Source organism: Shewanella sp. GutCb (genome assembly GCF_002836135.1).
In the GTDB taxonomy this organism is placed as follows: Bacteria; Pseudomonadota; Gammaproteobacteria; order Enterobacterales; family Shewanellaceae; genus Shewanella.
Map to the genome: position 1 here is coordinate 1 of NZ_PJBL01000027.1, position 173,212 is coordinate 173,212.

141 protein-coding genes, 1 tRNA gene and 1 pseudogene are annotated in these 173,212 nt (G+C 43.6%); 70 read left to right on the top strand and 73 right to left on the bottom strand.

Annotation, left to right across the window (positions count from 1 at the left end):
- Positions 1-153: 153 nt before the first annotated feature.
- Positions 154-873, bottom strand: a complete 720-nt coding sequence (locus CXF86_RS16415) for an SDR family oxidoreductase (protein ID WP_102039533.1) — start codon at positions 871-873, stop codon at positions 154-156.
- Between the two features lie 201 nt (positions 874-1,074).
- On the opposite strand from CXF86_RS16415, the gene CXF86_RS16420 reads away from it, so the two are divergent.
- Entirely contained in the window at positions 1,075-1,974 is a 900-nt protein-coding gene (locus CXF86_RS16420; protein ID WP_102039534.1) for a LysR family transcriptional regulator, read from the top strand.
- Between the two features lie 12 nt (positions 1,975-1,986).
- Here the strand turns inward: CXF86_RS16420 and CXF86_RS16425 are convergent, their stop codons facing one another.
- Positions 1,987-2,193 carry a hypothetical protein gene (locus tag CXF86_RS16425; protein WP_101089456.1) on the bottom strand — a complete coding sequence of 69 codons (207 nt, stop codon included), beginning with the start codon at positions 2,191-2,193 and terminating at the stop codon, positions 1,987-1,989.
- Between the two features lie 630 nt (positions 2,194-2,823).
- Between CXF86_RS16425 and CXF86_RS16430 the strand changes: the two genes are divergently transcribed.
- The gene (locus CXF86_RS16430; protein ID WP_102039535.1) at positions 2,824-4,017 is read left to right on the top strand and encodes a conjugal transfer protein TraF; all 1,194 of its coding nucleotides are present in this window, start codon (positions 2,824-2,826) and stop codon (positions 4,015-4,017) included.
- Positions 4,018-4,047: 30 nt separating this feature from the next.
- On the opposite strand, the gene CXF86_RS16435 is transcribed toward CXF86_RS16430, so the two are convergent.
- Entirely contained in the window at positions 4,048-4,776 is a 729-nt protein-coding gene (locus tag CXF86_RS16435) for a sulfite exporter TauE/SafE family protein (RefSeq protein WP_101089454.1), read from the bottom strand.
- Positions 4,777-5,004: 228 nt separating this feature from the next.
- On the bottom strand, positions 5,005-5,319 hold the full coding sequence (metJ, locus tag CXF86_RS16440; protein ID WP_101089453.1) for a met regulon transcriptional regulator MetJ: 315 nt from the start codon (positions 5,317-5,319) through the stop codon (positions 5,005-5,007).
- Positions 5,320-5,528: 209 nt separating this feature from the next.
- On the opposite strand from metJ, the gene metB reads away from it, so the two are divergent.
- The 8 genes from metB (at position 5,529) to CXF86_RS16480 (ending at position 13,322) form a co-directional block, all read left to right on the top strand.
- Positions 5,529-6,689 carry a cystathionine gamma-synthase gene (gene metB / locus CXF86_RS16445; protein ID WP_102039536.1) on the top strand — a complete coding sequence of 387 codons (1,161 nt, stop codon included), beginning with the start codon at positions 5,529-5,531 and terminating at the stop codon, positions 6,687-6,689.
- A gap of 15 nt (positions 6,690-6,704) precedes the next feature.
- The gene (locus CXF86_RS16450; RefSeq protein ID WP_102039537.1) at positions 6,705-9,098 is read left to right on the top strand and encodes a bifunctional aspartate kinase/homoserine dehydrogenase II; all 2,394 of its coding nucleotides are present in this window, start codon (positions 6,705-6,707) and stop codon (positions 9,096-9,098) included.
- Positions 9,099-9,377: 279 nt separating this feature from the next.
- Positions 9,378-10,268, top strand: a complete 891-nt coding sequence (gene metF, locus CXF86_RS16455; RefSeq protein WP_101089450.1) for a methylenetetrahydrofolate reductase — start codon at positions 9,378-9,380, stop codon at positions 10,266-10,268.
- 148 nt (positions 10,269-10,416) lie between these two features.
- Positions 10,417-10,800, top strand: coding sequence for a hypothetical protein (locus tag CXF86_RS16460; RefSeq protein WP_102039538.1), 384 nt, complete (start codon positions 10,417-10,419; stop codon positions 10,798-10,800).
- 105 nt (positions 10,801-10,905) lie between these two features.
- The gene (locus tag CXF86_RS16465) at positions 10,906-11,499 is read left to right on the top strand and encodes a c-type cytochrome (protein ID WP_102039539.1); all 594 of its coding nucleotides are present in this window, start codon (positions 10,906-10,908) and stop codon (positions 11,497-11,499) included.
- Positions 11,500-11,509: 10 nt separating this feature from the next.
- Entirely contained in the window at positions 11,510-12,568 is a 1,059-nt protein-coding gene (locus CXF86_RS16470; RefSeq protein ID WP_102039540.1) for a c-type cytochrome, read from the top strand.
- Positions 12,569-12,684: 116 nt separating this feature from the next.
- Entirely contained in the window at positions 12,685-13,062 is a 378-nt protein-coding gene (locus CXF86_RS16475) for a GFA family protein (RefSeq protein ID WP_102039541.1), read from the top strand.
- 14 nt (positions 13,063-13,076) lie between these two features.
- Entirely contained in the window at positions 13,077-13,322 is a 246-nt protein-coding gene (locus tag CXF86_RS16480) for a cysteine-rich CWC family protein (RefSeq protein WP_102039542.1), read from the top strand.
- A 182-nt stretch (positions 13,323-13,504) separates the two neighbouring features.
- On the opposite strand, the gene CXF86_RS16485 is transcribed toward CXF86_RS16480, so the two are convergent.
- The 4 genes from CXF86_RS16485 to uvrA form a co-directional block, all read right to left on the bottom strand.
- Positions 13,505-15,379: a DEAD/DEAH box helicase gene (locus CXF86_RS16485; protein ID WP_102039543.1), complete on the bottom strand. Its 1,875-nt coding sequence runs from the start codon at positions 15,377-15,379 to the stop codon at positions 13,505-13,507.
- Between the two features lie 228 nt (positions 15,380-15,607).
- A complete protein-coding gene (locus CXF86_RS16490; RefSeq protein ID WP_102039544.1) occupies positions 15,608-16,564 on the bottom strand; it encodes a M28 family peptidase in 957 nt (318 codons plus the stop codon).
- 64 nt (positions 16,565-16,628) lie between these two features.
- Complete coding sequence (locus tag CXF86_RS16495; protein WP_102039545.1) at positions 16,629-16,946, bottom strand: hypothetical protein; 318 nt, start codon at positions 16,944-16,946, stop codon at positions 16,629-16,631.
- 18 nt (positions 16,947-16,964) lie between these two features.
- Positions 16,965-19,805: an excinuclease ABC subunit UvrA gene (gene uvrA / locus CXF86_RS16500; protein ID WP_101089441.1), complete on the bottom strand. Its 2,841-nt coding sequence runs from the start codon at positions 19,803-19,805 to the stop codon at positions 16,965-16,967.
- Between the two features lie 265 nt (positions 19,806-20,070).
- Between uvrA and CXF86_RS16505 the strand changes: the two genes are divergently transcribed.
- Positions 20,071-21,438: an MFS transporter gene (locus CXF86_RS16505; protein ID WP_102039546.1), complete on the top strand. Its 1,368-nt coding sequence runs from the start codon at positions 20,071-20,073 to the stop codon at positions 21,436-21,438.
- Between the two features lie 99 nt (positions 21,439-21,537).
- Here the strand turns inward: CXF86_RS16505 and CXF86_RS16510 are convergent, their stop codons facing one another.
- Entirely contained in the window at positions 21,538-22,863 is a 1,326-nt protein-coding gene (locus tag CXF86_RS16510; RefSeq protein WP_102039547.1) for a phosphatase PAP2 family protein, read from the bottom strand.
- A gap of 463 nt (positions 22,864-23,326) precedes the next feature.
- Between CXF86_RS16510 and CXF86_RS16515 the strand changes: the two genes are divergently transcribed.
- Positions 23,327-24,439 (top strand): MFS transporter, encoded by a 1,113-nt coding sequence (locus tag CXF86_RS16515; RefSeq protein ID WP_102039548.1) that lies wholly within the window; start codon positions 23,327-23,329, stop codon positions 24,437-24,439.
- A gap of 214 nt (positions 24,440-24,653) precedes the next feature.
- On the opposite strand, the gene CXF86_RS22795 is transcribed toward CXF86_RS16515, so the two are convergent.
- Entirely contained in the window at positions 24,654-24,791 is a 138-nt protein-coding gene (locus CXF86_RS22795; RefSeq protein WP_180961089.1) for a hypothetical protein, read from the bottom strand.
- Positions 24,792-24,901: 110 nt separating this feature from the next.
- On the opposite strand from CXF86_RS22795, the gene CXF86_RS16520 reads away from it, so the two are divergent.
- Complete coding sequence (locus CXF86_RS16520; RefSeq protein WP_102039549.1) at positions 24,902-25,774, top strand: LysR family transcriptional regulator; 873 nt, start codon at positions 24,902-24,904, stop codon at positions 25,772-25,774.
- Between the two features lie 314 nt (positions 25,775-26,088).
- On the opposite strand, the gene CXF86_RS23210 is transcribed toward CXF86_RS16520, so the two are convergent.
- Positions 26,089-26,280 carry a DUF4156 domain-containing protein gene (locus CXF86_RS23210; protein ID WP_374702344.1) on the bottom strand — a complete coding sequence of 64 codons (192 nt, stop codon included), beginning with the start codon at positions 26,278-26,280 and terminating at the stop codon, positions 26,089-26,091.
- A gap of 598 nt (positions 26,281-26,878) precedes the next feature.
- Here CXF86_RS23210 and CXF86_RS16525 point away from each other — a divergent pair.
- From CXF86_RS16525 to CXF86_RS16540, 4 genes are all read left to right on the top strand, one after another.
- Positions 26,879-28,105: a serine hydrolase gene (locus CXF86_RS16525; RefSeq protein ID WP_102039550.1), complete on the top strand. Its 1,227-nt coding sequence runs from the start codon at positions 26,879-26,881 to the stop codon at positions 28,103-28,105.
- 485 nt (positions 28,106-28,590) lie between these two features.
- Positions 28,591-29,727: a carcinine hydrolase/isopenicillin-N N-acyltransferase family protein gene (locus tag CXF86_RS16530; RefSeq protein WP_102039551.1), complete on the top strand. Its 1,137-nt coding sequence runs from the start codon at positions 28,591-28,593 to the stop codon at positions 29,725-29,727.
- A gap of 134 nt (positions 29,728-29,861) precedes the next feature.
- Positions 29,862-30,143, top strand: coding sequence for a DUF5666 domain-containing protein (locus CXF86_RS16535; RefSeq protein WP_102039552.1), 282 nt, complete (start codon positions 29,862-29,864; stop codon positions 30,141-30,143).
- Between the two features lie 51 nt (positions 30,144-30,194).
- On the top strand, positions 30,195-30,899 hold the full coding sequence (locus CXF86_RS16540; RefSeq protein ID WP_102039553.1) for a hypothetical protein: 705 nt from the start codon (positions 30,195-30,197) through the stop codon (positions 30,897-30,899).
- 1,560 nt (positions 30,900-32,459) lie between these two features.
- Here the strand turns inward: CXF86_RS16540 and CXF86_RS16545 are convergent.
- Both CXF86_RS16545 and CXF86_RS16550 read right to left on the bottom strand, forming a co-directional pair.
- Positions 32,460-33,155: a hypothetical protein gene (locus CXF86_RS16545; RefSeq protein ID WP_219621774.1), complete on the bottom strand. Its 696-nt coding sequence runs from the start codon at positions 33,153-33,155 to the stop codon at positions 32,460-32,462.
- Positions 33,156-33,720: 565 nt separating this feature from the next.
- Positions 33,721-33,927 (bottom strand): hypothetical protein, encoded by a 207-nt coding sequence (locus tag CXF86_RS16550; RefSeq protein ID WP_102039554.1) that lies wholly within the window; start codon positions 33,925-33,927, stop codon positions 33,721-33,723.
- 231 nt (positions 33,928-34,158) lie between these two features.
- Between CXF86_RS16550 and CXF86_RS16555 the strand changes: the two genes are divergently transcribed.
- From CXF86_RS16555 to ssb, 7 genes are all read left to right on the top strand, one after another.
- Positions 34,159-34,350 (top strand): hypothetical protein, encoded by a 192-nt coding sequence (locus CXF86_RS16555; RefSeq protein WP_102039555.1) that lies wholly within the window; start codon positions 34,159-34,161, stop codon positions 34,348-34,350.
- Between the two features lie 83 nt (positions 34,351-34,433).
- Positions 34,434-34,619 (top strand): hypothetical protein, encoded by a 186-nt coding sequence (locus tag CXF86_RS16560; RefSeq protein ID WP_101092469.1) that lies wholly within the window; start codon positions 34,434-34,436, stop codon positions 34,617-34,619.
- A gap of 290 nt (positions 34,620-34,909) precedes the next feature.
- Entirely contained in the window at positions 34,910-35,260 is a 351-nt protein-coding gene (locus CXF86_RS16565; protein WP_102039556.1) for a hypothetical protein, read from the top strand.
- A gap of 56 nt (positions 35,261-35,316) precedes the next feature.
- On the top strand, positions 35,317-36,465 hold the full coding sequence (locus tag CXF86_RS16570; protein WP_180961090.1) for a BamA/TamA family outer membrane protein: 1,149 nt from the start codon (positions 35,317-35,319) through the stop codon (positions 36,463-36,465).
- 885 nt (positions 36,466-37,350) lie between these two features.
- Positions 37,351-38,058 (top strand): hypothetical protein, encoded by a 708-nt coding sequence (locus CXF86_RS16575; protein WP_102039557.1) that lies wholly within the window; start codon positions 37,351-37,353, stop codon positions 38,056-38,058.
- A gap of 135 nt (positions 38,059-38,193) precedes the next feature.
- Positions 38,194-38,430, top strand: a complete 237-nt coding sequence (locus tag CXF86_RS16580; RefSeq protein WP_102039558.1) for a hypothetical protein — start codon at positions 38,194-38,196, stop codon at positions 38,428-38,430.
- Positions 38,431-38,875: 445 nt separating this feature from the next.
- Positions 38,876-39,562: a single-stranded DNA-binding protein gene (ssb, locus tag CXF86_RS16585; RefSeq protein WP_101092463.1), complete on the top strand. Its 687-nt coding sequence runs from the start codon at positions 38,876-38,878 to the stop codon at positions 39,560-39,562.
- A gap of 225 nt (positions 39,563-39,787) precedes the next feature.
- On the opposite strand, the gene CXF86_RS16590 is transcribed toward ssb, so the two are convergent.
- The 5 genes from CXF86_RS16590 to CXF86_RS16610 all read right to left on the bottom strand — a co-directional run bounded on the left by CXF86_RS16590 (position 39,788) and on the right by CXF86_RS16610 (position 43,482).
- Positions 39,788-40,270, bottom strand: coding sequence for an Atu1372/SO_1960 family protein (locus tag CXF86_RS16590; protein ID WP_102039559.1), 483 nt, complete (start codon positions 40,268-40,270; stop codon positions 39,788-39,790).
- Entirely contained in the window at positions 40,267-41,262 is a 996-nt protein-coding gene (locus CXF86_RS16595) for a glycine betaine ABC transporter substrate-binding protein (protein ID WP_257985400.1), read from the bottom strand. Before CXF86_RS16595 ends, CXF86_RS16590 begins: the two co-directional genes overlap by 4 nt.
- The gene (locus CXF86_RS16600) at positions 41,249-41,725 is read right to left on the bottom strand and encodes a VOC family protein (RefSeq protein WP_101092459.1); all 477 of its coding nucleotides are present in this window, start codon (positions 41,723-41,725) and stop codon (positions 41,249-41,251) included. The genes CXF86_RS16595 and CXF86_RS16600 overlap by 14 nt, the downstream gene beginning before the upstream one ends.
- 120 nt (positions 41,726-41,845) lie before the next feature.
- Positions 41,846-43,015 carry a major royal jelly family protein gene (locus CXF86_RS16605; RefSeq protein ID WP_257985401.1) on the bottom strand — a complete coding sequence of 390 codons (1,170 nt, stop codon included), beginning with the start codon at positions 43,013-43,015 and terminating at the stop codon, positions 41,846-41,848.
- An 11-nt stretch (positions 43,016-43,026) separates the two neighbouring features.
- Positions 43,027-43,482, bottom strand: a complete 456-nt coding sequence (locus CXF86_RS16610) for a YbhB/YbcL family Raf kinase inhibitor-like protein (protein ID WP_257982838.1) — start codon at positions 43,480-43,482, stop codon at positions 43,027-43,029.
- 245 nt (positions 43,483-43,727) lie between these two features.
- Between CXF86_RS16610 and CXF86_RS16615 the strand changes: the two are divergent.
- Positions 43,728-44,343: pseudogene (locus CXF86_RS16615) on the top strand (IS6 family transposase).
- Between the two features lie 102 nt (positions 44,344-44,445).
- Here CXF86_RS16615 and CXF86_RS16620 read toward each other — a convergent pair.
- Together CXF86_RS16620 and CXF86_RS16625 are read right to left on the bottom strand one after the other, a co-directional pair.
- Positions 44,446-44,994 (bottom strand): ankyrin repeat domain-containing protein, encoded by a 549-nt coding sequence (locus CXF86_RS16620; protein ID WP_102039560.1) that lies wholly within the window; start codon positions 44,992-44,994, stop codon positions 44,446-44,448.
- Positions 44,995-45,184: 190 nt separating this feature from the next.
- Positions 45,185-46,711 carry a catalase KatE1 gene (locus tag CXF86_RS16625; protein ID WP_102039561.1) on the bottom strand — a complete coding sequence of 509 codons (1,527 nt, stop codon included), beginning with the start codon at positions 46,709-46,711 and terminating at the stop codon, positions 45,185-45,187.
- A gap of 1,184 nt (positions 46,712-47,895) precedes the next feature.
- Between CXF86_RS16625 and CXF86_RS16630 the strand changes: the two genes are divergently transcribed.
- From CXF86_RS16630 to CXF86_RS16645, 4 genes are all read left to right on the top strand, one after another.
- The gene (locus CXF86_RS16630; protein WP_232775057.1) at positions 47,896-48,246 is read left to right on the top strand and encodes a curli production assembly/transport protein CsgE; all 351 of its coding nucleotides are present in this window, start codon (positions 47,896-47,898) and stop codon (positions 48,244-48,246) included.
- A 10-nt stretch (positions 48,247-48,256) separates the two neighbouring features.
- On the top strand, positions 48,257-48,643 hold the full coding sequence (locus tag CXF86_RS16635) for a curli assembly protein CsgF (protein ID WP_101092449.1): 387 nt from the start codon (positions 48,257-48,259) through the stop codon (positions 48,641-48,643).
- 3 nt (positions 48,644-48,646) lie between these two features.
- A complete protein-coding gene (locus tag CXF86_RS16640; RefSeq protein WP_101092447.1) occupies positions 48,647-49,444 on the top strand; it encodes a CsgG/HfaB family protein in 798 nt (265 codons plus the stop codon).
- Between the two features lie 295 nt (positions 49,445-49,739).
- The gene (locus CXF86_RS16645; protein ID WP_101092445.1) at positions 49,740-50,411 is read left to right on the top strand and encodes a helix-turn-helix transcriptional regulator; all 672 of its coding nucleotides are present in this window, start codon (positions 49,740-49,742) and stop codon (positions 50,409-50,411) included.
- A 54-nt stretch (positions 50,412-50,465) separates the two neighbouring features.
- On the opposite strand, the gene CXF86_RS16650 is transcribed toward CXF86_RS16645, so the two are convergent.
- Positions 50,466-51,977: a curlin gene (locus tag CXF86_RS16650; RefSeq protein ID WP_101092444.1), complete on the bottom strand. Its 1,512-nt coding sequence runs from the start codon at positions 51,975-51,977 to the stop codon at positions 50,466-50,468.
- A gap of 14 nt (positions 51,978-51,991) precedes the next feature.
- A complete protein-coding gene (locus CXF86_RS16655; protein WP_101092442.1) occupies positions 51,992-52,417 on the bottom strand; it encodes a curlin in 426 nt (141 codons plus the stop codon).
- Between the two features lie 479 nt (positions 52,418-52,896).
- Here CXF86_RS16655 and CXF86_RS16660 point away from each other — a divergent pair, with 479 nt between their 5' ends.
- On the top strand, positions 52,897-55,410 hold the full coding sequence (locus CXF86_RS16660; protein ID WP_102039563.1) for a S8 family serine peptidase: 2,514 nt from the start codon (positions 52,897-52,899) through the stop codon (positions 55,408-55,410).
- 356 nt (positions 55,411-55,766) lie between these two features.
- Here CXF86_RS16660 and CXF86_RS16665 read toward each other — a convergent pair whose 3' ends face one another.
- The gene (locus CXF86_RS16665) at positions 55,767-56,501 is read right to left on the bottom strand and encodes a substrate-binding periplasmic protein (protein WP_157822935.1); all 735 of its coding nucleotides are present in this window, start codon (positions 56,499-56,501) and stop codon (positions 55,767-55,769) included.
- Between the two features lie 542 nt (positions 56,502-57,043).
- On the opposite strand from CXF86_RS16665, the gene CXF86_RS16670 reads away from it, so the two are divergent.
- On the top strand, positions 57,044-57,463 hold the full coding sequence (locus CXF86_RS16670; RefSeq protein ID WP_102039564.1) for a hypothetical protein: 420 nt from the start codon (positions 57,044-57,046) through the stop codon (positions 57,461-57,463).
- 42 nt (positions 57,464-57,505) lie between these two features.
- Here CXF86_RS16670 and CXF86_RS16675 read toward each other — a convergent pair whose 3' ends face one another.
- The 8 genes from CXF86_RS16675 to cutA all read right to left on the bottom strand — a co-directional run bounded on the left by CXF86_RS16675 (position 57,506) and on the right by cutA (position 69,990).
- The gene (locus CXF86_RS16675; protein ID WP_102039565.1) at positions 57,506-58,537 is read right to left on the bottom strand and encodes an aldose epimerase family protein; all 1,032 of its coding nucleotides are present in this window, start codon (positions 58,535-58,537) and stop codon (positions 57,506-57,508) included.
- A gap of 126 nt (positions 58,538-58,663) precedes the next feature.
- Complete coding sequence (gene galK / locus CXF86_RS16680) at positions 58,664-59,821, bottom strand: galactokinase (protein WP_101092432.1); 1,158 nt, start codon at positions 59,819-59,821, stop codon at positions 58,664-58,666.
- A gap of 235 nt (positions 59,822-60,056) precedes the next feature.
- A complete protein-coding gene (locus CXF86_RS16685; RefSeq protein ID WP_102039566.1) occupies positions 60,057-61,088 on the bottom strand; it encodes a UDP-glucose--hexose-1-phosphate uridylyltransferase in 1,032 nt (343 codons plus the stop codon).
- A 66-nt stretch (positions 61,089-61,154) separates the two neighbouring features.
- Positions 61,155-62,579, bottom strand: coding sequence for a solute:sodium symporter family transporter (locus CXF86_RS16690; protein ID WP_101092428.1), 1,425 nt, complete (start codon positions 62,577-62,579; stop codon positions 61,155-61,157).
- A gap of 76 nt (positions 62,580-62,655) precedes the next feature.
- Entirely contained in the window at positions 62,656-65,796 is a 3,141-nt protein-coding gene (locus tag CXF86_RS16695; RefSeq protein ID WP_102039605.1) for a glycoside hydrolase family 2 TIM barrel-domain containing protein, read from the bottom strand.
- A gap of 197 nt (positions 65,797-65,993) precedes the next feature.
- The gene (locus CXF86_RS16700; protein ID WP_101092426.1) at positions 65,994-67,628 is read right to left on the bottom strand and encodes a cation:proton antiporter family protein; all 1,635 of its coding nucleotides are present in this window, start codon (positions 67,626-67,628) and stop codon (positions 65,994-65,996) included.
- A 230-nt stretch (positions 67,629-67,858) separates the two neighbouring features.
- Positions 67,859-69,670, bottom strand: a complete 1,812-nt coding sequence (locus CXF86_RS16705; protein WP_101092424.1) for a protein-disulfide reductase DsbD — start codon at positions 69,668-69,670, stop codon at positions 67,859-67,861.
- Positions 69,667-69,990: a divalent-cation tolerance protein CutA gene (gene cutA / locus CXF86_RS16710; protein ID WP_101092422.1), complete on the bottom strand. Its 324-nt coding sequence runs from the start codon at positions 69,988-69,990 to the stop codon at positions 69,667-69,669. The genes CXF86_RS16705 and cutA overlap by 4 nt, the downstream gene beginning before the upstream one ends.
- A 329-nt stretch (positions 69,991-70,319) precedes the next feature.
- On the opposite strand from cutA, the gene CXF86_RS16715 reads away from it, so the two are divergent.
- Complete coding sequence (locus CXF86_RS16715) at positions 70,320-70,922, top strand: FxsA family protein (RefSeq protein ID WP_101092480.1); 603 nt, start codon at positions 70,320-70,322, stop codon at positions 70,920-70,922.
- Between the two features lie 2 nt (positions 70,923-70,924).
- Here the strand turns inward: CXF86_RS16715 and CXF86_RS16720 are convergent, their stop codons facing one another.
- Positions 70,925-72,727: a serine/threonine protein kinase gene (locus tag CXF86_RS16720; protein WP_101092420.1), complete on the bottom strand. Its 1,803-nt coding sequence runs from the start codon at positions 72,725-72,727 to the stop codon at positions 70,925-70,927.
- A gap of 279 nt (positions 72,728-73,006) precedes the next feature.
- On the opposite strand from CXF86_RS16720, the gene CXF86_RS16725 reads away from it, so the two are divergent.
- Both CXF86_RS16725 and CXF86_RS16730 read left to right on the top strand, forming a co-directional pair.
- Positions 73,007-73,357: a hypothetical protein gene (locus CXF86_RS16725; protein ID WP_101092418.1), complete on the top strand. Its 351-nt coding sequence runs from the start codon at positions 73,007-73,009 to the stop codon at positions 73,355-73,357.
- Positions 73,358-73,521: 164 nt separating this feature from the next.
- Positions 73,522-74,181, top strand: coding sequence for a thiopurine S-methyltransferase (locus tag CXF86_RS16730; protein ID WP_102039567.1), 660 nt, complete (start codon positions 73,522-73,524; stop codon positions 74,179-74,181).
- Positions 74,182-74,840: 659 nt separating this feature from the next.
- On the opposite strand, the gene CXF86_RS16735 is transcribed toward CXF86_RS16730, so the two are convergent.
- A complete protein-coding gene (locus CXF86_RS16735) occupies positions 74,841-75,872 on the bottom strand; it encodes a porin (protein WP_101092479.1) in 1,032 nt (343 codons plus the stop codon).
- Between the two features lie 492 nt (positions 75,873-76,364).
- Complete coding sequence (locus tag CXF86_RS16740; protein ID WP_101092478.1) at positions 76,365-77,426, bottom strand: porin; 1,062 nt, start codon at positions 77,424-77,426, stop codon at positions 76,365-76,367.
- 401 nt (positions 77,427-77,827) lie between these two features.
- Here CXF86_RS16740 and tcdA point away from each other — a divergent pair, with 401 nt between their 5' ends.
- On the top strand, positions 77,828-78,643 hold the full coding sequence (gene tcdA / locus CXF86_RS16745) for a tRNA cyclic N6-threonylcarbamoyladenosine(37) synthase TcdA (RefSeq protein ID WP_102039606.1): 816 nt from the start codon (positions 77,828-77,830) through the stop codon (positions 78,641-78,643).
- Between the two features lie 176 nt (positions 78,644-78,819).
- Entirely contained in the window at positions 78,820-79,437 is a 618-nt protein-coding gene (locus CXF86_RS16750; protein ID WP_101092414.1) for a superinfection exclusion B family protein, read from the top strand.
- Between the two features lie 123 nt (positions 79,438-79,560).
- Here CXF86_RS16750 and CXF86_RS16755 read toward each other — a convergent pair whose 3' ends face one another.
- Positions 79,561-79,695, bottom strand: coding sequence for a DUF3149 domain-containing protein (locus tag CXF86_RS16755; protein WP_101092412.1), 135 nt, complete (start codon positions 79,693-79,695; stop codon positions 79,561-79,563).
- 319 nt (positions 79,696-80,014) lie between these two features.
- Between CXF86_RS16755 and CXF86_RS16760 the strand changes: the two genes are divergently transcribed.
- A tRNA-Leu gene (locus CXF86_RS16760) sits at positions 80,015-80,099 on the top strand.
- 630 nt (positions 80,100-80,729) lie between these two features.
- Here the strand turns inward: CXF86_RS16760 and CXF86_RS16765 are convergent.
- Entirely contained in the window at positions 80,730-81,407 is a 678-nt protein-coding gene (locus CXF86_RS16765) for a TorF family putative porin (RefSeq protein WP_102039568.1), read from the bottom strand.
- Positions 81,408-81,980: 573 nt separating this feature from the next.
- Between CXF86_RS16765 and nrfD the strand changes: the two genes are divergently transcribed.
- The 3 genes from nrfD to CXF86_RS16780 are packed head-to-tail and all read left to right on the top strand — an operon-like array spanning position 81,981 to position 86,688.
- Positions 81,981-82,877 (top strand): NrfD/PsrC family molybdoenzyme membrane anchor subunit, encoded by an 897-nt coding sequence (gene nrfD / locus CXF86_RS16770; protein ID WP_102039569.1) that lies wholly within the window; start codon positions 81,981-81,983, stop codon positions 82,875-82,877.
- A gap of 9 nt (positions 82,878-82,886) precedes the next feature.
- Entirely contained in the window at positions 82,887-83,603 is a 717-nt protein-coding gene (dsrO, locus tag CXF86_RS16775; protein WP_102039570.1) for a sulfate reduction electron transfer complex DsrMKJOP subunit DsrO, read from the top strand.
- Positions 83,604-83,607: 4 nt separating this feature from the next.
- Entirely contained in the window at positions 83,608-86,688 is a 3,081-nt protein-coding gene (locus CXF86_RS16780; RefSeq protein ID WP_102039571.1) for a molybdopterin-dependent oxidoreductase, read from the top strand.
- A gap of 252 nt (positions 86,689-86,940) precedes the next feature.
- Here CXF86_RS16780 and CXF86_RS16785 read toward each other — a convergent pair whose 3' ends face one another.
- From CXF86_RS16785 to CXF86_RS16830, 10 genes are all read right to left on the bottom strand, one after another.
- The gene (locus CXF86_RS16785; protein WP_102039572.1) at positions 86,941-87,903 is read right to left on the bottom strand and encodes a LysR family transcriptional regulator; all 963 of its coding nucleotides are present in this window, start codon (positions 87,901-87,903) and stop codon (positions 86,941-86,943) included.
- 291 nt (positions 87,904-88,194) lie between these two features.
- On the bottom strand, positions 88,195-89,313 hold the full coding sequence (locus CXF86_RS16790; protein ID WP_102039573.1) for a site-2 protease family protein: 1,119 nt from the start codon (positions 89,311-89,313) through the stop codon (positions 88,195-88,197).
- 397 nt (positions 89,314-89,710) lie between these two features.
- A complete protein-coding gene (locus tag CXF86_RS16795) occupies positions 89,711-91,381 on the bottom strand; it encodes a DUF342 domain-containing protein (protein WP_102039574.1) in 1,671 nt (556 codons plus the stop codon).
- A 182-nt stretch (positions 91,382-91,563) separates the two neighbouring features.
- A complete protein-coding gene (locus CXF86_RS16800) occupies positions 91,564-92,592 on the bottom strand; it encodes a methyltransferase (protein WP_102039575.1) in 1,029 nt (342 codons plus the stop codon).
- Between the two features lie 142 nt (positions 92,593-92,734).
- Complete coding sequence (locus CXF86_RS16805) at positions 92,735-94,039, bottom strand: alkaline phosphatase (RefSeq protein ID WP_101092406.1); 1,305 nt, start codon at positions 94,037-94,039, stop codon at positions 92,735-92,737.
- 18 nt (positions 94,040-94,057) lie between these two features.
- Positions 94,058-95,005: a glutathione synthase gene (gene gshB, locus CXF86_RS16810; RefSeq protein ID WP_101092404.1), complete on the bottom strand. Its 948-nt coding sequence runs from the start codon at positions 95,003-95,005 to the stop codon at positions 94,058-94,060.
- 119 nt (positions 95,006-95,124) lie between these two features.
- On the bottom strand, positions 95,125-95,856 hold the full coding sequence (gene rsmE, locus CXF86_RS16815) for a 16S rRNA (uracil(1498)-N(3))-methyltransferase (RefSeq protein WP_101092403.1): 732 nt from the start codon (positions 95,854-95,856) through the stop codon (positions 95,125-95,127).
- A gap of 14 nt (positions 95,857-95,870) precedes the next feature.
- Positions 95,871-96,614, bottom strand: a complete 744-nt coding sequence (locus CXF86_RS16820; protein WP_101092476.1) for an endonuclease — start codon at positions 96,612-96,614, stop codon at positions 95,871-95,873.
- Between the two features lie 108 nt (positions 96,615-96,722).
- Positions 96,723-97,289: a SprT family zinc-dependent metalloprotease gene (locus CXF86_RS16825; protein ID WP_101092401.1), complete on the bottom strand. Its 567-nt coding sequence runs from the start codon at positions 97,287-97,289 to the stop codon at positions 96,723-96,725.
- A gap of 84 nt (positions 97,290-97,373) precedes the next feature.
- Positions 97,374-98,534 (bottom strand): pyroglutamyl-peptidase I, encoded by a 1,161-nt coding sequence (locus CXF86_RS16830; RefSeq protein WP_102039576.1) that lies wholly within the window; start codon positions 98,532-98,534, stop codon positions 97,374-97,376.
- A 300-nt stretch (positions 98,535-98,834) separates the two neighbouring features.
- Between CXF86_RS16830 and blaOXA the strand changes: the two genes are divergently transcribed.
- Positions 98,835-99,671 carry a class D beta-lactamase gene (gene blaOXA / locus CXF86_RS16835; RefSeq protein ID WP_101092398.1) on the top strand — a complete coding sequence of 279 codons (837 nt, stop codon included), beginning with the start codon at positions 98,835-98,837 and terminating at the stop codon, positions 99,669-99,671.
- 17 nt (positions 99,672-99,688) lie between these two features.
- On the opposite strand, the gene CXF86_RS16840 is transcribed toward blaOXA, so the two are convergent.
- Positions 99,689-100,600, bottom strand: a complete 912-nt coding sequence (locus tag CXF86_RS16840; protein ID WP_101092396.1) for a LysR family transcriptional regulator — start codon at positions 100,598-100,600, stop codon at positions 99,689-99,691.
- Positions 100,601-100,722: 122 nt separating this feature from the next.
- Here CXF86_RS16840 and CXF86_RS16845 point away from each other — a divergent pair, with 122 nt between their 5' ends.
- Together CXF86_RS16845 and CXF86_RS16850 are read left to right on the top strand one after the other, a co-directional pair.
- Complete coding sequence (locus CXF86_RS16845; protein WP_101092394.1) at positions 100,723-105,276, top strand: ATP-binding protein; 4,554 nt, start codon at positions 100,723-100,725, stop codon at positions 105,274-105,276.
- Between the two features lie 234 nt (positions 105,277-105,510).
- Positions 105,511-106,497 carry a sensor domain-containing diguanylate cyclase gene (locus CXF86_RS16850; protein WP_232775030.1) on the top strand — a complete coding sequence of 329 codons (987 nt, stop codon included), beginning with the start codon at positions 105,511-105,513 and terminating at the stop codon, positions 106,495-106,497.
- Between the two features lie 14 nt (positions 106,498-106,511).
- Here CXF86_RS16850 and CXF86_RS16855 read toward each other — a convergent pair whose 3' ends face one another.
- Together CXF86_RS16855 and CXF86_RS16860 are read right to left on the bottom strand one after the other, a co-directional pair.
- Complete coding sequence (locus CXF86_RS16855; protein WP_102039577.1) at positions 106,512-107,129, bottom strand: hypothetical protein; 618 nt, start codon at positions 107,127-107,129, stop codon at positions 106,512-106,514.
- Positions 107,130-107,237: 108 nt separating this feature from the next.
- Positions 107,238-108,125 carry a LysR family transcriptional regulator gene (locus tag CXF86_RS16860; RefSeq protein WP_102039578.1) on the bottom strand — a complete coding sequence of 296 codons (888 nt, stop codon included), beginning with the start codon at positions 108,123-108,125 and terminating at the stop codon, positions 107,238-107,240.
- 115 nt (positions 108,126-108,240) lie between these two features.
- Here CXF86_RS16860 and CXF86_RS22800 point away from each other — a divergent pair, with 115 nt between their 5' ends.
- Entirely contained in the window at positions 108,241-108,381 is a 141-nt protein-coding gene (locus tag CXF86_RS22800) for a hypothetical protein (protein ID WP_157822934.1), read from the top strand.
- A 23-nt stretch (positions 108,382-108,404) separates the two neighbouring features.
- Here CXF86_RS22800 and CXF86_RS16865 read toward each other — a convergent pair whose 3' ends face one another.
- Positions 108,405-108,620, bottom strand: coding sequence for a TIGR02450 family Trp-rich protein (locus CXF86_RS16865; protein WP_101092388.1), 216 nt, complete (start codon positions 108,618-108,620; stop codon positions 108,405-108,407).
- Positions 108,621-108,644: 24 nt separating this feature from the next.
- On the opposite strand from CXF86_RS16865, the gene CXF86_RS22805 reads away from it, so the two are divergent.
- Entirely contained in the window at positions 108,645-108,842 is a 198-nt protein-coding gene (locus tag CXF86_RS22805; protein ID WP_180961091.1) for a hypothetical protein, read from the top strand.
- Here the strand turns inward: CXF86_RS22805 and CXF86_RS16875 are convergent.
- Together CXF86_RS16875 and CXF86_RS16880 are read right to left on the bottom strand one after the other, a co-directional pair.
- On the bottom strand, positions 108,802-109,062 hold the full coding sequence (locus CXF86_RS16875; protein WP_101092386.1) for a DUF5062 family protein: 261 nt from the start codon (positions 109,060-109,062) through the stop codon (positions 108,802-108,804). The two genes, CXF86_RS22805 and CXF86_RS16875, sit on opposite strands and share 41 nt — an antisense overlap.
- 299 nt (positions 109,063-109,361) lie before the next feature.
- Positions 109,362-110,564, bottom strand: a complete 1,203-nt coding sequence (locus tag CXF86_RS16880; protein WP_102039580.1) for a cation:proton antiporter — start codon at positions 110,562-110,564, stop codon at positions 109,362-109,364.
- Positions 110,565-110,686: 122 nt separating this feature from the next.
- Between CXF86_RS16880 and CXF86_RS16885 the strand changes: the two genes are divergently transcribed.
- Positions 110,687-111,577 (top strand): universal stress protein, encoded by an 891-nt coding sequence (locus CXF86_RS16885; protein WP_101092383.1) that lies wholly within the window; start codon positions 110,687-110,689, stop codon positions 111,575-111,577.
- On the opposite strand, the gene CXF86_RS16890 is transcribed toward CXF86_RS16885, so the two are convergent.
- The 7 genes from CXF86_RS16890 to CXF86_RS16920 form a co-directional block, all read right to left on the bottom strand.
- On the bottom strand, positions 111,525-114,125 hold the full coding sequence (locus tag CXF86_RS16890; protein ID WP_308303195.1) for a cation-translocating P-type ATPase: 2,601 nt from the start codon (positions 114,123-114,125) through the stop codon (positions 111,525-111,527). The two genes, CXF86_RS16885 and CXF86_RS16890, sit on opposite strands and share 53 nt — an antisense overlap.
- A gap of 265 nt (positions 114,126-114,390) precedes the next feature.
- Positions 114,391-114,816 (bottom strand): nitrate reductase cytochrome c-type subunit, encoded by a 426-nt coding sequence (locus CXF86_RS16895; protein WP_101092380.1) that lies wholly within the window; start codon positions 114,814-114,816, stop codon positions 114,391-114,393.
- A 25-nt stretch (positions 114,817-114,841) separates the two neighbouring features.
- Positions 114,842-117,325 (bottom strand): nitrate reductase catalytic subunit NapA, encoded by a 2,484-nt coding sequence (napA, locus tag CXF86_RS16900; RefSeq protein WP_102039582.1) that lies wholly within the window; start codon positions 117,323-117,325, stop codon positions 114,842-114,844.
- Positions 117,315-117,599 (bottom strand): chaperone NapD, encoded by a 285-nt coding sequence (locus CXF86_RS16905; RefSeq protein ID WP_101092376.1) that lies wholly within the window; start codon positions 117,597-117,599, stop codon positions 117,315-117,317. The genes napA and CXF86_RS16905 overlap by 11 nt, the downstream gene beginning before the upstream one ends.
- 354 nt (positions 117,600-117,953) lie before the next feature.
- A complete protein-coding gene (locus CXF86_RS16910) occupies positions 117,954-119,093 on the bottom strand; it encodes a lipocalin-like domain-containing protein (RefSeq protein ID WP_102039583.1) in 1,140 nt (379 codons plus the stop codon).
- Entirely contained in the window at positions 119,090-121,612 is a 2,523-nt protein-coding gene (locus CXF86_RS16915; RefSeq protein WP_102039584.1) for an ABC transporter permease, read from the bottom strand. Before CXF86_RS16915 ends, CXF86_RS16910 begins: the two co-directional genes overlap by 4 nt.
- Positions 121,605-122,273, bottom strand: coding sequence for an ABC transporter ATP-binding protein (locus tag CXF86_RS16920; protein WP_102039585.1), 669 nt, complete (start codon positions 122,271-122,273; stop codon positions 121,605-121,607). Before CXF86_RS16920 ends, CXF86_RS16915 begins: the two co-directional genes overlap by 8 nt.
- 654 nt (positions 122,274-122,927) lie before the next feature.
- On the opposite strand from CXF86_RS16920, the gene CXF86_RS16925 reads away from it, so the two are divergent.
- Together CXF86_RS16925 and CXF86_RS16930 are read left to right on the top strand one after the other, a co-directional pair.
- Positions 122,928-128,222 (top strand): PAS domain S-box protein, encoded by a 5,295-nt coding sequence (locus tag CXF86_RS16925; RefSeq protein WP_102039586.1) that lies wholly within the window; start codon positions 122,928-122,930, stop codon positions 128,220-128,222.
- A gap of 111 nt (positions 128,223-128,333) precedes the next feature.
- The gene (locus CXF86_RS16930; RefSeq protein ID WP_102039587.1) at positions 128,334-129,350 is read left to right on the top strand and encodes a response regulator; all 1,017 of its coding nucleotides are present in this window, start codon (positions 128,334-128,336) and stop codon (positions 129,348-129,350) included.
- Positions 129,351-129,408: 58 nt separating this feature from the next.
- Here CXF86_RS16930 and ygfZ read toward each other — a convergent pair whose 3' ends face one another.
- Together ygfZ and serA are read right to left on the bottom strand one after the other, a co-directional pair.
- The gene (ygfZ, locus tag CXF86_RS16935; protein WP_101092366.1) at positions 129,409-130,380 is read right to left on the bottom strand and encodes a tRNA-modifying protein YgfZ; all 972 of its coding nucleotides are present in this window, start codon (positions 130,378-130,380) and stop codon (positions 129,409-129,411) included.
- A 164-nt stretch (positions 130,381-130,544) separates the two neighbouring features.
- Positions 130,545-131,774 carry a phosphoglycerate dehydrogenase gene (serA, locus tag CXF86_RS16940; RefSeq protein WP_102039588.1) on the bottom strand — a complete coding sequence of 410 codons (1,230 nt, stop codon included), beginning with the start codon at positions 131,772-131,774 and terminating at the stop codon, positions 130,545-130,547.
- A gap of 201 nt (positions 131,775-131,975) precedes the next feature.
- Between serA and CXF86_RS16945 the strand changes: the two genes are divergently transcribed.
- The 6 genes from CXF86_RS16945 (at position 131,976) to CXF86_RS16970 (ending at position 140,387) form a co-directional block, all read left to right on the top strand.
- Entirely contained in the window at positions 131,976-132,587 is a 612-nt protein-coding gene (locus CXF86_RS16945) for a DUF2238 domain-containing protein (RefSeq protein WP_101092363.1), read from the top strand.
- 200 nt (positions 132,588-132,787) lie between these two features.
- On the top strand, positions 132,788-133,459 hold the full coding sequence (locus CXF86_RS16950) for a helix-turn-helix transcriptional regulator (RefSeq protein ID WP_102039589.1): 672 nt from the start codon (positions 132,788-132,790) through the stop codon (positions 133,457-133,459).
- A 385-nt stretch (positions 133,460-133,844) separates the two neighbouring features.
- The gene (gene exeM / locus CXF86_RS16955; protein ID WP_102039590.1) at positions 133,845-136,517 is read left to right on the top strand and encodes an extracellular exonuclease ExeM; all 2,673 of its coding nucleotides are present in this window, start codon (positions 133,845-133,847) and stop codon (positions 136,515-136,517) included.
- A gap of 1,071 nt (positions 136,518-137,588) precedes the next feature.
- Positions 137,589-138,026 carry a PaaI family thioesterase gene (locus tag CXF86_RS16960; RefSeq protein ID WP_101092360.1) on the top strand — a complete coding sequence of 146 codons (438 nt, stop codon included), beginning with the start codon at positions 137,589-137,591 and terminating at the stop codon, positions 138,024-138,026.
- A 107-nt stretch (positions 138,027-138,133) separates the two neighbouring features.
- Complete coding sequence (locus CXF86_RS16965; RefSeq protein ID WP_101092359.1) at positions 138,134-138,376, top strand: YgjV family protein; 243 nt, start codon at positions 138,134-138,136, stop codon at positions 138,374-138,376.
- 562 nt (positions 138,377-138,938) lie between these two features.
- Positions 138,939-140,387, top strand: a complete 1,449-nt coding sequence (locus CXF86_RS16970) for a catalase (RefSeq protein ID WP_102039591.1) — start codon at positions 138,939-138,941, stop codon at positions 140,385-140,387.
- A 129-nt stretch (positions 140,388-140,516) separates the two neighbouring features.
- Here CXF86_RS16970 and CXF86_RS16975 read toward each other — a convergent pair whose 3' ends face one another.
- Positions 140,517-141,071 (bottom strand): TMEM165/GDT1 family protein, encoded by a 555-nt coding sequence (locus tag CXF86_RS16975; protein ID WP_101092357.1) that lies wholly within the window; start codon positions 141,069-141,071, stop codon positions 140,517-140,519.
- A gap of 664 nt (positions 141,072-141,735) precedes the next feature.
- On the opposite strand from CXF86_RS16975, the gene CXF86_RS16980 reads away from it, so the two are divergent.
- Positions 141,736-142,935 (top strand): amino acid permease, encoded by a 1,200-nt coding sequence (locus tag CXF86_RS16980; RefSeq protein WP_101092356.1) that lies wholly within the window; start codon positions 141,736-141,738, stop codon positions 142,933-142,935.
- 199 nt (positions 142,936-143,134) lie between these two features.
- The gene (locus CXF86_RS16985; protein ID WP_101092355.1) at positions 143,135-145,291 is read left to right on the top strand and encodes a S46 family peptidase; all 2,157 of its coding nucleotides are present in this window, start codon (positions 143,135-143,137) and stop codon (positions 145,289-145,291) included.
- Between the two features lie 554 nt (positions 145,292-145,845).
- On the opposite strand, the gene CXF86_RS22810 is transcribed toward CXF86_RS16985, so the two are convergent.
- On the bottom strand, positions 145,846-145,995 hold the full coding sequence (locus CXF86_RS22810; protein WP_180961092.1) for a hypothetical protein: 150 nt from the start codon (positions 145,993-145,995) through the stop codon (positions 145,846-145,848).
- A 228-nt stretch (positions 145,996-146,223) separates the two neighbouring features.
- Here CXF86_RS22810 and ompV point away from each other — a divergent pair, with 228 nt between their 5' ends.
- From ompV to CXF86_RS17000, 3 genes are all read left to right on the top strand, one after another.
- Positions 146,224-146,997: an outer membrane protein OmpV gene (gene ompV, locus CXF86_RS16990; RefSeq protein ID WP_102039592.1), complete on the top strand. Its 774-nt coding sequence runs from the start codon at positions 146,224-146,226 to the stop codon at positions 146,995-146,997.
- 22 nt (positions 146,998-147,019) lie between these two features.
- On the top strand, positions 147,020-147,478 hold the full coding sequence (locus CXF86_RS16995) for a CC0125/CC1285 family lipoprotein (protein WP_101092353.1): 459 nt from the start codon (positions 147,020-147,022) through the stop codon (positions 147,476-147,478).
- 184 nt (positions 147,479-147,662) lie between these two features.
- Positions 147,663-148,553 (top strand): VirK/YbjX family protein, encoded by an 891-nt coding sequence (locus tag CXF86_RS17000; protein WP_102039593.1) that lies wholly within the window; start codon positions 147,663-147,665, stop codon positions 148,551-148,553.
- A 1,041-nt stretch (positions 148,554-149,594) separates the two neighbouring features.
- Here the strand turns inward: CXF86_RS17000 and CXF86_RS17005 are convergent.
- The 7 genes from CXF86_RS17005 to CXF86_RS17035 all read right to left on the bottom strand — a co-directional run bounded on the left by CXF86_RS17005 (position 149,595) and on the right by CXF86_RS17035 (position 156,416).
- Entirely contained in the window at positions 149,595-150,884 is a 1,290-nt protein-coding gene (locus CXF86_RS17005) for an ATP-binding protein (protein WP_101092351.1), read from the bottom strand.
- A 13-nt stretch (positions 150,885-150,897) separates the two neighbouring features.
- Positions 150,898-151,602 carry a response regulator gene (locus tag CXF86_RS17010; RefSeq protein ID WP_101092350.1) on the bottom strand — a complete coding sequence of 235 codons (705 nt, stop codon included), beginning with the start codon at positions 151,600-151,602 and terminating at the stop codon, positions 150,898-150,900.
- 2 nt (positions 151,603-151,604) lie between these two features.
- Positions 151,605-151,994 (bottom strand): DUF3019 domain-containing protein, encoded by a 390-nt coding sequence (locus tag CXF86_RS17015; RefSeq protein WP_102039594.1) that lies wholly within the window; start codon positions 151,992-151,994, stop codon positions 151,605-151,607.
- Positions 151,995-152,001: 7 nt separating this feature from the next.
- Entirely contained in the window at positions 152,002-152,799 is a 798-nt protein-coding gene (locus tag CXF86_RS17020; RefSeq protein WP_232775032.1) for a MipA/OmpV family protein, read from the bottom strand.
- A gap of 478 nt (positions 152,800-153,277) precedes the next feature.
- Positions 153,278-153,997, bottom strand: a complete 720-nt coding sequence (locus CXF86_RS17025) for an RNA pseudouridine synthase (protein WP_102039596.1) — start codon at positions 153,995-153,997, stop codon at positions 153,278-153,280.
- Between the two features lie 8 nt (positions 153,998-154,005).
- On the bottom strand, positions 154,006-154,716 hold the full coding sequence (locus tag CXF86_RS17030; RefSeq protein ID WP_102039597.1) for a DUF998 domain-containing protein: 711 nt from the start codon (positions 154,714-154,716) through the stop codon (positions 154,006-154,008).
- A gap of 350 nt (positions 154,717-155,066) precedes the next feature.
- Positions 155,067-156,416, bottom strand: a complete 1,350-nt coding sequence (locus CXF86_RS17035) for a Na+/H+ antiporter NhaC family protein (RefSeq protein WP_257982797.1) — start codon at positions 156,414-156,416, stop codon at positions 155,067-155,069.
- A 354-nt stretch (positions 156,417-156,770) separates the two neighbouring features.
- On the opposite strand from CXF86_RS17035, the gene CXF86_RS17040 reads away from it, so the two are divergent.
- The 4 genes from CXF86_RS17040 to CXF86_RS17055 all read left to right on the top strand — a co-directional run bounded on the left by CXF86_RS17040 (position 156,771) and on the right by CXF86_RS17055 (position 162,331).
- Positions 156,771-157,295 (top strand): DUF3087 domain-containing protein, encoded by a 525-nt coding sequence (locus tag CXF86_RS17040; RefSeq protein WP_101092345.1) that lies wholly within the window; start codon positions 156,771-156,773, stop codon positions 157,293-157,295.
- Positions 157,296-157,417: 122 nt separating this feature from the next.
- A complete protein-coding gene (locus CXF86_RS17045; protein ID WP_101092344.1) occupies positions 157,418-158,698 on the top strand; it encodes an O-acetylhomoserine aminocarboxypropyltransferase/cysteine synthase family protein in 1,281 nt (426 codons plus the stop codon).
- Between the two features lie 284 nt (positions 158,699-158,982).
- The gene (locus CXF86_RS17050) at positions 158,983-160,857 is read left to right on the top strand and encodes a GGDEF domain-containing protein (RefSeq protein ID WP_257982798.1); all 1,875 of its coding nucleotides are present in this window, start codon (positions 158,983-158,985) and stop codon (positions 160,855-160,857) included.
- A gap of 307 nt (positions 160,858-161,164) precedes the next feature.
- The gene (locus tag CXF86_RS17055) at positions 161,165-162,331 is read left to right on the top strand and encodes a porin (protein ID WP_101092343.1); all 1,167 of its coding nucleotides are present in this window, start codon (positions 161,165-161,167) and stop codon (positions 162,329-162,331) included.
- A 76-nt stretch (positions 162,332-162,407) separates the two neighbouring features.
- Here CXF86_RS17055 and CXF86_RS17060 read toward each other — a convergent pair whose 3' ends face one another.
- From CXF86_RS17060 to CXF86_RS17070, 3 genes are all read right to left on the bottom strand, one after another.
- The gene (locus CXF86_RS17060) at positions 162,408-163,118 is read right to left on the bottom strand and encodes an oxidative stress defense protein (protein ID WP_102039598.1); all 711 of its coding nucleotides are present in this window, start codon (positions 163,116-163,118) and stop codon (positions 162,408-162,410) included.
- A 206-nt stretch (positions 163,119-163,324) separates the two neighbouring features.
- Positions 163,325-163,969, bottom strand: coding sequence for a 5,6-dimethylbenzimidazole synthase (gene bluB / locus CXF86_RS17065; protein WP_101092341.1), 645 nt, complete (start codon positions 163,967-163,969; stop codon positions 163,325-163,327).
- A 121-nt stretch (positions 163,970-164,090) separates the two neighbouring features.
- Positions 164,091-165,407 (bottom strand): anaerobic C4-dicarboxylate transporter, encoded by a 1,317-nt coding sequence (locus tag CXF86_RS17070; RefSeq protein WP_101092340.1) that lies wholly within the window; start codon positions 165,405-165,407, stop codon positions 164,091-164,093.
- A gap of 559 nt (positions 165,408-165,966) precedes the next feature.
- Between CXF86_RS17070 and CXF86_RS17075 the strand changes: the two genes are divergently transcribed.
- The 7 genes from CXF86_RS17075 to CXF86_RS17105 all read left to right on the top strand — a co-directional run bounded on the left by CXF86_RS17075 (position 165,967) and on the right by CXF86_RS17105 (position 172,914).
- Complete coding sequence (locus tag CXF86_RS17075) at positions 165,967-167,454, top strand: SulP family inorganic anion transporter (RefSeq protein ID WP_102039599.1); 1,488 nt, start codon at positions 165,967-165,969, stop codon at positions 167,452-167,454.
- A 13-nt stretch (positions 167,455-167,467) separates the two neighbouring features.
- Complete coding sequence (locus tag CXF86_RS17080; protein WP_101092338.1) at positions 167,468-168,313, top strand: universal stress protein; 846 nt, start codon at positions 167,468-167,470, stop codon at positions 168,311-168,313.
- A 158-nt stretch (positions 168,314-168,471) separates the two neighbouring features.
- On the top strand, positions 168,472-169,857 hold the full coding sequence (gene mpl / locus CXF86_RS17085; RefSeq protein WP_102039600.1) for a UDP-N-acetylmuramate:L-alanyl-gamma-D-glutamyl-meso-diaminopimelate ligase: 1,386 nt from the start codon (positions 168,472-168,474) through the stop codon (positions 169,855-169,857).
- Between the two features lie 6 nt (positions 169,858-169,863).
- Positions 169,864-170,517: a flavin prenyltransferase UbiX gene (locus CXF86_RS17090; RefSeq protein WP_198553509.1), complete on the top strand. Its 654-nt coding sequence runs from the start codon at positions 169,864-169,866 to the stop codon at positions 170,515-170,517.
- A 7-nt stretch (positions 170,518-170,524) separates the two neighbouring features.
- Entirely contained in the window at positions 170,525-171,058 is a 534-nt protein-coding gene (hpt, locus tag CXF86_RS17095) for a hypoxanthine phosphoribosyltransferase (protein WP_101092336.1), read from the top strand.
- A 138-nt stretch (positions 171,059-171,196) separates the two neighbouring features.
- Positions 171,197-172,141, top strand: a complete 945-nt coding sequence (locus CXF86_RS17100; protein WP_101092335.1) for an ABC transporter ATP-binding protein — start codon at positions 171,197-171,199, stop codon at positions 172,139-172,141.
- Between the two features lie 2 nt (positions 172,142-172,143).
- Positions 172,144-172,914: an ABC transporter permease gene (locus CXF86_RS17105; protein WP_180961097.1), complete on the top strand. Its 771-nt coding sequence runs from the start codon at positions 172,144-172,146 to the stop codon at positions 172,912-172,914.
- Positions 172,915-173,212: the final 298 nt, after the last annotated feature.

Here is a 173,212-nt window from a genome sequence, read left to right on the forward strand (position 1 = left end):
GCTATCTCTAAAGTGATATTAATTCGTTAATACACGGTAAAAATAAAGCCCTGCTAACTTTCGTTAACAGGGCTTTATTTGATAGCTTAGGATGTCATGGCTGTGAGGACAGTATTTACCTCTTAACAAGCATGATTACCACAGCGATAATGATTAAGGCTGTTGGCGGGTGGGTGCTAATACGATTTCACGCACACACACATTTTGTGGTTGTTCAAAGGCAAATACCGCAGCGTCTGCAACTGCTGATGGCTCAATGACACCACCCATGAACTCTTTCCACTTTTCATAGCCTGCTTTAATGTCTTCATTCGTTGTGTGGCTAAGCAGAGCTGTTTCAACTGCGCCAGGGGCGATAGTAATCATGCGTACATCGTCCATTGCTACTTCTTCACGGATGTTTTCTGTTAGTGCATGAACAGCAAATTTACTTGCACAGTAAGCGGCATGGTTAGGGAACGTTTTACGGCCAGCAATAGAGCTAACGTTGATGATAGTGCCTGTTTTACGGGCTTTCATGTCTGCAAGAACAGCATGAATGCCATTAAGCACACCCATCACATTGATGTTCAACATCTGGCTCCACTCTGCAGGATCTTGTACATCAGCAGCACCGAGTAACATAACACCGGCGTTATTGATTAAGCCGCCAACGGGGCCAAATTTAGCTTCAGCTGTTGCTATCGCACTTTTCATTGCTGCAGCGTCAGTAACATCAACGCTTATGCACAAAGCATTTTCAAGCTTTAGTGCTTCCATAGGCTCAACGCGACGAGCAAGTAACAGTAGTGGGTGACCTTTAGCGTTAAATGCTTGTGCCATTGCTGCGCCGATACCTGAAGATGCACCAGTAATTACGATAAGTTGTTTCATATAAACCTCAGTAAGATGTATTACGCCAGTCATGCAATTGAGTAGGCAGTTTCTACGTTAATCATGTCGAATTGGGAGTATTTTAACGAGATGCCGATTGTTGATATATAATGCATAGCGAACATCATTGTTTACATATAACTCCTAATTGAATGAGTGTAATGTAAGCTGGTTATTCCGTTTTAGGGTAGAAGCTATCAAATGTACAAAGACTTAAATTTAGCAGATGTGAGAGCATTTACCGTGATTGCCGAGCAGGGAAGCTTTACCTTGGCTGCAGATCAGTTGGCATGCTCTCGCTCGCACCTATCCAAGCAACTGACCCAACTAGAAAGTTATCTTGGAGTGACCTTGATAACGCGTACTACTCGGGCGCAAAGGCTAACCGATCAAGGTGAGTTCTTTTACGAGCGCTGTCAGCATGCGTTGGATGTGGTGGAGCAAGCGGTGGCTCAAACTGTTGATAATGCGCAGAACTTACAGGGCAACATCAACATTAACTGCGTTGGCGGTTATATCGGTGAGGAGGTTGTTACCCGCTTGGTTAATGACTTTATGAGTGCGCAACCTAATATCAGCATTAATTTGGACTTTAGCAGTCAGCGAGTTGATCTGGTGTTAGATCATTTTGACTTGGTCTTTCGTATGGGCGAGTTAGAGGACTCAGGTTTAGTCGCGCGTAAGTTGATGGATATTAATAACTGCACACTGGCTGCACCTGGTTATCTTGAGCAAAAAGGTAAGCCTTTACACCCTAAGGCACTGAACGAGCATAGCTGCATTATCGGCACGGTTAATCACTGGAGCTTTCAGCAAAAAGAGGATGTTAAGCAAAAAACCGACGTGGCAATTACGGGTAAGTTTCGTTGTAAAAATGGCAGGGTAATGAAAAGCAGTGCATTAGCGGGGCAAGGTATAGTGCGATTGCCTGAGATTTATTGTATTGATGAGTTGAGCAAAGGTGAATTGGTACACGTTTTTGACGATTGGATGATTCCCGCAACGCCTCTATACCTACTTTACAATAAAGACAAATTCCAGCCTGCCCGATTGCGCGAGTTCATTAGTTTTACCACTGCTCACTTCAATGATTATGTTTAAGCTTTATATCGGTCAGTGTTCTGGTTCTGATTGTAATAATGCTTCAACGCCAGTAACGCCAAAGTATTGCACTGAATGTTTGATAGCAATTTTTTTTGCTATGAGCTCACCGTCTTTATAGATCTTAACAACCTTCTTCCCGCCTCTATCATTGGTGCTGTATTCATACTCATCATTAAGGCGAAGTTCGTCGAACTGAGATTTCATGATTAGATGCATAGTCACTCCTGTTTTTAACAGCGTGTTGGCTAGGTTAAGTGCAACATTAACCTATTTATGTAGACTCACAGCGGTGCTCAAAAGTTTCCCCTATTGTTCAATATAGATGATTTTTGTTCAATTGCTGTGTTTATTATATTAAGCCCATTAGTTGATAGAATTAGTTAAGGCTTTGCTTTAACTAATATTGATGACCACTGTGGCAACCGTTTATCAACGAAGTGAGCTTGGAAAATGTCTGTAGGCTATTTATTGAGACTAACGATGGCATTGTTAACATTATTTTAGGGACTAGATTTAATGATCACAGTCATCAGTTTCAGTGCCTATTTGGTCGAGTCCTTCGACATTTAGGTGAGGGCACTGCGCTAATTAAATAAATCACTGGAATCGTTTGCTTAATGAGGAGATAAGTCAGTAAAAATCGCTCTTTACTGCAAGTGATTGAAGATATTTGAATACTTGGATGAAACTTTGGTAATAAAAATGTTGTTTTAAGGTTAACTTTTTATCCCATAGTTGTTTTTTTTGGCTTAGAATAACTCTAATAAGAAAAAACAATTTAAGACCTTTTTTCGATTTGGGCCGTATTGGTGTTAAAGCGTTAAGGACATAAAAAGGGCGGAATGGATGAAACTACGTAAATTAGCGCTATTGTGTGCATTAATCCCCAGCTTTTTTGCCTATTCAGGGCAAGAGTATTATGAGGCTCGTAGCGATGCGATGGGCGGCGCAGGTGTTGCATCATCTAATAATGAGGGGGCTGCATTCGTCAATCCTGCTCTTCTCGGTTTAAATGCGCACAAAGATAACTCAGCTGTATTACTGATGCCGGTATTGGGTGTTGATATGGCCGACAGCGACAACATGATTGATAAATTCGACTCTCTTATTAGCTCCTATGATGGTTTAGCCGCAGCCATAGATGCAGGTAATAGTGCCAATATTGATGTTTACAGAGATGATTTGATCCTCGATTTAGAATCACTAAAAGGCACATCAGCTTATGCCAGTGCTGGTCTTGGCTTTAGCGTGGCCATTCCGCATCAAAGAATGCCAATGGCCATTTTCTATAAAAGTTATGTTAGCGCCGTTGGTGTTGCCGACATTGCTCAATCTGATATTGATGCGCTGGCGAATTTAGATGCCAATAATCCGCCTGCAGTGACAGACTTAGCGTCAAGTGGTCAAGTTATTGGAGGCGCTGTTTCTGATTTAGGTATTGCGTTAAGTTTCCCGCTTTCTATCGTTAATATGCCGATCTCTGTCGGTATATCACCTAAGTTCCAACGCATTGACACTTATAACTATCGCGCTAGCGCGAACAACTTCTCTGCCAGCGACTTTGATGATGTTGAATATCGTAACGATGAAACCAGTTTCAATGTCGATGTCGGTGTGGCTATTGAACCTATCAACGGCTTAGTCTTTGGTTTATCAGGTCGAAATTTGATTAGCCAAGATGTCGATACCATTGAAGTTGAAGGGCAAAAGTTTACCTACCGTGTTGAGCCTTTAGTTACCGCGGGTGTTGCTTATGACTGGAGGCGATTAACGGTCACTACCGATGTTGATTTAATTGAGAATAAGAAGTTTAAAGAACTTGATGGCACCCAATATTGGCGCGTAGGAGGCGAAGTACGTGCATTTGACTGGATGTCATTGCGAGTGGGCTATCGTCACGACATGAAAGATTCAACGGCTAACATTTATTCTATTGGTTCTGGCTTTGCTTTTGGAGAATCATTTTTCCTAGACTTTACTGGGATGTTTGGCAGCGATGAAGCCATCGGTGGCGTATTGCAAACCTCATATCACTTCTAACACGCCATGATTTATCGATTTATAGCTGAGTTAACTGAGTTCGATAACCGATTTAATCGTTAAGATAAGTGCACTGAAACTACATAAAACCAGAGTGAAAGCTCTGGTTTTTTGTTTATCGACTCTGCCTACCAATCTGCCTGCAACGGCATAGCCCAATATGACTGAGGGCAATAGCATTAACGATGCCCACAAATGCTCAAGCTTTAGCAGCCCTGCAAACCCCAAAATGGTCAAAGCAATCATTGAGCTGAAAATAAAGAAAGCTGAAAGGGCTGCTCTAAACTGGCCGGCATCTTTACCTGCGAGTAATATTGCCAACGGCGGACCACCAATGGCGGCAATGTTGCCAAAGACGCCTGAGAGGATCCCAGCAATAAACAGACTTACACGGTTCACAGGGATACTAAACTTCATCAAACTAAAGCCAACGGCGAGCGCAACGATAAGAGCAATTGCCAGCCCTAAAATAGGTTGAGGGGCTATTACGATAAGCGTAGCGCCTAAGATACCGCCAGGAATACGTCCCAGTAGCGCATACTGCAGTCCGTTGAACTCAAGCTGACCACGCTCTCTAAAAAGCGTCAATACAGCGGTAGAGAATCCCATCATAATGACTGATGCTGGCACTAGGGAGGGTTCGATAATATATAACAGCGGACTTGCGATGACAGCTAAACCAAAGCCAATTAAACTCTGTGTTAATGCACCACAAAATATAATGATTGAGGCGAGAATGAGCGTGCTTGGCTCTAACATTTGGCTACCTAGAGGTTGTTAAATTTTCGAGCTTATTTTTTGTTCGAGTCTTTGTAATAAAGAATAATGATTTTATGACAAGGTTTGAGCGAAAGCTCATAACGCATTTTTGTCATAAAAAAATAGCAGCACAGAAACGAACCCGAAGGGCGCGGCTTCTGGTTTTTTACTCGAGCGAATGCAAACAAGGACCGCTTTGCGATCCTTGTTTGCAAATACTGAGCTGGTTTACTCTAGCTCTTCCCACTCAATGCCCATCTCATCCATCAAGCGTTTAACTTCCGCAGGCATGCTATCCGGCCTATCTTTTGATAGATCACCATCATTTGGCAACGGTTGTCCTGTGTAGGCGTGTAGAAACGCTTCACAGAGCAATTCGCTATTGGTGGCATGACGTAAGTTATTCACTTGGCGGCGTGTACGCTCATCGGTAAGCACCTTGAGTACTTTTAAAGGAATAGAGACAGTAATTTTTTTAACTTGCTCATTCTTTTTTCCGTGTTCAGCATATGGGCTGATATAATCGCCGTTCCACTCAGTCATTGACTCACCTGTAATTTTTAAATGCGGGGCAGATTTTAACCTCTTATGCAGCACAGTCAAATTATTGCCTCTATTTTATGACAAATGCAAATAGATTTCTAAATGCTTAGACGTCTAAACGGCTAAACTGGTTGACTAGGGTGAATTGCTTAGGTACATTTAGACGTCCAGACATCCCTAGTAAGAAAATATAGCAAGAGGAGTAGTACATGACCGAGCGTAAACTAGCCACTGTAGCTGTACGCCAAGGCATTGAGTCCGATACCCAACACGGTGCGGTTGTACCCCCGATCTATCTTTCTACCAATTATTCTTTTGATGGCCACAAAAATCCAAGAGATTTCGATTATAGCCGCTCAGGCAATCCCACTCGGTCAATCTTGGGTGACGCTATTGCTGAGCTCGAAAAAGGCTGTACTGGCGTTGTGACTTGCACTGGGATGGCTGCAATCACCTTAGCCACCAGTTTACTTGGGCCAGATGATTTGTTGGTGGTACCTCATGATTGTTATGGCGGTAGTTATCGTCTATTTACCAATCTTGCTAAGAAAGGCCAGTTTAAACTTGAAGTGGTTGATCAAACCGATGCAGCGGCATTGGCGACAGCCATTGCTAACAAACCTAAGATGGTGTGGCTAGAAACACCGTCAAATCCATTGTTACGGGTTGTTGATATCACGGCGATCAGTGCTGCCAGCCATGAAGTTGGCGCGCTTGTTGTGGTTGATAACACCTTTCTATCGCCCATCTTGCAACAGCCTCTGCTGTTGGGTGCGGATATTGTTATTCACTCGACCACAAAATATATCAATGGCCACAGTGATGTTGTCGGCGGTGCCGTGGTGGCGAAAGATGCTGAACTGGGCGAATTATTGCATTGGTGGTCAAATACCTTGGGGCTTACCGGCGGTGCATTTGATAGTTATCTAACATTGCGCGGAATTCGAACACTTGCAGTGAGAATTCGTGAACATCAGGCGAATGCGCAGCGGATCCTTGCTACTCTTACCCGTCATAGCGCGGTAGAGAAAGTGTATTACCCCGGCCTTAAAGATCACCCTGGTCATGAAATTGCTGCCAAGCAGCAAAAAGGCTTTGGTGCCATGCTCAGCTTTGAGCTAAAAGGCGGGGAGGAACAGTTAGTCGCTTTCTTAAAAAATCTTAATTATTTCTCTGTTGCAGAAAGCCTCGGAGGAGTAGAAAGTCTAGTGGCCGTGCCTGCAACCATGACGCATCGAGCGATGGATCCTGAGGCACGCGCACAAGCAGGGGTTAAAGACACCCTTATTCGTCTTTCAGTTGGTATTGAAGATGCTGACGATCTTGTTGCCGATATTGAAGCTGCACTCAATGCAGCTGTCGTTTGTTAATTAAAGGGGTTTAAGATGGCACGCTGTCACTTACATAAATTTGGTGGCTCCAGTTTAGCTGACGCAGACTGCTATCGTCGCGTTGCACATATTCTCCTGACTCATGGTAACAGTGACGATCTTGTCGTGGTTTCTGCGGCAGGAAAAAGCACTAACTTTCTGTATCGATTACTTGAGCTGAGCACGACTCAGCAGTTATGGCAGGAAGAGCTACAAATACTCATTAGTTTTCAACAAAAGCTGATCGAACAGTTATTGTCGAATGAGCAAGCTCGCTCGCTTAGAGAGCGACTATCAAACGATAAAGCGCAACTGATCAGCTTGTTGTCTATAGAATCTATCAACGATTACCAAAGTAGCCAAGTGGTGAGTTTTGGTGAGCGCTGGTCGTCCCGTTTACTGGCGGCGTTATTACGAGAGTCTGGTGTGGCTGCATCTGATGTTGATGCGCGTACCTTACTGATCGCAGATGAAGGCGCAGTGCCACAGATCCGCTTGCAAGACTCGCGTCAAAGAGTGCAAACACTCATTGCAGCTCATCCAAATGAACGACTCATTATCACTGGCTTTATTTGTGCCAATGACAAGGGCGATACCTTGTTATTAGGCCGTAATGGCTCTGACTTTAGTGCCACGCTAATTGCCAGTTTGGCGGATATTGAACGGGTAACTATTTGGACCGATGTTGAGGGTGTATTTAACGCCGATCCGAACAAGATTAATGATGCCAAGCTATTGAGCAGCCTATCGTTAGACGAGGCCAATCGTCTGGCGCATTTAGGTTCGCCAGTATTGCACAATCGTACCTTGCAACCCTTGTTTGATACTGAAGTGAGTCTTGCTGTTCGCTCAAGTTATGCATCACATACCGACTTTACGCTGATAGCGCCTAAAAGCTCGTCAGCCAGTGCGCCAGTGGTGACCAATCTAAACCGGGTGTCACTGTTTAACATTCAGTTGAATGGGGCTTTATCTGCATTGTTAAGTTTGCTAACTGATTCAGGGCTTTATCCGCTAGCGCATTGGTCGCTTGCGAAAAAGCGGGTTGAATTAACCGTTACCCTTGAGAATCAGAAGCAAGTTCAAGCGTTGCTCGATGCTAATAACGAAGCGCTCGGTATTACTGATGTTCAAATTAGAGATGATTTCGGTCTGGTTGCGTTAGTGAGTGCCGACGCGGACCTTTATCGTCGTGGTTTTGCTCGATTACTCAGCCGTAATGCTCGCCCGCTGTTTAATGACGGCATGAGCTTGGTGACATTAGTGCCGCAATCGCAGGTGAACTTATTGACTCAAAAAGTGCATCGTCGATGTGCAGGCCCGCGTAAACGTATTGGCGTATTGCTCTTGGGTGTCGGCAATATTGGTGAAGCTTGGATAGAGCTATTTAACGGCGCACGAGCGGCCTTAAATAAAGAGATTGAGGCCAGTGTTGAGCTTGTCGGGCTGGTTAGCTCCCGAAAAGCCTTGATTAGCGATACGGGAATAGCACTGGATTCTTGGAAAACAGTATTTGAGCAAGATGCAACACCTTGGCAGTACAGTCACTTGTTTGATGAGTTACAAGCACTTGAGTGTGATGAAGTTATTGCGCTTGATATCAGTGCCAGCGCCGATCTAACGCTGCAATACCCGGAGTTTTTTGCCCGCGGTATTCATGTTGTCAGTGCCAACAAACTTGCAGGATCTGGACCACTGCCTTTTTATCGCGAGCTAAAACTACAACTGGGTAATCGCCGCTTGTTTTGGCGTTATAACGCCAGCTGTGGTGCCGGACTTCCGATACAACATGCCATTAATGATCTGCATAACAGCGGTGACAGTATAGAAGCGGTCGGTGGCATATTTTCAGGTACCTTATGTTGGTTATTTGAAAACTATGATGCAGTTAAACCCTTCTCTGAGCTGGTGGTTGAAGCGCGAGGATTGGGGATCACAGAGCCCGATCCACGTGATGATTTATCGGGTCGTGATATGCAGCGTAAGTTGCTCATTTTGGCACGTGAAATTGGCTTAGAAATTGAGCTTGAAGATATTGAGCTTAAGTCATTGGTGCCTAAGCATCTTGCCGAGCTACCTTTAGCACAATTTTTGTCACGTATTGATGAGCTTGATGACGATATGCTACAGCAGTATTTAGCTGCAGTTGAGCAAGATAAAGTGCTTAGGTATGTCGCCGCGTTAGATAGAGTTGATGGTAAATTAAAGGCCGAAGTGAGTCTGCAATGGGTTGATAATAGTCATCCGTATGCCAACTTAACGCCGGGCGATAACGTGTTTGTTATTCGCAGCCAGTTCTACCAAGACAATCCACTGATTATTCGTGGGCCTGGAGCCGGAAGACAGGTGACTGCAGCAGCGGTGCAATCTGACTTAGCGCATATTTGCCGAGACTTACTGCAGGAATAATATTGTAAGGCTGATTGAAGCAGCTAAGCGATTAATTAAACAATGCATGTCAGTTACGCTGGCATGCATTTTTTGGTTTTAAGGCCTGCGTATTCGATTTCTATTGGTACATTCTGCTGCTGAATTAGCGGGCTATTTTATTGTCCGAAGAAAAAAACGCACTTGCCTGCTTTTTACACTTGACTTCAATCTCAGTTTCTCTAGTATATGGACATATAGACGTCCAAACGGCTATATTGAAAATGGCTAGACTAACGAGTTGAAGTAGAGGAAATAGAAATGGGCTTTCATCATGCACAACATGCGACATCATTGAACCAGAGCTTATCTGAGCTAAAAGATGATATAAACGTTTCTTTTGAATTCTTCCCGCCTTCGACTCCAGAGATGGAAAAGCTATTGTGGAACTCTATTCGTCGTCTTGAGCCACTTAATCCTAAATTTGTGTCTGTTACTTACGGTGCAAACTCGGGGGTTCGAGATCGTACTCATGGCGTGATTGAACGCATTCAAAAAGAGACTGATTTAGTTGCAGCTCCGCATCTAACATTGGTGGATGCGAGTGATGAAGAACTCAAAGAACTGGCTAAGCATTATTGGAATAGCGGTATTCGTGACATCGTCGCTCTACGTGGCGATTTGCCTGAAGGCAGTGCCAAACCAACACGTTTTGCTAATGATCTCGTTCGTCTGCTACGCTCGGTGGCAGACTTTGATATTTCTGTTGCGGCTTACCCAGAAGTGCATCCTGATGCAAGCAATGCTCAAGCAGATCTTATCCACCTTAAGAAGAAGATCGACGCAGGTGCTAACCGCGCGATTACACAGTTCTTTTTTGATGTTGAATCTTATTTACGTTTCCGTGATCGCTGCGCTGCAGCAGGCATCGATGCTGAAATTGTCCCAGGTATCCTACCAGTGACTAACTTCAACCAAACTAAGCGCTTTGCGGCCATGACTAATGTATCCATTCCAAGCTGGTTACACCGCCAATTTGAAGGCCTTGAAGATGATGCGACAACCCGTCAGATGGTCGGAGCCAACGTAGCGATTGATATGGTTAAAGTCTTATCTCGAGAAGGGGTTAAAGATTTCCATTTCTATACGCTGAACCGTGCAGAACTGACTTATGCGATATGCCACACTCTTGGTGTTCGCCCTGGTAAATAAACAAATCCTCTTTAGTCAGCGAGAATAAACCAATAGCCTACTTGTTAGGTTGTTGGTTTTTTTGTTTATTGAACCTATTTAGATTAAGGTTATTTAGATAAGAGGATATTTTAAGCTAGCATTATGTATTTCAAAGGAAAGGTAGATTATGGATAATCAAGCGAAGGATCTGGCCGTTTTTTGCGCACTATTCTATTTGGCTGGCTGTCAGGGAGTGCAGTTTCAAAGTAATGTCACGCCTGAATATGTCGGAGACACGCTTAAAGCCACAAAAGTTGTAGAGTACTCGGTAGAAGACATTTACAGTTTCGATTCACAAATGATTGGAGATGTGGCTTCATCTTATTGTCAAAAAGCGCCGAACTCCCCCAAACCTGGTTATTCCATGTTGTTGCGCGACTTAAAGTATAAAGTGCAGCAATTGGGAGGTAATGGAGTAGTCATAATGGAATGCACTAAGCAAGACCCTTTCGCGGAATGCAGCTACTTTCTAGAGTGTCGAGCATTAGCGTATAAAATTAACTTCTCATAGTCATTTTTCTTTTAAAAGTCGATATCTTTCTGATTTAACTGTTTAATGAGCAATTATTTTTCAGAAGCGCTATTGTTAAAACCATCAACTGATGGAGATATAAAAATGAAACGTGGATTGAAAACGTGTGCTTTATTGGTGCTAAGTGCATCCTCTTATGCGGCTATGCCGCCTTCGGCAGCGCTGTGTGGCAGTTGTCATGGCCCTCAAGGGCAAGGCATAGAGCCTCTTGGCCCAAGATTAGCAGGGCTATCTGCTGATTATATCGCCAAACAAATTAAGTTGTTTCAGACCGGTAAAAGACAGAATGCGACCATGCAGCCTATGTCAATGACCCTCCAAGGTGATGCTGTTTATGCTGTTGCTGACTATTTTTCATCATTCGACGTGCCTATCGTTACACCTCATCTACGGGGTGAGAAAGCGGTATATGAAAATCCAACTGAGCAGCTAGTCTATCAAGGCGATTGGCAACGAGTCATCCCAGCTTGTGTTACCTGTCATGGACCTTCAGGGCTTGGTGTGGGCGAATTTCCACGGCTTGCAGGTCAGCAAGCATCCTACATTAAGAACCAGTTGATAGCGTGGCAGAAAGATTCCCGCAGTGGCGATCAAGATGGTGTGATGGGGACCATTGCTGACAAACTTACCAGTGCCGAAATTGATGCATTATCGAAGTATTTCGCAGAATTAAAATAAGGGGTTAACCATGAAAGTATCTCATTTAAGTTGGCTCATTATTAGCCTTAGTCCTAGCTTGCTGGTACAAGCGCAAGAACTGCCGGATAAACAGACTGAGCTTATTGCTAAGGCCAAGCAAGTTGGTCAAGCTTATTTAGTCCCTAGAGATTTAAGCTCGATTCCCCAAGGTGAGTTTGGCGATAAAGTTCGCTTTGGCTATCAGTTATTTGTTAATTCACAGCAGATGCGAGATAGCTATGTCGGTAATAATCTCAACTGTTCGAATTGCCATATGAACGCGGGTCGTCGTGCCAACGCAGCACCGCTATGGGCTGCGTATTTTGCCTATCCAGCCTATCGCAAGAAAAACGATAAAGTTAATTCCTATGAAGAGCGTCTTCAAGGGTGTTTTACCTACTCAATGAATGGCACGCCGCCAGCGTCAGGCAGCAAAGAGCTGGTCGCGCTCTCGGCTTATTCCTACTGGCTCGGCATGAGTGGTTTAATGGATCAAGCAGGTGTAACTGATGCAGTCCCCGAATTATCTGATAGCGAGCTGCTTAAAGGGGGTAAGCGCGAAGATATGCCGCTACCTGAAGCCGTAAAAACTGCCATGACTCAGCCTGAGCGTGCTGCACTGCCAGGAAAGGGATTCCCTAAAATTGCCGCGCCTAAGCTGGCATACTCACCCAAGCGAGGCAGTGAGGTCTATCAAGTTCACTGTCAGTCTTGTCACGGTGCTGACGGGCAAGGTTATGAGAGTGCAGGGGTTTACTCATTACCACCACTTTGGGGGCCACAGAGCTTTAACTGGGGCGCGGGGATGCATAGAGTTAATACCGCGGCTTATTTTATTTATGAAAATATGCCATTCAGCAAAAGTGTTCAGTTGAGTAATCAACAAGCTTGGGACGTTGCGGCATACATTAATGCACAAGAGCGCCCACAAGACCCAAGATTTACCGGTGATATAAAGCAACTGAAAGGCAAGTATCATAAACACCAAGGCTACTATGGCAGCAGTGTTGACGGTAAAGCTGAACTTGGCAGTAAAGCTTATGGGAACAACCCTAAACGCAGTGATTAATGGCTGTGCTAGTGAGGCCTCTTACGGTTAGTAGGCATTGATTTTTCTGAGAAATAGGGTTCGTTAACGCGAGCCCTTTTTGTTACATTAACGGTCAGCAAAGATAAGGATCAACGATGAAACAGACACATATAGCCAGTTGTCATTGTGGCGCGGTTAAATTGGCGCTTAACCTACCCGACGGCATTATTGATTTGCGGCGCTGTGACTGCTCTATGTGCAGGCGTCGTGGCACCATCGTCACTTCTGCAGAGCTTGATGGGCTAAAGATCGTTGCGGGTAAAGATAAACTATCGCTGTATCAATTCAATACTGGTACCGCTAAACATTATTTCTGTAGCGTATGTGGAATATATACCCACCATCAACGGCGCTCAAATCCAAACCAGTTTGGTGTTAATGTGGGTTGTATAGAGGGCATTAACCCCTACGAGTTAACCGGCGTGACTCTTTGTGACGGGGTAAATCATCCCGCAGATAGATTAGCTAAATAAGCGGACAACATATAATGACGATAGATCCTTCCATTTGCCCACTATGTCAGTCTCAAAATGGCTGCTCAGTATTGCAGGGTAAGAGCATTGAACAATGCTGGTGTCGTACGCAAGCATTTCCATCGAAGGCTGTACTTGAGCTTGCGGTCAGTGCAGAGCGAGTTAATCCGCTATTAGAGTCTAAATCCTGCCTCTGTCAGGCATGTATAAAGGCATTGAAGCAGCAAGAAGAGACTCAACAGTACAAAAGAATCGATTAAGAGGGCTTACAAGATGCGTAGCCACGACGGCTAATTGATAGAAATTCGAAAACAAAAAAGGAGCCATAGGCTCCTTTTTTATGTCAATTTTCCACGGATGGATAAAATTGATTTTATGTTTGCAACATATAGGTCAGTTTCTCACAAGTAGAAACTGACATTATTCTGTTACCTTTGCGAAATTACTCGCCAGCTGGACCTTTACGGTGCGGCTTTCTGTCAGCAGAAGGGCGACGCTCGCCAGCGCCAGTACTTGCACCAGCACCTGCAGGTTTACGAGGACGACGTGCAGGACGGCTATCGCCACCACCAGCAGTGTTCTCGAAAGTCTCACCCGCAGCTTCGCGAATATTCAATGGACGGCCACATACACGTACTTTTCTAAGGTGATCAAGTACGTCTTTTGGCATTCCGTCAGGAAGGTCAATCGCAGTCACATGGTCAAACAATTGGATTTGGCCAATGTAACGGCTGTCGATGTTTGCTTCGTTCGCAACTGCACCCACGATGTTACCAACGCCAACGCCATTCTCACGACCTACGTCGATGATATAACGGCACATCTTAACATCTGGATTATCCTTCAATGAATCAGCTAGACCGATACTAGACGGTGTAGGGCGAGATTCACGACGTGGACGATCTGGACGGTCACTACGTTCACGAGGAGCGCGGTCACTACGATCATTGCGGTCACGAGTGTTACGGTCATCACGGCTATCGCGCTGACGCTCGTTGATTGATGGCAATTGTAGAGGACGATCTTTCTGAACTTGCTGTAGCAAAGCTGCTGCAAGTAAATCAGTATCAACTTCTAGCTCTTGACATAATTTAGCGACTGCACCTTTCATGAAGTCTAAAGAATCTTTAGCAATCAATTCGCCAATTTGCTCACCTAAGCGAGAAAGACGACGTTCAGTCACTGTCTCTGGGCTTGGTACGTCCATTGGTGAGATGCGGCTATTCGTAGCACGTTCGATAGTGCGTAACATACGCATTTCTCTGTGTGTAACGAAAAGAATCGCCATACCAGTACGACCAGCACGACCAGTACGGCCGATACGGTGAACGTAAGCTTCAGTGTCATATGGGATATCGTAGTTAACTACGTGTCCAATACGCTCAACGTCAAGACCACGAGCTGCAACATCGGTTGCAATAATAATGTCTAGCTTGCCACGTTTAAGCTGATCAACTGCACGTTCACGTGCTTGTTGATTCATATCACCATGTAGTGGTGATGAAGCATAACCGCGGGCTTCTAACTTTTCAGCGAGTTCAACACAACTGTTACGAGTACGAACGAAGATGATAATACCTTCAGTCTTCTCAACTTCTAGAACACGTACTAACGCTTCTAGTTTATTGTGTTGTGATACTTGTACAAAACGCTGTTCAATTGTTTCAACAGTAGTAGTTGTTGTCGCAATCTTAACGTGTACAGGTTCAGTTAAATATTTGCCCGCAACACGTTTAATTTGCTCAGGCATAGTGGCTGAGAATAACGCGAGTTGACGTTGCTTAGGTGTATGCTCAAGGATCCATTCGATATCATCGATGAAGCCCATTTTTAGCATTTCATCGGCTTCATCAAGCACCATCGCTTTAAGCGAGTCTAGCTTAAGAGTACCACGACGCATGTGGTCCATAACGCGACCTGGAGTACCCACAATAATTTGTGGTCCACGACGTAATGCCGTTAATTGCTGTTGCATGCTTTGTCCGCCGTAAATAGGCAGAACGTGCAAACCTTGGATGAATTTTGCATAACTTGCGAAAGCTTCAGCAACTTGCACTGCAAGTTCACGTGTTGGTGCAAGTACCAAAATTTGTGGAGAATTAGTCTTTGGGTCAATGCGGTTCAGTAGAGGCAGTGCAAATGCACCTGTTTTACCTGTACCTGTTTGTGCTTGACCTAAAATATCTTTTCCGGCCATGAGAGGATCGATACTCGCGGCTTGGATTGGCGTTGGTTTTTCATAACCGAGCTCGTCAAGAGCACGCAACAAAGGCTCGGAAAGACCGAGTTCGCGGAAAGTTTTTTCATTGGATGACATGGGTTGTAGCCTTGTGGAATAGCGAGCGCAATATTTACGCCTGGGTTTTTATAGACAGAAAATCAACCCCGTGTCGACTTCCCGCACCGAAACATTTATCAGTAAGCCGATTATTATAGCAGGGTGCAATTGGTATTACCATTTTATGCTGCTATTTTTATTGATTACTAAGCAATTTGTAGGCCAATTAATGGTTTAACTAGGCATGAAAATCAATAATCATCGTTTCTAAGGGCTATTTTGGAGAAGTAAACTGTCAATAATCAGTAGTTGGTAAGCAGATTCAGCCACAGCAGCAACAAAACTAATATCTATTTTATCTGCTGTATCACTCGGTTGATGATAATCCTTATGCGTGGGTACCCCAAAGTAAAGCCAAGGGATCTTTGCTTTATGCAAAGGGTAATGATCAGATGCCCTTAAAAAATCAACGCTGATGACACTGCCATCAAATGATCTCGGCTGTCTGGTTTTAACGCAAAGTTGGTTTGACTGCGTTATAGATTGTTGCATGAGTTTAAATGAGTCAAAGCGCCTTGCCCCTTCAATATAGATAGCATGACGTCTATCGGGGCGTCCTATCATATCTAAATTAATGGCAAGCTCTATTTGGGATATTCGGGGTTGGGTATTAACTTCGGTAAACTTATCAACTAGCGCGTAGGCGCCGTATAATCCCGGCTCTTCGGCATCGGTCGCGACGAAGAGTAGATTGATATCACTTGCTTGAGTGACCGCGTGCTGAGCTAATTGCAGTAAACCTGATACCCCGGAGGCGTTATCATCGGCACCGTGATAAATTCGCGATCCTTTGCTGCCCAGGTGGTCGTAATGCGCCAACACTATTCGCCATTGCTTTGTCGGTGTTTGGGCTAATACTACTCCAGCAATATTAATCCCAACTTTGTCAGAAAAAGAGACTGAGTAACTAAAGGGATGCTGGTAGTCGCCTTGCCATGGTGTAAGGCCAATCTGTTGAAAGCGATCAATGAGATAACGCCTTGTTAAGGCTGCCCCCTCTGATCCGGTATCCCGTCCTGCAAAATCATTTGAGGCCAGTTGTGTTATATCGGCGCTGATTTGAGTATGGTCAGCCCAACGAGATTGTGGATGCGTATTGCAGTGAGGAACACTGCTGCAAGCAATAAGAGTCGAGCAAACAATCGCCGCTAATAAACACCGCATGCAATTTCCCTATGCCAGTCAATATAAATATTACTTTGACGTTTACCCTACATATATCGCTTTGCTATAGCGACTTTTTTTTATCGCTAGCGTGCTCATTGAGCAACAACGGAGGGGTGGAGGTTAGCTTGTATTCGCTAGTACCTGAAAATAGGCGCTGTTTTACCCCAACCTGTACATGCGATTCTTCCTCTAAGTTGCCTACAGGTACACGTGCGACTGAACCATTAGGCAGTGCGATAGTGCTGGTTTGATTATTACTGTTAATCACTCGTGCTTTGATGGATTTACATTGACCAAACAATGGGTCAACCACAGCTAAAATGAGCAGGCCTAGTGTGAACACTAGGCCTGTGGCTAATAAAATATTACTACTTGGCATTAAGCTAATTTGTCTCTTTTACTTTGCTAAAAGCGGCTTTAAAAAGCGAGCTGTATGAGATTCAGTATTTTCAGCGACCTGTTCAGGGGTACCTGCTACCAAAATTGTACCACCACCAGAACCTCCTTCAGGGCCGAGATCGATAATCCAATCTGCCGTCTTAATCACATCTAGATTATGCTCAATGACCACAATGGTATTGCCATGGGATTTAAGGCGGTGCAATACATCGAGCAATAATTGGATATCAGCAAAGTGCAATCCAGTCGTGGGTTCGTCCAATATGTACAGCGTTTTACCAGTGTCACGTTTAGACAGCTCTTTTGCCAGTTTAACTCGCTGAGCTTCACCGCCAGAGAGTGTAGTGGCGCTTTGTCCTAAACGGATATATGACAAGCCAACATCCATGAGGGTTTGTAGCTTACGCGCTACGGCAGGAATGGCATCGAAGAAGGGTCTCGCTTCCTCTACCGTCATCTGTAGCACTTCGTGAATGTTTTTACCTTTAAAGCGTACGTCTAACGTTTCACGGTTATAGCGTTGGGCTTTACAGTCATCACAGGGCACATAGACATCGGGTAAAAAGTGCATCTCCACCTTAATCAGTCCATCACCTTGGCAAGCCTCACAACGACCGCCTTTGACATTAAATGAGAAGCGTCCTGGTAGATAACCTCGAGTACGTGACTCTTGTGTCGCTGCAAATAGTTCACGAATAGGGGTGAAAATACCGGTATAGGTCGCGGGGTTAGAACGCGGTGTACGGCCAATGGGGCTTTGATCAATATCGACCACTTTATCGCAATGATCCATACCGACAATACTCTTATACGGTGCGGGTTCATCAACGGTTGCGCCGTTTAACTCTATATGGGCAATTTTATAAAAAGTGTCGTTAATTAAGGTCGATTTACCTGAGCCGGAAACCCCAGTAATACACGTGAATAGTCCGACAGGGATCTGTAAATCAACATCTTGCAAGTTATTACCTGAAGCACCAAATAGCTCGATGATTTGCTCTGGATCGAATTCGGTTCGCGCGGTTGAAATGTGGATCTGTTTTTCACCCGATAGGTATTGGCCAGTAATAGACTCTTTACACTCCAGCAGATCTTGCAGCGTGCCTTCACCAATAACTTGTCCACCATGTACGCCTGCACCGGGACCGATATCAATCACATGATCGGCCATGCGAATGGCATCTTCGTCATGCTCAACCACAATAACCGTATTACCGAGATCTCGCAGATGAATCAGCGTTTGCAACAAACGTTCATTATCACGCTGGTGTAAGCCAATAGAGGGTTCATCTAATACATACATCACGCCCACGAGTCCGGCGCCAATCTGGCTTGCAAGACGAATTCGCTGAGCTTCGCCGCCTGAAAGCGTATCGGCAGAGCGCGATAAGCTAAGGTAGTTAAGGCCTACATTGACTAAGAAGCCTAAACGTTCACGCACCTCTTTTAAGATTTTGTCGGCGATCTGAGCGCGCTGACCTGTTAACTCAAGATTGTCGAAATAGTTCATGGCTTCGCCAATAGACCAATGAGTTAACACCGGCAGATTGAGCTCATTAATGAAAACGTTACGCGCTTCTTCACGCAGACGTGAGCCACCACAGCTTTGGCAAGACTGGGTATTAACAAACTTGGTGAGTTCGTCGCGTACCGCATTGGATTCTGTTTCGCGGTAACGCCTATCCATGTTATTTAAAATTCCCTCGAAAGGGTGATTTCTGACCACAACATCGCCGCGGTCATTGATATATTTGAACGCGATGCTTTGTGTTCCAGAGCCATACAGCACAATTTTTCTGACATCATCGGTGAGTTGCTCGAAGGGCTTCTCTATATCAAACTTGTAGTGATCGGCTAACGAGGTGAGCATTTGGAAGTAATAGAAGTTACGTCGATCCCAACCTCGAATGGCACCGCCCGCAAGTGACAGTTCAGTGTTAGTTATCACTCTTTCGGGATCAAAATACTGCTGAACACCAAGACCATCACAGGTTTGGCAAGCCCCTGCCGGGTTGTTGAACGAGAATATACGCGGTTCAAGTTCTGCCATGGAATAGCCACAAACAGGGCAGGCAAAATTAGCCGAAAAGACATGCTCTTCTGCTTTAGCTTTACCTTCTACAGGGTCCATACTGGTCACTTTGGCAATACCACCAGAGAGTTCCAGTGCCGTTTCGAATGACTCAGCTAAGCGTTGTTTAATGTCATCACGGACCTTAAAGCGATCCACGACCACTTCGATAGTGTGTTTTACATGTAGGTCGAGCTCTGGTGGATCGGTTAAATCCCACACTTCACCGTCAATTCGAGCACGAATATAACCTTGTGCCGATAAGCCTTCGAGTAACTTTACGTGTTCACCTTTACGGGCGTTAACCACTGGGGCAAGTAACATGAGGCGACTGCCTTCTGGCATCTCAAGTACTTTATCGACCATTTGGCTGACAGTTTGCGCCGCCAATGGTTCGCCATGAGTTGGACAACGCGGTTCACCGATCCGGGCAAATAGTAGTCTTAAGTAATCATAAATTTCGGTAATCGTACCCACGGTCGAACGTGGGTTATGAGAAGTCGATTTTTGCTCGATAGAAATAGCGGGACTTAAGCCTTCGATGTGATCAACATCGGGCTTTTCCATTAAACTTAAAAACTGACGAGCGTAGGCGGATAATGACTCTACATAGCGTCGTTGCCCCTCAGCATACAAGGTATCGAATGCTAATGAGGATTTGCCTGAACCTGATAGCCCGGTGATAACAATTAGTTTGTTACGGGGAATGGTTAGGTTGATGTTTTTAAGATTGTGGGTTCGAGCGCCACGTACTTCAATATATTCCATCTAGCGTTCAGATCTCAAAGCCGAAAAAAGTGGTTAAGTATCTCACAAATCCGGGCGAGGCAATAGACAAAGTGAGTTATCAATTGTAGGAGACATATGTGGATTTTGCAGGAAAAACAAAGGAAACCAAGCGAGCATGCGGCTTTGCAGTTAATGCTCAAAAGGTGACTTGAGTATACATCTTTTGCTTTTCCTTTTGGGTTAATGAAAAACTTCGTGGTAAACTGCGCGACTTAATTAGAGTTCACTGATCAGGGCGGGGGCAATGGCCAATAACGGACTTTCCAAGACTGAGAAAAAAGTCGCATTTTCTTTAGCGAGTGTATTTGGATTACGCATGATGGGTCTATTTATGATCATGCCTGTCTTCGCACTTTATGGACAGCATCTAGAAGGCTTCTCACCATTATGGGTGGGTATTGCTATTGGTGCCTATGGCTTAACGCAAGCAATTCTTCAAATCCCTATGGGGATCTTATCTGATAAATACGGCCGTAAACCCATTATCTTAATCGGGTTGTTGGTCTTCGCTCTAGGTAGTCTGGTTGCTGCTAATGCCGACACTATTTATGGCGTTGTTGCGGGGCGAGCCTTGCAAGGTATGGGCGCTATTGCCGCAGCTGTTCTGGCGTTAGCCGCCGATTTAACCCGCGATGAACAACGTACTAAAGTGATGGCCATTATCGGCATGTGTATTGGATTCTCCTTTGCATTATCACTCTTAGTCGGCCCCATTGTTGCGCAGCATTTAGGCTTGTCAGGCTTATTCTTTATGACCGCAGGCTTAGCTGTTCTAGGCATGTTGATCGTACAGTTATTAGTGCCAGACCCAATTTCACAAGCACCTAAAGGCGACACCGTCGCAGCACCTGAAAAGCTGCGTCGCATGCTGGTCGACCCGCAATTATTTAGACTTGATGCTGGTATCTTTATTTTGCACCTGGTGTTAACCGCGGTGTTTGTTGCACTCCCTTTGGATTTAGTCGATGCAGGGCTTGCCAAAGAGGAACATTGGATGCTGTATTTTCCAGCATTTATGGGCGCGTTTTTCTTAATGGTGCCGCTGATTATTATTGGTGTTAAGCGTAATAATACTAAAGCAACGTTTCAAATTGCACTGCTGCTCATGATGGCCGCATTGGGTTCGATGGCACTATTTGCCGACAATCTGCTGGTATTGAGTATTGCAGTGGTGCTGTTTTTTACCGGTTTTAATTACCTTGAAGCCTCTTTGCCAAGTCTGATTGCTAAGTTTTGTCCTGCTGGCGATAAAGGTTCTGCAATGGGCGTATATTCTACTAGCCAATTTTTAGGCGCATTTTGCGGTGGTTTATTGGGTGGTGGTGCCTATCAGCTTGTGGGCGCAGAAGGGGTCTTTGCGGTTGCATTGGGCTTAATGTGCGTTTGGCTTTTACTGACTTTGGGTATGAAAAATCCAGTGTTGCTGAAGAGTTATACCTTAGAGGCTGAGGTCAGTGACAGACCTGGTGCAAAAGCAATGGCAACAGAATTGTCAGCGTTAACTGGCGTCGTTGAGGCCATAGTGGTACTTGAAGAAAAAGTCGCTTATTTAAGAGTAGATGACCATTTCGATTTGAAAGCAGCGCGAGCGGTACTTGGCTCTGCCAGTTAGCGGACGCCTTATAAAGTAAGATGTCATTTTAACTAAGAGCAATATTGCTATCAGTAGGTTAGTAATATTGTTCTTAGTAAGATCGCTCTTAGTCATAGTTTAGAAAGAATAATCGACAGAAAAACCACCAAAATCAAATATCGCATCATTATAATATTCATCGGTATCAGTCTTTTGTGCAAATTGCCCGTAGAATAATGACGTCGACCAACGTTCACTTATTTGGTACGCAATACTTCCCCATAAAGAGTCGGACTCATAATCTGATAAACCCGATAGTTTGTAGCCAACACTTGCAGAAATACTCTCGGTAAATTGATAGCCAGCTTCGACAGCAAGAGACGGAACGATAAAGATATCATCGTGTTCACTTAAGTTATCGCCATCGTAATTATCAAGTCGAATAGATTGACCGACAACAGTTAATCCAGCCCCTACATCCGCTTTCCAGGCACTGTCGGGAAGTAACTTAACCATATAGTCACCAGACAGCGACCAGCTACGATAGGCTGAAATGACTTCACTGCCCGTTGAGTAGTTTTTACCGCCAAAGTTTATATCTTCTTTTAATACTACAGTGTCTCTGGTTTCCAATGGGGTGAATTCAAAAACGAGGTATTGTTGCTCATCGAGTCCCCATTTTAGCAGTGCTGAAGCATAAGTATTGGGTTCAGACTCTTTGCTGAAATCATTAAGATCAAAACTACTTTTACCCTGTTCGTAAATAGTATTTTCTTTGGTGTTAAAGCCACCAATTGACAGTGTGTAGCTGTGTTTAAGTTCACTCTTTTTTTCACCCCAACCGCTACTTCCTTTTGATGATGGCTGACTTTTATTGCCCGCAAGGCCGGGGGTATAACTCATGGCTAAGCCTATATGCTCTTCACCAAAGCTTGGTGCAATCACAAGATCTGTTCGATTATAAGGATCGGTAAAATATAAGCTGCTCATGACCGCAATAGAAGCACCCGCTAATACATCATCGACATAATGTCTGTTGGACCACAAGCGGCTGCCACCTACGAAGGCTGCTGCTGCGTACGCAGGGATCCCCCATGCATTACCATATCGATGGTGGATATAAGCCGCGCCAGAAAATGCCGCAGAAGTGTGGCCGGAAGGAAAAGAGTTTGCTTCACTGCCATCGGGTCTGAGGCGCTCATAGCCAAACTTGAGAGTGTGAGTAATAGCTGCAGTGGTGGCAACGACTTTGGTTAACTGCCAGGCACCTTCTGTGTCACCAATCCATAAGCTACCAATCAAGGCTCCGGCTGGGAGGGCTATTTGTACAATATCGCCAACCTCCGAAATTGTGCCTGATTGACTTTCAAAAATCTCACTCTGTGCTTCAGCTATATTCGGCATAGATATAAGACAAATTGACGCAGCGATTGCTCGACTAATAACAGAAGCCTGAAAATGCATATAATAATCCTAAAGACAAAACGTGATTAAATTGTAATAACTGGAATAAGGTTAATGCATTGTTGCTAGGATGCAATATCTCTTTGGTTTTTAACAAGTGATCCTTGTAAGAGTGAAAGCTAATCATTCATCCATTTACTCTGCTGCGCGTCACTCACTATGTAGAAATTAGCTTGGTTTTAATGAGCGTAAATAGAATCACGTAAGATTTATTGTTATTATCTCGTTGTGCTTTTTTATGTTACCTTTTAAAATCAATACCTTTACTGTTAAATTCGTGTGGATAATTTATTTTGCATTATAAATTGAGGCAAGAAATAGTGATCATTCAGCATTGAATATTGAGATAACAAGCATATTCTAATGTATGGACTTTATTGAATTGCGCTAGGCAACACTTTGTTTACATGTTAGCTGCTATTGGCTAAAGTTATTTTCTGATATGTCGTTATTAGGCTGATATGTGACCCTATATTCAAACAAATTCCAATCTTTATTTACGAGCATTAAACTTGCTGTCGCCTCTAGTATATTCTTGTTATTACCTAGTTATTTAAATGCAATCTCAGTACAGTTTGAGACCTCAGTTTATGACCTTAGCTATTTAGCCACAGTTGAGTTGATGGGCTTTGCACTTGCTTCAATTCTTTGCTACTTCTTAGTTAGGCTTCGCTCTGTCAGGATTAATGAGACATTCGCTATTATTGTGTTAGCAGCAACGCACTTAGCGAGTGCTTACTGTGATGATATCAATATTTTTTTAGCATTAAGGGCCATTTCAGGCGTTGCTGCAGGGGTTATTCTTGTTTTAAGTTATGAGTCGTTATCTCAAGAGTCGAACCCCGATTTAGCCTTTGGTAAGGCTATTGCGCTGCAGATGCTATATAGCGGATTACTCTTCCTCGGATTACCCTATGTGATACAAGCATTTGGTGTCGATAGCTTCTTTTTCTTATTAGCTAGCTTTAGCATCTTACTGCTTGCTTTACCAAAGTTTGAGATTATTGAACCCTCGGAGCAATTCAGTGTTGGAACTGCTGATCTAAATACTAAAATATTAGCCTTGGCTGCAGTATTCATGATTCTTTTGACCCATTCTGGCTGCTGGTCAATGTTGAGTGTAGTGGGAGATAAACTGCTTATTCAGCCAAAAGAGCAAGGTAGGATCTTGGCCATGGGGACGATGTTTAGCTTGGTGGGAGCTATTTTAGCGAGCTTAGTGTCTCTCAGTAGGTATAAAAAAATGCTAACTATTTCAGCGTTGTTTGCACAAGCTGGAGTCATGATCCTGTTGTTTACAACCGAAAGTCAGTTACTTTATTTTGTCGCTGTTAGTTTGTTCATGATGTTTTGGAATTTCTTGCTGCCGCTGTTTATGGGGACTATTTCTGAAACTGACGAGCAAGGGGATATTATTAGGTTATCGGTGGCAGCTCAAACAACAGGAGCCGCATTGGGCCCCTATATTTTACTCAGAGGCTGGGTGCTGTCTGAACTGGTTGTTTTTCTGGCTATTACGTTAATGTGTATTCTCCCATTGTTATCAAAGAGAAAAGCTTTTACAGAGAAAGGTTAACGAGTTCAGGACAGGTTAGGTTTTATACCGTAGAAAAATAGCACTATTTGGCACTGCTAGTATCTGTGAGTTGGCCTCTCGTTAGAAGTCGCCATTAGCTTGAATCCAAGTCTCGGTCTCTTCCGCCATACAATTAATTATCGGCAAACATAAAGCCAGCTGCTACTTCTACCTAGCTCACCCATTTTTGCCGTTTGATAGTCATTTTTTGGTTTTACATATAACGAGTGCTATCAGCGCCGCTGAAGCAGGCGGTAGGCTCACCAGCATTAATTGGCCACTGCGCCGATGTGATGGTTAAATTCGTAGTTGAAAGTACAGTAATTGATAGTAGTAAAAGGGATGGTTTCATCGTCATTCCTTTAGATCTTAGTTCGTGTTACGTTTGTTTATGAGTTCATCTTGTCAAGGCTATGCGAATGGTTTTGGTTGGTACCCATCAAGTCATCGAATGGATTAAACATGCTCAATTTAGAACAGCTAAATGCATTTATCGCGGCCGCAGAGAAAGGTTCATTTTCTGCCGCCGCGCGACATATAAGAAAAAGCCAAAGCTCGGTGAGTATTGGTGTAAGTAATTTAGAGTTAGATCTTGGGGTGACACTTTTTGATCGCTCAACTAAATACCCCACTTTGACAGAGCAAGGGGAGCGATTATATCAACAAGCTAAAATCTTGTTACGCCAAGCGGAACGAATAGAAAGCTATGCGCAAGGTGCGGTTGAGCAGGTTGAAGATCAAGTAACAATTGCGTTGGATCCGTTAGTCCCTCTTTATACTATCGATTCAACATTAGAAAAAATGGCACAAAAATTCCCCTTCACTCAAGTTAAGCTGGTTAAACTGAGTGGCGAGCATTTGTCTAAAGCAATTTTAAATGACGAAGTTAGTATTGGGATTGGCCTTCCTTCAAAGGCTGTGCCTGATAATCTAGATTTTGTTAATTTTTTCGAACTTGAATGGACATGTGTATGCAGTCCGGATTCTAAATTTGCCGATATGGAACTCGTCGATAATGAAACATTAATTGCTGAACGACAAATCGTTTGTAGCAGTATGATTGAAAATGGTGCGCTTTCGGCTATTACTAAGATGTCCCAGCAAATCTGGCAAGCTTATGATCAAGATGATCTCATTAGACTTGTTGAGCAAGGGCTAGGTTGGGCTTTTCTTCCCAAAGGTCTTTTAGATGAGAAACTCGCTTTTGGCACTCTGATTGAGTTTATGCCTGAATTTCAACGCTCTCGAATGATGAGTACGGTAGAAATAACTTGGCGTTCTAACCTACAACATGGTCCGGTCGCTAACTTCATTATTGAAGAGCTTACTAAGTAGCTTTTATCTTCTAGCTAATTGCCACTTACTGATTTTTAGTACGGTAAAGGCCTTTTTTAGCATGTACTTTCCGTTACTCTTTATTCTATAAGAACACGTAAGCAGTTAAGCTGATTACGTGTATTCTATAGTGGTAATTAGCTTTGTGGGCAGTTAAAAGCTTCTCCAATAACAGTACTGCTGTAGGTGCCTTTGGTGCTTGAAATTACAGCGCCTTTGTCACTACCATAAGCCTCGATCCCTTCATTACTATTATCGACACTTTTCTTGAGTACAATGACATTTGCGCCTAGTGCAGCAGCTTGATTCTTTGCTTAGTTACGGGCCCCGATCAGAATATAGCGATCAGCAGTGAAGTCTGCTGTCCACCAATTCCCTTGTGGGCCATCGACTTCACCGAGAAAATTACAGTTCTGCGGTTCTGCGTCCATTATTCTAATAGAAGCGGCATTACCGTCAAGTTGGTTAGCCGAGCAACCCGTTAGCGCTACTAAAGCAAGTGCGATAAAACTTTTTTCATAATCATTTCCTCAATCAATATTTGTTTTTTAATTCACGGTATTCCTTGGTTGAGGTGATCTCCTCATCGTTTTCCTGAATCATTTGGTTAGGATGTACTGGCAAGTCGAATAGGTAAACGATTCAATAGGTAGAGTAATGAGAGGCTCAGGGTTATTAATTGGCGAGGTAATAAGTACAGAGACCGACATCAAGTATTAAGCCTTTGCGTATGAAGTAGCCCGCTGAGTTAACTATCTAAGGAGGTTTAGAATGACAGTAATAATGGAGTGAAGGTCAAACTGTACGAAAGGCTATAGCTCCCCTTGATAAGGGAGGTGAATAACCTTGGTTGATCATATTACTTATTTTTTTGGTTCCACCGACACAATCTCCTTTAACAACATGTTCACTCTGCAGTCGCTAGGATACCTACCATCATTAATATCTCCTTTAACTCAGTATCCACATATGATTCTGAGTCGCATCTCTTGCCATTCGATATTCGAATAGTAACTAACTTAAAGTATCTCTGCTTGTCTCGTATTATTACTCCATCAAAACGAAATTAAATTGTATTTAATAAACACTTGAAGGAATAACATTATGAAAACATCAATCAAAGCAATCGTCATCGCAGTTTCTTTAGCAACAACAATGGGTGCAGTGCAAGCAGCTGATGAAGTTAATCAAGCTACTTTTTATTCTGGTTATGACGTGAAAGATATACCAGCCGAGTCTTTTCAGTCTTGGCCTTATTACACCCATGCAAGTATGCACATTAAAGACTACTTACGTTACGGGGTATACGAAATGCCTGCATCTTCTAATCCAGCGCTTGTAACAGTCTCTCATTCATTAGATTTGTCTACAGAATTTAAAGACGGTCAAAGTTTTCGTGATAACTTAATTGAAACAAACACCAAAGGCTTCGTTGTGATGAAAAACAATGAAATATTGGCCGAGCACTACGACAACGGCTTCAAAAAAGGGATGGTTAATAATCTTCAGTCAGCCTCTAAAACCTATGTTGGCGTGTTGCTAGGTAAAGCAATTGATGCAGGTCTTGTTGACTTAGACGTTAAGGCAGAGCAATACCTGCCGGAACTGAAAGGCTCTATCATTGGTGGCGCCACAATTCGCAGTATCGCCATTATGGACAGTGGTATAGAAGCATTAAGTAATTACCATACTCCAGGGTCTAACGGTTATGAGTGGGAAAAAGAAATTGGCTTGCAAAATGCGGGCGAGCCAATGGGTCACTTAAAGGCTATCAAAGCGGCTAAGGCAAGTGAATTTAAACAAGGTGAAAACTGGGATTACTCAGATCAGAACACGGATACGCTCGCACTGATACTTGCTGAAGTACACGGAAAACCTTTCCAAGTATTATTAGGGGACTTACATGAAGAGATTGGTGGTCACGATATTATTGAGATAGCCAAAACCTCTGATGGCACCACCTCACCCTCGTTTGGTATTAATACTAGCGCTGTAGATTATGCTTTATTCGCCCAGTATATTGCGCAAGGTAAAGCTGGCGCTTCTTTTTACAAAGAACTAGCAGATACCAGCAACGATGTGCTAAATCCAACCGATGCTGGTACGTTGCTTTCAGCAGGTGGAGCAATGACTTACGACATGCAGTCGTACACCATTGCAGATAAAAACATTATCGTGTCATTCGGTTCATTCGGTGAGCTTTCATTCAGCGATATGACCAGCGGTATAAGTGTAATTAACCTGCAAGATTGGTACACCAATATTGAACCACAAAAGCTAATGGATACTATTGAGCGAAGTGTAGAAATTATTGAACAACTGCGTAAGTAAGCCTTAAGTAGAAGCAATAAAGAAAGAGCTGAAGTCAGCTCTTTTTTTGTTTTTAAAATCGTCTGCACCTTTAATAACGTGTAATTCTGGCAGTTTGATTACATCAGACTACATCAGACTACATCAGACTACATCAGACTACATCAGACTACATCGCACTATCAACGTACTAAGCAGTTTATCAATTCACATTTGCCTTTCTTAATATGGATGGCGAATAGAGGCTACTGCTTATACACCTCGCTTTATTGGTTCCACCAAAACGAACGACCTTTAATTAAATGTTCACGCCGCTGTCGTTAGTACGGTCACCAAGCATCATTAATTTCTCCCTTAATTCAGTACAACATATGATTCTGAGCCGCATCGCTTGCCATTCGATATTCGAATAGTAGCTAACTTAAAGTATCTCTATTTATCTCGTATTATTACTCCATCAAAACGAAATCAAATTGTATTTAATAAACACTTGAAGGAATAACATTATGAAAAAGTCTATTTTAGCCATCGCCACAATCGCAGCTCTTTCTTTCAATGTTGCAGCGGCTAACGTCGCGGGTGATGTACTTGATTACTATCAACCAGAGCGTACTGCAGTACAGAATGGCGCCGTGATTGTCGACTTAACAGGTCAAGGTAGCGAAGCCATAGCCCAAAAATTAGCGACTATGCCTCGTGGTGAAGCAGAGCAAGCAGTCATCGAAATTGCAATCAACGCAGTTGAAAATAACCGTAAAGTCGCACCTGAGTATGTTGCCATCATGGAACGCCAAGCTGAAATTAGAGGCGTACCCGTTCATATGTTGTTCGCGGCCATCGCACAAGCGGATTGGGACATCAACAAAGGGTTTGTTAATGCTGGCGATACTGCTTCATTACAAAAAGCCGCTGAATCGATGAATGGCTGCACAACCCTAGCCTTTGCCGAAACGGGTATTGTCGGATTAAACAATGATTTAAACATTGGTTTTTTACAAGAAGGTGATACTTCAGTCATTAAAACAGATGACACTATCTTCTTAGCCACTGATGGTGGTCACTTCCAAGGTATGGGCAAACACACTGCTGCAGTCCTTAACTTCATGGGGGAACCAAGTGGAGCATCAGCAACCGTTGACACTCAAAATGTCATCACTACCGATGCCGCTTTTGCTGCTATTACATCTTCAGCCAACGTAGAAGAGGCCTTTAACAAACTTAAGGATTATACCACTCACGTTTCATTAAACTTTACCGTGGCAGATGATTCTGGCGACTATGGTTCAATTGAAATGACAACCAATGGTACTCGTATCGTTCGCGGTGAAGGCGGTATTGCTCACGCCAATCATACGGCAGAAATGCGTGCTGAATTTTTATCTCATACACCTTTGCGCCAAGCCAATGAAAAATTTGTTGATACCTTCGCTCGTGAAGATGCAGGTAATACTTTCATTAGCTATGCAAAAGAGCGTGATGTGAATGGCATGAAGTACATCTTGCAGCAAAAGCCTATTAACATCACAAAATATAGCTCTGACTTCGTGACTGTCGAGTCTGTCATCTTCGATACTGTGAATGGTTGTGCTTATGTAGCAGGTGACAACCCACTCTTCTCAGAATACACGCAAGTTTGTTTCTAAGGTCAAGTGAGTAACCTCTTTAAAGGGGTTACTCATTGAATAACAACTTATTCATTTGAATACTCGTAAAAAAATGAGTCTGTTTTGATACAAGATAAAACCATATTAATCGTAAAAACATCTAGGAATTTAACATGAAAAAATTAATTAAAAACACAGCCATTATCATCACGTCTTCACTGATTTATCTAAGCTCGTCAGCAATCGCAGCTGAAATAGAAGGTGTTATTAGTTCAGTTGATAATCAACAGCAAACAATCGAGATCCATAACACTAAGTTATTGGTTGATAACCGCACACGTATCGAAAATTCACGAATGAACTTTTCAGATTTACGTCCTGGTATGTATGTCGAAGTGGATTATATATATCTAAATAATAAGTTGGTCGCTACAGAAATTGATTTAGACGACTAAGAAAGTGCCTCATATTTTAAACCTTAATAAACTGAAAGGGTGAGAACCAAAATGAACGCAAACTGGAAAAATAAAATGCTGTTATTAGCCGTCGCGGTCGGTATGACGGCTTGCGCATCTCCTAGTACACAAGTAGGTAAAAGTGCACAAACAGGTGCTACTTTAGGAGCTTTTACCTCACTTATTCTAGGTGGTGATACAGAAGATATTATTGTAAGTGCAGCCGTTGGCGGAGTCGGCGGTGCACTTGTTGGTGGCGCCAAGGCGCAAGAACAAGAAGCTATAAAAGCCAATGTGATTGCCAAAAGTGAATCACAACAAAAACTTCGAATTGAACAAGAGCGTCTTGAACTTGATAAAGTGCAACAGCGTAGTGAAGATAAAACGAAGTTACGCACTACAATGACCGCAAACAATGCCTTGTTAGATGACGTTCCGCTTCTTGAAAGAGCGTATGGGAAAGACAATGTTGATGGTATTTTGGCCTTAAGAGATTGTCATCATGTAAAAGCTAGAGTGTATGCTTCAGCGGCCGAAAATAGCAGTGTAGCAAGTGCTAAATTAGCCAGCGTGTGGTTGAAGGCATTGATTGCTGTAGACGAACATAATGATGCCAAGGCTCAATTAGCTTTTGAACGTTTGATTGAATTAGATCCTGATGTTTCAAATAGCCGTCAAGCAAAAGATTTTGCAAATGACACAATGGCAGATATTCGTGCAGACAGAAGATCACTTTCAATTTCTTGCGTTATTTAATGAGCTTTAATAGCCTGGTCACTAATCGTGGTCAATATCAAAACGTTCCCTTAATTATCTTGAAATTATCTGCTAATAATCTAATAAAAGGTTAGGGAACGTTAACAGAAATTTATTTTTTAGCTAAAGTGATTAGAATCTATAATCCACTTCTAGAAGGTATAAAATGACCTGCTCGCCAAAATAAATTACTTGTTAATGTGAACCCGTTGTTGCGGTTCAAGCGGCTCTTCGAAGCCAAAATCGCCAGTAATAATTACGTTAAGATCAGTAGCTGTCGATATCACTCGTTATTAATTTTCTAATAAAACCGGCGTTGCTAAAGAGAAGGGACTTTTTGTCGCAACCACTAAATATACCGATGTTTCATCTACGTTAGTGTCAAATTAAGCAACTTGGTCATTAGGTGATACAAGCATTTTTAAATTTAGTATTCCTCAAATAACGATTGCTGCAACGGCCCAAAAAGTCGGTAAGCCAATCACGAGAAAAGCTTCTTTGGGCGGGCCAGAGGACGCTATCACTTACGTCGTTACTGCTCCTTAATCTATTAGCTTAGCCATTTATCTAAGCTCCCAATAGTTTGGCTATTGGGCGCAATATCATTTTTCACGCAAAATATTGGATGGCAGGTCAAAGTTCGCTTGACGCCACCAGAGAGGAAATTGGCACCCTAGCGTTTAAATAAAATTTAAACGTCATAACTATCAGGCTAATATAATCTATATGGAAGCCGCTGCAAGGCTCGCAAAGATATCCATAATTATACTTAGACTCGCTCAACGCGTGAAAGTCTATGGCTAGTCATAATTGGGAAACTTGAATAGTGATTGATGATTGTATTTATTAGCGAATGAACTCGCTGGGTAATAGAACTAATTCATTTCTTAAATAAAATGAGTCTACAAGTTCGACTCCGGATCCTTTCGTACTTAACGGCATTAATCATCCCACCCTTTGAAGATGGTATTTCTCTAGCTAAATTTATTACTCCTTTTCCGTTGCCCCACTCCCAATATTGTGGTTGATGGAGTTACTGGCAAGCCTCTCTTGTATAGAGCTATCAACAGGTTTTAATTCGGTGATACAGGGGAGATACCGCGTTATCCTATGGAAGTATTGAACTCTAGCTTGAGCGCTGCCTATTAGTCTCATCGCGACCAATAAGGGCATACTGTCGATGTGGTTAATGAAATATTCTGTTAGGTATTCTGTGAGCAAGTTTCACCGGTGATGTGACAATAAATTGCACCTTGTCGGTAGCTATAAGCAATACCCATTTATCAGCGATGGAGTATTTCAATAGGCAAGTTAGTGAGTGTCACTGATGTGTAGCAACGACACTCACAATGGTAACGCCACTCTACAGCATTGGCATTAGTGAGTGATGCCCGAAAGTATCGGATGAATTGATTATTACCAAGATAGTATTTTGGTAGAGCGGAGTTTATAGCAATCGACAAAGAGGGGTTGGCTGTCGCGAATGTGATTATCTATAATATGTAAAACACCGCTATATTAATTAGCGGTGTTTTTATTATGAATAATAGAGCCTTAGCTTTAGAAGTAGTAGTTTGCTTGGAACCAAGTCACAGTATCCGCTTTCATGCTACCAAACTGATTTTTGTGCTCAGCAGTATATTCAACTTTGGCACCCACAGAGATGTTATTTGTAACCATAAAGCCACCACCGACCTCTATTTGGTTGATAAACTCTTTGTTTTTTAAGTGATAAGTCGTTTTGGGGTTAGCGTACAGCCAGTGACCAGCATCAAATCCATACATGGCATACACGCCTGCTTGTGCAATACCTGAGCGGTCGTACTTGTTATCTTCCATTGGACGTTTAACTTGTGTTGCACCACCACTCAACATCGGGAAAATTGAGATGTTGTCAGAGACTTGGAACTTATAGATAAGTCCACCAAGTACTGTTTGAGAGTTGGCATCAGCCAGTACATCTATTGAATATCCAAGGCCATCGGTGACATGGAAGTAGCGCCCACGACCATTCATATCTCCGGTTTTGTTATCAGCTGCAAGATCCAATGAGAAAATATTGCTGCCGAATCCCATCATGCCATTTAGTTGGGTGGTATCTTTACTTGCTGAAATACCAACAGTAGAGAAACTCGCGGTAGGGTCACCATAATTCACCTCTGCTTCAGGCTCAGCTGCCATAGCGTTAAATGAGAATAAGGTAGCGATAGATAGTGCTGCGACTGTTGCTGTCAGTTTTGAATTAAGTGTTTTCATGGTCATTCCTCTGGGATTCGGTTGATATAATTAACTGACGCCAGTATCCCAGAAAGTAAGAAATAGATTAAGTTAGGTATTATTGCCAAATCGAATACTTGTGATATTGAGTGCGTAAATGGTTATTAGATTATATTGTTGTTCGTAGGCTTTAATTTATTTTGGGTCATATTTTTTTCGGGGTTTTTAATTAAAGCATCCTAAAGGAAGTTGTTTATTCGTAGGGCGGGAGAGGTTGAGTGCTTAGTTTAAGTAATGGTTGGGAGTTGATTTTTCAGATTGTTAGTTTTTGACGTTATACGGTGAGTAATTAAGGCGGATGTATTTAGAACTGGGCAATGTTTTCAAACCACAGTTTAATATTTTATAGTAACGGATATTCCAATGCTGAATTATCGTTGGGGGTTATGTCAGAGTTGAAATGTAAGAAGTTAATAATAAACTTGTGTGTTATTAAGTTTTTATCAGACTATATTTATTATTTAGCCACATATTATTTGTCTAACTTTGAAGTTAATAAAACTCAGGTGAGTTGAGCTTTGCACCTATATTGTAGTTAGAGCTACTAGAGTAAAAAACTCTCCAGCAATGCTTGGATATGTAGTTGTTCATCTAGCATCGTTTCATAAATAACAAAAAAGGACAATAAAGAGACAGTTGTAATGAAAATTACCGCCTTATCTAGCATGTTTGTCTTATCTGTTTTGTTATTTGGATTTTTCTGCTGTTGCAGAACATTATTTAATAGTGAACTTAAGTGTTTACTTGACATTTTATTGCTCCTCAATGTTTGTCTACGGCTATTATCCAATCAAAACACTTATACCAATAACTACATTGTATTCGAATAACGAATAGCATCTTGAGGACTAGCTCAATCAAGCTGTTATGTATTCGTTTCACCAATAGTTACTAACTTAGGAAAGTTTGCTAACTCCGATAAGGTAAGAAGAGATCCCAACTAAGGTTTGTTAAATTTAAACAATTAGATAGAGTTCATTAGATGCTAGCGTCTTTAGTCTTCCTATTTTGTACTGGTATAAAGCAGGTGGTGTTAATACCCGTTGGATTGTCTGCTGATGGAATTAGCGGTTGCATGAACTTAGATCTCTGTACAGCGAGTTTCAGCTTATTTAAGTCACATCTACCAGAAATGGATGTGTTAAATGAAGAAGGCTGGCAAAGCAAAGTTTAGCAAACATCATGACTTGGGGTTAGGCCGCTTCTCAAAATAGGCAGTACTGAGAAGCCTTACTTATTAAGATGGGAGAACCCTTGATGATTTATCTAGTGCGATACAGTTTTAATTATCAGCACAAGAATAAGCACACCAGCGAGCGTCTAACAGACAAAGTTTTTGTCAATGATAGAACGCTTCAAGGCGCTAAAGTACAAGTTACACGCCGCGCAGTAAGCGAGGACTTAAAAGGCTTTAAGATTATTTCAGCAGAAGTGATGTTATAGCTATGATTATCCTCTCCTCTACATGCTGATAATTTTTCTTTTCAAAGCAGGCTTAGCTTCAACTAGGCCTCCTATCTCTAAACTCTCTCAATAATACTTATTCATAAAAATGTTATGACAAATACAGCACTCATATAAATAGCTCACAACAATGCAAGTGTGCTTTACCTCTATGTCATTATTCGCTTCAGTGACCTATTCGATTTTTGAATAATAACCAACTCCTTGTATTGGTTTTTGTTGAGTAAAATAGCCTCAAGATTTACACACTAACTACATGAGGTACGACTATGAAACTTAAACATCTATTACTGACAGCCACTCTTGCACTTACTTGCGTAGCGACTAGCTCATATGCAGATTACTGCGACGATACATTGGGAGAGATGGTCGGTGGCGCTTTAGAAGGTGGTCTCGTTGGCACCGGCTTGGGTGCAATAGCTGATGGTAGAGGCGGGGCTATGCGTGGAGCACAAATTGGTGCTGCAGTTGGTGCACTTGACGGGCTTATTGAAGGAGAGATCAAGCGTGACCGCTGTCAGCGAGACATGCGAGATCTTGAGGATGGCCTAATCATGGATGAGCTTGATGATATGGCAATTGAAGATGCTATCGCCGACGACATTATCTTTAACGACTAATAGTCAAATTTACGCGCCGAGTGATCTCTGCGCGTGTATTCCTTGGGGGAGTCAACATGAACAATCGTAGTATTAAACCCGCTTTAACTGCAGCCGCGATATCGCTAATGATGTTGCCTAGTCTTGCCTCTGCAAGCTTTATGGACGCTTTTACCGATCCTAAAGATGGCCGTATAGATGCAAGTCAGTGGATCTTGGATAACTCAGCAGGCTTTATGCCTATTCCACTGATTATTACTGAGCCAGCAGTAGGGACGGGCGGTGGTGCTGCGTTGTTGTTCTTCCATGAGACTGATGAACAGAAGGCTAAGCGTGAACTATATCCGGATGAAGTCACTAATATTCCACCCAGTGTCACGGGTGTTGTCGGTGCAGCGACGAGTAACGGCAGTAAACTTGCTGGCGTGTTCCACTCTGGAAACTGGCAAGACGATAATATACGTTACTTAGGCGGCATATTTGGTGCTGAGTTTAACTTAAAATACTATGGTGAAGCATCAGATCAAGCCAACAATTTCAATATAAAAGGGCTGTACTTCTTTCAAGATATTGATTTTAGAATAGCGGGCAGTAACTTTTTTCTTGGTGCTGATTACGTCAATATGAATTCAGAAGCATCTTTTGATATGTCTTCGATGCTGCCTGGCGTCGATCCTCTCGCACTGGACAGTAATGACGCACACGTAGGCCTTAAGGTCACATACGATAGTCGTGATAACCAATTCTCAGCTAGGACAGGAACCAAAGCGGGTCTCAAAGCCAATATGCATGGCAAAGGTGTTGGTGGTGACTTTGACTATCAGGATTATCATGCATTTGTTGAGACCTATCATCGAGTGGCACCAAAGTGGGGCGTTGCTATGCGACTTGATGCTAAATCAACCACAGAAGGTGCACCATTTTACGCTAAGCCCTTTATTGATATGCGCGGCATGGCGGCAATGCGCTATCAAGCTGACAATACAGCGCTTGCTGAAGTTGAAGTTAGCTATGACATCGATGACCGATGGACAATACTCGGCTTTGCTGGCACCGGTAAAGCGGTTAATAACGATCAAAGTTTTAATCAGGCTGAATGGCAAAATGCTCAAGGAGCTGGCTTTAGATATCTGCTAGCACGCCAACTTGGTTTAAGAACCGGTATAGATATTGCCAAAGGGCCAGAAGAGTGGACCATGTATTTGCAGTTTGGTGGGGCTTGGTAGTTGCCTGCTAACTTTTTATTTGAGAAGGAGCTTTGTTGCTCCTTTTCCGCATAAGAATACTCAAGTAATCATACTTGAGTACAAAATGATTGGGCATCGCTAATAATCTAAAATGCTTCAGTATGTAAGCTTAAAGGAGTGATTTGGAATAACGGCGTATTCTTCGTCATACTACAGCGGACTCGGGAGTTCTTTAAGCCTCTTCCTTTAGCGTACTAATACAATAAGTGAGAGTTGCAGTTTTAACAGGAGCTCTGGCTACTCTCGTTGAGCACAAAATCAAGCTGCAGCAATAGAGTCCGCACTATCGCTAACACTTGAATGGATCTAGGGATTCATATTTCAGTCAGTTAAAAGGGCCACTCAGTTGGCCCTTTTTGGCCTTCAAAATGAGGGCCCAAATCGCAATCGTCGCCAATGATAGCTGTGGGTTTTATAAAGATGGTATTAAGAGGTTATGTGGCCAAATTAGTGTTGATGAAATGTACTTTTTTAAGCTGGAAAGCTATGTAGCCTGTCACTCCTATATTCACCGCTCACGTCAATTTTTCATTGGCAGCCTAAGCGCGAGTAAATACTCAATAATATCTAGTAAGACTGCTTAAATCAGTCTTGATTCATATTCCATTCTGTAAAAAATGTCGGATGTTCTATTGCCCTATTAGCTATTTCATCGGTTTACCTTCTTTGACGCGCAAGTATCAGATTTAATCTGAATCAGAGCTGACTGTTTCGACCATTCAATCGAACGACCTATTCGATTTACCTATATTACATGGTTTAACGAATTACTTTTTCAATGTGAAAATAGCCTCACTTAGCAAGCTTACGAAATAATTCGATTTGCTAAATAACTTAAAAATCAAATCAATGAGGATGAACATTATGAAAAAGTCAGCAATCGTTATCGCAACACTACTCGCGCTATCTGCAGGCACTGCAAGTGCAAATACAGAAGTACTAAACGGCTTCACTGGTAAAATTGAAGCTGAATATACCACTCAAGATAAGCACGCTAATGTTGAAACCCAACTAGGTTACGACTTCAACTTCGGCGCGGTATCGGTTATCCCATTCTTTGCAGCTGAAACGGCATACTCTGGCGAACGTAACCTAGAAGATGGTAAGCGTGAAGGCTTTGATAAAGGCGGTTTAGGCGGCGGTATCAAGGTACAAACTAACTTTGACAACTTCTATGCCTATGTAGAAGGTCGTGCAATGCGCAAAGATCGTCTTAAGCTTCAAGGTCCAACACCTGAACTCTCGGGTTATACGCCTGCAGGGGCAGAAATTTTTACCAATAGCACTGTTAAAGAATACCGTGGCGAAATAGGTACTGGCTACATCTTTGACAATGGCCTAAGTGCCGGTGTTGAAGCTTCTTTCACTCAAGATCGCTTTGAAGACTTCAAAGATGAGAAACGTGAAGTGTTCGCCGTCGCTGGTTACCAAGTGTCAGACAATTTCAATGTGTACTTAAAAGCGGGCCGCGCTGATACAGCGGAGCTTAAATTAGTAGCAGTACCATCATCAGATAGTTTGAAAGGTGAGTGGGAAACAAAAACAGTTATTGGTCTAACGTACAAGTTTTAATCGCAACAGCTCTTAGTTAATGGTACCTCGATGCTCTAAATTCTATACAAGGGAAAGCATCGAGAGTCACTTTAATGAGTTGCCACCAATAACTTACCATCTTTTTATAACGTTAAACCGAATTAAGAGAACATCATGGAATCAACAGGATACTCTGTTAATTATAAAGCAATTGCTTCGCGCTCAGTTTTACTGCCGAAGTTACCACTTCATAGTCAACGTAAATCTAAAATTGCAAATGCACTTGCTATTGGATTGCCAGTCATCATGCTTAGTTTTGTACTGGCCAGCTCTGCTAATGCAGAGATAGCTTGTGCTAGTACTGACTTTGAGTGTCAGGTGGCATTGTCAGAAAGAGGCGGTGCAGCGTGAATATATGCAGCAGGCTCATAATCTATGTATAGAGAACCCATTTGCACTCAAAGATCAAAAGGACTGTAAACGTTGATAGCCAAACTTAAATTGGTAATATCTACAAGCCTGAGTGTTATGACTCGGGCTTTTTACTGTCTGCTGTACTCATTAGCTTTCTCTGAGTGATAGGAGATCTAAAGCAGATCATTTTGTGGTCTATGATATTTAGTCGATATTATTTGATAATCTTGAGGGAAGTAGCTGCTAATGACAGAGTTTAAGTTCCTTAACCTGTTTAAAATTCGCCATTTAGTTACTTCTTATCTTCATCGTTTATAGTCAACTCACTTTGTGTCGAAAGTCGCTTATTTAAAAGTAGATGAGCATTTCGATTTGAGAGAAGCGAGAGCTGTGTTACGCTCTGTCGATTAGTAAAAATTTATAAATTTAGCAGGAGATTTCAATGGCCAGTCGTGGTGTCAATAAAGTAATTTTGGTGGGTAATTTAGGACAAGATCCTGAAGTTCGTTACATGCCGAACGGCAATGCCGTAGCCAACATTACCGTGGCGACAAGTGAATCTTGGAAAGACCCACAAGGTCAAAAGCAAGAGCGCACAGAATGGCACCGCGTAGTGATGTTTGGCAAATTGGCCGAAATCACGGGTGAATACTTACGTAAAGGCTCTCAAGTGTATCTTGAAGGCAAGCTACAGACGCGTAAGTGGAAAGACCAAAGTGGTCAAGATCGTTACAGCACTGAAGTGGTTGTCGATCAAGGCGGTCAAATGCAAATGTTAGGCGGTCGTGGTCAAGGTCAAGCTCCTGGTGCACCAGCACAAGGCGGATACCAGCAGCCACAACAGCAAGCACCTCAACAGGGTGGTTATGCACCTAAGCCACAGCAAGCAGCTCCTCAGCAAGGTGGTTATGCACCTAAGCCTCAGGAAGCTCCTGCACAAGGCGGTTACCAGCAACCACAACAGCAACAAGCACCAGCACAAGGCGGTTACCAAGCGCCACAGCAAGGTGGTTATGCACCTAAGCCTCAAGCTGCACCAGCTGCACCTCAGCAGCGTCCTGCTCCACAGCCACAGCAAAACGTGACTCCAGATTTGGATGATGGTTGGGATGACGATATCCCATTTTAGATCCCTGTAATTACAGTAATGTAAGAATAAGCTGTAAAATACATTTAAACCCAGTCTAATGACTGGGTTTTTCTTTTTCTGACACTTTCGTTTGTCTAAATATGTCCTATATTAGACTAGCGGTTAAAAATCGTGTCAGAAAAGGAGTGGTTATGTAACGCCCGATTGCCTTATTAGCCTCATCAAATGAGGTAAACTCCGCTCTTGGACTTAAGACACCGTTTATTACTTTTGCTCGTCATCAGGATAGAGTTCGGCAAATAAATATACTAAACACAAACTGTTAAGCGGCATAACAGGATTTGTCCAAATCATACGGCTGTGACGCCCAGCTTCACCAAATATTTCAAGTAGAAGATCCGAAGCTCCATCAAGCGCTTTTGGATGCTCAAAGCAAGATTCATGGACATTCAACACACCCTCCAAACGGTAAATTTGTTTTATCCGCGTAAGCTCACCACAAGCCTGTTTTAATTGCGCAATGGCATTGAGAGTTGCAAGACGACATGCAGCATATCCCTCACTCACGGTATGATCTGCTCCCAATTGTCCTTGATACTGAAGCACGCCCTTTAAATAGGGAAACTGCCCCGAGGTCATTAACTGGTTGCCGACGATTGAATAGGGCTCGTAATTCCCAAGTCCCCTAGCGACTTGAGGTAATGTAACCCCTGCGGTCATTAACCGCGATTCAGGAGTGATCATCATGATGTCGCCTGGTGTGACAAGGTCTTCGTTGGATCAAGGAGCGGTGCTAACCAAGTTGTCAAATGCTGAGGATTGGTCATCAGCCAGTTCGCTGCAGCCTCATCTTCTGTCATCCCTTGTCGATTAACCGCATAATCGAGCTCTGCAACAATTTGATTCGACATTACTATATTATCGAGTACCTTAATTTGTTCCGGCGAGAAATTACGCGTTAGCTCCACCTTACGGGCAAGCAACACTGCTTTATCTTTACCACCGAGCAAACCTCTTGGATCCTGAAGCTCACGAATACGGTATTGGTGATGTAAAAACTGAGGGTGCCACAGAGGAACAATCACCCAATCATTCACCGCTGCTGCAGATTCAAAGGCCGCGACACAATCAGCCTGAGTGCCAGTTTTAAATTGATAACCCGCCGCAGTTAATCCATATTGCACCATGATATTTTTAGAAAAGCGTGTAATTCCCGCGCCTTCACCAATCCCTTGAATTGTCGGCCGAATACGTTGCTGGACTTCAGGTTTGAGTAAATCCTCAATGCTCGACACTAATTCTGCAGGCACATAGTCGGGCACACCCCAGAGCGCATAGGGCTCATAATGCAGCCCGAGTTGCTGCGTAGGTACTCGCTCTTCAACGTGTTGTCGATAAATCCCATGGCTATGAGGTAGCCATGCAGAACAAACCATATCCACTTTGCCTTCACCTAGCCGATCAAAATTAGCCTCATGCAGTGCATAGCTTCGTTGTACCTCTTTACCCATAACTCTTATTACCTGAGCCACTACAGCCGCGGTAACGCGGTGGAAACTCAAGTCCGTCACTCCCATGCGAATAACCTGCTCACCCTGTGCACTTTTGCTATTCAGGCTTGTACTCTCATTCTGTGAACTCATGCCCATTGCGCCTCGGTGAAATAACCCTAAAGATGCCAAGCTTCCCAGGCCCAGCGTTTGTAATAATTGTCGCCTAAAAGAATCAATCTTTGGCATGCTCAATCTCCTTAGTATCTAAAATGGTGAGTCTGTCCATCGCAATGCCTACGATGGTGTTGTGCTTTGCATAGGGAAAAATCACCTCTACTTTGATGCCATTCGGATCTTCGAGGAACAACTGATGTTCACCAATTTCGGGCACGATTCGTTCCTGAAAAGTCATCCCTTGCTGACATAAATGTTGCTGCATCTGGTGTAAATCTGTGCCGCGAAACGACAAATGATCAACACGCCCAGAACCATAGAGGTTGCTACTCTCCCCTAAATAAACCTGTAGCGCTTGATCGCCCGCAGCCACTAAATGCAAGATGGGTTTATCCGAGGCATAGAGCCAATGGCCAGGAAAACCAAACTGTGGCCGCCAACCTAGTTTCAAGTCCAGAATGACTTGATAAAATGCAAGCGTCTCAACCAGTTTTGGGGTTCTGATAGTAAAGTGGTCTAATCCAATTATGTTCATATTGTTATCCTCTGGCAGTATTGACTCAGCATTGCCAAGTGCGGAGCCAAACGGTTTCAACTCAAACGAATTACGTGAGTAAATTCAATTAAGCTCAGTACTTGGCGTAAGCCGATAAGATTAATTCCCGCGAACGCCCGCAGCCAAAGGCTTGAAACGGAAAATGTAATAAGGTGGACTGTTTTCAGCTTTGCCATTATTGAAAGGCGCTGAGAGCGGTAATTGTGCGGCGCCTGAGTACAAATAACCTTGCTTGCCATAACTCACGCCGTCGGGCCACACCATACGTTCATCATGCACATAAGTACGGTACTGACGAGACTCAGCGGGTATCACTCCAATGGTTCGTTCACCCACTTCCGTCAGGTACAAATTATTGGCTTCATCGATACTTAAGCCGCCGTTATTAGGTTTGTTGGCATAGGTCTCCACTTTGGCTGAGAGTGCCGCAGGTGTAAGCGAAGGATCGATTAAATCCGTCATTTGCACGCGGTAGATTTTGTCTTTATTCATGGGGGCAAAGTAGAGCCATGTTTGTGTTTTATCTAAAGCAATACCATCGGCACCCACATAGACTTCAATCTGCTTACGGTTTTTTGAGTCCTTGTCGATAATAAGTGGCCGTTGCAAATCAGGCATTACACTGTTATCCCCCTGTAGTAGGCGACGGCTAATACCAGTGTTTAAGTCTACGACTACCAATGCGGCCTTATCACCTATGGGGCCGGTGGCAATGCCTTCATCGGCAATCACTATTGTTTGATGCCTTGATGAAATAACAAAGTCATTATGCTGTGATTCTGCAAGCGAGACCGGCGCTGGCAAGTGAATAATGCGGTCTAATTGATTTTTCTTGGTATCCCACGCTACTAATTTAGGTTCAATGCGTGGTGTCTGCTGACCAGAGTCCAATAGCCAGACTCTATCTTGATCATCAGTTCGCAAACCCAAAACCCAATTAAGGCAAGTATCAGGATCTTTGGCTGTACCCTGTAGGTCATGGCATTGTTGCCAATCTGAATTGGGAAATGGCTTTCTGCTGCCATCAGCTAAAAGCTCAGCAACCTTAGTCTTAGGTTGATAAAAAGGGTGATAACTGAAAATCAATCTGTCAGTCGATGTGAAGGTAATGCCGCCTACGGCCCCATCTAGTTCGGCAAAAACTTCCATTTTTGCCAGCGGCGCTGTCCTTGTTACTGCCAATGTGTGACAGCTCAACAGGCTGGTTATCAATAACACCAATGTTTTTGATCGTATAGGGGATACCATTAAATCGGAAAATTTTATCATCTTTATTCTCCTTAACGTGGGCCAGCTAACAAGGTTAAGCTTGCATCGGCTAGCCTATGCTGCCAAAGATAAAATCCCACCAAAGCAGGCGTTGCGCCCTTGTCTATAGGTAACTGCGCCACATCCAAAGCATGGACAGTCCACACATAGTGGTGTTGACGCCCCTCCGGCGGGCAAGGTCCAATAAAGCCAGGCTTACCCAAATCGGTATTCGCTTCAACGGCACTACTGGGTAATTCTCCACCGTCTACGCCACCAGGAAGCGTGGATACTTGTGCTGGAATGTCATACACCACCCGATGCCAAAAACCACTGCCTGTCGGTGCATCTTTGTCATAAAAGGTGACGGCAAAGCTTTTGGTGCCAGCTGGCGCATTTTGCCAAGTTAAACTTGGAGCGAGATTTTCGCCCGAACAGCCAAATTGGTTCCAATAATACTTAGGCGGAATAGTTGAATTATTACTCAAGCTGCTTTTTAAATTAAAACTCTTGGTACTGTTATCAGCCATAACATTATTAATGCTGGCGGCCAAAATAACAGTAACCAAAAGGATACTATTGGAACAAGATAGGCGGGTTAATTTCATGTTATGTTTACACTCATAGTTTGTTAGAGACTTAGCATAGCAATTAAAATATTTTGATAAATAGCATGTGGATTGAATGAGTTTCAAAAAATATTGTCTAATAAATGCTTGTACAGTCACAACAAATAAGTAACAACTTATCAGGTATCATCATGTATGGAGGTCGCTATTATCTGGCCTACAAACTAAGTTACCGTGGAATTGAGGAGATGTTCGCTAAGCGAAATATCCATCTTGACCACTCAAACCTGAACCGTTGGGTTATCAAATATGCGCCGAAACTCGAAGGTATATTCAGGAACAGAAAGTGTCGAGTCTCTGGCTCGTAGCGAATGGACGACACCTACATAAAAGTAAAAGGTCGGTGGGTTTACTATTATCGAACCGTGAACAAGTACGGCGTTATTATTGATTTTTATTTGAGTGGAACTCGTGATGAGCCAGCACCCGGGAATTTTTCAATAAAGCCATCAACTAGCCCGGCTTACCTGAAAGGTGGTCATTGATAAAAGTGGTGCCAATGCCGCGGCATTAGGTACTGTCAATATTCGTCTTTGGTTATCTGGACATATGCAGTTGATGATCGAGGTATTGGCGGTTAAATATTTGAATAATATTGTCGAGCAAAGTCATCGAAAAGTGAAAGGCAAAATACATGAATGTTTGGATTGGAAGTCTTGGGCAAGGGCCAGATCAACATTGGCAGGCGTTGAGCTTTGCTCCATGATTAAGCAAGGGTAAATGGACACCACTGAAAAGATGACACCATGGGAACAATTTAATTTTTTAGCAGCCTAATTGCACCTGTGAGACCCCGTACCCTCAAATTATAGCGCCGATACCTCAGTTTGAGACAGAAGCAGCATCTCTTAGTTTGTCACTTTGGCCCCAGAAGGTGGCAAAGTCTTCAAGTGACATGCCAGATTTGTTGGTCATTTCAGCGTCACACTCCTGGCTGTAAAGCTGCTTCATGATTGAAAACTCTGCTTTGATCACAGCGCCCATTATCGCAGTATTTCCCCGCTTATCCTGCAGGCAGGCATTGGCACCCTGTTCGAGTAATGCCGCTGTTGCCAACTCTTGACCGTTATAGGCAGAGACCATCAGCGCGGTATAGCTTTGGCCATTGCGTTGATCAACAGGAAACCCAGCTTCGATAAAGTGAGTTAACACCTCAACATCGCCAGTTCTGGCAGCGGCAAAGTAATAATCCATGAGTAACTGAGTCTGTTTCTCGATAGCCTGCTCAGCAGGCTTTTCTTTGTGAGCGTGCTCGGCTGCAAGTGGTGCAGCGAGTGAATAAGAGACATAAAGCGCTGAGGTGATAATACTCGCGCCTAAGTTAGCACAGAGTAAAAAAAACATTGATTTCAGTGACAGTGAGCTAAACATTGAACTGGCCCTCGATTAAAAGATGTCGGTCATTGGTATTGAATATTTATTTGGTGATTTCCGGTTGCCCGCAAGACGCACTCTAAACAGGGCAGAAAAGAGCAAAATTACGTCTTGCGGGGCTTACTGGCTACTTCCTATACTGATTGGTATTAATACTTGCCCTTTAGTATTAAATATCGATTGCTTGTTACATTAGGCTTCTCTGATGTTTTACTCTTTGCTTCACTTCGTTTAAATCACCATTAACGGCCTTAGTGAGTCGCTTACCAAAATCTTGGTCAGCGAGGTAGAAGTAGCTCAACATCTGATGCTTAACATTACTGTCTCTTACTTGACCAAGGTCGCCAGATAAGTTGGTGATCAAATCACTCTTATCTTGCTTGCTTAGGCTGCGATAAAAGATCCCTGCTTGAGTAAAGTTATCTTGCTTACCAATGACTTTTTGCTGCACGGTGCCAGAGACTGGCGTATTAACTGAGCGGTAACGGTTATCTTCAGCGAGTGCTAAATGACTACTTGGCTGATAGTTAATGTCACTCGTGGTGTAGCCGTAGTTCAATGCACCATCTTGGTTGTGATTCGCAACTTTCACTCGTGTTTGGTTAATCGGCAGCTGTGATAAGTTGGCGCCTAAACGATACAGCTGTGTATCGGCATAGGAGAAGATACGCCCTTGCAGCAATTTGTCTTCCGATGGCTCGATACCTGGGATTAAGTTGGAAGGAGCAAACGCGGCCTGTTCGGTTTCTTGGAAGAAGTTACCCGGAACACGGTCTAAGGTCATTGTGCCTACGGTTGTTTCAGGCACATCAAGCCACATTTTCGTTGGATCAAGCGGGTTGTAATCAAACTTACTGAGATCTTCTGGGCTTAATACTTTGACTTTTAGATCCCATTTAGGAAAATTGCCTTTACCAATCTCGCTATACAGATCGTCGGTTAGGTGGTTGAAGTTTTTACCTTGCATCTGCGTGACTTCTGCTGCTCTGAGTCCTTCAACACCTTGCTGACTCTTCCAGTGAAACTTGACGTATTTAACTTGGTTATCATCATTAATAAACTTATAGGCATGTACGCCCCAGCCATCCATTTTACGGTAGCTCGATGGCGTGCCTAAATTGGTGTAAAGCCAGGTCAACATGTTGGTGGCAGTGCCTTCATGGCTGAAGAAATCAAAGTAACGATTAGGGTCTTGGATATTCGTAATAGGTGACGGCTTTAGTGAATGCACCATGTCAGGAAACTTAATGGCATCACGGATGAAGAACACAGGCAGGTTATTACCTACGAGATCCCAATTACCTTGCTCTGAATAGAAGCGTGTCGCGAATCCACGAGGATCACGTAACGTTTCCGGTGAACCTTTTGAATGGATAACCGTTGAAAAGCGAACAAATACTGGCGTTACTTTTCCTTTTTCAGAAAAAAGTGCTGCTTGCGTTAGTCCACTAAGGTCATCGCTGGCAACAAACTCACCATGCACACCAGTACCTCTGGCGTGAACAACACGCTCAGGAATACGTTCACGAGCGAAACGTTGTAGTTTTTGAATCAACTGAACGTCCTGTAAAAGCACGCTGCCGTTACTGCCTGCAGTGATTGAGTTTTGGTTATCACCTACAGGGGCACCATTGTCACGGGTTAAGGTTTCAGCTTGGACACTAAATGCCAGACTCATCGATAGTACTAAACAGCTTTTTCTTGTTAGATCCATTGGGATTCTCATTATCTACAACACACGCTCTTTCTGCCTGCAATCAGTGTAGAACGTAAATAGAGATTAAAAGAAGCGATCTTTATCGATTGAGTGAATTGTTAAAATCTATTAAGCCTATATTTGATTTAGATTTTTTAATTCTCTTTAGTATTCTAGGTCTAAGTACAAAAAGTGGTAAAAACGACAACGGGTACAGGTTAAGCCATTGATTAACAATAATGAGTTACTGATATTTGCAAAAAACATTGACCGATATGGAAACTGACTTAGACTAATGTCATGTTAAACGGGGTATGAGCACCACCAGAAAGGGATAGACTCTCTACGCGGAGCCTATAGCCAGACATCAGCCAAATACACAATATATTGTTTTTTAATGCTAATAACTTTATATACTGACTTTAGTATGTGATTTCTGTTGTCTGATTCAAGTAACCGTTTTACGTCACTATAGATCTCATAAGTTTCTTTGACGGGTCATTGATCCTTCTTGCCTCAATGAAAACAACAGCCTCTTTTTCAGGTAAAAAAACCACACCGTCTATATGAGGGTAGCTTCTACTATTTTGCTTTAGAGGCGCTTATAGCCAAGTAAATGCATCATCTTCACTATTAGTTAAACTTTTAACAAACAAATCTGATTAGCTTTCATAAAACCTGTCAATTTATGCGCAGGATAATAAAAATTAAGAATATTTCCGTACTCATACAACTGGTTAATTGACGTTTTTTGGTAAGTGTAAATTTAGAGTTACTGTGGTGCTGTTTTGGTCTCTATATCGCTAGGGTTCATTCACTCCGTTGCTGATTTTGATTTTTACCATGAACTGCCGTTCTAAGACATATATAAATTAAAAGTGTCAAGATAGGTATCTAAAATACAACTAACCTATTATAAGTGCTGGTTTTTTTATTACTTCACCCCCCCTTGTTTTAATATCGACACCCTACCTAAAAGTACTACTCCTTTGTGTTGGTTCTTCATTTTGACGGGTAATTCGTTCTGTTTGAGACATTAACTATCACCAATTGCTGTTAGGGTAACAAAATGACGCAGAGCAGCTAGTTCTCAATTTGAATCAAATCAAATTAGCGGTGAGTCGGTTGCAGATTATTCAACAAGGATTGTGCTGAATATGCGAGGAATATTACTGATATTGCTATTGATTATTAGTAGCGCGATGCCATCGATGGCTGAAGATAGTGACATTGAAATCAGTGGTCTCATGATTGACCGCACATTAACTCGCTTTGGTAAGGACTTTGGCTTTTATTACGCAAGTTATTGGCGTGATCTGCCGTTTACTCAGGGTTTTAATGTCACGCTTTATGAAACTGTTTTCCCTCAGGCTGGTACGTTACTTCGCTTAGAAGTTAATGGCGTTACCATTTACAGAACTCACTTTGGACGCAGAGCTAGCCCGATAAAGGAACGAGCAGAACAAGCCATTTTACTAACAATTGATTATTTGGCTCAGGTTAGAGCAAATGCAATTACAGCTGAGTTTGCTGATAATGCTGACGGATATTAGGATAATTACAATGAATAACAGGATGTTAATTCTCGCTACTTTATTCGTAGCAAGCCCTCTTCAAGCCACCGAATTAGTTTATACCCCGATTAACCCTAGTTTCGGCGGTTCAGCATTAAATGGCTCCTACCTGCTGAATAAAGCCAATGCACAGAATGACCATACTGCAGAAAATGCTGAAAAAGATTTTGTCACTCGCTTTAAAGAGTCATTAGAGCGAAACATCATGAATACCATTACTCGTGGCGTTGCCAGTGGGGAAATTACAGATGGTACTTATGATACTGGAGACTTTAGGATTGAAGTTGCCTCAATAGGTGGTGGTGTGATGTTAACGATTACTAATCTACTGACAGGTGAGGTAACCGTGATTGAAATGCCTTCTTACGGAGGATAACGGATGAAATTATTAATTAGCCTATTGTTACTCGGCAGCTTATCCGCTTGTAGCCTTATTCCCAAGCCTGAGTTGAATATCAGTGAAGCACAGCTCAATCCAACCAGTGAAACGATGCGACAATTAGTGGCAAAACCAGGCCCAAAGTACCCAATTCCTGTCGCGGTATATTCCTTTAGGGATCAAACCGGGCAATATAAACCACAGCAAAACGTGAGTTCTTTTTCTACTGCGGTAACGCAGGGAGCGACATCAATGTTGGTGCAAACATTATTGGACTCTAAGTGGTTTACCCCAGTGGAACGAGAAGGGTTACAAAACCTGTTAACCGAACGAAAAATCACCAAGAAACAACCTAATAAATCCAAAAAAGAAGATGTGCCACAACTGACCAATGCCAGGTTGTTGTTAGAAGGCGGCATTATAAGCTACGAAACAAATATCAGTACAGGTGGGTCGGGAGTTGAGTACTATGGTATTGGTGCATCCGAGATGTATAGGGAAGACCAAGTGACGATCTATCTTCGTGCTGTCGATGTTCATACGGGTAAAGTAATGATGTCGGTATCAACCACTAAGCGGGTGTTTTCTCAGGAAATGCGAGCAGGACTGATTCGATTTACGAGCCTAAATAGACTCGCTGAAGCTGAAATTGGCTTTACAACCAATGAACCCGTACAGTTTTGTGTCTTGCAAGCTATTGAGTTAGCGGTATCTGAATTGGTAGAAAAAGGACTTGAAATGGGTTATTGGAATTCAGCTACATTAGCCGCTAAAGAGCTTACTCCAGCCAATTCATAAAGTGTTTCCTTATTTGGTTTTTTCAATAGCGGTAAAATTTATTTTACCGCTATCTTTTGCGTTTTATGTCGTTAAACTATTGATATGAAGCAGTTTAGTCGTAAGTATGGTTTAGTTGTATTTGTATGGTGTTTTCAGTTGTAAGGGTCTTTTTATATAGCTATTAATACTGAATTGTTGTATTAATGTTAAATCCTCTTGGGTGACCTAGAGTATAAAGAGCATTCATTCATAAGGACAAGTATGGGTGGTTCATCTATAGCATTAGATGATTTCATTTCAGGGAGAGAGCTCAATGAGTAAAATAGATGAACTAGTCTTCATCCACCAAGTTGCCGCGCCTTGCCACTTGGCCATATTAGCGGATTCTATTGGTATTAAAACCAGGGTAATCAAAAAGCCTTCTGACCTAGTTGTTGCAAAAGACTGTAATCGCTTTTATATGGTAGCCCAAAAAGGTACGGCGTTAGATAGCAAAGGCATTCCAATCGTCGCTGCTCGACTAGTGTCGCAGTTCCCAATTGCATTGTATCAGGTAGAACGGGATTCTTTAGATCCTAAAGCAGCACTACTGCTAGGAATAAAAGGCCTTTTATATGCCGATCAAGGCATGGACCTGTTATTGACAGGGCTTAAAAAAATGGTCGCGAATGAGCTTTGGTATGAACGGGGTTTACTGAGTGAAATGTTTAGTCATTTGATGAAACGTTTAGATAGCAATAACGAGGTGGCTCAAGATCAAGATACAATAGCTATGCTACAAATGCTGACCAACCGAGAAAGAACCGTCATTCAGTTAGTGTCCAGTGGTGCACGAAACAAAGAAATTGCACATCAACTATGTATAAGTGAACACACAGTCAAAGCACATATATCTTCAATATTTAGAAAGACCCAGTCGCGTAATCGAGTTGAGTTATTGCGTTGGGCGCAAACCTATCAAAGCCAATTTGAGTTATGTTCTTAATATAACAAGTATAAAAAAAGGGAGCCTAAGCTCCCTTTTTAATGGATGAATAATTTAGTTTTGCATTACTGTCGCACTGTTAAAGTCACCAGTTTGGCTGACTGAAATCGCATTATTGGCACCGGTTTGAGAACCACTTACGAAGTTATCATTACCTACTTGTGCAATCGTTAGGCTATTGTTTACGCCATCAACTCGGAACGCTTCTTCAGATTCGCCACCGACCCAGTTGCCGTCGCCAGTTTGAGCTATTAACGCGCTATTTTCATCGCCAACAATAATCAAATCAATGAGGTTAATATCACCATCTTGAGTCATCTCAACGTCAGTATTGTCAAAACCGACCACTGTTACTAAGGCTTCGTTTTCGTTGCCATCTTGTTCGATATCGACTTCGTTACCAAAACCTGTCACGTCAGCATAACTGTAGTTGTCATCGCCTTCTTGTGAGATCTCAATTTGGTTGTCATCCAGAGTTGTAAAGGCAACAGCGGTGTTATTGTCACCATCGGAGATGATACTGATGTCGTTATCATCGCCATAGGCGGCGAATGTAGCAAAGTTAGTTTCGCCTTCTTGATCTAAAGAGATGTTATTTTCATCTCCTAGGATCTGAAATTCAGCTCCATTATTATTGCCATCTTGGTCTACACGCAAGACATTATCACTACCTTGAATTTCAGCAGTTAAGGAATCACCAATCGTGTTAGTGTTACCGTCTTGATTCACTTCAATGTCATTGTCATCACCAGCGGTAAAGGCAAAGTATGCCGTATTGCTATTACCAACTTGGTCAATCTCAATCTCATTTTCTGAACCAACCAGCGAATATACAAAACCTGTGTTGTTATCACCTTCTTGAGAGACTACAAAATTATTGTCGTCACCGGCCACACCTTTCACAGCCCCTAAGTTACCATTACCCTCTTGGTAGACTTCAACATCATTGTTATTACCAACGTTTGGCGTAATGTCTAACGACACTAAACCGGCAACGTTGTTATCGCCCATTTGAGTGATGTCACCATCGTTACCATTGCCTTCAACTCTAAAAACACCAAAGTTACTGCTACCCTCTTGGTTCACAACACTCGTGTTTTCATCACCTAAGAGCTCAACAACCGCCTCATTTTGAGCACCGTCTTGCATCACGTCGCTCGTGTTGCCGTTGCCAGTGATATCAGTGGTGCTTTCGTTAAAGAAGTCGAGCTGCATGACCGTTGCTTTGTTGTCGTTGCCATCAATATTAGTGGTACTTATATGCCAATCATCAGCCTGGTCGACGTCAACAGTGTTGCCGTTACCCTTGGAGTCAACATAAGCTTCTATCCAAACTCCATTCTGGATCACGATTGCAGATTGATTGTCACCTTGTTGGTTGACGTCTGCGATATGTAAGTCACCTGTTTGGATCACAGTGGCGTCTTGACCCACAACACTGCCAGCGGTAACGGTAGTTTGTGTAATTGTGGCCGTGTTTGATGTGTCGGCAAATGCATTACTGCTAAGGCTAAAACTTGCGGTAATCGCTAGTGCAATCATGGTTTTTTTTGTTTGCGATCTCATTAGATGCTCCCTGTTTAGTATTGAGTAATTGTGATTGCTGCGCCGTCTGCAATCTGTTCAATCGAAAAACTGGCACTTCCTAACTGATTAATCTGCACTAAATTATCATTACCAATTTGGGTGATGTTAGCTCGGTTATCAGCTCCAGCTTGTAAAAGTTCAACTTCATTATCTTGACCATACTGGATAATGTCAGCGTGGTTGTTGCTACCCATTTGGATTAAGTTTGCTCCATTACCAGCGCCTGATTGACTCAGATTTGCATGGTTTAGAACACCTAATTGAACGAGGTTAATAACATTTTCTCGGCCAGTACTTTCAAGCAGTGTTTGTAGTGTTATTGGTAGCTCGGTGCTTTGATTGTTGAGTTCAGTAGCGCTTGTCGGCACTGAGTGCAGCAATAGCGCAATGGTGAGTCCAATCGTTTTAAAAACTGACACTTAACGCCCCTTGGTATTGGTGTAAATAGGCAGTAGAAAACTTAATGTTTAAGTTACTAATCCTGCTTTACGGCTTGCTGGTAAGGGACTGTATATGACAGCTCTCGCCAGATAAGTGACTCAAGCTACAGTGCTGAATTTTTGCAGCAATCAGAAAAAGGTCTATTTATTCAACGTAAGCTACCGACATTGAAATTTGTTAATTTCGGTAATTTTCTGTTGAAAAATATAGTGTTTATTTAATTATTTTACGAATGCGGAAGAGATTACTAATGCCATGGGATTAGTAATTAAGTGTTAAAGGGTTGGGGGGCTCTTTTAAAAACAGAGTGGCTATGGCAACAATCCCTACGTTAACAATTTCCGGATATGCGCAAAGTGTTTTCAGCGGTCAGTATTTTATGTGGCTATGGATGGCACTCAGAGCATTTGCAGTACCGGTTCGGGGAAATTTAAAGGATTAATAGGAAGACTGTTATATGTTTAAGAAACTGACACCACTTGCTTCGGCAATCGCAGGCATTATTGCCGTATCATCGGCACCTGTTTATGCAAAGGGGCCTGCACAGCATGAAATAGTGAAAGACTCACTCATTGTTGTTTATAAAGATAACACTACGATGAGCGAACGTGCTTCAGCACAGCGATTAGTACGAGGCTCAGTTCGTGATATCAATGCCGATGGCGTAGACGATCGTTTTTCAAACTTACTTGGCGGAAAATTGGCTCGTCTCTCACTGCGCTCAGGCTCAGATGTTGCGAAAGCAATCAAAATGATTAGTCGCCATCCAGCGGTAAAGTATGCAGAACCAAACTATGTACTAAAAGCGATTGGCACGCCTGATGATCCTGATTTTGTTTCACTTTGGGGGCTTAATAATGCAGGGCAAGATGGCGGAACTACTGATGCCGATATTGATGCAGTAGAAGCTTGGGACATCACGACCGGTGATACCAATATTGTCGTGGGTGTTATTGATACGGGTGTTGATTATAACCACCCTGATTTACAAGCTAATATGTGGACTAACCCTAATGAAATAGCCGGTAATGGTATTGATGATGATGGTAATGGTGTTGTCGATGATATTCATGGTTTTAGTGCTGTTAACAACAGTGGTGATCCCATGGATGGTAACGGTCATGGTACTCACGTATCAGGTACTATCGGAGCGAAGGGTAACAACGGTGTTGGTGTTGTTGGTGTGAACTGGGATGTCAGCATTATAGGGTGTCAGTTCCTTGATGCTAGTGGCTCAGGTTCTACAGCAAATGCCATAGCATGTATCGACTATATGACAGATCTTAAGTTAAACCATGGGGTTGATATTAAAGCGACAAACAACTCGTGGGGAGGTGGTGGATTTAGCCAAGCAGTAAAAGACTCTATTGAAGCTGCCGGTGATGCAGGGATATTGTTCTTTGCTGCAGCGGGTAACGATGCTGTCGATAACGATGCTAGCCCGCATTATCCATCCAGCTATGATTCTGATGTTGTGATGTCAATTGCCAGTACTGATCGAAATGACAATATGTCAGGCTTTTCACAATGGGGTTTGACGAGTGTCGATATGGGAGCGCCTGGTTCCGCTATTTTATCTACAACACCAGGTAATACCTATTCGACTTATTCTGGTACTTCGATGGCTACCCCTCATATGACGGGAGCAGCGGCATTAGTTTGGTCTATTAATCCTGACCTGACCCCGTTAGAGATGAAGCAGCTACTAATGGATTCTGGCGATGTGAATGCAGGATTGACGGGGAAAACAGTTGCAGGAACACGATTAAACGTAGCAAATGCGCTTGATCTTGCCGACCCAGAACCAAGCTATCGCTTTAGTGTTTCTCCTACGGCACAAACTGTTGAAGCTGGCAGTGCTGCAAGCTTTGACTTTAGTGTGGGCAGTGTAGCAGGTTGGGATGGCACCGTTGCGTTGACTGTTGATGTGAGTCCGGCTTTGGCGGGAGTGTCACTTTCAAGCGACAGCGTAGTGACTGGTGATAGCTTTACCGTTGATATTGCCACGGCTGCTGATGCGTTATGGGGAGATTACACCATTACAGTATCGGGTGACGATGGCAGTACAGTGAAGAGTAAAGCTGTATCACTGACGGTATTACCACAAGGTATTCAGGACTTCACTTACGCAAATGATGAGTCAGTAGCCATTCCAGATAATGACCTTGCAGGTTTGGTGAGCACGATTGTTATTACTGATGATGTTCAAGTCTTTGGGGTGAATGCAGACGTTGATATTTCTCACTCTTGGATTGGTGATTTAGCCGTGACATTAACTTCACCAATGGGAACCGAAGCCGTGTTGCATAACCGTGAAGGTGGTAGTGCGGATGACATCGTTAAGAGCTGGGACTTAAGTGCTTTTAATGGAGAAATGGCGACAGGTACGTGGACATTAGCGGTTAATGATAACGTTGGATCCGATACTGGTACCTTAAATAGCTGGGGAATGGTGATCTCAGGTGTTGGTGATGCAGCGCCGCAGGCACCAGTGGCAGGCTTTAGTTATGCCATTGATGGTTTAGATGTCACCTTTGCAAACGCAAGCTCAGATATGAATGACGATATTGTCAGCTATAGCTGGGACTTTGGTGATGCTGGAACGTCAATAGAGATGAGCCCTGTTCATACCTATGATACAGCAGGTACTTACACTGTATCGATGACTGTTATAGATGCAGAAGGCAACAGTGATTCTGCGACCATGAGTGTCGAAGTGTTTGAGCATAGCATTACTGCTGGAGTGGCAAGAGCTAAGTTATCTCGTCGTGGCAGTGCATTAGTTGACTTAACATGGGGTGGCGCATCTGGTGAGTCAGTGGTGATTTATCGTGATGGCAATGCCATTGCGACAACTGCAAATGACGGTCGTTACCGCGATCGTTTCAGCGATGCTGCTGCATCAGTTGAGTACAAGGTTTGTGAAGCCAGCAGTAGCTTGTGTTCAGAACCTATCGTTGCGACTTTCTAACTAATTATTAGTTAACTTGTCTTTTGGCGGTCTCCGGGCCGCTTTTTTTATTGCTGTTAACTTTAGCGATGAGTGAGTCGTTATTTAAAATAAAGAACTCACCTCGAACAACTTCAGGTTTTTGTGTTGATATTTGCGAAACCCAGCATGCCTTCAATAACATCAGCGGCTATTACTCGCACTTGGTAGTGGTCAATGTGATAGCGAACATAACTTGCTTAACGGTAAAGCACCAGATGATGTGACCCACACTGAATTGATCCAATGCATGGGTGAAAAAGTCATTAAATTATAATTTTAATAGAAAAATAGGGTCTAACGGTTCGACTTTTTTATGAGCATATGGAGTTGCGAGGTTACCAAGGCTCGATATGGTATTTCTTCAAAATGGCCTGATATTGGCCAGACTGCTTGATATTTTCTATCCCTTCGGCAAACTTATGTTGGTAATTTTTTTCAAGATCTTTATGACTAAAGCCAACATAGAGAGACGTAGAATTCCCGTCACTACCAGCAAACTTAATATCCTCCGAGTAGCCAAATACTTGTGCAGTGTGTTCTACCACATAGCGGTTTCCCAGCAACACATCGACGCGATCTTTTATGAGCAGGTTTAAGTTGGTTTTGAATGGTGATTCACCAGAGGCATAAAAGCTGAGAGGACTTTGTTCTAGATATTGATTTAATTCGTCACCATAGTTATATCCTAAAATACTGGCGACCGCTTTGTCCTCAAGGTCGGTCAATGTTGAATATTGCCAGCTATTGGAAGCATGCACGTAAAAGTCATTGGTATTCTGGCCTAATACTATATTGGAAGTTTGTAATTTACAGCGTTTAATAGACTCTTGGTTGATTGCCAGCACGGCATGAATTTTATCCCTTTGCGCGAGTCGTAAGGCTCTTTTAAATGGAATAGTCTCAAACTTAGCCGTAACTCCCACCGTTAAAAATGCTTGCTGAGTGAGTTCGACAAAATAACCCGAATTGTTTGCACAGATATAGGGACACCAGATATCTGACGCGATAACAATCTGCTCTGCTTGGACTGGAAAGCTCAAACACAAAATGATTAATAATTTAAGCTTCAAAATAATATCTGTAGCACTTTTGTATGAGAAATTATTTTGCAGTTTAGCAAATAAAAGTTTAAGACGCTGGTAAATTAACGAGATCTAATTTACATCGTGCTAGATGCTCTGCTTGAGAGGGGTGTCAAGCGTTTCACACTGAGGTTGAATTTAGTGACAGGTTTCCCGCCTAACATCATTCTGTCATGTTATCAGAGCACTATGCTCTCCAGATTAACTTAAATGTATCACTTTTTAGTTTAAGTTAAGTTATTGATATAAAGGTGGTTTGTATTTTATATCGCATTATTACAATTTATTCTCTGATAAAAACTTGAATAACGACGGCTTTGAACTAAATTCGATAATAGCAATAAAAAGCATGAAATGTTTTTCAAATTATTGATGATAAACCTATAAGTTGTACTACTGAAATAGAGACAGTAAACGGCAAACATAAGGCTAACACCTCAGTGGTATGTCATTGAGTAAACTTAAGTAAATGAAAGCAATATTTACTTTATATTTTTTGGGTATGTGTTGATTCAAGGGCATTGGCATCGATGTATAATTCGTCAAAAAAACCAGTTTGGTACGGTGAACTGATCACCTCACGTGGTAATACCGTGGTCATTTATGACACACAATTCCCCGAGGCTCCGGCGGGTAGAGTCTACTTTTATAACACGACGCGTGACGCTATTATTGAGTATGAGGAAGGGATTGTTAAACCTCATTTGCATGAGCTATCGGCTGCGGCCTTGGCAACCGCGGAAGAACATTACGGAGCGGCGTGGAATGTTGCTCGAGAAGCATTTATGGAGAAGCATTCAGGCTGGGTAGAAGCGAATAATCCTAAGGCAAGCGTGACTAAAAAACCAAAACCTGAACCCATTATTGAGCCAGAAGCAGAGTTAGAGACAGAATCAACTAATGACGATGATTTTGATCGTGGTTGGTCAAATGATGATTTGGATGACTAACATCGTTAGTCTAACGAGAAACAGCGCTTTAGCGCTATTTTTTTAAGCTTCGTTATCAAACTGATAGCGGCTGATATGATGATAAATTTTGCCTGGTCTCGTTAAGCCGTCACCTGCTATTTCGGGTTGGTTAGGTGCATCCGGTATTTGTTGAGGTTCTAAACATACGGCTTGATATTGCGATAACCGCTGTTGGTTTTTTCCTATCGTACCCTGCAAAAAGTTAGCGCCGTAGACCTGAACACTCGGTTGGTTAGTGTAGAGCGTCATACCACGGCCACTTATTACCGAACTCAAACGACCAAATCTTTGCAGTTGTGGTTCGGTTTGGGGTAATAAGTAACAATGATCAATCCCTGATGTGGCAGTAAACTCTTCTGCACCTATAAACGACTGTAACTGTGTGGCTTGATGCAGATCGAGGGCACTATTGACGGTTTCACAAATTTGAGTGGGTACACCAACATCGTTCATCGCCAGATACTGGTTTGAGTCTACTTGCAGAGCGTGTTGTAAACTGCTGTTGCTACCGTCTAAGTTAAAGTAACTATGCTGCGTGAGGCTTATTGGACAGGTTTTGTCGGTACTTGCCAGCATCTCTATGTAAAGGTTCTTTCCCACAAGGCGATAGTCTAATTGAACAGTGCACTTGCCGGGAAAACCCATGTCGCCATCGGGGCTCACCAAGCTTAAGCGAACCCCATCTGGCAGTTGACCTAAATGCCAGTGCTTACGATTAAACCCCTCTTTACCGCCATGTAGACAATTGCTGGCTTGATTGATATCAAGTTGATATTGCTGACCATCTGCTGAGAATTTACCGTGGGCAATGCGGTTGGCATAACGGCCAGCAATAGCGCCTAGATGTGCATCTTGGGCTAAATAGTCACTGACCGAGTCACAACCTAAAACGATATTGCCACGCTCGCCATCTCGGTCTGGGGTCCACAATGATCGAATGATCCCGCCTAAGCTCAGAACCTCTAACGCGAGGATGCCGTTGTCAATGATAATCCGTTCAACTTGGTCACCGCGAGGATCGTTCCAAGGGGCTAGAGGGCGAAAGCGTACCATGGTTTATCCTTGTTAAAAGCGAAGTATTACAGCGTGCTATGTTGCGGTTAATATGTTGATTTAGCGAGATGAATACGTATTCATCTCGCCAGCTGTTAGTGCCTGATTACTGTGCTTATTGTCGAGCTAGTTATCGAGCCGTTTGGCACCATCCGATGCGGAACATAAGTAGATAGTGGCTTCTATGCCTGTTTTTTCCAAATATTGTTGTTCAACGATTTCGACGACAGCATCGGTCAATTCATGATCGACTAAGGCGACGACACAGCCACCAAAACCGCCGCCAGTCATCCGTACCCCCCCTCTTTCGGCGATGACACTCGATACTATCTCAACCAGAAAATCAATTTCAGGTACGGTGATTTCAAAATCATCACGCATAGAGATATGTGACTCGGCCATTAATGTGCTTAGCTGCGAAATGTTGCCCGACTCCAGTGCCCATGCGGCATTTTGAGTACGACGGTTCTCGGTAATGACATGTTTAGCACGTCGATAATGTACATCACTGAGCTGGTCTTTTGCCGCTTCAAGGTCGGCGAGTTCAAGGTGACGCAGCGAGTCTAGTTGGAAGTGCTCAGCAACTTGTTCACATTGTTCGCGGCGCAGGTTGTATTCAGACTCAACCAGACCCCGTTTAACATTAGAGTTGATAATAATCAGGCTTAAGTTTTCGGGGATACTGACAGCCTCGCTATCGAGATCAAGGCAGTCTATTAATAATGCGTGATCTTGCTGACCCAGCGCACTGATCATTTGATCCATAATACCGCATGCACAACCCACGTAGTGATTTTCACCGCGCTGAGCCAGTTGGGCAATCGCCAGAGGTGACAGTTGTATTTGGTTTACATCATTAATCGCTGTCCCAAAAGCAATCTCTAGCGCGGCAGAAGAGGAGAGGCCTGCACCGAGAGGCACGTTACTGACTATCGCTAAGTCCATACCTTTGGTTGCGAGGCCTGATATCGCCATAGCCGAGCTAAAGCCTTTAAGGTAATCAGCCCATTCTGGTGACTCTGGTTTGTTACCTTCTTCACCGAAGGTCCATTCTTTCATCTCGCCAGGAAAGGCATCAGAAACTGCGCGAAACTGGCTGTCTTCACGACGCTTTATGGCAATGATGGTGTGAAAGTTTATCGCTGCTGGCAACACAAAACCGTCATTGTAGTCGGTATGTTCGCCTATTAAATTGACTCTTCCGGGAGCAAAATAGAGCGTATCAGCTAGGGTGCCGAATGTTTGTACAAAAAGTTTATTGGCTCGTTGAGCTGGATTGGACATGGTTTACTTTTCCGAAAGTTGTCATTCTGTTGAAAGCGATATCTGCTTTAGCTTATTAATAATCGTTTAATGTTTAACAAGCGGTTTGTACCTAACTGTTTAGTGGCGGCGTAAAGTCGTTTGCTAATGAAAGTGAATAAACCGTTTACTGGGTTACTCTGTCCGTGAGCTGTAATGTTTATTTACACTTCATCAGCTTTATATCACGACTTTACCTGATATGTAACTGAGTTTTTTATTGATTTTCATAGTGAACTTCAGACTGAGCTCGTAGTAGGCTTGCGGCTTGTTCAGCTGTTAAGTCTCGCTGGCTTTCAGCTAGCATCTCGTAACCCACCATAAATTTCTTTACATCGGCACTGCGCAGTAGAGGGGGATACACATGCCCATGCAATTGCCACTCCAGGTGAGGTTGCTGGTCAAACGGGGCTCCATGCCAGCCCATAGAATAGGGGAAACTGGTGTTAAACAAGTTGTCGTATCGTGTCATTAATGACTTGATTATGGTCGCTAATGAAACTTGCTGGCTGGTCGTAAGTTTGTCTAAGTGAGCGACTTCAAAGCGCGGTAAAATCAGGGTTTCAAATGGCCAAGTCGCCCACCAAGGCACCACCACTAGCCAGTCATCATTGTTTATGACGACTCGCTCGGTGTTGGCTATTTCTTTACTGGCATAGTCAAACAACATTTTGCGTTGATGACGTTGATAATATGCCAATTGTGTACGGGTCTCGGTTACAGCCTCATTAGGCAACTCGCTGACGGCCCATATTTGGCCGTGGGGATGTGGGTTGGAGCACCCCATTGCCGCCCCTTTGTTTTCGAACACTTGCACCCAAGGATAGTGTTTACCTAGCTCGCTGACTTCTTTGGCGAGGCATTCGAATACAGCGCTAAGTTGTGCAATAGAAAGCTTAGGTAGGGTGTGGCTATGATCGGCAGAGAAGCAGATAACCCGGCTGGTGCCAGTAACAGATTGCAACGCAAAAAGTGGATCATCTTGCTGTGCGGGCGGCGTGTCTGATGTGAGTGCCGGGAAATCGTTAGCAAATACAAACGGTGAACTATATTCTGGATTTCGCTCGCCACTCATTCTTTTGTTGCCAGGGCAAAGGTAACATTCAGCATTGTATTTGCTGGTGGTCGTTACCCTTGTTGACTCCCTTTGCCCTTGCCAAGGACGTTTTGCTCGATGTGGGGAAACCAACACCCACTGCTCGGTTAGCGGGTTAAAACGTCTGTGGGGGTGGTCATCACGATCAAACATCTCACTAATCCTTTATATTATGTGTTTAATAGGGCTGTAATGCACAGACCCTGCGATTCTTTTTGGCTATGAGTTAGCCGTCAGCGGAGTGATGTCTGCTTGCGCTGAGAACACAAATCGACTTAAAAACAGTGTCATTGAAATAGTGGCAACGAGAGTGATGGCCATCATGTGGATAAAGTGGAATGGGCTCCAAATAAAGGTAAACACTGCATAAACTAATACCCCAAATACTAAACCGACTTTAATCGCCTTGGCACTGACATTCTTAAACACCAGCGCACAAATAAATGCTGCCAACACTGGCATGGAGTACAAGCCATTAAGCTGTTGCAGCAAAGAGATAATGCTCTTCGATTCTGCAAATACAGGCACCAATGCCACCGATATTAGGGTAAAGACGAGAGCAACCCGAGTCCCAATCTTTTTCACATTAGCGTTTGGGTTGATATAATTTTGGTGGATGTCACAGGTATACAATGCGGCTGCTGAGTTCAAACATGAATTGAATGAACTCAATACCGCACCTGCCATTACGGCGGCAAATGCGCCAGACATCCAACTTGGTAGTATATCGCCGACTAATCTACCGTAGGCCACATCACCTATGTCTCCGTATAGTTTGTAAGCCACAATGCCGGGTAACACGACGATAATTGGAATGATCAGTTTCATCACTACTGCGGCATAGAGGCCTTTTTGTGCTTCTTCGACAGACTTTGCCGCTAACGCTCGTTGGGTGATCACCATATTGGTGCCCCAGTAGAATATTTGAATGAAGATCATGCCGGTCAGCAAGGTGTGCCATGGAATATCAGATTGGTCATCACCGATCAGTGTCAGTCGCTCAATGGGCACACCAGAGAGATCCCAGTTGACGGCGTTTAATGCTAGATAAGACACCACAATGCCCATGAGTATCAAGCCAATGCCATTTAAACTATCGGATATCGCAATCGCGCGTAGTCCGCCGAAAATGGCATAGATGGCACCCACAATGGCAAAAATAATGGCTAGAGCGATGACTGAAATGGATAAACCAAACATTGACTTCATAAACAGTGAGCCGGTATAAAGCACTACAGGAAGCAAGATAAAGGCATAGCCAAGCATAAACAGCACTGAGACCATTGCGCGGATCCCTTTGTCATTGTATTTACGCTCAAGTAACTCAGTTGTAGTGGTGCAATTGTACTTGTAGTAGATGGGGATCAGCCACTTAGCGAGAATGATTAAGCCAATTGCTGCGGAGATTTCCCACCAGGCAATCAATAGGGTTTGGGCGCCATTCATGCCCACAATCTGCTCGGCACTGATATTGGTCATCATGAGTGAACCTGCAACGACAAACCAGCTTAAGCCGCCGCCAGCAAGAAAGTAGTCTTTGCTGTCGCTGCTGTCTCGCACTATTTTACGGCACTTCAGATAAGTGATTAGGCCGACTAATGCTGTTAACCCCAAAAATATGACCAGCTGAATAACTTGTTCCATGTCTATCCTTTATTATCAATATCTTCCCCCTAGGTCCAATTAACAACTGACTTTAGGTTCGAATTATTCCCTGTGATTAAGGTTTTGTTCTTGCTTGGTGTTGAATGTCACTGTTAGCAGCCACAGGCTCAATACTAAAATTGAACTGCATCGGCTGGGCTTTAATGCGATAAGGCTGATGGACTTGCCTGCCCCATGATGTGTCCCCACCTACGCCCATCTGCTTATAATCAATATTCCAAGTGACAAAATCCCGAATAGGGATCTCTGCGCCATGGTTAGTGGTTACGGGCACCAGTCCTGACGCTGAACCTGAGGCATCGCCTTGTCTAAAGTCGATATCCGCTTGGGCAAAAGGCCACAGACTGGTTTGTAATGTCTCGCTTGCGTGTCCTGCTTTTGCCAGCAAGCCATTACCGTTAGCATCTGTTACCGCCACATAGCGTACGTCGGTTCTTTGGCCTGTTTCTTGTGGTCTAGAGTAACGGTGAAAGGCTTTATCAATAGACAGTGCAAACCAGCTGATAGGGTTACCTGATTTTCTATCAGCATAGGTCTCTTCAGGACCACGCCCAAAGTAATGCATAAAGCGCTGACTGAAAGGCAGCTGTGTTTGAAAGCCAAAGCGCGGTAGATCGGCAAGTTCAATATCGCCTGGAATGAATTTGCTCTGTACTAGCAACTGCTTATCAGTGCTAATTTGGTAGCGACTGCTAAGCGTAAAATCGAGCGTAGCGTGGTGCTGAATAACCTCAATGCTGTATGGGTCACTGCGCTTAATCGAAATCAGCGTCAGCTCCTGAGCGGCATCTTGCCATGCACCAGCCCACTTAGGCATTTGGTTACCTAAGTCGTTGTCAGTAGGCGCGCGCCAAAAGTTAGCCATTAATGGGGCCGTTAATTGCGATTGGCTATTTTGCTTAATATCGGCGAGCCAACCGGTTTTTTTGGAGATTAAATAGCGTGTCTCATTGCCGCCTAATTGCCAAAATTGGTCATGTTCAGTGATGACCTTAGCTAATTTTTGCGGCTTAGCGGTTGCTTGTTGCAGTGGAAATTGGGCAAAAGCGATGCGATGGTCGGTGGGCAGCATGGGTTGTGGCTTATCGACGAGTACCTCTAATAACACAAGGTATTCATGCTGTTTATTGAAGCGCGAGCGCCCAATGGGCAAAGTGATGAGTTTAGATTGCCCCGCTTCAACCATAGGCACCGCCATTACGCCGCTGCTAAACTCACTACCATCTTGCTCAACAGTCCATTTTAAACGCAGCCCTTGAGTGTCTATAAAGTCATAGCGATTTTCGAGCTCAAAGCTCATTGTCTTCGTCGCGGCTACAAATTGATTGAAACGCAGTGGTTGGTACACCTTTTTGACTTCACTGAGGTGCGGGTGTGGGTTGCGATCTGGATCAACCAAACCATTATTGAGAAAATTACCATCGGTTGGCATATCAGGATGATAATCTTTGCCGTAAGCCCAATAACGCTGGCCGTTTTTGTTGCTAAAGGCCAAAGACTGATCAACCCAGTCCCAAATAAAGCCGCCTTGTAGCTGTGGGTAGCGTTCAATTACATCCCAATAGTCTTGTAGGTTACCCACCGAATTACCCATAGCATGGGCATATTCGATCATGATCAGCGGGCGATCTGTATGTTCCTTGGCATATTTTGTCAGTCGTTCAATGGACGGATACATAGGGGCGACAATATCGGTATAGGCATGTTGTCCCGCAGGTTCATATTGCACTGGGCGGCTTGGATCGCGCAGCTTTACCCAATCGTATAATGCTTCGAATAATGTGCCTTCACCCGCTTCGTTACCCAAAGACCAGATGATAATCGAAGGGTGATTTTTATCTCGCTCGACCATACGCTCTACCCGTGCTTTATGGGCGGGCAACCAGCTCATGGTATTGCCTAGCTGTGTATTTTCATTAATCGCCAGTGGGTGAGATTCGATATTGGCTTCATCAATGACATACAGCCCATATTTGTCGGTTAAGCTGAGCCAATAAGGGTCGTTAGGATAGTGGCTGGAGCGCACAGCATTAATATTATTTTGCTTCATTAAGCGAATGTCAGTTTCCATGCTGGCACGGCTGACAACATGGCCATGGTCTGGGTCAGTTTCGTGTCTATCGACACCGCGGATGGTAATGGCTTTATTGTTAACTAACAGCTGACCCGCTTTTATTTCGATGCGGCGAAAGCCTACTTTTTGACTGCTTGCTTGTAGGAGCTTACCGTCAGCCGCTTTAAGGCTCAGAAGTAGTTGATAGAGTGCCGGTGTTTCAGCGCTCCAAAGGTTGGGCTGCTGAACCTTGAAATCAATGATTTGGTTATGATGTTCATTAAATGCTGAGACAGCTTGCTCGCCTTGTTTGATGCTAATGCCTTGCGGAGAAATCAGTTGATAGTGAAGGCTGAGCTGCTGCGTCTCTATGGCCGCTTTTGCATGGTTATTAAGTTTAATGTTAATGGCCATATTGGCGTTAGAGAGATCTTGGCTGAGTGTGTAGCCGGCATCAATATCAGCGATACGTTGTTTCTCGGTGGCGTACAGATAGACATCTCGTTCAATGCCACTGACCCGCAACATGTCTTGGCTTTCAAGGTAGCTGGCATCGCTCCAGCGTATTATTTGCAGCGCGATGAGGTTGTCACCTTGCTGAAGGTAGGGCGTAAGATCAAATTCAGCTGGGGTTTTAGCGCCTTGGCTATACCCGACTTCAACGCCATTGATATGCGCACTCAATGCAGAGCGTGCGGCACCAATATGCAAGAATACCTGTTTGTGCTGCCACGCCTTAGGCAGCTCAAAATGACGTCGATAGCTGCCTGTCGGGTTATGATCTTCGGGGGCATCTGGCCAAGTGGTGGTAAAAGGGTAACGCTCATCTAAGTAGATGGCGTGACCAAAGCCTTGAGTTTCCCAATTACCCGGCACCAGAATGCTTTGCCAATCATCTAGGTTAGCGTCTTTTTGTGCAAAATCCACAGGGGTAGAGAAGGGGTTCTTGGCGTAATGAAATTGCCAACGGCCATTAAGGTCGAGGAAGTTGCCACTGGCTTTGTAATCATCATCGAGCGCTTTTGAGAACGATGAGTAAGCAAAAAAACTGGCGTGGGGAGCTTGTTTGTTTTGTTCGAAAATAAGGTGGTCTTGCCATCGCTCAGCTTGAGCTTGTGAGAATTGGCTCACTAGGCTTAGCATAATTAACCCAATCAACTTAGCGTAAAAATATTGCGTGCTTGGCTGACAAGTTAAGGCTATGAACGGTTGATTGTTATTTTTGGTTAGCATCGTATGTTATTTGGCATTATTTTTATTGTGCCAAACAACATACGTGATAGTAAGAATAATGTATACAATATATCTAGGTGTATACTTTATCAGCCTGTAAAGGTGAGTTAACGGTCACTTCGAGGGTGATTCACAGCTTCGGGGTGATCAGGTACAGCGCCTTGAGGGCTGAGTAACTCTTTGACCACATGATCAACAAAACCCGCACCCGCCGCTTCGTATAGGTTATAAACACTGTGCACACCTGATTCACTCAGGGCATCAGCATCTTCTTTATACTGCACGATAGCACTCAGTTTACCTTGGTAATCTAGGCGCTTAAGCTGCTCAACTGCAAATAGGTTACCTACGTGATGCGGCATTGCCAGTAACACTAATTCTAGATTAGGGGCTTTATCCAGTTTCTCCCAAAAGTCGGTATCAGAGGCATCCCCTTGAACCACATTACGCCCTTGTTTATGGTGAAAGTCGACCAACTCTTGCTTGTGTTCAACGCCAAGGATTTCCCCTTCATATTGCACTCTTAACTCGTCATATGCACCCGAACCAATTCGGCCCATACCCAGAATAAGAAACCTTGGATTACCTACAAGGATAGGGCGGTCTTCTGGATGTAACGGGTGTTTCTCTAGTCGTTGTAATCGACGTTGGTATTTTTGATAAAGTCGATTAGCAGCAATATTTAGCGGTGCAGAAAACAAAAAGCTAAAACTTAACGCGACGGCTAAAATGACCATCCATTGCGATGGTAACCAGCCTTTTGAGGTGGCGACAGCAGCAACAATTAAGCCAAACTCACTGTAATTACCTAGGCTAAAGGACGTTAGCAGCGAGGTACGTGAACGCAATTTAAAGTGCGTTAACAGATAGAGGAATAACATGATTTTTATCGGTACCACGAGTACCAATATCGCCGCTAAGCCGATATCTGAGAAGGAGGGGAGACCATTGAGACCCACGGTAAGGAAAAAGGCGACTAAGAAGAGCTCTTTAAAGTAAAACAGTGACTTTGCCAGCTCTGATGACTTTGGGTGTCCCGCCAATAGAATACCAATGACCAGCGCGCCGAGATCCGGCTTTAGGCCGACTATTTCAAATAACCATGCGCCCATCACTAACGCCATGACTAAGCCGAAAAGGACCAGCAGCTCACCGTGTCCAACGCGGTCAAATAACTTGTAAATTAGTGGTTTTGCTAAGGGAAGTAACAACAACCCTAGCGCCCAATATGAGGGGATATCCCCTTTAGAAATCGTCAAAAAAGCGACGGCAAAGATATCTTGCATAATCAAGATACCAATCGCAACGCGTCCATAAAGGGATTCCATATCACCTTTATCTTCTAAGATTTTTACTGCAAGAATAGTACTCGAAAAACTCAAGGCAAATGCTAACAACCCGAGCTGGTTTAGTTCAAGCCCGGTCAGTTGCTCTAAGCCGAGTAAGCCTAATAGCTTCAACAGTGGAATGAAAAACAGCATGGAGCCAAGCAGATGCAGGCTGGAGCCTGCCCAAACTTCTACTTTAAATAAACTGCGAATATCCAGTTTAAGGCCAATGGCAAACAAAAGTAGGGTGACGCCCAAGTTAGCCAATTGTTCTAACATGGGTAGGCTGGATTCTTCAATCCCAAACAGAAACAACACAAATCCCGCTACTAAATAGCCGATCAATGGGGGCAGCCCCACACGGCTAACTAACATGCCGCAGGCTAAGGTGATAATGAGTATAGCGGGTTCCATGGTGCTCCTTGCAAAGCTTATATTGATGCACCATTGTACTAGAAGTTTATGAAGTTGAACTGAAAATTAGTAAATATTTATAGTTTGTTATCGGCTGAAGGTAGATGTTGGGCAGCTGCTATAAATTAACAAGCAAGTCAAAAAAGAGATGCAAATTATGGATATAAAAAAGCCTCTGCCAAATGCCCAAATGAAAGGGTAATTTAGTACAGAGGCCTAATTTTGTGTTGTTACTTCACCAGATGATCAAGGTGTTCGGCAAATGCTTTAGGACGCATAAAACCGGTCACTCTTAAGTCATCTCTTATGGCGCCGCTTTCATCAAACATGAGCAGTGTTGGTAAGCCTAAAACGTCGTAATACTCTAGTAGAGCAACATCGATATCATCGCTTTTAGTGACGTCAGCTTGTAGCAGTACCATCTTGTCCATACGTGCCATTACCGCTTCATCTTTGAAGGTGATGGCTTCAAACTCTTTACAAGCAACACACCAGTCAGCGTAGAGATCTAACATCACTGTTTTACCTTGTGCTGAAGCTGCTGCAATCTCACTGTCGAGATCTTCAAGCGACTTAATACGCTTAAATGTATGGCTTTGCTGCGCTGAAGTTAGGTTAGCGTTGGCATGAGACGTAAAGCCAAAATGATTCATAACAGCTTGCATACCATAGGAGAAACTCCCAAGGAAAATAAGCAACAGTAGTATTGCTCGGGTGGTTTGTTTCCAGCTAAATTCCGTTAGCTTATTTTGATGCATTAGGTAACCGACAAAAACAACGCCCCAAAGTGACCATAAGACATCGGAGATAAAGCCTGGCCAAATTCGCCCTAGCATGACGATAGAGACCGCAATCAGTAGGAAACCAAAAATGGTCTTGATGATATCCATCCAGCGCCCGGCTCTTGGTAGAATTTTTCCGCCAGAGGTACCGATAATAAGCAGCGGTATTCCCATGCCCATACTCAACACATATAGCGCTAAGAAGCCTTGCAGTAGATCGCCAGTTTGTGCCACATAAATGAGTGCACCAGATAAGGGAGCCGTAGTACAAGGCGAGGCGACTAATCCTGAGATAACGCCCATCAAGAACACGCCAATGACGTTGCCGCCTTTTTGGCTGTTCGATATTGAATTCATCTTCTCTTGCCACTTCGATGGCAGTTTAAGATCGTACAAGCCAAACATTGATAAGCTTAAAACGAAGAATAATATCGCCAGCACAATCAGTACAGCCGGGTGCTGCAACGCCGCTTGATATTTCATGCCAGCGGAGGCAACAACAAGTCCTACTAACGAGTAGGTGATTGCCATACCTTGGACATAAACCATCGACAAGCCAAAGGCTTTAGCGGTAGAGAGCTTTTCTCCTTGGCCGACAATGATGCCTGACAAAATGGGATACATCGGGAACACACACGGCGTTAATGCCAGTCCAATGCCCAAACCAAAGAAGATCACCAAGGTCCAAATAAGGCTATCGCCTGCAAGCATTTGGTTTAAGCTATCTTGTTGTGTAATTGGGACAACGTCGGTATCGCTAGCGGCAGTGGCCTCGCTACCGGGTATATCGAGTATGCCGTCATTGGCGCTAACTTCGGTTAGCACTGCGGTGCGTTTGGTCGGTGGGAAGCAGAGCTTACCTTCGGCGCAACCCATAAAGGTGACGTTGAGTGTGTCTCCCGCCGCCGCTTCTTTTATTGCAACCGGCATTTCGACATAAGAGTAATAAACTTCTTGCTCGCCAAAGTACTCGTCGTTGTGAGACTTACCTTTAGGCAGCGCTATTTCGCCCAGTACTGCGCCATCAGCTTCAAACTTGAGTTTGTCGCGGTACATGTAGTAGCCGTCGGCAATAACCCAGCTGATTTTGACCTTATTGCCTTCTTGTTGAAAGTCGAAAACAAATGCTTGATCGACAGGCATCAGTTCAGGTTCGCCCTTTAAAAAGGAGAATTTATTGGTATTGAAAATGTTTTCGGCATGCGCTAACGGGCTAAGCAGTAGCAGGGAGGCTAAAAACAGAGTAATGATTTTTTTCATGGCTGTGTGGTTTCTTTTATCCAATCAAAATAGGCTGGCAATCCCTGTGTTACAGGTACTGCTATTAGCTCGGGAACATCGTAGGGATGCAGTTCCAATACTGCAGTTTCAATCGCTGCGTAGTGCTTGGCGAGACACTTAATCTGTAAACAGAACTCTTTTTCTTCACAAATCTCACCTTGCCATTCATATACGGATGTCATCAAGGATGAGATCTGTACACATGCAGCAAGTTTGCCCTGTACTAGCGTGTGAGCTAAAGATTTAGCCAACGCTTCGTCTGGGCTGGTGGTCATTACCAGTAAGAATTCATTGTCCATTAAACACATCTTTCCTGTTGATGGCTTGCTCAATGTGCACTGCACAGATTAAACCTGCTTTAAGGTTATTGAGGTAAGCTTGTTGCTGCGATTACCACTAACGGTACTTTACGTGTTTTGCCTAAAGCATGCATTAAGGCATTGCTAAAATAGTGATACCAGTAGTTTTTGCTTACAAATGCTTAGGCATTTCAGCTTAAACACTAGCGATTCACCCGTTTATTGTCATAATTCAACCCTGTATTAGGCGAGAGTTGGCTATGCGACTTGAAAATAGACCGACTAACCCCAATTTAGTTTTCATCACCACAAAAAAATGTGAGGTCAGTGTGTTTTTTATTTTGTTAATAATTTTTGTTTTAGTGCCTGTAATGGAGCTATCTGTACTGATCCGAGTGGGTGAAGCCTTCGGCAGTTGGACCACCGTGGGATTGGTTATTTTTACCGCCGTGGTCGGCGTGTCGTTAGTGCGAAGTCAAGGTATTAGCACCTTGATGCAAGTACAACAAAAGATGGCTCGTGGCGAAGCGCCAGGGCAGGAAATTGTTGAGGGCATGATGTTAGCGGTCGCAGGTCTACTGTTGCTTATTCCCGGTTTTGTCACCGATTTTCTGGGCTTGATTTTGTTAACCCCCTTTACTCGAATTCCTGTCGCGGGTTATTTCTACAAGCGAATGCAGCTTAAAGTTAAAGCCAATGGCGGCTTTCAGGCGGGTTTTGGTCCAGGCGCTGGCATGGGCGGCCAAGGTAATCCATTTGGTCAGCAAGGTGGTCAATCACCCTTTGATGATAACAACACTTTTGATGGTGACTTTGAACGCAAAGTGGATCCTAGTGATAAACGTCCTGAAACCCACCAAGTTGAAAGCGATTTTGATGAGGACGACAACAAACATCCAGCTGATAAACCAGAACCTAAATCTAAACCATAGCGTTAGCCCTGTTTCGGATTTCGCGGATAAAAGAGATCCGGTTTACGTTCTACATGGTTAAATTTGCGGGTGTTTTTATAGGGAAGTTTCATAAATCCTGATACCCCTTTGCCTTGTATTTTATCGACATGACTTAAAATTCGGTCTAAACAGCCACGAAATGCCGCTTGTTTTCTCGGGTTAAGCAAGCGTAAGTAGCTGTGGATCTTCATGTGGTTAGGCAGTGCTTCGAAGATGATGCAGCCGGTATGATGGATCTGGTTGATTATCGCAAGTTCAGTCATGATCTCTTTTGGAAGTTCTAAATTTTCCTCTGGATCGCGACCATCTTCAAAGTAAGAGTGCAGTCTGGATCGATCTTCCAAAGAGGGCACATCACCGACTTCAAAAGGGAGCTGTTGTTCGCAAGCCATGATAAAGGGTTGCTGGCTGTCTTCCCGCTCAATATGCAGAGTATCTCTGGCGTTAAAGAAACAGGCTTTAAATACCCCGATACGGTGAATGCCGCAGGCCAGAGTGACCATGTTATTGACCGAGATTGTTAAGGCTTTCTTCTGACTTTCATTATATAACGCAAGATTAGAATCAATAAATACCCCGTTTTCTCGCCAATGAATAGCCAAGCCACCAACGATGTCATATTGCGCTAAACGCCCCACCGCGGCGATAAACCCTTTTTCAGTATCGCCCATACCCGCCATAAAGTTACGGTAGTATTTCTCTAACTGTAGGTCATCCATTTTGGCGATGGGGTCGTCCGCATTGTGCTCTTTTAGAAAGGCTTTACGTGAGCTATAGCTCACCGTTTCAACTTCTTTATTGCTCGCCAATACCCAAACAGGGATCTCAGCGATAAGCGGTCCTGTATTGATTTCTGGCAGGTGCATTCTATGGCTATGTGCCATGCTTTTGACGAAGTAATCACCCGCTTTCTTTCGTTGAATAGGATCTTCACTCAGCATACCATCCAGCGTTTTGGCAAGTTCAACGGGTAAGCCAATGCTGGTGGCAGGAATGACTTTACTGCCAAAGCGACTGGCTTGACCGGAGGCTAATGCATAGAGTGTTGCAGCGACGCCTTGCTCATCAAATCGTGGACTCGACAGTGCCCCATTCAATTGCTCTTCACCGATAAAATACACATCACCCATACGGGCATTAGTATGCTGATGATCGCTCGACATTAAGTCCATTACATTGCCGTTTACGGGATTGCCGTCATTGTCGCGCTGGGCGAATACCGCAGAGCCCCAATCAATTAAAGACAAATGTTGGCTTTGCAGATCATAAACTAGGTTTGACGGTTTAATATCGCCATGGATAAGCGGTCGGCCATTATGTAAATACTTGAGGATCGCCGCTAATTGGCGTGCAATGTTCATCACTATTGCCACAGGCAGAGCGCCAATACGTAAACAGAGTTGCTCTAAGTCCTCTCCTGGTGCTCTGGCCATCACCAGAATACCTTGCTTACCCACATGCTGAAATTTGATTGCTGGGGGCACATTGGGATGAATGACCTGAGACAGCATGAAGGCTTCCTCTTCAAGCCTATCCTGCACATGCTGCGGTAGCGTTAAGCGAGAGAATTTAAAAACATGAGCCTGGCCTTGTGCGTTAACCCCCGCAAATACAAAGCCATAAGCACCTTTACCCACTAACTCGAACTCTTCATAGCCGAGCTTACTGAGTTGCTGCTTACAGAGTCTTATCCACGCGCGATGCTTACGTGCATCATTTGCTGCAAGCAGATAGATCGATTGCTCTTCAGAGATATAAAAGTGCTGTAGTTCGGGCGTTTGCAATGCTCACTCCTTGTTATACTAATTCCCACTGAACGAACAAATTAGTATTAATGCTCCTTATTAAATCAACATTAGCCGCGATAGTCCAAGCTGATTGAATCAGAAGAAAAAATTTGCTGTTTAAAAGGGAGGAGTCAGTCACACCTAACTAATTATTTCGGAAGAGATATTGATGTACATCAATTCTGTAACAATAAGAGAAAGGTAATCTTGAAGTCAGTACTAATATGGAAGATATAAACTTAATTGAGTAAGTGCAATCTGCACAAGGGTGATTATATGTCAGGGTTAGATAAGTCGCGGTTGATCGAGTTACTCGAGTATCCTAGGCAGCGTATTCTTCAGTCGATGGAGTTGAATCAATGTCCACATGCGGGATTTTTCAATCATACCGACATGCAGTGCATCAATTGTCATCAAGGAATGGAATGCACATGGATGAATCACAATGATGAAACCATAGCTGTCGATCAAAAAACCGAAGAAGAGATTAAGCAGCAGTTACTCGTCGCTGTCGATTTTATTGATTCGAGCCTAAGTCCACACCATTTGTCTCGTCGTCATTGTGAATGTGAAAACTGTACCTGGCTGAAAAATGTACAAAAAGCGTTAAATATTTCTGCTAAATAATCAGCTTGGTTTTCCTTTTGCTAATCTAGAGTGTTGGCTTTAAAGTATAGGTAAGCGTGGTATACCAAACTTGAGATATCGCTAGGCGGTGGTTTCCCTTCTGTTTTACGATAAATATATCAAGCCTTAGGATATACCCTATTTAATACTTTAGGACCTTCGCTATGCAACCAAGCTTTTGGCACGACAAATGGGATGCCCAACAAATCGGCTTTCATCTCAGTGCCGTAAACCCGTTATTAATTCAGTATTGGCCCCAGTTGCACCTAGCCGCAAGCGCCCAAGTGTTTGTGCCTTTGTGTGGTAAATCTTTAGACATGTGTTTTTTAGCTGAACAAGGTCATGATGTGCTGGCTTGTGAGTTAAATGACCTGGCAGTGTCGCAGTTTTATCAAGATAATGACCTACCTTATAGCGTCGATAAAACGGCTGAACATCGGCGTTACCACACCGAACAGATCACTATTTATCAAGGTGATATTTTTACTTTGCACAGTGCTGAGATGGCAAGTACCGTAGCTTTTTATGATCGAGCAGCGCTAATCGCTTGGCCTGAAGAGATGCGAATTAACTACGCAAAGCAACTTGCTCACTTGATCCCTATTGGGAGTGTAGGGCTATTAATTACCTTAGATTACCCGCAAGTAGAGCTTAATGGTCCGCCATTTGCGGTATCGGATGATTGGGTCATGGCAAACATGAGTGATAAGTTTGAGATTGAATGCTTAGTGACAAATGATGTGCTAAGTGATAACCCACGCTTCGTTAAAAAGCAGGTGTCTTCGTTAACCGAGTCGGTTTATAAGTTAACGAGAAAAGCGTAAGAGCTGATTAAGAGCCGGATTAAAGCCGAACAAAGACGATAGGAGCCGAACAAAGTCGGTAGAAGCCGAACAAAGTCGGTAGAAGCCGAACTAAAGTCGGTAGTAGCCGAGCAAAATCGGTAGAAGCCGAACAAAGTCGGTAGAAGCCGAACAAAGTCGGTAGAAGCTGAACAAAGACGGTAGAAGCTGAACAAAGACGGTAGAAGCTGAACAAAGACGGTAGTAGCCGAACAAAGTCGGTAGAAGCCGAACAAAGTCGGTAGAAGCCGAACAAAGTCGGTAGAAGCCGAACAAAGTCGGTAGAAGCCGAACAAAGTCGGTAGAAGCCGAACAAAGTCGGTAGAAGCCGAACTAAAGTCGGTAGAAGCCGAACAAAGTCGGTAGAAGCTGAACAAAGGCGGTGAAGCCGGAAAAGATAGTCGCTGATTATCTTTTATCTTTTATCTTTTATCTTTTTTTATCGTCAGCGAAGCGTTCCGTAAGTGAGCCTGTGAACGTTCTGTCATCTGTAGCGCCGCGTTCGTCTTGGCACTTTTCGTCTTAGCGGTTTCGGCTGTTAACCGTCTTAGCTTGTTCCAGTTATTCCAGCCATTAAAAAAGCGACCTAAAAGGTCGCTTTTTTTACTTTCAATCGTTAGAGAGTCTTAAGACTCAATCGATTAGAAGTTGTAACGAACGCCAACAGTGAAGATGTTGTCATCTTCTAGGTCAACTTTAGCAGTACCCACTTTGTGGTCGCCTTCGTACATAGCATAGTGGCCATATACTAGAGTTGATTTAGAGATCTTGTAGTCAGCACCAACAGTGATAACTTGAACATTTACGTCAGTACCATCTACAGCAGTGATGTTTTTGTAGTACTTACCAAAACCGCCTTCATCTTTACCGTATTCAGCTTTTAGGTTAACGCCGTTTAGGTTGTAAGCAACGTTCACGAAGTAAGAGTTACCTTCCTGGTCAGTTGTTTGGCTTTCAGTGTTCTGGAACAGACCACCGATTTTGAAGTCGCCTAATTTAACTTGAGCAACACCACGGTAAGCATCGATGCCACCAATAGTGTTATAAGCTGCAGCTACATAGTAGTTCTGAGCTTTAAGTTTCTTGTCACCAATAGTCGCGCTTAGTGCGTACTGGTCATCATAAGAAGATACAGCATCTTTATCTTCAGAATCAATGTAGTTATCTTCCATTAAGTACGTTGCGTTTAGCGTCACTAAATCTGCAATCTTTGGAGAGTAGTACCAGATACCGTCAGCAGCACGAGTTTGACCACCAACTAAACGGTCAATATCGGCATTTGAGTTACCAAATAAATCAACGCCACCTTCAGCTTGCTTGAATACTGTGTCGTTACGACCAACAAGTACTGTACCAGCAGAAGACTTAAGCCCTAAGAAAGTGTTACGAGCTTTGAAAGTATCACCAGAGTTAGTAGTGTTCTCTACTTGGAACTCCATTTGGTAAATAACGTCGATGTTGCTAGTTAAGCTTTCGCTACCCTTAACACCTACATGAGAGAAGTTATTTTCAATAACGGTGCCTGATTTACTATTTTGGGTAGTTGCACCGGCATCTGAATTGGTTACAGATAGATCTAAACGGCCGTAAAAGCTAGGACTTTCGGCTAGCGCGCCGAAAGAAGCTAGGGTTAAAACTGATGCCACTGATGCAGAGATAAGTGTCTTTTTCATTTCATTTGCTCCCAGAACCTTAGTTCTTATACGTTTCTTATGGTTTTTTACATAAACTTTTGTTTTTGTTACAAGCATCCGAGCTCATAACAATTGTGGGAGCAAATATTACAGTTTTATGGCTATGAGATTGTGGGCTAGATCAAGTTTTTAGTTTTCCACGATAGAATTGCTGCTTTTTTGTGGTGATTAAATTGTTTTGGTTGCCTAAGTGGTCATTTAGATAAAAAACACCTTAACAATGTATCTCTAAAGAGGTATGGCAGTGACCTTCGATTAAAATTATTAATGCTTAATTTACAAGTTTGAAAGCGTTAGTAGCAGATATTGCTGGTCATGTTGAAGCTTTAAAAATTAGTGTGAGCGGCTTGTAGCACCAAAGTTGACTGAGATGTCTGAAATGTTTCTTTTACGTTGCATTTAATTGTGTTTTGATAATTAGCGGCAATAAAAAAGGCAGCTTTTGCTGCCTTTATTAATTAGATATTGCTGCTAAAAATCTAAACGCACACCAACAGTGACGATGTCGTCACTTAAGTCTTGCTTGACGCTACTTAGCATCATGTCACCATCATATTTAGTATAGTGGCCGTAAACGAGCATGTTCTTGCTTAGACGGTAGTCTGCGCCAACACTGAATTGTTGTATATCGACATTGCTAACCGTTTCCAGTGAACCGTCATTGCCACCAACATAGCGGCTAACATATTTACCTAGACCTGAGTCATCGGCACCGTACATGGCCTTAAGCTTTAAGTTACCCATTACATAGGCGGCGTTTACAAAGTAAGTATCGCCTTCTAAATTGTCATACTTACTGTCAACGTGTTCACTGTTTTGGTAAAAGCCACCAAGAATGACATTACCAAGTTTAACTTGAGCAACACCACGGTAAGCGGTTACATTTTCAATGCTGTCATTATAGGCAGCTGATACGTAGTAGTTTTGTGCTTTAAGGGCTTTATCACCAATGGTAGCGCTAAGGGCATACATATTATCAGTGTATTTTTCTTCGCCATCAGTATCTAGTTGGTCGTAGTTGTCATCCATCAAGTAGGTGGCATTCAAGGTCACTAGATCGGCGATTTTTGGTGAGTAGTAAGTGAAGCCATCTGCACTTCGTGTTTGGCCTGCAGCTAACAGATCGATGTCTGAGTTAGTATTACCGAAGAGGTCAAATCCACCTTCCGCAGCTTTGAACACGGTATCGTTACGACCGACAAGTATGGTACCCGCAGCGGCAGACTTAAGGCCTATAAATGTATTACGCGCAGCGAAGGTATCGCCAGAATTATCAAAGTTACTGACACCAAATTCCATTTGATAAACAACTTCTAATCCATCATTAATTTTTTCAGTGCCTTTAACACCTAACCAAGAGAAGTTGTTTTCGATGATGGTGCCAGATTTTTGGTTTTGAGTTGCAATACCCATATCAGAGTTGGTGATTGCAAGATCAGCACGGCCATAAAAATTAGGGCCATCAGCTAATGCTGTAAAAGAGGTGGCGGCTAGTGCTGAGATAATCGTGGCGGACAGAACCGTTTTATTCATTTTTATTTTCATCTTCATCTTCATCTTCCTGTAGCGTGTTGCAATACTAAGTTTGGGCTTGCAATCTCGGCTATTTGACTAGCTGAATAACCAAGCTGAAGCTGTATTTTCGGCCAAAATATACATTGAAAGAAAAGTTCAATGCGTGATCTTGATCATGTTCTGCTGATGATGCGTGATATTGGTCATGGTTGTTTACTTATATTAAACAGGCATTTAATTCAAATGAGATGAGTAGTTACAATGATATTCCTAGTTTACCTTTTTTGGCCAAAGCTGTTCACATAGCTCTCATTGTTGATGGTAAAACTTTAGAGTTTTACGCAGATTTGAGATAAAATCGACCATCGCGTTCTATCTATTACATCCCCCAATCGAGTATTACCTTGAAAAATCAAATGTTGTCAGACGCCTACTTAAATCGTTTTGCTGGAATTGGCCGTTTATATGGTCAAGAAGCACTGCATTACTTTGCGCAATCTCACGTGGTTGTTGTAGGCATTGGTGGTGTCGGCACTTGGGTCGCTGAATCACTGGCAAGAAGTGGTGTAGGCCAAATCAGCTTGATCGATCTTGATGATATTTGTGTTACTAACACTAATCGTCAATTACACGCGTTAAAAGAGACCATTGGTGAATCTAAAGTTGAAGTGATGGCGCAGCGCCTAAAGCAAATAAATCCAGAGTGTATCGTCAATGAAATTGAAGACTTTATTACCGTCGACAATTTATCAGCCTATTTTCAAGGTAAGAAGGCTGGTGGCGATTTGGACTACGTTATTGACTGTATTGACGCGGTAAAACCCAAGACAGCACTAATAGCCTGGTGTAAACGCCAAAAGTTACCGATTGTAACTGTGGGTGGTGCGGGTGGACAGTCAGATCCGACCCAAGTGCAGGTGACAGATCTTGCGAAAACCTATCAAGACCCTCTGCTGGCTAAGGTGCGTAATTTACTGAGGCGTGAGTATAATTTTTCAAAAAATGTTGCTCGTCGATTTGGTATTGAAGCGGTATTTTCTACTGAGCAGCTCGTTTACCCACAAGCAGATGGCTCGGTTTGCAATACGAAGGCTGCGGCAGATGGCAGTATGCGTATGGATTGTGCTTCTGGTTTTGGCGCGGTTACCGTGGTGACGGGCACCTTTGGTTTTGTGGCTGTCAGTCGAGTACTGACTAAGCTCGCAGCTAAAGCAAAGCTCACTGAATCATCATAGTCATTATAGGTATCTAGCTGATGATACTTATTCTCTTCCTCACTGTCAGATACTGTCTTTCTGGCGGTGAACCGTTTTTGCACTAAATAATTTGATCCTTATAGTTTTGACGCGATCTTTGGCATATTTTTTGCTTTTATCTAGCTAATAACAGATTTCTGACACTGGATTTAGCTATGCAAAAAATGAGTTTCGCTGCACTTTCTTTTAAAGAAATATCAATTAAAAAATTGATATTTAAAGCAATGCTGTGGCTTTCATTAGCATGTGCGGCACTGTTATTTAGCCCTGTCACATTATTAGCATCAATTAAGCTTGATGAATTTGCAGAACGTTATGCACATTTTATTGGCTTAGGCTTGATTATAGGTGCAGCCTATTTATTGACGCAGATCCTCAATTATTTTCTCGACGAAGCGATTAGCTATTTAAGTGACAAACGATCAGTTGAAGTGATTGAAGAGAAGGTTAAACTGCTCGACCCTATCGAACGTGCTTTACTGAGAGAATTCTTTCTACAAGGTGAAACGATTTTAACCTTGCCTGAAGCTGAGCAAGCCGTTAAAAGTTTATCAACAACGGGTATCTTGGAGCGTCTTGGAAACCAGAAGCACTACGCTATTCAAGGTTCAACTGCAGACTTTAAAATATCGATGCGTGCGCGAGAGCACTTAAATCGTCAAGTATTACGTTTCCCTATCGGTGAGCCAAGCCCTGAACAGATGAAAAACCTGATTAAAGCCCGTCCGCAGTTTATCAATAGCTTTGTCACACCACGTAAGCACGCCGCATAACAATTGTGGTTACGGAAATATAAATAGACAGCCAGTTATTGCTGAAAGGCATTGTGCTCTGATGTAAAAACAGCACAAAAAAATGGGGGCAAATAGCCCCCTGCATTAATAGAACGTTGGAGATTAGTTCTCAGGATCCGCAGACTTGGTATAGAACATCCACATTAGATAGGAAACGATGCCTATCGTACTAAAAATAACGATCATTGATAGCAAGCCGATAGCGTTGCCAAACATCAAATCTAACCAGAATGCCATGTGCGAAATCCTCTTTCTTATAAATTCATAGCCAAAGTACTCCTGTCCTAACCAGCAGTAATTGATCTCAGTCAAGTTAGCGCTCTGTTATTAGAAATTTGATGCGTTATTGTTAATAAGGATGGTATTGATCACGTTTCACTAATTATCTTGTTAGCTAAAGTAAGTTTTTAACGCCGATTAGATGCAATCTACGGCACTTGAGTCTGAATTTTGTTCAGTTGATGAAAAAGTCAAATCAAAGTGCTTGCCATTCCTATATCCACAGGTATAATCCGCATCACTCCTTGAGGTTCACCTCTTTGAGTACAGTAACAAAGCCTGAGTGGTGGAATTGGTAGACACGTCGGATTCAAAATCCGATTTCGAAAGAAGTGACGGTTCAAGTCCGTCTTCAGGTACCATTTCTCTTAAAGAGAAATAATCAAGCCGACATTAAGTCGGTTTTTTTGTGTCTAAAATTTGTGGTTTTACTGTAATTCCCCTTTGTTCGTCATTCCTCAACGCTAGTTTTTTTCCATCTAACCGATGTAGCGCAGTCAATCGCCCGTGCACCATGTCGATAAGCTAAAGCGCCGGTGCTGATGATTCATAGAGAGGATGATCATCGGGCTAATTTCAAACATGCATTGGCACTGTGGGACGCTTTAGATGAGGCTTAACACTCTGACGAGTGGCTGGTTAAAGTAAGAGGGTGTGGTTTCTACAAGGAAGAGAGCATTATTGAGGTTAATATATAAGATATTAGCCTTTCTAGATAAGTACATCGGCCACTAGTCTCTGATATAAAAAAGGCATTCGTGATGAATGCCTTTTTTATGCAACAGCTGATTATTAACTCTTTAGGATCTCTAAAGGTAGCGCAAGCATATCGTCAAATTTGTTCAGGTTTGCTTATGGCTTAAAGTTTTATTTATTTCACCAGATCTACTGCAGGTAATGAAGCTTTAATTTAAGTACTAACTTACCCTAGGTTAGATATTTTCTTGCCAATTACAGCTTCGGTTTTCGACGGTATGATTTAATGTGGAAAGTTAGAAATTATATGCTAATCCAATCATATAGTGGTCATCGTTAAATTCGTGGTAGCTGGCTTCTAGCATCAGGTTTAGCTGTGACAGTAACGGATAGCTGTAACGCAGTGCGACATCGTAGGCCGTATCAGCCACTTTGCCATGGTCATCAAACTCATAGGCTTCGGCATCGGTAAACAGGCCCGCATGTGCTACTAAGCTGCTGTCGTTAAATAGTGGGAACGAGTAATTTAATTCGGTATACCAGGCTTCTACATCCTGATCGTAATTAACCGCTAGATTTATAGCCTGATAATCTACCGATAGTGCATATTCGACGCTATATCCACCCGCCCCATAAGTGTACTTCATGGCGTTGAAACCGAAACCTAAATCGTCGTTAACCATTTGATAATAACCGCCGTAGTAGTCGATCTCATAGTCGTTGTTTACATCATTTTCATCCTCATAACGATAGGTCTCAAAGGAGGTTCCTAAATAAAACCCGCTATCATGTTCGACCATAAGATCGGCTTGGAGTGATGGCTTATCATCACTAATTGTCTGTCCACGCCAGAGGTAGTTGCTTAACCCCATCATCACTCCTGATGTCGTGAATTGGCTCTCTTCGGCCGCAACCGTCTGACTGGCACTCATAGCCATTGCCATAATGCACGATGATAATAGTAATTTTTTCATCATTAACCCTTATATTAAATAGTTTGTCTATTCGATAGTTAGTATATTTATTTTTGTGTAATTGTTTTCGCTATTTACTTTACAATCTTTTAGTTTGTTTTAATAAGTTGGTTTGTAAAAATATCGAAATGCTTGCAGTTTTATATTTGTTTGTGATCTCAGTTTTTATTTTTACTTTTTGGTAAATGTATTTCCTGCTTTGCTGGATATGGTTGTAAATATAATTTGTTGTTTTGATTAAAAGTAATTAATTCTGTACCGCGCTTTTATTGCGTTGATTTTGCTAGCTTTTATTTTTTACTGTGATTTTATTGCATTTCGAAAAATGTGTTTCTCGAAATATATTAAACATGGGTGGAGTCAAATATAATAAATTGAATTCATATTTGATAACTTTGTGTGACTTAGTGCTATTTTAGTTTTTATTGATGTTATGTATTATTTTGTCAACGGTCAGGTTTTAATTTGATAATTTTAAACTGGTCTTGATTAATTGTACTTTCCTTTGGTTGCCGGTTGGGTATGGATAAGAAATCGTCAATAAAGGTATAAATATTATAATAAGGGATATATATGCACGAAGTTCATTGGGGGTTGTTAGTCGCTGCCTATCTGTTTTTAGCCGGAGCAGGAGCCGGAGCACTTTTTATTAGTGGTTGTCTCGTGCTATCTAATAAAATTCAAGTGCCTCATCACTTAGATACGGCAAAAATAAGTGCCATTGTGGGTACGCTGTTATTAATTATTGGTACGGGAATGATCGTATTCGATCTCACCTCATTCCAATACGGGATTGCTCATGGTGATATGAGTAAATTCTTCCGTTTCTATCGCCTGTTTATGACGTTTGAGCCAAGCTCTATGATGAGCATCGGTACCTGGTTGCTTACTTTAACAATTATCTTTGCATTGCTCTTTTGCCTCTCATTTAGAGCGAAAGCTAATCAGCCTGGCTATAGCCGATTATTTGCAACGATTAATGTGATCTTGGCTATCTGCGTTGCTTCATATACCGCATTACTTATTGGTGATATCAGCCATAACTTGGTTTGGTCAAACAGTATTCTGGTGGTGATATTTTTATTGTCGGCCCTCTCTTGTGGCGCCGCAGTGGTGCTGATGGTCAAAACCCGTCTCAAGATAACCGATGTCAATCATTCCTTCGCTAAATCAGATTCTGCACTGTTGGCGCTCGAGCTACTTACCGTGTTTGTGTTCGCCTACTCGATTCGCAATATCAGTATCTTCAATGGGGTAGACAACCTGCTCGCTATTTCAAGTGATGCCGGTGCCATTTGGTGGATAGGCGCGGTTTTAATCGGATTAATTATGCCGTTATTGCTGAACGTAACGTCAATCATTGGCAAGACTGCGGCGTCTCATAGCAAAGAATATCTGTTAGCTGTGTTGATATTAATGGGTGCATTTTGTTTGCGCTATTCGGTTTTACTCGCGGGTCAGTATTATTAGGAGTCTACGATGCTAGATAGAAGAAGAGCCCTCAAATTATTGGCTGGCGGTGCAATTGCTACAACTGGGGTCATGTTTATGCCTGCGGGCAGCGCAATAGCAGCCATTCGTCAACAAGGCAAAAAGCGTCTGGCCATGGTGATCGACCTTAGCCGATGCAATGGATGTAAAGCGTGTGTTGTCTCTTGTGGCATTGAAAATGGCACCCAACCCGATGAACATCGCACCCAGGTGATCCAAACCAGTGCTGAAATTGGCGACAAACAATACGCATTCAATTTACCAATAATGTGTAATAACTGTGAGGATCCATCATGCGTGTCAGTTTGTCCTACGGGCGCGACATTCAAGCGTGAGGAAGACGGCATAGTCGTAGTGGATTCTACGCTTTGCATAGGGTGTAACTACTGCATCCAGGCGTGCCCATACAGCGGAGTGCGTTTCACTAACTCGACAACGGGTACCGTAGATAAGTGTAACTTCTGCATTCAACGTACCTCCAGAGGCTTGCTGCCCGCCTGCGTAGAAACCTGTACCGGTGCTGCACGTGTCTTCGGTGATATTAACGATGTTAATAGTGAAGTATCCAAACTGCTTAGTCAGAGTAACCCTATGGTGTTACAGGCGAGCAAACAGACTTCACCGAATGTTTTTTATATTGGCTTGACGCAAGAAGAAAGCAACAACGCGTTCAGTATACATTCTCCTCAATTGTGGCAGAGGTAGCACCATGGATCGTAGAAAATTTTTAAAGGCGGGATCGGTCGCCGCAGTAATGACAGCAGGTACAGTAAGTACCAACGTTATGAGTTCCGCTCGCAGTAAAACGAGTGATGCAGATATTAATAAATATGCACCCACTTCATTGACGCCTGAGTATAGCTTCGATGCTGACAACAAATTGATTGCAAATCCGGAACAGCGTTTCGCGTTTTCCAAGTGTTATGGTTGTTTCAATGTTTGTGGTGCGCGAGTGAGTATCGATAATAAGACCGACAAGGTGTTACGGGCTGTGGGTAACCCCTACACCTTGACCAATAAGGCTGGTCAACCAATGACAATGGAAACATCGCCTAAAGATGCCATGTTCCAATTATCAGCGGCGAGTGGTTTAAGCCAAAGCAATCGGGCCACCCTTTGTGGTCGTGGTAACGCCGTTCCCGATGCGTTCGATGATAAACACCGAATTACCGCTTGTATGAAACGCGTCGGTAACCGTGGTGATAACAAGTGGCAAAGCATCTCATATGAACAAATGCTAAAAGAGGTCGTTAATGGTGGCGATCTCTTCGGTGAGGGACATGTTGAGGGCTTGAAGACGATTCACGCTAATCCCGCATTAGCTAATCCGGCTTATCCTGATTTTGGCCCGGTAAAAAACCAGTTGCTGGTTTCAACGTCATCTGAACAAGGTGCGCGTGCCGATTTCATGCATCGTTTTGTCGCTGAAGCATGGGGAACGCCCAATATTGGCACCAAGGACTCTTATTGTGGCCACCAGCAGGTTGCCGGCTGTGCCTTGGGTTGTTTCGACGCTGTCGATGAGATGGCGCTGCCTCAAGTCGATTATGAAGAGTCAAAGTTTGCTATTTTCATCGGCACTAACCCTGGAACCAGTGGTAATGGCTTGAATGTAGGCTCTAGTCGTTTAGCCAAGGCTCGTACCGATCGTGATGACTTTAAGTATGTGGTCATCGATCCTATTCTGCGCTCATTAACCTCAGAAACTGACACCACAAATGGTGAGTGGCTACCGATCAAATCAGGTGGTGACACCGCGTTAATGTTCGCTATGCTGCAGTACATCATTAATCATGATCGGTACCGCAAGCATTATCTGGAAGCACCGAGCCAGGCAAGTGCCGATGCCGTCGGTGAGATGAACTACACCAACGCCACTTACCTGGTAGTAAAAGATAAAAAACACCCTCTTTATAACCAGTTCCTGACTGCCGAAGCCTGTGGTTTAGGCGACGTGGAAACGAAGATGGTGATAGATAAGCAAACCGGTAAACTGGTTATGGGTGACAGCGAGCTGGCGGCAACATTATTCTATAAAGACAGCGTAATCCTTGGCGATGGTTCACAAGTACAGGTTGAAACGGCGTTCTCGCTGCTCAAGCAACGCGTCAACAGCCATTCCATGCAAGCGCTTTCAAAGCGTTGTGAAATACCAGTAGCGAAGATAGAAGAGTTGGCCAAGGAGTTTACCTCCCATGGTCGCAGTGTCTCTATTGAAACCAATACCGGCTGTAACGCTACCGATGGCGGTCAGTTTGCCTTCGCAATGATTATGTTGGCGACTATGGTTGGCGCACACAATGCCAAGGGCGGCATGATGCATATGGGCGGAGTAGGTTATTCCACCATGTATGATATCTATGACGGCCCCCTGTATAACTTAATGGATTTCGAACACACAGAGGTGACCGGATTCAATGCCGAGCGTTCTGGTGATTATGAACAGAGCCATGAGTATCAGCAGAAAGTGGCGCAGGGGCTTAATCCATACCCAGCAAATGAGGCATGGAACAATACTTTTGTGCAAGATAATAGTGGTGAGCTGCTAGTCGCCCATGCTAATAAAAACCCGTTTAACTTCAAGGCGTGGATCACCTGGTCAACCAACCCTATTTACGGCTGCTCAGGCTTACAAGATCAGGTTGAAGACTCAATTAAAGATCCTAAGCAACTGGGCTTGATTATCGCGCTCGACCCATATATCAACGAAACCAATACTTTCGCCGATTATATTGTTCCGGATACGCTTCAATATGAGGCATGGGCAAGTTCACGCATGTGGGGCAGCGAATATATTGGAGATGTGGCTTGTGTTCCGGTTGTCGAAGCGCGCACCGCTAAAACCGCCAAGGGTGAGCACGTCAATATGGAGCAGTTCATCATTGACGTCAGTAAAGCGATCGGTTTGAAAGGTTACGGCGACAAGGCATTTACAGATGTTCAGGGTAAGTCTTACTCGCTCAATACTCCGGCTGATTTCTATGTACCTCTGTTTGCTAATATCGCGCATACAGGCTCCGTATTACCTACGCCGACGGATGAGGACATTAAGTTCACCAGTGTCGATCGTGCATTACCTATGTTCGAAGCGCGCTTGAAGCCGCAAGAGGTTGGGCCAACGGCATTCATGTTGACTCGTGGTGGACGCTATGAGCGTGTCGATGAACGTTATGAAGGTGAGTTTTTCAATGCGGCGATGCGGATGGATACTCAGTTTCAGATCTATAACGAATCATTAGCCAGAGTAAAGGACTCCTATACGGGAGAGTTCAATGATGGTCAGCCTGTTTACGATGTTGATCGTTTCTGGGATGGTTCAGCGGTTCGAGATCACTGGAATGAGCAAGACTATCCGTTTAACTTCTCAACCTTTAAGTTGCACCTGCGTAGCCCCTATTCAGTGTCCCTGCCTCGCATCACAGCATTAGGAGATACAAACTATATTCAGTTACATCAGGATGATGCAGCTAAATACAGCCTGAAATCTGGCGATAAGGCTCAGGTTCTTTCACCTAAGGGCAAATACTTAGAAGGGATCGTTCAGGCGGATAAAACGGTTGCGCGGAGCACTATAGTCGTGGGTATGGGTTATGGCCATACCGCATTCGGTGCCAGTGCCGTTGAGGTCGATGGCATGGTACGTCCAGGGATCAAAGAGCGCGGTACCGGTATTTGCCCCAATGCGTTTAACGTCGTCGACCCAACCCGTAAAGGCGCGAGTCTTTATCGCGATAGAACCTTTGGTTCGACGGCGAGGCATGGTGTTCCCGTAGGGCTCAAGAAAGTATAAAAGCGACTAGGCCCCTCGTTATTGATAATGGTAATGAGGTTGGCCTGAGCTGTGTTTATTTATCCTGAACTCGGGATAATGAGTGAATATTCATCTTTTTCTACATTGAGGAGTGAGTTGTTGTGCGCTTAGCTGGCGGATACGTTGTTCCCCCCCATTCTGTCGGCTCTACAACACCTTTTACCCTATAACCTCTATTTATCTGATTAAAGGATAAGTAGAGGATTTTTTATAAAGCCAGCATTCGCCGGTTTAAGACTTCAGTGCCAGGTACCATTCATCTCTTATGTTGTTAAACAGTTGCTGCTTGAGCCAGTGGTGAGTCGCTGATTGATTAATTTCAGAGTAAATCAGATAATTTCCTACTCTGCGCCCTACGTTGATTATACCAAGTAGTTGTCCGGTAAGTTCATGGGGTAGGGTGCAAGTTTGTATATTTGGAATTAAGTCATAGTATTCACGAGTAAAGACATTACAGCTCATCGAAATTGAATTGGTATCGATAATATGGCGACTCAATGCGGCGATATTATCAGTAGCACCAATTATTTGAAGACTCTTTCCCTGCTTTCTCGCTATCTGCTCCAGTATTGGGGAGCAGAGGTCATTAAAATTATCCAATGCAAAATAACCATACTGACATAGATTATCGACAGTCAGTTCATCATCAAAAACCGGATGACCGGCCTTGGCGATTAAAAACAACTCCTCAGTGGGGGAGAGCATTTCACTGATGATTTTATGCTCTTTAAAATTTTCGTATACCACGGCAAAATCGATTTCACCGTGTTCGATGGCTCGGCTGCAGTCGCTGGATAAGGTTCTAATCTCGAATGTTAAATTTGGAGCTTTTGGTAACACGAATTCATTGATGACTTTATTTATCACGTAGGTAAATTCGTTATAGGCATAGATCTTAAAATGCCCCTTAGCGGTTAGGGGATTGAATTGAGTATGGTTGTGCTGGAGAACCTGATAACCATGTAGAAGTTGCTTAACACAGGGTAAAACCTGTATCGCTTTATCAGTTAATACAAATCCCTGAGCTCGACGAATAAACAGTACGTCTTTAAAGATGTCTCTTAATATACCGAGATGCCGACTTACCGACGAAATACTCATGCCTAATTCGTTGGCGACTAAGCCAGCGTTCAAATGACGGCTCACGGATTCGAATACAATTAAAGAGTGATAATCTAGCCGTTCAATATTCATGTTTGCTACAAAGTAATTCCTTTGTTATTTATTACCATATGATGTGGGTGGCAGCAAACATGGAGTGTCAGATTTGAGTCGTGGCTTGGTTTTTAGACATTTTCTCAACTATATGATGTTTTCAGATATAGAATGATGAACTCGATAACTCATATATGTATACACGCCCATCATAATGGATGTTTACGTCGACAATAATTATATTGCTGGTGACAACCTCGTTCAAGCTGCTGATAACAATCAACAAAAAGGCATTCGTAATGAATACCTTTTTTAAGCAACAGCTGATTATTAACTCTTTAGGATCTCTAAAGGTAGCGCAAGCATATCGTCACCGCTACCGGCAAAGTACCAGATAATGCCGATGAATGAGCCAACGGTGACTAGGTACCATACGGTAGAAAATATCTGCCCGTAGCGATCGAGTGGTAACAAGTGACTTTGGTGCCGGGCTTTCCATTCAAACACTATTTCAGCACTGCCGATAAGCAGTAAGAAGCCTAATAGCGCTAAGCCTAAGGTATAGCTGATATATACACCCACCGCAGCGCCTGCAATACACGCGACTAGCCCCATTACGCTGTTCATTGAAAAGCTGATGCTTTTTAAAATATGTCCACCATCGAGCGGCAAGATTGGCAGCAAATTAAACAGATTGAGCAGGGCGTTAAAAGCGGCCAGTCCGGCAAAAAAGATGTTACCGGTTACCCAGTAGGCAATTAATGCTGCGATAGACATGAGCAGGCCGAAAGTGGGCCCCATTATCGAGATCACCACATCTTGCCAGCGAGTATTAATCTTTTCATCGCTGAGGGCTAAGCCCCCCATAAAAGGGATGAGGTAGATACCTTTGGTTTTCATGCCAAAGTGTTTCATAGCACGGATATGGCCATATTCGTGAAACACTAAGCACGCGATTAACGCGAGTGCAAACTGAAACGAAAATAACCAAGAGTAGGCGGCAACACTGGCGCCCGCGAGAACAACTTTAATCACCTTGGCGCTTTTGAGCAGTTTGAAACCTAGCGACGCTAAACCCACCATACTAAATTGCTTTTTCTCTGCAATGGCGATAGTCGGTACTTGCTGCTCAATGTCTTTGGTGTTGCGTTGGCCACTACTGATGATGTGTTCATCATGTAGAAGACGATAATCGATGACAAAAGGCTGCCAAGTGAGATCGGTCTCTAAGGTGATCTTTAGCGTTTTCTGTTGCGGCGCTTCAAGCGTATCAGTTGCGGTTGGGGCGGCAGTGTTAAGTTCGAAAGTATGGCTTTTAAAGCCTTCATTCTCAGTACTTGCTTGGATCACTGAGACTAAGGTATCGCCCCAAAAGAGTTGTTGCCAACCAGCCATAGATCCCTCTAGGCGAAGAGGTTTTCCAAGGCAGTCAATGTTCAATAATTCCACGTCATATCTCAACGATTTAAAGTAACGTTATTATGCCGTCAAATAGCGTTATCCCCAAGCTACTTCAACATGCTCGTTTCAGAGCTCCCGAAGGGCAAGACGAGAAGCAACATTTTGCTGCGTTCTCTATTGATAATAAATAAATATTGAGTTCCGACGATATGGATGCAAAAGGTAGAGCGAAGCACGACTGAATGGTCTATTTTGTTCCATACAAAATAAGACATTTCCACCTTCCTTGGCGGTCAGATTCAGGAGGTATAATAACGCATGGAGCAGTAGCGAGGATACCAGAGCTGAGATTAACGGCCTTGAACTCCGTCAATTCTTGACATGCTCAATCCTGAGGTCGTTTAGGTATATAAGACAACGGATCCTAGTTTTACTCTGTAGTGAGTTACTTTTTAAGACTGTAGTCGAAGTTAATCTCTTGATTGTCATTGGTGATGCTGCAAGGACCATGCTCTCGTTGAGTGCGGTTAAATGCTCCGCCAATATGGATTTCAATATTAGCAAAAACATGCTTTAAAGCGTCAACTCTATAGTTTTTATAGTAACCCGTTATCTCTTGCTGAATGGCTTCATATTCGAGTTGCTCTTGCAGTTTAGTACTGGCAATTCGACGTTTTTCCTCAAGCATCACTTTGACTTGTTCTACCATCATTTCATCGTCTTGCCACTGAGCTTTGGGTGGCAGATTGCCGAGTTGCCCTTCAATGTTTGAAATGGCCACCATCATAGAGCTAATGCTGTCTTTAAGTTGTACTAAATCTTGCTTGAACTCACTGATATTCATAGCACAGAATATTTCTGTCTTAGTCCCCGCGGTAGCACCAATAGCGACCACCTTTAAGCCTTTATCAACCTCAACTTTTCCGCCAACTAAATCGCCACGACGGCCGGTACTATCGCAGACCGTCAGCTGTTGTTTAGTTTTAGCATGGCTATGAAGCAATTGCTTAGTGACTAAGATATTGCCTATAGCTTCAAGCGTTGAATATTGCACAAACTGAGCGCTGATCTGACCTTGTGCTTTTAGGGTCGTGGAGAGTTCGCCCTCTTTTAATTGCCGGCCTATAACGCCTTTGCTGACGGTAATATCACCTTGGGCAATAAGGGTTGCTGAGTCGACAAATCCCATCACGGTGATATCGCCTGAACTCTTTACCAGCATGCCCTCACCAACGTCGCCAGTAATCAATACGCTGCCTTTAAAGTCGACATGTCCGTAGCCGACATTAACATCTTTTATCTGTAATACATCATCAACCTGCATCCCCTGTTTGTTTTCCACGGGTTGTCCTGCGACTGCAGCGATTAATAAGTTGGCATTGTTATCGCAAAATTTGGTGCCATTGCCTGCAACGAGTTTGAGATCTTTGCCCGGTTTGGCAAGCAGCTTATTACCACAAACATTGTAACCATCGACGCCTGCTGTCGCAGGGTGTTTCAATATAAGTGCATTGCCTGGTTTTACCGTGATCACAGCCCCCAGATTACGCATATCGACACTGCCGTCGCTATTCTCTTGGGGTTGCAATAGGCGTTCTCGGGCGAGTAGTACTTTTCGCTCTAAACGAGCTGACTGTCCTTGTACAGCAGTGCGACCTTGGGCAATGATATTGCTACATTGCTCCCCCGGTTGTAGTGATGAGAATTGCGTTAATGAGAGATCGATTTTTGGCTTGCTAAGGCCGAGCTTTATTTGCTGTAACTTTAAGTTTTGTAAAATATCTTTGAGGGTGACGTCTTGACCGCCGTAGGCTGCGGTTAAGGTCATTGATGCTTGCATTTTGTCTTCTGAGAGCTCAAAACTAATGCTGGCATCTCGGCGCTGTGCAATGGCAAAAAATAGCTCATGTTGACCATCATCTTGGCTACAAAGTTGATTTACTTGAATAACGGCTTTGCTGATGATTTCTTTTAGCGGTAATAGATTGGAAAAACCAGGCAGCGCTAGCAGTCCCATCAAGTCCATTTCAGTAATAGGACCATGGGTGTTAGGGATCAACTTTAACTCGGCTTTTTCGCCGTCCGTGCTTAATTCTATGAGCTCTGGGTGCAGCATGAAGATCCCTATCATTTATTCATTATTATAAAGAGATTGGGGTCGAGTATAACCACATAACACACAGCCATGAAAGTATAAGGCATATAACCTGAGACTAAACTCACAGCTAAGAGGTAACAATGATATTGGTATAAATATTCAACGAGTTAAATATTTATACCATACTTTTATATTTTATTTTAGCGTTTCAAGTTGGAGTAAATTTTGTACCGGCTATTTTCAGCTCCGACGTTAACGCTACCAAATTTTTCAGCAATACAGTCTGAGTAAGGGAGGTGTCGATTAGCGACAATATGGAACATGCCACCTTTCGCTAAATTTTCGGCACTGGCTTTTACAAAATCGATGGCAATAGTGGTGAGACGGTTTAAGCCGTCATGAAAGGGAGGATTGGAGATAATGCCGTCGTAGCTCTTGGTGGTTTGTGCCATACCGTCAGATGCAAATACTTCAGCTTCAAGCCCGTTGGCCTGCAGGGTGAGCTCGCAAGATAGCAACGCCATCGCATTGATATCGACACATTCAAGTTTTAGTTTTGGTTGGGCGGTTAATAATGCCGCGGCAATGACGCCTGCACCGCAACCAAAATCAAGTACGGTTCCGCGCATATTAGGTAAATTATCGAGTAATAACTTAGTGCCTTCATCGAGTTTTTTCTCACTAAATACACCGACCATATTGCAAATAGTCATTTCACCTTGAGGTGTTTGCACTGGGTACTTGCTGCACCAGTCTTGTATTTTTATTTCTGGCGCTTCGCGATCGAGTTCACTGGTAAATACAATACAGTGGCGAGCGTTATCGGCTTTAAAGGCTTTGTCGAAGTAGTCTGGCAGTAGCTTAGGCAGTGACTTTATTCCACCTTTATTCTCGCCAACCACAATCAATTGCCCTTGTAGTTTAAGATGCTTGGCTGCAAGGTTAAATAAGTAAGGTGCTAATGCTTTAGCTTTAGGGAAATACACAATAACGCTATCAAAGCGTTCTTGGTTAGGGAGTTTGTGGCCAAAATACAGCTGTAGATTAGTTGCTGCGTGGGGCTGCATTATAAGGTGGTGATGGAAATCTAAGGCTAAAGCGCTTACGCTTGAGGCACTGTCTAATAATGCTTTAGGTAGAGTATCGCCTTCATAATTGAGTACTAAAACAGAGTGGCCGTTAACTAAATGACTATTTCTAAGAAGGGCTTGCGAAGCATTGGTTAGCATGAGTTTTCAAGGTCTGGTAACAAGTGAGTGTAATTATACCCAAACCACCTAAATATGCACTTTAACTCGCCAATAAAAAGCCACCCATCAAACTTTGAGAGGTGGCTTAAGTACATCGACAACCTGAGTATATTGACGGAAATCAGTTGATTTTTGGCAATAAGCTCATCATTTTTTCAGCAATGTGGGTATTGTCTTGATTGCCTTTGAATAGATCCGCAGCAGGACCCATCGCAAAGACTTGGACGTCAACACCTGTATGACCGCTCGTTGTCCAACCGGTGTAACTGCGAGTATCAATGATTTTTTTAAGGGCGACTTCTAATGTACTTTTTCCCTGCATACGAGCATTTGTTAGTTGCTGTAACTCAGTGCTATTGACGTCGAATCCAAGCTGTTGGTTTACACCAGCTTGCCAATCGTCAGCGGCAATAGCGTGCGTGGCAATGCTAGCAGGGCTCGCACTGATGCCTTTTAGCAGCTTGGTGTCCCATTGATATTCGCCGTTCGCGCCAATAGATAAGCCGCCAGTATTATGATCTGCGGTGACCACTAATAACGTATCTGGGTGTTGACGAATATACTGCTCGACCACTTCAATGGCATTGGCGAAACCTTGCATTTCAGCCATCGCGGTGGCGATATCATTGTTGTGTCCAGCCCAGTCTATCAAGCTACCCTCAACCAGTAACACAAATCCTTTTTCATTTTGAGAAAGCAGATCCAATGATTTTTGCGTTAGCTTGCTCAAGGTATTGGCATCAGTATCATCAATCACCCAAGGCAGTTGCACTTCAGCAAAGAGCCCGAGTACTTTAGGCTGAGTAATACTGTCGAGCTGCGCTAATTCAGTAATGTGTTGGTAACCTTTAGCACTGAACTGGCTTAAAAGAGCTTCAGAGAAGTACTTTTGTCCACCGCCTAAGATCACGTCAGCATCAGATTTAAGCATATCCGCCGCGATGGCTTCATAATTTTTACGGCTTTCGTTATGCGCTAAAAAGGCGGCGGGAGTTGCATGGTTCACTTGAGCTGTTACTGCTACGCCGGTAGACATACCGCGCGCTTTAGCCATCTGCATGATGGTGGTTAAGGGGCGTTTATTGATGTCGACAGCAATTGCGCCATTGTAGCTTTTAAAGCCAGTGGCAAGTGCAGTTGCAGATGCCGCTGAGTCGGTGACATAGCCGCTCTCTCTGGCGGGGTAAGTTGACGCCATACCCACAAGTAAGCGATCAAACACAGTCTGCTCAATCTCTTCGGTATCAGGGTTGTCCTGAAAATAACGATAGGCGCTTGTATAAGCAGGGCCCATGCCGTCGCCGACCATAATAATCATGTTTTTAGGGCGCGATGGCGCCTGATGAATATCGATATTCGCGGTCGCATACAGTGGTAAAACGGCAAGGGCACTAAGGACCCAAGTAAAGGTGTTTCTAAAAGTCATACCGAGTCCTTGAACTGATTATTTGTTGATTCTAGCTTCAATCGAATCCATCAACATGCCAGTGATATCGACATCAAAAGCTGCTTCAATCTCTTTAATACAGGTTGGGCTGGTGACATTTATCTCTGTCAACTTATCGCCGATAACGTCGAGCCCCACAAAGATAAGGCCACGTTTTTTGAGTTCAGGGCCAATCGTGCGCGCAATATGCCAATCAGATTCAGATAGGGGCTGTGCGACGCCGCGACCGCCAGCAGCTAAATTGCCACGGGTTTCGCCTTTTTGTGGAATGCGCGCTAATGAGTAAGGCACTGGCTCACCATCTACCACCAAAATGCGTTTGTCACCGGCGGTAATGTCTGGAATGAATGCTTGTACCATTGCATATTGTTGACCTTCGTGGGTCAGGGTTTCGATAATGACACCTAAGTTTGGATCATCCTTTTTAACTCTGAAAATAGAGCTGCCACCCATGCCGTCGAGCGGTTTAAGAATGATGTCGCCTTTCTCTTTATGGAAAGCACGAATGCGCTGCTCATCACGGGTGACGATGGTTTCAGGAGTAAACTCAGAGAACCAAGCGGTAAATAGTTTCTCATTTGCATCGCGTAAACTTTGCGGCTTATTGACGATAAGTACACCTTGCTCTTCAGCGCGCTCAAGCATATAAGTCGCATAAATAAACTCAGTATCAAACGGCGGATCCTTACGCATTAAAATAACGTCGAGATCGGCCAGCGGTGTATCAATTGCATCTTCTAATTGGTAGAAGTCCTGTGGGTCTTCTTTTACCGTGAGTGCACGCATGGTTGCCATTGCTTGACCATTCACCATGGCTAAGTCGTTCATCTCCATGTAAAACAGCTGATAACCACGGGACTGCGCTGCCATTAACATGGCAAAGCTTGAATCTTTCTTGATGTTTATTTCGCTGATGGGATCCATCACGATACCGAGTTTTATCATGGAGCGTGTTCCTTATTCTGTATTCGTTTTTGCTGTTAACATGAAGCCTGACCAGTATTTTTCTAGTCAAACGCCATTAAACATAGGCAGTGTTGATTGAGATATTGCGACAGTTAATATTAACCAATATCACCAAATTTTAGCTGTAAGGCACTTATTGTCGTGAGTGCTGCGGTTTCGGTGCGTAACACTCTTGGTCCAAGCAGGACATCGGTAAACTTGTGTGTTTCCGTCATGCTAATTTCAGTTGCAGATAAGCCGCCTTCAGGACCAATAACCAGCCTGACTTTATTGTTGGGCAGGCTTAAACCGTTAACACCATGAGATGCTCTAGGGTGTAGATTCAGTTTCAGCGACCTTGTCTCTTCTGCACACCAGTCGATGAGCTGCATGGCTGGGCGAACCTCTGGGATGACACTTCGACCAGATTGCTCGCATGCGCTAACCACAATCTTTTGCCATTGCTGGATCTTCTTTTCTAAACGTTCGCCGCTCAGCTTCACCCCACAGCGTTCTGAGAATAACGGGGTAATAGTATTCACACCAAGTTCGACCGATTTCTGAATGGTAAAATCCATTCTATCACCGCGAGAAATCACCTGACCTAAATGCAGATGAAGTGGCGATTCACTGTCATTGCTTTCACAAGATAAGACCTTCACAGCGACATTTTTCTTACTGGCGCTAACGATTTCAGCCAAATAATTATGGCCATCACCGTTGAATAAACAGACTTGCTCACCCGCAGCCATTCTAAGTACGCGGCCAACATGCCCAGCAGCTTCTTCGTGAAGTGATACCGTTTGCTCAATTGCCAGTGAAGACGCTTGGTAAATTCTTGGAACTCTCATGGTACGGTTTAGCCTTATTCTGCGATGTTTGTTGCTGAGATTAACTGTTTACAATGAGCTTGCACAAAGTTGTTGTGATTACCTTGTACCTTTGCAATTTCTTGATCTCGCTTGCACTCAATAGTATCAACTGGATAGCTTTTATCCCATGCTTTAAATAACTTTAATTGGCTACGGGATATTTTCAAAGAATATGCGCTTTGCATGTAAAGATAAGTTCGCGCTATTTTGCCCCGGGTGTAGCTCGGTGGCTCGACTTTACGCGCTTTAAAATCAACGCTCATTCTGCATTGACCATATTGCACAGGCTGAGCATTCCACTGACTAAATCGATAGTTACTGCGATCACCGTTAACTTCACCCACTGCTGGCACAAGGTTATGTAGGTCGGATTCCATCTTTTTAAACAGTTTATCGTTCTTGCCGCAGTTTTTTCGTCCACCTTGTTGCCAGCATTGACGTTGATGGCCAAACTCCCAAGCGGGAACAACATGTTCCCACTCTATTCTAGCGGCTCTTTTTTGCTGCTTGCGCACTTGATAACCACAGCGGTTAAAATCAGTTTGCCATTTTTTGCCGTTAATTTTAATGTCACAACCACAATAGAAACTGGTAATGGGTAACGACTCTACATAGAGCTTTTTAGCGAGCCTTTTAGCTTGGCTAAAACTGGTGGGGTGTTTTGCTAAGGCAAAGCTCGGTAGCGGCGCGAGCCATATAAGACTAAGCGCTAGTATGAGCACTTTGAATATCGATATTTTCAAACGTAATCCCTAAAATTAATCTCGGTAACGAAACTGATGCTCGTTTGGGCAGATTGTAAGGGAGGCTTGGATTCGGGGCAATGTTGTTAGTGGCTGATGGGCTTAATTTTTAATGGCATCACGCAGGTTTTGGCCACATTTACGGCAACGGTATTGAGTATCACCACGTAGTACTTTGTTGTGACGGCGAATGCTGAGATTGACGCTGCCGCAACCACACAAGTATTCGAAGGTTTTACCCTCAACAGACTGTGTATTAAAACTGTGTGTAGTGCGAGGTTGGCGACTATAAAGCTTGAGCATTAAATGCTGCCATTGCACCCCGTGAGGTTTTACTCTGCCATAAAGTTGGAAGCTTAGTAGGTGACAGATCTCATGTGGTACAACATCGTCGATAAAAGCTTGTTGGTTATCTTGTAGGAGCTGTGGATTAAAACGTAGCTTATTAAGTTGTAAATGAGCGGTGCCCGCACTTTTTCCGCGCAGTTTAAAGTTGATCTCAGGGCGTGGGAATACCTGCCCTAATGTTGCTTCTGCAACCTGATAACAATGTTCCACTTGGGTGGCGATACACTGTTGCAGTGGATCGGCAAAAGGCACTGCCGGATGGTTGGCAGGTTTTGCGGCTAATATCCGCTTGGACTTAAAAGGGTTAAGCGTTTTGAACATTGAATCGGTAACTCACGGCTGATGAGCTCGCAAAGGGCGAGCCCATCAATGTTACCTGAGTGCATAGTGCCACACCAGAAAAGGTTATAGCGTTGTCGCCGCGGCCTCTACCATGGCGGTGACTTGCTCAACAATATCATGCTCGATTTTAACGTCATAAGCGGCTATGCGAGGGGTGTGAATATGACCGACTGGAATAACACTTTTGAACTGCTTTTGTAGCAATATGGCGCGGTAAGATATCTCATTTGATAGATAACCGCCGCCAGAGCCCTCCACTGAGGTTGCACTTTGCAGCTCAGCTAGCGACTTCGCCTGAAACTGGCCTTTTGCTAGAGTGGAAACAGTGTGGTTGTCGTTAACTTTCCATGGGCCAGTAACCGTTTGCATCGCTGCTATAGGTAATGAAAATTCAACAAACTCAGGCCCATTGAGTGTGCCACCATTAAACAGCGGTGCCATAGGGGCTTGTTTGTTTGCGCCTGTCAGTACGTTGAGATTATCGGGAGCTGCTGCGCTGCGATTGAGGCCAGGAAAACGTTCAATATCAAATTCATCGCGGCCCATGCTGACGGTAAAAATCATATCAACACTGTTGTCACGATAAATGGGGGTTAATATGGATTCAATTAATCCTTCGTCAAAGTCGGCAAATCGCACTGGGATCATAACCGTTTCTATTTGGGCTTGTTTGCCATTCACGCTAAAGCGATAGCCATCAAGTGCTAAAGCGACCAGCCCTGACGGATTGCTCTGATCGATATGACGGTCGAGGAAAAAAGGATCGAAGCCTGTGAGCAATATTTTAATCTCGGCATCATCTTTAAACTGAATATCACTTAAGCCACGAGAGGATTTTTCGACAGCCTTGATAAGAATATCTCGTTGCCAAGTTGCCATTTTAAAATCGGGGTCTTGAGTCTTTAATAGGTCACGCATGGCGAGACGGTTCCAATAAAGAGAGCGATCGTCTAAATGACCTGATTGCACATCTCTAACGGCTTGCTGCCATAAGCGTAACCCTTGATGCGCCACCATTTGGGTGATCTTTAGCTCATCAGAGTGTTGGACATATTTTTCAGACAGATTAGTCACGAAAGCTTGATAACGGTTAACCACTTCTGGCATGGCTGCCGTTGCTGCGGGGAGTCGAGCTTCTTCAATATCGACTTTTGCATAGGCGGAAGTTGAGCTTAGACCGATTAATAGCGTAGTCGCCATTAACGCCATGCTAGGTGTTCTCATTGCGATATCCTTTCTTATTATAAGCTGCCTGAGTCACGGGCGAGTTAACGTTAAAAAAACAACATTCAGTGGCTATTAAATTACGGTTTTTAGTATGCCTTAGCGAGAGTTACATTGAAAGCGGTGAGAAAATGATGATTTAAACATCGTTAATATTGCCACTTTTTGGCCACTATTTATCCTGTTATCGCCATAAAGTTCAAGCGTAAAACCGCTATGATAAAAAACATGATGACGCCGCAATGATAATGCTAATGAACGGCCCAAGTAATGACTTAAAACAGGCAAAGGACAGAATAAATGGCTAGGATATTTTTGTTAGGTTTACTGATTGTATTAGCGGCAATAGCGTTAATTGTTGATGCTAATGATGAGATCTCTAACGAAGTATTGTTAGGTTCGGTTGTGGCAGAGCCTGAGTATACTGCTAATTGGGATCCTATATTCAGTGGCAGTGATGTTAACGGCGTATTGGTGTTATTTAACGCTGAAAAACGGCAGTTATTAACCAATAATTTGTTAAGGGCACAAACAGGCTTTATTCCTGCGTCTACCTTCAAAATAGCTAACGGCTTGATCGCGCTAGAATTGGGTGTGGTTACCGATGCCGAGGATCAATACCGTTGGGATAAGCAACCGCGTTCGTTTAATTCATGGAATCAAGACCATAGCTTCTCTAGTGCATTTCAATACTCAGTGGTGCCAATATTTCAGCAGATTGCTCGTGATATCGGTAAGCAGCGAATGTCCAATATGTTAGCTAGCTTAAACTATGGTAATGAATTGATAGGCGGAGGGCTTGATAGGTTTTGGTTAGAGGGCTCGCTTCGAATTAGTGCTATTGAACAAATTCAGTTTCTGCAGCGTTTGCATGGCAATACGTTGCCCTTAAGTGTGCGTTCGCAATCGATAATGAAGCAAGTGATGCTAACAGAATCCGCTGACAGTTATGCCATCTATGCCAAGACAGGTTATGCGAACAATGGCGCAACGGATATTGGCTGGTGGGTGGGTTGGGTAGAGAAAGGTGAAAGCACAGTCTTCTTTGCGCTAAATCTAGATCTTGCCAACATACAACAAGCTCACCTTAGGCAAAAGCTAGTGAAACAGATCCTGCAATTTGAGCAGGTCATCTAAATCAATTTAAACTAAAGCTAGACCATCAAAGATTGTAATGACTCTTGGCTGGTAAAACGTTTATGGAAAAAATCTAGAAAAACGCTGATATTGGTCGCCAGCTGACGACGACTGGAATAGACGCCATACACTTTAAAGGCTTCCATTGGCCACTCTTGTAAAATAGGGACCAGTGAGCCGCTGGCTAATTCGTTTTTACAGACGGAATTGGAGAGCATTGCGATACCAAAGTCATCCATGACTAACTGCTTAACCATCACTGCACTATTAACCCTGACCTTACGCTTAAAGTTGACCATGGTTTTTCTGGCGCCTTTACCCAGTGGCCAAATTGGGGCTGAGCGAGAGGTCCCTAGTAATATGCCACTATGAGCGGCTAACTCTTGCGGGTTAGCTGGAGTACCGTGAATTTTTAAATAGTTAGGGCTTGCCACCAATATGGGTTGGCGTTCAAATAACAGTCTGGCGACTAAATCGGACGATTGTAATGGGCCATATTTAATCGCGATATCGTAGCCTTCACCCACCAAACCAATATCGTTATCAGTAAATTGCACGTCAAGCTCTACGTTAGGATAGAGTCGCATAAAACCGCTGCATAATGTCGCAATGAGTTCTTGGCTGAAAGACACAGGAATAGCAACGCGCAACGATCCCGAAACATCATTGTGAGTGTTTTCGACAGTCGCTTTGGCAGCTTCTATTTCATCGCTTATACTGGTGCAATGCTGATAAAAAAGCGCGCCAACTTGAGTTAAGCTCAAATTGCGGGTATCTCGCTGTAAAAGCCGAACCCCTAGCTGCTCTTCAAGCTGGGCAACCTTACGACTAATGGTTGATTTTGGCATGCCTATTTCGCGGGCGGCTTGAGAGAACCCTTTAGCTCTAACTACCGCTGCAAACAGCATCATACCGTTTAAATCTGGCATGTTATCTTCACTGTCTCAAAAATGGAACAAAGCGTCTAGTGCAGTTTAATAGCATTTGACCTGATAACAAAGTTATATTTACGGGCTAAAAATTTCAGAGGCTAAACGCAGAGGATCTTTCGATGACCAGCAAAAATCAGCCCGTTAACATGACTCAAGCCCAAAGTGCAGATCCGCTTTTTCTAAAAGCAGAGCATTTGGCAAAAGACTTTTCTTTGTTTCCTGAGCACAGTAAACAGACATTATCTGAGGAGATAAAAGGCCTTCTCGGTGACGATACCATTCAAGCCAATCTAAAAGATTTGGCTGGATTAGACGTCGATGGTTATGTCACTAAGGTGATCCAACCGACGCAAGATAAAAACCGCCCTGGTGCTAAACGCATGATTGCGGATCTTAAAGGTAAGCTTATTACCGAAACTCACAGCGGCCCTTTTTATAGTGCAGAGATTGAACTGAATTTTGGATCTCGTACTCGCCGTATCGGTTTTATTGCACAAGAGCGTACAACGGCTAACGGCGCGTGGATGCCTGAACATCACTTAGCGTGTTGTAAAGCGATTCGTCATTTTGCCGAATTGTCTATGCCTATTATCTACCTTATCGACACTCCAGGTGCTGATGCAGGTGAAATCGCTAACAGCCAAAACCAAGCTCACTCAATCTCTAAAGCGATTGCAGAGAGTGCCAATGTTGACGTACCTACAGTCGGTATCGTGATTGGTGCTGGTTACTCTGGTGGTGCTATTCCACTGGCTGCTGCAAACATTCTATTGTCACTGCGTGACGGTATCTTCAACACGATTCAGCCACAAGGCCTACAAAGCATTGCGCGCAAGTACAACTTGTCTTGGCAGGAATGTGCAAAATCTGTGGGTGTTTCGCCAGAAGAGCTGTACACATCGGGTTGTATCGACGGTATCGTCGATTTCTCGCCATCAGACAAAGATGAGCGCCAACATAACCTACGCCGTGCGATTATCAGCAGTGTTGAAGCTGTTGAAAAAGCCGCTGTGCAGTTTGTTCGCGAGTCTGATGATTTACGTGAACACTATGACCGCAGTCTAGCGCGCTTTTTAGACCCTTCTAAAAACTTAGCAGCACTAGAGGTCAATGCAGAGCTTGCGGTTGCTGACAACCCAACGATGCACTTAAACCTGTTTGGTAGCACTTACCGTTACCTGCGATACTTAACACTGCGTAGCCGTATCCATTCTATCTCGCAAGAGCAGTATGGTCGTCTATCTAAAGTCAGTGTGCCTGAAGGTGACTTGTTAGCGCGTATTCAACAAGAACAGGACAAAGTTTTCCAATCTTGGTTATCTAACCCAGATAAGCTGGTTTATGACGAAGAGTTGAATAAGCTTTGGGGTAACTTCATCGCCAAGCGTGATGATGTATCTACCGAACGTAATATGCTAACGCGTTTGATTTTGGGTGAACCAAAAGAGAACTATAAGAAAGCGCGTAAAGCCCTTATCTTTAACATCAGTTGGTCGCTCTTTCACCGCTGGAAAGGTAATGCTGAAAACAACTTCAAAGGGCTTATTAGCTACCTTGAGACATTACCACCTGAAGTCACTCAAGCAGATTGGCCTGAGCTAAATCAACTAACTGTTCTCGATGTTATTATCCATGATGAGTTGCGCGAAGACTTTATCTGGCAATGCCACAATATTCTGGTATTCAACGCACTGTATGACAACGTTGTGGGTAACTTAGCATCAATCGCGAAAGAAGCGATGATGTCTAAGAGCTTGTCTCGTAGTTCAGTTGATAACTTGCTACATGATTCAATTGATAGAGCATTGTCTACACAAGATGTGGCTAACGATAAGAGCAAGTTCTACAAGTGGCTTAAGTATTTTATGTCGCAATCAAACCGCGCAGAACTGTTGACTCGCACAGAGCAGTGGAAGAGCGTTGGTTTCCCACAATTGAACGACAGTCTGTTTGTTATATTAACTTACTTCTTCGAGCGTTTACTCCCAGAGTATTTCGACAGTGAAGAAGAAAACAATGAATACACTGGCGCCATTAACCCTGTACGTATCGGTCGTCGTAAAGACTTCTGGAACCGTTTGACCATGGGTTACCAAGATCTACTGATCCAAAAAGTACTTCGCGATGAAAAGCGCGCAGGAAAAATGGGTTGGGAGGCGATTGTTGCTAAGTTCTTCACTCAATTTGAAGAGATCAACGGTGATAAAATTTCGGCTAACCTGCTTAATTTCCCTGGTTTCCGTCTCTCTATTGAAGATGCACTCGATAAAGGTATTCGCCCTTGTGGTTTGATTACCGGCCTTGCTGATTTCGAAAGAGATGGCAAGCCAATGCGCGTCGGTGTTGCGGTATCAAACACGGCATTCCAAGCGGGTGCATTCGATATGGCTGCCGCTGAAAAATTCAGCGCGTTATTAATTGAATGTGCTAAGCGTAAGTTACCGGTTATCTGTTTTATCAGCTCTGGCGGTATGCAGACCAAAGAAGGTGCAGCAGCACTATTCTCAATGGCTGTTGTTAACGACCGTATCACTCGCTTTATTCGTGACAATGAGTTGCCAGTATTGATGTTTGGTTATGGTGACTGTACCGGTGGCGCACAGGCAAGTTTCGTGACGCATCCTCTGGTGCAAACTTATTATTTGTCTGGCACCAACATGCCGTTTGCGGGTCAAATGGTTGTGCCTGCATACTTACCTTCGACGGCGACACTGTCTAACTACTTGTCGAAAGTCCCTGGCGCGATGAATGCCCTCGTTGAAAACCCATTCACCACCACGTTGGATGACCAGCTAAGCAGCATCGACCCATTGATGCCGAAGCCGACGGGTAATATTAGCACCATCATTGGTAATGCCCTGTCGACGCTTGTACCTGAAATGTCTGTTGAAGATGAAGAGATTGTTCAGAACGATCCTCGCGCACTCATGAAGCCAATCAATAAAGTATTGATTCATGCTCGTGGTTGTACCGCGGTTAAGCTTATTCGTAAAGCACACGACAACAAGATTGATGTCGTGTTGGTTGCATCAGACCCTGATATGACATCAGTGCCTGCTGACATGTTAAAAGCGAACGACAAGCTAGTTTGTATTGGTGGTAACACCTCTGATGAAAGTTACCTCAATGCTTATTCAGTGTTGAAAGTGGCTGAATACGAAAATGTTGATGCATTGCACCCTGGTATCGGTTTCTTATCAGAAAGCCCGCAGTTTGCAGCCCTTTGTGTTAACAATGGCGTTAACTTTGTCGGCCCGAGTGTTCACAGCATGACGACCATGGGTAACAAGTCGAATGCGATTAAAACTTCGCAAGACCAAAACGTACCTGTCGTTCCTGGTAGCCACGGTATTTTGACCAATGCAGAGCAAGCGGTAAACGTTGCCACTGAAATTGGTTACCCAGTATTGCTTAAAGCAGTACAAGGTGGTGGCGGTAAAGGCATTCAGGTTGTAGAACGTCCTGAAGACATGATTGAATTTTTCCAAAAAACTTCTACCGAAGCCGCTGCGGCCTTTGGTAACGGTGATCTTTACCTAGAGAAATACGTAACTTCACTACGTCACATCGAAGTGCAATTGCTGCGTGACCAGTTTGGTAACACTAAAGTACTTGGCTTACGTGATTGCTCTGTACAGCGTAACAACCAGAAAGTGGTTGAAGAATCAGGTTCAACAATGTTGCCTGAGGAGCTAAAACAGCGAGTACTGGAATATACGCGTTTATTAGGTGATGCAACCGATTATATGGGGGCGGGTACGGTAGAGTTCATCTATAACTTAGACGCAAATGAAGTCTACTTTATGGAGATGAATACCCGTCTGCAAGTAGAGCATCCAGTAACAGAAGCAACATCAGGCATCGATATTGTCAGTGCCGGTTTTGATATTGCAGCAGGGCGCTCTATTGCAGATTTAGAGCCACAAAGCATCGGTTATGCGATGGAAGTGCGTGTCACGGCTGAGAAAGCAGCGCTTGATAGCAATGGTATATTGCAGCTAATACCAAACCCAGGTTTGATTAGCGAATACAAGATGCCAGAGCGTGATGATATTGAAATCATCTCTATCGCGGGTGAAGGTAAAGAAGTATCACCTTACTACGATAGCTTGATTGCACAGATCATCTGTCGTGGTGAAAGCCGTGAAGATGTCATTAACAAGCTTCATGACTACCTTGCAAACGAAGTTGTTATCAAGGGCATTGCGACTAACATTCCATTGTTAACTCGCATCCTTAAAGATGGCACCTTCAATGAAGGCGTTTATGATACCAACTACCTGCCACGCTTTATGGCTGAGCTTGATATTCCTGAGCTTATCGCCGAGATGGAAGCAGCTGCAGAAACCGTCGGTGTTGATACTGAATCACTACGTGTTGGCGAAAGTAATGAACTTAAGGTGATGGCGCAAGGTGCAGGTATCTTCTATACCTCTCCAGCACCTGGTGAAGCAGACTTCGTTAAAGAAGGCGACATAGTTACAGTGGATCAGACTTTAGCGCTTACAGAAGCAATGAAGATGTTCTCGCAACTAACACTCGCAGGCTTTAACCGTAAGAACGCTGTGTTGTACCCTGAAGATAAGCAATACCGTATCGAGCGCATTCTTAACAGTAACGCTCAGCAGGTTTCACAGGGTGAATTACTGTTTGTAGTATCGCCAGTCGCGTAGATATTGAATGTAAATAACGCACTGATCTTAGTGCGTTGTTTTAGCATTTAAAAACCGTTTGAATACCCACTTTAATGTGGGTATTTTTTTACCTTATTTTTACGGATAGTCAGTCGATAGTACTAATAAGCTTGTGTTTAACAAACGATGACAGTAGTTTCAATGATTGAATCATAAGCATAAGGGCTCAATTGATGAGGGGCTGAATGGCTGACCTCATCAGTATTACGATTAATGAACCAAGCTAAGACTGAACAAGCCAAGCTGCAAAAAATGCTTAGCACTCTGGAACAAGAAAATAATCAGCTTAGAGATGATCAGGCTGAGCTTGTTCGACAAAATGCTGTATTGCAAGAAAAGCTAAATGCGGCGTTAGATGGCACAGGTTTGTGTTTATGGGAACAACATATTCCGTCAGGTAACCTCACGATGTTCAATATGGAATGGGGGTCGTTATTGGGGTATACCATCGATGAACTTGCCGCTCATGTCGACAGTTGGAAGGGTAACTTGCACCCAGAAGATCGTGATTGGGTTGTCGCCAACTTTGACGACCATGTTAAAGGCAAGACAGACTCCTACCAAGTGACTCACCGAATGTTACATAAGGATGGCAGCGTTAGTTGGGTGTCAGATCGCGGCCGAATTGTTGAATTTGATGAACATGGTCATCCGATTAGGATTATGGGAACTCATATCGATATCACCCAAGAGAAGCGTTATGAAATGGGTTTAGCTGAACTGGCACACAAAGACCCTCTAACCGGTTTATTGAACCGTAAAGCGTTAATGGAGGCTTTTGAACAGTCAAAATTACAACAGGGTGCAGGTGGCGCGCTACTGTTTATCGATCTGGATGACTTTAAAGCCAATAATGACCACTATGGTCACAAGTTTGGTGACAGCTTGTTGATCCGTATTGCTAATATTTTAACTTCATATCTAGGGCAGACAACCGATATTGCGCGCTTAGGAGGCGATGAGTTTGTGGTGCTATACCCATCAAAAGCCAGTGTACAATTAGAAACAGTGGCGAATGCAATGCTGCAGTTATTTGCACAGCCCTTAAATATCGAAAATCACAGTATTAAGGTTGGCTTGAGTATCGGCATTGCCGTTTTTGGTAAAAACGAGCTGTTTAGCGATGTATATGAACAAGCTGACAAGGCTATGTATCAAGTGAAACGTCAGGGGAAAAACTGTTTCCTATTATGCTCCTAACGTTCCCGTAAAACCTATCGAGTATGTTTTGCAGTCAATGCTAATGCTCCATTGCCCCATTGACTTAATACGGCGCTAACATCACCAATACTGTTCTCAATCACCACAATTTTTTCATTTTTAACTATTTTTACTGGTCCAGTGAATCCTGCGGGGGCATAAGGGATAAGTACCGTAGAATATCTGTCATCCTGCTCAATAAGATAAGCAAATTGTTGGCTACCATCGTTGTTGCAAAGCAATGCTGCTCGAAAGCCGCTATCGTTCTGTCCGTGGGCTTCTGTGGAGCTATTATCACGAAAAATGCCCTTCGCTATTTGTTTTATTGAGCGATAAAGGGTTAAGCGACCTATAGTATTACGCTCAATGCAGGTAAATAGATTAGTCATAAAAGTCGATCTTAAAAAAAGGCCAAAAATAAATGAGGTCAGGCCTAATGCAAGTAGTGCTAACACTAATGGATCAACGTCTGATCTCATGCTCGAATTCGGTAAAAGTTGCACTAAAGGATCTGACAGGCCGATCAAAAGATCAATTAACTCATCTGCCATGAGAGATAGCAGTAACAAAGGAAAGACCACAAGAAACCCTCCCAAGATACTGGTTTTAAATAAATTAATTAGTTTTGTCATATCTAGCTCCGCAATTTCTTGTTAGACAGAATTTGTCAATGCGGTGATGATAACGAATGCACCGAATCGCTACACGTTACTAGCTATTCGATCTGCCAATGGTTTGCTTTAGTTTGCACTTAACTCTTTGCTTAGTTTTAAAAAAGTTGATGCGGCAGGTGTCAGGGGTAAATTTTTCCGCCAAATAAGTGCTAAATCCCATGTTAGTTGCGGCGAGAGAGTTTTATAAATAAGGTTTTCTGAATTAACTTTCTGGCAGATAGGTTTAGGCAAAATAGCCACGCCCATCTTGGCTTCAACCATGGCGGCAATAAAGTCCCACTGGCCACTTTGAGCGGCAATGTTAAGATCGACATTGGCAGCGCGACTTAATCGATAAATAAGCTTTGTCAGTGAAAAATCATCGTTGTATAAGATGAATGGGTAAGGCGCTAGATCTTGCCAGCTAATACTCTCATTTTTAGCTAGTAAGTGATCTTTTGGCATGCAAGCAAGCAAGGGGTAACCCTTAAGATCTAAGCTGTTAAACTCCTGAGCATGTGTTGTCGGTAATGCGGTAAAGGTCAAATCTAAACTGTCATTTAACAGCGCCTGCTCTGCACCAAAGCCGCCGAGTTCTTGAATACTGAGTTCAATTCCGGGATATTTCTGTCGAAAATGAGCGACTAATTCGATGATCATTTCGCCCATCATTGGGCATACTCCAAGCCTAAGTTGGCCTGTTTGTAATCCATTTAAGTTATTGAGATCTTCCCTAAGTCGGTGCCATTGGCCCACTATTTGTTGCGCAGTGCACACTAAAGCTCTGCCTGCTTCGGTGGCAATCACCTTTTGATTATTTCGGATCAGTAAAGGCTGGCCGAGATTATCTTCAAGGCGTTGGATCATCTTCGTTAAGGTAGGTTGAGTGAGATGAAGCTTCTCTGCTGCCCGAGTATAATTGCCCACTTCGACTAGGGTTAGGAAGCAGTGTAAACTTTTTATTTGGATGTTCATGCTTATTTGGAATCTAGTTGATGGCTATTATTCATTTTACTAATAGTCTGAACCAGATTACTTTGACCTAAAGCACATATCCAACCAATTATCCCAGTTTTGAGAGGTCGTCAACATGAAGTCATACCAAGGTTTATTCGCCCAAGCACTATATTTAGCAGCAATGCCACTTGAGCAAGATTGTGCACAAAAGAAACAAGCTGATACTAATGAGCAGAAATGTTCAGTTGAAGAGCCTAGTAAAGAAACATTGTAAGTGCTTTACGAGTATCGAACGGCTTATTTCCAACCAAATATCCAACAGCTTTCGTCGGTTAGCTCGCGCCAATTAATGTCATATTGAGTGCGGGTTAATACCGCTTCAATTTGGCAGCGTTCCACATCTCCCATTTCATCAAATTCCATTTTAGTGACCATAAAGTGCTTCTGTTTCTGCATCGGCTTTAGTGCGGTCCACTTACTTTGCAGCAGTTTTTTAGGATTTATTTTATTCATAAAAATTAATACGTAAAGCGGCTCTTGATCGATCAACACCGAAGTATTATTAATGGCGTTGTTGGTGACGTTGTTGGTGACGTTGTTGGTGACGTTGTTGGTGACGTTGTTGGTGACGTTGTTGGCGAGATTAGCGGGGAACCTACCGCATTAGATGCGACAGGCTCGATTGCGGAATATATTAGTTCAGTAATTCGTGGTTTTCGGGAAGTTGACGGCTGATCCACAGCACTAATTTGTGTTTCATATTTGGACCATCTTCTTTGTCTTTTGACAAAGCTTGAATCAAGTTGTCTTTTACTAATAATCGGTAAATACATTCCACTTTGTCTTTGGGGGAAATACCTTGACCAAAGTCGGCAAAGCCTCTTTTCTTGGCGTAACCTACTCCGATTTCCATCGCGAGCTTAAGTAGCTGTACATCATGTTTACCAGACTTCATATAAGCGCTTCTTCTTTCGATTGATATAACTCTAACGTTACCTGAATCTAGAGCGAAGGCAAGAGACATTACGCTGAATAAGGCTGTTTAATAAATTGAAATCAGCAGCTATTGTCATTGAACAGAATCATGTTCTGGCTATTTATACTATCGCCTATATAGCGCGGTGATTAGGCAAATGCTTATTATTCAATGTACTTTTCTACAAAGAGTCTAGTACTTCCTCTTCGACCGATTATTGAACATCAACATCTTGATGAACAGTTAACTAGAATTATCATGTATCGTCGTAGACGCACTTACTTATGGATCAATCTCTGTCCTTTGAGTGACCACTTTAGCATGAGCGGTCCGGCGATGGTCGTGACGACGATAACCATGACTAATTCGGTGAATAACTTAGGTGAAATGATGCTGGCTTGGCGGCCCATTTCAGCAAACACTAGACCTACTTCACCGCGAGGAACCATCGCACAGCCAATGATGAGTTTTCTTCGCCATGATCCCTTTGCTGTTAGACCGGCTGCGAGTTTAGTCAAGATGGCGATCAGTGCCAGCCAAAGTAGTAGCAGTAAGCCTGTTGTAGTGAGTTCTAACTGGCTTAGATCAACGGTAATGCCAACATAAACAAAAAATATCGGTGCGAAAATATCGATGAGTGGTTTGGTCGACTTTTCCAGTTGATGAGTAAAATGAAAAGGATTGCGTAGGTAACGGTTTATCGGCGAAATAAACTGCTTAGATAATGCCATTCCAACGGCAAAGCCACCTAATAGTGCGGGCGCACCGAATAAGTGAGCTAACCATGCAAATAAACAGATTAGAGTGATCACGATAAAAACAGCGTAACCGGATTGGTTAAACTGAGGCTGAAGGCCGCGTGCTAGATAAATCAATACGCGCGCAAAGGGTGGAGCGATAAGTAAAAACCCAATAACTTTAATGGTTAATATGAGTATCGAACCGACACTTAAACTGCCTGAATCATGAAAATTCAATAATATGCTCAGTAATATTACCCCAGCGATATCATCTATTACGGCAGCGCCCAAGATCACTTGGCCCTCAATCGTTTGTGTTTGTTTTGCTTGAGCCATCACTCGTATTGATATTCCAATGCTGGTGGCCGTTAGGGCACAGCCGAAGAATAGCGCAGTAAATGAGGGTAAATTAAGCCAGTATGCAGCGGCAGTACTGGCGACCACAGCAGGAACTAAAATACCGCTTAATGCTACCCAGGTTGAGTGTCCACGAGCATGATATAGACGCTTAATGGAAGTATCACAGCCGATATCAAATAGCAGTAAAATCACCCCTAATTCAGCCAGAACCGACAGAGTATTATGCGGAGTAACCCAACCCAGAATCGAAGGGCCAATCAGCAGTCCCGCCATAATCTCCCCCACGACGGCGGGGGAGCCTAATCGACGAGCAAGCTCCCCTAGCAAGCGGCCAAAAAGTAGAATAAGAAAAATGGAAATGACAAAGCTATCTATTGCCACTGTTGCCCCCTTATTTGGTTAATAACAGCGCTTTGATCTTGATCATGTATATGCGTCATCCTGAGGCGAGGACGCATATGCTTGTCTAAGCTAGAGTAAGGTAATAATGGCAGGAGTAAACCATGGACAAGGTGTTTATTATTTCGCAAAGAGAGGAATCTCATACCGATGCTATTGCGACGGGAATAGAGTTGGCAAACGCATTGGGTAAACGTGCAGAAATTTTTGCTTATAGCTTTGAATATTTCGGCAGCGCAGAGTATTACAACCCTCGCTTTGCAGCAGTAGCGCATAAGAATATGATGAAGCAGCGAGAGGCGAAAGTGGAAGGCGAACTGGAAAAATTGCAGGCAGAAGATGTCCCCGTCCATAGCGTATGGAGCAAAGATCTGTCTGAACATGCCTGTTATCATTCTATTCGTCATGGTTTCGATCTCATGGTAAAAGCGGTACATCATGCGGATCACTATCTACCTGTTGATTGGAATTTGATCCGTAATGTCAAAATTCCGTTAATGTTACTGACAGATAACCCTTTGCATAGGGGCAATGCCGTCATGATGGCAGTCGATCTGGGTAGTGATAAGCCTATTAAAAAACAACTTAATCAATTGGTTATTAAGCATGGTAAGGCACTAGCCAAAGCTAAGGGCAGTAAACTACATCTAGCCTTTGTCATTAGAGTGCCTAAGTTGATCCGCGATATGGACTTGATCAATACCAACACATTAGTCAAAGAGGCTTATCAAAAATATCAACATCAATTAGCTAAACTAGATCTCGATCCTGACTGCATTCACATTACTGTTGGCGAACCTGATCTTTGCCTTTATGAGCTTGCCTGCCGTTTTAAGGTGCGAGACTTAGTGCTTGGAGCATGTCAGCGTCGCGGTATTTTTGGCTATGTTATTGGCAACATGGCTGAGTCCATTATCAGCCGTGTGCGCAGCAACGTGTTGGTTATTCCGGCCGACGATCAGCTATTGGGATTACCAAGTTCGGATGATGTTTAATACGCCAGTACCTTTTATGTACCTCGTCCACAATAAAGAGCACTGAAGCTGTGGCGAGTAAGATCAACCAGTGACCTAAACTGATGGGACTAAGCTGGAGTGCATCATTTAGTCCAGGGGTATACATGGCGCCAATATGGATCCCTTGGGCCACAAGGATGCCGATAAGCAGGATAGGGTTACTAAACAAAGAGATCTGCAGTAGCGACCTGTGTTCAGAACGGCTATTGAGCGCGTGTACATTTTCAAATAACACCATCAACATAAGCGTGAGGTTGCGAGCTTCCACTTCATCAGCGCCCATGTTTAGCGATATAGCAAATAAACCAAATGCTACCAAGCCCATTGTGAGTGCACTGGTCACAACTCTTTCGAGCATTAAACGATCGAAAATGGGCTCCTTTGGTGATCGTGGCGGTTGAGATAGCTCCTTACCTTCAGCGGGCTCGAAGGCGAGTGCGACATCCTGCACCCCATTAGTGACGATATTCAGCCAGAGGATCTGCAGTGGGAAAAGCGGGATCGGTAGTGCAAATAACACACTGAGAATAAAAAGGAAGATCTCTGCTGCACCAGTACTGATGAGCAAATAAATCACCTTGCGAATATTGTTATAGACGATACGCCCTTCGATGATCCCTTTTACAATCGAACTAAACTTATCATCGGTGAGGACCAATGCGGCGCTTTCTCTGGCAACATCGGTTCCCCTGAGCCCCATGGCAATACCGACATGAGCGTGTTTGAGGGCCGGTGCATCATTGACGCCATCTCCGGTCATAGCGACAAACTCTCCCTGCCTGATAAGCGATTGAGTGATCTCCATCTTTTGTTTAGGCTTAACTCTAGCAAACACCCTGTGACTAGAGACTAGTTGATCAAATTCACTTTCACCCTGATGCATTGCTTTTTCCAGAGCCAGACCTGTTATCGCACTATCATCCTTTGTGGCAATATTAAGCTGTTGTGCCAGCGTTAGCGCGGTAGCAGGGTGGTCACCGGTGATCATAGCGACCTTGATTTGTGCTTCTCGGCAGGAGGCGATCGCACTTATGGCATCGGGTCTAAGGGGGTCACTCATGGCAACAAGCCCGAGAAATTCGAGATCATTGAAATGACTATCTACGGGGTTGCCTAAGCCGCGAGCTAATGCGAGTACCCGGTAGCCGTGCATAGCCATCGAATGCGTTTGCCTGAGAATGATTTGCTGCTGTTCTGAGCTAAGCAAACACATAGGGATAAGTTTTTCTACCGCACCTTTGACTGAGATTGATGGGCCTAGCTCGCTATCATCAATGCTGGCACTGAAGCCTTTTTCTGATTCATAGGGAAAAAGGGTCAGCCGTTTCTGCCGCAGCGTGGTAGAGGGCAGTTTGAGTTTGTGACCTAATATGAGGAAAGCCAAATCAACACCATCGCCATCAGCGTGCAACTCATTTTTTTCAAATACCAGATGCGCTTCATTGGCGAGCACTCCCGCAGTGGCTAACTGTTTGAGTGCGGGGTCTAGCGTTAAGTCAGCAGGGGACTTGTTATCCTTAGATTGGACAATACCTGTCGGGCTCAATCCCTCTCCCGTCACCTGATATCTCTGCCCGTTCGCAAGCCATATTTGCCCAATCGTCATCTCATTGACCGTTAATGTGCCGGTCTTATCTGAGGCGATAAAGGTACAGGAACCTAGCGTTTCCACCGCCACCAATTTGCGGACGATTACGTTGGCTTTTGCCATTCGTTTCATGCCGATAGCGAGAGCGACAGTGATCGCTGCGGGTAACCCTTCTGGGATCGCAGATACGGCCAATGCCACGCCGAGTAAAAACACATCAGAGAGGGCGGCACCCCGCATTAAGGTCAGGCCAAATATGAGCGCAATAATAATGATGATGGCTATCGCGATGCGCAGTGTGAACTGATCGATTCGTTGCATCAGTGGCGGCTTAGTATTGCCGCCCTGGTGGACTAAGTCGGCGATCTGTCCAATCTGAGTGTGGGTTCCTGTTGCGAAGACTTCTCCCTCGGCTCGGCCATGGGTGACTAAGGTGCCGGCAAAAGCCTGCTTCTTATTACTGACAGAAGCGGATTCACCGGTGAGAGCCGACTCATCGACCTGAAATTGACTGGATTGTTTAAGATGGATGTCAGCACCGATACGGTCACCGCCATTGAGGATAACCCAATCACCAGGCACCAAGCTTTTACTGTCAACGAGTACCGGATGGCCATCTCGGAGTACTCTACTTTGCTGCGGCACCATATGCGCTAATGAATCGGCTGCTTGTTGTGCTGAGTATTCTTGAATGGCGCCAATGAGCGCGTTAAGCAGTAATACTACCGAGATAAAGAACGCATTAATAAGCTGGCCAAGCAGTAAGCAAACAATAACCGCCACCAATAACACATAAATGAATGCGCTACGAAACTGGACCATAAACAGTCGAAAGAAACTATTTTTTGGCGGTTTAGGCAAACTATTTTCACCATACTGCCTCAATAGCATTATCGCCTGCTTGCTCGTTAACCCCGGAATGACCACATCTCCTCTCACTATTCAGTTTTGTGTTGTCAGTTGATCTATAGTCAATAATGATAGAGCAAGGCAGTTAATTTGGATGTTAATTGACCAGTATCAAGGCTTGATAGGGCTTTTGTGTCTAGAGCTGGATTAAGTCCACAAAATAACAGCTGTTAGAAATTTACTGCTTAATTTTATGGGGTTGGGAGGTGATCGTTAAAGATAAATTTAACCGATAAAAAAACCACCTCATTTGAGGTGGTTTTTAATTTTCAAGCTCAGTAAATAGCTTACTAACTTAGTTGTTTGAGAATGTGTTCTCAACCAATTCGGTCTTGTTCTCAGCTTGCGGTGTGTGACACTGAGTACAGTTGTAGTAATGATCGTTCAGTTTGGCATCGGCAAGCAAATGCGACGGATCGATCTGGGTCGCTTTCATGCGTTTTGCTTTTGCTGGACTATGACAACTCATACAGCCGTTTTTCTTCAGTGTAATTGGGTATCCCGCTTTGTGTGGGATCATCGGTGGTTGATGTACAAAAGTACGTTCAATCGACTTACCACGTTTGGGATACGTTGCAGCAGGGTCTGCTGCCCGAATCTCGGTGATTGCAGACTGTCCAAGTGAATTGATGTTAACAGGCTCTGCTGGCGTATTTGCTTGCTGGCCTGAACATGCGCTGAGCGCCATCACTAACGCAGCTGCAGTCAATAATTTTTTCATTAGTTTATCTCCGCTTATGGGTTAGTTATGCTTTAGTCACTTTAACTGGACACTTCTTGAAATCTGTCTCTTTTGACAGAGGATCTGTCGCGTCGAGTAACAGTTTGTTGACCAATTGGCGCGCATCGAAGAACGGCATAAATGCCACGCCTCTTGGCGGCTTGTTACGGCCTTTAGTTTCTACTCTTGTCTTAACTTCACCACGAGGCGAGGCTACAATCACTTCGTCACCGCGTTTTACGCCACGTGCTTTAGCATCTTCTGGATGCATGAAAATTTGTGCATCTGGGTAAGCGCGATATAGCTCAGGTACACGGGCTGTCATTGAACCAGTATGCCAATGCTCTAGAACTCGACCGGTTGATAACCAGATATCGTACTCTTCGTTTGGTTCTTCCGCAGCAGGCTCATAGGGTAGTGCAAAGATAACCGCTTTACCGTCTGGCTTACCGTAGAAGTTAAAGCCTTCACCTGGTTTAACATACGGATCGCTGCCTTCAACGAAGCGACGTAGCGTCTCTTTACCATTAACGACAGGCCAACGTGCACCGCGGTTTTCATGGTAAGTATCGAAATCGGCTAGATCGTGACCATGACCACGTCCAAACTGGGCGTACTCTTCGAATAGACCTTTTTGAACGTAATAACCAAAGGCGTCAGACTCATCATTAAGATCCGCTTTACACTCATCAGCTGGGAACTTATCGACAACACCGTTGGCAAATAACACCTCATAAAGCGTCTTGTCAGCGTATTCTGGTTTCTTAGCAATAAGTTCAGCAGGCCAAACTTCAGACACTTTGAAGCGCTTAGAGAACTCCATTAGCTGCCATAAGTCAGACTTAGCGCCTTCTGGTGGTTTAACTTGTTGATGCCACATGTGAGTACGACGTTCAGCGTTACCGTAAGCACCTTCTTTCTCAACCCACATCGCGGTAGGTAGAATCAAGTCAGCAGCCATCGCGGTAACGGTTGGGTAGGGATCTGACACTACAATAAAGTTTTCTGGATTACGGAACCCTGGGTAGATCTCTTCATTGATGTTTGCGCCGGCTTGCATGTTGTTGGTACACATATTCCAATAACAGTTCAGCTTGCCATCTTTAAGCATACGCGTTTGTAATACCGCGTGGTAACCGGGCTTTGGCGGAATCGTGCCTTCAGGTAGCTGCCATAGATCTTCGGTGATCTTACGGTGCTTAGGATTCTTAACGACCATGTCTGCTGGCAGACGGTGTGAGAATGTACCCACTTCACGCGCAGTACCACAGGCTGATGGTTGACCGGTTAGTGAGAATGGGCTGTTACCAGGAGTGGCAATCTTACCTGTTAGTAAGTGGATGTTATAGAGCATGTTGTTAGCCCAAACACCACGAACGTGTTGGTTAATTCCCATGGTCCACAAGCTCATTACTTTCACTTTTGGATCGGCATAAGCCTTAGCCATTAATTCAAGTTTTTCTGGCTCTACACCACTCATTTCAGCAGCGTATTCAAGCGTATAAGTGCTAACGAATTTAGCGTATTCGTCGAAGCTAATCGGCGCTGACTTACCGTTACCTGGATTCTTAGCTTTTTGCTCTAGCGGATGCTCTGGACGCAAACCGTAACCAATATCGGTAGTACCGAGTGCAAACTTAGTGTGTTTAGTGACAAAGTCTTTATTAACAGCATCATTTTGGATGATGTAGTTAGCGATGTAGTTCAATATCGCTAAGTCAGACTGAGGACGGAAAACCATGGCGTTATCGGCTAAGTCGAAGCTGCGGTTTTGGTAAGTTGACAATACATGTACGCGGCTGGTCGGGCTGCTTAAGCGGCGATCAGAAAGACGAGCCCAAAGGATTGGATGCATCTCTGCCATGTTAGCGCCCCAAAGGACGAACTCATCAGCGGCTTCAAGGTCATCATAACAACCCATTGGCTCATCGATACCGAAGGTACGCATAAAGCCACCTACAGCAGAAGCCATACAGTGACGAGCGTTAGGGTCGATATTGTTAGTCAGGAAGCCCGCTTTGTGTAGTTTAGAGGCAGCGTAACCTTCCCAAATAGTCCATTGGCCTGAACCAAACATACCGACTGCAGTTGGGCCTTTAGTCTTAAGTGTGTGTTTCCACTTATCAGCCATTGTGTCTAGTGCGGTATCCCAGCTGACTGGAGTGAATTCACCTTCTTTATCATATTTGCCGTCAGTCATGCGTAAAAGAGGCGTGGTTAGACGGTCTTTTCCGTACATGATCTTAGATAGAAAGTAGCCCTTAATACAGTTAAGGCCTTTGTTCACAGGGCTTTCAGGATCGCCCTGAGTCGCGACGACTTTGCCATTTTCTGTGCCTACAAGAACACTACAACCTACGCCACAAAAACGACAAGGTGCTTTGTCCCACTTAATGCTATCTTTTTGCTCTGCAGCTTCGACTATCTTCACTGGCAGAGTTACACCTACGGCTGTTGCGGCGGCAACTGCAGCGTTGGCTTTTAGAAACTCGCGACGGCTAATGCTCATGGTGTTCCTCACTCTTCTGTTCTACTGGATCGATTGGATCGACTTGATGGTAAATTAGGCTACTATTAATAACGCCTTCAAAGGCATTAATAGCTTCAACGTTATCGAGGATAGAGCGTTGTGTTTCACCTTCTAAGGTGACCACAAATTTGCCTTCATCGGTAACGGCATGGATTTCGGCGCCTTCAAGCGCAGATAAGCGCTGGGTGATATCTGCAACAGACTTACTCGCGGCGTGCACAACTAAGCTGGTGATATGAAATTCTTTGCTCATCTTTTTACCTTCTTCGTTTCGGTAAATAACATTGCATAAAAATGACTGGCTACTTACCAAGATTTATATTGAGTCTAGACCTCAAATAAATTGTGGGTATACCTCACAAGGGGTAATGAGGTTTTTTATCGACCAAGATCAACTTTTTCTAGGTGATCTAGTTCTCAAATTTGTCAATAAAGATTAGAAGCTTGATTGGTTTTTGTCCATTTAGAATGTTAGCTTGCGCTACATTAAATAATGAGTATATTCAAAAGCTTGATTAATGATAACCATTCTTATTTAAGGTTTACTTGTAGCGGCGGTCGTTAGCAGTAGCGGGCCTTTATGCAGGCCCGAGTAGAGATTTGATGCTTAATATCCAGTGAGTTCCATATAACCCGTTCCATTATGTGTGCCGCTAATATCGATAGGGCCTTCCCAATAAGGGATAGAGAGCGGCATACTGGAATCGTTATTCAGCGGGGTAGTCGTAATATCGATATTTTCCGATGGGATCTGGATATGCCATTGGACAGGGTATCTGCCCGATGGTGTTTGCTGCCATGCGGTTGCTGTCATGGTAATTTGTTGATTACTGATATTATGGCCACGGCCATCTTGGTACATGCGTCTGCCACTGTAAAAATGAGATTGGTCGCCAGTGTCATCCCTAAGCTGAAACAGCATTAGGGTGCTGGTGCTATCCAATCTAATCGCAAACCAGTCCCAGCCTTGCTGAGTTTTCGATAGAAACTGCGAACTCCACTCTCTGTCTAACCAAGCATGCCCACTGACCTTTTCTCGCTTTCCATCTCTTACCAGGCTGCCTGTCACCGTGATAAACGGCTGGCTATAATAGTAGGAGGCGACGCTGCCAGCGGCATTTTTTACGCTATAACCGTTATCGCCTTGCAGTTGAAAAGGTGCAGTTGTATCCAGTTGCAGTTGATAGCTGAAATCTGAACTTGCTACATTTAATGTGGCCGGAAATAGCTGTTTGCTTTGACTGCGCCATTGCCAATCATCTTGACGGATGGTTAACGGCTCTGCTTGTGTACCAGTAATACTCTGGTGACCTCGAGACCACTTCTCTTCAGCTTTATGGCTGCTCTTGCTAGTGACGGCGGTATGGGACATATAAAGCTGCTTTGTCTGCCAAGGTGATCTATCGATGGCGCTATTGGCTAGCAGTGCTCTATCTGCTTGTTGAGCAGGTGGTGCTGATGGTGGTGAAAGTGCGATACGAAACTGAGTCCACTGGAGTCCCACTTGTTCTTTTGATTCTGTTTCAAGGTTGGCGGTGAGGTACCACCACTCCTGCCTAAAATCATTATGTGCCATATGATCAGCAGGAAACTGCAAACTGACATTTGGCGTGACGGGAGTATAACCTTGGGCATTACCATCGAGTAACTGTCCCATGCCTGTTGAAGGTGACGCCGCAGGCGAACAGGCTGTAATGAACACGTTAATGAAGCTTATCAATAAAGCCGAGAGTAAGGCTCTGTTCATAATGCCTCCTGCTGCAAACTGGTTATCAGCGGTTTACGGGTTTGCCAATAGAGCGGCAGTAGCACTGCCAGCGCACTTGCCCCAAGCGCGATAAGCACAACTTGAAAATAAGCTTGCCAGTCCCACACCATGGCGATACTCCAACCAAAGGCTTGCAGGGTCACTTTGTTAATCAACAGGTAGCCAAGGAGTGCGCCTGCGGGTAATGCGAGTAGACAGGTGAACAATACAATCAACAGCATTTGCAATGATACGATGCCGCGCAGTTGATTGCGGCTGACGCCAAGTGCATATAGTCGAGCCAATGGTGCCTGTCTTGCTTGAGTGAGCATCAAACAGGCGCTGAACAGTCCGATGGCTGCAACCATCAGTGTTAGGCTGTTGAGCACTAAGGTTATTGAAAAAGTGCGTTTAAAAATCTCCAGCGCACGTAGTTTTATCTTGGCTTGGTTATACATCTGCGCCGCCGATAACGGTATTTGCTGTTGTAAGATCTGCTCAAGCTCGGCTATCTCTCCAGTGTAGCTGGCGGCGATACTGGTGGGACTGCTCGGCAATGCTAATCGCTGCCACGTATGTTGGCTGACAATCACTTGCCCTAACGGATTACCGTAATCATAAAAGATCGCCCCGATAGGTAAAGGTGGCTGTGAGGCATTTTTAAATTCAGGTAACGAGACAAGATCGCCCACCTCAAGTCGATACTTAATCGCCATTGGCTCGCTGATCATCAAGGCACGGCCTTCAAAAAACTGCGGCCATAAGTTATCTACTTGTGCCTTCATTTGGTTACTGTTTCTCAGTGAGTGAACATCTCGTGTCATCAGGCTGACTGGCGCATTCTGATAATGACTTTTATGCACCCATTGGCCATAGACGGCGCTGACTTTAGCCTGTTTGGCTAACAGTGTTTGGGTCGCCTCGATTTTGTCATTGGGTGGGCGAATATAAATATCGGCATATAAGCGAGCATCTAACCAGTTCTTAAGTGTTATTTCAAAACTGCCTACTAAGGTGTTCATCGATATATTGGCGGTAAGTGCGAGTAACATGGCCATCATTGCTAACGACAATGGCGCAATTAGCTCTTTACTCTCAGCCACTGCGTATTGCCACAAGCCATTACGACTTACACGTGCGGCAACAGACAAGCAAAGTTGCAGTGATAATGGCAGTAATAGAGGGATGGCAACCGTGACAACACCCAACAGGATTAAGCTATGTTGATAGTCGCGGCTAAAGGGAAAAAGTGTTGCGGCTAGTGTTAGTAAACCTATTGCTGTTACAAACAGTATTCGTTGATATTTACCCGCATAGCGTTGTTGCTCAAAACGACTGCTACTGCGCGCGAGTGGCTGTTTAGCCAGCGCATTAAACAGCGGTAAACATGCACATATGGCTGCTACAAAAGTGAGTGCAATAGCTTGATAGAGCCAACTCCACTGCCATAAGCCCGGTAACAGCCTGGCACCATAAAGCTGCTCAAGCGTTAACGCTATCATCGGTTGTAACCAGTGACTTAACTGTAAGCCCAAGATAAAACCGAGCACCGACCCCATAATGACTAAGCCAAATAGCTCCAGAAAAAGTGCAATTAACAATGCGCGTTGTGGGACACCTTGCTGCTGCAGTTGCACTAACAACTTTTGTCGTTTTAATAAGCTATAACGTACACCGTTATAAGCGATAAACAGCCCGACAACAAAGGCGAGTAAGCTCATTGCCGTGAGGTTTAAATGAAAACTGCGGGTCAAACTGGTGAGTCCTTCTCCCTCATCTTGCTGCGCTAACTCAAACTGCTTACCGCTTTGCTGACTAAATATTTGACTGACTCTTGCGGTTAATTGACTGGCATTGCCAAAGAGCGCGATATAACTCAGTTCCCCTGGACGGTCGAGTAACCGCTGTCCGAGGGAAATATCCATTAAAATGGCATTCCCTAGACCGAATTCGTCGCTAACTGAAATGACTGACAGCATGACACCTTCGAGTTCGAGTATGCCTTTTGGGGCAACTTGCTCAGCATGACTTTCACTCATGAGTATATAAGGTTTGCCAGAGAGCAATTTGGCTAGCGGAATGCCACTTGAAAGCATTGATACTTTGGCGGGTTTTGCGGTGTCATTGGATTTGCTCTGGTATTGTTGTATTGAGAGCGCGGCGATGAGGTCACTGGCTTGAATATCCCAGCGCTGGCCTTTGCTATCTGTGACGGTACCTGATAACACCGCCAATGATTGGGTTACGCCAGCTTGACGCAGGCTGATATAGACCGAATCAGCGATGACTTTTTTACCTGCGACGGGCGCTAAAATGAGTTGTGCACGTTGGCTTAACAGCTCAGTCGCTTGTGAGTAGCTGCGCACTGCATTTTCGTTAGTGGCACGCACCCCGATTAGCAGCATTACTGCCAAAATAAAACCCAATAAAATAGCGCCTGCTTGTAAGGGAGCTTTGAGGTAATGCCGAGCAAAAACAGCCAGGCTGAGTCGAACGGTTAAGCCTAATTGGCTACTCATTGATGTTGCCTTGCTCTAAATGCCAGCGTCTTTGCATGAATGCCGCGCACTCAGCGCTATGCGTCACCATTAGAATACTGGTATTTGATTCGCGAGCCAGTTCGGTAAGCAGTTGCATTACTTCTTTACCGGCTTTTTCGTCAAGATTACCCGTGGGTTCATCGGCTAACAGTAATTTGGGCTGATGCGCTAAGGCTCGAGCAATCGCGACGCGTTGTTGTTGTCCGCCTGAAAGCGTTTCAACATGACGATGTTTCACGGTGTCTAAGCCTAACTGCTTGAGCAGATGATCGCACCATGGTGTCCACGATTGTCGATTCAAGCGTAAAGAAAAAGCAATATTGTCTTTTACATTGAGCGGGGTGAGTAGATTGAACTGCTGGAAGACAACGCCTAAATGCTGACGCCGAAATTGGCTCCACTGCTTATCTTGCCAAGGGGTGGTGTCATTGTCGAATAGCGAAAGTCTGCCACTATCGATAAATTCAAAACCACCGATAATGTTAAGCAAGGTGCTTTTTCCGCAGCCGCTGGGTCCTGTTAGTGCAACAGTGTCTGCACTTTCAAGTTGTAGGTTAATATCATCTAGCACTTGATGATATTTATCGCCGTCATTAAATCCTTTAGATACCGCTTTTAACGCCACGATACTGTTACCCATAACAACTCCTTTATCGACCCCGCACGGCATAAACTTGCGCAGTGATATCCTTGGTTTTGCTCAAAAACTATTTATTTAGCTGACAACAACTAATCTAGCATGCAATCCAGTGTAAATACGCATCAAAGTTATATTTAGATCGCTGATTATTAGCACCATTTATCTAAGTCCTGTAGCGCTAAACTCTTCAAGTCTACAAATATGTGTTGTATAGGTGAATGTGCTTAATTGAGTTGGCGGTATGTAGCTAAAATGTAAACAAAATAATTTGTAGTCCAAATGAACAACTGCTATGTTGAGTCTACTAGGTAATTTCTGAGTGAAATTTGTACTATTTTTACTATTCATCAAATGGTTAGCATCATCAAAATGTTATTGATGTCTTTTTAGGTACTGGCTCCAAGTCTTGTCTACACTATGGATCACGGCGTATACCTAAGCGACTTTAACATGCTCATTTCAGAGTTCCCGTACGCTAACTGAACAAGACTGTGGTCGAGATAATGGTCATTCCCTTTTCGAGACCGTTTGGATATTGAGCTAGCACTGACTTCCTCTTTTTAATTAACTGACTACGCATGAGTATCAAAAGTAATAGTAGCTTCAACTACAATATTTTTACCTAACTCATGATGACCAATAGCACTGTGGATTATGGATATGAGCAGACTTCGCACCTTTCGTAGCCGAATTTTATCGCAAATAGCTTTACCGTTAATTGCAATAATGGCCGTCGTATTCAGTATTAATGGTTGGTTTAATTACCAAGCTGAAGAGAAATACATTTATGATGACCTAGAAAAAAAGGCTGAAAATATTGCCCGCAGGATCCAATTTTTTCTACTTTCTGCTCAAAATGATACCCGCTCGATTGCAGACCTATTGGGTGAAGGGAATACCAAATCACTCTTCAACAATGAAGATAAACTCAAACTGTTATTAACCCGTCGATTGGATAGACATCCTGATTTTTATGGCAGTGCTATTGCCTTTCAAAAGGGATCGATTGGTGAGAGAGAGCTGTTCGCCCCTTATGCTTACCGAGACAAGGGGAAGATCAATATCATCGATATAGGCATCGATGGTTATGACTACACTGACGGTTCGTGGGAGTGGTGGACTAAAGCGATAAATAATATCAATGGCTACTGGTCTAGTCCTTATCTTGACGAAGGTGCCGGTAATGCATTGATGATCAGTTATTCGCAGCCTTTTGGTCCGTCACAACCCTTCGCTGGGGTCATAACCGTCGATCTGGCGTTGAATGCTATTCCTCAAATGGTGAATGTGGCAGCAGAACGAATCGTGGTGCTTGACGACCAAGGCCAGCTTATCTATCACGCGGATCAATCGTTGCTGTTGCAAAGGGGAGCAGATAAATGGTTAGCACAATCTACCGATAACCAACCTTTTATTGAGTTAATCGAGAGTGGCCTTGCAGGTTATAGCCAGGTGCAAGACAGCTCAGGTGGCACCTTCTTGGCGAGTGTAGGTGTTGTCCCTGCCCTAAATTGGCGGGTTATTATAATGACCCAACAACAACATCTACATAATAATTTTTTACTTGGCTTCTCTTCATTAGCATTAAATTTGCTGCTTATCTCTGCGGTGTTATTACTCACGGGTTACCTGACGGCCAGAAGACTAACGCGTCCAATAGAAGAATTGGAAGCGGGAATCGTTGCTTTTGGCGCAGGAAAAACCAAACGACTGGATCAACCTCGGGGGGCTGCGAGTGAACTTATTACCCTAACTGATAAGTTCAATGATATGGCGCAGGTGCTAGAAGAGCGCGAACAAGCTTTGCTTGATTCTCGTGGTAACCGCTTTGCCAAATTAATTGATGGTATGAGCGATAAATCTTTTTATTGCTCGATTGAACCTGATGGTCAAATAGCCCAAGTAAGCGCAGGCGTTGAGAAGGTGCTTGGCGTCAGCCCTGAGTTATTCAGGCGTAAGTACCAGAGAATGTTCTCCGATAACCCGATTAATGATCAAAACTGGCATTATATGGATGAGGCATTACACGGTAAGAATGTTCCGCCTCACCAAATTGAAATGCTTGATATTAAAGGAAAATTATACCGTTTAGATGTTTTTATGCAGCCGTTACTGTCTGACAGTCAAGAGCTGCTTTCCGTTGAAATGCTATTTAATGATGTGACCGAGACATTTTCTGCGGCGGCGTGGTCCAATGCGGTACTTGAATCTGCGCCAGAGGCGATGCTCATTGTTGATGAAGCTGGGCAGTTGGTGTTTACCAACAGTCGTTGCCAGTTACTATTTGGCTATGAAGAAGCGCAAATGCTGACGATGTCGGTTGATCTGTTGGTACCAGATTCGATTCGACCCCAGCACGCCGACTTGCGAGCCAAGTTTGTTGCAGAAGGTAGAGATCGAAAAATGGGCCTAGGCCTAGCATCAGACTTGATGGCACTGAAAGCTGATGGTAGCAAATTTCCGGTGGAGATCAGCCTTGGTTTATTACCTGTCGATGCCGACGGCCAGCGCCAAGTTGCCGCCACCGTGCGTGATATAACCGAAGAATTAGAGATTGCTAAACGTATAAAAGATAGCGAAAACCGTTTCCGTGGTTTAGTGACTAATATTCCCGGTGCCGTTTATCGTACTCGTGTCGCAGACATTTGGGTGATGGAATATATTAGCGACAATATTGGCGATATCAGTGGTTATCCAGCCTCTGACTTTATTGAGAACAATAAGCGCAGTTTTACCAGTCTGATTGTTGAGGAAGATCTTGTCACGGCAAATAATGCCATAGAAACAGCCTTAGCCGAGCAAAAAAGCTTTGAAGTGCAATATAGGATCAAACACCGTGATTCAAGTATTCATTGGGTACATGAAAAGGGTAAAGCGATCTATGACGCTGAGGGTGTTGCTCTTTGGTTTGATGGCAGTATTAACGACATCACCAATAGTAAGGTCGCGCAAGAGAAAATAGCGCAATCCCAACAACAGCTAGAAACAATAACGGAATCGATCCCGAGTACCGTTTACCAGTTGCATTGGCGATCAAACAGTGATCGCGAGTTCACCTTTTTATCAAGTGCCTGCATTACCACATTGGGCTTTCATCGAGATCAAGTGGTCGACAATTTCGATCTGGTTGCTGATTGTATTATCACCGATGAGCGTTCGCATATTATTGAAGCATTATCTGGTGCTAGCCAGTCAGGGTTACACTGGACAGAAGAGTTTCGTTATCGCCACCCAATGGGGGACATTCGTTGGTTGCAAGCGGGAGCGCACGGTAATCAATTAGCCGATGGCAGCATCGTCTGGAACGGCTACCTGATGGATATTACTGAGCGAAAGCAGATAGACAAAGAGTTGGCTAAGCGTGAAGCCCACTTTAGAGCACTATTTGATAACGCGGGTATTGGTATTGTGAATGTGGATGATCGCGGTGCGATCTTAGATTGTAACGAGCAATTCAGCCATTATATGCAACTGTCATCAGCCGATCTTAAAGGCACCTCGTTCTTTGATTATCACCATAATGATGATCGCGATGCGGCCAAGTCGATGTTTACAGAGTTGATGAAAAATGGCGGCAGTAGCGTGACCACGGAGATCCGTCTGTTGAGCCAATCTGGCAATGTGATGTGGATGGATGTGACATTAACCGGCTTGCAAGATAAACACGGTAAGCTCAACTCTGCCGTGCTGTCGATGTCTGATATCACATCGCTAAAACAGATCTCGGATGAGTTAACACAGGCAAAAGATTCAGCCGATGCAGCCAGTAAAGCTAAGAGTGACTTTTTAGCTAATATGTCTCATGAAATCCGCACCCCAATGAATGCCATTATCGGCATGTCTCAACTGTGTCTGCAAACAGAGTTAAACAATAAGCAGCAAAATTATGTACAGAAAATTGATCGAGCCTCAAAGTCGTTGCTGGGGATCATTAATGACATCTTAGATTTCTCAAAAATTGAGGCGGGTAAGCTTGATATAGAATCGGTGCCATTCCAGCTAGATACCATGCTCGAAGATTTAAGTGACATGTTTTCGGTTAAAGCCGCGGATAAGCAGTTGGAACTCTTGTTTGCTGTTGCGCCCAATATTCCAAGGCAGCTCGAAGGTGATCCACTGCGGCTGTCGCAAGTGCTGATTAATTTAATGAATAATGCGGTTAAATTTACCGAACAAGGTGAAGTACTGCTTTCTATTAGCCAACTAGAGCAGATTGACGACTCGATTACACTGCGGTTTAGCGTACGAGATAATGGTATCGGTCTCACGGAAGAGCAGCGCAATAAGTTGTTTAAATCCTTTAGTCAGGCAGATGCATCGACGACGCGTAAATACGGTGGTACCGGTCTTGGTCTGGCTATCTGTAAACAGCTGGTGGAGCTGATGGGTGGCGAAATAGGTGTCGAAAGTCAGTTCGGTAATGGCAGTACCTTTTTCTTCACTGTTAAGTTTAAAGTGGCTGACAATAAACTGTTAAAAGTGGGCCAAGAGTTAGAAGGAATACGTATTTTAGTGGCAGACGATAATGCCACTGCCCGTGATATTTTACGTACCACGCTTGAAAGTATGGGCTTTGAAGTGGATACCGTAAAGAGTGGTGCTCAAGCCATAGAACGATGCAAGACTACGCAATATCCAGTCGCCCTTATTGATTGGTTAATGCCAGAGATGAACGGCTTAGAAACATCGGCTGCCATCATCGATGGCAGCGATACCCCACCTAAAATACTTATCGTATCAGCCCACGCAAATACAGAATTTACAGATAATATTAATGACAGTGGTATCGCTGGTTACATTACTAAACCTATCAGTGCCTCGCGCTTACTTGATGGGATCATGTCATCGCTGGGTAAAAATGGCGCCATGCCAGTACGACGTAAGGGCACTGACATTAGCCAAGTGCTACTGGCACAGCTCAAAGGCAAGCGTATTTTACTCGTTGAAGATAATGATATGAACCAGGAGGTCGCGACTGAATTTCTCGAGCAGGTAGGGATTATCTTATCGATTGCAGATAATGGCCAAATCGCGTTAGAAAAGCTAGCGACGCAGTCATTTGATCTGGTCTTAATGGATTGCCAAATGCCAGTAATGGATGGGTATCAGGCCACGCAGGCATTACGTAAAATCCCTGAACTTGCAGAATTGCCAGTGGTGGCGATGACGGCCAACGCAATGGCGGGCGATAAAGAGATGTGTTTACGAGTAGGAATGAATGCTCATATTGCCAAGCCGATAGAGGTGTCGCTGCTCTATACAACCTTGTTGGAGTATCTAGGTGATGGTCAGCAGGAGGTATTGGCCAGCGATTTTGATAAGACCGAAGTAGACGATCAAGTGCTTTTTTGGCCGCAACATGCAGAACTTGATGTGGATAAAGGTTTGCAGTTAGTCCAAAACTCCATTCGTCTTTATAGACGCATATTCGAGCGTTTCTATAGCGGGCAGATGCATACCGCTGAACAGATTGAATTAGCAATAAGCCAAGGTAAAACTGAGGATGCCATTCGCTATGCACACACCTTAAAAGGGGTGTCGGGTAACTTATGTGCCCCTAAGTTAGTTGAAGTGGCTAGAGTCATTGAAACCAAGTTAATTGCTTCAAGTGAAGCGGATGTTGCTGCTGAATTAGTCGAACTCGAAAAGCTGATCGCCGTTATTTGTGATGCCATATCTCAGTGGATGTCGCAGCTCCCCAATCATGATGCGTTAATTGAGCAGAGCACACCAAGTCAGACTTTATCCGATGTTGAACTGGCAGCCACGGCAGCAGTATTACTGAGCATGTTGGAAGATGCTGACTCTGATGCCGTTGACAAAATGGACGAAATAAAAGGTCAGGTGACCGCAGATATGTGGCATAAAATCAGCCCAGCGCGAGCGATGATCCATCGCTACCAATTTGATGATGCCGCCGAGCTGATTAAGTCGTTATTTGACTTGTAGAGAGTTAAATTCAGCTTTTTGGTAACCAAATACAGCGCTTTGAAACGCGCGTGGTTTTAAAGCTGACTATACTTGATTCATCGTTTGGGTCTAATAAGGAGAGTAGGTTTAATGGACAAAGCCACCATTTTAGTTGTGGATGACACCCCCGGTAATATCGATATCTTGGTGGGGATCTTGAGTAATGACTACAAGATTAAAGTGGCTATTGATGGCCCTAAAGCACTCGCTTTAGCGCAAAAAAATGCCCCTGATCTTATTTTACTTGATGTGATGATGCCTGGGATGAATGGATACGAGGTGTGTGAGCGTTTAAAGACTGACCCGCTGACTTGCCATATACCGGTTATTTTTGTTACCGCATTGGCTGAAACCGCAGATGAGACCCAAGGGTTTGCGCTGGGCGCAGTTGATTACATCACTAAGCCAGTGAGTGCTCCTGTGGTACAAGCGCGGGTAAAAACCCATCTTGCGCTTTATGATCAAAAACGGCTGCTTGAGCAGGAAGTAAAAGCACGGACAAAAGAGCTAGAAGAGACACGGTTTGAGATTATTAGACGTCTTGGGCGAGCTGCTGAATATAAAGACAATGAAACCGGGCTACATGTTATTAGGATGAGCCATTATGCTCGCTTGTTGGCGGTACAGTCTGGGTTGCCAGACAAGTACTGTGATCTCATTTACAATGCCGCTCCAATGCATGATATTGGTAAAATAGGCACGCCTGATTCAATATTAAAAAAGCCGGCGAAATTAGATAAACATGAATGGAAAGAGATGCAGTGTCATGCAGAAATAGGCGCCAAAATTATTGGCGAACATAAAGACCCATTGCTTAAAATGGCCAAACGTATCGCCTTGAGTCACCATGAAAAGTGGGATGGCAGTGGCTACCCAAATGGCGTGGCAGGGACGGACATTCCCATTGAAGGTCGCATAGTGGCAATTGCCGATGTGTTTGATGCATTAACCTCGATTCGACCCTACAAAAAAGCTTGGACCGTTGCCGATACAATGGCACTTATCGAGAGTGAGTCAGGCAAACATTTTGACCCTGAGCTGGTCGAGCATTTTAAACACATTTTGGCAGAGGTCACGCAAATTCGCGATGAGCATCATGAAACGTAACGACTTTATACCGTCCATAAAAAAGGCGCCTTAGGCGCCTTTTTTATTACAGTACTCGTTAGTCACTCTCTTCCAAAGAGTATGGCAGGGCAATGACACTAAGTTGTGATGTATCATCACCGGCGATTCTCAGTGTGGCGCCCATCGGTGTGTCATTGGCTAACACTGCAGTAAACAATACCTGCTGATCTCGTTGAACACTTTCAATAATGGTACCAGCGCGTCGAAATCCAGCATCCTCTTCTAAGGCTATCTCTAATTGGCTGTCAGCGGTTAATTCAGCTGATACCGTACCTGAGACAATATAGAGTGCGCGTTTGTTGCCACCGCGGTATTTCATTCGAGCGATAGTTTCTTGGCCCATGTAGCAGCCTTTGTTGAAGCTAATGCCATTAATCGCTTGCAGGTTACACATTTGCGGCACAAATTTAGCATTATGCACAGCGCCAATATTCGGGTAACCGGCTAATATTTCTAGCTCTTGCCATGCCGTCGCATCAAAAGTCACTGCTTCAGTCAGTGTATTGAAACGCTCTACACTCGATTGCTCGATTGCAATAATAAAACGGCCAGCATCTTGGATGATCATGCCATTGTCGATAAGCGTCAGCTCGTCGTTTAATGCCCCAAATTGCTCGGTTAACCAAGTTGATGCTTGCTCACCAGCAACGCCTAAAAGTAGCCAGTCATCGCTCACATCAGTGAGGTCAGCCTTGCTAAATACGGCATACTTTTGCAATTGAGATAGATCTAATGCCAAAGTCTGTTTTGGCATCATCATAAATAGGGTACCGTCTTTCGCAAAGGTTCTAAAGGTGGCAAGCATTTTCCCTTTAGGATCGCAATGTGCGCCCCAGCGCCATTGATTGTCTTCAAGTGAGCTGATGTCGGCAGTGACTTGACCATGTATAAAGCTGCGGCCTTGTTCTCCCGTTACCGACATTAAACCTAAATGAGATAACTGGGACACAATAAGGGAAGGCTGTTGTCCGTTTAAAGGCCAGTTAGGCTGAGAAGTTGACAGGGTCATGAGCAAATCCAAGAGTTAAACGAGAAGAGTGATGATTGTAACGCTAATCATAGGCTGCGAAAAGTTGCATACCGCAAGTTTATTAAAACTATAAGGCCGTACAATATCGAATTGTACGGCCTTAGAAGATCCGCTGAAACTGATTTCAGCTAAATAGGACTGACTTAGTGAAGTAGTCGAGTTCTAATTGTGCCTTCAATCGCTTGCATTTCGGTGAGTGCCTCATCAGCTTTATCTGAATCAACCTCCATCACCACGTATCCTATTTCAGCTGTTGTTTGTAGATACTGAGCGGCAATGTTGATGCCTTTCTCTGCAAATGCCAAGTTAATCTGGATAAGGATCCCGGGTCTGTTACGGTGAATATGTAGCAATCTCGAGGTACCTGAGTGTGGCGCTAATGAAACTTCAGGGAAGTTAACTGCGGTCATGGTCGAGCCATTATCAGAGTATTTAACCAGTTTCCCAGCCACTTCTATACCGATGTTTTCTTGTGCTTCAGCCGTGCTACCACCCACATGAGGAGTCAATATCACGTTATCAAGCCCACGTAATGGGCTGACAAACTCATCGTTATTCGATTTTGGCTCGACAGGGAATACATCAATTGCTGCACCTGACAGGTGTTCTTCTTTGAGCGCGGCGGCTAACGCATCAATATCGACAACGGTGCCGCGTGAAGCGTTAATTAAGATACTGCCTTTGCGCATACAAGCCAGTTCAGCGTGAGCAATCATCTCTTTGGTATGCGGTGTTTCTGGTACATGTAAACTGACCACATCGGCAAGCGACAGTAGCTGTTCCATTGAATGTACCTGTTGCGCGTTGCCTAAAGGTAGCTTGTCTTCAATGTCATAAAAGATAACCCGCATGCCCAAGGTTTCAGCAAGAATACCTAGCTGGGTACCGATATGGCCATAACCAATAACACCGAGTGTTTTTCCGCGTGCTTCATAACTGCCTGCAGCACTTTTTAGCCAGCCGCCTCGATGAGCCATAGCGTTGCGCTGAGGGATCCCACGCAGCAACATGATGATCTCGCCCAGCACTAACTCAGCTACACTTCGAGTATTAGAGAAGGGTGCATTGAAGACGGGGACCCCCAGTTTTTCAGCAGCAGCTAAGCTCACTTGGTTGGTACCGATACAGAAACAACCAATACCGACCAGTTTATCAGCGTGACTTAATACCGCTTCAGTCAGTTGGGTACGGGAACGAAGACCCACAAAATGCGCATCTTGAATCGAAGAGAGTAGATCCTCTTCGCTCAGTGCTGCTTTGTGGTATTCAACATTGGTGTAACCCGCTCGTTCGAATACATCTACCGCAGATTGGTGGACGCCTTCCAACAGCAGGATTTTTATCTTATCCTTGTCCAGCGAGTGTTTCGCCATGATTTATGTACCCTTTTGGTTTATTTGTATTATGTATATCTAAGCTCATCGCAGAGACGACTAAATTCAACCGCTAGCGTGGTTTAGGTATAAACTGTCAAGCTATAAACAAAGTAGCACTTTTTTAACTCGGTGTAGAGGGCTGGATGGCTAAAGTGTTTATTCTAAATTAAGAACAATATCGTATATGGGAGAGATATTTTGAATAAAAGCATTGCATGGCTAGTTATCTTTTTTTTGGTTCTGCTGTGGTCTGCAATTGAGCCGAAAGATCAGTTCACTTGGTTGTTAGAAGTTTTACCGGCATTACTTGCACTGCCAATCCTTGCTTTTACTCGTAATAGCTTTCCCCTAACGAGCTTGGCTTATGTTTTGATCCTTATTCACTGTGTGATTTTAATGGTCGGTGGCCACTACACCTATGCCGAAGTTCCTTTGTTTGACTGGATTGCACAATGGACGGGGACGACCCGTAATAACTACGATAAAGTCGGTCATCTTGCGCAAGGATTTATTCCCGTTATTTTAGCTAGAGAAGTGTTTATCCGCTTAGGTGTCGTTAAGCTTGGCGCTTGGTGTAACTTTTTGGCTATTTGTTTTACGTTGGCATTCTCAGCACTTTACGAGCTTATTGAATGGTGGGTCGCTGCGCTTACCGGCGAAGATGCTGAAGCATTTCTCGGTACACAAGGCTATGTTTGGGATACGCAATCTGACATGGCAATGGCATTAGTAGGGGCGATTGCTGCGATAATATTGTTGAGTCAGTACCATAACAAATTGATCGCGATTAAGATGAAACCACAGGTTTAAGGATCCGTTAATTTCCCTGAATTGTATGTCCACTTTAGTCTTTACACTGTTTCTGTTAAATGATTTTCATCCGGCATACTTTATTACTAGGTCAACTCTATGTAGACTGACTTAGTCTGCTTTGTATTAGTTCTTTTGGTTAAAGGTAATTATTACAAAGCATTAAATGGACTAAGTGAAATATCTCAGGGAGAGAAGTGATGAATAATATTGATGAAGTGGTGTTTCTTCATCAGGTGGCTGCACCTTGCCACCTGGCTATGCTTGCAGAATCAATTGGATTGAAGACGCGAGTGATTTCAGATATTGAGCAACTTGAACCTAGCGCTGATAGCAGTAGTTTCTACCTTATCTCTCAACAAGGTGCTGCGATTGACTGTAATGGCATCCCTTTGGTTGCTTCATTGCTGGTTAAGCATGTGCCTGTGGCACTTTATAATGTGAGCAAGGATTCTTTAGATGAAGAGTCTGCGCTGTTATTGGGCATTAGAGGTTTACTGTTTGCAGATCAACGAATGGATTTACAGCTCACGGGCTTACGAAAAGTCCTAGCAGATGAACTATGGTATGACAGAATTTTGATCAGCCGTGTGTTCCGTCAATTAGTGAGTCAAATCGATACCCCACGAGCATTATCAACCGAAGGTTCTGAATCATTCCAACAATTAACCCGCCGAGAAAAAACCATTATTCAACAGGTTTCCAGCGGAGCTCGCAATAAAGAAATTGCTACAGGATTGTGTATCAGTGAGCACACTGTTAAGGCACATATTTCATCCATTTTTAGAAAAACCCATGCACGTAACCGTGTTGAGTTATTACGTTGGGCTGAGCCTTATCAGAATCAATTAAAGTTACATGCAGTAGGCTAATACCAATTCAGTAAAAATTAACGACCTACGGGTCGTTTTTTTGTGACTGTGGCTGGCTAAACTCAGGCAGATTAGTGTTTTTATATGAAATTTACTGGCTAAGTGGAGTTTATGACTAAAATATTAAAATTATTTAGTGAAAATTTTAATATTTTTAAACCTACGTTTTACTTCCTACTGTTTCTTGTTAAGCCACTGATTTAAGTAGGTCTTTTGTTACTTATGTTAGTACTGTTCGTTTAGGTGTCTATTTTTTCCTTTTATTACAGTCAGTTAACGGCATTAATGTGACGTAGGCGTCTTCTTTTTGTCACTTTTCTCTGTAAGAATCCCCGTGCACGTTAATAAAAATTAGCGGCAATATTATAAAAATGGGGTTGAATAAATGGATAATGTTAAAAAATTGTCAGTATTAGCACTGTCAATAGCTGCTGCTCTGCCTATGATGGCGAGCGCAGATGTAATTATTAGTGAATATGTAGAAGGCAGTGGTGGTAACAAGAAAGCGATTGAGCTTTATAACGCTGGAGATACGGCGGTAGATTTATCTGGCTACACTTTGATTAGACATGGTAATGGTGCCGCCGCAGCTTCGTTAATGGCTACCTTAAGTGGTACATTAGCTGCTAATGGAACCAAAGTAGTGGTTCATAACCTTACAGACATTCCTTTAGATGCGGGCATTGATCAGCTTACCAGTACCAAGATGACCTTTAATGGGAATGACGCTGTTGATTTAATGAATGGCACGACTGTAATCGATAGGGTCGGCATTCTTTCTTCTGATAATTTCGCTAAAGATGTCACCCTTCAACGTAGTGATGCTGTTACAGCACCTCAAGCCGTCTGGGTTGAAAGTGAGTGGATTGATAAAGGAACAAACTATTTAGCTGGACTCGGAGCTCGCAGCGGCGACTTCGTTGGTGGAGCGGGTCCTGGTCCTGAACCTGAAGTGCCAGCATTCAGCTGTACAGGTGCTACATTCACGCCAATCTATGATGTTCAAGGTACCGGCTTCAAGAGTCCATTAATTGCAGATGGTAAGTACAAGACTGATGCCGATTACACCGTTATCGGTGTTGTGACCGCTCGAGCAGATAGCCAAAAAGGTTTCTATCTGCAGGAAATAGATGGCGATGGGTCTCTATTCACTTCTGACGGCATATTTGTGAACACCAATGGATCTGCAGATGAAGCGATTCAACCGGGTGTTAAAGTTTGTGTTCAGGGTAAGATTGAAGAAAGTTATGGTCTGACACGTATCACCGATGTCGGAGATAATTTTGCTACTGATGGAAATGCCGAAGTTCCTGCGGCTGAGCCGCTTTATATTGTAGAAGGCGAAAGACTTTCTAATACCCTTGAGCGTTTAGAGGGAATGAAAGTTAAGCTCGATCTGGCTACAGATATGAAGGTCACCAGTATGTATGGTCGCAGTGGCGATCCTCTGGGTCTTGTCTTGTCGCATAAAGCGCCATTGATGAAGGCGACTCAAGTTGAAGCGCCGGGTTCAGATGCTGCAGCCGCTATTCAATCGAAAAATAAAGCCAACCAACTGCAAATTATTCCTAGCATCAAAGCACCAAATGGTACCGTTCCCTATCTTGCCGATTTCAACGCAGAGACTGGATATATCCGTATTGGAGATACCATCACAAACCTAGAAGGCATGATCGGTTATGGCTATGGGAAGTATCATCTTGTAGCAACCAACCAGATTGCTACAAGTGACATTTTACGCAGCGATAACGACAGATCGTCAACACCTGATATTGCCACTATGGGCGATATCCGCGTTGCCAGCTTCAACGTTCTGAATCTGTTCACCAGTGACAGTGATGTTGGTGGTACATTGAATGCCACTTGTAAAGATCAAGCCGATGCCGATAAAGCTAAAAAGAGTTGTGGTCGTGGTGCACATACATTAGAAGATTATCTAAAGCAGCGCACAAAGATTGTTAGTGCGCTAAAAGAGATGAACGCTGATGTAGTTGGTTTGATGGAAATTGAGAATAATGGTTTCGGTGAAACTAGCTCGATTCAGTATCTGGTCAATGCCTTGAACGCTGAGTTACCTGCTATCGATGCTTATAAGTTTATCGAAGCAAACGAAGCTGATAAGTACAAAGGTAAGTTCATTGGTAGCGACGCAATTACTGTCGGACTGCTGTATCGCCCAAGTAAGGTTAAGCCTGCCGGTGATGCGTTTGTTATCGAGACTCCAGAGCAACATGCTCCTGCTGGAGTGATGAGCCGCGGTGAAGGTAATGATGCTGAAACTAGCCCTAGTTATAACAAGTATCAACGTCACAGCTTAGCTCAGACTTTCCAGATCAATGATGAGAAGTTAACAGTTGTAGTTAACCACTTGAAATCTAAAGGCTCAAGCTGCTTAGAAGATTGGGCTGAATTTGCAGAGAAGAATGATCCAGCAGATCTACAGGGACACTGTAACGAGTTCCGTGTTTCTGCAGCCAAGGTTATCGGTGAATCACTCAAAGATATTGAGGGTGATATCTTGGTTCTCGGTGATATGAATGCTTATGGCATGGAAGATCCTATCGCTGTCTTGACAGATTATGATGCTGCAACTGCCGAACGTGAGATAGTTTCTGCTTCATGGACGACGCTTGAAGGTAAAGTTTATGAGCAAACGGGTAGTAAGATTGACAAAGGTTACGGCTTAATTAACCTTAATACTCAGGCTCATGGTGCTAGTACCTACTCATACAGCTACAGTGGCGAATTGGGTAACTTAGATCATGCATTAGCTAATGCAAGTGCTGCGGCGAGACTGGTAGACATTCAAGATTGGCATATCAACTCGGTTGAATCTATCTTGTTCCAGTATTCTGCGTATAACCAAGGCGATATCGAAATTTCTGATAATGCCTTCCGCTCTTCAGACCATGATCCTGTGATTATTGCCCTGAGCTATCCAGCGCCAGTAGAGCCTGTTGTACCTGTTGTCCCACCAAAGAAAGACGATGGTGGTTCATTGGGTTATCTAAGCCTATTAATGCTATCGCTATTTGGCTTACGTCGCCGTAAGCACTAATGGCAAACTAACCACGGGTTAGCCTGCTGGTATTAGAGCAACTGATAAGCCACCTTTAATTGAAAAGGTGGCTTTTTTATTGCTTAATTAGGCTACCGATAGCAATGATATCACTCGTCTTTAACTATAAATCGATACAAATGGCAGCTTAATGCACTAACGGCTCATTAACGTGTAAAAAAAGTAGTTTAAAACTTTCTTTTTAGTAGTGCTTTGATCACAACTAGGTCATAGAAAGGATTGCTCACCTCTTATGAATCACTATTGTAGTATATCGCTATTGTTAATATATCTATGTAAATAAGTGGTTTACGTATCTATTTTGTACGTATTCAGTTCGTGCGCGAGTACCTTTGTTAGCTTTATTGTTGTAATCAATGTTTCTATGCCTTAGCAGGGTAAAAATATAACTTTTATGTGCTAAATCGACGTAATTTGCTTGCAGCAAAAATGTTGCTGTATACACTGCATCCATAGCAAGGTTTTGTGAGTTGAAAATGTATGGAAGTTTTCATCATTTTTGGCTATGTAGCTATTTAAAATTAGAGTTAGTATTCTCGAAACAGCCAAGCAGCTAACTTAATGACTGTACAGAGGGGTCGGTATTGCAGTTAACCAATGCTGCTAATGCACTGCCAATCATATTGATGACAAATATTTACAGCGCGCTAAAGCGAACACAGTCATTCAATGAAAATATTTAGCTGACACTGGGTGTCAGATTGACAATCGACTTTAACACTTAGTTAAGCTAGTGCTGATAAAGTTAGATTTCAATAATTGTAATTCTCAACCATTTCAGTTCAGACGACCAGTTACCCTATGGCGCGTGGTTAGGCACATAAGTTGGACGTGAAAACGTATCGACACCTAAATAATAAGCTCAATCACGCGCCTATTCTATACACCGATAACCTTCCACTTTGCCAAAAATCAATAAAGCGTTACCGTTATGGTCAACGCGATGAACTGCCGCATAATGATCAAAGACTTATACTCATCTTACCTATTTAAACTTTTTTATTTAGGCAGTAAACTGTTAACAATAACTACAAAAAATGGATGTAACAGATGTCGATTTGGTTTAGACCCGTAAGCTTAGAAACATGTGCCAAAATGGATTCAGGGATGCATGGTAAAGGCACACTGATGCAAACGATGGGGATCACGATCTCTGAAGTTGGTGATGATTATATGAAGGCGACAATGCTTGCATCACCTGCTGTACATAATCCTTTAGGTATCGTTCATGGCGGCGCTAATGTTGCTTTGGCCGAAACCGTCGCCAGCTATGCGGCAAATTTCGCGGTCGATTTTGAGCAGTATTACTGCGTTGGCCAAGAGATTAATGCTAACCATTTAAAGGCATCACGCAATGGCATGTTAACGGCAACGGCCAAACCTGTGCATCTTGGCAAGCGCAGCTCAGTATGGGAAGTGTTGATCCACAATAGTGCAGGCGAACTGTGTTGCATATCTCGAATGACTGCGGCGGTGGTAAAACGTTAATCTGTTTAACGCGCAGTAAAGTACAAATAATTGAGCGGTAAGCTGTTGCATTAGTAAACTATTGCCCATACTCAATGTATTGTTTTTTTGTAAGCCTTGGAGCTAAAATGGATAGCGCAACAATATGGGAATGGGTAGGGTATTTAGCATCGGTGGTGGTTGCCATATCGCTGATGATGTCGAATATCAAAAAGTTACGTTGGTGGAACTTGGTGGGTGCGGCTTTATTCGTCGCTTATGGCTTAGCGATTGATGCATTGCCAGTGGCTCTAGTTAACTTTTTTATCGTGCTCATCGATATTTATTATATCGTTAGGCTCTATAAAGCGGACAAAGCTACCCCAGAATAAAAAGCATTACAGTGGCTCTATAGTGGCTTGATAGTATCAGGCCACGCTGCAAACATTATTAACTTAAAGCGCTTGTTTAGTGTCATGGATTACCTGGCCCCTGATTAAACCTATTACCTATAAGGCATAGCCTCGCAACTGAGTTAATCTTTTATCTGGTGTTAAAGGTAAAACCTCATCCACATTCTCTCTACCAAACTCCAGCTTAAAATTGGTCGAACAAGTGCAGCCCTTAGCTGCATAAATCACCGGCCTAATCATACTATTACAGTCGTAATCGTCAAAACAGTTTGAGCTTATCTAATCTAATCGTTTTAACATTCCCCTATGAGCGACTACTATTACTCCATCGACATAGTTACTCGTTATGAAGATTTTAGGAGTTGTACCATGGCAACTATTTATGACCTGATCGAAACTTGGGTTAATGCTAAGCGTGATAATTCGCTTTGTTTACATGCCCTCTAGCCCGTTTGTTTTCATACTAATATATTAAATATTAAGATTTAAATCTGAAAACCGACTTTATTATAATGATTGATGTGAGTTCTAGGAGTTTATTATGGATAAGAAGAAATTGACCACAGCGTTTGGCGCCCCAGTATCTGACAACCAAAATGTTAAAACAGCAGGTAAGCGCGGTCCTATGTTGCTTGAGAATGCTTGGTTTCTTGAGAAGCTAGCTCACTTCGACCGTGAAGTAATCCCTGAGCGTCGTATGCACGCTAAAGGTTCTGGCGCTTTTGGTCGTTTCACCGTGACCCATGATATCAGCGAGTTTACCAAGGCTAAGATGTTTGAGTCTGTTGGTAAAGAGTCTGAAGTGTTTGTTCGTTTCTCGACTGTAGCTGGTGAGCGAGGTGCTGCAGATGCTGAGCGTGACATTCGCGGTTTTGCGATTAAGTTTTACACCGAACAAGGAAACTGGGATCTAGTGGGTAACAACACACCGGTCTTCTTCCTTAAAGATCCACTTAAATTCCCAGATCTTAACCATGCAGTAAAGCGTGATCCTCACACTAACATGCGTAGTGCTAACAATAACTGGGATTTCTGGACGTTATCGCCAGAGGCTCTGCATCAGATCACTATGACCATGGGTGATCGTGGTATCCCTAAGTCTTATCGTCATATGGACGGTTTTGGTTCTCACACTTACAGCTTCATCAGCACAGATGATAAGCGCTACTGGGTGAAGTTCCACTTTAAGACTCAGCAGGGGATCCAAAACTTATCAGATAAAGAAGCCGCTGAAATCATTGCTAACGATCGTGAAAGTCATCAGGCGGATCTACTGCACTCAATTGAGCAAGGTGATTTCCCTAAGTGGACCTTATATGTTCAGTTAATGGAAGAGGCTGCGGCAGGTGACTGTCCGTTTAATCCTTTCGATTTAACCAAAATTTGGCCGCACAAGGATTACCCTTTGATCCAAGTGGGTGAACTAGAGCTTAACCGTAATCCGGATAACTATTTTGCGGACGTAGAGCAGGTTGCATTTGCACCGACAACTATCGTACCTGGTATTGGCTTCTCACCGGATAAGATGTTGCAGGGACGTTTGTTCTCCTACGGTGATGCCCAGAGATATCGCCTGGGTGTAAACCATAGCCATATTCCAGTTAACGCACCTAAATGTCCGTTCCACTCTTATCACAGAGATGGGCTTATGCGCACCGATGGTAATGCGGGCCGCACAATAGGTTATGAGCCAAACTCTCAAGGTGAATGGCAGGAACAACCTGACTTTAGTGAGCCACCAATGCAGATAGATGGTGATGCCGATGCTTATAGCCATAAGGATGATGATCACTACAGTCAAGCAGGTGACCTGTTTAGATTGATGGGAAGTGATGAGCAGCAAAGATTGTTTGCCAATACGGCAGCTCAAGTTGGCGGCGCTGATCGACACATTCAGATCCGACACATCCAGAACTGTATGAAGGCTGATGTCGCTTACGGCGAAGGTCTTGCTAAGGTGCTCGGTATTAGTGCAGACGAGCTTAAGTAAAGGCAACAGCGAGTTAAAAGTCGCTAGGGGCTATAAGCTAAGCACCAAATACAGCTAGAAACCGAAGTTGCGGGTTAAGAACTGAGCGTTATCTCAGCCTTAGCTCGCAACTCGTTGTTAGCGCAACGGTTAAAACAGCAACGTTGCCACACCCAGTAAGGCGAAGAGTACGGCGCAGCCGCGATGGATCCAATGCAGAGGCAGTTTTTCAGCGCTAAAGTGACCGGCGATGACCACTGGAACATTGGCAATCAACATGCCCAGCGTAGTGCCCATCACCACCATGGCAAGTGCATCATATTTAGCGGAAAGTACTACGGTGGCTATTTGAGTTTTATCGCCCATCTCGGCAATAAAAAATAGGAAGAAAGTGGCTAAGAAAGGCCCCATCGCGTAAAAGCGGCTCTCCTCTTTATCGATTTTATCGGGAATAAGCACCCACAGTGCGATCGCAAAAAATGAACCCGCAACTAAGTAGCGCGCAATATCAGGGTTAATATAACCGATGGCCCATTGGCCTAACCAAGCAGCGGCAAAGTGGTTTGCAAGTGTGGATAGAAAAATGCCAAGAATAATGGCGGTCTTATTTTTGAAACGTACGGCTAAAACCAGCGCGAGTAGTTGAGTTTTATCACCGATTTCGGCGATAGCAACAGTAAAGGTAGAGGCGAGAAAGGCTTCCAATAGTATTTCCTATATCGGGGAGGCAAAATTCCAAGCACAATACACCCCTCCCCAATATGAGTGGCATTGTGCTCAGGTCTTACTGGGTTAACGACATAAGTCATTAACTGTAAGTACCACGGCGTATGGCCAATTATGTTGATACTTACTCAATCGATGCACACTTATTGCAAAGATTGATAGCTACTCCCCCGAAGCAGAGGCGAGCATTATAGTGGTTAGTGGACCAATATCAATGCTAAAAAAGCTATCAACGCCTCAAAATTGAGCAAAAAAAGTCAAACGTAAACTAACTGTTACTAAGGCTTTACAAGCTTATTGTCGATTCGTACTAAGTTGATTTTATGCTATGCCGATGTCTTGCCCACGCGGTTCGTAGCTGTTAATGTCGCTAACAGTCATTTTTTAGAGAAAGAGTCGTAATGAAACAATCTTATCGATATTGCCCTCGATTTATACCGCCTCAGTGGCAAAGTTGATAAGGTGAATATCCATATTATTTAACTAAGCCGTTGGGGCCAATTGGAATCGCTAAGGTTGATGATGACCAGATTCGATTGGGGGCTGTTAATAGTATTGTTAACGTGCGAAAAGATCTCTCCCTCAAAGTCGTTCTAAATCTGACCTACCAAAAATAAATTATAAAATCTAACAGGACAATTTTGTGAACTCAAAAATACTTGGCTCAATCGCCATTGTAGCTGGAACGGCAATTGGTGGTGGTATGTTGGCATTGCCACTGGCTACTGCTTCTTTAGGTACTATCCCTGCACTGTTTTTATTGGTGCTAATTTGGGGGGTATCTATCTATACCTCGTTATTAATGCTCGAAATTAACTTACGTGCAGGCGTTGGTCTAAATGTACATGCCATTACGGGTAAAACTTTGGGTAAAGTCGGTCAACTTATTCAAGGTGGCTCATTTCTAAGTTTATTATTTGCGTTAACCATGGTCTATCTAATGGGGGGCTCATCGCTACTAGAGTCTAAGATGCAACTGGTTGGCATGAAAATGGACAATCAACTTGCTGTATTGATGTTTACCGCTATTTTTGGTGGCTTCATTGCGGTGGGTGTACGTTGGATTGATAAAGTTTCGCGTGTGTTATTCACCTCTATGATCGCCTTGTTAGTTATAGTGGTTGCCTATCTACTCCCTGAAGTCGATATGAGCCTGATGATGAATAGTTCAACTACAGGCATGGTTGGCGGCAGTGATTTAACTAACTTGTGGTTAGCGGCGATTCCGATTGTGTTTACCTCTTTTGGTTTCCACGTTTGTATTGCGACCATAGTGCGCTATTTAGATGGTGATGCGGTGTCACTGCGTAAAGTGCTTATTATTGGTTCTACCATTCCATTGGTTTGCTACATTTTGTGGTTAATGGTGACGTTAGGCACGCTGGGTGGCAAAACAGTTTACGGTTTTGAAGGCTCACTACCCTTGCTTGTCACTGCACTTCAAGGGGTCGCTGACTCGGCTATTTTACAGCAGTTTATCGACCTATTTGCCAACCTCGCGTTGGTGACGTCTTTCCTTGGCGTGACCATGAGTTTGTTTGATTATGTGGCGGAGCTAACGCGTGCAAAAAATAATGCATTCGGCCGAGCTCAAACCTGGCTCATCACTTTTATCCCACCACTCTTGTGTGCGCTTTATTACCCTGACGGCTTCTTTAAAGTGCTCGGGTTTGCCGCTATTCCATTGGTGGTGATGATTATTTTCTTACCTATAGTCATGGCTCTTGGTCAACGTAAGCAAAACTTAGGCGGTTATCAAGTCAGTGGCGGAACCGCTGCCATGGGCATTGCAGGCTTGCTAGGTGCAGGGATTATTGCCGCGCAGTTGTGGGTTGCTTTATAAAGCGTTGCCAACATACAGTAATCGCTTTGTAACAGATTAATTTAGAGTCTGTTTCTTGGCTAACATCTTGTGCTAAAGTCGAGCATCAATATTTGCATATTGGGCTCGGCTTTTTTGTATCTAGCCGTCTCATAAATCGATATTACAGCAAGTAAAAATAACAATAATCCTAAAATATCTAAAAAATGGACTTAACAAAATGAAGAAATGGCTTTTGACAGTCGCTATGGCGACCTCTTTTGGTGCAGTAGCTGACGAAGGTATGTGGCAACCCTACCAACTTCCTGCCATGGCAGACGAGCTAAAGGCAAAGGGACTTGAAATAGATGTTAACTCAATTTCAAAACTCACCGAATTTCCAATGAATGCCGTGATCAGCCTTGGCGGCTGTACGGCATCATTTGTGTCGCCAAAAGGCCTTGTAGTGACGAACCATCACTGTGCTTATGGCTCAATTCAATACAACTCAACCCCTGAAAAAAACTTACTGCGTGATGGCTTTTTAGCTAAGTCTTTCGGCGAAGAGCTTGCGGCAACACCGGGTTCGCGCATCTTCGTTACCGAAGACGTTAGCGAGGTGACCGATAAAATAAAATCGGGACTTGAGAGCAAGACAGGAAACGCATTTTATCAAGGCATTGAGCAAAGAGAGAAAGGTTTAGTCGCAGAGTGCGAAAAAGAAGATGGCTACCGCTGTCAGGTTTATAGCTTCCACGGCGGTCTTGAGTATTACTTAGTTAAGCAGCTAGAAATTCGCGATGTGCGTTTAGTATATAACCCAGCAGCAAGCGTGGGTAAGTACGGCGGCGATATCGATAACTGGATGTGGCCACGCCATACTGGTGACTTCTCTTTCTACCGCGCTTATGTATCTAAAGACGGTAAGCCAGCAGATTTTAGCCAAGACAACGTACCGTACGAGCCAAAGAGCTTCTTGAAAGTATCGGCAAAAGGCGTCAGCGACGGTGACTTTGTGATGGTGGCAGGTTACCCAGGCCGTACCAATCGTTACCGCACAGCCAATGAAGTGGAAAACACCTTTGAATGGGCGTATCCAGAAGGAAAAATGCTGCGCGAACGCTTTATCGACATTATTAAAGAAACCGCACCAGAGGGCAGTGATGAGCGTATTAAGTACGAAAGCTTAATCGCTGGTCTTGCTAATTACGCGAAAAACTTTACCTCAATGATCGAGTTCTACGGTAAGTCGACTATGTTGGCAGACCGAAAAGGGCGTGAAGCAGAGCTAACCACTTGGATCAACCAAGACAGCAAGCGCAAAGCCAAGTATGGCGAAACCCTTGCCAAGCTCGATAAGTTGATTGCCGAAGGTAACGAGCATCAAGCTCGCGACATTATCTTAGGTTACATCGGTTACACCACTATGGTGCCAACGGCACGTAAACTCTATCGTTTAGCCAATGAGAAAACGCTAGACGATATGGCGCGTGAACCAGGTTACCAAGAGCGCGACATGATCCGCTTTAAATCAAGCATGGAGCGTATCGACCGTCGTTATGCGGCAAGTGTTGATAAAGCCGTACTGTTTGATTTACTCAGTCGTTATGCGGCACTGCCTGCTGATGAGCGAGTGAAGGCACTGGATAGCGCTTTTGGTATTGGCAAGAAGTTCGATGCCAAGAAGCTGCAAAAGACACTGGATAAGATGTACGCCAAAACCGATCTTGATAAACAAGATGTGCGTTTAACGTGGATGGACAAGTCAGTAACAGACTTCAACAAATCTAACGATCCTTTCATCAAGTTTGCTGTTGCCATGTATGACACAGACATGAAAGAAGAGCAGAAAGACAAGGAGCATGCGGGTGAGTTAATGAAGGTTCGTCCTATGTATATGGACGCCATCATCGCTTATAACCGTGAGCAAGGTAAGCCAGTTTACGCAGATGCCAACTCAAGCCTACGTGTCACAGTCGGTCATGTTAAAGGTTACTCGCCTGAAGATGGCATGCGCGCAGAACCGTTTACGCGCCTTGAAGGTATTTTGGCGAAAGACACGGGTGCCGATCCATTCGATGCGCCGTCTAAGCAGCTTGAACTTATTAAGAATAAGCAGTACGGCGATTACTATGTGAAGTCGTTAGATTCTGTACCAGTGAACTTCCTATCGACGCTTGATACCACCGGTGGTAACTCAGGTTCACCTACCTTAAACGGTCGTGCAGAGCTAGTCGGTCTACTGTTTGACGGTGTGTACGAAAGTATCATTGGTGATTGGGGTTACGATCCTGAGACTAACCGTTCTATTCAGGTAGATAGTCGTTATATGCTTTGGGTGATGAAGTACCTTGATCATGCAGATAACTTGCTTGAAGAGATGGAAATTGTGCATTAATGATTTGAATAATCATTAATGGTTGTTTGAATGGCAAAAGCCGAAATACTTAGGTGTTTCGGCTTTTTTGTATCTTGTGCGTGGGATAGGGAGTTCAGCCGCACGCTGGTGGTTGAGATAATCAAACTCCGTTTGATAAAAGTCGTGGCGCTTCGCCCACACCCGAGCAAGGAGGACTGCTCGTCCTTATCAAGAACTTCCTTGTTCAAAAGCCAGCTCGCCTTCCATGGCTCTCGCTCAAAGAGTGCATCGTAATGAACTTCGCCCTTGCATCCACCATGACGCCCCGACGAAGTTACATGCGTTGAGTACAGGCCTCATGCTTGTGGATAAATAGCTAACGCTTCCGATGGGACATCTGATGTAAATGGATTTACAAATGCCGTGATGGCATGGATGCCAAGGAGTGGACTGTCCCGCGAAAGCTATACCCACGTCTGATAGGCAGGATGCCTGAATGTCTTGAAGTGCATGGATGCACGGGAAAGACCGTGTGGGCATTACGGCTCTTTCTTCAACATACTTCGGCAACTTCGATGGGGAATTGGTGTTTTCTATTCGTTACATGGGGTACTGACTTCGATGTTCTTAATTGAAAGCACAATAGCTGGAGTCTTGAGCTTTTCTAACCCAGTGCAGATACGGTCGTGACCATCCATGACATGGATGTCATGGATGTCATGGATGTTATGGCGAGCTTCCATGGACGGACTTGCTGCGAGTCACGGGCGTATCTGCACATACGCCGACCGCAGGTCATTGGAACCACAGATGGATGATTGAAACCCAATGTAAACTTTTAACTGCTGAACAATGCCGACGAGTAGCACAACCAAATGTACCGCTAGGATACATTCGGATACAGAGTCAAAATTACAAGTCGAATATAGTGGCCTCACAGTCACTCGACAGATGTAAAAAAGGATTTGAAAATGAAAAAATTATGCTTCGCTATCACAGCAATTTTGGTCTCTAGCCACGCCGTTGCTGACGGTAATACCTATATTCGTAACGGTAATATATACAGCCATCAGGGCCAGTATTTTGCAGGAGCAGGCGCTGCGACTGGCAGTGAATTCTATAAGGGCCAAGACCATAAATCGGGTGTTTACCTTAACGGTGGTTACCATGGCGAAGACTTTAACGCCGATCTTGCAGGCATTAACTACCGCTTTTTTGGTGATAACGATAGCAAAATTAACTTCAGTGCCTTTGTTGTGGCAAACCCAGGCTTTGACTCTAGCGATGCCGATATTTTGAAGGGCATGAAGGATCGTAAGGTTAGCGGTGATTTAGGTTTAAACGCTGATATTCATCTCGGTAAAGGCACATTTTCAACTAAATTTCAGCACGATGTAACCGGTGTATATGATGGCTATCAAGCAGACATAACCTATTACCACCCAATGAATATAGGCTTCGCAGATATCGTACCTTACGCTGGCGTACATTATTTCAGTAAAGACTATGTTGATTACTACGCGGGTGTATCAAAGTCTGATGCTACAACTAAACGCTCCGCTTATAAAGGCAGCGGCGCATTTGCTTATAAAGCGGGTTATGCCTTGGTCGTTCCTATTACTGAGCATCTCGATATCACTCAGGCTACTGGGTATTCGCACTTAGGCACGGATATGGCTGATTCCCCCCTTATCGACAGTAAAAATCAGTGGGTTACGACGTTAGGCGTGAACTATAGCTTCTAATCAATCTGGATAAGAAAAACCAATGAAATCATTTAAAAATATATTCGTGATTGTGGGGCTAGCACTCATGCTAGCTGCTTGCGCGACACCCTACGATACAGAGAAAAACTTTTGGTCTTTCGGAAAAGGGTTTGAAACGGTGCAGATAGCACCAGACAGCTGGCAAATTAGTTTTGTCGGCAACACTAATACAGACAGAGCATTGACAAGAAAGTACGTCATGCTTAAGTCTGCAGAACTGTGTCAACAGGCTGGGTTCCCCTATTTTACCTTCACTAACGAGCAGACCAATCGCGATTCTGTTGGTCAATTCGGTGTCGGTACAACCAGCAGTAATGATCTACTTTGGGGCAGTTCTACTATTGATAAAGAAACCTCAACTGTCGTAGAAGTTACTGGCCTAAATAGTAAAGATCCTAACACTGGCTCTCGAGTGTATGACACCAATTATATTATTGGCCATGTCAGTATTGAAGGTTAGTTATCTAAATTTTGGCGCCGCTTATTATTTATAGCGCCTTTAATAAAGCACTTTAAATAACTCCCCCCCCCCAAAGAGATGTACCTGTTGGGGGGTATTCTTCCCGACGCAGCTATAGCGCTGTATTGTTTCAATATTAAAGTTGTGCACTTGTTATTTGAATTAAACATTTGAGAAAAACATCATGAATATAATTGGCATGGCGATTGAAGCTAGTAGTCTTAAAAGCAAGGGGAAGATAAAGTTTATAATTAAATTCATCATTCGAGCTTTGTTGAATTACCCTCACATAAAAAAGATGAATGACAATTTCTATCATGGTGAACGAAAAGCACTCTGTAAAAATCAACCAGATTTCCTGACTAAATTTTTAAAGCCTTACTTACGAACTGGACATAGTAAAAAAGAAATTATTGAAATTTTGATTAACCACTACAACTGGTTTGAACGCAAGTTTTCAGCCGATGCTCGCCATCAAATATATAATAGTCGATTAACACTTCACAGGATAGATATTGATGATCAATATTATTTAATCAATCTGTCATTTCATCTTAATCCGACAATGGAAGGGGAACTTACTCTTTCACTTACAGACTCAAAATATAAAAGATGTTATATTGTTTCATTTACAGTTGTCGATAATGATATTTATATTGGCTGTGTACAAGGCGGGGCTCATGATAATGGTTTTAGCCGATTATTTACCAAGGCGATTTATGGATTACGTCCTAAATCGTTTATGGTCGAAACATTACGCTTACTCGCCATTAATCTGGGAATAAGAGATATATATGCCGTAAAGGATTCAAGGCATATATATACTGCTAGACGTTACGGTCTAAAAAGAAGAAGAAAAACAATTAATCTTAATTATGACCGCTTGTGGGAAGAGCATAATGGTGAATCTCATGATGATTTTTTCTACAAACTACCGATTAATTCTGCTCGTAAATCAATGGAAGATATCAAGCGACCAAAACGAAAAATGTATCGTGAACGCTATACGTGGCTGGATGGCTACGGCCAATCACTGAAGAATACGCTTGATGAATACATAGAAAGGCATGATTAATGGCACAAGGGGTAATATCGCCCCTCCGGCAGCCTAAATGCACATTATGTTGCGAGAAAATGCTCCATAAAAACCTCGTTCGGAGACTTATATTCCAGTGAGGCTCTTCCTCTGGTATTGAGCGGGTGTCTTTTAAGGTGAGTTTTTATATTACTTCAGCTTATAGTGGAAATGATTCCGTTGAACTAAACAAACCATAAGCTGATTATGATTTTCAGGATTAAAAGATAGAGCTATTTCTAAGCGCTAAAGTGTTTTTATTTAAGTTGTCGATTAACAATCATAAATTCTCGCTATTATATGGGGGTAAACTAGATCTTAATGATGAGGAAGTAATCTAATTATTTTTACCTTTTAATAATTGAAAGTTAAAAGTGAGATAAATAGACATGCTTATCCCATTGGTTGATGATTATGGAGCGCGCTAATGCTATCAACTCTTTTTAAAAATACGCCCCCTGTAACCATTCCACAGATAAAACAATTGATAACAGCGATTCAACGCTAGTTAAAACTTCCAAACATGGGTATGAATTAATTTTTAATATATTTTATGGGTTAATAAAGTAGGTTTAACTTGTTATTTAAAATAAAGGTGCAACCTATTTTTTAGGGGCTTTGAAGGCTGTTAATGTATTTTTAAATGGGGTAAACCTAAGGCTTAGGCACAGAGTATTATTTTAATTTAAATTAAGTGGTTGAAAACTTAGAACCAAGTTTAAAGCTAATACTCGTTTTTGATAGTGAAACCGACGGTTCTAGTGATGGCGGGATAAATATGTATACAGGTTTACTCATTCAAGAAAGGCAGATGAATACATTAGTTAGTACTAGTGGTTCAGTCTTTTCTGGAGAAACAGATCTATTTCAATAAAATCCTCTGGGAGAAAGGGGGGCATTTTATTTACTCTTAACACAGCACTAGGTGAACATTGGATGACGGCTGAAGAGTTCGCTAAATATGATTTCGCGACGGTGAATTAGTCAATGTTTTAGCTCATTTATGTTCACATACTCACTGTGTTTATGTGAACATACACTTTAATGTAATTTAAATTGCAGCGACATACGTGCGCCACCTAATGCAGGAGCACGACTAATGGATAGTTGCGATCCCATCCACACGCCAATGCGATTAACAATTGCTAAACCCATGCCGTGACCCGCATTGCCTCGGCTTTGTTGGCCGCGCACAAAAGGCTTAATCACTTGCTCCGCTTCCTCTGCATCAATGCCTTGGCCATCATCATCAACATGTATCCACACTGCATCATCTTCAATGTCTACTAATACTTGCACCTTTGACTGACCAAACCGCTCGGCATTACTGAGTAGATTACTCACTTGCATCGACAGATATTTAGGATCTGTGTTGACGGTTAGCGGCTGCGTATAGGGGATAAACTCGAGCGAGTGATTGCAGTCTACTTGGGTTGCAAGTTTGCTTTGCAGCCAAGTATTTAACTCTATGGGTTGCAGTTCTGGTTGTATATTGGCTTGATCAAGACGAGCGTAACTGAGCAGCGTCATCACCAACTCTTCCATGGTGTTTAGATCTTGATTAAGCCGCCGGAAGTACTTAACTCGTAACTGCTCGTTTTTAGTTTCCTCTAGCGCTTCAATGCCGAATCTAAGTCGGGCAATCGGAGTTTTTAGATCATGGGAGACTGCTCGGCTAAGCAGTTTATTGTCATCGAGCAGTTGTTGGATCCGATCGGCCATGCGGTTGAATTCAGTCTCAATCGAGGCAATGTAAGAGGTCTTATTCACAGCCATCCGTTGTTGCAACTCTCCCATACCAAAGGCTTTAGTCACTCTGCTCAAATGGAGCAATTGCCGGATTAAAGGCGATACCCACACCAGCATAATCACAACGACCCCGCCGTAAAAGAGCATGGTATAAAGTTCGTTAAGATCTGAATTGGCATCCACTGGTGTCGTTAGGCCTGTATTAATGTTGAGTACTTGGCCTGTCTTGGGCATCAGGTAATGCAACGAGATCCCTTCATCGGACTCTAGCATCAGGGATGCCTCGGTATCAAACTGTAGTTTAAGCGGTTCAGGCAAGAAAAATTCAGTTTCAGCAATGAGTGATAATTGCTCTGAATTGTGCTGGTTCCAGTTGTCGATAAAGGGAGTATTACTGGCGGTTTCGTTATCTAAACTCCGTGACAGAGCAACGCCTAAAAGAGTTAATGCCGCGAGGTGCTCAGTGGTGCTGGGAGTTTCTGTCTCTGGGTTTTGCAGTGCGGCAAATTCACTAATCGACCAGCCTAGGCTGGTAATCGTGGCCAAAACCGCAAGCACTAATGAGATGATTAACTTTCTCATGACGTTAAACCGATCATGAGTCAGTCTCTCCTTTATCACGACAAAATAGGTAGCCTTTACCGCGAATGGTTTTAATTTTATAGGGTTGATTTTGAGCTTCGAGCAGTTTTTTTCGTAACCGTGACACGCGGATATCGACTGAGCGATCCAGACCGTCGTATTCAAAGCCGCGTAGCTCAGAGACGAGTTCGATGCGGCTAACAACTTGGCCTACCTTTAAAGCCAATAACCAAAATACATCAAATTCATTGGCATTCAACTCTAACGATTCTTGGCCAACCGTAACGGACTTAGCCGTTGCATCGAGTATCAAAGATTCAAACACCAGTTGCTGCTTGATCTTGTCATCATTAGCTCTGCGTAATAAGGCTTTAATGCGTGCTAGTAAGACTTGTGGACGAATAGGCTTAGTGAGGTAGTCATCAGCGCCAACATCTAGCCCTTGAATTTCATCACCATCTTCAACACAGGCAGTCATAAAAAGAATCGGGCCTGAATAAAAGGCTCTTGCTTCTTTGCATACATCGAATCCGTTTTTAACCGGCAGCATCACATCTAATAACACTAAGTCTGGTTGCTCTTCAGCGATCATCTCTAAGGCATAGTCACCTTGGCTGGCAACGGTGATCCCGTAGCCGTGTTCAAGGAGGTAATCACTGATCCATTCTGCCAGTGATGCATCGTCCTCGACGATTAAGATATGTTTTTCAACTGACATTCTTAAAATAATCTCCAACCTGACTGACTTTGTTTAGGCGCTTTATAGACCCAGGTAACAACGACTTTCACTTTTGCCAGAGATCTAGCGTCATCGCTCCTCACAAGGCTAAAAGTTGTGGTTTTATCCCCTTCAAAACTATATGGATACTCTTGTACGGCGGCTCCATTCCAGCAGGCGAGCTGATGCTGACTTTGAGACAATACTAAACAATAGTGACCAACCTCTGGCGTTTTCCAGCGGAACAACACATCTTGATAGCAAGTTTGGCCTTTATGTAGCGCAACACAGCGTTCCGGCGTTGCGGTAAAGACGATTGACGACTCCTCACTCCAAGCTATTGTTGGGTTAAGGAGTAATAGGAGCGCTAAGCACAGATAGAAATTATTCATGTGTCCCCTAAAATACATAACTGATTGAGGCGTTAAAAAACGACACATAATCAGCCTGATTAAAGGGGCTTTCAGTGACTTCATCTGGCAGCACATTGACGCGGTACATCGCGCGGAATACAAAACTTTCGCTAATGGGGTAAGCGACGCCGACTTCCAAGCCATAGCTAAACGAACTGCCTGGATGGTACTCGGGAAATAGCTCAGTAGCTTCATCGCTACCGACACCAAAAAGATTGCGATTCAAAGTGGATGACGAGTATTCGATGCTGCCTAATGCATGAAAGTTCCAGTTTCGAACTTGCCAAGACTTACCCAGTCGGGCTGTGCTTTGGATCCCTTGATCATTCAAATAGTCACTGACTATTCGGTACTGAAATACGTAATTGCCATCCCAATAACGTGTAGCTCGAAATCCCGCGCCAACATAGAGAGACTCTTCAGACAATAAATAAGCGTTACGGCCCGCTTCATTGAGAGTGGAGGGGTCGACATCTTCTGGCCGTGCCCAAGTACTTTTGAGATTTGCGGCTAAAAAATCGAGTGACCAATTATCAGAGTTCCAGAAATTAAACCCTAAATTAATGCCATCTTGAGATTGATGCACCATCTCAACAAATAGCCCTTTGTACTGGTACATACCGCTAATCAATAATGATGGCTGCACAGCTTGATAATCTGTTTGACGAATATCGACTTTATTAACGCCGTAAACGCTAGCCCCGAGCTCAAAGTAACCACCGTTAGCAAGGCGATTGTCGACTCCACCGGTGACACTGCTGGCAATATCAGATGCTGAAGCCATTACAGGAATAAAAATCATTATTAAGAGCAGTGTTTGAAGGACACACTGCCGTATATCACGACAAATATTAATCATGAGCTGGCGTCACATATTAGATAAATTGTTGGGATTTTAGTTAGCAAAACGAAGCTCCACTCCATTGTGACATCATGTTTCATTACGTCCTTAATTTCTGATTCGTGGTGGGACATTCATCCTGCATTTATCACCATGAATGGCATCAGCTAGATTTTTGCTCTGCTAATGCAGACTGGACTCAGCCGTATATGCCAAAAATAGAACGTTCTATCACGTTAAATGGCTGAGAAATATTATACAAAGCTATAACCACGAAGCGCAAGGCTGCGCACATAAAAGTCTCAAAACATTAAAGCTGGCAGCACGTTGGGTGTATGTGTACAGCGATTGTTGCAGCGGCAAGTCTGGGAGGCCATTGACGATGGATGAGTGTTGGAGAATTTACTCTTTAATATTAGTGCTACTTTGCTAATGATGCTTTTAGCTGAGACAACTCAGCTTCTGTTAATTGGCGCATTTTGCCTTCCGCCAAATCAGCCAAACTCAAACTCTGAATCGAAATACGTTTAAGGTCGATAACCTTATACCCGAGTGCCTGTGACATACGGCGTATTTGCCTATTTAGCCCTTGGGTGAGGACTATTTGATAACTATCGTCAGTTAAACGACTCATGTTACAGGGCAGGGTTGTAACGTCCTTGTAGCTAACTCCTGCTGCCATCTGTAATAGAAATTCATCACTGAAATGTCGGTCCACTGTAACGTGATAGGTCTTGCAGTGACCAAAATCAGGGTGCATTAATTGGTGAGCAAGTTCACCATCGTTGGTTAACATCAATAGACCGCGAGAATCTTTGTCGAGACGCCCCACTGGATACAGTCGTGGCGATTCAGGCAGTAAATGCCACAAGCTATTAGGCAAGTCAGCGAGCAGGCGACTATCGGTGCCAACGGCTTTATTGAATAACCAATAAGCTTTGGCTTCAACGGCGGCGATAAGCTTACCATTGACTAAGAGTTGCTCTTGGCAACGCAGGCCGTCGGGTGTCTCGAGTAACGTCACTGTATCAATGTGGTTCGCGAGGCGGCTATCAATCATTACATGGCCATCTCTGATTAAGCGAGTCGCGGCGCGGCGCGAACAGCAACCGGTTAAGGCGAGGTATTTAGCGAGTCTCATGGTTGGATTTATTGTTCTCCGGTAAGATAACGTTGTGACAGTTCGAGGTAGTTTTTAATCGCTATTTTGCGGATAGTCCATGCAAAAGATAAACACCAGAGCATCACAATACTCGTTTGAATCCACATGGTGATAGCAACCCAACAACGGCCTGCTTCAGGTTGCTGACAAGGGACAAAATCGAGAGTATTCCAATCGAGTTGAATCACGAGGCTTGATGAGGTAATAAATCCCAAAATACTCAACCAAAAAATGGGTCCCTTACAAACAGAGTGTTGGCTGAGTCTATCGGTGATACAGAGGAAGTACATCAACACAGTGCCGAGTAAAAAACTGGTCGACACTAGGCGATGCATATCAAGATAGTTAATTGGGAACATTCCCATTAATAGGACTGAGATACCGACCCAACCGCCGATTAAGGATAAGTAGTGACTAAAAAAACCTTGTTTGAGTAAGTAGAGTCCGAACATCGCGAGCATGATACAAATACCTGTGATCATCAAGGCGATGTTGAATACAAAGGCGAGTTTGGCATGGTTGTAGTCGCCTAAAACATCAGCGCGACGATTAAAAACGGCATCACCAATGATTTGATATTCTGCCCAAGTTGAAATGGACACGCCGATTGCAGCGATAAGGGCACCAAAAAAAATAGTCAGTACGACTAATCGGTGCAAATCATACTGCATCGATTGATACTTAATCTTATCTTCCATACTTGTGCGCCATAAAATGACTCATCCTGCTACTCGCGTGGGGCGGTTATTATGGCAAAAAGCAGTGCTGTGATGCACTCTTTTTAATGAGAATATTATTCATTCTGAGCTAAGACCAACGTGCCTGATTAATTCTCCTTACGCAAATCGTTCGATTGATCCAATGGCGATAAAAATATGTTTATTTCTAGAATAGAGGTAACAAGAGCGCATTGCGCATCACAGTCTATAAACGATTACTACTGTTACAAGCTCATTGATTTGTGAGCTAAACAAAAAAAGAGCACCTGAATAAGGTGCTCTTTTCTATTAGTCAGTGCGTTAACCACGGCTTAGGTGAATAATGCTATTTAGTTTCGCTTGCGAAAAACCACAATAAGTACCGCGACCACTGCGAGGATCATGCAGTACCAAGCATGAGTAACAACTTCAAATGGTGACAAACTAAAGGTTGATGCGACTAATAGTGCTTGCGCGCCATAGGGGAGCAAACCTTGGATAATACATGAGAAAATATCTAAAATACTGGCTGCACGTTTTGGGGTCACGCCATGCTTTTCTGCCAAATCTTTAGCGATATCACCAGTGACCACAATCGACACTGTATTGTTAGCAACACAGGTGTTGGTTGCAGCCACAATACCTGCCATACCTAGCTCTGAAGCACGGCATGATGCTTCGCCTTTGGCTTTTGAAAAACGTGTAATTAGTTTTTCAATCTGCTTGCTAACAAACGATAGGCCACCTTGTTGCTGCATAAGTGCTGCTAAGCCACCGACCAGCATAGAGAGAATAAAGATCTCCTGCATGTTGCCAAAACCAGCGTAAATATCTTGTCCAAACTGGATGACACCGTAGTCCATGGTCAATAAACCAGTGACACCGGCCAGTAAAATACCGATGGTAAGGACGACAAATACGTTCAAGCCAGCGACGGCTAAAAACAGAATAGTTAGGTAAGGGATCACCTTAATGAAGTCTATCTCTTGCGCTGCTACGTCAGCCTGGCCTTGACCAACCAGGGTGAATACAATCAAAGTGATGATCGCGGCTGGAATAGCGAAGATAAGGTTTTCTTTAAACTTGTCTTTCATCTCACAGCCTTGAGTGCGAGTCGCTGCGATGGTGGTATCTGAAATGATGGATAAGTTATCGCCAAATAGCGCGCCTGAAATGACTGCGCCAGCCATAATCGCTAAATCAATTTGTGCTTCATTTGCAACGCCAAGCGCAATAGGTGCCACCGCGGCAATAGTACCCATTGATGTGCCCATGGCTGTGGCAATGAAGGCGGCAATCACAAAGAAGCCAGGTAGCAATAAGCTAGAAGGAACCAATGACAAGCCGAGTGCAACCGTTGCGTCTACGCCACCGGTTGCTTTTGCTACTGCCGCAAATGCACCTGCAAGCAGGTAGATCATACACATCGCAATGATGTTGGAGTGACCAATGCCGGCTAAAAAAGTTTCGATTGATTGGTTAAGTCTTTGCTTAGAAATGATAATGGCAAAGATAATCGCAGGTAGAATAGCGACTACACTGGGCAATTGATAAAAAGCAAAATCGACACCTTGGTTTTGGAAGTAAAGCCCGGCACCAATAAACAATGTTAGAAATAGAAAAAGTGGTGTTAGCGCTAGAAACGATGGCGCTATTACGTCAGTTGCTGCAGCTTTAGGAGCGTTGTTGGAATTCGTCAATGTTATCTCTCTTCTATTAAATCAGTCATCGAACCATTGTCCCCATTGCCCTCCTAGCTGGAACAAACTGTGTTTTAAATGATTAAAATCACAGAATGGTACATCTCAATAGCTGAGAGGATATGAGATCGAGAGCCGCCTGTCAATTTAGACGTCTAGATGTTTTTACCGCTAAAGAAGTCGTTTAGTGAAAATTGTGAGCTTGGTTGGATTCGTCACTGTTATTTCAGTAAAAACTTAACTTGCCAAGCTTGTGGCATAAATACAAATATTTTAGCGTAACAAAGAGGATTTTCTAATATTTAGGATGCTAGAATAACCGCCTTATTATCCGCTTAACCTTGAGAGCCACGGATGCAATTAATGCATATTGATAAACGAAGCTATCGTAAGAATACCAATATTGTGATCAGCAGTTTTGTCGCGAGTCTAGCGATACTTTCGCTGGTATTTGGGACATTGTTAATTCATTTCCTTGGCGCAACAGCCGCAACTCCTGGTGGCTCGACTGGCAATTTTCACCTGAACGTTATCGGTGTGATTATGGCGATAGTGCTCTGCAGTGGGGTATTACATTCACAAAAGCAAAAGCCCTATATGCGCGAAGTGTATTATGTTTGGCGCTTAAAGCAGCTCAATAATCAAATTTATCGTAAGTTGGCTAAAATTAAACTGGCAGCAGATAATAATGACAGAAATGCTTTTATCATCTTGAGTTTTTATTTTGCCAGCCTGAAGCAAGTTTATAGCTTGGATGACAACACGTTAACCATTTCGACAGTCGAAAAAGATATTGCCCAGCTGAATGCCAGAATCGCTGAGCTGGATATAAGTGTCTCTCCAGAGCAGTTTGAACCAGAGTTACTCGACAGCATCTAAACCTGCAATCATTTCTCTTATCGTTTTATATTCACTATCTAGAAGTTTAAAATATATTTAGACTTCTAGATGGCTATTTGTTATGTTCATATTTCATTCAAATGGAATAGGATTTAGCTGGTATGAAACTCGAATCTTTAGCACTGCACCATGGTTATAAATCGGAAGCGACAACCAAAGCCGCTGCAGTCCCTATTTATCAAACCACCTCTTATACCTTTGATGACACTCAACATGGCGCTGATCTATTTGATCTTAAAGTGCCGGGTAATATTTATACTCGCATCATGAACCCAACCACCGATGTGCTAGAACAACGCCTAGCCGCTATTGAGGGTGGAATTGCTGCGTTAGCGCTTGCTTCAGGCATGGCGGCAATCACTTATGCGATTCAAGCTCTGACTGAAGTGGGCGACAACATTGTCAGTACCAGCCAACTGTATGGCGGCACCTATAACTTATTCGCTCACACTTTACCAAGACAAGGTGTTGAGGTCCGTATGGCGGGTTTCGATGAGTTCGACAGATTAGATGCACTCATTGATGATAAAACCAAAGCATTATTTTGTGAGTCAATTGGTAACCCTGCCGGCAATATCGTTGACCTGCAGCGACTAGCTGAAATTGCTCATAAACATGGTGTGCCATTAATTGTTGATAATACGGTCGCGACTCCGGTGTTATGCAGACCATTTGAACATGGCGCTGACATCGTTGTGCACTCGTTGACCAAATATATAGGTGGCCACGGCACCACAATTGGCGGGGCGATTGTTGATAGTGGTAAGTTTGATTGGGCGGCGCAGCCACAACGTTTTGCACTGCTCAATGAACCGGATCCGTCATATCATGGTGTAGTCTATACCCAAGCTTTTGGTCCTGCTGCCTTTATTGGCCGTTGTCGTGTGGTGCCGTTACGTAATACAGGCGCTGCGCTATCGCCGCAAAGCGCTTTCTTATTGCTACAAGGGTTAGAGACTCTGGCACTGAGAATGGAGCGCCATTGCGACAATGCATTAACCTTGGCGCAGTATTTAGAAGCGCACCCTAAGGTGAAGTGGGTGAATTACGCTGCGTTGCCAAACAGTCCATTTCAGGAGAACTGCCATAAAATTACTGGCGGAAAAGCCTCAGGGATCATCAGTTTTGGTATTAAAGCGGATGACGGTAAAGTGGCTGGTGGGCACTTTATTGATGCATTGCAGATGATTTTAAGATTGGTCAATATCGGCGATGCTAAATCACTGGCATGCCATCCCGCATCGACGACCCATAGACAGCTAGATGCTAACGAGCTAGCAAAAGCTGGGGTGTCAGAAGATTTGGTGCGGATCTCTGTGGGGATTGAACATATTGACGATATTATTGCGGATGTAGAGCAAGCACTAGCGCATGCGTGTTAATCCGGTCATTGATTGAATAAAAGGTTAGCAAGCTTGCTAACCTTTTTTGTTTCAACTCAGACTATTAAATGGTTAGTTTGCAGCATTGATAACTGAAAAGTGACCTTTTAACCAAATTATCATGTCGAAACGAGTTTATTTTTCAATATAATAAATTGACTATATAATGAGACGCTAAGGCAGGTAAACCTTATTAAATCAACAAACTATACAAATGTCTCCCATGTGTTACTCTGAAAAATAATTACACTTAAAAAGTCTGTTTTACAGGGCTGTATATGCATATGAAAATGATAATTGCGGCCTTTAGCTTCCTTATCTCTATCTCCATGACTTTATTTTCTACAGCGCAAGCCAATGACATTCTGACCCAATTGGAAGTATTGGTTAGCAAAGACTCCCCCGCGGGAGGACTTAAGTTACTGGATAGTTTCGACATTGAGGCTAATCAGCTGACACCCAATGATAATGCCCGCTTGTATTTTCTCTATGGTCAGTTGTATGAGAAAACCCGTCAGTTAGATTTAGCGATCGCAAGCTATGATAAGGGAATTGCTTTAGTTGAATCATTAACGGTTAGCGATATTCTGATCGATAGCTATTTAGAGCGCTCCTTCGCAGTATATTTACAGACAAATGATCCCGCCGTTTATTGTATCGATCGTCGTAAGGCGCTGGCTTTTGCAAGACAGAATAATAACCCAACATTGCTGGCAAAAACACTCACACAAAATGCCTTTTGCTATTACACCGCGACGACAGTGCATAAGGGGATTGCGTTACTCGACGAAGCCATGATGATTGTTGATAAGAGTGACAAACTCGATGTTCACCGCAAAGCGATGATTTATAATGCAACCGGTACCCTGTATCGTACGGTAGGGCTACATAAACGTGCTTATGATAACTTTAATAAGGCCTATCAAACGTGGCAAACCGTAGACGATAAAGAAGACATGTTTAACATGCAGCACAACATGGTTAGCTCTGCGATCAAGTTGAGTGATTGGGATAAAGCCAAGGTGAATATTGCCGCACAATTAGCATTAGCAGAAGCCGCACCAGAATTTAAAGATTTCTATTTTTTTGCCTATCTCAATGCTGGACGTGTCGCACTCGGCTCCTTTGATTACCCCGTGGCCGTCACCTATCTAGAAAAAGCAATTGCTCTTAAAGAAACAACGCAGGAGCGCTATTTTGTAAGCTCTAGTCATCTGTTTTTAGCGCTAGCTTATATGCGAATTGGTGAGCCTGACAAAGCGGCTAGTATGGCGCGAGTGTTCCTGCAAGATAAACGTTTTCCAGCCAATATGGGCAGTATGCTACTGACTGCCGACGCCATTATTGCATTCGACAATAAAAATTATTTATTGGCGGTGAATACCCTTTTAAAAGTGATAGATGAAGAGCGAGAGCACAATAAGAACATCATCGATAACGAAGTTATCGACTCTGCACTTGACCATAACTCTAAATTGGCTGATTTTGAGAACGAACGACTTGCCAATAAGTTAGCAATCAATGAATTGAATCTCAAAGCTGTGATAGATAAAGAGCGCATTAATGAGCTTAAAATGAGTATTATTGTGTTAGTGGCTGCAGTGCTATTGGCGGCAGTCTTCTTTTTAATGCATTCGCGAAAAGTCTTTAAGCATCGTGCTCAAATCGACTTTCTTACGGGTATCGCTAACCGAGGTTATACCTTTAAAACGGGTGAGAAAATGATTGAAAGGTCGATTAAAAAACAACAGTCGGCATCGGTTATTATTTTTGATATTGATAACTTTAAGAGTATTAATGATCGCTTTGGCCACCATGTTGGCGACTTGGCTATTCAAGCCGTGACTAAACGGGCTGAACGTTGGTTAAAAAAGCATGATTTAGTCGGACGAATTGGTGGTGAAGAGTTTATTATTGTGCTGTCTAATACTTCAGAGGAAGAAGCTTTTTCAATATCGGAACGCATCCGAAGTGCTATTGCATCGCAGCTGTTTGAGTTTGATGATGTCAGCATTGAGGTGACGATAAGCCTAGGTATTGCGGTACTCAATGAACAAGCCACTAGCTTGACCGCATTACTTAAAGAGGCTGATAAAGCGCTCTATAAAGCTAAATTTTCCGGTAAGAACAAAGTCTATCTTGCACGGCTATGTGCCTAGTGTTTAGGATTAAAACCTAACGACCGTAGCGGCTCGCTGCGGTCAATTTAATCCAAAGTAAGTAGTGATCGACTTCGCCATTTTCTTGTTAATGCTGAAGCATGCACTGTCAAATATGTAAACCCCTCCTCTAGAACACCAATATTAAAAATCTTCACTGGCTATCAACTTGTATTTACCCAATTTTTTGCTATGTTTTCTATTTAGCGAGTGCAGTTTTTAAGCGACCATCTCGGATCATAATACCCAGAGCCGCTAGCGAAGTACGCTAAAGCTGAATATAAAAATAACCAAAGTTGGAGATTTTATGAAAAAAGCGCTAGCAGTATTGCCCCTCGCAACGTTGGTTTTTATGCCGACAAGCTTCGCGGTTGAGGTATTTAAAGACAATAAAAATGCATTTGAGATTGGTGGTTTCGTTGATGCACGAGTTATTAATACACAAGATGTTACAGAGGTTGTGAATGGCAGCTCAAGAATTAATTTCGGCTTTACCCGTGAAATGTCCAATGATTGGAAAAGCTATGTCAAGCTGGAGTGGGGCGTAAATCCCTTTGGTAATGCAACGATCTCCTATAGCAGTGAAAGTAACTTTGAGACCAAAAGCGGTGACTTTTTAAATAACCGTTTAGGCTATGTTGGCGTCAGTCACAACGACTATGGGTCGATCTCAATTGGTAAGCAATGGGGCGCATGGTACGACGTTGTGTACAACACCAACTATGGTTTTGTATGGGACGGTAATGCATCCGGTACTTATACGTATAACAAATCCGACGGTGCCATTAATGGTGTCGGTCGTGGTGATAAAGTGATTCAGTATCGTAATAGTTGGGGTGATTTAGGGATCGCGGCGCAAATGCAGTTAAAAAGCAGTACCACAGATATTGAAGATGATGGTAGTAATAACCCGAATCGATTGGTGATGACAGAATACGATAATACTTATGGTATTGGTTTGACCTACCAAGCGACAGAGATGTTAGTGCTTACCGCTGGCGGTAACATAGGTGAACCAGAAGGCACTACGGCCAGTGGTCGGGTTATTTCTGAGACCGACTATATCTATGGCTTTGGTCTAACCTGGGGCAGTTGGGATGAGCATGGCTTATATGCGGCGATGAACCTCAACCAAAATGAATTCCACGATACAGATAACTTAGGCCGTTTCTTGCAAGAGTCGGTAGGTTTAGAAACGCTGATCTCCTATTACTTAGACAATAATATCAAGCTGCTTGCCTCTTACAACGTCTTAGAGGCCGGTGATGACTATGAGGCAGAACATCCTGGTGATGTTTTTAAACGTCAGTTTGCCGTGGCTGGCGTGCACTATGTTTGGGATAACAGTGTGGTGATCTACTTGGAAGGCCGTGTTGATTTTAGTGATTTCAGTAGTGATAACCCTGAAAATGAAGCGATGCAAGCAAAATCAGAAGATGATGGTGTCGCGATTGGTATTCGCTATACCTTGTAAGTGTCCGATTGATTAATAACGATTAAGGCCCCTCAAGCTGTATTACAGTTTGAGGGGCCTTTTTGATTAGCTGACGTTATTTCAATCGATAGGTGACTTCTACTCTATCTTGAATAGTGACTTGGCCTTGTTGGTAGCTTTTAGGCACATTATAACTGTCACTTTCAGCATTCATTCTCATCATCACTGGCTGAACTGGACGTTGGTCGAAATAGCGAATTTGCCACACACCATCGAGCTCTTCGCCAAAGCCTTGGGCTAACTCTGCCGCTTTGTGTTGTGCATCTTTAATCGCAGCAAGCCTTGCTTGTTTAAGATAATGCGCCTCTTTGCTTGATTTGAGCGCGATATGATTAATACGGTTAATACCCTCTTCAAGCGCGGTATCTAGAATGCTATTGAGGTTGGTTAGATCGACAACTGTCACGGTTACGCGGCGGCTCGCACTGTAGCCAATCAGTTTGTTAGGCTGATCTTTTTCATAGTGATATTGAGGTTGTAGGTTGATATTGGCACTTTGGATTAGCTTGCTGCTAACGCCCGCTTTTTCTAAACGTTCGATAAATTTAGCCACGGCGATATCCGACTCGGCTTTGGCAGCTTTTGCTGTTTCCGCTTTAATCACGACTTCCACGTTTATTTCTGCCATGTCTGCTTCGGCGAGGATATTGCTAGTGCCTATGGTTTCAAGATGCGCAAAGCTAATATCGGCGGCAAGCGCTGGGGCGGTAATGCTGGCCGATAGGACTAAAGCTGAAATAAGTGCTGCAAGAGATGATTTAATCATAGTAACTCCAAAAGTAAGTCTAAAATTCGCCAAGATAAAACGGGGTTGGCTTCTAATAGCTATAAACGTGAGCTTTTGGGAAAAGGGTTATATTTTTAATTTATTATTCACGGTTGGCTAAGCTCACTCAAGAAATTGAACCTATGAGCTAGGGTATCAACAGGTGCTAGCTGAGGTGGGTGAACAGACAAAGCTGAAAAAGTCGTCTAATTAAAGCCGTCTTTGAAGATAACCTCAGCAGCAGACTTGGTTTGCTGCCAACCTTTTTGCTTAAGTTCTGGTTCGGCCAGAAATTTATCGACATAGCCTATACAGAGATAACCTATCAGTTCAGCGCTTTCGGGGGCATTTAACGCTTGCTTGACCTTTAACGGGTCTAAAATACTGACCCAACCGACACCAATATTAAGCGAACGCGCCATTAACCACAGGTTTTGAATGGCACAAACAACACTAAACTTACCCATCTCTGGCATGCTTGTTTGCCCTAGAACGGCAGTTTCACTGGGTTGATAAAATACCGCTAAGTTAACTGGAGCCTCTAAAATCCCTTCGAGTTTGAGCGCATCATACTGAGCGCGTTTATCCCCCGTAAATTGCTCACTGCCAAGGGCATTTGCTGCAACAAACGTTTGCTGCACTGCTTGTTTAATGTTTGAGTCGCGAATAACCACAAATTGCCAAGGCTGCGAGTATCCAACTGAAGGCGCTTGCATGGCGGCATTTAGCAGCGTATCGATACTCGCATCTGAGACGGGCTTATCATTAAAACGATTACCTCTAACATCGCGGCGTAGTCGGATAATATCGGCTAAGACCTCGCTGTCACTCTCACTAAACATTCGACTCATACCGCTCTCAATTTTTCTATAGATCGATAAGGCGCCCTTTGAGGACGCCTTTAAATGCTATCTAGAGTAACAATAATTAGCCTAATTTGAAGCTGTATCGACTGACTTAGTGATCTAGCTGTTAATTAATGGTCATTGAAATGAAGTAGCCGATAAATGTTGCTGTGCCGACGCCAATAAAACCAGGCACAATAAAGCTATGATTCAACACATATTTGCCAATATGGGTGGTGCCGGTTCTATCGAAACTAATCGCCGCTAAATCACTCGGATAGAAAGGGAAGAAGAAATAAGCATAGCAAGCGGGTAATACGCCGATAAGCACTGGTGCCGGGATCCCCAAAGAGAAACCCAGTGGCAGCATTATGGTTAAGGTTGCAGCTTGGCTCTTCAAGAAGATGGACGCGACAAACATCGCAATGGCGAATGACCAAGGATGAGCATGGACGATGTCACTCACAGACTCAATTAGATAGCTCTTGTGATAGCTAATAATAGTGTCGCTAAGCCATGCAATACCAAAGATAATGATCACTGCAGTCATACCTGCGATGAAGACATTACTGCTCACTATCTTTTTAGGATCTACCTTGGTGACAAGTAGAATCATCGCGCCAACGGAAAGCATCATAAACTGGATGGCGACAGACATCTTCACGCCTTCAGGCAATAACTCTTTGCTAAACATTGCCAAGCCAATGACGGCTAATATGCCGAGTAGAAAGATACTTAACCCTTTTTTGGCGATGCTGTTACTTTTGGCGACATCATCGGTTTCAATATCCGGATCAATGAGACTATTCTTAAACTCTTCATCCAGCAATCGAGCTTGAAACTCTTCATCTTTATCGAGATCTTTACCACGCTTTAAGCTCCAAGCTGAGGCGACCAGTACTCCGATTAATGTTGAAGGTATGGTGACTAACAACACATCCATCAAACCAATATCAAGATTGTTTTCCATTGAGGTGGCAATAACAACGGCGGCAGCGGCGGCAATAGGGCTGGCTGTGATCCCCATTTGCGAAGCAACGGTTGCGATAGCGAGTGGACGCTCAGGCCGAATGCCTTTCTTGTATGCGACATCATAGATCACTGGCAGTAATGGATAGACTGAGTGCCCCGTTCCCACAAGCACAGTTAAGGAGTATGTGCATAAAGGACCCAGAAACACGATTTGGTTTGGGTGTTTACGCAGTAGCTTTTCGGCATAGCGGACCAGTAGCTTTAGACCGCCAGTCGCTTCTAAGGTGGCTGATGCGGCAACCACGGCAAGAATGATCAACATGACGTTGATTGGCGGTGAACCTGGCGCAACGCCAAATACAAAGGCAAGAATGGAGACACCCAAGCCACCTAAAAGGCCAAAGGCAACACCGCCGTGACGGATCCCGACAAAGATGATGGCCAACAATAACAGCATATGCACAAAAAACATGGTGTGTCCCTTTAAGTAGTGAGCTGAAGCCAGTGTTTTACGTAAATGATGGTGGGTATTCGATAAGCAAATAACCCAGTGATAACTGACTTATACCGTATGTTATGGATTGCTTAAATAGTCTGTGTTCAGCAAGGTGATACAGCGCATTGGATCATGGCTGTTATTGATAAGAAACGTGAACTAACTTAACGGCAATATTTTAATCACATTTCTGAGGGCTTGAATATAGGCAGTGATTTCTACGATTGTTGGGGAGATGCAACAATAAAATAAGAAAAAGTGATGCTGTCTATTTTATAGACTGACTTTTAAGTGTAGAATCGCGCCTTATTATAATTTAAGAGGAAATTACTCATTGTGTTAATGACGCCACCTTAACGTTTCGCCCTCCCTATAGCTTTCATTGCTAACTAAGCATCACGCTTACTTCTTTGCGCTTGTTAATTCGTTGTCGATTACTACGGCAGTTTTCCGCGCCAAAATTTTATCAAAAAAGCACGCATATCACTCCAGTCTAATCTCTGGTGCGAACTGCCGTGCGTAAACTGAGAGTTCAATGTTTAAAAATTTCAAAATTGATTGGTTATCTAATATCCGTGGCGATCTGCTTGCGGGTATCGTTGTGGCGTTAGCCCTTATTCCAGAGGCTATCGCATTTTCGATTATTGCGGGTGTCGACCCCAAAGTCGGCTTGTATGCCTCATTTAGTATTTCAGTGGTAATAGCTTTCACCGGTGGCCGTTCAGGTATGATCTCCGCAGCAACGGGGGCGATGGCACTGCTAATGATTACCCTCGTTAAGGATCATGGACTGCAATATTTGTTGGTAGCCACAGTATTGACGGGGCTGCTACAGATTTTAGCGGGATATTTAAAGCTCGGTAATTTGATGCGATTCGTATCGCGATCGGTAGTGACTGGCTTTGTAAATGCATTGGCTATACTGATTTTTATGGCACAGTTGCCAGAGCTTACCAATGTGACTTGGCACGTCTATGCGATGACATTAGCCGGTCTTGGAATCATATACCTGTTCCCTTATCTGCCTGTTATTGGCAAATTAATCCCCTCTCCTTTGATCTGTATTGTCGGGTTAACAGCATTTGCTATGATGTTTAATGTCGATGTGCGTACCGTGGGTGATATGGGAGACTTACCTGATACCTTACCGATATTCTTATGGCCTGATGTGCCGTTAAACTTCGAAACCTTACTGATTGTATTGCCTTATTCCATGGGACTCGCGGTCGTCGGACTATTAGAATCAATGATGACGGCGACGATTGTCGACGATCTTACCGATACCAATAGTGATAAAAACCGTGAGTGTAAGGGGCAAGGACTTGCCAATGTGTTTACGGGTTTTCTTGGTGGTATGGCGGGTTGCGCCATGATTGGTCAATCGATGATTAATATAAAGTCCGGCGGACGTGGACGTCTATCGAGTTTAGCGGCGGGTGTATTCTTGCTCATAATGGTGGTCTTTCTTGGGCCCTGGTTAAAACAGATCCCTATGGCCGCTTTGGTCGCGGTAATGATTATGGTGGCCATAGGTACGTTCTCGTGGCAGTCCATTATGGATATGAAAAAACATCCACTGTCGACCAATATTGTGATGCTGGCAACGGTTGCTATGGTGGTAGCCACTCATAATCTTGCTATCGGTGTATTTGTTGGAGTGCTACTTGCTTCTCTATTCTTTGCCAACAAGATTAGTCGCATGATGGTGGTTAGGAATAATATCGGTGAAAGTGACAGTTGTGAATATCGGGTGATTGGCCAAGTGTTCTTTGCGTCATCGGATAAATTTACCGATTCATTTGATTTTAAAGAAGTATTAGAGTCAGTCACTATCGATTTATCGGCGGCTCACTTTTGGGATGTGACGGCGGTATCTGCATTGGATAAAGTGGTGATTAAATTTCGTCGAGAGGGTACACATGTGAACCTTATTGGTATGAATCAAGCGACTCGCACCATTGTTGATAAATTTGGGGTACACGATAAGCCCGAAGAAGTTGAAAGACTACTGGCTGGACACTAAGAGGATGATACAGATGAAGAATATAGTTGCGTGTATTGATGGTTCTAAATTGACTCTAGCCACCTGTGAAGCCAGTGCTTGGGTTGCACACAAAGTGAAAGCACCGTTAACGTTATTGCATGTGCTCGATAAAGCCACCAGACCTGTGGTGAGCGAATTGTCGGGCCAAATTGGCTTTGGTAGCCAAGAAGACCTACTCAATGAACTGGTAGAGCTTGATGAGCTGCGCAGTAAAGTGGCGCTTAAACATGGTAAGCAGTTACTGATAGATGCAGAAGAGTTAGCGCAAGTGCGAGGCGTGAGTGATATCCATAAATTACAACGCCATGGCAGTTTACTCGACACATTAATGGATCTAGAAGATGATTTGAGGGTGTTAGTGCTGGGGAGGTCGGGTGAAGATCATAGCAGCACTAAAACAATAGGCTCACAGCTTGAAAGTGTGATTAGAACGATTAAGGCCCATACCCTCGTGGTCAGCGAAAGCTTCGAAGTGCCAAGCTCCTATATGATCGCCTTTGATGGTAGTGCAACCAGTGACAAGCTGATTGAAAAGGCTATCAAGACGCCTTTGCTTGTCGGTTTGGAGTGTCATTTGGTGATGGTTGATGGCTCTGGTGACAAGAGCGCAGCTTTTCAACAAGCATCGCAGCAGCTTACTGAGGCTGGGATCATGGTGACAGAGCGAGTGTTAACTGGAGATGTAGATAGCGCATTACTCGATTACCAAGAGCAACAACAGCTTGGGATGATAGTGATGGGGGCCTATGGCCACACAAAGTTACGCCAGTACTTTCTCGGCAGTAACACCACGCAAGTGCTGATAAAAAGCAGCGTACCCTTGTTGTTAATCCGTTAATTATGCAGAGATAGAGGAGCCGATAATCAGCTCCTCTATTTTTTAGCCGCACCACAGCGTCAGCCATATTTAAAAGTGAGTTAAACACGAGTTAACTGACAAACCCCGCCGCAATTGGTTAGAATAACCTAGATTTTTTAAACTCCAGAGCGACCACTATGCACGTACATATTTTAGGGATCTGTGGCACCTTCATGGGCGGCCTCGCGTTGCTGGCTCGAGCTGAAGGGCACAAGGTAACGGGCAGCGATGCCAATGTTTACCCGCCAATGAGCACTCAACTAGAAGAGCAAGGTATTGAGCTGATCCAAGGTTTCGATCCTACTCAATTGGGTAAAAATGAAGATGATGCGCCCGATCTTGTGGTGATCGGCAATGCTATGAGCCGAGGTAATCCTTGCGTTGAAGCAGTGCTTAACCGCGGCCTTAAGTATACCTCTGGCCCGCAGTTTCTAGCAGAGCACATCTTGGCTGAGCGCTGGGTATTAGCGGTTGCTGGCACCCATGGTAAAACGTCTACCTCGAGTATGTTGGCGTGGATCCTCGAAGACTGTGGCTATGAGCCGGGATTTTTGATTGGTGGTGTACCGCAAAACTTCGGGGTATCGGCTCGCCTTGGCGGTTCGCCGTTTTTTGTGGTTGAAGCTGATGAATACGACAGCGCCTTTTTTGATAAACGTTCTAAGTTTGTCCACTATCAACCGCGTACTCTGGTGATCAACAACTTAGAGTTCGATCACGCCGATATATTTGATGATCTTAAAGCGATCCAACGCCAGTTTAATCACGTAATACGGACGGTTCCTGGTGAAGGAAAAGTGATCTGGCCAGCAGATGCGATAAGTGTGCAGCAAGTCATCGCGCTAGGTTGCTGGAGTGAGCAAGAGACATATCATTTAAATGCCGTGACTAACGGCTGGCATGCTCATAATCTTAGCGATGATGCTCATCAGTTTGAAGTCTTCTTCAATGGTGAGTTGCAGGGGGTTGTCGATTGGGAACTCATTGGCCAGCACAATATCGAAAATGCGGTGATGGCAATTGCCGCAGCGAGGCACGTTGGGGTTAAGCCTGATGCCGCCATTGAAGCGTTAGCCAAGTTTGCACCTCCTAAGCGCCGCATGGAGCTGCTTGGTACTATAAGCGGTATCGAAGTTTATGATGACTTTGCGCATCACCCAACGGCCATAGCAACATCTCTAGCGGGTATGCGAGCCAAAGTGGGCCAGCGTAAGGTGACGGCGATTTTAGAGCCGCGTTCGAACACCATGAAGAGCGGCGTGCACAAGGACACCTTGGCAAACTCATTGGCTTTGGCTAGCAATGTCTTTTTATATCAAGCGGGCAATATTGACTGGGACATTAGCACCGCAATGGCCACAGCCTCGGTGCCAGTTGCTGTGTTGTATGATATTGATGAGATTATAGAGCAGGTCGTCGCTCAGGCGAGCAGTGGAGATACTATTATCATTATGAGTAATGGCGGCTTCGGCGGATTACATCAAAAGCTGCTGGCACAATTAAACACTAAAACAGGTAAATAACTAGCCATGAGTGTGACATACCATAAAGCAGACAAGTCTATTAGCCTGGCGTGGACTGGCGCCTCGGGCGCTCCATATGGCCTGAGATTATTAGAAGCACTGTTGAGAAGTGATTATCAAGTGTTCTTGATGATCTCATCAGCAGCGAGAGTGGTATTGGCCACAGAGCAAGGCCTGCAGTTAAGCGCCAATAGCGATAAAGCGCAAGCACAGTTATTAGCGCAGTTTGGCGACGTGGCTGGCGAGCTCATTGTATTGGGTAAAGAGGAGTGGTTTTCGCCGCCAGCTTCGGGTTCTGCGGCGCCAAAACAGATGGTCATCTGTCCGTGCAGTACAGGGACATTAGCATCGGTTGCAACGGGTATGAGTAATAATTTACTCGAACGAGCGGCTGATGTTGTAATAAAAGAGCGAGGCCAATTAATCTTGGTTCCTCGAGAAACTCCTTTTAGTGCCATACACTTAGAGCATATGTTGTCGCTCTCTCGCTTAGGCGTAACCATTATGCCTGCAGCGCCAGGCTTTTATCATAATCCCAAATCGGTTGAAGATCTGGTAGACTTTATGGTCGCCCGAATTCTTGACCATTTGGGCGTTGACCATGCATTAACGAATCGTTGGGGTTATGACAAGCATAATACCAACGACATCGACTATTGAGAGTTTTATGAAACACACCATTGAAGTGATGATCTCTGCAGAAGAGATCGATCAAAAATTGGACATTTTGGCTGAGCAAATTAATACGCATTATGCCGAAAGTGACCGCCTGTTAATGGTAGGTCTACTTAAGGGTTCTGTTGTGTTTATGGCAGATCTTTGTCGACGTATTAAAGGCCACGTAGAGATCGATTTTATGTCGGTATCAAGTTATGGCAATGCGATGACAAGCAGTCGCGACGTAAAAATCCTTAAAGACGTACAGTCCGAGATCCAGGGGCGTGATGTACTGATTGTGGAAGATCTTATTGATTCTGGTAATACCCTTAACAAGGTGCGTGAGATCCTGATGATCCGCGAGCCAAAAAGTTTAGCGCTATGTACCTTACTTGATAAGCCTCAACGTCGTGAAGTTGATGTGCCTGTCGACTTTATCGGTTTTACCATCCCTGATGAGTTTATCGTTGGATATGGCATCGACTATGCGGAGCAGTATCGTAACTTACCTTACATCGCGAGAGTGATTCCGCTAGAAGATTAATATTGTCTCTATAGCTTAGGTCGGGTTTTGATGCTTATTGGCGTTAAACTGATTATTGAGCTAGAAGCGCAATCGATACTAATGACTCTCGCTATTGCGGGAGTTTTTTTTACTTAATACAGAGTGATTGGAATAACCATGGCAAATACAGAAGCCGCCTTAGTTATCGACTCCTTAAAAAAAACCTATAAAGGCGGAGTTGAGGCAGTAAAGGGCATAAGCTTAACAGTGAATAAGGGCGATTTTTTTGCGCTACTTGGGCCTAACGGAGCAGGTAAATCAACGACGATTGGTATTATTAGTTCTTTGGTGCAAAAGAGTTCGGGAAAAGTGTCTGTATTTGGACATGATATTGATAACGAGCTTGAACTCGCCAAACTCAGTATTGGCCTAGTGCCTCAAGAGTTTAATTTTAATCAGTTTGAAACGGTACAGCAAATTGTTGTCAATCAAGCGGGTTACTACGGCGTTAAGAAAGAGGTGGCACTAGAACGTGCTGAAAAACACCTTAGTCAACTTGACCTGTGGGAAAAACGCAACAGTCCAGCGCGTGAACTCTCTGGCGGCATGAAGCGCCGTTTGATGATCGCGCGTGCGTTAATGCATGAGCCACAATTGTTGATTTTAGATGAACCAACAGCGGGTGTAGATATTGAATTGCGTCGCTCTATGTGGACCTTTCTTACCGAGCTAAATGAGCAGGGCGTGACGATTATTCTCACCACTCACTATTTAGAAGAAGCCGAAATGCTTTGCCGCAATATCGGTATTATCGACAAAGGTGTGCTGGTGGAATGCACGAGCATGAAGTCGTTGCTTAGCCGTTTGAATATGGAAACGTTTATTCTTGATTTGGGTTGTGACTTGAATGAAAATCCCGCGCTTGAGCAGACGGTGTGTCGCTTAACAGATCCACATACCTTAGAGGTTGATGTGGCAAAAGAGCAGAGTCTTAATGATGTTTTTGTACAGTTGAGTGCGCTTAATATTCAAGTGCTGTCGATGCGTAATAAGGCCAATCGCTTAGAAGAACTGTTCGTTGAGTTAGTCGAAAAAGGTAAAGTGTCTGGGGGCGGAAAATGAATATGAGAGCGCTGTATTTTACAGCTTTTAAAAGTATCTTAACCAAAGAGATAAACCGTTTTACCCGTATTTGGATCCAAACTTTGGTGCCTCCTGCGATCAGTATGACCCTGTATTTCCTGATATTTGGTAACTTAGTGGGTAAACGCATTGGTGAGATGGGCGGTGTCTCTTATATGGAGTTTATCGCGCCAGGTTTAATCATGATGGCAGTGATTACCAGCTCTTATTCTAATGTGGCATCCTCCTTTTTTAGCGCTAAATTTCAGCGTAACTTGGAGGAGCTTATCGTTGCACCTGTGCCGCACTATGTCATTATCGCAGGCTATGTTGGCGGCGGTGTTGTCCGTGGCTTGTTTGTGGGCGCTATCGTGACGTTAGTGGCGATGTTCTTTGTCGATATCACCATACAGCATGCTGGATTGGTGGCGATTACGGTGTTCTTAACGGCAGTTTTATTTGCCTTAGGTGGACTCATTAATGCCATTTTTGCAAAAAGTTACGATGATATCAGTATTGTTCCTACCTTTGTTTTGACCCCATTGACCTATCTCGGTGGCGTGTTTTATTCGTTATCATTACTGCCCGATTTTTGGCAAGCGGTATCGGCATTAAACCCTGTGGTATATATGATTAACGTATTCCGTTTTGGTTTCTTAGGCTATGCCGACATCAGTGTTCCTTTGTCAGTTGCAGTCATGGTTGGCTTCTGTGTCGGGTTATGGAGTTTAGCTTACTACCTTATCTCGCGCGGAATAGGCTTGAGAAGCTAATAGAGAGTGTAATGACTTTAAAAGCCAACAATTAAATTGTTGGCTTTTTTATTGGTTTATTTTTGTGTTCGACTAAGCACTAACTCTGCTCGATAAAGGCGACTATTTCGAATCAATACGCAATGGTATTGAGTGTATAACGACACGAGTGCGCCGCTATCCGTATGAGTTTATTTTTGTGTACGACTAAGCGCTAACTCTGCTCGATAAAGGCGACTATTTCGAATCAATACGCAATGGTATTGAGTGTATAACGACACGAGTGCGCCGCTATCCGTTTCGATATAGTTGGCTTTTT

Coding starts and splice junctions, on each gene's coding strand:
- CXF86_RS16415 (WP_102039533.1), bottom strand. CDS start 873: ATGAAACAACTTATCGTAATTACTGGTGCATCTTCAGGTATCGGCGCA.
- CXF86_RS16420 (WP_102039534.1), top strand. CDS start 1,075: ATGTACAAAGACTTAAATTTAGCAGATGTGAGAGCATTTACCGTGATT.
- CXF86_RS16425 (WP_101089456.1), bottom strand. CDS start 2,193: ATGCATCTAATCATGAAATCTCAGTTCGACGAACTTCGCCTTAATGAT.
- CXF86_RS16430 (WP_102039535.1), top strand. CDS start 2,824: ATGAAACTACGTAAATTAGCGCTATTGTGTGCATTAATCCCCAGCTTT.
- CXF86_RS16435 (WP_101089454.1), bottom strand. CDS start 4,776: ATGTTAGAGCCAAGCACGCTCATTCTCGCCTCAATCATTATATTTTGT.
- metJ (WP_101089453.1), bottom strand. CDS start 5,319: ATGACTGAGTGGAACGGCGATTATATCAGCCCATATGCTGAACACGGA.
- metB (WP_102039536.1), top strand. CDS start 5,529: ATGACCGAGCGTAAACTAGCCACTGTAGCTGTACGCCAAGGCATTGAG.
- CXF86_RS16450 (WP_102039537.1), top strand. CDS start 6,705: ATGGCACGCTGTCACTTACATAAATTTGGTGGCTCCAGTTTAGCTGAC.
- metF (WP_101089450.1), top strand. CDS start 9,378: ATGGGCTTTCATCATGCACAACATGCGACATCATTGAACCAGAGCTTA.
- CXF86_RS16460 (WP_102039538.1), top strand. CDS start 10,417: ATGGATAATCAAGCGAAGGATCTGGCCGTTTTTTGCGCACTATTCTAT.
- CXF86_RS16465 (WP_102039539.1), top strand. CDS start 10,906: ATGAAACGTGGATTGAAAACGTGTGCTTTATTGGTGCTAAGTGCATCC.
- CXF86_RS16470 (WP_102039540.1), top strand. CDS start 11,510: ATGAAAGTATCTCATTTAAGTTGGCTCATTATTAGCCTTAGTCCTAGC.
- CXF86_RS16475 (WP_102039541.1), top strand. CDS start 12,685: ATGAAACAGACACATATAGCCAGTTGTCATTGTGGCGCGGTTAAATTG.
- CXF86_RS16480 (WP_102039542.1), top strand. CDS start 13,077: ATGACGATAGATCCTTCCATTTGCCCACTATGTCAGTCTCAAAATGGC.
- CXF86_RS16485 (WP_102039543.1), bottom strand. CDS start 15,379: ATGTCATCCAATGAAAAAACTTTCCGCGAACTCGGTCTTTCCGAGCCT.
- CXF86_RS16490 (WP_102039544.1), bottom strand. CDS start 16,564: ATGCGGTGTTTATTAGCGGCGATTGTTTGCTCGACTCTTATTGCTTGC.
- CXF86_RS16495 (WP_102039545.1), bottom strand. CDS start 16,946: ATGCCAAGTAGTAATATTTTATTAGCCACAGGCCTAGTGTTCACACTA.
- uvrA (WP_101089441.1), bottom strand. CDS start 19,805: ATGGAATATATTGAAGTACGTGGCGCTCGAACCCACAATCTTAAAAAC.
- CXF86_RS16505 (WP_102039546.1), top strand. CDS start 20,071: ATGGCCAATAACGGACTTTCCAAGACTGAGAAAAAAGTCGCATTTTCT.
- CXF86_RS16510 (WP_102039547.1), bottom strand. CDS start 22,863: ATGCATTTTCAGGCTTCTGTTATTAGTCGAGCAATCGCTGCGTCAATT.
- CXF86_RS22795 (WP_180961089.1), bottom strand. CDS start 24,791: ATGAAACCATCCCTTTTACTACTATCAATTACTGTACTTTCAACTACG.
- CXF86_RS16520 (WP_102039549.1), top strand. CDS start 24,902: ATGCTCAATTTAGAACAGCTAAATGCATTTATCGCGGCCGCAGAGAAA.
- CXF86_RS16525 (WP_102039550.1), top strand. CDS start 26,879: ATGAAAACATCAATCAAAGCAATCGTCATCGCAGTTTCTTTAGCAACA.
- CXF86_RS16530 (WP_102039551.1), top strand. CDS start 28,591: ATGAAAAAGTCTATTTTAGCCATCGCCACAATCGCAGCTCTTTCTTTC.
- CXF86_RS16535 (WP_102039552.1), top strand. CDS start 29,862: ATGAAAAAATTAATTAAAAACACAGCCATTATCATCACGTCTTCACTG.
- CXF86_RS16540 (WP_102039553.1), top strand. CDS start 30,195: ATGAACGCAAACTGGAAAAATAAAATGCTGTTATTAGCCGTCGCGGTC.
- CXF86_RS16545 (WP_219621774.1), bottom strand. CDS start 33,155: ATGAAAACACTTAATTCAAAACTGACAGCAACAGTCGCAGCACTATCT.
- CXF86_RS16550 (WP_102039554.1), bottom strand. CDS start 33,927: ATGTCAAGTAAACACTTAAGTTCACTATTAAATAATGTTCTGCAACAG.
- CXF86_RS16555 (WP_102039555.1), top strand. CDS start 34,159: ATGCTAGCGTCTTTAGTCTTCCTATTTTGTACTGGTATAAAGCAGGTG.
- CXF86_RS16560 (WP_101092469.1), top strand. CDS start 34,434: ATGATTTATCTAGTGCGATACAGTTTTAATTATCAGCACAAGAATAAG.
- CXF86_RS16565 (WP_102039556.1), top strand. CDS start 34,910: ATGAAACTTAAACATCTATTACTGACAGCCACTCTTGCACTTACTTGC.
- CXF86_RS16570 (WP_180961090.1), top strand. CDS start 35,317: ATGAACAATCGTAGTATTAAACCCGCTTTAACTGCAGCCGCGATATCG.
- CXF86_RS16575 (WP_102039557.1), top strand. CDS start 37,351: ATGAAAAAGTCAGCAATCGTTATCGCAACACTACTCGCGCTATCTGCA.
- CXF86_RS16580 (WP_102039558.1), top strand. CDS start 38,194: ATGGAATCAACAGGATACTCTGTTAATTATAAAGCAATTGCTTCGCGC.
- ssb (WP_101092463.1), top strand. CDS start 38,876: ATGGCCAGTCGTGGTGTCAATAAAGTAATTTTGGTGGGTAATTTAGGA.
- CXF86_RS16590 (WP_102039559.1), bottom strand. CDS start 40,270: ATGATGATCACTCCTGAATCGCGGTTAATGACCGCAGGGGTTACATTA.
- CXF86_RS16595 (WP_257985400.1), bottom strand. CDS start 41,262: ATGCCAAAGATTGATTCTTTTAGGCGACAATTATTACAAACGCTGGGC.
- CXF86_RS16600 (WP_101092459.1), bottom strand. CDS start 41,725: ATGAACATAATTGGATTAGACCACTTTACTATCAGAACCCCAAAACTG.
- CXF86_RS16605 (WP_257985401.1), bottom strand. CDS start 43,015: ATGATAAAATTTTCCGATTTAATGGTATCCCCTATACGATCAAAAACA.
- CXF86_RS16620 (WP_102039560.1), bottom strand. CDS start 44,994: ATGTTTAGCTCACTGTCACTGAAATCAATGTTTTTTTTACTCTGTGCT.
- CXF86_RS16625 (WP_102039561.1), bottom strand. CDS start 46,711: ATGGATCTAACAAGAAAAAGCTGTTTAGTACTATCGATGAGTCTGGCA.
- CXF86_RS16630 (WP_232775057.1), top strand. CDS start 47,896: ATGCCATCGATGGCTGAAGATAGTGACATTGAAATCAGTGGTCTCATG.
- CXF86_RS16635 (WP_101092449.1), top strand. CDS start 48,257: ATGAATAACAGGATGTTAATTCTCGCTACTTTATTCGTAGCAAGCCCT.
- CXF86_RS16640 (WP_101092447.1), top strand. CDS start 48,647: ATGAAATTATTAATTAGCCTATTGTTACTCGGCAGCTTATCCGCTTGT.
- CXF86_RS16645 (WP_101092445.1), top strand. CDS start 49,740: ATGAGTAAAATAGATGAACTAGTCTTCATCCACCAAGTTGCCGCGCCT.
- CXF86_RS16650 (WP_101092444.1), bottom strand. CDS start 51,977: ATGAGATCGCAAACAAAAAAAACCATGATTGCACTAGCGATTACCGCA.
- CXF86_RS16660 (WP_102039563.1), top strand. CDS start 52,897: ATGTTTAAGAAACTGACACCACTTGCTTCGGCAATCGCAGGCATTATT.
- CXF86_RS16670 (WP_102039564.1), top strand. CDS start 57,044: ATGTATAATTCGTCAAAAAAACCAGTTTGGTACGGTGAACTGATCACC.
- CXF86_RS16675 (WP_102039565.1), bottom strand. CDS start 58,537: ATGGTACGCTTTCGCCCTCTAGCCCCTTGGAACGATCCTCGCGGTGAC.
- galK (WP_101092432.1), bottom strand. CDS start 59,821: ATGTCCAATCCAGCTCAACGAGCCAATAAACTTTTTGTACAAACATTC.
- CXF86_RS16685 (WP_102039566.1), bottom strand. CDS start 61,088: ATGTTTGATCGTGATGACCACCCCCACAGACGTTTTAACCCGCTAACC.
- CXF86_RS16690 (WP_101092428.1), bottom strand. CDS start 62,579: ATGGAACAAGTTATTCAGCTGGTCATATTTTTGGGGTTAACAGCATTA.
- CXF86_RS16695 (WP_102039605.1), bottom strand. CDS start 65,796: ATGCTAAGCCTAGTGAGCCAATTCTCACAAGCTCAAGCTGAGCGATGG.
- CXF86_RS16700 (WP_101092426.1), bottom strand. CDS start 67,628: ATGGAACCCGCTATACTCATTATCACCTTAGCCTGCGGCATGTTAGTT.
- CXF86_RS16705 (WP_101092424.1), bottom strand. CDS start 69,670: ATGAAAAAAATCATTACTCTGTTTTTAGCCTCCCTGCTACTGCTTAGC.
- cutA (WP_101092422.1), bottom strand. CDS start 69,990: ATGGACAATGAATTCTTACTGGTAATGACCACCAGCCCAGACGAAGCG.
- CXF86_RS16725 (WP_101092418.1), top strand. CDS start 73,007: ATGTCAGGGTTAGATAAGTCGCGGTTGATCGAGTTACTCGAGTATCCT.
- CXF86_RS16730 (WP_102039567.1), top strand. CDS start 73,522: ATGCAACCAAGCTTTTGGCACGACAAATGGGATGCCCAACAAATCGGC.
- CXF86_RS16735 (WP_101092479.1), bottom strand. CDS start 75,872: ATGAAAAAGACACTTATCTCTGCATCAGTGGCATCAGTTTTAACCCTA.
- CXF86_RS16740 (WP_101092478.1), bottom strand. CDS start 77,426: ATGAATAAAACGGTTCTGTCCGCCACGATTATCTCAGCACTAGCCGCC.
- CXF86_RS16750 (WP_101092414.1), top strand. CDS start 78,820: ATGCAAAAAATGAGTTTCGCTGCACTTTCTTTTAAAGAAATATCAATT.
- CXF86_RS16755 (WP_101092412.1), bottom strand. CDS start 79,695: ATGGCATTCTGGTTAGATTTGATGTTTGGCAACGCTATCGGCTTGCTA.
- CXF86_RS16765 (WP_102039568.1), bottom strand. CDS start 81,407: ATGAAAAAATTACTATTATCATCGTGCATTATGGCAATGGCTATGAGT.
- nrfD (WP_102039569.1), top strand. CDS start 81,981: ATGCACGAAGTTCATTGGGGGTTGTTAGTCGCTGCCTATCTGTTTTTA.
- dsrO (WP_102039570.1), top strand. CDS start 82,887: ATGCTAGATAGAAGAAGAGCCCTCAAATTATTGGCTGGCGGTGCAATT.
- CXF86_RS16780 (WP_102039571.1), top strand. CDS start 83,608: ATGGATCGTAGAAAATTTTTAAAGGCGGGATCGGTCGCCGCAGTAATG.
- CXF86_RS16785 (WP_102039572.1), bottom strand. CDS start 87,903: ATGAATATTGAACGGCTAGATTATCACTCTTTAATTGTATTCGAATCC.
- CXF86_RS16795 (WP_102039574.1), bottom strand. CDS start 91,381: ATGCTGCACCCAGAGCTCATAGAATTAAGCACGGACGGCGAAAAAGCC.
- CXF86_RS16800 (WP_102039575.1), bottom strand. CDS start 92,592: ATGCTAACCAATGCTTCGCAAGCCCTTCTTAGAAATAGTCATTTAGTT.
- CXF86_RS16805 (WP_101092406.1), bottom strand. CDS start 94,039: ATGACTTTTAGAAACACCTTTACTTGGGTCCTTAGTGCCCTTGCCGTT.
- gshB (WP_101092404.1), bottom strand. CDS start 95,005: ATGATAAAACTCGGTATCGTGATGGATCCCATCAGCGAAATAAACATC.
- rsmE (WP_101092403.1), bottom strand. CDS start 95,856: ATGAGAGTTCCAAGAATTTACCAAGCGTCTTCACTGGCAATTGAGCAA.
- CXF86_RS16825 (WP_101092401.1), bottom strand. CDS start 97,289: ATGTTCAAAACGCTTAACCCTTTTAAGTCCAAGCGGATATTAGCCGCA.
- CXF86_RS16830 (WP_102039576.1), bottom strand. CDS start 98,534: ATGAGAACACCTAGCATGGCGTTAATGGCGACTACGCTATTAATCGGT.
- blaOXA (WP_101092398.1), top strand. CDS start 98,835: ATGGCTAGGATATTTTTGTTAGGTTTACTGATTGTATTAGCGGCAATA.
- CXF86_RS16840 (WP_101092396.1), bottom strand. CDS start 100,600: ATGCCAGATTTAAACGGTATGATGCTGTTTGCAGCGGTAGTTAGAGCT.
- CXF86_RS16845 (WP_101092394.1), top strand. CDS start 100,723: ATGACCAGCAAAAATCAGCCCGTTAACATGACTCAAGCCCAAAGTGCA.
- CXF86_RS16850 (WP_232775030.1), top strand. CDS start 105,511: ATGAACCAAGCTAAGACTGAACAAGCCAAGCTGCAAAAAATGCTTAGC.
- CXF86_RS16855 (WP_102039577.1), bottom strand. CDS start 107,129: ATGACAAAACTAATTAATTTATTTAAAACCAGTATCTTGGGAGGGTTT.
- CXF86_RS16860 (WP_102039578.1), bottom strand. CDS start 108,125: ATGAACATCCAAATAAAAAGTTTACACTGCTTCCTAACCCTAGTCGAA.
- CXF86_RS22800 (WP_157822934.1), top strand. CDS start 108,241: ATGAAGTCATACCAAGGTTTATTCGCCCAAGCACTATATTTAGCAGCA.
- CXF86_RS16865 (WP_101092388.1), bottom strand. CDS start 108,620: ATGAATAAAATAAATCCTAAAAAACTGCTGCAAAGTAAGTGGACCGCA.
- CXF86_RS16875 (WP_101092386.1), bottom strand. CDS start 109,062: ATGAAGTCTGGTAAACATGATGTACAGCTACTTAAGCTCGCGATGGAA.
- CXF86_RS16885 (WP_101092383.1), top strand. CDS start 110,687: ATGGACAAGGTGTTTATTATTTCGCAAAGAGAGGAATCTCATACCGAT.
- CXF86_RS16895 (WP_101092380.1), bottom strand. CDS start 114,816: ATGAAAAAATTATTGACTGCAGCTGCGTTAGTGATGGCGCTCAGCGCA.
- napA (WP_102039582.1), bottom strand. CDS start 117,325: ATGAGCATTAGCCGTCGCGAGTTTCTAAAAGCCAACGCTGCAGTTGCC.
- CXF86_RS16905 (WP_101092376.1), bottom strand. CDS start 117,599: ATGAGCAAAGAATTTCATATCACCAGCTTAGTTGTGCACGCCGCGAGT.
- CXF86_RS16910 (WP_102039583.1), bottom strand. CDS start 119,093: ATGAACAGAGCCTTACTCTCGGCTTTATTGATAAGCTTCATTAACGTG.
- CXF86_RS16915 (WP_102039584.1), bottom strand. CDS start 121,612: ATGAGTAGCCAATTAGGCTTAACCGTTCGACTCAGCCTGGCTGTTTTT.
- CXF86_RS16920 (WP_102039585.1), bottom strand. CDS start 122,273: ATGGGTAACAGTATCGTGGCGTTAAAAGCGGTATCTAAAGGATTTAAT.
- CXF86_RS16925 (WP_102039586.1), top strand. CDS start 122,928: ATGGATATGAGCAGACTTCGCACCTTTCGTAGCCGAATTTTATCGCAA.
- CXF86_RS16930 (WP_102039587.1), top strand. CDS start 128,334: ATGGACAAAGCCACCATTTTAGTTGTGGATGACACCCCCGGTAATATC.
- ygfZ (WP_101092366.1), bottom strand. CDS start 130,380: ATGACCCTGTCAACTTCTCAGCCTAACTGGCCTTTAAACGGACAACAG.
- serA (WP_102039588.1), bottom strand. CDS start 131,774: ATGGCGAAACACTCGCTGGACAAGGATAAGATAAAAATCCTGCTGTTG.
- CXF86_RS16950 (WP_102039589.1), top strand. CDS start 132,788: ATGAATAATATTGATGAAGTGGTGTTTCTTCATCAGGTGGCTGCACCT.
- exeM (WP_102039590.1), top strand. CDS start 133,845: ATGGATAATGTTAAAAAATTGTCAGTATTAGCACTGTCAATAGCTGCT.
- CXF86_RS16960 (WP_101092360.1), top strand. CDS start 137,589: ATGTCGATTTGGTTTAGACCCGTAAGCTTAGAAACATGTGCCAAAATG.
- CXF86_RS16965 (WP_101092359.1), top strand. CDS start 138,134: ATGGATAGCGCAACAATATGGGAATGGGTAGGGTATTTAGCATCGGTG.
- CXF86_RS16970 (WP_102039591.1), top strand. CDS start 138,939: ATGGATAAGAAGAAATTGACCACAGCGTTTGGCGCCCCAGTATCTGAC.
- CXF86_RS16985 (WP_101092355.1), top strand. CDS start 143,135: ATGAAGAAATGGCTTTTGACAGTCGCTATGGCGACCTCTTTTGGTGCA.
- CXF86_RS22810 (WP_180961092.1), bottom strand. CDS start 145,995: ATGGAAGCTCGCCATAACATCCATGACATCCATGACATCCATGTCATG.
- ompV (WP_102039592.1), top strand. CDS start 146,224: ATGAAAAAATTATGCTTCGCTATCACAGCAATTTTGGTCTCTAGCCAC.
- CXF86_RS16995 (WP_101092353.1), top strand. CDS start 147,020: ATGAAATCATTTAAAAATATATTCGTGATTGTGGGGCTAGCACTCATG.
- CXF86_RS17000 (WP_102039593.1), top strand. CDS start 147,663: ATGAATATAATTGGCATGGCGATTGAAGCTAGTAGTCTTAAAAGCAAG.
- CXF86_RS17005 (WP_101092351.1), bottom strand. CDS start 150,884: ATGAGAAAGTTAATCATCTCATTAGTGCTTGCGGTTTTGGCCACGATT.
- CXF86_RS17010 (WP_101092350.1), bottom strand. CDS start 151,602: ATGTCAGTTGAAAAACATATCTTAATCGTCGAGGACGATGCATCACTG.
- CXF86_RS17015 (WP_102039594.1), bottom strand. CDS start 151,994: ATGAATAATTTCTATCTGTGCTTAGCGCTCCTATTACTCCTTAACCCA.
- CXF86_RS17020 (WP_232775032.1), bottom strand. CDS start 152,799: ATGGCTTCAGCATCTGATATTGCCAGCAGTGTCACCGGTGGAGTCGAC.
- CXF86_RS17025 (WP_102039596.1), bottom strand. CDS start 153,997: ATGAGACTCGCTAAATACCTCGCCTTAACCGGTTGCTGTTCGCGCCGC.
- CXF86_RS17030 (WP_102039597.1), bottom strand. CDS start 154,716: ATGGAAGATAAGATTAAGTATCAATCGATGCAGTATGATTTGCACCGA.
- CXF86_RS17040 (WP_101092345.1), top strand. CDS start 156,771: ATGCAATTAATGCATATTGATAAACGAAGCTATCGTAAGAATACCAAT.
- CXF86_RS17045 (WP_101092344.1), top strand. CDS start 157,418: ATGAAACTCGAATCTTTAGCACTGCACCATGGTTATAAATCGGAAGCG.
- CXF86_RS17050 (WP_257982798.1), top strand. CDS start 158,983: ATGAAAATGATAATTGCGGCCTTTAGCTTCCTTATCTCTATCTCCATG.
- CXF86_RS17055 (WP_101092343.1), top strand. CDS start 161,165: ATGAAAAAAGCGCTAGCAGTATTGCCCCTCGCAACGTTGGTTTTTATG.
- CXF86_RS17060 (WP_102039598.1), bottom strand. CDS start 163,118: ATGATTAAATCATCTCTTGCAGCACTTATTTCAGCTTTAGTCCTATCG.
- bluB (WP_101092341.1), bottom strand. CDS start 163,969: ATGAGTCGAATGTTTAGTGAGAGTGACAGCGAGGTCTTAGCCGATATT.
- CXF86_RS17070 (WP_101092340.1), bottom strand. CDS start 165,407: ATGTTTTTTGTGCATATGCTGTTATTGTTGGCCATCATCTTTGTCGGG.
- CXF86_RS17075 (WP_102039599.1), top strand. CDS start 165,967: ATGTTTAAAAATTTCAAAATTGATTGGTTATCTAATATCCGTGGCGAT.
- CXF86_RS17080 (WP_101092338.1), top strand. CDS start 167,468: ATGAAGAATATAGTTGCGTGTATTGATGGTTCTAAATTGACTCTAGCC.
- mpl (WP_102039600.1), top strand. CDS start 168,472: ATGCACGTACATATTTTAGGGATCTGTGGCACCTTCATGGGCGGCCTC.
- CXF86_RS17090 (WP_198553509.1), top strand. CDS start 169,864: ATGAGTGTGACATACCATAAAGCAGACAAGTCTATTAGCCTGGCGTGG.
- hpt (WP_101092336.1), top strand. CDS start 170,525: ATGAAACACACCATTGAAGTGATGATCTCTGCAGAAGAGATCGATCAA.
- CXF86_RS17100 (WP_101092335.1), top strand. CDS start 171,197: ATGGCAAATACAGAAGCCGCCTTAGTTATCGACTCCTTAAAAAAAACC.
- CXF86_RS17105 (WP_180961097.1), top strand. CDS start 172,144: ATGAGAGCGCTGTATTTTACAGCTTTTAAAAGTATCTTAACCAAAGAG.